At 66.7% G+C, this 217,966-nt stretch carries 235 protein-coding genes and 1 tRNA gene (2 of these 236 cut by a window edge); 147 read left to right on the top strand and 89 right to left on the bottom strand.

The window, feature by feature from the left end; genetic code table 11:
* The 31 genes from tuf to GV161_RS28170 form a co-directional block, all read left to right on the top strand.
* On the top strand, positions 1-397 hold the 3' end of the coding sequence (tuf, locus tag GV161_RS28320) for an elongation factor Tu (RefSeq protein ID WP_100962336.1). It extends 794 nt beyond the left edge of the window; only the last 397 of its 1,191 coding nucleotides appear in the window; the start codon falls outside the window, past its left edge; it ends in the stop codon at positions 395-397.
* Between the two features lie 66 nt (positions 398-463).
* The gene (gene rpsJ, locus GV161_RS28315; protein ID WP_043237115.1) at positions 464-772 is read left to right on the top strand and encodes a 30S ribosomal protein S10; all 309 of its coding nucleotides are present in this window, start codon (positions 464-466) and stop codon (positions 770-772) included.
* A gap of 69 nt (positions 773-841) precedes the next feature.
* A complete protein-coding gene (rplC, locus tag GV161_RS28310) occupies positions 842-1,576 on the top strand; it encodes a 50S ribosomal protein L3 (protein WP_152013679.1) in 735 nt (244 codons plus the stop codon).
* Positions 1,576-2,196: a 50S ribosomal protein L4 gene (rplD, locus tag GV161_RS28305; protein ID WP_091842274.1), complete on the top strand. Its 621-nt coding sequence runs from the start codon at positions 1,576-1,578 to the stop codon at positions 2,194-2,196. Before rplC ends, rplD begins: the two co-directional genes overlap by 1 nt.
* Positions 2,193-2,501 (top strand): 50S ribosomal protein L23, encoded by a 309-nt coding sequence (locus GV161_RS28300; protein WP_091842271.1) that lies wholly within the window; start codon positions 2,193-2,195, stop codon positions 2,499-2,501. Before rplD ends, GV161_RS28300 begins: the two co-directional genes overlap by 4 nt.
* A gap of 16 nt (positions 2,502-2,517) precedes the next feature.
* A complete protein-coding gene (gene rplB, locus GV161_RS28295) occupies positions 2,518-3,360 on the top strand; it encodes a 50S ribosomal protein L2 (RefSeq protein WP_057193278.1) in 843 nt (280 codons plus the stop codon).
* 8 nt (positions 3,361-3,368) lie between these two features.
* The gene (gene rpsS / locus GV161_RS28290; RefSeq protein WP_091842265.1) at positions 3,369-3,647 is read left to right on the top strand and encodes a 30S ribosomal protein S19; all 279 of its coding nucleotides are present in this window, start codon (positions 3,369-3,371) and stop codon (positions 3,645-3,647) included.
* A 3-nt stretch (positions 3,648-3,650) separates the two neighbouring features.
* Entirely contained in the window at positions 3,651-4,034 is a 384-nt protein-coding gene (gene rplV / locus GV161_RS28285; protein ID WP_091842262.1) for a 50S ribosomal protein L22, read from the top strand.
* Between the two features lie 10 nt (positions 4,035-4,044).
* Positions 4,045-4,761 (top strand): 30S ribosomal protein S3, encoded by a 717-nt coding sequence (gene rpsC / locus GV161_RS28280; RefSeq protein ID WP_152013680.1) that lies wholly within the window; start codon positions 4,045-4,047, stop codon positions 4,759-4,761.
* Between the two features lie 18 nt (positions 4,762-4,779).
* Positions 4,780-5,193: a 50S ribosomal protein L16 gene (gene rplP, locus GV161_RS28275; protein ID WP_057193262.1), complete on the top strand. Its 414-nt coding sequence runs from the start codon at positions 4,780-4,782 to the stop codon at positions 5,191-5,193.
* A gap of 10 nt (positions 5,194-5,203) precedes the next feature.
* Complete coding sequence (gene rpmC, locus GV161_RS28270; protein WP_091842257.1) at positions 5,204-5,416, top strand: 50S ribosomal protein L29; 213 nt, start codon at positions 5,204-5,206, stop codon at positions 5,414-5,416.
* 13 nt (positions 5,417-5,429) lie between these two features.
* Positions 5,430-5,672 (top strand): 30S ribosomal protein S17, encoded by a 243-nt coding sequence (rpsQ, locus tag GV161_RS28265; protein ID WP_091842255.1) that lies wholly within the window; start codon positions 5,430-5,432, stop codon positions 5,670-5,672.
* Positions 5,673-5,782: 110 nt separating this feature from the next.
* Positions 5,783-6,151, top strand: coding sequence for a 50S ribosomal protein L14 (gene rplN / locus GV161_RS28260; protein ID WP_091842252.1), 369 nt, complete (start codon positions 5,783-5,785; stop codon positions 6,149-6,151).
* Positions 6,151-6,468, top strand: a complete 318-nt coding sequence (gene rplX, locus GV161_RS28255; protein ID WP_057193254.1) for a 50S ribosomal protein L24 — start codon at positions 6,151-6,153, stop codon at positions 6,466-6,468. Before rplN ends, rplX begins: the two co-directional genes overlap by 1 nt.
* Positions 6,461-7,027, top strand: a complete 567-nt coding sequence (gene rplE, locus GV161_RS28250) for a 50S ribosomal protein L5 (RefSeq protein WP_091842249.1) — start codon at positions 6,461-6,463, stop codon at positions 7,025-7,027. The genes rplX and rplE overlap by 8 nt, the downstream gene beginning before the upstream one ends.
* A gap of 36 nt (positions 7,028-7,063) precedes the next feature.
* Positions 7,064-7,369 (top strand): 30S ribosomal protein S14, encoded by a 306-nt coding sequence (gene rpsN / locus GV161_RS28245; RefSeq protein ID WP_057193250.1) that lies wholly within the window; start codon positions 7,064-7,066, stop codon positions 7,367-7,369.
* A 12-nt stretch (positions 7,370-7,381) separates the two neighbouring features.
* On the top strand, positions 7,382-7,780 hold the full coding sequence (rpsH, locus tag GV161_RS28240) for a 30S ribosomal protein S8 (protein ID WP_057193248.1): 399 nt from the start codon (positions 7,382-7,384) through the stop codon (positions 7,778-7,780).
* A 35-nt stretch (positions 7,781-7,815) separates the two neighbouring features.
* Positions 7,816-8,349, top strand: coding sequence for a 50S ribosomal protein L6 (gene rplF / locus GV161_RS28235; RefSeq protein WP_152013681.1), 534 nt, complete (start codon positions 7,816-7,818; stop codon positions 8,347-8,349).
* A gap of 11 nt (positions 8,350-8,360) precedes the next feature.
* The gene (rplR, locus tag GV161_RS28230) at positions 8,361-8,723 is read left to right on the top strand and encodes a 50S ribosomal protein L18 (protein WP_152013682.1); all 363 of its coding nucleotides are present in this window, start codon (positions 8,361-8,363) and stop codon (positions 8,721-8,723) included.
* Positions 8,724-8,857: 134 nt separating this feature from the next.
* Positions 8,858-9,421: a 30S ribosomal protein S5 gene (gene rpsE, locus GV161_RS28225; RefSeq protein ID WP_091842240.1), complete on the top strand. Its 564-nt coding sequence runs from the start codon at positions 8,858-8,860 to the stop codon at positions 9,419-9,421.
* Between the two features lie 10 nt (positions 9,422-9,431).
* Entirely contained in the window at positions 9,432-9,626 is a 195-nt protein-coding gene (gene rpmD / locus GV161_RS28220) for a 50S ribosomal protein L30 (RefSeq protein WP_152013683.1), read from the top strand.
* A gap of 12 nt (positions 9,627-9,638) precedes the next feature.
* Positions 9,639-10,118: a 50S ribosomal protein L15 gene (gene rplO, locus GV161_RS28215; protein WP_152013684.1), complete on the top strand. Its 480-nt coding sequence runs from the start codon at positions 9,639-9,641 to the stop codon at positions 10,116-10,118.
* A 98-nt stretch (positions 10,119-10,216) separates the two neighbouring features.
* Entirely contained in the window at positions 10,217-11,554 is a 1,338-nt protein-coding gene (secY, locus tag GV161_RS28210) for a preprotein translocase subunit SecY (RefSeq protein WP_152013685.1), read from the top strand.
* Positions 11,554-12,135 carry an adenylate kinase gene (locus tag GV161_RS28205; RefSeq protein WP_152013686.1) on the top strand — a complete coding sequence of 194 codons (582 nt, stop codon included), beginning with the start codon at positions 11,554-11,556 and terminating at the stop codon, positions 12,133-12,135. The genes secY and GV161_RS28205 overlap by 1 nt, the downstream gene beginning before the upstream one ends.
* A 76-nt stretch (positions 12,136-12,211) precedes the next feature.
* Positions 12,212-12,514 (top strand): alkylphosphonate utilization protein, encoded by a 303-nt coding sequence (locus GV161_RS28200; RefSeq protein ID WP_152013687.1) that lies wholly within the window; start codon positions 12,212-12,214, stop codon positions 12,512-12,514.
* 192 nt (positions 12,515-12,706) lie between these two features.
* A complete protein-coding gene (locus GV161_RS28195; protein WP_152013688.1) occupies positions 12,707-13,903 on the top strand; it encodes an ABC transporter substrate-binding protein in 1,197 nt (398 codons plus the stop codon).
* A gap of 227 nt (positions 13,904-14,130) precedes the next feature.
* Positions 14,131-14,499: a 30S ribosomal protein S13 gene (gene rpsM, locus GV161_RS28190; RefSeq protein WP_152013689.1), complete on the top strand. Its 369-nt coding sequence runs from the start codon at positions 14,131-14,133 to the stop codon at positions 14,497-14,499.
* Between the two features lie 122 nt (positions 14,500-14,621).
* Entirely contained in the window at positions 14,622-15,011 is a 390-nt protein-coding gene (gene rpsK, locus GV161_RS28185) for a 30S ribosomal protein S11 (protein ID WP_043237079.1), read from the top strand.
* Positions 15,012-15,102: 91 nt separating this feature from the next.
* Complete coding sequence (locus GV161_RS28180) at positions 15,103-16,119, top strand: DNA-directed RNA polymerase subunit alpha (protein ID WP_152013690.1); 1,017 nt, start codon at positions 15,103-15,105, stop codon at positions 16,117-16,119.
* A gap of 113 nt (positions 16,120-16,232) precedes the next feature.
* A complete protein-coding gene (rplQ, locus tag GV161_RS28175; protein ID WP_100962331.1) occupies positions 16,233-16,652 on the top strand; it encodes a 50S ribosomal protein L17 in 420 nt (139 codons plus the stop codon).
* 214 nt (positions 16,653-16,866) lie between these two features.
* On the top strand, positions 16,867-17,823 hold the full coding sequence (locus tag GV161_RS28170) for a tripartite tricarboxylate transporter substrate-binding protein (protein WP_152013691.1): 957 nt from the start codon (positions 16,867-16,869) through the stop codon (positions 17,821-17,823).
* Positions 17,824-17,892: 69 nt separating this feature from the next.
* Here the strand turns inward: GV161_RS28170 and GV161_RS28165 are convergent, their stop codons facing one another.
* The gene (locus GV161_RS28165; RefSeq protein ID WP_159650491.1) at positions 17,893-18,312 is read right to left on the bottom strand and encodes a BLUF domain-containing protein; all 420 of its coding nucleotides are present in this window, start codon (positions 18,310-18,312) and stop codon (positions 17,893-17,895) included.
* 156 nt (positions 18,313-18,468) lie between these two features.
* On the opposite strand from GV161_RS28165, the gene GV161_RS28160 reads away from it, so the two are divergent.
* Both GV161_RS28160 and GV161_RS28155 read left to right on the top strand, forming a co-directional pair.
* Positions 18,469-19,902 (top strand): DegQ family serine endoprotease, encoded by a 1,434-nt coding sequence (locus tag GV161_RS28160; protein WP_152013693.1) that lies wholly within the window; start codon positions 18,469-18,471, stop codon positions 19,900-19,902.
* 121 nt (positions 19,903-20,023) lie between these two features.
* Complete coding sequence (locus GV161_RS28155) at positions 20,024-21,331, top strand: replication-associated recombination protein A (RefSeq protein WP_152013694.1); 1,308 nt, start codon at positions 20,024-20,026, stop codon at positions 21,329-21,331.
* Positions 21,332-21,477: 146 nt separating this feature from the next.
* On the opposite strand, the gene GV161_RS28150 is transcribed toward GV161_RS28155, so the two are convergent.
* Together GV161_RS28150 and GV161_RS28145 are read right to left on the bottom strand one after the other, a co-directional pair.
* Positions 21,478-22,734, bottom strand: coding sequence for a hypothetical protein (locus GV161_RS28150; RefSeq protein WP_152013695.1), 1,257 nt, complete (start codon positions 22,732-22,734; stop codon positions 21,478-21,480).
* A 204-nt stretch (positions 22,735-22,938) separates the two neighbouring features.
* On the bottom strand, positions 22,939-23,604 hold the full coding sequence (locus GV161_RS28145; protein ID WP_159650489.1) for a DUF998 domain-containing protein: 666 nt from the start codon (positions 23,602-23,604) through the stop codon (positions 22,939-22,941).
* Positions 23,605-23,706: 102 nt separating this feature from the next.
* Between GV161_RS28145 and GV161_RS28140 the strand changes: the two genes are divergently transcribed.
* Genes GV161_RS28140 through GV161_RS28135 form a run of 3 tightly spaced genes read left to right on the top strand, consistent with a single transcriptional unit; the run spans position 23,707 to position 26,104 of the window.
* The gene (locus tag GV161_RS28140) at positions 23,707-24,342 is read left to right on the top strand and encodes a TetR/AcrR family transcriptional regulator (RefSeq protein ID WP_152013697.1); all 636 of its coding nucleotides are present in this window, start codon (positions 23,707-23,709) and stop codon (positions 24,340-24,342) included.
* Between the two features lie 50 nt (positions 24,343-24,392).
* Entirely contained in the window at positions 24,393-24,776 is a 384-nt protein-coding gene (gene crcB, locus GV161_RS31285; RefSeq protein WP_244623991.1) for a fluoride efflux transporter CrcB, read from the top strand.
* On the top strand, positions 24,773-26,104 hold the full coding sequence (locus GV161_RS28135; RefSeq protein WP_244623981.1) for an RluA family pseudouridine synthase: 1,332 nt from the start codon (positions 24,773-24,775) through the stop codon (positions 26,102-26,104). The genes crcB and GV161_RS28135 overlap by 4 nt, the downstream gene beginning before the upstream one ends.
* A gap of 3 nt (positions 26,105-26,107) precedes the next feature.
* On the opposite strand, the gene GV161_RS28130 is transcribed toward GV161_RS28135, so the two are convergent.
* Entirely contained in the window at positions 26,108-26,884 is a 777-nt protein-coding gene (locus GV161_RS28130; protein ID WP_152013699.1) for a hypothetical protein, read from the bottom strand.
* A gap of 167 nt (positions 26,885-27,051) precedes the next feature.
* Between GV161_RS28130 and GV161_RS28125 the strand changes: the two genes are divergently transcribed.
* Together GV161_RS28125 and GV161_RS28120 are read left to right on the top strand one after the other, a co-directional pair.
* Positions 27,052-27,546, top strand: a complete 495-nt coding sequence (locus GV161_RS28125) for a hypothetical protein (protein ID WP_152013700.1) — start codon at positions 27,052-27,054, stop codon at positions 27,544-27,546.
* Positions 27,547-27,618: 72 nt separating this feature from the next.
* Positions 27,619-28,299, top strand: a complete 681-nt coding sequence (locus GV161_RS28120) for an HAD-IA family hydrolase (RefSeq protein WP_152013701.1) — start codon at positions 27,619-27,621, stop codon at positions 28,297-28,299.
* A gap of 23 nt (positions 28,300-28,322) precedes the next feature.
* Here the strand turns inward: GV161_RS28120 and GV161_RS28115 are convergent, their stop codons facing one another.
* Positions 28,323-29,699, bottom strand: coding sequence for a M20/M25/M40 family metallo-hydrolase (locus GV161_RS28115; RefSeq protein WP_152013702.1), 1,377 nt, complete (start codon positions 29,697-29,699; stop codon positions 28,323-28,325).
* A gap of 272 nt (positions 29,700-29,971) precedes the next feature.
* Here GV161_RS28115 and GV161_RS28110 point away from each other — a divergent pair, with 272 nt between their 5' ends.
* From GV161_RS28110 to GV161_RS28090, 5 genes are all read left to right on the top strand, one after another.
* Complete coding sequence (locus GV161_RS28110) at positions 29,972-30,412, top strand: hypothetical protein (RefSeq protein ID WP_159650487.1); 441 nt, start codon at positions 29,972-29,974, stop codon at positions 30,410-30,412.
* A 147-nt stretch (positions 30,413-30,559) separates the two neighbouring features.
* Positions 30,560-32,560: an acetyl/propionyl/methylcrotonyl-CoA carboxylase subunit alpha gene (locus GV161_RS28105; RefSeq protein ID WP_152013703.1), complete on the top strand. Its 2,001-nt coding sequence runs from the start codon at positions 30,560-30,562 to the stop codon at positions 32,558-32,560.
* 217 nt (positions 32,561-32,777) lie between these two features.
* Positions 32,778-33,398: a glutathione S-transferase family protein gene (locus GV161_RS28100; RefSeq protein WP_152013704.1), complete on the top strand. Its 621-nt coding sequence runs from the start codon at positions 32,778-32,780 to the stop codon at positions 33,396-33,398.
* A gap of 51 nt (positions 33,399-33,449) precedes the next feature.
* Positions 33,450-33,965, top strand: coding sequence for a lysozyme inhibitor LprI family protein (locus GV161_RS28095; RefSeq protein ID WP_159650485.1), 516 nt, complete (start codon positions 33,450-33,452; stop codon positions 33,963-33,965).
* Positions 33,966-34,219: 254 nt separating this feature from the next.
* The gene (locus GV161_RS28090; RefSeq protein WP_152013706.1) at positions 34,220-35,029 is read left to right on the top strand and encodes a YdcF family protein; all 810 of its coding nucleotides are present in this window, start codon (positions 34,220-34,222) and stop codon (positions 35,027-35,029) included.
* Positions 35,030-35,077: 48 nt separating this feature from the next.
* Here the strand turns inward: GV161_RS28090 and GV161_RS28085 are convergent, their stop codons facing one another.
* From GV161_RS28085 to GV161_RS28075, 3 genes are all read right to left on the bottom strand, one after another.
* Entirely contained in the window at positions 35,078-36,301 is a 1,224-nt protein-coding gene (locus tag GV161_RS28085) for a glycosyltransferase (RefSeq protein WP_152013707.1), read from the bottom strand.
* Between the two features lie 270 nt (positions 36,302-36,571).
* Positions 36,572-36,856, bottom strand: a complete 285-nt coding sequence (locus GV161_RS28080) for a DUF3253 domain-containing protein (protein ID WP_152013708.1) — start codon at positions 36,854-36,856, stop codon at positions 36,572-36,574.
* Positions 36,857-36,886: 30 nt separating this feature from the next.
* Positions 36,887-37,582, bottom strand: coding sequence for a DUF599 family protein (locus tag GV161_RS28075; protein WP_152013709.1), 696 nt, complete (start codon positions 37,580-37,582; stop codon positions 36,887-36,889).
* A 111-nt stretch (positions 37,583-37,693) separates the two neighbouring features.
* Between GV161_RS28075 and GV161_RS28070 the strand changes: the two genes are divergently transcribed.
* The 4 genes from GV161_RS28070 to GV161_RS28055 all read left to right on the top strand — a co-directional run bounded on the left by GV161_RS28070 (position 37,694) and on the right by GV161_RS28055 (position 41,619).
* Positions 37,694-38,104 (top strand): rhodanese-like domain-containing protein, encoded by a 411-nt coding sequence (locus tag GV161_RS28070; protein WP_152013710.1) that lies wholly within the window; start codon positions 37,694-37,696, stop codon positions 38,102-38,104.
* Between the two features lie 9 nt (positions 38,105-38,113).
* A complete protein-coding gene (locus GV161_RS28065; RefSeq protein ID WP_158673441.1) occupies positions 38,114-38,287 on the top strand; it encodes a hypothetical protein in 174 nt (57 codons plus the stop codon).
* Positions 38,288-38,778: 491 nt separating this feature from the next.
* Positions 38,779-40,575 (top strand): ABC transporter ATP-binding protein, encoded by a 1,797-nt coding sequence (locus GV161_RS28060; protein ID WP_152013711.1) that lies wholly within the window; start codon positions 38,779-38,781, stop codon positions 40,573-40,575.
* 138 nt (positions 40,576-40,713) lie between these two features.
* Positions 40,714-41,619 (top strand): alpha/beta hydrolase, encoded by a 906-nt coding sequence (locus GV161_RS28055; RefSeq protein ID WP_201303059.1) that lies wholly within the window; start codon positions 40,714-40,716, stop codon positions 41,617-41,619.
* 47 nt (positions 41,620-41,666) lie between these two features.
* On the opposite strand, the gene GV161_RS28050 is transcribed toward GV161_RS28055, so the two are convergent.
* The 5 genes from GV161_RS28050 to GV161_RS28030 all read right to left on the bottom strand — a co-directional run bounded on the left by GV161_RS28050 (position 41,667) and on the right by GV161_RS28030 (position 45,767).
* Entirely contained in the window at positions 41,667-42,041 is a 375-nt protein-coding gene (locus GV161_RS28050) for a hypothetical protein (RefSeq protein ID WP_152013712.1), read from the bottom strand.
* Positions 42,042-42,141: 100 nt separating this feature from the next.
* Positions 42,142-42,651 carry a DUF3592 domain-containing protein gene (locus GV161_RS28045; protein WP_152013713.1) on the bottom strand — a complete coding sequence of 170 codons (510 nt, stop codon included), beginning with the start codon at positions 42,649-42,651 and terminating at the stop codon, positions 42,142-42,144.
* A 146-nt stretch (positions 42,652-42,797) separates the two neighbouring features.
* Positions 42,798-43,346, bottom strand: a complete 549-nt coding sequence (locus tag GV161_RS28040) for a gamma-glutamylcyclotransferase family protein (protein WP_152013714.1) — start codon at positions 43,344-43,346, stop codon at positions 42,798-42,800.
* A 137-nt stretch (positions 43,347-43,483) separates the two neighbouring features.
* Positions 43,484-44,656, bottom strand: a complete 1,173-nt coding sequence (locus GV161_RS28035; RefSeq protein ID WP_152013715.1) for an isovaleryl-CoA dehydrogenase — start codon at positions 44,654-44,656, stop codon at positions 43,484-43,486.
* A 145-nt stretch (positions 44,657-44,801) separates the two neighbouring features.
* On the bottom strand, positions 44,802-45,767 hold the full coding sequence (locus tag GV161_RS28030) for a LysR family transcriptional regulator (RefSeq protein ID WP_244623982.1): 966 nt from the start codon (positions 45,765-45,767) through the stop codon (positions 44,802-44,804).
* A gap of 110 nt (positions 45,768-45,877) precedes the next feature.
* On the opposite strand from GV161_RS28030, the gene GV161_RS28025 reads away from it, so the two are divergent.
* The 3 genes from GV161_RS28025 (at position 45,878) to GV161_RS28015 (ending at position 48,585) form a co-directional block, all read left to right on the top strand.
* Positions 45,878-47,086, top strand: a complete 1,209-nt coding sequence (locus GV161_RS28025; RefSeq protein WP_159650482.1) for a cytochrome P450 — start codon at positions 45,878-45,880, stop codon at positions 47,084-47,086.
* A 256-nt stretch (positions 47,087-47,342) separates the two neighbouring features.
* Positions 47,343-47,828 (top strand): ABZJ_00895 family protein, encoded by a 486-nt coding sequence (locus tag GV161_RS28020; RefSeq protein WP_152013717.1) that lies wholly within the window; start codon positions 47,343-47,345, stop codon positions 47,826-47,828.
* A gap of 103 nt (positions 47,829-47,931) precedes the next feature.
* Complete coding sequence (locus tag GV161_RS28015) at positions 47,932-48,585, top strand: alpha/beta fold hydrolase (protein WP_152013718.1); 654 nt, start codon at positions 47,932-47,934, stop codon at positions 48,583-48,585.
* 15 nt (positions 48,586-48,600) lie between these two features.
* Here the strand turns inward: GV161_RS28015 and GV161_RS28010 are convergent, their stop codons facing one another.
* The 4 genes from GV161_RS28010 to GV161_RS27995 all read right to left on the bottom strand — a co-directional run bounded on the left by GV161_RS28010 (position 48,601) and on the right by GV161_RS27995 (position 53,647).
* A complete protein-coding gene (locus GV161_RS28010) occupies positions 48,601-49,614 on the bottom strand; it encodes a CorA family divalent cation transporter (protein WP_152013719.1) in 1,014 nt (337 codons plus the stop codon).
* A 129-nt stretch (positions 49,615-49,743) separates the two neighbouring features.
* Positions 49,744-50,754, bottom strand: a complete 1,011-nt coding sequence (locus GV161_RS28005; RefSeq protein WP_159650472.1) for a CorA family divalent cation transporter — start codon at positions 50,752-50,754, stop codon at positions 49,744-49,746.
* Positions 50,755-50,836: 82 nt separating this feature from the next.
* Positions 50,837-52,357: an inorganic phosphate transporter gene (locus GV161_RS28000; RefSeq protein WP_244623992.1), complete on the bottom strand. Its 1,521-nt coding sequence runs from the start codon at positions 52,355-52,357 to the stop codon at positions 50,837-50,839.
* A gap of 297 nt (positions 52,358-52,654) precedes the next feature.
* Positions 52,655-53,647, bottom strand: coding sequence for a GH25 family lysozyme (locus GV161_RS27995; RefSeq protein ID WP_152013722.1), 993 nt, complete (start codon positions 53,645-53,647; stop codon positions 52,655-52,657).
* Positions 53,648-53,751: 104 nt separating this feature from the next.
* Here GV161_RS27995 and GV161_RS27990 point away from each other — a divergent pair, with 104 nt between their 5' ends.
* Together GV161_RS27990 and GV161_RS27985 are read left to right on the top strand one after the other, a co-directional pair.
* Positions 53,752-54,468 (top strand): CDP-alcohol phosphatidyltransferase family protein, encoded by a 717-nt coding sequence (locus GV161_RS27990; protein ID WP_152013723.1) that lies wholly within the window; start codon positions 53,752-53,754, stop codon positions 54,466-54,468.
* Positions 54,469-54,561: 93 nt separating this feature from the next.
* Positions 54,562-55,377, top strand: coding sequence for a methyltransferase domain-containing protein (locus tag GV161_RS27985; protein WP_152013724.1), 816 nt, complete (start codon positions 54,562-54,564; stop codon positions 55,375-55,377).
* Positions 55,378-55,420: 43 nt separating this feature from the next.
* Here GV161_RS27985 and GV161_RS27980 read toward each other — a convergent pair whose 3' ends face one another.
* The 3 genes from GV161_RS27980 to GV161_RS27970 form a co-directional block, all read right to left on the bottom strand.
* Entirely contained in the window at positions 55,421-56,359 is a 939-nt protein-coding gene (locus GV161_RS27980; RefSeq protein WP_244623983.1) for a glycoside hydrolase family 25 protein, read from the bottom strand.
* Positions 56,360-56,445: 86 nt separating this feature from the next.
* A complete protein-coding gene (gene mgtE, locus GV161_RS27975) occupies positions 56,446-57,852 on the bottom strand; it encodes a magnesium transporter (RefSeq protein ID WP_152013726.1) in 1,407 nt (468 codons plus the stop codon).
* A 181-nt stretch (positions 57,853-58,033) separates the two neighbouring features.
* Positions 58,034-58,118: transfer RNA gene (locus GV161_RS27970), tRNA-Leu, on the bottom strand.
* Between the two features lie 237 nt (positions 58,119-58,355).
* Here GV161_RS27970 and GV161_RS27965 point away from each other — a divergent pair.
* Positions 58,356-59,210 carry a hydratase gene (locus GV161_RS27965; protein ID WP_152013727.1) on the top strand — a complete coding sequence of 285 codons (855 nt, stop codon included), beginning with the start codon at positions 58,356-58,358 and terminating at the stop codon, positions 59,208-59,210.
* Between the two features lie 7 nt (positions 59,211-59,217).
* Here the strand turns inward: GV161_RS27965 and GV161_RS27960 are convergent, their stop codons facing one another.
* Positions 59,218-59,487, bottom strand: a complete 270-nt coding sequence (locus GV161_RS27960) for a FliM/FliN family flagellar motor switch protein (protein ID WP_092159516.1) — start codon at positions 59,485-59,487, stop codon at positions 59,218-59,220.
* Positions 59,488-59,619: 132 nt separating this feature from the next.
* On the opposite strand from GV161_RS27960, the gene lipB reads away from it, so the two are divergent.
* Positions 59,620-60,327 (top strand): lipoyl(octanoyl) transferase LipB, encoded by a 708-nt coding sequence (lipB, locus tag GV161_RS27955; RefSeq protein WP_152013728.1) that lies wholly within the window; start codon positions 59,620-59,622, stop codon positions 60,325-60,327.
* Between the two features lie 61 nt (positions 60,328-60,388).
* Positions 60,389-60,592 carry a hypothetical protein gene (locus tag GV161_RS27950; RefSeq protein ID WP_159740916.1) on the top strand — a complete coding sequence of 68 codons (204 nt, stop codon included), beginning with the start codon at positions 60,389-60,391 and terminating at the stop codon, positions 60,590-60,592.
* 30 nt (positions 60,593-60,622) lie between these two features.
* On the opposite strand, the gene GV161_RS27945 is transcribed toward GV161_RS27950, so the two are convergent.
* Genes GV161_RS27945 through GV161_RS27935 form a run of 3 tightly spaced genes read right to left on the bottom strand, consistent with a single transcriptional unit; the run spans position 60,623 to position 62,164 of the window.
* Positions 60,623-61,231 carry a DNA-3-methyladenine glycosylase I gene (locus tag GV161_RS27945; protein WP_152013730.1) on the bottom strand — a complete coding sequence of 203 codons (609 nt, stop codon included), beginning with the start codon at positions 61,229-61,231 and terminating at the stop codon, positions 60,623-60,625.
* Between the two features lie 18 nt (positions 61,232-61,249).
* Positions 61,250-61,537, bottom strand: a complete 288-nt coding sequence (locus GV161_RS27940) for a YciI family protein (RefSeq protein WP_152013790.1) — start codon at positions 61,535-61,537, stop codon at positions 61,250-61,252.
* A 42-nt stretch (positions 61,538-61,579) separates the two neighbouring features.
* On the bottom strand, positions 61,580-62,164 hold the full coding sequence (locus tag GV161_RS27935) for a TetR/AcrR family transcriptional regulator (protein WP_152013791.1): 585 nt from the start codon (positions 62,162-62,164) through the stop codon (positions 61,580-61,582).
* A gap of 236 nt (positions 62,165-62,400) precedes the next feature.
* Between GV161_RS27935 and GV161_RS27930 the strand changes: the two genes are divergently transcribed.
* Positions 62,401-63,999 (top strand): carboxyl transferase domain-containing protein, encoded by a 1,599-nt coding sequence (locus GV161_RS27930; protein ID WP_244623993.1) that lies wholly within the window; start codon positions 62,401-62,403, stop codon positions 63,997-63,999.
* A 128-nt stretch (positions 64,000-64,127) separates the two neighbouring features.
* Here the strand turns inward: GV161_RS27930 and GV161_RS27925 are convergent, their stop codons facing one another.
* The 3 genes from GV161_RS27925 to GV161_RS27915 form a co-directional block, all read right to left on the bottom strand.
* Positions 64,128-65,261 (bottom strand): iron-containing alcohol dehydrogenase, encoded by a 1,134-nt coding sequence (locus GV161_RS27925; protein WP_152013732.1) that lies wholly within the window; start codon positions 65,259-65,261, stop codon positions 64,128-64,130.
* Between the two features lie 117 nt (positions 65,262-65,378).
* Complete coding sequence (locus tag GV161_RS27920; RefSeq protein ID WP_152013733.1) at positions 65,379-65,930, bottom strand: hypothetical protein; 552 nt, start codon at positions 65,928-65,930, stop codon at positions 65,379-65,381.
* 12 nt (positions 65,931-65,942) lie between these two features.
* On the bottom strand, positions 65,943-66,851 hold the full coding sequence (locus GV161_RS27915) for a DMT family transporter (RefSeq protein WP_244623984.1): 909 nt from the start codon (positions 66,849-66,851) through the stop codon (positions 65,943-65,945).
* Between the two features lie 161 nt (positions 66,852-67,012).
* Between GV161_RS27915 and GV161_RS27910 the strand changes: the two genes are divergently transcribed.
* From GV161_RS27910 to GV161_RS27895, 4 genes are all read left to right on the top strand, one after another.
* Positions 67,013-67,321, top strand: a complete 309-nt coding sequence (locus tag GV161_RS27910) for a metalloregulator ArsR/SmtB family transcription factor (RefSeq protein WP_152013735.1) — start codon at positions 67,013-67,015, stop codon at positions 67,319-67,321.
* An 11-nt stretch (positions 67,322-67,332) separates the two neighbouring features.
* Complete coding sequence (locus tag GV161_RS27905) at positions 67,333-67,875, top strand: SRPBCC family protein (RefSeq protein WP_152013736.1); 543 nt, start codon at positions 67,333-67,335, stop codon at positions 67,873-67,875.
* A gap of 117 nt (positions 67,876-67,992) precedes the next feature.
* On the top strand, positions 67,993-68,949 hold the full coding sequence (gene msrP / locus GV161_RS27900; RefSeq protein WP_152013737.1) for a protein-methionine-sulfoxide reductase catalytic subunit MsrP: 957 nt from the start codon (positions 67,993-67,995) through the stop codon (positions 68,947-68,949).
* 120 nt (positions 68,950-69,069) lie between these two features.
* Positions 69,070-69,633: a methylated-DNA--[protein]-cysteine S-methyltransferase gene (locus GV161_RS27895; RefSeq protein ID WP_152013738.1), complete on the top strand. Its 564-nt coding sequence runs from the start codon at positions 69,070-69,072 to the stop codon at positions 69,631-69,633.
* Between the two features lie 58 nt (positions 69,634-69,691).
* On the opposite strand, the gene GV161_RS27890 is transcribed toward GV161_RS27895, so the two are convergent.
* Positions 69,692-70,657 carry a tripartite tricarboxylate transporter substrate binding protein gene (locus GV161_RS27890; protein WP_152013739.1) on the bottom strand — a complete coding sequence of 322 codons (966 nt, stop codon included), beginning with the start codon at positions 70,655-70,657 and terminating at the stop codon, positions 69,692-69,694.
* Between the two features lie 140 nt (positions 70,658-70,797).
* Complete coding sequence (locus GV161_RS27885) at positions 70,798-71,697, bottom strand: DMT family transporter (RefSeq protein WP_152013740.1); 900 nt, start codon at positions 71,695-71,697, stop codon at positions 70,798-70,800.
* A gap of 224 nt (positions 71,698-71,921) precedes the next feature.
* On the opposite strand from GV161_RS27885, the gene GV161_RS27880 reads away from it, so the two are divergent.
* Positions 71,922-72,332, top strand: a complete 411-nt coding sequence (locus tag GV161_RS27880; protein ID WP_201303058.1) for a GNAT family N-acetyltransferase — start codon at positions 71,922-71,924, stop codon at positions 72,330-72,332.
* 30 nt (positions 72,333-72,362) lie between these two features.
* Here the strand turns inward: GV161_RS27880 and GV161_RS27875 are convergent, their stop codons facing one another.
* Positions 72,363-72,815 (bottom strand): Lrp/AsnC family transcriptional regulator, encoded by a 453-nt coding sequence (locus tag GV161_RS27875; RefSeq protein WP_152013742.1) that lies wholly within the window; start codon positions 72,813-72,815, stop codon positions 72,363-72,365.
* 113 nt (positions 72,816-72,928) lie between these two features.
* On the opposite strand from GV161_RS27875, the gene GV161_RS27870 reads away from it, so the two are divergent.
* Positions 72,929-73,888 carry a nucleoside recognition domain-containing protein gene (locus tag GV161_RS27870; RefSeq protein ID WP_152013743.1) on the top strand — a complete coding sequence of 320 codons (960 nt, stop codon included), beginning with the start codon at positions 72,929-72,931 and terminating at the stop codon, positions 73,886-73,888.
* Here the strand turns inward: GV161_RS27870 and GV161_RS27865 are convergent.
* Positions 73,885-74,772 (bottom strand): LysR family transcriptional regulator, encoded by an 888-nt coding sequence (locus GV161_RS27865; RefSeq protein WP_152013744.1) that lies wholly within the window; start codon positions 74,770-74,772, stop codon positions 73,885-73,887. The genes GV161_RS27870 and GV161_RS27865 overlap by 4 nt on opposite strands.
* A 104-nt stretch (positions 74,773-74,876) precedes the next feature.
* Here GV161_RS27865 and GV161_RS27860 point away from each other — a divergent pair, with 104 nt between their 5' ends.
* Both GV161_RS27860 and GV161_RS27855 read left to right on the top strand, forming a co-directional pair.
* Positions 74,877-75,869, top strand: coding sequence for a zinc-dependent alcohol dehydrogenase family protein (locus tag GV161_RS27860; RefSeq protein WP_152013745.1), 993 nt, complete (start codon positions 74,877-74,879; stop codon positions 75,867-75,869).
* A 170-nt stretch (positions 75,870-76,039) separates the two neighbouring features.
* Positions 76,040-79,558: an autotransporter domain-containing protein gene (locus GV161_RS27855; RefSeq protein WP_152013746.1), complete on the top strand. Its 3,519-nt coding sequence runs from the start codon at positions 76,040-76,042 to the stop codon at positions 79,556-79,558.
* Between the two features lie 31 nt (positions 79,559-79,589).
* Here the strand turns inward: GV161_RS27855 and GV161_RS27850 are convergent, their stop codons facing one another.
* Positions 79,590-80,675 carry a kelch repeat-containing protein gene (locus GV161_RS27850; RefSeq protein ID WP_152013747.1) on the bottom strand — a complete coding sequence of 362 codons (1,086 nt, stop codon included), beginning with the start codon at positions 80,673-80,675 and terminating at the stop codon, positions 79,590-79,592.
* 155 nt (positions 80,676-80,830) lie between these two features.
* Between GV161_RS27850 and GV161_RS27845 the strand changes: the two genes are divergently transcribed.
* Positions 80,831-81,592, top strand: coding sequence for an SDR family oxidoreductase (locus GV161_RS27845; RefSeq protein ID WP_152013748.1), 762 nt, complete (start codon positions 80,831-80,833; stop codon positions 81,590-81,592).
* A gap of 55 nt (positions 81,593-81,647) precedes the next feature.
* On the opposite strand, the gene GV161_RS27840 is transcribed toward GV161_RS27845, so the two are convergent.
* The gene (locus tag GV161_RS27840) at positions 81,648-83,051 is read right to left on the bottom strand and encodes an alanine/glycine:cation symporter family protein (RefSeq protein ID WP_152013749.1); all 1,404 of its coding nucleotides are present in this window, start codon (positions 83,049-83,051) and stop codon (positions 81,648-81,650) included.
* A 208-nt stretch (positions 83,052-83,259) separates the two neighbouring features.
* Here GV161_RS27840 and GV161_RS27835 point away from each other — a divergent pair, with 208 nt between their 5' ends.
* The 4 genes from GV161_RS27835 (at position 83,260) to GV161_RS27820 (ending at position 88,622) form a co-directional block, all read left to right on the top strand.
* The gene (locus GV161_RS27835) at positions 83,260-83,916 is read left to right on the top strand and encodes a cation transporter (protein WP_152013750.1); all 657 of its coding nucleotides are present in this window, start codon (positions 83,260-83,262) and stop codon (positions 83,914-83,916) included.
* Positions 83,917-84,219: 303 nt separating this feature from the next.
* On the top strand, positions 84,220-85,155 hold the full coding sequence (locus tag GV161_RS27830) for a sulfurtransferase (RefSeq protein WP_152013751.1): 936 nt from the start codon (positions 84,220-84,222) through the stop codon (positions 85,153-85,155).
* Between the two features lie 8 nt (positions 85,156-85,163).
* The gene (locus tag GV161_RS27825; protein ID WP_152013752.1) at positions 85,164-86,414 is read left to right on the top strand and encodes a YeeE/YedE family protein; all 1,251 of its coding nucleotides are present in this window, start codon (positions 85,164-85,166) and stop codon (positions 86,412-86,414) included.
* 222 nt (positions 86,415-86,636) lie between these two features.
* Positions 86,637-88,622: a biotin carboxylase N-terminal domain-containing protein gene (locus GV161_RS27820; protein WP_152013753.1), complete on the top strand. Its 1,986-nt coding sequence runs from the start codon at positions 86,637-86,639 to the stop codon at positions 88,620-88,622.
* A gap of 42 nt (positions 88,623-88,664) precedes the next feature.
* Here GV161_RS27820 and GV161_RS27815 read toward each other — a convergent pair whose 3' ends face one another.
* Positions 88,665-89,246, bottom strand: coding sequence for an XRE family transcriptional regulator (locus tag GV161_RS27815; RefSeq protein ID WP_152013754.1), 582 nt, complete (start codon positions 89,244-89,246; stop codon positions 88,665-88,667).
* 94 nt (positions 89,247-89,340) lie between these two features.
* On the opposite strand from GV161_RS27815, the gene GV161_RS27810 reads away from it, so the two are divergent.
* Positions 89,341-90,309 (top strand): pyridoxal-phosphate dependent enzyme, encoded by a 969-nt coding sequence (locus tag GV161_RS27810; RefSeq protein ID WP_152013755.1) that lies wholly within the window; start codon positions 89,341-89,343, stop codon positions 90,307-90,309.
* Here the strand turns inward: GV161_RS27810 and GV161_RS27805 are convergent.
* On the bottom strand, positions 90,306-91,145 hold the full coding sequence (locus GV161_RS27805; RefSeq protein ID WP_152013756.1) for an aminoglycoside phosphotransferase family protein: 840 nt from the start codon (positions 91,143-91,145) through the stop codon (positions 90,306-90,308). The genes GV161_RS27810 and GV161_RS27805 overlap by 4 nt on opposite strands.
* Positions 91,146-91,239: 94 nt before the next feature.
* Positions 91,240-92,019 (bottom strand): SDR family oxidoreductase, encoded by a 780-nt coding sequence (locus tag GV161_RS27800; protein ID WP_152013757.1) that lies wholly within the window; start codon positions 92,017-92,019, stop codon positions 91,240-91,242.
* A 261-nt stretch (positions 92,020-92,280) separates the two neighbouring features.
* Here GV161_RS27800 and GV161_RS27795 point away from each other — a divergent pair, with 261 nt between their 5' ends.
* On the top strand, positions 92,281-92,718 hold the full coding sequence (locus tag GV161_RS27795; protein WP_152013758.1) for a DUF1489 family protein: 438 nt from the start codon (positions 92,281-92,283) through the stop codon (positions 92,716-92,718).
* Positions 92,719-92,810: 92 nt separating this feature from the next.
* Here the strand turns inward: GV161_RS27795 and GV161_RS27790 are convergent, their stop codons facing one another.
* From GV161_RS27790 to panC, 4 genes are all read right to left on the bottom strand, one after another.
* Complete coding sequence (locus GV161_RS27790) at positions 92,811-93,566, bottom strand: SDR family NAD(P)-dependent oxidoreductase (protein ID WP_152013759.1); 756 nt, start codon at positions 93,564-93,566, stop codon at positions 92,811-92,813.
* Between the two features lie 348 nt (positions 93,567-93,914).
* Complete coding sequence (locus GV161_RS27785; RefSeq protein WP_159650468.1) at positions 93,915-94,454, bottom strand: YcxB family protein; 540 nt, start codon at positions 94,452-94,454, stop codon at positions 93,915-93,917.
* Complete coding sequence (locus GV161_RS27780; protein ID WP_159650465.1) at positions 94,451-95,023, bottom strand: hypothetical protein; 573 nt, start codon at positions 95,021-95,023, stop codon at positions 94,451-94,453. The genes GV161_RS27785 and GV161_RS27780 overlap by 4 nt, the downstream gene beginning before the upstream one ends.
* 48 nt (positions 95,024-95,071) lie before the next feature.
* On the bottom strand, positions 95,072-95,920 hold the full coding sequence (panC, locus tag GV161_RS27775; RefSeq protein WP_152013762.1) for a pantoate--beta-alanine ligase: 849 nt from the start codon (positions 95,918-95,920) through the stop codon (positions 95,072-95,074).
* Positions 95,921-96,112: 192 nt separating this feature from the next.
* Between panC and GV161_RS27770 the strand changes: the two genes are divergently transcribed.
* Both GV161_RS27770 and GV161_RS27765 read left to right on the top strand, forming a co-directional pair.
* Positions 96,113-96,862, top strand: coding sequence for a VWA domain-containing protein (locus GV161_RS27770; protein ID WP_244623985.1), 750 nt, complete (start codon positions 96,113-96,115; stop codon positions 96,860-96,862).
* Positions 96,859-97,587 carry a molecular chaperone DnaJ gene (locus tag GV161_RS27765; RefSeq protein WP_348521234.1) on the top strand — a complete coding sequence of 243 codons (729 nt, stop codon included), beginning with the start codon at positions 96,859-96,861 and terminating at the stop codon, positions 97,585-97,587. The genes GV161_RS27770 and GV161_RS27765 overlap by 4 nt, the downstream gene beginning before the upstream one ends.
* 17 nt (positions 97,588-97,604) lie before the next feature.
* On the opposite strand, the gene GV161_RS27760 is transcribed toward GV161_RS27765, so the two are convergent.
* Positions 97,605-99,287 (bottom strand): D-alanyl-D-alanine carboxypeptidase, encoded by a 1,683-nt coding sequence (locus GV161_RS27760; RefSeq protein ID WP_152013763.1) that lies wholly within the window; start codon positions 99,285-99,287, stop codon positions 97,605-97,607.
* A gap of 354 nt (positions 99,288-99,641) precedes the next feature.
* Between GV161_RS27760 and GV161_RS27755 the strand changes: the two genes are divergently transcribed.
* From GV161_RS27755 to GV161_RS27725, 7 genes are all read left to right on the top strand, one after another.
* Complete coding sequence (locus GV161_RS27755) at positions 99,642-99,986, top strand: phasin family protein (RefSeq protein ID WP_152013764.1); 345 nt, start codon at positions 99,642-99,644, stop codon at positions 99,984-99,986.
* A gap of 206 nt (positions 99,987-100,192) precedes the next feature.
* Complete coding sequence (locus GV161_RS27750) at positions 100,193-101,278, top strand: aromatic ring-hydroxylating dioxygenase subunit alpha (RefSeq protein WP_244623986.1); 1,086 nt, start codon at positions 100,193-100,195, stop codon at positions 101,276-101,278.
* A 271-nt stretch (positions 101,279-101,549) separates the two neighbouring features.
* On the top strand, positions 101,550-101,891 hold the full coding sequence (clpS, locus tag GV161_RS27745; protein ID WP_244544047.1) for an ATP-dependent Clp protease adapter ClpS: 342 nt from the start codon (positions 101,550-101,552) through the stop codon (positions 101,889-101,891).
* A gap of 43 nt (positions 101,892-101,934) precedes the next feature.
* Positions 101,935-104,442 carry an ATP-dependent Clp protease ATP-binding subunit ClpA gene (gene clpA / locus GV161_RS27740; protein WP_152013766.1) on the top strand — a complete coding sequence of 836 codons (2,508 nt, stop codon included), beginning with the start codon at positions 101,935-101,937 and terminating at the stop codon, positions 104,440-104,442.
* Positions 104,443-104,472: 30 nt separating this feature from the next.
* Entirely contained in the window at positions 104,473-104,721 is a 249-nt protein-coding gene (locus GV161_RS27735) for a hypothetical protein (protein WP_152013767.1), read from the top strand.
* A gap of 198 nt (positions 104,722-104,919) precedes the next feature.
* Positions 104,920-105,675, top strand: a complete 756-nt coding sequence (locus GV161_RS27730; RefSeq protein WP_152013768.1) for an AzlC family ABC transporter permease — start codon at positions 104,920-104,922, stop codon at positions 105,673-105,675.
* Complete coding sequence (locus GV161_RS27725) at positions 105,672-106,028, top strand: AzlD domain-containing protein (protein WP_152013769.1); 357 nt, start codon at positions 105,672-105,674, stop codon at positions 106,026-106,028. The genes GV161_RS27730 and GV161_RS27725 overlap by 4 nt, the downstream gene beginning before the upstream one ends.
* Positions 106,029-106,121: 93 nt before the next feature.
* On the opposite strand, the gene GV161_RS27720 is transcribed toward GV161_RS27725, so the two are convergent.
* From GV161_RS27720 to GV161_RS27680, 9 genes are all read right to left on the bottom strand, one after another.
* On the bottom strand, positions 106,122-106,964 hold the full coding sequence (locus tag GV161_RS27720) for a M48 family metallopeptidase (protein ID WP_152013770.1): 843 nt from the start codon (positions 106,962-106,964) through the stop codon (positions 106,122-106,124).
* Between the two features lie 138 nt (positions 106,965-107,102).
* A complete protein-coding gene (locus GV161_RS27715; RefSeq protein ID WP_152013771.1) occupies positions 107,103-107,990 on the bottom strand; it encodes a sigma-70 family RNA polymerase sigma factor in 888 nt (295 codons plus the stop codon).
* Positions 107,991-108,000: 10 nt separating this feature from the next.
* Complete coding sequence (locus tag GV161_RS27710; protein ID WP_152013772.1) at positions 108,001-108,474, bottom strand: carboxymuconolactone decarboxylase family protein; 474 nt, start codon at positions 108,472-108,474, stop codon at positions 108,001-108,003.
* A gap of 69 nt (positions 108,475-108,543) precedes the next feature.
* Positions 108,544-109,011: a carboxymuconolactone decarboxylase family protein gene (locus GV161_RS27705; protein WP_152013773.1), complete on the bottom strand. Its 468-nt coding sequence runs from the start codon at positions 109,009-109,011 to the stop codon at positions 108,544-108,546.
* A gap of 64 nt (positions 109,012-109,075) precedes the next feature.
* Complete coding sequence (locus GV161_RS27700) at positions 109,076-109,504, bottom strand: HIT family protein (protein ID WP_152013774.1); 429 nt, start codon at positions 109,502-109,504, stop codon at positions 109,076-109,078.
* Positions 109,505-109,533: 29 nt separating this feature from the next.
* Positions 109,534-110,754, bottom strand: coding sequence for a GNAT family N-acetyltransferase (locus GV161_RS27695; RefSeq protein ID WP_152013795.1), 1,221 nt, complete (start codon positions 110,752-110,754; stop codon positions 109,534-109,536).
* 11 nt (positions 110,755-110,765) lie between these two features.
* Positions 110,766-111,515 (bottom strand): glycerophosphodiester phosphodiesterase family protein, encoded by a 750-nt coding sequence (locus GV161_RS27690; RefSeq protein ID WP_152013775.1) that lies wholly within the window; start codon positions 111,513-111,515, stop codon positions 110,766-110,768.
* Positions 111,515-111,988, bottom strand: a complete 474-nt coding sequence (locus GV161_RS27685; protein WP_152013776.1) for a RidA family protein — start codon at positions 111,986-111,988, stop codon at positions 111,515-111,517. Before GV161_RS27685 ends, GV161_RS27690 begins: the two co-directional genes overlap by 1 nt.
* 105 nt (positions 111,989-112,093) lie before the next feature.
* Positions 112,094-112,906 carry an SDR family oxidoreductase gene (locus GV161_RS27680; protein ID WP_152013777.1) on the bottom strand — a complete coding sequence of 271 codons (813 nt, stop codon included), beginning with the start codon at positions 112,904-112,906 and terminating at the stop codon, positions 112,094-112,096.
* 122 nt (positions 112,907-113,028) lie between these two features.
* Between GV161_RS27680 and GV161_RS27675 the strand changes: the two genes are divergently transcribed.
* Positions 113,029-113,604 carry a TetR/AcrR family transcriptional regulator gene (locus GV161_RS27675; protein ID WP_152013778.1) on the top strand — a complete coding sequence of 192 codons (576 nt, stop codon included), beginning with the start codon at positions 113,029-113,031 and terminating at the stop codon, positions 113,602-113,604.
* A 105-nt stretch (positions 113,605-113,709) separates the two neighbouring features.
* On the top strand, positions 113,710-114,537 hold the full coding sequence (locus GV161_RS27670) for a cell envelope integrity EipB family protein (protein WP_152013779.1): 828 nt from the start codon (positions 113,710-113,712) through the stop codon (positions 114,535-114,537).
* On the opposite strand, the gene GV161_RS27665 is transcribed toward GV161_RS27670, so the two are convergent.
* Both GV161_RS27665 and GV161_RS27660 read right to left on the bottom strand, forming a co-directional pair.
* On the bottom strand, positions 114,494-115,858 hold the full coding sequence (locus GV161_RS27665; protein WP_280179033.1) for a DNA polymerase IV: 1,365 nt from the start codon (positions 115,856-115,858) through the stop codon (positions 114,494-114,496). The two genes, GV161_RS27670 and GV161_RS27665, sit on opposite strands and share 44 nt — an antisense overlap.
* Positions 115,855-116,151, bottom strand: a complete 297-nt coding sequence (locus tag GV161_RS27660; protein ID WP_244623987.1) for a DUF3572 domain-containing protein — start codon at positions 116,149-116,151, stop codon at positions 115,855-115,857. Before GV161_RS27660 ends, GV161_RS27665 begins: the two co-directional genes overlap by 4 nt.
* Before the next feature lie 135 nt (positions 116,152-116,286).
* On the opposite strand from GV161_RS27660, the gene GV161_RS27655 reads away from it, so the two are divergent.
* Positions 116,287-116,658, top strand: a complete 372-nt coding sequence (locus tag GV161_RS27655) for a response regulator (RefSeq protein WP_091842024.1) — start codon at positions 116,287-116,289, stop codon at positions 116,656-116,658.
* Positions 116,659-116,674: 16 nt separating this feature from the next.
* Positions 116,675-118,051: a PleD family two-component system response regulator gene (locus GV161_RS27650; protein WP_152013780.1), complete on the top strand. Its 1,377-nt coding sequence runs from the start codon at positions 116,675-116,677 to the stop codon at positions 118,049-118,051.
* A gap of 268 nt (positions 118,052-118,319) precedes the next feature.
* On the opposite strand, the gene GV161_RS27645 is transcribed toward GV161_RS27650, so the two are convergent.
* Positions 118,320-118,523, bottom strand: coding sequence for a hypothetical protein (locus tag GV161_RS27645; RefSeq protein ID WP_152013781.1), 204 nt, complete (start codon positions 118,521-118,523; stop codon positions 118,320-118,322).
* 320 nt (positions 118,524-118,843) lie between these two features.
* Between GV161_RS27645 and GV161_RS27640 the strand changes: the two genes are divergently transcribed.
* From GV161_RS27640 to GV161_RS27625, 3 genes are all read left to right on the top strand, one after another.
* On the top strand, positions 118,844-119,170 hold the full coding sequence (locus GV161_RS27640; RefSeq protein WP_244623988.1) for a hypothetical protein: 327 nt from the start codon (positions 118,844-118,846) through the stop codon (positions 119,168-119,170).
* A 3,602-nt stretch (positions 119,171-122,772) separates the two neighbouring features.
* Positions 122,773-123,162: autotransporter domain-containing protein (locus tag GV161_RS27630; RefSeq protein WP_210253497.1), on the top strand; the 390-nt coding region annotated here is incomplete at its 5' end.
* A 157-nt stretch (positions 123,163-123,319) separates the two neighbouring features.
* Complete coding sequence (locus tag GV161_RS27625; RefSeq protein WP_152013882.1) at positions 123,320-123,511, top strand: hypothetical protein; 192 nt, start codon at positions 123,320-123,322, stop codon at positions 123,509-123,511.
* 265 nt (positions 123,512-123,776) lie between these two features.
* On the opposite strand, the gene rpmG is transcribed toward GV161_RS27625, so the two are convergent.
* From rpmG to rnr, 4 genes are all read right to left on the bottom strand, one after another.
* A complete protein-coding gene (gene rpmG / locus GV161_RS27620; protein ID WP_110489346.1) occupies positions 123,777-123,944 on the bottom strand; it encodes a 50S ribosomal protein L33 in 168 nt (55 codons plus the stop codon).
* A 156-nt stretch (positions 123,945-124,100) separates the two neighbouring features.
* Positions 124,101-124,835: an NUDIX hydrolase gene (locus tag GV161_RS27615; protein ID WP_152013883.1), complete on the bottom strand. Its 735-nt coding sequence runs from the start codon at positions 124,833-124,835 to the stop codon at positions 124,101-124,103.
* Positions 124,832-125,275 carry a DUF983 domain-containing protein gene (locus GV161_RS27610; RefSeq protein WP_152013884.1) on the bottom strand — a complete coding sequence of 148 codons (444 nt, stop codon included), beginning with the start codon at positions 125,273-125,275 and terminating at the stop codon, positions 124,832-124,834. The genes GV161_RS27615 and GV161_RS27610 overlap by 4 nt, the downstream gene beginning before the upstream one ends.
* A 25-nt stretch (positions 125,276-125,300) precedes the next feature.
* The gene (gene rnr / locus GV161_RS27605) at positions 125,301-127,652 is read right to left on the bottom strand and encodes a ribonuclease R (RefSeq protein ID WP_152013885.1); all 2,352 of its coding nucleotides are present in this window, start codon (positions 127,650-127,652) and stop codon (positions 125,301-125,303) included.
* A 615-nt stretch (positions 127,653-128,267) separates the two neighbouring features.
* Between rnr and urtA the strand changes: the two genes are divergently transcribed.
* The 5 genes from urtA (at position 128,268) to urtE (ending at position 133,909) form a co-directional block, all read left to right on the top strand.
* Positions 128,268-129,527: an urea ABC transporter substrate-binding protein gene (gene urtA, locus GV161_RS27600; protein ID WP_244624013.1), complete on the top strand. Its 1,260-nt coding sequence runs from the start codon at positions 128,268-128,270 to the stop codon at positions 129,525-129,527.
* Positions 129,528-129,645: 118 nt separating this feature from the next.
* On the top strand, positions 129,646-131,247 hold the full coding sequence (gene urtB, locus GV161_RS27595) for an urea ABC transporter permease subunit UrtB (protein WP_244624003.1): 1,602 nt from the start codon (positions 129,646-129,648) through the stop codon (positions 131,245-131,247).
* Positions 131,244-132,383 carry an urea ABC transporter permease subunit UrtC gene (urtC, locus tag GV161_RS27590; RefSeq protein ID WP_152013887.1) on the top strand — a complete coding sequence of 380 codons (1,140 nt, stop codon included), beginning with the start codon at positions 131,244-131,246 and terminating at the stop codon, positions 132,381-132,383. Before urtB ends, urtC begins: the two co-directional genes overlap by 4 nt.
* 5 nt (positions 132,384-132,388) lie before the next feature.
* Positions 132,389-133,153 carry an urea ABC transporter ATP-binding protein UrtD gene (gene urtD, locus GV161_RS27585; RefSeq protein WP_152013888.1) on the top strand — a complete coding sequence of 255 codons (765 nt, stop codon included), beginning with the start codon at positions 132,389-132,391 and terminating at the stop codon, positions 133,151-133,153.
* A gap of 60 nt (positions 133,154-133,213) precedes the next feature.
* Positions 133,214-133,909, top strand: coding sequence for an urea ABC transporter ATP-binding subunit UrtE (urtE, locus tag GV161_RS27580; RefSeq protein ID WP_152013889.1), 696 nt, complete (start codon positions 133,214-133,216; stop codon positions 133,907-133,909).
* Between the two features lie 187 nt (positions 133,910-134,096).
* On the opposite strand, the gene GV161_RS27575 is transcribed toward urtE, so the two are convergent.
* The 3 genes from GV161_RS27575 to GV161_RS27565 form a co-directional block, all read right to left on the bottom strand.
* Entirely contained in the window at positions 134,097-134,501 is a 405-nt protein-coding gene (locus GV161_RS27575; protein WP_152013890.1) for a carboxymuconolactone decarboxylase family protein, read from the bottom strand.
* On the bottom strand, positions 134,437-134,865 hold the full coding sequence (locus GV161_RS27570; protein ID WP_152013891.1) for a MerR family transcriptional regulator: 429 nt from the start codon (positions 134,863-134,865) through the stop codon (positions 134,437-134,439). The genes GV161_RS27575 and GV161_RS27570 overlap by 65 nt, the downstream gene beginning before the upstream one ends.
* A gap of 95 nt (positions 134,866-134,960) precedes the next feature.
* A complete protein-coding gene (locus GV161_RS27565) occupies positions 134,961-135,425 on the bottom strand; it encodes an Lrp/AsnC ligand binding domain-containing protein (RefSeq protein ID WP_092161895.1) in 465 nt (154 codons plus the stop codon).
* Positions 135,426-135,581: 156 nt separating this feature from the next.
* On the opposite strand from GV161_RS27565, the gene GV161_RS27560 reads away from it, so the two are divergent.
* Positions 135,582-136,592 (top strand): 1-aminocyclopropane-1-carboxylate deaminase, encoded by a 1,011-nt coding sequence (locus tag GV161_RS27560; RefSeq protein WP_152013892.1) that lies wholly within the window; start codon positions 135,582-135,584, stop codon positions 136,590-136,592.
* A 5-nt stretch (positions 136,593-136,597) separates the two neighbouring features.
* Positions 136,598-136,888, top strand: a complete 291-nt coding sequence (locus tag GV161_RS27555; RefSeq protein ID WP_152013893.1) for a hypothetical protein — start codon at positions 136,598-136,600, stop codon at positions 136,886-136,888.
* A gap of 19 nt (positions 136,889-136,907) precedes the next feature.
* Here GV161_RS27555 and GV161_RS27550 read toward each other — a convergent pair whose 3' ends face one another.
* Complete coding sequence (locus GV161_RS27550; protein WP_152013894.1) at positions 136,908-138,719, bottom strand: monovalent cation:proton antiporter-2 (CPA2) family protein; 1,812 nt, start codon at positions 138,717-138,719, stop codon at positions 136,908-136,910.
* 212 nt (positions 138,720-138,931) lie between these two features.
* Between GV161_RS27550 and gnd the strand changes: the two genes are divergently transcribed.
* Both gnd and GV161_RS27540 read left to right on the top strand, forming a co-directional pair.
* The gene (gene gnd / locus GV161_RS27545) at positions 138,932-139,918 is read left to right on the top strand and encodes a phosphogluconate dehydrogenase (NAD(+)-dependent, decarboxylating) (protein ID WP_152013895.1); all 987 of its coding nucleotides are present in this window, start codon (positions 138,932-138,934) and stop codon (positions 139,916-139,918) included.
* Positions 139,919-139,924: 6 nt separating this feature from the next.
* Positions 139,925-140,452, top strand: a complete 528-nt coding sequence (locus GV161_RS27540; RefSeq protein ID WP_244624004.1) for a gluconokinase — start codon at positions 139,925-139,927, stop codon at positions 140,450-140,452.
* A gap of 303 nt (positions 140,453-140,755) precedes the next feature.
* On the opposite strand, the gene GV161_RS27535 is transcribed toward GV161_RS27540, so the two are convergent.
* Positions 140,756-141,415, bottom strand: a complete 660-nt coding sequence (locus tag GV161_RS27535; RefSeq protein WP_152013896.1) for a Fe2+-dependent dioxygenase — start codon at positions 141,413-141,415, stop codon at positions 140,756-140,758.
* 213 nt (positions 141,416-141,628) lie between these two features.
* Here GV161_RS27535 and GV161_RS27530 point away from each other — a divergent pair, with 213 nt between their 5' ends.
* From GV161_RS27530 to GV161_RS27520, 3 genes are all read left to right on the top strand, one after another.
* Positions 141,629-142,498: a hypothetical protein gene (locus tag GV161_RS27530; protein WP_152013897.1), complete on the top strand. Its 870-nt coding sequence runs from the start codon at positions 141,629-141,631 to the stop codon at positions 142,496-142,498.
* Between the two features lie 11 nt (positions 142,499-142,509).
* Entirely contained in the window at positions 142,510-143,865 is a 1,356-nt protein-coding gene (locus GV161_RS27525) for a cytochrome c peroxidase (protein ID WP_152013898.1), read from the top strand.
* Positions 143,866-143,986: 121 nt separating this feature from the next.
* Positions 143,987-145,516: an altronate dehydratase family protein gene (locus GV161_RS27520; protein ID WP_152013899.1), complete on the top strand. Its 1,530-nt coding sequence runs from the start codon at positions 143,987-143,989 to the stop codon at positions 145,514-145,516.
* Positions 145,517-145,643: 127 nt separating this feature from the next.
* On the opposite strand, the gene GV161_RS27515 is transcribed toward GV161_RS27520, so the two are convergent.
* Entirely contained in the window at positions 145,644-146,621 is a 978-nt protein-coding gene (locus tag GV161_RS27515; protein ID WP_152013900.1) for a VOC family protein, read from the bottom strand.
* 163 nt (positions 146,622-146,784) lie between these two features.
* Here GV161_RS27515 and GV161_RS27510 point away from each other — a divergent pair, with 163 nt between their 5' ends.
* A complete protein-coding gene (locus tag GV161_RS27510; protein ID WP_152013901.1) occupies positions 146,785-147,177 on the top strand; it encodes a hypothetical protein in 393 nt (130 codons plus the stop codon).
* Between the two features lie 12 nt (positions 147,178-147,189).
* Here GV161_RS27510 and GV161_RS27505 read toward each other — a convergent pair whose 3' ends face one another.
* The gene (locus GV161_RS27505; protein ID WP_244624006.1) at positions 147,190-147,699 is read right to left on the bottom strand and encodes a MarR family transcriptional regulator; all 510 of its coding nucleotides are present in this window, start codon (positions 147,697-147,699) and stop codon (positions 147,190-147,192) included.
* An 87-nt stretch (positions 147,700-147,786) separates the two neighbouring features.
* On the opposite strand from GV161_RS27505, the gene GV161_RS27500 reads away from it, so the two are divergent.
* Together GV161_RS27500 and GV161_RS27495 are read left to right on the top strand one after the other, a co-directional pair.
* Positions 147,787-148,722: an alpha/beta fold hydrolase gene (locus GV161_RS27500; protein WP_152013903.1), complete on the top strand. Its 936-nt coding sequence runs from the start codon at positions 147,787-147,789 to the stop codon at positions 148,720-148,722.
* Positions 148,723-148,769: 47 nt separating this feature from the next.
* On the top strand, positions 148,770-149,972 hold the full coding sequence (locus GV161_RS27495) for an ABC transporter substrate-binding protein (RefSeq protein WP_152013904.1): 1,203 nt from the start codon (positions 148,770-148,772) through the stop codon (positions 149,970-149,972).
* Between the two features lie 163 nt (positions 149,973-150,135).
* Here the strand turns inward: GV161_RS27495 and GV161_RS27490 are convergent, their stop codons facing one another.
* The gene (locus GV161_RS27490; protein ID WP_152013905.1) at positions 150,136-151,320 is read right to left on the bottom strand and encodes an aminotransferase; all 1,185 of its coding nucleotides are present in this window, start codon (positions 151,318-151,320) and stop codon (positions 150,136-150,138) included.
* A gap of 110 nt (positions 151,321-151,430) precedes the next feature.
* On the opposite strand from GV161_RS27490, the gene GV161_RS27485 reads away from it, so the two are divergent.
* A complete protein-coding gene (locus tag GV161_RS27485; protein WP_244624007.1) occupies positions 151,431-152,186 on the top strand; it encodes a Sir2 family NAD-dependent protein deacetylase in 756 nt (251 codons plus the stop codon).
* Positions 152,187-152,319: 133 nt separating this feature from the next.
* On the opposite strand, the gene GV161_RS27480 is transcribed toward GV161_RS27485, so the two are convergent.
* Positions 152,320-152,952, bottom strand: a complete 633-nt coding sequence (locus tag GV161_RS27480) for a LysE family translocator (protein ID WP_152013906.1) — start codon at positions 152,950-152,952, stop codon at positions 152,320-152,322.
* 11 nt (positions 152,953-152,963) lie between these two features.
* The gene (locus GV161_RS27475) at positions 152,964-154,082 is read right to left on the bottom strand and encodes a mandelate racemase/muconate lactonizing enzyme family protein (RefSeq protein WP_152013907.1); all 1,119 of its coding nucleotides are present in this window, start codon (positions 154,080-154,082) and stop codon (positions 152,964-152,966) included.
* Between the two features lie 202 nt (positions 154,083-154,284).
* On the opposite strand from GV161_RS27475, the gene GV161_RS27470 reads away from it, so the two are divergent.
* From GV161_RS27470 to GV161_RS27460, 3 genes are all read left to right on the top strand, one after another.
* Entirely contained in the window at positions 154,285-154,896 is a 612-nt protein-coding gene (locus GV161_RS27470; protein ID WP_091828504.1) for a cold-shock protein, read from the top strand.
* A gap of 216 nt (positions 154,897-155,112) precedes the next feature.
* The gene (locus GV161_RS27465) at positions 155,113-155,790 is read left to right on the top strand and encodes an HPP family protein (RefSeq protein WP_159650461.1); all 678 of its coding nucleotides are present in this window, start codon (positions 155,113-155,115) and stop codon (positions 155,788-155,790) included.
* A gap of 95 nt (positions 155,791-155,885) precedes the next feature.
* The gene (locus tag GV161_RS27460; protein ID WP_152013909.1) at positions 155,886-156,932 is read left to right on the top strand and encodes an HD domain-containing phosphohydrolase; all 1,047 of its coding nucleotides are present in this window, start codon (positions 155,886-155,888) and stop codon (positions 156,930-156,932) included.
* Between the two features lie 3 nt (positions 156,933-156,935).
* Here GV161_RS27460 and GV161_RS27455 read toward each other — a convergent pair whose 3' ends face one another.
* The gene (locus GV161_RS27455) at positions 156,936-157,286 is read right to left on the bottom strand and encodes an iron-sulfur cluster assembly accessory protein (RefSeq protein ID WP_244624008.1); all 351 of its coding nucleotides are present in this window, start codon (positions 157,284-157,286) and stop codon (positions 156,936-156,938) included.
* An 86-nt stretch (positions 157,287-157,372) separates the two neighbouring features.
* On the opposite strand from GV161_RS27455, the gene GV161_RS27450 reads away from it, so the two are divergent.
* The 14 genes from GV161_RS27450 (at position 157,373) to GV161_RS27385 (ending at position 172,519) form a co-directional block, all read left to right on the top strand.
* Positions 157,373-158,614: a deoxyguanosinetriphosphate triphosphohydrolase gene (locus tag GV161_RS27450; RefSeq protein ID WP_152013910.1), complete on the top strand. Its 1,242-nt coding sequence runs from the start codon at positions 157,373-157,375 to the stop codon at positions 158,612-158,614.
* A gap of 33 nt (positions 158,615-158,647) precedes the next feature.
* Positions 158,648-160,414, top strand: a complete 1,767-nt coding sequence (gene argS / locus GV161_RS27445; protein ID WP_152013911.1) for an arginine--tRNA ligase — start codon at positions 158,648-158,650, stop codon at positions 160,412-160,414.
* Positions 160,415-160,601: 187 nt separating this feature from the next.
* Positions 160,602-162,230, top strand: coding sequence for an SPOR domain-containing protein (locus GV161_RS27440; RefSeq protein ID WP_152013912.1), 1,629 nt, complete (start codon positions 160,602-160,604; stop codon positions 162,228-162,230).
* Between the two features lie 137 nt (positions 162,231-162,367).
* The gene (locus GV161_RS27435) at positions 162,368-163,306 is read left to right on the top strand and encodes an arginase family protein (protein ID WP_152013913.1); all 939 of its coding nucleotides are present in this window, start codon (positions 162,368-162,370) and stop codon (positions 163,304-163,306) included.
* A 172-nt stretch (positions 163,307-163,478) separates the two neighbouring features.
* Entirely contained in the window at positions 163,479-164,570 is a 1,092-nt protein-coding gene (gene dctP, locus GV161_RS27430) for a TRAP transporter substrate-binding protein DctP (protein ID WP_152013914.1), read from the top strand.
* Between the two features lie 205 nt (positions 164,571-164,775).
* Complete coding sequence (gene nagZ / locus GV161_RS27425) at positions 164,776-165,789, top strand: beta-N-acetylhexosaminidase (RefSeq protein WP_152013915.1); 1,014 nt, start codon at positions 164,776-164,778, stop codon at positions 165,787-165,789.
* Between the two features lie 67 nt (positions 165,790-165,856).
* Positions 165,857-166,675 carry a ScpA family protein gene (locus GV161_RS27420; RefSeq protein ID WP_152013916.1) on the top strand — a complete coding sequence of 273 codons (819 nt, stop codon included), beginning with the start codon at positions 165,857-165,859 and terminating at the stop codon, positions 166,673-166,675.
* Positions 166,676-166,688: 13 nt separating this feature from the next.
* The gene (gene scpB / locus GV161_RS27415) at positions 166,689-167,369 is read left to right on the top strand and encodes an SMC-Scp complex subunit ScpB (protein ID WP_152013982.1); all 681 of its coding nucleotides are present in this window, start codon (positions 166,689-166,691) and stop codon (positions 167,367-167,369) included.
* 65 nt (positions 167,370-167,434) lie between these two features.
* On the top strand, positions 167,435-168,526 hold the full coding sequence (locus GV161_RS27410; protein ID WP_152013917.1) for an ABC transporter ATP-binding protein: 1,092 nt from the start codon (positions 167,435-167,437) through the stop codon (positions 168,524-168,526).
* Between the two features lie 69 nt (positions 168,527-168,595).
* Positions 168,596-168,835: a twin-arginine translocase TatA/TatE family subunit gene (locus GV161_RS31410; protein WP_152013918.1), complete on the top strand. Its 240-nt coding sequence runs from the start codon at positions 168,596-168,598 to the stop codon at positions 168,833-168,835.
* 99 nt (positions 168,836-168,934) lie between these two features.
* The gene (tatB, locus tag GV161_RS31405; protein WP_152013919.1) at positions 168,935-169,486 is read left to right on the top strand and encodes a Sec-independent protein translocase protein TatB; all 552 of its coding nucleotides are present in this window, start codon (positions 168,935-168,937) and stop codon (positions 169,484-169,486) included.
* A complete protein-coding gene (gene tatC, locus GV161_RS27395; RefSeq protein WP_152013920.1) occupies positions 169,483-170,310 on the top strand; it encodes a twin-arginine translocase subunit TatC in 828 nt (275 codons plus the stop codon). Before tatB ends, tatC begins: the two co-directional genes overlap by 4 nt.
* Before the next feature lie 257 nt (positions 170,311-170,567).
* Entirely contained in the window at positions 170,568-171,752 is a 1,185-nt protein-coding gene (locus tag GV161_RS27390; protein ID WP_159650458.1) for an OpgC domain-containing protein, read from the top strand.
* A complete protein-coding gene (locus tag GV161_RS27385; RefSeq protein ID WP_244665375.1) occupies positions 171,689-172,519 on the top strand; it encodes a GDSL-type esterase/lipase family protein in 831 nt (276 codons plus the stop codon). The genes GV161_RS27390 and GV161_RS27385 overlap by 64 nt, the downstream gene beginning before the upstream one ends.
* A gap of 15 nt (positions 172,520-172,534) precedes the next feature.
* Here GV161_RS27385 and GV161_RS27380 read toward each other — a convergent pair whose 3' ends face one another.
* A complete protein-coding gene (locus GV161_RS27380) occupies positions 172,535-173,470 on the bottom strand; it encodes a hypothetical protein (protein ID WP_244624009.1) in 936 nt (311 codons plus the stop codon).
* 117 nt (positions 173,471-173,587) lie between these two features.
* Between GV161_RS27380 and GV161_RS27375 the strand changes: the two genes are divergently transcribed.
* Genes GV161_RS27375 through GV161_RS27365 form a run of 3 tightly spaced genes read left to right on the top strand, consistent with a single transcriptional unit; the run spans position 173,588 to position 174,959 of the window.
* Positions 173,588-174,157, top strand: coding sequence for a nitroreductase (locus tag GV161_RS27375; protein WP_152013923.1), 570 nt, complete (start codon positions 173,588-173,590; stop codon positions 174,155-174,157).
* A gap of 5 nt (positions 174,158-174,162) precedes the next feature.
* The gene (locus tag GV161_RS27370; protein WP_152013924.1) at positions 174,163-174,768 is read left to right on the top strand and encodes a flavin reductase family protein; all 606 of its coding nucleotides are present in this window, start codon (positions 174,163-174,165) and stop codon (positions 174,766-174,768) included.
* Positions 174,769-174,773: 5 nt separating this feature from the next.
* Positions 174,774-174,959, top strand: a complete 186-nt coding sequence (locus tag GV161_RS27365; RefSeq protein WP_152013925.1) for a hypothetical protein — start codon at positions 174,774-174,776, stop codon at positions 174,957-174,959.
* An 81-nt stretch (positions 174,960-175,040) separates the two neighbouring features.
* On the opposite strand, the gene GV161_RS27360 is transcribed toward GV161_RS27365, so the two are convergent.
* Complete coding sequence (locus GV161_RS27360) at positions 175,041-175,949, bottom strand: LysR family transcriptional regulator (RefSeq protein WP_152013926.1); 909 nt, start codon at positions 175,947-175,949, stop codon at positions 175,041-175,043.
* Between the two features lie 129 nt (positions 175,950-176,078).
* On the opposite strand from GV161_RS27360, the gene GV161_RS27355 reads away from it, so the two are divergent.
* Positions 176,079-177,638: an MFS transporter gene (locus GV161_RS27355; RefSeq protein ID WP_152013927.1), complete on the top strand. Its 1,560-nt coding sequence runs from the start codon at positions 176,079-176,081 to the stop codon at positions 177,636-177,638.
* A 6-nt stretch (positions 177,639-177,644) separates the two neighbouring features.
* Here the strand turns inward: GV161_RS27355 and GV161_RS27350 are convergent, their stop codons facing one another.
* Both GV161_RS27350 and GV161_RS27345 read right to left on the bottom strand, forming a co-directional pair.
* A complete protein-coding gene (locus tag GV161_RS27350) occupies positions 177,645-178,520 on the bottom strand; it encodes a CoA ester lyase (RefSeq protein WP_152013928.1) in 876 nt (291 codons plus the stop codon).
* Positions 178,520-179,011: a MaoC family dehydratase gene (locus GV161_RS27345; protein ID WP_152013929.1), complete on the bottom strand. Its 492-nt coding sequence runs from the start codon at positions 179,009-179,011 to the stop codon at positions 178,520-178,522. Before GV161_RS27345 ends, GV161_RS27350 begins: the two co-directional genes overlap by 1 nt.
* 137 nt (positions 179,012-179,148) lie before the next feature.
* Between GV161_RS27345 and GV161_RS27340 the strand changes: the two genes are divergently transcribed.
* The 3 genes from GV161_RS27340 to GV161_RS27330 all read left to right on the top strand — a co-directional run bounded on the left by GV161_RS27340 (position 179,149) and on the right by GV161_RS27330 (position 183,311).
* Positions 179,149-180,285: a transglycosylase SLT domain-containing protein gene (locus GV161_RS27340; protein ID WP_152013930.1), complete on the top strand. Its 1,137-nt coding sequence runs from the start codon at positions 179,149-179,151 to the stop codon at positions 180,283-180,285.
* Complete coding sequence (locus tag GV161_RS27335; RefSeq protein WP_152013931.1) at positions 180,282-181,493, top strand: DUF2336 domain-containing protein; 1,212 nt, start codon at positions 180,282-180,284, stop codon at positions 181,491-181,493. Before GV161_RS27340 ends, GV161_RS27335 begins: the two co-directional genes overlap by 4 nt.
* Positions 181,494-181,724: 231 nt before the next feature.
* Positions 181,725-183,311, top strand: coding sequence for an ABC transporter substrate-binding protein (locus GV161_RS27330; RefSeq protein ID WP_152013932.1), 1,587 nt, complete (start codon positions 181,725-181,727; stop codon positions 183,309-183,311).
* Here GV161_RS27330 and GV161_RS27325 read toward each other — a convergent pair.
* Positions 183,298-183,561 (bottom strand): hypothetical protein, encoded by a 264-nt coding sequence (locus tag GV161_RS27325; protein WP_152013933.1) that lies wholly within the window; start codon positions 183,559-183,561, stop codon positions 183,298-183,300. The two genes, GV161_RS27330 and GV161_RS27325, sit on opposite strands and share 14 nt — an antisense overlap.
* Positions 183,562-183,743: 182 nt before the next feature.
* On the opposite strand from GV161_RS27325, the gene GV161_RS27320 reads away from it, so the two are divergent.
* The 4 genes from GV161_RS27320 to GV161_RS27305 all read left to right on the top strand — a co-directional run bounded on the left by GV161_RS27320 (position 183,744) and on the right by GV161_RS27305 (position 187,465).
* On the top strand, positions 183,744-184,859 hold the full coding sequence (locus GV161_RS27320) for a M20 family metallopeptidase (protein WP_152013934.1): 1,116 nt from the start codon (positions 183,744-183,746) through the stop codon (positions 184,857-184,859).
* Positions 184,860-185,087: 228 nt separating this feature from the next.
* The gene (locus tag GV161_RS27315; RefSeq protein ID WP_152013935.1) at positions 185,088-186,266 is read left to right on the top strand and encodes a homoserine O-acetyltransferase; all 1,179 of its coding nucleotides are present in this window, start codon (positions 185,088-185,090) and stop codon (positions 186,264-186,266) included.
* A gap of 10 nt (positions 186,267-186,276) precedes the next feature.
* Positions 186,277-186,723 carry a GNAT family N-acetyltransferase gene (locus tag GV161_RS27310; protein WP_152013936.1) on the top strand — a complete coding sequence of 149 codons (447 nt, stop codon included), beginning with the start codon at positions 186,277-186,279 and terminating at the stop codon, positions 186,721-186,723.
* 256 nt (positions 186,724-186,979) lie between these two features.
* Positions 186,980-187,465, top strand: coding sequence for a nucleoside deaminase (locus tag GV161_RS27305; protein WP_152013937.1), 486 nt, complete (start codon positions 186,980-186,982; stop codon positions 187,463-187,465).
* A 34-nt stretch (positions 187,466-187,499) separates the two neighbouring features.
* Here GV161_RS27305 and GV161_RS27300 read toward each other — a convergent pair whose 3' ends face one another.
* Positions 187,500-188,453, bottom strand: coding sequence for a GlxA family transcriptional regulator (locus GV161_RS27300; protein WP_152013984.1), 954 nt, complete (start codon positions 188,451-188,453; stop codon positions 187,500-187,502).
* 83 nt (positions 188,454-188,536) lie between these two features.
* Between GV161_RS27300 and GV161_RS27295 the strand changes: the two genes are divergently transcribed.
* From GV161_RS27295 to GV161_RS27280, 4 genes are all read left to right on the top strand, one after another.
* Positions 188,537-189,202: a DJ-1/PfpI family protein gene (locus tag GV161_RS27295; RefSeq protein ID WP_152013938.1), complete on the top strand. Its 666-nt coding sequence runs from the start codon at positions 188,537-188,539 to the stop codon at positions 189,200-189,202.
* 22 nt (positions 189,203-189,224) lie between these two features.
* The gene (locus GV161_RS27290; RefSeq protein WP_152013939.1) at positions 189,225-189,572 is read left to right on the top strand and encodes a gamma-glutamylcyclotransferase family protein; all 348 of its coding nucleotides are present in this window, start codon (positions 189,225-189,227) and stop codon (positions 189,570-189,572) included.
* A 73-nt stretch (positions 189,573-189,645) separates the two neighbouring features.
* The gene (locus tag GV161_RS27285) at positions 189,646-190,035 is read left to right on the top strand and encodes a hypothetical protein (protein ID WP_152013940.1); all 390 of its coding nucleotides are present in this window, start codon (positions 189,646-189,648) and stop codon (positions 190,033-190,035) included.
* A gap of 103 nt (positions 190,036-190,138) precedes the next feature.
* Positions 190,139-191,524 carry a PepSY-associated TM helix domain-containing protein gene (locus tag GV161_RS27280; RefSeq protein WP_152013941.1) on the top strand — a complete coding sequence of 462 codons (1,386 nt, stop codon included), beginning with the start codon at positions 190,139-190,141 and terminating at the stop codon, positions 191,522-191,524.
* Positions 191,525-191,547: 23 nt separating this feature from the next.
* Here the strand turns inward: GV161_RS27280 and GV161_RS27275 are convergent, their stop codons facing one another.
* Positions 191,548-192,180 carry a MarC family protein gene (locus GV161_RS27275; protein ID WP_152013942.1) on the bottom strand — a complete coding sequence of 211 codons (633 nt, stop codon included), beginning with the start codon at positions 192,178-192,180 and terminating at the stop codon, positions 191,548-191,550.
* Between the two features lie 259 nt (positions 192,181-192,439).
* On the opposite strand from GV161_RS27275, the gene GV161_RS27270 reads away from it, so the two are divergent.
* The 4 genes from GV161_RS27270 to gyrA all read left to right on the top strand — a co-directional run bounded on the left by GV161_RS27270 (position 192,440) and on the right by gyrA (position 197,655).
* Positions 192,440-193,423 carry a tripartite tricarboxylate transporter substrate binding protein gene (locus tag GV161_RS27270; protein ID WP_152013943.1) on the top strand — a complete coding sequence of 328 codons (984 nt, stop codon included), beginning with the start codon at positions 192,440-192,442 and terminating at the stop codon, positions 193,421-193,423.
* 69 nt (positions 193,424-193,492) lie between these two features.
* On the top strand, positions 193,493-194,104 hold the full coding sequence (locus GV161_RS27265; protein ID WP_152013944.1) for a hypothetical protein: 612 nt from the start codon (positions 193,493-193,495) through the stop codon (positions 194,102-194,104).
* Positions 194,105-194,120: 16 nt separating this feature from the next.
* On the top strand, positions 194,121-194,630 hold the full coding sequence (locus tag GV161_RS27260; protein ID WP_152013945.1) for a hypothetical protein: 510 nt from the start codon (positions 194,121-194,123) through the stop codon (positions 194,628-194,630).
* A 223-nt stretch (positions 194,631-194,853) separates the two neighbouring features.
* Positions 194,854-197,655, top strand: coding sequence for a DNA gyrase subunit A (gyrA, locus tag GV161_RS27255; protein ID WP_280179036.1), 2,802 nt, complete (start codon positions 194,854-194,856; stop codon positions 197,653-197,655).
* Positions 197,656-197,933: 278 nt separating this feature from the next.
* Here gyrA and GV161_RS27250 read toward each other — a convergent pair whose 3' ends face one another.
* The 3 genes from GV161_RS27250 to GV161_RS27240 form a co-directional block, all read right to left on the bottom strand.
* Positions 197,934-199,685 carry an AsmA family protein gene (locus GV161_RS27250; RefSeq protein WP_159650454.1) on the bottom strand — a complete coding sequence of 584 codons (1,752 nt, stop codon included), beginning with the start codon at positions 199,683-199,685 and terminating at the stop codon, positions 197,934-197,936.
* A 176-nt stretch (positions 199,686-199,861) separates the two neighbouring features.
* Entirely contained in the window at positions 199,862-201,556 is a 1,695-nt protein-coding gene (locus GV161_RS27245; RefSeq protein ID WP_244624010.1) for an iron ABC transporter permease, read from the bottom strand.
* Positions 201,553-202,566 carry an extracellular solute-binding protein gene (locus GV161_RS27240; protein ID WP_152013947.1) on the bottom strand — a complete coding sequence of 338 codons (1,014 nt, stop codon included), beginning with the start codon at positions 202,564-202,566 and terminating at the stop codon, positions 201,553-201,555. Before GV161_RS27240 ends, GV161_RS27245 begins: the two co-directional genes overlap by 4 nt.
* 657 nt (positions 202,567-203,223) lie before the next feature.
* Here GV161_RS27240 and ilvD point away from each other — a divergent pair.
* The 3 genes from ilvD to GV161_RS27225 all read left to right on the top strand — a co-directional run bounded on the left by ilvD (position 203,224) and on the right by GV161_RS27225 (position 206,321).
* The gene (ilvD, locus tag GV161_RS27235) at positions 203,224-204,954 is read left to right on the top strand and encodes a dihydroxy-acid dehydratase (protein ID WP_152013948.1); all 1,731 of its coding nucleotides are present in this window, start codon (positions 203,224-203,226) and stop codon (positions 204,952-204,954) included.
* A gap of 76 nt (positions 204,955-205,030) precedes the next feature.
* Positions 205,031-205,894, top strand: a complete 864-nt coding sequence (locus GV161_RS27230) for a tetratricopeptide repeat protein (RefSeq protein ID WP_152013949.1) — start codon at positions 205,031-205,033, stop codon at positions 205,892-205,894.
* A 58-nt stretch (positions 205,895-205,952) separates the two neighbouring features.
* Complete coding sequence (locus GV161_RS27225; RefSeq protein ID WP_152013950.1) at positions 205,953-206,321, top strand: hypothetical protein; 369 nt, start codon at positions 205,953-205,955, stop codon at positions 206,319-206,321.
* A gap of 13 nt (positions 206,322-206,334) precedes the next feature.
* Here the strand turns inward: GV161_RS27225 and GV161_RS27220 are convergent, their stop codons facing one another.
* The 4 genes from GV161_RS27220 to GV161_RS27205 form a co-directional block, all read right to left on the bottom strand.
* Positions 206,335-206,625: a putative quinol monooxygenase gene (locus GV161_RS27220; RefSeq protein WP_152013951.1), complete on the bottom strand. Its 291-nt coding sequence runs from the start codon at positions 206,623-206,625 to the stop codon at positions 206,335-206,337.
* Between the two features lie 2 nt (positions 206,626-206,627).
* Positions 206,628-207,407 (bottom strand): exodeoxyribonuclease III, encoded by a 780-nt coding sequence (gene xth / locus GV161_RS27215; protein WP_152013952.1) that lies wholly within the window; start codon positions 207,405-207,407, stop codon positions 206,628-206,630.
* 58 nt (positions 207,408-207,465) lie between these two features.
* Positions 207,466-207,867: a hypothetical protein gene (locus GV161_RS27210; protein ID WP_152013953.1), complete on the bottom strand. Its 402-nt coding sequence runs from the start codon at positions 207,865-207,867 to the stop codon at positions 207,466-207,468.
* 100 nt (positions 207,868-207,967) lie between these two features.
* Positions 207,968-208,408 (bottom strand): BA14K family protein, encoded by a 441-nt coding sequence (locus tag GV161_RS27205; RefSeq protein ID WP_152013954.1) that lies wholly within the window; start codon positions 208,406-208,408, stop codon positions 207,968-207,970.
* 209 nt (positions 208,409-208,617) lie between these two features.
* Here GV161_RS27205 and GV161_RS27200 point away from each other — a divergent pair, with 209 nt between their 5' ends.
* Entirely contained in the window at positions 208,618-209,187 is a 570-nt protein-coding gene (locus GV161_RS27200) for a TIGR00645 family protein (RefSeq protein WP_152013955.1), read from the top strand.
* A gap of 3 nt (positions 209,188-209,190) precedes the next feature.
* Here GV161_RS27200 and GV161_RS27195 read toward each other — a convergent pair whose 3' ends face one another.
* From GV161_RS27195 to GV161_RS27175, 5 genes are all read right to left on the bottom strand, one after another.
* Positions 209,191-209,796 (bottom strand): HAD-IA family hydrolase, encoded by a 606-nt coding sequence (locus GV161_RS27195; RefSeq protein WP_152013987.1) that lies wholly within the window; start codon positions 209,794-209,796, stop codon positions 209,191-209,193.
* A 5-nt stretch (positions 209,797-209,801) separates the two neighbouring features.
* Positions 209,802-211,307, bottom strand: a complete 1,506-nt coding sequence (locus tag GV161_RS27190) for an ATP-binding protein (RefSeq protein WP_152013956.1) — start codon at positions 211,305-211,307, stop codon at positions 209,802-209,804.
* 128 nt (positions 211,308-211,435) lie between these two features.
* Positions 211,436-211,801, bottom strand: coding sequence for an Atu4866 domain-containing protein (locus tag GV161_RS27185; RefSeq protein ID WP_152013957.1), 366 nt, complete (start codon positions 211,799-211,801; stop codon positions 211,436-211,438).
* Positions 211,802-211,812: 11 nt separating this feature from the next.
* The gene (locus GV161_RS27180) at positions 211,813-212,214 is read right to left on the bottom strand and encodes a carboxymuconolactone decarboxylase family protein (RefSeq protein ID WP_244624015.1); all 402 of its coding nucleotides are present in this window, start codon (positions 212,212-212,214) and stop codon (positions 211,813-211,815) included.
* A gap of 70 nt (positions 212,215-212,284) precedes the next feature.
* Entirely contained in the window at positions 212,285-213,010 is a 726-nt protein-coding gene (locus tag GV161_RS27175) for an SDR family oxidoreductase (protein ID WP_152013959.1), read from the bottom strand.
* A gap of 119 nt (positions 213,011-213,129) precedes the next feature.
* Between GV161_RS27175 and GV161_RS27170 the strand changes: the two genes are divergently transcribed.
* Positions 213,130-214,065, top strand: a complete 936-nt coding sequence (locus GV161_RS27170) for a LysR family transcriptional regulator (RefSeq protein WP_152013960.1) — start codon at positions 213,130-213,132, stop codon at positions 214,063-214,065.
* A gap of 139 nt (positions 214,066-214,204) precedes the next feature.
* A complete protein-coding gene (locus tag GV161_RS27165; RefSeq protein ID WP_152013961.1) occupies positions 214,205-214,918 on the top strand; it encodes a DNA helicase in 714 nt (237 codons plus the stop codon).
* A 64-nt stretch (positions 214,919-214,982) separates the two neighbouring features.
* Here GV161_RS27165 and GV161_RS27160 read toward each other — a convergent pair whose 3' ends face one another.
* Positions 214,983-215,264 (bottom strand): YARHG domain-containing protein, encoded by a 282-nt coding sequence (locus GV161_RS27160; RefSeq protein WP_152013962.1) that lies wholly within the window; start codon positions 215,262-215,264, stop codon positions 214,983-214,985.
* 330 nt (positions 215,265-215,594) lie between these two features.
* Here GV161_RS27160 and GV161_RS27155 point away from each other — a divergent pair, with 330 nt between their 5' ends.
* Positions 215,595-216,377, top strand: a complete 783-nt coding sequence (locus tag GV161_RS27155) for a DsbA family protein (protein WP_152013963.1) — start codon at positions 215,595-215,597, stop codon at positions 216,375-216,377.
* Positions 216,378-216,471: 94 nt separating this feature from the next.
* On the opposite strand, the gene GV161_RS27150 is transcribed toward GV161_RS27155, so the two are convergent.
* Positions 216,472-217,446, bottom strand: a complete 975-nt coding sequence (locus GV161_RS27150; RefSeq protein WP_244624011.1) for a helix-turn-helix domain-containing protein — start codon at positions 217,444-217,446, stop codon at positions 216,472-216,474.
* A gap of 117 nt (positions 217,447-217,563) precedes the next feature.
* Between GV161_RS27150 and GV161_RS27145 the strand changes: the two genes are divergently transcribed.
* Positions 217,564-217,966: the 5' portion of an isochorismatase family protein gene (locus tag GV161_RS27145; protein WP_152013964.1), read on the top strand. Its footprint extends 206 nt past the window's final position; the window shows 403 of its 609 coding nt (coding positions 1-403); the start codon lies at positions 217,564-217,566; its stop codon lies beyond the right edge, outside the window.

The raw sequence follows: 217,966 nt of genomic DNA, 5'->3' as shown, positions 1-217,966 counted from the left end.
CAAGCTGCTGGACCAGGGCCAGGCGGGCGACAACATCGGCGCGCTGCTGCGCGGCACCAAGCGCGAGGACGTCGAGCGCGGCCAGATCCTGTGCAAGCCGGGTTCGGTCAAGCCGCACACCAAGTTCAAGGCCGAGGCCTACATCCTGACCAAGGAGGAGGGCGGCCGCCACACCCCGTTCTTCACCAACTACCGCCCGCAGTTCTACTTCCGCACGACGGACGTGACCGGCGTGGTGCACCTGCCCGAGGGCACCGAGATGGTGATGCCTGGTGACAACATCACCATGGAAGTCCACCTGATCGTGCCGATCGCGATGGAAGAGAAGCTGCGCTTCGCCATCCGCGAAGGCGGACGCACCGTCGGCGCCGGCGTCGTCGCTTCGATCATCGCGTAACGGCTGATCTGAGGGCGGAAGCCCTTCGGGGCTTTCGTCTTTTCACGTCACGGAGATAACACGACCATGAACGGTCAGAATATCCGGATCCGCCTCAAGGCGTTCGACCATCGTATCCTCGATGCGTCGACGCGCGAGATCGTCTCGACCGCCAAGCGCACCGGCGCTCAGGTCCGCGGCCCGATTCCGCTGCCGACCCTGATTGAGAAGTTCACCGTCAACCGCTCGCCCCACATCGACAAGAAGTCGCGTGAGCAGTTCGAGATGCGGACCCATAAGCGGGTTCTCGATATCGTCGATCCGACCCCCCAGACGGTCGACGCCCTCATGAAGCTCGATCTCGCCGCCGGCGTCGACGTCGAAATCAAGCTCTGATCCGATTAAACGGGTCCTCTGTTTCCGGTGCCCCCGGATGGACATGACCCCAAAGGAAGGTATGCACCGATGCGTTCCGGTGTGATTGCACAGAAAGTCGGGATGACCCGCATCTTCACCGATGCCGGCGAGCACATCCCGGTCACCGTGCTGAAGCTCGACAACTGTCAGGTTGTCGCGCACCGCACGAAGGACAAGAACGGCTATGTCGCCGTGCAGCTCGGGACGGGCCGTGCCAAGGTCAAGAACGTCTCGAAGGCGCAGCGCGGCCATTTCGCTGTTGCCAAGGTCGAGCCGAAGCAGAAGCTGGTCGAGTTCCGCGTCAGCGACGACGCGTTGATTCCGGTCGGCGCCGAGCTGACCGCCGACCACTTCGTCGTCGGCCAGTTCGTCGACGTGTCGGGCACGACCACCGGTAAGGGCTTCGCCGGCGGCATGAAGCGCTGGAACTTCGGCGGTCTGCGCGCCACGCACGGCGTCTCGGTCTCGCATCGCTCGATCGGTTCGACCGGTGGCCGTCAGGACCCGGGCAAGACCTTCAAGAACAAGAAGATGCCGGGCCATCTCGGTGCCGAGCGCGTTACCACGCAGAACCTGCGCGTCGTCCAGACGGACGCCGAGCGCGGCCTGATCCTGGTCGAGGGCGCCGTCCCCGGCGTTGCCGGCGGCTGGATCCATGTCCGCGACGCGGTCAAGCGCTCGCTGCCGAAGGACGCGCCCCTGCCGGGCAAGTTCAAGGTCTCCGGTGAGGGCAAGGCCGAGATTGTCGAGGCTCCTGCGGCCCAGGCTGAGGAGAACGTGTGATGAAACTCGATATCGTCACTCTTGAAGGTGGCAATGCCGGCTCGCTCGAGCTGTCCGACGCGATCTTCGGCCTCGAGCCGCGCGCCGACCTGCTCGCCCGCATGGTGCGCTACCAGCTCGCCAAGCGCCGCGCCGGCACGCACAAGTCGAAGGGGCGTTCGGAAGTCGATCGCACCCGCAAGAAGATCTACAAGCAGAAGGGCACCGGCGGCGCTCGTCATGGTGCGGCTTCGGCTCCGCAGTTCCGCGGCGGCGGCAAGGCCTTCGGCCCGGTCGTGCGCGACCACGCCCATGACCTGCCCAAGAAGGTCAAGGCGCTCGCTTTGCGCCATGCGCTCTCGGCCAAGGCCAAGGACGCCGGCCTGATCATCATCGACGACGTCAAGCTCGCCGAGCCGAAGACCAAGATCCTGCTTGGCCATTTCGGCAAGCTGGACCTGTCGAGCGCGCTGGTGATCGGCGGCGCCGAGATCGATGTGAACTTCGGCCTGGCGGCGCGTTCGATCCCGAATGTCGACGTCCTGCCGGTTCAGGGCATCAACGTCTATGACATCCTGCGTCGCGACAAGCTCGTGCTGACGCGCTCGGCTGTCGATGCGCTGGAGGCGCGCTTCAAATGAGCCAGTCCAAGAACTTGGATCCGCGCCACTACGACGTCATCCGTGGCCCGGTGATCACCGAAAAGGCGACCATGCTCTCCGAGCATAACAAGGTCGTCTTCAAGGTCGCGAAGACCGCGACCAAGCCGCAGATCAAGGCGGCGATCGAGAAGCTGTTCGATGTCAAGGTGATCAGCGTCAACACGATGGTCACCGAGGGCAAGATGAAGGTCTTCCGGGGCCGTCTCGGTCAGCGCTCGGACGTCAAGAAGGCGGTCGTGACCCTCGAAGAAGGTCACTCCATCGACGTGACCACTGGGCTTTGAGGGAAGGATCGTCATCATGGCTTTGAAGAGTTTCAAGCCGATCACGCCGAGCCTTCGCCAGCTCGTGATCGTCGACCGCAGCGAGCTCTATAAGGGCAAGCCGGTCAAGGCGCTGACCGAGGGCAAGTCGTCCTCGGGTGGCCGCAACAATCTCGGCCGCATCACCGTCCGCTTCCGCGGCGGTGGCCACAAGCGCACGCTGCGCCTGATCGATTTCAAGCGTCGCGGCAAGGCCGGCATCCCGGCTGCCGTGGAGCGGATCGAGTATGATCCGAACCGCTCGGCCTTCATCGCGCTGATCAAGTACCAGGACGGTGAGCTCGCCTACATCCTGGCGCCGCAGCGCCTGGCGGTCGGCGACAGCGTCATCGCCGGCGACAGCGTCGACGTGAAGCCTGGCAACGCGGCCCCGATGGGCTCGCTGCCGATCGGCACGATCGTCCACAATGTCGAGCTCAAGATCGGCAAGGGCGGGGCGCTGGCGCGCTCGGCGGGCAACTACGCCCAGATCGTCGGTCGCGACCAGGGTTACGTCATCGTCCGCCTGAACTCGGGCGAGCAGCGCCTGATCAGCGGCCTGTGCTATGCGACGGTGGGCGCGGTCTCGAACCCCGACCACATGAACCGGAATGACGGCAAGGCCGGGCGCTCGCGCTGGCTGGGTCGTCGTCCGCACAACCGTGGTGTCTCGATGAACCCGGTCGACCATCCGCACGGCGGCGGCGAAGGCCGTACCTCGGGCGGCCGTCATCCGGTCACGCCCTGGGGTCTGCCGACCAAGGGCAAGAAGACCCGCTCGAACAAGCGGACCGATACGTTCATCGTGTCGAGCCGTCACGCCCGCAAGAAGAAGAACTGAGGTCCGTCATGGCGCGTTCGCTTTGGAAAGGTCCGTTTGTCGACGGATACCTCCTGAAGAAGGCCGAGGTCGCCCGTTCGGCGAGCCGGTCGGAAGTCATCAAGATCTGGAGCCGCCGCTCCACGATCCTCCCGCAGTTCGTCGGTCTGACGTTCGGCGTCTACAACGGCCACAAGCATGTGCCGGTGAACGTCTCCGAGGAGATGGTGGGCCACAAGTTCGGCGAGTTCTCGCCGACGCGCACCTTCCCCGGCCACGCTGCCGACAAGAAGGCGAAGAGGAAGTAAGCCATGGGTAAGCCCTCCGCCCCCCGTGCGCTGCCCGAGAACGAGGCCAAGGCGGTGGCGCGCAACCTGCGCGTCTCCCCGCAGAAGCTGAACCTTCTCGCCCAGCTCATCCGCGGCAAGAAGGTCTCGACCGCGCTCGCCGACCTCGAGTTCTCGCGCAAGCGGATCTCGACCGATGTGCGCAAGTGCCTGCAGAGCGCGATCGCCAACGCCGAGAACAACCATGATCTCGACGTCGACGACCTCGTCGTGTCCCAGGCTTTCGTCGGCAAGGCGCTGGTCATGAAGCGCTTCCATGCCCGCGCTCGCGGCCGTGGCGCCCGCATCATGAAGCCCTTCGCCAACATCACGATCGTGGTGCGCGAAGTTCAGGCTGCGAAGGCCTGAGGAGAGAACGATGGGTCAGAAAATCAATCCGATCGGCCTTCGTCTCGGCATCAACCGGACCTGGGATTCGCGCTGGTTCGCCAGCAAGGGCGAGTACGGCAAGCTGCTTCATGAGGACATGGCGATCCGCGCCGCCCTGATGAAGCTGCTGAAGCAGGCCGCCGTCTCGAAGATCATCATCGAGCGTCCGCACAAGAAGTGCCGCGTCACCATCCACTCGGCTCGTCCGGGCGTGGTGATCGGCAAGAAGGGTGCCGACATCGAGAAGCTGCGCAAGACGGTCTCGAAGCTGACGAACGCCGACGTGACGATCAACATCGTCGAGGTGCGCAAGCCCGAGATCGACGCGACCCTGGTCGCCGACTCGATCGCGCAGCAGCTCGAGCGCCGCGTCGCCTTCCGTCGCGCCATGAAGCGCGCCGTGCAGTCGGCGATGCGTCTGGGCGCCGAGGGCATCCGCATCAACTGCTCGGGCCGTCTCGGCGGCGCGGAAATCGCGCGCCTCGAATGGTATCGTGAGGGCCGCGTGCCGCTGCATACGCTGCGCGCCGACGTCGATTACGGCGTCGCCACCGCCTTCACGACCTATGGCACGTGCGGGATCAAGGTCTGGATCTTCAAGGGCGAGATCCTCGAACACGACCCGATGGCCCAGGACAAGCGCCTCTCGGACGAGGGCGGCCGCTCCGGTGGTGAGCGCCGCGAACGTCGCGAGCAGGCTGCGTAAGGCTGATCGAGAAGAGCCATGCTGCAACCAAAGCGCACTAAGTTCCGTAAGCAGTTCAAGGGACGCATTTCCGGCGTCGCCAAGGGCGGTACGGACCTCAACTTCGGCCAGTTCGGCCTGAAGGCCCAGGAGCCGGAGCGCGTCACGGCCCGCCAGATCGAGGCGGCCCGTCGTGCCATCACCCGCGCCATGAAGCGCGCGGGCCGAGTCTGGATCCGGATCTTCCCGGACGTGCCGGTTTCGAAGAAGCCGACCGAAGTCCGCATGGGTAAGGGCAAGGGTTCGCCCGAGTTCTGGGCGGCCAAGGTCAAGCCGGGCCGGATCATGTTCGAGCTCGACGGTGTGCCGGAGGATATCGCCCGCGAGGCGCTCCGTCTCGGCGCCGCCAAGCTGCCGATCAAGACCCGCTTCATCCAGCGCATCGCCGAGTAAGGAGGGCGAGATGAAATCGACTCAACGCCTGTCCGATCTCAAAGTGATGAGCGCGGACCAGCTCCAGGACGAGCTTCTCAAGCTCAAGAAGGAGCAGTTCAACCTGCGTTTCCAGCGCGCCACCGGTCAGCTCGAGAATACCGCTCGGGTCACCCTGGTGCGCAAGGAGATCGCCCGCATCAAGACACTGCAGCGGTCGAAGACCGCGGCAGTGAGCGCCTGAGGAGTAGGGGACCATGCCGAAGCGCGTGCTGCAGGGCGTCGTCGTTAGCGACAAGCAAAACAAAACTGTTGTGGTCAAGGTCGAGCGGCGTTATACGCACCCGCTCCTCAAGAAGACGGTGCGCCGTTCGAAGAACTATCACGCCCATGACGAGGCGGGGTCGTTCAAGGTCGGTGACTCGGTCTGGATCGAGGAGTCGAAGCCCATTTCCAAGCTGAAAAGCTGGGTTGTGCTCGACAACGCTCCCAAGGCGTAAGTCGAATCATTGAGGCCAGGGGGCGATCGACCCCCGTCAGTCGTAGTCCGGGCAGGGCATAACGCCTTTGTCCGGAAACCGCGCTGATATGGAATGGAAGGATCAAGGCCATGATCCAGGTGCAGACGAATCTCGAGGTCGCCGACAATTCTGGCGCCCGCCGCGTGATGTGCATCAAGGTTCTCGGCGGCTCGAAGCGGCGCTATGCCCGCATCGGCGACATCATTGTGGTTTCGATCAAGGAAGCCATCCCGCGCGGCCGCGTGAAGAAGGGCGACGTCATGAAGGCGATCGTCGTGCGCACCGCCAAGGACATCAAGCGCGCCGATGGTTCGGTGATCCGCTTCGACCGCAACGCGGCCGTGCTGATCAACAACCAGAAGGAGCCGGTGGGCACCCGTATCTTCGGACCGGTTCCGCGCGAGCTGCGCGCCAAGAACCACATGAAGATCATTTCGCTCGCTCCCGAGGTGCTGTGATGGCTGCGAAAATCAAGAAGGGCGACAAGGTCGTCGTGCTCGCCGGCCGCGACAAGGGCAAGAACGGCGAAGTGCTCCAGGTCCTGCCGAAGGATGCCCGCGCCGTCGTGCGCGGCGTGAACCTGGTGAAGAAGCACACCAAGGCGACCGCCCAGTCCGAGGGCGGCATCATCAGCAAGGAAGCCACGATCGACCTGTCGAACCTGGCCGTTGCCGATCCGAAGGACGGCAAGCCGACCCGCGTCGGCTTCAAGGTGCTCGATGACGGCCGCAAGGTCCGTTTCGCCAAGCGTTCGGGGGATCTGATCGATGGCTGACAATCAGCAGGCGGCGCTCTCGCCGCGTTTGAAGAAGCATTACGAGGACGTCGTCCGTCCCGCGATGATCGCCGAGTTCGGCTACAAGAACGTCATGGAAGTGCCGACCCTCGAGAAGGTCGTCATCAACATGGGCGTGGGCGAAGCCACGGCCGACCGCAAGAAGGTCGACAACGCCGCCGGCGACCTCGCCATGATCGCCGGCCAGAAGCCGGTCATCACCAAGTCCCGCCTCGCCATCGCCGGCTTCAAGCTGCGCGAGAACATGGCGGTGGGTGCCAAGGTCACGCTGCGCAAGACCAAGATGTTCGAGTTCGTCGACCGGCTCGTTACCATTGCTCTTCCGCGAGTGCGCGACTTCCGTGGTCTCAACCCGAAGTCGTTCGACGGGCGCGGCAATTTCGCGCTCGGGATCAAGGAGCACATCGTGTTCCCCGAGATCAACTACGACAAGGTCGACCAGGTCTGGGGCATGGACGTGATCGTCTGCACGACTGCGAAGTCGGATGACGAGGCACGCGCCCTGCTCAAGCACTTCAACTTCCCGTTCCGGCAGTGAGCCTTCGGGCTCATACGCGGAAACCAGGAGATATCGATGGCTAAGAAAAGCTCCGTCGAGAACAACAACCGCCGCAAGGCGCTCGTGAAGAAATTCGCGGGCCGTCGTGCGCGTCTTCTCGCGATCGCTAATGACGAGAACCAGTCGATGGACGAGCGCTTCCTCGCTCGCCTGAAGCTGGCCGAACTGCCGCGCAATTCCGCCGGCATCCGCGTGCGCAACCGTTGCGAAGTCACCGGCCGCCCGCGCGCTTTCTATCGCAAGTTGAAGATGTCGCGCGTTGCTTTGCGCGAGCTCGGCAACAAGGGGCTGGTTCCCGGCCTCGTCAAGTCGAGCTGGTGAGGAGGTAGCATCATGGCGATCATCGATCCGCTTGGCGATATGCTGACCCGCATCCGCAATGCGCAGATGCGGCGCAAGTCGCGCGTTTCCACTCCGGGCTCGAAGCTGCGTGCCCGCGTTCTGGACGTGCTGCAGTCAGAAGGCTACATCCGCGGCTATTCGACCACCGAGTTCGGCAACGGCCGCACCGAGTTCGACATCGAGCTGAAGTACCACGAGGGACAGCCGGTCATCCGGTCGATCTCGCGCGTGTCGAAGCCCGGCCGTCGCGTCTACTCCTCGGTCGAGACCATGCCTCGCGTGGCCGACGGCCTCGGCGTCACCATCGTCTCCACGCCCCGTGGCGTGATGTCCGATCATCTTGCCCGCGAGCAGAACGTGGGCGGCGAAGTGCTCTGCAAGGTCTTCTGACCTTTCGCGCACAGCTGCTCATCAGGAGAGATCCAATGTCTCGTATCGGTAAGAAGCCCGTCTCGGTCCCCGCTGGCGTCACTGCCAACGTCTCGGGCCAGCTGGTCAAGATCAAGGGCTCGAAGGGCGAGTTGTCCTTCGAGGTTCCCGAGGAGGTCTCGGTTGCACTGGAGAACGGCGCCATCGCCGTCCAGCCGCGCTCGCAGACCAAGCGCGCCCGCGCGCTCTGGGGCACCTCGCGCGCCCGCATCAACAACCTGGTCGTCGGTACGACGGCCGGATTCGAGAAGAAGCTCGAGATCAACGGCGTCGGCTACAAGGCCGCGGTCGCCGGCAAGATCCTGAAGCTCTCGCTCGGCTACAGCCACGACATCGACTATCCGATCCCGGCCGGGGTCGCGATCGTCACGCCGAAGCCGACCGAGATCGTGATCTCCGGCATCGACAAGCAGGTCGTCGGCCAGACCGCCGCCGAGATCCGCGACTATCGCGGTCCCGAGCCCTACAAGGGCAAGGGCGTCAAGTACGCCGGCGAGTTCATCTTCCGCAAGGAAGGCAAGAAGAAGTAAGGACGCGAGCCATGAGCAAGCAGACAGTTGCGACTGCGCGCCGCAAGGCCCGCGTCCGTCGCGCGATCAAGGCGGTGGCCAATGGCCGCGCCCGCCTGTCGGTGCACCGCACCGGCAAGCAGATCTATGCGCAGGTCATCGACGACGCCAAGGGGCTGACGCTCGCTTCGGCCTCGTCGCTGGACAAAGATATCCGCGCCGACATCAAGTCGGGCGCGAATGTCGAGGCCGCGGCGCAGATCGGCAAGATCCTTGCCGAGCGCGCCATCATGGCCGGCGTCAAGGAGGTCGTGTTCGACCGTGGCGCCTATATGTACCATGGCCGCGTCAAGGCGCTGGCCGAAGCTGCTCGCGAAGGCGGGCTGAGCTTCTGATTGGTTGACTATCGCGGGATGCGGGAGGCCTCACGGGCTTCCCGCATATCGCATTTGGAAAGTCGCTCCATTCCGGAGCGCTCGAGCGAGCGGCGGGCCATGATCGGCACCGTCCGCGCAAGTAAGAGGAAGATATGGCGAGAGAACCTCGTGACCGTCAGAACCGCGAAGAGCGTGATTCTGAATTCGTGGACCGCCTGGTCCACATCAACCGCGTCGCCAAGGTGGTGAAGGGCGGCCGTCGCTTCGGCTTCGCTGCCCTCGTCGTCGTCGGCGACCAGAAGGGCCGCGTCGGCTTCGGCCACGGCAAGGCCCGTGAAGTGCCTGAGGCGATCCGCAAGGCGACGGAAGCCGCCAAGCGTGGCCTCGTCCGCGTCCCGCTGCGCGATGGCCGCACGCTGCACCATGACGTCCACGGCCGTCATGGCGCCGGCAAGGTCATCCTGCGCGCTGCCCCGGCCGGTACCGGCATCATCGCCGGCGGCCCGATGCGCGCCGTCTTCGAGGCGGTCGGCATGCAGGACGTGGTCTCGAAGTCGCTCGGCTCTTCGAACCCGTACAACCTCGTGCGCGCCACCTTCGATGCGCTGAAGAACGAGGATTCGCCGCGTAGCGTCGCCGCGCGTCGCTCGCTCAAGGTTTCGGCCCTGCAGACCCGCCGCCGCGATGCCGGCGCGGATGCCGGCGCGGACGCGTGAGGAGGGTTCGATGGCAAAGGCTGACAAGACCTTCACCGTCGAGCAGATCGGTTCGCCGATCCGCCGCGACGCCTCGCAGCGCCAGACCCTGATCGGTCTCGGCCTGAACAAGATCCGCCGCCAATCGACCCTGCAGGACACGCCGGCTGCGCGTGGCATGGTCGAGAAGGTCAAGCACCTCGTCCGCGTCGTCGACGCGAAGTGAGGAGGGCGAACCATGAAACTCACTGATATTCGTGACAACGAAGGCGCGACCAAGTCGCGCATCCGCGTCGGCCGCGGCATCGGCTCCGGCAAGGGCAAGACCGGCGGACGTGGCGTCAAGGGCCAGAAGGCTCGCGCCGGCGTGGCGGTCAAGGGCTTCGAAGGCGGCCAGATGCCGCTTTATCGGCGCCTGCCGAAGCGCGGCTTCCACAACCTGTTCTCCAAGGATCTGAACGAGGTCAACCTCGGTCGCATCCAGCAGGCGGTCGAAGCCGGGAAGCTCGATGCCAAGGGTGCGGTGACGATCGAGGCGCTGGTCGCTGCGGGCGTCATCACCCGGCAGGCCAAGGACGGCGTCAAGATCCTCGGCGTTGGCGAACTCAAGGCGAAGCTCGCCTTCGAGGTGGCCGGTGCGTCGAAGTCGGCCGTCGAGGCGATCGAGAAGGCTGGTGGCACGGTCAAGATCCTGGCGGCTGCCGCTTCACAGGCGTGACTTCCACGCTTACATGACTAACGCGAGCGGCGGCCGGGCCCGAAGCCTTGGCCGCCGTTCGACTGTCTAGACCAGAGAAACACCCAAGGACCGGACGCATGGCATCGGCGGCTGAACAGCTTGCGGCAAACCTGAACTTCGGCGCGCTGGCCAAGGCCGACGAACTGAAGAAGCGGATCTGGTTCACGCTGGGGGCGCTGATCGTCTACCGGCTCGGCACCTATATCCCGCTGCCCGGCATGAATCCGGATGCAGTCGCGGACCTGTTCAAGCAGACCCAGTCGGGTGTGCTCGGCCTGTTCAACATGTTCTCCGGCGGTGCGGTCGGCCGGCTCGCGATCTTCGCGCTGGCGATCATGCCGTACATCTCGGCCTCGATCATCATCCAGCTGCTCTCCAGCGTCGTCCCGACCTTCGAGACGCTGAAGAAGGAAGGCGAGGCGGGCCGCAAGATCCTCAACCAGTACACGCGCTATCTGACGCTGGTGCTGGCGCTGTTCCAGGCCTGGGGCATCGGCGTCGGTCTGCAGGGCTCGGGCAATCTCGTGCTGGAGCCGGGGCCGTTCTTCCTGATCTCGACCACGATCACGCTGGTCGGCGGCACCATGTTCCTGCTCTGGCTCGGCGAGCAGATCACCAGCCGCGGCATCGGCAACGGCACGTCGATGATCATCTTCGCCGGCATCATCGCCGAATTCCCGGCCCAGCTGGCGCAGACGCTCGAGCTCGGCCGCCAGGGCGCGATCTCGACCGGCCTGCTGCTGCTCGTCATGGTGATGGCGGTCTGCGTCATCGCCTTCGTGGTCTTCGTCGAGCGCGCCCAGCGCCGCCTGCTGATCAACTACCCCAAGCGCCAGGTCGGCAACCGCATGTATGAGGGCCAGACCTCGTTCCTGCCGCTGAAGCTCAACACCGCCGGCGTGATCCCGCCGATCTTCGCCTCGTCGCTGCTGCTGCTGCCGACCACGATCGCTAGCTTCTCGCAGGCTTCGGGCGGCACCGGCATCCTGTCGACGATGGCGACCTACCTCGCGCATGGTCGGCCGCTGTTCATGTTCCTCTATGCGGCGCTGATTGTCTTCTTCTGCTTCTTCTACACCGCGATCGTGTTCAATCCGGTCGAGACGGCGGACAATCTCAAGAAGCATGGCGGCTTCATGCCCGGCATCCGCCCGGGCGAGCGCACCGCCGAGCATATCGACCGGGTGCTGACCCGCATCACCGTGCTCGGCGCCGCCTATTTGACTATCGTCTGCTTGATCCCGGAGTTCATGATCACCTATGCCCAGATTCCGATCATCCTGCTCGGCGGCACCTCGCTGCTGATCGTGGTGACGACGACCATGGACACGGTGGCTCAGGTCCATGGTCATCTGCTGGCCCATCAGTATGAGGGGCTGGTCAAAAAGGCGAAGTTGAGGGGGGCAAGGCGCTGATGAGGCTGATTTTCCTGGGGCCGCCGGGGGCGGGCAAAGGCACTCAGGCGACACGGATCGTCGCGAAGCACGGCATTCCGCAGCTCTCGACCGGTGACATGCTGCGTGCGGCAGTCGCCGCCAGCACGCCGGTCGGCCTCAAGGCCAAGGCCGTGATGGACGCCGGCGGGCTGGTCTCGGACGAGATCGTCATCGGCATCGTCGCCGACCGCATCGAAGAAGCCGATGCCAGGAAGGGCTTCATCCTCGACGGCTTCCCGCGCACGTTGGCGCAGGCCGAGGCGCTCGACTCGATGCTGGCCGGCAAGGGGCTGAAGCTCGACAAGGTGCTGGAGCTCCGCGTCGACCAGAGCAAGCTCGTCGACCGGATCGTGCGCCGTGCCGAAGAGGCCAAGGCCGCCGGACAGCCGGTGCGCAAGGACGACGACCCGGAGGTCTTCAAGACCCGGCTCGAAGCCTATAACCGCGACACCGCGATCGTCGCGCCCTATTACGAGAAGCGCGGCCAGCTGACGCCGATCGACGGCATGCAGCCGATCGAGCAAGTGGCGAGCGCGATCGACCAGGCGCTGGCGGGCTGATATCCAGCCTGATCGGTCATTCAGATGCCGCGCGGCTCTCGTCGCGCGGTTTTTTCTTGGCAAAGGAGCCGAGCCCATGGCCGATGGCGATGACGACTATGTCTATGACGAGGCGACCGGCGAGTGGCGCCCGGCTTCGGAACTGGCAGCCGCCGCGGCGCAAAAGCTCGAGGTCCGCGACGCCTCCGGCAACATCCTGGCCGACGGCGACGCGGTGACGCTGATCAAGGACCTCAAGGTCAAGGGCGCCAACCAGACCCTGAAGCAGGGCACGGTGATCCGCTCGATCCGGCTGACGGACAATCCCGAAGAGATCGACTGCCGCCACGAGAGCATCAAGGGCCTGGTGCTGCGCACGGAGTTCGTGCGCAAGCGGTGAGGGGACTCGCCGTGCGCATTTACGCCAGCGCAGGCGCGGTTTCGCGCGCCGCGGTTGCAATTGACACATCTCCTCCCTCCGACTGAACTCCGCCCCAGGCCCATGACGGCCAAGACACGGGACGACGGCAGCCGATGCCGGTGGCACGCGCCATCGCCGGTGGACCGATCGGCCGGCAAACGGGAGGACGACATGAAACGGATTGCTTGCCTTGTGGCGGCTGCGCTGCTGGCGACGGCTTCGACCGTGCGGGCGCAGGACGCGGTCAAGATCGGCGTCCTCAACGACCAGTCGGGCAATTATGCCGAGTTCGGCGGGCTCGGCTCGGTCGAGGCGGCCAAGCTCGCGATCGAGGATTTTGGCGGCTCGGTGCTGGGCAAGCCGATCGAGATCGTCTCGGGCGACCACCAGAACAAGCCGGACGTCGCCGCCGGCCTGGCGCGGCGCTGGTACGATGTCGATGGCGTCACCGCCATCGCCGACCTGACCAATTCGGCCGTGGCGCTCGCCGTAGCCGGCATCGCCAAGGAAAAGCAGAAGGTCGCGCTCTACAACGGCCCGGCGACGACGCGCCTCTTCAACGAGGACTGCATGGCGACCGGCTTCATGTGGACCTTCGATACGGCGACCTCGGCCAAGGGCACGGCGCTGTCGATCCTGCGCGAGGGCGGCGACAGCTGGTACATCATCGCCGCCGACTACGCCTTCGGCCATCAGCTCACCGCCGACATCGAGAGGGTTGTCGCCGCCAATGGCGGCAAGACACTCGGCACCGTGCGGGCGCCGCTCTCGACGCCCGACTTCTCCTCCTTCCTGCTGCAGGCGCAGGCCTCCAAGGCCAAGATCGTCGCCTTCGCCAATGCCGGCAGCGACACGATCAATTCGATCAAGCAGGCCGGTGAGTTCGGCCTCGTCGATGGCGGCCAGAAGCTCGCCGCCATGGTCGTGGTCCTGAGCGACGTGCACGGGCTCGGCCTCGACAAGGCCAAGGGGCTGATCACCACCGCCGCCTACTACCATGACGCCGACAAGCCGAGCCGCGCCTTCGCCGACCGCTATATGGCGCGGACGAAGAAGATGCCGGGTATGATCCAGGCCAGCGTCTACTCCTCGGTGCTGCACTACCTCAAGGCGGTGAAGGCGGCCGGCACGGCCGCGGGCCCTGCTGTCGCGGCCAAGATGAAGGAGCTGCCGGTCGACGACTTCTATGCACCCGGCGCCAAGATCCGCGAAGATGGCCGGCTGCTGAACGACATGCTGCTGGTCGAGGCCAAGGCCCCTTCCGAATCGAAGGCGCCCTGGGACTATTTCAAGGTGGTCCGCAAGATTCCGGCGGCCGAGATCATCGCGCCGCTGTCGGAGAGCAAGTGCCCGCTGGTGAAGAAGTAAAGGCAGCGGGGGCGGGCGCGACTGGGTTGACAGGGCGCGCTTAACCGACTACCAGCGCGCCATCCGGTTTCAGCTGAGCGATGCCGATGCCTTCGCAAGAAGGGTCGACGTCGCTTTCTCGCGTGGACTGGATTCAACGCTCCGCAAGGGCCGGCCTCCACCGGACGCGGAGTTCTTGTCATTGTCATGGCGCCTGGCGTCATGGCCACAATGGAGAGGTGAAGAACATGGCTCGTATCGCGGGCGTCAACATTCCGACCGGCAAGCGCGTCGTCATCGGTCTGCAGTACATTCACGGCATCGGCGCCCACAAGGCCAAGGAGATCTGCGAGAAGGTCGGCATCGCCGCCGAGCGCCGGGTCAACCAGCTGACCGACGCCGAGGTTCTCCAGATCCGCGAGGCGATCGACCGCGACTATCTCGTCGAGGGCGATCTGCGTCGCGAAGTCTCGATGAACATCAAGCGCCTGATGGACCTCGGCTGCTATCGCGGCCTGCGCCATCGCCGCTCGCTGCCGGTGCGCGGCCAGCGCACCCACACCAACGCCCGCACCCGCAAGGGCAAGGCGAAGCCGATCGCCGGCAAGAAGAAGTGAGTGTCGGCGGGCCGGACAACCGGCCCGCTGCATTGTTTTGCGTCGCCTGACCCGCTCGCGGGCAGGCGATATCCCCAGCGCCTGGCATCACGGGCGCGTCTGAAGGATGGAAGAAAGAGACTATGGCCAAGGAAGCCCAACGCGTCCGTCGTCGCGAACGCAAGAACATCGTCTCCGGCGTCGCGCATGTGAACGCCTCGTTCAACAACACCATGATCACCATCACCGACGCGCAGGGCAACACGATCTCGTGGTCGTCCGCCGGCACGATGGGGTTCAAGGGCTCGCGCAAGTCGACCCCCTATGCCGCCCAGGTCGCCGCCGAGGACGCTGCCCGCAAGGCTGCCGAGCACGGCATGCGCACCCTTGAGGTCGAGGTCACCGGTCCGGGTTCGGGCCGCGAGTCGGCGCTGCGCGCGCTGCAGGCCGCCGGCTTCACCGTCACCTCGATCCGCGACGTGACGCCGATCCCGCACAATGGCTGCCGGCCGCGCAAGCGTCGCCGCGTCTGAGCCTTAGCCGGATCGAAGCGGCGTCCGCAGGGGCGGACGCCGGTACGGGGCGGCCCGCCGCCGCCATTATTGAATCACCAGGAGTGCGGTCGTGATCAGCAAGAATTGGCAGGATCTGTCCAAGCCTAACAAGCTCGAAGTCAAGGTCGGCGACGACCCGAAGCGTCAGGCTACCGTGATCGCGCGTCCGCTCGAGCGCGGCTTCGGCATGACGCTCGGCAATGCGCTGCGTCGCGTGCTGCTCTCCTCGCTCCAGGGCGCTGCCGTCACCGCCGTCCAGATCGACGGCGTGCTGCATGAGTTCTCCTCGATCCCGGGCGTGCGCGAGGACGTCACCGACATCGTCCTGAACATCAAGGCGATCGCCATCAAGATGCAGGGCGAGGGTCCCAAGCGCATGACCCTGCGCAAGACCGGCCCGGGCGCCGTGACGGCAGGCGACATCAACACCATCGGCGACGTCTCGATCCTCAACCCCGAGCTCGTGCTCTGCACGCTCGACGACGGGGCCGAGATCCGCATGGAGTTCACGGTCAACACCGGCAAGGGCTATGTCCCCTCCGAGCAGAACCGTCCCGAGGACGCGCCGATTGGCCTGATCCCGGTCGACAGCCTGTACTCGCCGGTCAAGAAGGTCTCCTATCGCGTCGAGAACACCCGCGAGGGCCAGAATCTCGACCGCGACATGCTGACCATGCAGATCGAGACCAACGGCTCGGTTTCGCCTGAGGACGCGCTGGCGCTCGCCGCCCGCATCCTGCAGGACCAGCTCGCCGTCTTCATCACCTTCGAAGAGCCGCGCAAGGAAGAGGCCGTCTCGACCGCGCCGCAGCTGCCGTTCAACCCGGCCCTGCTCAAGAAGGTCGACGAGCTCGAACTGTCGGTCCGCTCGGCGAACTGCCTGAAGAACGACAACATCGTCTATATCGGCGATCTCATCCAGAAGTCGGAGGGCGAGATGCTGCGCACCCCGAACTTCGGCCGCAAGTCGCTGAACGAGATCAAGGAAGTGCTCGCCACCATGGGCCTCCATCTCGGCATGGACGTGCAGGGCTGGCCGCCGGAGAACATCGAAGAGCTGGCGAAGCGCTTCGAAGAGCATTACTGAGACCCCGGCGCGGGACTGCTTCCCGCGCCACTTCCCGCCCGGCGCATGAGCACCGGAGCATAAAGGACGGCCGTTCCGTGGCACGGCGGCCGTAAGCAACGAAGGAGCCAAACATGCGTCACGGTTTCCGCGGTCGTCGTTTCAACCGCACTGCCGAGCATCGCCAGGCGATGTTCGCCAACATGGCCCAGGCCCTGATCAAGCACGAGCAGATCACCACCACGCTGCCGAAGGCGAAAGATCTGCGTCCGGTCGTCGAGAAGCTGGTCACGCTCGGCAAGCGCGGTGACCTGCACGCCCGCCGCCAGGCGATCGCGCAGATCAAGGACGTCGCCCTGGTCGGCAAGCTCTTCGCCGTGCTCGGCCCGCGCTACAAGGAGCGCAATGGCGGCTATCTGCGCATCATGAAGGCGGGCTTCCGCTTCGGCGACAACGCCCCGCTCGCGGTGATCGAGTTCGTCGATCGCGACGTCGACGCCAAGGGCAAGGATTCCGGCCCGGTCTTCACGGCGGATGACGAGCAGGCGGCCTGAGCCGCACCGGCATCAAGCATTTCGAAAAGGGCGGTCTTCGGGCCGCCCTTTTTGTTTGCCTGCGACAGGGGCCGACCGCGATTGCTGCGCGAGATTGTTGCGCTCGCTCGCGCTTTTCGCTGCGTCAGGCCGATGCTAGCGTCAGCTTTGATCGGGCAGGGCGGTTCTGAATGCCGCTTTGGAAAAAGCCCGGCGTCGAGGGAGATGTTTTTTCATGAAGCGCGCTGCTCTGGCCGTTCTCGCCGCGATCGCCGTCCTGCCGGCACAGGCCCAGGACAAGTATCCGTCGAAGCCGATCAACATGCTGGTGCCGTTCGCGGCCGGCGGCTCCTCCGACGTGATCGCGCGCCTGGTCGGCGAGGAAATGGCGCAGGTTCTCGGCCAGCGCATCGTGATGGAGAACATGGGCGGGGCGGGCGGCGCGACCGCCTTGACGCGGGCGGCGAGGGCCGAGCCCGACGGCTACACCATCGTGATCGGCAACAGCGGCACCAATGCCGCCTCCTACACGATCTACAACGACCTCAAATACACGCCCGCCGATTTCGTGCCGATCGGCCTCGTCGCCAAGACCTCGCCGATGATCGCGCTGAAGCTCGACTTCCCGGCCAAGGACCTCAAGGAGTTCCTCGCCTACGCCAAGGCCAATCCCGGCAAGCTCAGCCTCGGCCATGCCGGCGTCGGCTCGTCGAACTATCTGATCTGCCGCAACTTCCTGAAGGCGTCCGGCCTCGACGTGGCGCTGGTGAGCTATCGCGGCGCGGGGCCGGCGCTGAACGACCTGATGGGTGGCCAGATCGACGGTGTCTGCGATGCCGCGACCTCGCTCTCCGGCGCGGTCCAGGGCAACAAGGTCAAGGCGCTGGTGGTGGCGACGCCGCAGCGCCTGCCGAGCCTGCCTGATGTGCCGACCTCGGCCGAGGCCGGGCTGCCGGCGTTCCAGGCGCAGGGCTGGAATGCGATCTTCGCGCCGAAGGGCACGCCGCAGCCGGTGATCGACCGACTGAACCAGGCACTGCGCACCGCGCTTTCCAGCGAGAAGCTGCATGGGCGCTTCAAGGAGCTCTCCTCGGTGCTGCCTTCGAGCGACGAGATGTCGCCGGAGTTCGTCGCCAAGATGGTCCCGGCCGAGATCGAGAAGTACAAGGTGCTGCTCAGCGACGCCAAATAGGCAGTTCCATCCTTTTGTTCCTCCGCAATTCCGGACGCAAAACCGCTACGCACTTTTACTGGAATGGCTCTAGGCCCGGGCGCTGGCGAGTTCGGCGGCGAGATCGAGCAGCACGTCCAGGGGCTGTTCGAAGATTTCGGCATTCGGCGAGATGCCGTAGAGACTGAAGATGAAAGCGGTCGTCTCGTTGCGCTCGGCGAAGGCCATCGCCCAGCCGGCGAACTGCCGGTGAGCAACGGCATCCTGCGCCAGCAGACGCAGATCGCCATGGCGCGGATCGACCATGATCCGGCCATAGGTTTCCGCGATAGAGCCGGCCTCGCCTTCGAGGATCTGGGCGAATCCGCCCGGTGTCGCCATCAGGAAACCTGTGAGATGCCTTTCGGCATTGAGCCGTTGCGCCGTCTCGAGAATGCGCGCGAGCTCGACGCGTCGATCCGCCTCGACGAGTCGGCTGCGGCTGGCATAAACAAGGCGCACGAGGCTCACGTCGACGGTCCTTTCGGGGGCAAGGCGGGGTGTTGCGCGACCCGGAACGGAATCACGCAGCGCGTGTTTCCGAGACTGTCCGGGCTGCTGCCGTGGAAGGATAGTTCGGGAAACGAACGCCCGAGGCAGTTGTTTTGTTTCAAGAAGGAGATCGGCATGCGCCGTTCCATCGTGCCGAATCGTAGTCAGCTTGTCGCCCTGACCCTCGGCCTTGCTCTGTCCGCGGGCGCTTCGACGCTGGCCCTCGCCCAGGCCCGGCAAGTGCCGGAGGCGCGCCAGCAGATCACGCTGTCCTTCGCGCCGGTGGTGCAGAAGACCGCGCCCTCGGTCGTCAACGTCTATGGCGCGCGCGTTGAGCGGCGGCCACAGAACCCGTTCATGGACGATCCGTTCTTCCGCCGCTTCTTCGGTGATGGCGGCTTCGGCCTGCCGCGCGAGCAGGTGCAGCGCTCGCTCGGCTCGGGCGTGATCGTCGATGCCGGCGCGGGGCTCGTCGTCACTAACAACCACGTCATCGAGGGGATGACCGAGGTCAAGGTGGCGCTGGCCGACAAGCGCGAATACGAGGCGACGATCCTGCTGCGCGATCCGCGCACGGATCTCGCCGTGCTCAAGCTCAAGGGCGCCAAGGACCTCGCAGCGATCGAGCTCGGCGATTCCGACGCGCTGCAGATCGGCGATCTCGTGCTGGCGATCGGCAACCCGTTCGGCGTCGGCCAGACGGTGACGCAAGGCATCGTCTCGGCGCTGGCCCGCACTCAAGTGGGCGTCGGCGACGCCCAGTCCTTCATCCAGACCGACGCCGCGATCAACCCCGGCAATTCCGGCGGCGCGCTGGTCGACATGCAGGGCCGGCTCACCGGCATCAACACCGCGATCTTCTCGAAGTCGGGCGGCAGCGTCGGCATCGGCTTCGCCATTCCCTCGGCCATGGTCCGCGTCGTCGTCGACAGCGCCAAGACGGGGGCGACGACGGTCCGCCGGGCCTGGTTCGGGGCGCGGCTGCAGGCGCTGACCCAGGATGTCGCCGACGGGCTCGGGCTCGACCGGCCGGCCGGCTCGGTCGTCGCCAGCGTCGTCGACTCCGGGCCTGCGGCCGAAGGCGGCCTCAAGCGCTCGGACGTGATCCTCGCCATCGATGGTGTCGGCGTCGACGATCCCGAGAGCTTCGGCTATCGCTTCGCCACGCGGCCGATCGGCAGCACCACGCAGCTCACCGTGCTCCGCGGCGGCAAGCGCATCACCGTCCCCGTCAAGCTGATGCCGGCGCCGGAGACGCGCCCGCGCGAGCCGGTCAAGGTCGCCGGCCGCTCGCCCTTCACGGGTCTTACCGTGCTGAACCTGTCGCCTGCGGTGGCCGAGGAGCTCTCGATCGACCTCTCGACCGAGGGCGTCGTCGTCGGCAATATCGAGGAGGGCAGCCCGGCCGCGCGCGTCGGCTTCCAGAAGGGCGATCTCATCCTCGCCATCAATGGCGAGCGCATCAACGCCTCGCGCGAGATCGAGCTCGCGACGCGCGAGCGCAAGCGCTCCTGGGAGGTGACGATCTCGCGGGGCGGCCAGACGGTCACCTCGACATTCGGCGGGTGAGGGTGGTGCTGGACATCCCCCTCATTCTCGGGCGAAGCGAAGCGCAGACCCGGGAATCTCATGACCAGATAGCTGGTTTCCGAGATGCTCGGGCCAAGCCCGAGCATGACGACCCATTGCAATGAGCGACCTCTTCGCCGTATCCGGCCTCGATAAATCCGGTCCGCGCCCCCTCGCTGACCGGGTGCGGCCGACGACGCTCGGCGAGGTCTCCGGCCAGGATCACCTGACCGGCGAGGACGGCGTGCTGACCCGGCTGATCGCCTCGGGCTCGCTCGGCAGCCTGATCTTCTGGGGCCCGCCCGGCACCGGCAAGACCACGGTGGCGCGCCTGCTCGCGGGGCAGACCGATCTCGGTTTCGAGCAGATCAGCGCGATCTTCTCGGGGGTCGCCGACCTGAAGAAGGCCTTCGACGCCGCCCGCGGCCGCCGGCTCGGCGGTCGGGGCACCTTGCTGTTCGTCGACGAGATCCACCGCTTCAACCGGGCCCAGCAGGACGCCTTCCTGCCGGTGATGGAGGACGGCACGATCACGCTGGTCGGCGCCACCACCGAGAACCCGTCCTTCGCGCTCAATGCGGCGCTGCTCTCGCGCGCCCGCGTCCTGACCTTCAAGGCGCTCGACGAAGGCGCGCTGCTCTTCATGCTCGGCCGGGCCGAGGCGCTGGAGAATCGCGAGTTGCCGCTGACGCCGGAGGCGCGGCTCGCTTTGGCACGCTTCGCCGATGGCGACGGGCGGGCGGTGCTGACCCTGGCGGAGGAGACCTGGCGCGCCGCCAAGCCGGGCGAGATCTTCGACGAAGCCGGTCTTTCCGAGGTGATCCAGCGCCGCGCGCCGATCTACGACAAGGCGCAGGACGGCCACTACAACCTGATCTCGGCGCTGCACAAGACGATCCGCGGCTCCGATCCCGACGCGGCGCTCTACTATTTCGCCCGCATGCTCGATGCCGGCGAGGATCCGCGCTTCCTGGCGCGGCGGCTGGTGCGGATGGCGGTCGAGGATATCGGCCTCGCCGACCCGCAGGCGCTGGTGCATGCCCGCGCCGCGGCCGAGACCTATGAGCAGCTCGGCTCGCCCGAGGGCGAGCTCGCCTTGGCCAATACGGTGATTTATCTCGCCACCGCGCCGAAATCGAACGCGGCCTATGTCGCCTACAAGGCGGCGATGCGCACAGCCAAGCAGGCGGGCTCGCTGACGCCGCCCAAGACCATCCTGAACGCGCCGACCAAGCTGATGAAGGAAGAGGGCTACGGCGCTGATTACGCCTATGATCATGACGCGCCCGACGCCTTTTCCGGCCAGAACTACTGGCCCGACGCACTCGGCCGCCAGCGCTTCTACGATCCGCCGGAGCGCGGCTTCGAACGCGAGATCAGAAAGCGGCTGGAATACTGGGAGAAGCTCCGGCAGGAGCGCGGGGAGTAGCGTAGCCCGTCATGCTCGGGCTTGACCCGAGCATGACGGGCCCGTGAGGCTCTGATCAGCGGCTCCTCGTCCTGAGATTCTCGGGTCTGCGCGGAGTTTATCCTTGGGCCGGACCCGAGGGCTTCGCCCGAGAATGACGTTCCTGCCTAAAAACTCCGCTCGATGAACAGCTGCGTCGAGATCTGCCGCCCCGCTAGGCCTGCCGCGATCTCGCGGCCGGTGAGCGCGATCTTCGCCCAGGCGACCGAGCTTTCGATGCCGGCCTTGAAGCCCTCCACCGGGGTCCAGACCAGGTTGGCGGCGACGCGGTCGATCCTGATCTCGCCGCGGATCTGGTTGGCGAGTGGCACTTCGAGCCAATAGCGGCTGAGATAGGTGTTGCTGGCGAGCTCGTCGGTCCATTCGAAGCGGCCCGAGACGACGCCGGAGAAGCCGCGCGTGGCATCGCTTGCCACCAGCACGCGATTGACGGTGCGAGCGTCGAGCACCGAGCCGAGATAGGGCGCCCCATCGATCGCGCCAGCGAGCTGGGCGGTCAGGCTCCAACCATGGCCTAGCGCCTCGCCTTCATAGGTCGCGCCGATGATGCCGGCCCGGCCGAAGCGCGCGGGTGTGCCGGGAATCTCGCGCAGGGCGAGCGCGCCATGCACGGTCCAGCCGCCCTGCTCGTAGACGAGGCGGCCGACTGTGTCCGGTATGCGCCGGCCGGTCTGGACCGGTGCGCTCGAAGCGGTGTTGCCGAGCGACGGGTCCTCGAGGGCGAGCGTTGCCGTCCAGCTCTCGGTCAGCGGCAGTTCCAGCGCGATGATGCCGACGGTGCGCGAGGGCACGCGCGCCGAGAAGATGAACTCGTCGCCGGTCCAGAACGAGAAGCGGGAAGCATCGAGCCCGAAGGTCCAGGGGCCGACCAGGATCGTCGCCTCGTCGATCGATGGTTCGCTGATGCCGTCGACCGGGCTGTAAAGAGTGAAGCCGAAGGCGGTGCCGACGCGCAGGCCTGAGGAGAGCTCGTGCGAGGTCGCGATGCGGAAAGCGGCGCTGACCGGGAAAGAGGTCGCGGGCGAGGGGGCCGGCGGGCCGTTGCGCGAGGCGCGGAAGGAATCGCGCTGCATGCCGGCGCTAACCGTGCCGGAGATGGAAAGGCAGGTGGCCGATCCCGGCAGGACGAGGCCATGCTCCGGCGGGTCCTCGTCGTCGTCATCATCCTCGTCATCGGCGCTGTCGTCGTCCGCTTCGTCCTTGTCGATGGCGGTTGGGGTGCTGGCGAAGAGAGGCCTGATCTCGGGAAGCGCGATCGTGCAGGCGCGAGCGAAGCTTGGAGCCTGCGCCGGACGGGGCGGCAGGCGCAGCGGCGCGGCGAGGGCGGTCTGCGAGAGGAGCGCCAAGCAGAGGCTAGCGGGCAAGGCTGCGCGCCAACAGGCTGCGCCGATATGCTCGCCTTCCGGTCCAGAACCGCATGCCATCGGCGCGACGACCACCCCTTGCGTCTCGACGTTTCTGCCGGCCGGGGAGGCGGCAAGTCAATCGTTCCGACGGAAGGGGCGTGCGGCATCCCTCGATGAATGCGGCCCGCTGGCGATCGCAGGCCACCGGATCGCTGCCGCCGATCAGGCCGCGTCAGGCGCTTGAGGCGGGAGGACCAGAGAGGACGAGGCTTCGCCGCGGACTTCCAGGGCGATGAGCGAGAACCAGCCGAAGAGCACGAGACCGGCGCCGCCGACGATCACACCCGCCCAGCTCGGGCTCGCCATGCCCGCCGCGACGAGCGCCGGAGCCAGCAGCGCCGAGGCGATGCTGTAGAGCGCCCAGCCGCGCTTGCCGACGGCGCTGAAGCGGCGTGCCAGGACGAAGCAGGCCGCGATCAGCGACAGGAACGAGACGAGGAAGGCGACCATGTGGAAGGCGCCGATGACGCTCATCTGCGGTGCCTGGCCGGGAGCGGGGAGGGGATCGGGCCCGAACAGACCGGCGCCGATCATGCCGAGGCCGTAGAGACCGGCGAGAATCGGGCCTGCCGTGCCGCCGCGCTGGCCGTTCAAGGCCCGGCGCAGACCGATCGCGCCGGCGAGCGCCAGGGCGCCGGTCAGCAGGAAATTCGCGACCTGGATCCAGCCGAGCTCACCGAGGGCCAGGAAGCTGATGGGCTGGGTGCGGATGTCATGGCCCGGCCTCAACGCCAGCTGCAGGGCGGCGAGCGCGTAGAACACAGGTGTCGTCGCCACACCGCAGGCGAGGAGGGCGCGATCGAGATGTTGGGGCGAAGCGGTTTGCATCTGGCTCTCCATGGGCGGAAAGGGTAGGATAAAACTGAACGGTTTAGTACAACTAAACTGTGTAGTTTCATTCTTGATGTCAAGCCCCGGAGAAGCAGCGCCATGTCGCAAGCCACTCTCGACCGCTCCGAGCGCAAGCGCGGCACCGTCCTCGATGCGGCGACGACTCTCTTCCTGAGCAAGGGCTATGACGGCACCACCATGGACGAGGTGGCGGCGCTTGCGGCTGTGTCGAAGCCGACGCTCTACCGCTATTTCGCCGACAAGGAGCGGCTCTACGCTGCAATCGTCGCCGCGACCACGGACGATATCGATGGGCTGCTGCGGCTGGTGGCCGAGGAGCTCGCCGCCTCCGATGATCCCAGGGAGGGGCTGGGGCGGCTCGCCGACAAGTTTCTGATCGCGCTGATGCAGCCGGACCTGCTGCGCCTGCGCCGGCTGGTGATCGCCAATGCCGAGCGCTTTCCAGAGGTCGGGCAGGGCTGGTTCTCGCGCGGCTTCGAACGCGTGCTGGAGACGTTCTCCGCCGCCTTCCAGCGCTACGCTGCGACAGGTCGGTTGCGGATCGACGATCCGCTGCTGGCGGCCAATCACTTCGCCGGGCTGCTGCTGTGGATCCCGCTGAACCGCGCCATGTTCAGCGGCAATTGCGACAGCGACCCTGCCGAGCTTGCCCGCTATGCCGACGCTGCCGTCGAGGCGTTCCTGCGGGGCTATGGTACGGAAACGTCGCGCTGAAGCGGCGGATTTCGTTTGTGCGCGGCCGCGGGGCGCTCTATGCCTCGGGGATGCTTTCCACCGCTCTCGTCTTTCTCGGCGCCGGCATCGGCGGCGTGCTCCGGCACGGCGTCAACCTCGTCTCGCTGAAATGGCTCGGCGCCTCGTTCCCCTATGGCACGATGGCGATCAACATCCTCGGTTCCGGGGTGATGGGCCTCGTCGCCGGCTTCCTCGCCTTCAAGGCCGGCGAGGACTGGACGCAGAATGCCCGGCTCTTCCTCGCCACCGGCATTTTGGGCGGCTTCACCACCTTCTCGGCCTTTTCGCTGGACGCCATGCTGCTCTGGGAGCGCGGCGAGATGATGCTGGCCGCGTTCTACGTGCTCGGCTCGGTCGCCCTCTCGCTCGTGGCGCTGGTCGCGGGATTGTCCATCGTGCGGGGGCTGACATGAGAACCGGCGGCAAGGGAACTGGCGGGAAAGGAGCAGGGGCTCCTCCGCGAGGCAACGGCCCCAAGCGCGGCGGCAGGCCGCCTGCCTCAGGCGCGCCGAAGGGCAAGCGCCCGAGCCATGATGCGCGCCGCTCGGCCCGCGCCAGGCCGCGTCCGGCGGAGGACGAGGTCGTGCGCACCGAGCCGACGCGCGACCCGAAACCACATCATCCGACGCCGAGGGCCGCAGGTCCGCGCACGCCTGCACCGCGCAAGCCCGCGACACGCAAGCCACCGATCACGGATGCGCCGATGCGCGCCGAGGTCAAGGCCGTGACCGCCGAAGTGCTCGCGACCGGCGTGCAGCAGCTCGTGGTAACGCCGGACGAGAACGAGATGCGGATCGACCGCTTCCTCGAAGCACGTTTTCCGCAGCTCTCCTTCAGCCATATCCAGCGCATCGTCCGGAAAGGCGAACTGCGCGTCAACGGCAAGCGCGCCGACAGCAAGGACCGGCTCGAGGCCGGCCAGACCGTACGCATCCCGCCGCTCAAGCTGGAGCAGGCGGCAGAGCGGCCGCGCTCGGCCAAGGCCGATGGCGACACGATCGGCTTCCTGCGCTCGATCACGCTCTACGAGGACGACGACGTCATCGTCCTCAACAAGCCGGCGGGGCTGGCTGTGCAAGGCGGCTCCGGCACGACGAGGCATGTCGACGGCATGCTCGATGCCCTCACCGGCAAGGACGGGCAGAAGCCGCGCCTCGTGCACCGGCTTGACAAGGACACGGCCGGCTGCCTCGTCATCGCCAAGTCGCGCTTTGCCGCGGCGACTTTGGCCAAGACCTTCCGCTCACGCTCCGCCCGCAAGGTCTATTGGGCGCTGGTCGCCGGCGTGCCGCGCGTCCGCCAGGGCCGGATCTCGACCTATCTCGCCCGCGAGGAGGCCTATGACGGCGACCAGCGCATGGCCGTCGCTCAGCATGGCGACGATGGCGCCATGCATGCGGTGACCTATTACGCGGTGGTCGAGACCGCGGCGCAGAAGCTCGCCTGGCTCTCGCTCAAGCCGGTGACCGGGCGCACCCACCAATTGCGCGCCCACGCCGCCCATATCGGCCATCCGATCGTCGGTGATCCCAAATACTTCAACATCCAGAACTGGGAGCTGCCCGGCGGCATCCAGAACAAGCTGCACCTCCTGGCGCGGCGGATCGTGCTGCCGCATCCGCGCGGCAAGGGCACGATCGACGTCAGCGCGCCGCTGCCGCCGCATATGCGCCAGAGCTGGAACCTGCTCGGCTTCGAGGATGCGCCCTACGATCCGATCGTCGACGCGCCGGACGAATAGGTCTCAGCCCTCGCAGCCGTCGAAGGCCGCGATGCGGCGCGGGGCGATGAAGGGGGATTTCAGCAGGATCTCCTTTTCCTCGTCGAGGAGCCTCGCGCGCGGATAGCGCATGAAGCCCTGCATCATCAGGGCTTCGGCTCGGCATTGCGGGCTCTGGCAGGCCGGAGAGCGATCCGGGTGCCTCAGGCCGAAGGTGTGCAGCAGCTCATGCACGAGGCCGCCGACCCAGCGGCAGCGGCCCGCGACCTCGGCAGGATTGGCCCGCTCGCAAGCTGGCACGATGGTCTCGCCGACGAGACCGCGCAAATCGTTTGCCGAGACGACCGCCAGCGCTCCTCCGGCCGCCCCGGATTGGCCGCAGACGTGATCGGCATCGACATAGACCACCGTCCGGACCGGGGCATCGCTGGTCCGGGCGATCCCGAGCCGTTTGAGCTCCTCGGCCGTGTTACGATAGAAGGCGCCGAAACCGGCTCCCGGCTCGGCTGACGAGAACCAGCGGGCCGGCTTCTCCGAGCGCACGATCGCGACGGGACCCATGCCGAAATCAAAGGTCGGGCCGTCGAGCGCATGGGCCAGCCAGCGCTGGGCATCCCATGCTGCGAGCGCGATCGCATCGCGATAGGCGCTTTTCACCTGACGATCGCTCGGGACGAGGTAAACGAAGCGGATCGAATAGGGCGCCGTCGCTGCCGATTGGGCGGCGGCGGGCATGGTGAAATTCCAACAGAGCAGCCCAGCGGCGATGGCTCGCAGCAACCCTGTCAGTACGACTCGCATTCAATGGTCTCCTGGTCCCCCGGCGGCCGAGGCCAGTGGCGAAAGGTAGCTGATGATCCTGGGCGCGCAACCGAGCCGTGCATGATCCAACGTAAGAACACTTGCGGAACAAAGCGCGTTATGTTCTAAGTTTGTTCCTGTTCATTCTTCGTCACGGGAGGCTTTCCATGTTGCGCATCGCCTTGCTTGCCGCCGGCCTCGTTTTCGCTTCGCCCGCAGCCTTCGCTCAGGCGCAGCCGGCCCCAGCCGCTCCGAAGCCGGCTGCTGCAGCGGCCGATGAGCCGGTACCGCGTGCCGCCCGCGCCGAGGCGCGGCGCGACTGCTATGCCGAGAACATCGCGCTTTCGGGCGACGACCTGCGCCGCGCGATGCGCGAGTGCATGCAGGAGCGCTTTCCCGGCGTGAAGCTCTATGCCAGCGATGGCTTGACCCGCGACGGCAAGCCGACTGCCGTGACGGTGCGGGCGGTCTGCAAGCAGGAGGCCGATGCGAGCGGGCTCAAGGGGGCCGAACGGACGGCGGCGCTGGTCGCCTGCTTCAACGGCAAGCGGCCGGACCTCGCCCAGCGAGCCGAATGCCGCAAGGAGGCGCGCGGCAAGGGTCTCGATGGCGACGCCCTGAAGGCTGCCATCGCCGAATGCGGCCGCAACCCGCAAGGGTGAGGCCGTGACGGCATGAGGGCCTTGCGCCGGCGGAGATGGCGGGCTGCCGCCAACTCCTGTAGAGCGCGGCGCATGGATCTCATCATCTTCGATCTCGACGGCACGCTGGTCAATTCCGAGGCGATTATCCTCGGCGCGCAATACGAGACCTTCGCGCGCTGTGGCCGACCGCACCCTGGCCGTGAGGCTGGGCTCGGCGTCATCGGATTGACCCTCGACATCGCGCTGATGCGGGTCGCCGGGCTCACCGAGCCGGACGACGCGCTGACGCAGACCTATCGCGAGGTTTTCAACGGCATGCGGCAGCGGGCGGAGACCGACCCGGCTTTGGCCGAGCCGCTCTTCCCCGGTGTGGTGGAGCTGCTGGCGGGGCTGTCGCAGCGGCCTGCCACCGTGCTCGGCATCGCCACCGGCAAGTCGCGCCGCGGCGCCGACTACATCGTCGAGCGTCATGCCTGGAGCGACCTGTTCAAGACGATCCAGACCGCGGATGATGCGATCTCGAAGCCGCACCCGGAAATGATCCTGCGGGCGATGGCCGAAACCGGCGCCAAGCCAGAGCGGACGCTGATGGTCGGCGACAGCACCTTCGACATGGAGATGGCGGTGGCGGCCGGCGTGACCCCGGTCGCGGTCTCCTGGGGCTTCCAGCCAGTCGCTGCGCTGCAGGCGGCCGGCGCGCGGCATGTGATCGAAGCTTGCGCCGAGCTGACCGGGATCGTCGACCGGCTGGCGGTGGCCGAGCCGGTCTGAGGGCGAGCGGCCCTGACAAGCGTTCAGGGCTCTTCCAGCTGGCCAAGCTCGTGCAGCAGCGCCGCACCGGTGCGAAGCCCGCTATAGAAGCAGTCGAGCGTCAGGTTCTCGTTCGGAGCGTGATTCGCCTCGTCCGGATTGGCGTAGGGCGTGACGAAGGCGGGGATGCCGAGGATTTTTGTGAAGACATAGCCGGGCAGGCTGCCGAATCCGGCCGGGATCAGCAGCGGCTCGATGCCCTGCGCCGCGACGAAGGCCCGGCGCAACGGCGCGGTGAAGGACGAGGCGATCGGCGTCTTCGAGGGCTGCATGCCCGCATCGGCGGCGATGAACTCGACCTCCGGTGCATGCTCGGCCACATGCGCCGCGACCTTGCGCAGGATGTCCTGCGGATCCTGTGCCTCGACGAGGCGGATGTCGCATTTCACGAAGGCTTCGTTGGGCAAGACCGTCTTGGAGCCGGGGCCGCCATAGCCGCCATGGAAGCCGTTGATGGTCAGTGTCGGCCGGAAGCAGAGGCGCTCGTAGAAGGCCCGGTCGGCTGGCGCATCGAGCCTGCTTAGGCCGAGGCTGTGTTTGACTGCGTCGACATCGAGCGGCAGGGCCTCGATCGCGGCGAGCTCTTCGTTCGTCGGCGCTTCAATGTCGTCATGCAGGCCGGCAATGGTGATCTCGCCGGCGGCGTTCTTCATGGTGCCGAGCAGATGCACCAGCGTCCAGATCGGGTTCGGCACGACGCCGCCGAAATTGCCGGAATGCACATCGCGGCTGGCATGGCGGCAGCGCAATTCGAAGGAGACCACGCCGCGCGAGCCGAACTTGATCGCGGCCGCGCCGCTGGCATGGCGCGGCCCGTCGGCGGTGACGGCGAGGTCGGCCGCGAGCATCGCCTTGTTGGCCTGGACGAAGCCGGCGATGTTCGGGCTGCCGATCTCCTCTTCGCCCTCCAGCAACAGGATGACGTTGCAGGGCAAGGTGCCGTGCACTGCGAGATGGGATTCGATCGCGAGGATCTGGGCGAAGTGCTGGCCCTTGTTGTCGCCGACGCCGCGCGCATAGATCCGCCCGTCGCGGATCGTCGGCTCGAAGGGCGGAGAGAGCCATTTGTCGAGCGGGTCCGGCGGCTGCACGTCGTAATGGCCGTAGAGCAGCACCGTCGGCTTGCCCGGCGCTTTCTGCCAGCGCGCGACGACCATGGGATGCCCGTCGGTCGGCACCAGGTTGGTCTCAAGCCCGATCGTCGTCAGCATCTCGACCAGCAACGCGCCGACTTCGGCGATGCCGATATTCTCGGCGCTGATGCTGGGATGGCGCAGATAGGCGAGCAGGCGATCGAGGAAGGCGCTGCGGTTCGCTTCGATATGCGCGAAGACCGCGGCCAGTGTGTCGGAAGAAGCCATGGTCGCGCCGCCTGCCCAAGTTCGGATCCTGCGGCACGGTAGAGTGCCATGCTTGGCCGCGTCCAATGCGCCAGACGCAGTCCGGAAAAGCGCTTGCCGGCACGCAGTCCTGGTGGGTCAGTAATATCCTCGCAACCACGCTGACTCAGGACCGTTTAACCTGAACAGGCGTTCAGATTTGCGTGTTAACCACCTGCTGACTGGCTCGGTCGCATCGTCTTCACACGACAGGGACAAACCGACACGAAACAACGTCGGACAGGGGTTGAACGATGATTGGCCACGAACTTCGCGAATTCGTCGATCACGTGATGGACAGGCGCGTGATCGACGATGAAGACGTCCGAATTCTTCAGCGTGAAATCTTGCACGAGGTCGTCCTGACCCGTGACATCATCGATGTGCTGGTGGCGCTCGACCGTGCCGTCGCAGACAAGTCGCCGCTCTTCGCCGATGTATTGCTGGCGTTCTGCGTCGACTTCTCGGTCTGGGAGAGCCGCCCGACCGGCCGGATCGACCGCGACAAGGCGCATTGGCTGGTGACGACGCTCTCGGCTGGCGACGGTCCGACGCCTCTGGCGCAGAAGATCGCCTTCGAGGTCGTCCGCGAAGCTGAATCCTGCGACGAGGCCCTGGTCAGCTTCGCCCTGCGCAAGGCCGATGCCCGGATTTCCATCGCTCCGATCGCCCAGCGCGTGATCCTGGCGAGCTGAGGCCATCCGGAACACGGAGCGCTCACGCCCGGCCGCCGCCGGGCGTTTTCGCACGTTACAAAACTTTCGCATCAGTGGACGGATGCGCTTGCCTCCCGTAAAGCCCGCACTGCACAATGAATGCTCCGGGCCGGGGGGAAACCACGCATGTTCTCGAAGATTCTGATCGCGAACCGTGGCGAGATCGCCTGCCGCGTCATCAAGACGGCAAAGCGGATGGGCATCAAGACGGTGGCGGTCTATTCCGATGCCGATCGTGATGCGCTGCATGTCGAGATGGCGGATGAGGCCGTGCATATCGGCGCCGCCCCAGCCGCCGAGTCCTATCTCCAGATCGACAAGATCATCGCCGCCTGCAAGCAGACGGGCGCGCAGGCCGTTCATCCCGGCTACGGCTTCCTCTCCGAGCGCGAGGCCTTCGCCAAGGCGTTGAAGGACAACGGCATCGTCTTCATCGGCCCCAATCCCGGCGCGATCGCCGCGATGGGCGACAAGATCGAATCGAAGAAGGCGGCGGCCGCCGCCAAGGTCTCGACGGTTCCGGGCCATCTCGGCGTGATCGAGAACCCCGAGCACGCGGTCAAGATCGCCGACGAGATCGGCTATCCCGTGATGATCAAGGCCTCGGCCGGCGGCGGCGGCAAGGGCATGCGCATCGCCCATTCTTCGGCTGAGGTCGCCGAGGGCTTCGCCCGCGCCAAGTCTGAGGCGGCGTCCTCCTTCGGCGACGACCGTGTCTTCGTCGAGAAGTTCATCGTCGACCCCCGCCATATCGAGATCCAGGTGCTGGGCGACAAGCACGGCAACGTCATTTATCTCGGCGAACGCGAATGCTCGATCCAGCGCCGTAACCAGAAGGTGCTGGAGGAGGCGCCGTCGCCGCTGCTCGATGAGGCCACCCGCCGCAAGATGGGCGAGCAGGCGGTCGCGCTGGCCAAGGCCGTGAACTACGACAGCGCCGGCACGGTCGAGTTCGTCGCCGGCCAGGACAAGTCGTTCTACTTCCTCGAGATGAACACCCGCCTGCAGGTCGAGCATCCCGTCACCGAGATGATCACCGGCATCGACCTCGTCGAGCAGATGATCCGCGTCGCCTATGGCGAGAAGCTTGGCATCAGCCAGGCCGATGTGAAGCTCAATGGCTGGGCGGTCGAATCGCGCGTCTATGCCGAGGATCCGACTCGTAATTTCCTGCCCTCAACCGGCCGGCTCGTCACCTATCGCCCGCCGAGCGAGGGACCGGATGGCGATGCCACCGTGCGCAACGACACCGGCGTGTTCGAGGGCGGCGAGATCTCGATCTATTACGACCCGATGATCGCCAAGCTGGTGACGCACGCCCCGACGCGCGAGGCGGCGATCAAGGCGCAGGCGCGGGCGCTCGATGCCTTCGCCATCGACGGCATCCGCCACAACATCCCGTTCGTCGCCGCGGTGATGCAGCATCCGCGCTGGATCTCGGGCAATCTCTCGACCGGCTTCATCGCGGAGGAATTCCCGGAAGGCTTCTCGCTGCCGCAGCCGGAGGGCGAGATCGCGCTGCGCATGGCGGCGATCGCGATCGCCTGCGACCATCGCCTGAACAGCCGCAAGCGCCACGTCTCGGCGCAGATGGAAGGCTGGCGCAAAGTCGAGTTCGAGCGCACCCGCATCGTCTCGCTCGGGGCTGAGCGTTTCGAGGGAGAGGTTTCGGAGCAGGGCGGGGCAGTGACGATTGCTTTCGCCGAGCGTAGCCTTACCGTGGCGAGCGACTGGCGGCCGGGCGAGCCGGTCTGGCGCGGCACGCTCGATGGCATCGCCATCGCGGCGCAGGTCAGGCCGATCCTGAACGGCGTGGCGCTCGGCCATGCCGGCGCCTACGCCAACGCCCATGTCTATACGCCGCGCGAGGCTGAATTGGCGGCGCTGATGCCGGAGAAGGCGGCGGCGGACACCGGCAAGGTGCTGCTCTGCCCGATGCCGGGCCTGGTCAAGGCGCTGCTCGTCAGCGTCGGTCAGGAGGTCAAGGCCGGCGAACCGCTCGCCATGGTCGAGGCGATGAAGATGGAGAACGTGCTGCGCGCCGAGAAAGACGTCACCATCGCCAAGATCCTGGCGAAGGAGGGCGATTCCCTCGCCGTCGACGCGGTCATCATGGAATTCGCCTGAGGCCGCGCGATACTTCTACTGGGGCGGCCGCCTGACGCGGCCGTCTGCGCTTCCGGTGCTCACGTACTGATGTACGCTCCGCTCCGGTTCTCGACAGCCACGCCAATCGACTCTCCCCAGCGAAGTCTCGCGCGACCTCAGCCGCTACCTCTGCATTTGCTTTCTTCCGTGCCGGGCGGGACAATCTGCGCCGGATTCTTCGAGGCGGAGTGAGTAGATGCTGACGATCTGGGGGCGGATCAGCTCCATCAATGTGCAGAAGGCGGTCTGGGCCGCGGGCGAGGTCGGCCAGCCTTTCGAGCGCATCGATGTCGGCGGCCAGTTCGGCGGCAATCGCGAACCGGCCTATCTCGCCAAGAATCCAAACGGACAGATCCCGACGCTCGAGGATGGCGAGATCGTCATCTGGGAATCGAGCAGCATCGTGCGCTACCTAGCGGCCCGCTATGGCGCCGGCTGGATCTGGGAGGAGGACCCGGCCAAGCGCGCTGAGGCCGATCGCTGGATGGACTGGATGCTCTCCGAACTGCAGCCGTCGATGACACCGGCCTTCTGGGGACTGATCCGCAAGACGCCGGGCTATACCGACGAGGCGAGCATCGCGGCCTCGGTCGCCAAGGCCGAAGCCAAGCTCGATATCCTGGAGGCGCATCTGGCGGGGCGGTCCTACGTTGCCAATGAGCGCTTCGGCATGGGCGACATTGCGGTGGCGCTCGGCGCGCATCGCTGGCTCCACATGCCGGTGCCGCAGAAGGACTGGCCCAATATCCGGCGCTGGTATGCGCAGGTTTCGGCGCGGCCGGCGGCGGGCCCCGCCATGCCGTTGCCGATCACGTGAGGACGGCAACCCACGCTTGACCCGCCCGATTTGGCGGTCATGATCGCCGCCATGCGCGGTTTCCTCATAATTCCCGTCCTGATGGCGCAATTTTCCTGCGCGGCAGCGCTTGCGCAGCTACCGACCAATCCGGTGCAATCCGCCGATCGCATGCAGGTGGCGAATTGTGTCAGGCAGGGTCTCGCTGCCAGTCCCGCCTGCATCGGTCTCGTCGCGGTGCCCTGCGTCAGCGCCGCATCGGTCAATGATCGCGCGCAGGCCGAGATTTCCTGCGCAAGGCGTGAGGAGGCGGTCTGGCGCGAGCGCCTGACGCTGGCGGGAACGGCGCTGGAGCGCTCGCTCGATGCCGGGGCGCGCAGCCAGTTCGCGGCGCTGCAGCTCGCCTGGCAGAGTTACGCCGTGCAGAAATGCGCCTTCTATGGCGCCTCGCAGCCGCCGGCGCGCTCGGCCGGGCTGCAAGCTGGCTGCGAATTGCGCGAGGTGGCGGAGCGTGCGCTGGAGGTCGAGCGCCTGGCTGCACGGCAGACCCGCCGCCCGCCAGCGCAGCCGCCGCAGATCATCCGGTAGGGGCAAGGCTCTCATGGTCGGCCTTGAGCCGACCATCACAGCCGGATAGAGCGCTGACCAACATCCTCCCGGCTTGAGATTCTCGGGTCTGCGCTTCGCTTCGGCCGATAATGACGGCTTGGGATAGCGGCGGCCGCGCCGAACGCTCACCACGGTGAACGCAATCCCGTATCGAACTCCCGCCGCTTTCGCCCGTTTCCTAACGGCCTGTCAGCATTCTCAGCGTAAGGGAGGCGGGTCTGTTCAAGAAAGCCATGTTCTTCACGCTCTCAAAGATCCTCTGGTTCCTGGCCTCGCCGGTGAACCTCGCCATTGCCGGGCTGGTGCTGGCGAGCCTGCTCGCTTTCACGCGCTTTTCCGGTCCAGGGCGCTGGCTCGGGCTGATCTGCGTCGTCGTGCTCGGCCTGCTCGCCTTCAGCCCGCTACCGCGCATCGTCGTCAGGCCGCTGGAGGATCGCTTCCCCCAGCAGGCGGTCAACTCCGGCAAGGTCGACGGCATCATCGTGCTCGGCGGGGCGATCGGCGTTGCACGCGAGGACATCGTGCTCAACTATGCCGCGGCGCGGATGACAAAGGCGGTCGAGCTCGCCCGCGCCCATCCCGAGGCGAAGCTGGTCTTCGCCGGAGGGGGCGGCAACCTGCTCTCGCCGATCGTGCGCACCGAAGCCGACGGGGCACGCCTGCTGTTCCTCGGGCTCGGCCTGCCGGAGAGCCGCCTCGTCCTCGAGGACAAGTCGCGCAACACGTTGGAGAATGCGGTGTTCACCCGCCGCCTGGTCGATCCCAAGCCCGGCGAGCGCTGGCTGCTGGTGACCTCGGCCTGGCACATGCCGCGCGCCATCGGCGTATTCCGCAAGGCAGGCTTCCAGGTCGAGGCCTTCCCGGTCGATTTCCTCTCGGCCGGCACGTCGGCCGATTATGTCCGGCCCTATCGCAAGGCGTCGCGCGGGCTCGATATCGCCGACGATGCCTTCAAGGAATGGGTCGGGCTCGCCGCCTACTATCTCGCCGGCTACAGCGATGCGCTGTTCCCCGGGCCAAGACCGGCAGGCGCCGCCCGATAAAGGGCGGAGCCTGCCGACGACGAAGCTCCGGATCGTCCGGCGCGGTGATTACCGACCGATCGCGTCGATCAGCAGCCTCGCGGCAACTTCCGCCCCGTTGGTGCGGACCATACGCGCCACTGCGGCGGCCCGTGCTCCGGTCTCGGGCGCCAGCGCAATGGCCAGCGCTGCGGACAACGACTCGAAGCTCGGCGTCGAACCTTCATGGGCCGCGCCAATGCCCAGTTCCGCCACGCGGGCAGCCCAGCATGGCTGGTCGACGACCTGGGGGACGATGACCTGTGGCGCGCCAGCGCGGGTCGCCGCGATCGTCGTGCCCGCGCCGCCATGGTGCACGACAGCTGCCATGCGAGGAAACAGGGCCTGCTGATTGACGTCGCCGGTAATGAAGCAATCGTTCCGGTCTTCGCCGGGCGCCAGCCCGGCCCAGCCGCTGAGCATCACGACGCGGCGCCCCTGAGCCCGGATCACGTCGATCGCCATGTGGGCAGTATGCCTGACGGACGGTAGCGACATGCTGCCGAAACCCACATAGATCGGTGGTTCGCCCTCGTTCAGGAACGCCATCAACTCCGCGGAAAGCGGACGTTCATCAGGCAGGATCCAGGCGCCGGTCTGAACTGCATCGCAAAGGTCGGTCGGCTGCCATGGCCACAGCACCGGGTCGGAAGCCAGCAGCGGATGCTCGGCAAGAACAAGATCGCGAGTACTATCCACAGGTCGCAAACCCACCGACACGCGATGTGTCGCGAGCGCCTCACCGAACAAGGCATTCACGGTCCTGGCATTGAAGTCCCACAATGCCCGGTTGTCGGTCACGCCCGACGGCAAAGGATGGCCCGGATAGAAGAATGGCCGATGATGATGCGACGGCAAGAAGAACGGGCAGAACGTGACGTGGTGATAGGAAAGCCCTCTCAGCTCGGCGACCGACCGCGCCGCGCCTACGGACGGGAACAACCCGGTCGCGACGAGCGCGTCGCATCCCTCGGCCGCTGCAGAGATGGCGGTGAACTGCGCAGCCATCATGTCGGAGGCGAGCTTGTGGAAGTCGGCTGTCGATGCCGGCTTCGCCCGTTCGCTGACCCATTGGCGGATCGGCATGAAGGCCGGTGTGAGCGGCACGCCAGCGCGGGTCAGCAGGTCGGTGAATTCCTGGTCCGGTGGCGCGGACACGACGGTTTCGACACCGAGAGCCTGTAGTTGAACGGCCAGCGCCGCCAAGGGTTCGACATCGCCGCGCGAGCCGTAAGTCGATAACAAGACACGCATTTTTCTGCTCCCTTTGACCTGGGGTTCAGGTCGAGGGCAGCGTTGCTACGCCATGGAGGGGGGCTTGCCGCAAGCCCCGGGGCGCGTTAGACGATGATAGTGGCAAAGGGCGGAGGCATTCCTCGGCCCTTTTTTGTTGCCGCTGAAGCCGCTCCTTGCGAGCTGGCGGCGCAGCCGCCGACGACCTCAAACAGTACCAGGCAAGCGCGGTTCATCGCTGACCGCAGACCGTTGCCGCGGCACGATTCAAGCTGGTCGCCGTGGAACGCCCTAGTCCTGCTCGGCCCCGTCGTGTTCCGGCAGGCGCAGGCGATAGACGCCGCGAAAATCATCGGGATCGACCGGGCGGCCTTTCCGGGTGATCACCAACCTGCCGTCCTTCATCAACTGCACGGCGACGCGGCGGATCGGCTGCATCAGCGGGCCCCAGCCATCGGGATGGTCGCCGCCGAGGGCGCGGGCGACGTCCATCGGGCCGAGCGAGCGTTCGTCGCCGCGTTCGGCCGCGAGGCGCAGGATGGTCTCGGCGAGTTCATCATCTGTCGGTTTGGTCATGCCGCTTGCTGAGCCGGACGCTGGAATTCGTCAAGCGGCACGGCGTGCAGCACCGACCGCCGCGGCCGAATCCGAGGCGAATTGCCGGCGCCACATCACCGTCAGCACCGCCGCGGTGGCAATCAAGAAGAGCCAGGGCGAGATGAACCAGCCGAGATAGGCCAGCGCAAAGAAGAAGGCGCGCTGGCCGCGGTTGAAGTGCAGCCCGGCAGCGATGTTCATCGCCACCGCCTCGCGCGCTGCCGCGATCGTCTCCGGCTTGTCGGCCTCCGTATGTGGCGGGATCGCGCCGATCAGGATGGCGCAGTAGTTGAACAATCGGTAGGCCCAGCCGAACTTGAAGAAGGCATAGGCGAAGATCACCGCGAGCCCGATGACCTTGATCTCCCAGGCGGCGCGGGTCGTCGTGGTGGCGAAGGGCAGGTCGGCGAAGATCTGGACGACGCGGTCGGCCGATTGCAGCAGCGTCAGCGAGCCGCCGATGGCGATCAGCGAGGTCGAGGCGAAGAAGGCGGTGCCGTTCTGCAGGCCGTTCATCACCTGCGTGTCGATGATCCGGTTCTCGCGCTTGACCGATTCCATGATCCAGCGCTCGCGGCGCTCGTTCATCAGCGCGTTCAGGCTGCGCCGCGAATGCGGGCCGATTTCGACGGCCAGGAGATAGCCGATCCAGGCGGCGGCGAAGAAGGCGATCGCGATCAGGTCGAGCGGTCCGAATCCGGCCATGAGCCCCTCCGGCCGGCAGATTGGCGAGGCCGGCGCGCGCCTGCAAGCCTGTCGATTGACGCCAGCCGTCGCAGCCGCCACTTTGCCGGCCTCTTAAGGGGAGGGCCGGCCATGCCGCAGACGATCACCAAGGGCTACAAGGCGCTGCTGGCGGAGGCGGAAGCTGCGGTGAAGACGCTCTCGGTCGACGAGGCGAAGGCGCTGGTCGGGCGGGGCGATGTCGTTTTCGTCGACCTGCGCGATCCGCGTGAGCTCGAGCGGGAAGGGCGCATGCCCGGTGCCTTCCATTGCCCGCGCGGCATGCTGGAGTTCTGGATCGATCCGGACAGCCCCTATGCCAAGCCGGTGTTCCAGGAGGACAAGCAGTTCGTCTTCTTCTGCGCCGGCGGCTGGCGCTCGGCGCTCGCGGCGAAGACGGCGCAGGAGATGGGCCTAAAGCCTGTCGCGCATGTCGCCGGCGGATTCGGCGCCTGGAAGAAGGCCGGCGCCCCGTTCGACGCGCCCGAGCCCAAGCAAGGCTGAGCCCGGCGCTTGTCCCATTACGTCGTCGTTTTTCTCGTCATCTGCTTCCTTTTCCGCAAGCCGCTTGGGCGCCTGCTGGCGAAGCAGTTCCCTGACCGGGGCAAGCGCCAGCGCGTGCTCGGCACGATCATCGCGGCGTTCCTGCTGGTGATCGGGATGAGGCTGCTAGCGCTGTTCTGGTGAAGTTGGCTTCCTTCTCCCTTCAGGGGAGAAGGTCCCGGCAGGGGGATGAGGGCGGTACGACTGAGTGAGAGACCAGCCGCTCGCACTGCATGGCGGCCCTCATCCGTCAGCGCTTCGCGCTGCCACCTTCTCTCCCGAGGGGAGAAGGAAGACACGCGAATCCAATCCACGCGTGGCCCCACATCGTGACCGCATTGCGAAATCCGATCGGTTTCCATTGCAACCACCCCATGCATTGGACGCGGCTTGCACAATAAGCGGGCATGCGGCATGTTGCCGGCCTTGGCTCCAACTCAGGAAAGGGAGGGCTGAATGAATTTTATCTTCATCACCGCTCCCGCTGTGCGGACTTTCCACCACTAGGTTGGATCCGCACGAGGCCCGCCCGCCAGGCGGCCCGAGCCATCATTTCCAAACGCGTTTTCTGAAGCTGCGGCTCTCGCTGCGCTTCGCCTGAATTTGGAGCCGGTCTCTCGGGACCGGATGCTTTCATGTCCCTTTCTCCCAAGATGGAGCGGCAGGAGCCGTTCCGGGCCGTTCTCGGCTTCACATTTTCACATTGGGGTCGCCAGCGCTGGCGCGTCGCCGGCGTGGTCTTCACCGTGATGGCGGCGACCGCCGCCGACCTGTTCATGCCGCTCTATGCAGGGCGGCTGGTCGATGCGGTCGCCGGCGAGAAGGCGAGCGGGCTCGAGGCCGCGCTCGCGGCGCTCGCCATGATGATCGCGCTCGGCGCGGGCACGGTGTTCTTCCGGCACCTGTCCTTCATCGGCATCACCGCGATGACGCTACGCACGATGAGCGATGTGGCGCGCGAGGCGTTCGCGCGCCTGCAGCGCTTCTCGACCGACTGGCACGCCAACAACTTTGCCGGCTCGACAGTACGCAAGATCACGCGCGGCATGTGGGCGCTCGACCTGCTCACCGACACGATTGTGATCGCGCTGCTGCCGTCATTGATCGTGCTGCTCGGCACGACGGTGCTGCTGGCCTGGCACTGGCCGGCGATGGGCGCGGTCGTCTTTGCCGGCGCAGTGATCTACTGCGCGGTGACGATGGCGCTGTCGCTGCGCTTCGTCGCGCCGGCGGCGACGCTCGCCAATAGCTGGGACACCAGGCTCGGCGGCTCGCTGGCAGACTCGATCTCGTGCAACCCGGTGGTCAAGGCCTTCGGCGCCGAGGCTCGCGAGGATAGCCGCCTGTCGGGTGTGCTGGCGAAATGGGCCGGGCGGACGCGGCGGACCTGGGTACGCGGAACCTGGTCGGGAACCGCGCAGCAGATCGTGCTGCTGGGACTGCGCGCCGCGGTGATCGGGCTGGTGATCTGGCTCTGGGCCAATGGCCAGGCCTCGCCCGGCGACGTCGCCTTCGTGCTGACCAGCTATGCCGTGGTGCATGGCTATCTGCGCGATGTCGGCCAGCATGTGCATAACCTCCAGCGTTCGGTGAACGACATGGAGGAGCTGGTCGCGATGCACTCGCTGCCCTTCGGCGTGCCGGATCGTCAGGGATCGACGGCGATGGACGTGACCGCCGGCGAGATCGCGTTCGAGCGGGTGACCTTCCACTATGGAGGCCACATCGAGCCGCTCTATCGCGATTTCTCGCTGACGATCAAAGCGGGCGAGAAGGTCGGCCTGGTCGGGCGCTCCGGCTCCGGCAAGACCACCTTCGTCAAGCTGGTGCAGCGTCTCTACGACGTCACCGACGGGCGCATCGCCATCGACGGGCGCGACATCGCCTCGGCGACGCAGGCTTCCCTGCGTGCGCAGATCGCGATCGTGCAGCAGGAGCCGGTGCTGTTCCACCGCTCGCTGGCGGAGAACATCGCCTATGGCCGGCCCGGCGCCAGCATGGCCCAGATCGAGCAGGCGGCGATGCTCGCCAATGCGCATGAGTTCATCATGCGCCTGCCCAAGGGCTACGGCACGCTCGTCGGCGAGCGCGGCGTCAAGCTCTCGGGCGGCGAGCGGCAGAGGGTGGCACTGGCACGCGCCTTCCTGGCCGACGCGCCGATCCTGATCCTGGACGAGGCGACCTCGAGCCTCGATTCGGAATCGGAGGCGCTGATCCAGGAGGCGATGGAGCGGCTGATGGAAGGCCGCACCACCATCGTCATCGCCCATCGGCTCTCGACGGTGCGCGCCATGGACCGCATCCTGGTCTTCGACCGCGGCAAGGTCGTGGAAGAGGGCCGGCATGAGACGCTGCTGACCCATGACGGCGGCATCTACCGGGCGCTGTTCGAGAAGCAGGTCAGCGAGCTGGCCAAGGGGCTCGTCGCCTGAACCACCAAAGCCCTGCCGCCCCCAATCGGGGCGGCAGGGCGAGCCTTACCCTTGCTTTTGCTTATGGATTTATTGCGAAACCCGCATTCCACCGTCGGGAGCGAACGCCTAGCATCGTGGCCCACAGGTGGGGGCTTCATGGATCGTCGTCATTTCAGTATCGCGCTTGCTGCCGCGATGGCCGCGCCGCTTACGGCACGGGCACAATCGGCCGTGTTTCTCGATTACACGCAGGATGCGCTCGACAAGGCCTATGATCAGCGCGTCTGGGCGCCGAACGCGCAAGAGGTGATCGCCCGCTACGCCAGCGACAGCGCGGCGGTCCGGCAAAAATATCCGCCGAAGACGGAGCGCTACGGCGAGAGCGAGGCCGAGACGCTCGACATCTTCGCGCCCGCCGGGGCGAAGGACCTGCCGGTGATGGTCTTCATCCATGGCGGCGCCTGGCGGGCGCTGGGGCGGGAGGACGCCTCGGCGCCAGCCACGAGCTTCGTCGAGAACGGCTGCCTCTATGTGGCGCTGAACTTCGCCAATATCCCGGCGGTGCGCCTGCCCGAGATGGCGGCGCAGTGCCGGCGGGCACTCCTTTGGGTTCACAGGAACATTGCGCGCCTTGGCGGCGATCCGCAGCGCATCTTCGTCTCGGGCCACTCCTCCGGCGGGCACCTCTGCGGCGTGATGCTGACGAGCGATTGGTCGGCGCTGGGCGGTCCGAGGGACCTGATCAAGGGCGGCGTCGCGATGAGCGGCATGTACGAGCTCTATCCGGTGATGCTCTCGGCCCGCAGCTCCTATGTCGATATCTCGACGGACGAGCTCGCGGCGCTCAGCGCGATGCGCCATCTCGACCGGATCGCCTGCAATGTCATCGTTGCCTTTGGCGACAAGGAGAGCCCGGAATTCCAGCGGCAATCCAACGAGTTCGCGACGGCGCTTGCCGGTATGGGGCGCCTGACGCGGCGGATCGTTCTGCCCGGGCCAATCACTTCGTGGTGCCTGAGGCGCTCAACGATGCGAAGACCGAACTTTCTCAAGCCGTGCTGACGATGATGAAGGTAACCAGCTGAGGCAGCAGGCAATCGGACCAGGGGTCAGCCGGGCTGGCAGCAACCGGACACCAGGCTGTCCCTGTACCAGAGCGAGATCGTCATCGGCTTGTCCTCGTCGCTGTTGGTCGCCGAGCAAGCCTCATGGCCGATGACGGCGCGGATCTCGGATCTTGATCCGAAGGTCACGCCGGCGATCAGCGTCGTGTTGCGGCTCTGCTGCAGGGTGAAAGGGGAGGTGGAGGCCTCGCCGTTCCCATCCGAGAAGTGGGCCTTGCCGTCGCTCCCGAGCTTCAAGCTCCAGTAGGGCTCGTCGCCGCCGCAGGTCAGTGGTGGCGCCGGGGTTTCCTGCGAGCGGGCGAATGCCATCGTGGGCATGGCAAGGAACAGCAGGATAGCGGCAGCACTGACGAGTTTCACCGATCTCGCTCCCGGAAAGACGCAATCTGGCTGCTACGAAACAGCGCCTTGCGCCACCATCCTCGCAGGATAGCGGCGCAAGAGCAGGTGGACGATCGGCTCAGGCGGTCTGCGGCTCGTCCTCCTGGCGACGGCGGCCGAGCAGGAGGAAGAGCGCCGAGCCGACGATGCCGATCGCGCCGGCTCCGGCGCCGACATAGATCATCTCGCTGTCCTGATCCGCCTGTTTGGCGGCATCGTCGGCGATGATCACTGCGTCCTTGCCCGGCTCGTCCGGCAGGTATTTGATCTTCAACGTGTCGACGGTGAGCTTGTCGTTGCTGATGATGCGATTGGCGAACTGGCTGGAGACCGAGATCTTCTCGGCGGTGCGGTCCTTGCCGGTGGCATCCTTCCAGGCGAGGTCGACGGAATAGCTGGTGCCGCCGCGACGGCGCTTGGTGCGGGTCGCGCCTTCGACCGAGGCCTGTGCTTCGATGCCCTTCGCCGCGATCGTCCTGACGCGCTCGCCATCCTGCCAGCTGAAGAAGGCGAGGACCGGCCCTCCGATCGCTGCGATCAGCAGCAGCCATTTGATCTTGCCGGTGATCCAGCCGACGATTCCGCTCATTGGGGCCTCCATCGAGACAGTTCGGGAAAGGAGCCCGGAGCTTTCGCCCGGACGCCTCCCGCCTGTCCCGGCCAGCGCGATTTTCGCAGGTGGGAAGGCCGCGCGCATGGCTTGCATGCGCCGGCGTCAATCTTTCGAAATTCGATCTATTCGGACGCTTTGCCGGTACGGATCGCCGAGCTTGGTGCGGCGGCGCGCGGTCTGACACCGGCGACCGGACCGGCCGGCAGCGGTTCGTTCAGATCCTGATTCAATGGTTTGCCATCCTGAATCGGCTTGCTCAGAAAACGATTCATGCCGGTGAGGTAAGTCTCTGGCAAAGCCCAGCTTCTGGCGCTGGCGATGACGTTTTCGAGATAGCCGGGACGGGGCTTTCCAATCTGCGCGCTGCGCCCGACATAGATCAGCGCGCGCTTGGCGCCGCCCTCGACCACGACCGGCTGGTTGATCTTGATGTAGAGGCCACTCGCCAGCTCTTCGAACTTGTCGAGCGTGCGGATGTCGCCGAGCGCGCAATCCCAGAGCACGCCGTGGACGCTCTCGCGCGGGTCGCGGAGCACAGAGGCATAGCCGTCGGTGGTGATGATGAAGCGGTGGCGCGGCAGGCGCGCAAGGCCGAGCGGCGTCGAGCGCGGGCAGCGCTCGCGCATCGCGGCGACATCCATGTTGGCGCCATAGGCGAAATAGAGGGGCATGTCGGCACCACGTCATTCTCGGGCGGAGCGTAGCGCAGACCCGAGAATCTCAGGACGGGACAGCGCTTGTTCTCACGCAGGCTTCTCGTCCCGAGATGCTCGGGTCAAGCCCGAGCATGATGCGCTCTGCGAGTGCCTCACTTCGTCTTGTTGAACAATTCCCGGCCGATCAGCATGCGGCGGATCTCGCTAGTGCCGGCGCCGATCTCGTAGAGCTTAGCGTCCCTGAGGAGCCGCCCGGTCGGGTAGTCGTTGATGTAGCCGTTGCCGCCGAGCAGCTGGATCGCGTCGAGGGCGAGCTGTGTCGCCTTCTCGGCCGCGATCAGGATGGCGCCGGCGGCGTCCTCGCGGGTGGTCTCGGCCCGGTCGCAGGCCTTGGCGACGGCGTAGACATAGGCCTTGCACGAGTTCATCGCGACATACATGTCGGCGACCTTGCCCTGGACGAGCTGGAACTCGCCGATCGACTGGCCGAACTGCTTGCGCTCGTGGATATAGGGCAGGACGATGTCCATCGCCGCCTGCATGATGCCGAGCGGGCCGGCCGAGAGCACGACGCGCTCATAGTCGAGCCCGCTCATCAGCACGTTGACGCCGCGCCCGACCGAGCCGAGCACGTTCTCCTCGGGGACCTCGCAATCCTCGAAGACGAGCTCGCAGGTGTCGGAGCCGCGCATGCCGAGCTTGTCGAGCTTCTGATGGGTCGAGAAACCCTTCATGCCCTTCTCGATCAGGAAGGCGGTGATGCCCTTCGGGCCGGCTTCCGGATCGGTCTTGGCGTAGACCACCAGGGTCTCGGCGATCGGGCCGTTGGTGATCCACATCTTGTTGCCGGTCAGGACATAGCGGTCGCCCTTCTTCACCGCCTTGGTCTTCATCGAGACGACGTCGGAGCCCGAGCCCGGCTCGGACATGGCGAGCGCACCGACATGCGCGCCCGAGATCAGCTTGGGCAGGTATTTGCGCTTCTGCGCCTCGTTGCCGTTGCGGGCGATCTGGTTGATGCAGAGATTGGAGTGGGCGCCGTAGCTGAGACCGACCGAGGCCGAGGCGCGGCTGACCTCCTCGATCGCGACGCAATGCTCGAGATAGCCGAGGCCGGCGCCGCCATATTCCTCAGGGACGGTGATGCCGTGCAGGCCGAGCGCGCCCATTTCCGGCCAGAGATCGCGCGGGAACAGGTTCGTCTTATCGATCTCCTCGGCGCGCGGGGCGATCTTCTCCTGCGCGAAGGCATGGACGGTGTCGCGGATCGCGTCGGCGGTCTCGCCGAGGTCGAAATTGAAGGGGCGGGGCGCGTTGGCGAGCATGATGTCCTCCCGGCTCGGATGAGGCCTTTGCCCGGTTATAGCGCGGTTGGTGCCCAAGTCAGCGGGCATGCGCTGACAGATGGCTCTGCGCCGATGCCCAGGCACTACGAAGGACGTGGAGCAGGGCAATGTGAGCCGACTGGCTTCACGTGGGTGGCCGAGCAATCTGCGGTGGTCGATTCGCGTCCCGCACAGTCGAACGGTTGACGAGGCCTGTCTCGGTTCTGAGGAGCGACAGCAGATTGAGAGTAGCGGGACTGAGATAGCCGCCTCGGCGGATGACAGCATAGACGGGATTGGCCACCTTGAGGTCAGCGATCACGATGGTGGCCAGCGAATCGGTGCGCAGCTCCTCCTCGATCGCGCTTTCCGGCAATAGCGCGAGGCCAAGGCCAGCCTCGACCAATCGCTTCATCGCGTTGAGACTGTCCACTGGCGTCCAGCGGATCTCGCCGATCCCGCATGCCTGAAACTGCGCGAATATGTTGTCCGCGAAACTTTCGCGCAGATCGTATGCGTTGCGGAAGGCGAACCAGCGCTCGTCGCGCAAGGCCGACATCGACGCCAGGCCTTTAGCGGCGAAGGGATGTTCGGGGGCACATGCGACGGCCATGGTTTCCGACGCGATGTGCTCGCAGACGAGGTCGGGCGCGACATCGAGAAGATAGCGCAGTCCGATCATGGCTTCGCCACGCCTCACCAGCTCGCTGACCTCGGCGCTCGTGGCGGTGCTGATCGACAGATCGATTCCAGGGTGATCGGCTGTGAAGCGTTTCAGCACGGCGGTGAGGTTCGATCCAGCAAGCGTGCCGACGGTGACGAGCGCGACACGGCCGGCAGCGCCCGTGCGCATCGCCTCGATCGCGCTCTGCGCATCGCGCAGAGCGGCCAGCACGCGTTCGGCATGAGGCAGTAGCATTCCGCCTGCTTCACTGAGCACCGCGCCACCCGCGGCTCGCTCGAATACCGGCACGCCGAGTTCGCCTTCCAGCAGCGCGATGCGCCGGCTGATCGCCGGTTGAGAGCGGCCGAGGATTTCAGCGGCGCGGGAAAACCCGTTGGCATGATGGATGGTGACAAAGGTCTCGAGGGCTTCGCTGTCCATGTTCATGCAAAAAGCTGATCACTATTAGAGATATTATGACTTCGACAGATAACCGCGCAAGCCGCATTGATGGACATGACGAACGCGCCGAGGCGCGAACCGGATGGTGCCCAGAGATGCAGGTGATGATTTCGCCAGACGGTGATCCCGCCCATGTTCGCGCGGCGCCGTCCCATCCGGACCCATACCCTTACTATTCCCGGCTCGCGCGAGAGCGACCGTTCTTCCGAGACGAGATCAATGGCTGGTGGGTGGCTGCGAACGCCGCTTCCGTCGCCGAGGTCCTGGCCAGTGCGGTCTGTCTCACCCGCCCTTTGAACGGGCCGATCCCAGAGGCGCTACGCGGCGGCGCAGCAGCCGACATTTTCGGGCGGCTCGTGCGGCTGCGCGACGATGAGGCACGCGGCAAACTCAAGGGTGCGGTCGCGGGCGCCTTGGCCAGCATCTACCTTCGCCAGGTCGCTGATATTGCGCGGAGGCGCGCGGCTGAGCTCTACAGCGAGCTTGGGCCGGCCCGCGACAAATCCTGGATCGCGCAGTTCATGTTCGCGCTGCCGGTGCAGGTCATCGCTCACCTGCTCGGTATCCCCCAGAGACACTACGGCGACGTGATGGGTTGGCTCGGGGATTATGGCGCCGCCGCAGCGGCGGCCGGAACCGGAATTCCGGCAGCGATACCCGAGATGATCGCGCGCGGGCATCGCGGCGCGAAGGCGCTGCTGGACCTCGTCGGTACGCTAGCGGATGCTCCAGAGCGGCGCGGACCGCTCTTCGATGCGCTGATTCGGGAGGCGACGCGCCTCGGATGCGGCGACAAGGATGTGATCGTCAACGCTGTTGGTTACATGATCCAGGGCTATGCCGGGACCGCGTCGCTGATCGGGTCGACCCTTCTGGCGCTCGCGCGAGATCCGGCGTTGTGTGCAAAGGTCGACGCCGACAGGGCCTTGTTGCGTCCGCTTGTTGGGGAGGTGGCGCGGCACGACACCGTGACCAGCAGCACTTTTCGCTTCATGGCGCGTGATGGCGAGATCGCTGGTCACGAGCTACGCCAGGGGGAAATGATCATCGTCCTGCTGGCGGCGGCCAACCGCGATCCCACGCTCAATCCCGATCCCGATCGGCTCGACATTATGCGGGTGGATCGGAAATCGTTTGAATTCGGCGCCGGCGCTCACGCTTGCCCGGCTGACAAGGCCGCCTCCCTGCTCGTCGAAATCGCAGTCGACCACCTGCTGACTTGGCGCGTGCCTCTCAACGATCTCGAGGCATCGCTGACCTATGCCGTTTCCGGACATGTCCGCACGCCCTTGTTCAAGGGTTGAGGGAGGATCAGGACCGCAACTCGCCCGCATCGCCTTTGGGGGCCGAGCTCTCCGACGGCGTCTCGGCAAAGCGCTGGAACAGCAGATGCAAGCCGTCGCCGCCTCCCATCACGCCGCCTTGGCGCTGGGAGCTTTAGACGCGTTTTGCACGACCCAGCTCGCTTTTCGAGCCGGCCCTGCATGCGGCTGCCGTGCTTTACCGGCGCTTCCGACTACCGTAGCCGGCGGGTCGAAACAAAGACGCCGGAGACTCGCCATGCCTCAACAGCCGACCGCTTCGCCCATTTCTACGGGCGCCCTCGTCCTGCGCTATAGCGGGTTCCTGATCATCGGCGTGGTCCTGCTCAATGTCGTCTTCCTGGCGCTCGAATCCTATTTCAAGTTCAGCCCAGGCAATATGGGCGCGATGGGGATATTCCTGATCTGGGGCGCAGGCACATGGGTCGGCCAGCTCTGGTTCCTCCGCGAGCAGGTGCGCCCAGCCTCCGGCCGGGCCTGGACCGTCGCAGCCTTATGTGCGCTCGTGACCTATGCGGTTCAGGCGGCCTTCGTGCTGCTGGCGGCTGGAGTTGCGCTGAGTGAGTTCGGAACCCTGGGCCTGCGCAGGAGCAGCGACCAGATGGTCATTCTCGGCGTGTTCGTGGGCGTCGCCTTGCTGGAACTGCTCGTCATCCGCCTTGCGATCAGCATGGGAGCGAAAGGGGCGGAGAAGCGGGCGCAGCGTCAGGCCGCCAAGGCCTGAGCCTGAGTTGACGCCATCAACCTGACGCGCTCAACCGGCATCCCGACATCGTGGCCGAAAGGGCGTCGGGGTTTCGCGGGTATCAAAATCAGGAGTGACGGCGATGGCTACTTTCATCCTGATAGCCGGCGGTTGGCAGGGCGGCTGGGTCTACGAGAAGGTGGCCGATCTGCTCGCAGCGCGCGGCCACAAGGCCCTGCCGATCACGCTGTCCGGCCTTGGTGATAGGCCTGCCCCGGCGGCCAATCTCGATACCCACATAAAAGAACTCGTCGATGTGGTGAGGGCGGAGCGCGACGAGGTTGTCCTCGTCGGGCAATCCTATGGCGGCATGGTTGTGAGCGGTGCGGCCGATGCCGCGCCGTCGCGGATCCGGGCGCTGGTCTATGTCGACGCCTATGTGCCCGATGACGGCGACTCGCTCTGGTCCCTGACGACGCCTCGTTTTCGGGATGTCTTCATCGAGGGGGCGAAGGCCGACGGGCTCAGCTGCGCGCCGCCTGCCCATCTCGACGCGCGCTGCCGGCCGCATCCGATAGGCACCTTCCTCCAGGCGATCAAGCTCAGCGGGCGCTGGCGCGAGGTGCCGCGCAAGACCTATATCGGGGCGTTTGGATGGGAAGGGAGCCCGTTCCGCGACCTCCATGAACGCTTGAGCGGCGATCCGGAGTGGTCGACCTTCGTCTTCGATTGCGGGCACAACGTCGCGCGGCTCAATCCGGAGGCCCTGGTCGAGGTGTTGCTGGCGCAGGTTTAACCGCCCGCGACAGCCCTAACGTCCGATCACCCCACGCCGTCGCAGCAGGAACAGGGTCAGCAGCGAAGCACCGAGGCAGGCGAGGGTGACGAAGCCGGCGCCAAGGTCCCATTCCACCCAGGGCAGGCCCTTCACATTGATGCCGAACAGGCCGGTGATGAAGGTCGCCGGCAGGAAGAGCGCCGTCAGGATCGAGAGCGTGTAGAGCTGCCGGTTGGTCTGGTTGGCCGAGCGCACGGCGATCTCGTCCTGGAGCAGGCGGGCGCGGTCCTGCACCGACTGGATGTCCTGGCGCAGCGTGTCGACCCGCAGCAGCAGGCGCAGCGCTGCCGCCCGCACCGTCTCTGGGGCCGAGCGCCCCGACGGTGTCTCGGCGAAGCGCCGGAACAGCAGGTGCAGGCCAGCGAGCTGGCGGTGCAGCTGCACGGCGGTGCGGCGGACGGCGCCAACGCGCTGTGGTCCATCCTCCAGCCGGTCGAGCAGGATCTGGTCCTCGATGCTGTCGGTCTCGTCGGAGAGGCGGACGACCGCATCGGTGACGTCGTCGATCAGGTATTCGATGAGGTGCTCGAACAGCTCGGCCGGAGAGCCGATCTGCTCGCCGGCATTGAGCGCCTCGACCGCCTTGCGGACCGATTGCAGTGCCTCGCGCCGGCCGGTCAGCAGGAAGCGCTCGCCGACGGCCCAGGCGAGCGTGCCGACATTGTCGGTGCGGTCGACGATGTCGCGGGTCAGGTCATGGGCGATGCCCCAGACCAGGCTGGCGGAATGGTCGAGCCGCTGATGCGTCTCACGCGAGAGCAGAAGCTCGCGCGCCGCGGACGGCAATTCCTTGCGCTCGTCGATCCAGGCCTGGGCCCTGGTGTGGACGAGGTCGAGATGCAGCCAGACGAAGCCGTCTTCCGGCGCCAGCGTCGGCACTTCATCGCGCGGTATGAGCGTCGGCGTGCCATCCGCAGTGAAGCGATAGGCCCAGACAATGCCGGTCTGCGAATGGAGGTCAGGCATCCGGGATGTGCGTCCGTCCATGCGCAACCTCGTGCCGGGAACCCTGCCGCCGCTCACCCGGGTGAGGGCACATCGCGGAGCGCGTCTGGCCGATTATCGCCTCGGGCTGCTTTTCGCAACCGCACAAGATCGGGGCTGGGGCAGGGCGGTTCACGCGACGATGCCGCGGCGCTTGAGGAGCAGCAGCGTGAGCAGCGAGCAGACCAGGCATACCAGCAGCACGTAGACGAAGCCGTTCGTGGTGTCGTCCCAGGGCACGCCCTTGGCGTTGACGCCGAACATGCCGGTGATGAAGGTCGCCGGCAGGAACAAGGCGGTCAGGATCGAGAGGAAGTGGAGCTGGCGGCTGGATTCGGTCGCTGTCGCGGCAGCTGCTTCCTCCTGCAGCAGACGGGTGCGCTCGTGCAGGGCCTGGACGTCGTGGCGCAAGGTGTCGATACGCTGCAGCAGCCGCATGGCTGCGCTCTTGACCGTGGCGGGCGCGGTCGGACCGATCTCGGCTTCAGCGAAGCGGCGGAACAGGAGATGCAGCCCGCTGACATGGCGGTGCAGCCGCACGACGGAGCGGCGCATGGCGCCGATACGCTGCGGGCTGTCGCCGGCACGGTTGGCCAGCACCCGATCCTCGAGCGTGTCGATTTCGTCGGTCAGCTGCAGCACGGCGGCGGCGATGTCTTGGATAATGAAGGCGATGATGCGCTCGAACAGGGCGATCGGGCTGTCGATGCGCTCGCCCTTTTGCAGCGCCTCCGCTATCTGGCTGATCGATTGCAAGGGCTCGCGCCGGCCGGTGACAAGAAAGCGCTCGCCGATCACCCAGCGCAGCGGATTGACATGGTGCGAGGCGCCGCTCGCGTTGAGGCCGACATCGTGCGTCACGCCCCAGACGAGATCGGCGGAATGGTCGAGGCATTGATGCTGATCGTGGCTGATCAGGAGATCGCCGGCTTGCGCGGGGATCGCCGGCTCGGCCGCGATCCAGCTGCGAGCCCGCTCGTCGACGAGATCGAGATGCGCCCAGACGAAGCCCGCCTCGCCGGCAAGATCGGGCATCTCGCCGCGGTCGATCAGGATGGCGGAACGGCTGGAGCCGAAACGGAAGGCCCAGAGAATGCCGCGCTGGGACTGGATATCGGTCGGCGAGAGATGCGCGATGTTCATCGAGATTGGCGCCATCCGCGCGAAATCGGGACAGGGTCGTCGGCGGCGCGGCAGGGAGCCGCGCCGCCGGGTTGAGTGGGCTTTAGAAGACCTGGCGCAACAGCACGAACAAGGTGCCGGAGATCAGGATGGCGCAGGGCAGGGTGAGCACCCAAGCCATCAGCATGTTGCGCACCGTCGACATCTGCAGGCCAGATTTGTTGGCCGCCATGGTGCCGGCGACGCCGGAGGAGAGGATGTGCGTGGTCGAGACCGGCAGGCCGTAAATGTCGGCGGCTGCGATCGTGCCGGCGGCGACGAGCTCGGCCGAGGCGCCTTGCGCATAAGTCAGGTGCTGCTTGCCGATCTTTTCACCGACTGTGACGACGATGCGCTTCCAGCCGACCATGGTGCCGAGCCCGAGCGCCAGCGCGACCACGACCTTGACCCAGAACGGGATGAACTTGGTCGCGTCGTCGAGCGAGGTCTTGTAGGCGGTCATCACCTTGAGGTCGTCGGCGGAGAAGATCTTCTCCTCCTTCTTGTCGGCCTTGAAGATGAAGCGCAGCGCCTCGGAGGCGAGATACATGTCGTTGCGGGCGTTGGCGACGGTGGTGGCCGGGAACTTCGAGGGATGGCCGTAGGTCTCGATCGTCTTGACGATCTCCTTGTTCAGGGCCGAGAGCGCCGGGAAGGTCGAGTCGTCGATCTTCCGCTCGGAGACATAGCGGGTCACGTTCTGGCGCGGGTCGCCGATGATGGCGTAGCCCAGCGCCTTCTGGTCGATGACGGCGCTGGCGGCGATCGCGGTCTTGCGGAAATTATCGAGATCGCCGGCCGGAATGGCGCGGTTCAGCGCATAGGCGGTGGGCGCGCAGCCGATCAGGATCAGCATGATCAGGCCCATGCCCTTCTGGCCGTCATTCGAGCCATGGGCGAAGGAGACGCCGGTGCAGGTCGCGATCAGGATGCCGCGGATCCAGAGCGGCGGCGGCTTGTTGCCCTTGGGCTCGGCATAGAGCTCGGGATTGCGCACCATCAGCTTGAGCGTCAGGAAGACCAGCGCGGCGGCAATGAAGCCGAAGAGCGGCGAGATCAGCAGCGACCAGCCGATCTCGGTCGCCTTGGTCCAGTCGACGCCGGAGGTCCCGCTCGCACTGTTGTAGAGCTGGTTGGCGAGGCCGACACCGATGATCGAGCCGATCAGCGTATGCGAGGACGAGGCCGGCAGGCCGAGCGCCCAGGTGCCGAGATTCCAGATGATCGCGGCGATCAGCAGCGCGAAGACCATGGCGAAACCGGCACCGGAGCCGACATTCAGGATGAGTTCGACCGGCAGCAGCGAAATGATGCCGAAGGCGACGGCGCCGGACGCCATCATCACGCCGAGGAAGTTGAAGACGCCCGACCAGACGACTGCGATACTGGCCGGCATCGCGTTGGTGTAGATCACCGTCGCGACCGCGTTGGCGGTGTCATGGAAGCCGTTGACGAACTCGAAGCCGAGCGCGATCAGCATGGCCACGCCGAGCAGGACGAAGGGCAGCCAGGTCGTCGCCGGCATGCCGGTGCCGCTGATGTCCTGGTAGAGAGAATAGCACATATAACCGAGGCCGACCGTCATCACGGCGGCGAAGATCAGGCCGGCGATCGCGCCCTGCGGTGCGTCGAGTTTCGGTTTTTCGGTCCCGGGCTCTGTGCCCTGGCCGTGATCCATCGTGATGCTGCTCATGGCGACGTTCCCGCAACTCCCGTTGAGATGCGCGGAAACTGAGCGGTGTTGCCGACAGTCTGATGACGATCGAGCGTATTGTCGCGATTGCGCAAGGTCACCGCGCAAGCTGCGGAAGCTTAGTATTACGACTTTAGTCTAATAAATGGCGTACTGGAGAGCGTTTCCTTGCGGCTCAGCTCCGTTTCGTCAGTCCTCGTCGCGGTTTGCCAGCGACCCTGTCGTAGCGACGTCGCGGGAGGCGTTGCGCGGAATCTTGCCGGGCGGCAGGAATTTCAGCGGTGTGCCGCCGGCCGCCTTCGGCGTCCTCAGGCCGGCCGGCGTGGCGGGGGGCTTGGGCGTGGTCGCGACCTTGGGCTCGCCACCGCGCCATTTGCGCGCGCCGATGTCGTAGCGCCCGTCGCGCCAGGCAGCGAATTCATGCTCGCTGCCGAAAAAGGCGTTGCGGTCGACGTCGCCGCCGATGCCGGGGACGCGGCCGGTGGTGGTGAACTGCCAGAACTCCCACTGCTTGCGCTCATAGCGATGATGCAGCGGGGCGGCTGTCGAGCGCAGCCAATAGGGATGGTCGTTGAACTCACCTTCCAGCACGTCTTCGTGGAAGGTGATGTCGGTATAGATGATCGGCTTCTTGCCGGTGTGCTCCTGCAGCCCTTTCAGCATCTCGCGGATCTTGGCGAGTGCCTTCTCGCGCGGAATCTTCTTGCCGCATCTGGCGGATTCGCCGTTCCACTCGACGTCGAGGACCGGGGGCAGGGCGTCGGGATCGCGCGGGATGTGGCGCTTGAACCAGCGGATCTGGTCCTTGGCGGGCCGGCACCAATAGACGAAGTGATAGGCGCCACGTGGCACGCCGGCTTTCTTGGCCTCGGCCCAGTTCTTCCTGAACATCGGGTCGAGATGATCGCCGCCCTCGGTCGCCTTGATGAAGGCGAAGCGCGTGCCGGCATCCTTGACCTTCTGCCAGTCGATATCGTCCTGCCAGCGCGAGACGTCGATGCCCTGGATGACGCGGCGTCGCGCATCGCGCACGCCGGCATGGGGGTCGGAATCGCTTTTCTTGGGATAGAGCGCGAGCGCCGGCTCGGCGCCGAACAGGCCGAGCAAGGCGCAGATCGCCAGCTGGCCGGCAGATTTCGCCATGCGCCGCGCTTCTGGTCTGGTCTCAGCGCGGGGCGCCATGCTTGTCTCCTCTTCGCAGAAAAGGATAGGCGAGGGGCGGGTTAAGAGGTGGTTAGCATTCGAGCGACCGGCTTCAGGCTTGGTTAACCGGCGGGAGGCTGGCGATGGACGATTCCGGCGGCGATGATCCCGGCAAGGGCGGTCGGGCCCTGGCCTATGGCGTCCATGTGCTGACGGCGTTCGGCGCTGCGCTCGGCTTCCTGGCACTGCAGGCCGTGTTCACCGGCGACCTGACCCAGGCTTTCATCTGGCTCGGCGTGGCGCTGGTGGTCGATGCGGTTGACGGGCCGCTGGCGCGGCGTTTCTCCGTCAAGAGCCGGGCGAAACGCTATGACGGGGCGCTGCTCGACCTCGTCGTCGATTTCGTCACCTATGTCTTCGTGCCGGCGGCGATGTTGCTGCGGCCGGAGGTGATGGCTGCACCCTATGGGGTGATCGCGGGCCTCGCCGTGACGCTGGCGAGCGCGCTCTATTTCGCCGACACCGGCATGAAGACCGACGACTGGTGGTTCCGCGGCTTCCCGGCGGTGTGGAACATCGTCGTGTTCTACATCGTCGCCTTCGCGCCGCCGGCCTGGCTGGTGCTGGCGGTCATCCTGATCGCCACCGTGCTGATGTTCCTGCCGGTCGTGTTCGTGCACCCGGTGCGCGTGCGGCGCTGGCGCGGGCTGACGCTGACGATGCTGACGGTATGGGGCATCGCCGCTGCGGCGACGCTGTGGCAGGGGATGGCGCCGGATATCTGGAGCAAGGCCGGGCTCGGGCTGGCGGCCTGCTATTTCGTCGGGCTCGGTCTGGCGCGGGCCAGGATGTCGCGCTGAACTGGCGTCCGGCCGAAACCCGATTTGCGTTGGCCTTGAAAGGCCATTCCGTTAGGGTAGCCTTCGTCCCCTCGTCCGGAAGGAGTGAGCCGGATGACGCGCTCTGCCTTCAGCGATTTCGAACACAAGGCTTGGGAAGCGGTGGTCGAGGATTACGACGCCGCCTTCAGCCGCCTGACCCAGCAAGTCATCCCGGCGATGCTCGATGCGCTGGAGCTTGCCCCCGGCCAGCGCCTGCTCGATGTCGCCTGCGGCACCGGCTACCTCGCCGCCGCGGCTGCGGCGCGCGAAGCGATCGCGGAAGGCGTCGACTTCTCGGTTCCGATGGTCATGAGGGCTCGCTCGCTCCATCCCGGCATCGATTTCCAGGAAGGGGACGCGTTGACCCTCGAAGAGTATGCCGATGGCAGCTTCGATGCCGTCGGCATGAATTTCGGCATCCTGCATTTCGACGAACCCGAGCGCGCCTTGCGGGCCATGCACCGGGTGCTGCGCTCCGGCGGCCGGCTGGCCTTCACCGCCTGGGGGCTGCCGGAGATGGTGGCCGGCTTCGCGATCCCGATGGCGGCGATCCAGCGATCTGGCAATCCGAATGTCGGGCTTCCACCCGGGCCGCCCTTCTTCCATTTCAGCGATGCGGCGAATTGCGAGGATGCTCTGAAGCGCTGCGGCTTTCGGGATATGCGATCGGCGATCGTGCCGCAGCACTGGGCTTTCCCGTCTCCCGGCGACTATTTCGAGGCCCTGCTGCATGGGACAGCGCGCACGGGCGGTGCCCTCAAGCGGCAGAGCCCGGCGGAGTTGGCGGCCGTCCGCGCAGATATCGAGAGATCGGTCGCCCCGTTCATGTCGGGGGGCGAGCTTCACCTGCCGATGCCGGCGCATCTGGTCTGTGCGACGAAGGCCTAGGCGGCTCAGAAATTTCAGAAGGGCAGGGACGACCCTGCTCGCCTCATTCGGAATCCGGCGCGGGCTCTTCGCTCTCCACCACCTCGCCGAGCGGCGCCGGCTGGAAGGAGGCGGCTGCGACCGTCCGGCTCGCGCCGGGCATCGCCGCAACGGGCGTATGTTCCGGGCCGGGGCTCGGTTGCGGCGGCACCTTGCGCTCGCGGATCCAGGTGCGGGTGCCGATGTCGAAGCGGCCCTCGCGCCAGCCGGCGAACTCGCCCTCATTGCCGTAGAAGGCGTTGCGGTCGACATCGCCCTTGATGCCGGGGACGCGGCCGGTGGTGGTGAACTGCCAGAAGGCCCAGGGCCGGTTCTCGTAGCGCGCCTCGGGTTTGGCCGCGGTCGAGCGGATCCAGTAGGGATAATCGTTGAACTCGCCTTCCAGAATGTCCTTATGGAAGGTGATGTCGGTGTAGATCACCGGCTTCTTACCGGTGAGCTGCTCGAGTTCGGTCAGCATCAGCCGGATTTTCTCCAGCGCCAACGAGCGCTCGACCTTCTTCGGACAGGTCTTGGAGTGGCCGTTCCATTCGAGGTCGAGCACCGGCGGCAGCGCGTCGGGATCATTCGGGATCTGCTGCTTGAACCAGACCGCCTGCTCATGGGCCGGGCGGCACCAGTAGACGAAGTGATAGGCGCCGCGCGGCACGCCGGCCCGGCGCGCGGCTTCCCAGTTCCGCTGGAAGGCCGGGTCGACATGGTCGCCGCCCTCGGTCGCCTTGATGTAGACGAAGCGGGTGCCGGCCGCCTTGACCGAGGCCCAATCGATCTCGCCCTGCCAGCGCGAAATGTCGATGCCCTGGATCGGATAGCGCCTCGCAGCCTCGACGCCGGGATGCGGGCGCGCATCGCCCTTGGCCGGATAGTTGTCCAAACCGACGCAGCCGCCCAAAGCCGTCAGGGCGGCGAGCAGCGCGAAGGGGGCCAGGGAAAAGGATTTCATGCGGCGGGCGATCATTTCTCGGACAATTGCGGAGAAAACTTGACGCCCGGTTTACGTTACCGGTTTTTTCGAGGCTGTCAGTCCGATCAGGACAGGCGCAGCAGCATCGTCGCGATGCCGAGGAAGGAGAAGAAGCCGACCACGTCGGTGATGGTGGTGACGAAGGTGCCGGACGAGATCGCGGGATCGATGCCGGCCTTGTCGAGGACCAGCGGCACGGCCACACCGGCAAGGGCGGCGATGATCAAGGTCGCGACCATCGCAAGGCCGATGACGACGCCGAGTGTGGGATTGCCGAACCAGAAGCCGGCGACCAGCGCGGTGATCAGCGCGAAGGCGACGCCGTTAAGTACGCCGACGATCATCTCACGCCGGAAGAAGCGGGCCATGTTCCAGCCGCCGAGCTCGCCGGTGCCGAGGGCCCGGACCGCGACCGTCATCGTCTGGGTCGCGGCATTGCCGCCCTGGCTGGCGACGATCGGTGCGAGCACGGCGAGCGCGACGAGCTTGCCGAGCTGCTCCTCGAACAGCGCCATGACGGAGGCGCTGAGAAAGGCTGCGATCAGGCTGATGAAGCGCCAGCGAAAGCGGCCGAGCGCGACCTGGCGCACCGAATCGGAAATCTCTTCTTCCGCGTCGACGCCGGCGAGCTGCTTGACGTCGTCGTCGCCGGCTTCCTCGATCACGTCGACGATGTCGTCGATGGTCATGACGCCAACGAGCCGGCCGGCCGCGTCGATCACGGGGGCCGCGACGAGGTTGTAGCGCTGGAACATCCGCGCCACGTCCTCGACGTCGTCGGTCGCCTGCACGACGCGGCGGTCGTCCTCGATGAGATCGACGACACTGACCGGGCGCTTTGTCCGCAGCAATTGGTCGAGCCTGACCGTGCCGACGAAATGGTGGCTGGGATCGGCGACGAAGATCTCGAAGAAGCGCTCGGGCAGGTCTTCGGTCTCGCGCAGGAAGTCGATGGTGTGGCCGACCGTCCAGAATGGCGGCACCGCGATCACCTCGGGCTGCATGCGCCGGCCGGCCGAGCCTTCGGGGTAATCGAGGCCCTGCTGCAGCACCGTGCGCTCGGCCGGCGTCAGCTTGTCGAGGATCTCGCGCTTGTCGGCCTCGTCGAGGTCTTCGAGAATGTAGACCGCATCGTCGGTGTCGAGATCGCGCACACCCTCGGCGACGGTCTCCGGCGAGAGCTCCTCGAGAATCTCCTCGCGAACGGCGTCGTCGACCTCGGTCAGGGCGGCGAAGTCGAAATCGCCGCCGAGCAGCGAGATCAGCTTGGGCCGCTCCTCCTGGTCGAGCGCCTCGATCAGGTCGCCGAGATCGGCCTCATGGAGTTCCGCGACGAGCCCGCGCAAGGCGGTGACGTCGGAGAGCAGCACGGCCTGCGAGACCTGCTCGACGAAGCCGGCGTCGATTGCGCCATCTTCGTCGCGGACCTTGCGCTCCAGCGTCTCGTCCGGAGCGGGCTCGGCTTCCACCATGGGTCGCTCCGCGATTCGAGGGCTGGAGAATTCGGGGGCAGGGGATTCGCGCCTGAACGCGTCAGCGCCCTTGTGTCAGCGCCTCCGCCTGATGGCAACGCGCCGCAGCGGGATTCGATGCATCCGCAACGAAAAACGGCGACCCTTGCGGATCGCCGTTTCGCGGACCTTCGTCCTAAACTGGTGCGGTCAAGAGGACTCGAACCTCCACGGGTCTCCCCGCTACCACCTCAAGGTAGTGCGTCTACCAATTCCGCCATGACCGCAGCGGCTCCTGGAGGGCGCCGCGCTGTGGCGGTGAACTCCGGAGCGGCGCGGGTCTAGCAAAAGCCGTGAGCCGGGACAAGCCCTGTTCGGACAGTCTTGTTGACGAAGTTCGTCCGGCCGGAGATCGTCAAGGCACAACGCTGCCGCCCGCGCGCTCCATGGCGCAGCCGGCTCAGCGATAATCGCCGCCAGTCTGTGCTCCCGCGCCGGCCATGAGCGGATACGGGAGGACGTCGATGCGCGCATGTTCCATTGCCTTGGCCCTGAACGCCTGCCTCATGGCGAGCGCAGCGCAGGCCGCCTGTCCCGACGCAGCCGCGATCAGCGGCTTTGTCACCGATTGGGAGGCGAAGCGACCGGCCAAGGCCTTGCCCGTGGCGAATCTCGACGATGCGGCCTGCGCGCGCGGCAAGCTCGTCGCCGAGCTTCAGGGCAAGCTCGGCAAGGTCGTCGGCTACAAGGCCGGACTCACCGCCAAGGCGGTGCAGGAGCGCTTCAAGGCCGATGGACCGGTCAGCGGCGTGCTGTTCGACAAGATGATTCTGAACGACGGGGCGAGGTTGCCCGCGGCCTATGGCGCTCGCCCGGTCTGGGAGGCTGACATGTTGCTCGTCGTCAAGGACGAGGGAATCAACACCGCCAAGACGCCTGAGGAAGCGCTGCGTCATATCTCCGGGATGCGCCCCTTCATCGAATTGCCGGACCTGGCGCTGGCGCCGAGCGAGACGCTCGACGGCACGCAGCTGCTGGCGATCAATGTCGCTGCTCGCTTCGGCGTCGCCGGCGCCGAGGTGCCGCTCAAGGCCGATGCCGCGACGGTGGCACTGCTCGCCGAGAACAAGATCGTCGCGACCGATGGCAGCGGGGCGGTGCTGGCCGAGGGGACCGGCGCCGCGACGCTCGGCAACCCGCTGAATTCGGTGGTCTGGCTGGTGCAGGACCTGGCCAAGAGCGGCCGCAAGCTCGCCGCCGGCGACCTGATCAGCGTCGGCTCGTTCTCGCCGCTGACGCCGCCGAAGCCGGGCCAGCAGATCACCGTCCGCTATGAGGGATTCGCGGGGACGCCGAAGGTCAGCGTCCAGTTCGAGTGAGTATCGCTCAGGCCGCGTCGGCGACGGTTTCGAGCGTGTAGACGGTCGGGCGCATCAGCATCTCGGTGATCTCGACAGAGATGCGGGTGCCGGCGACGACGACATGGCCCTTGGCGAAGGGATGGTTGTTGGCGAGAATCTGGACTTCGTCGTTCTCGGTCGCGTTGAGCTCGATGATCGCGCCGCGGCCCATGCGCAGCAGCTTGTAGATTGGCATCTGCGCCGAGCCGAGCACCACCGTGAGCTCTACCGCGACATTGTCGAGATCGGCCTTCAAAACCTGCCTCCGCAGACTTACCTGAAAACAATTCCACGAACTTGCCAGCGACGCGGAAACCGGCGCATGAGCAGCGGTGAAGCGATCGGGCACCGCACCGGTTTCCAAGAGTTGAACAAACTAGGTTAAGCCATAGTGAAGACGCGCGGGGCGCTGTCGGTCTCGTTCCTGCCGGAGGCGGGTTCGGAGCCGGTCGAATGGGTGATCGCCGACGAGCCGGTCGGCTATGAAGCGGCCGTTGCCGAGATGGAGGCCCGCGCCGCCCTGATCGCCGACGGCAAGGCGCGCGAGCGTGTCTGGCTGGTCGAGCACCCCGCGCTCTACACAGCCGGCACCTCGGCCAGGGATCAGGACCTGCTGACGCCAGAGCGTTTTCCCGTGCACCGCACCGGGCGCGGCGGGCAGTTCACCTATCACGGCCCCGGCCAGCGCGTGGCTTACGTGATGCTCGACCTGAAGCGGCGCGAGCCCGATCTGCGCCGCTTCGTCTCGGCGCTGGAAGCCTGGCTGATCGGCACGCTCGCCGCCTTCAACATCCGCGGCGAGCGGCGCGAGGAGCGCGTCGGCGTCTGGGTGCGCCGGCCTGAGAAGGGGGAGGGCGCCGAGGACAAGATCGCTGCGCTCGGCATCCGTGTCCGGCGCTGGGTTTCGTTCCATGGCATCTCGCTCAATGTCGAACCGGAGCTGGCGCATTTCGATGGCATCGTGCCCTGCGGCGTCTCCGACCAGGGCGTGACCTCGCTGGTCGATCTTGGCCTGCCGCTGACGATGCCCGAGGTCGACAGTGCGCTGCGGGCCGAGTTCGAGCGGATTTTCGGGCCTACAGTCGCCGTTCCCTGACGTTTACCTCGCGTTGACCATCCGCCGGGATGCTTGCCCCCGTGACGAAACGACGGGGACGATGACGATGAGGATCATCTTCGCGGGCTGCCTGGCGGCCCTGCTTGCAGCCTGCACCACCACCGAGGAACGCATCGCGGGCGCTGCCGCCGGCGCGGGAACCGGTGCGATCATCGGCGGGCCGATCGGCGCCGTCGCGGGCGGCGCAGTCGGCGCCTTCGCAGCTCCGACCGTGACCGGTTCGGTCAAGCGGATGCGCGAGTAGAGTCGAGGCGGCCGGCGGGTCGGCTGTCGATCACGCCGGCTTTCGAAAGGCCATCCGGGAGCGTTCGATCTCGGCCCGGATGACGCAGCCTTCGATATGGTCGTTGATCAGTCCCATCGCCTGCATGAAGGCATAGACGGTGGTGGGGCCGACGAAGCGCCAGCCGCGCTTTTTCAGTTCCTTCGACAGGGCGATCGAGGCGGCCGAGGTCGAGGCGGTCTGCGGTGCTGCGACCGCGTCGGCGGTCGGTTCATAACGCCAGATGAATGCCGCCAGAGACCCGCACTCGGCGACGATCGCCTGGGCCTGCCGAGCATTGTTGATCACGGCTTCGATTTTGCCGCGATGGCGTACGATCCCTTCATCGGTGAGGAGGCGGGCGACGTCCTGCCCGGTAAAGCCCGCGATGCGGTTGAAATCGAAGCCGGCAAAAGCCCGGCGAAAGTTCTCGCGCTTGGCGAGAATGGTCCGCCAGCTCAGCCCGGACTGAAAGGCTTCCAGCGACAGCTTCTCGAAGAGGCGACGGTCGTCACCGACCGGATGTCCCCATTCCCTGTCGTGATAGGCGAGGAATTCGGGCGCCGCCGCGCACCAGCGGCAACGCGGCCTGCCGTCCGGGCCTGGAATCGTCGTGCTCATCGTTGAACTCCTGCGGGGTCAGCCGAGCAGGAAGGCCAGGCGCTCGTCGGCCTTGCCGGGCGTGATCGAGAAGATTTCGGCCGTAACGACCTGTTCGCTGACGAAAGGGTCGTCATTCACGCGGGCCTGAAGCTCGGACAGCGTCGTGGCATGCGCCATGATCGCGCCGCCGAGCTTCGGCTGCAGGCTGCCGGCCAGCAGGAAGACGCCGTCGGCGAAGCCGCGCTTCAACCAGGCATTGTGGCCGTCCATCAGTTCGGCCGCCCGGCCGACATTCTGCGAAAACCTGAGCAGGACAATGAACATCACGGTCGTCTCTCCTGGAATGGGTGGCGGGGACCGATCGGGTCAGGTCGGCGACGGAGCGAGGCGCTGCGCAGCCAGCCAGGCATGCATCTGCGTGACTTCCCGGCGGATGAAGGCTTCGTCGCGAAAGGCGCTGGCGAGCGTGGCGACGCCTTGGCTGCGGGCCAGCAGTTCCATGGCGAGCGCGTCCGCTGCTTCCGGAGCGTGACCGAGGCGGGTGAATTCACGGCGGAGCCAGTCCCGGAACAGCGTGAAGATGTCGCCGGCCCGGGGCAAGGCGAGATGGTCGAGCTTCGCCAGCTCGTTGCAGAGCGTGCCGACCGGACAGCCATAGGCCATGATCTTCGCCCGGTTGGCGATCAGCATGTCGATGAAGCTGCGGATGCGGGCGGCGGGATCGTCATTGCCTTCTGCCCAGGCGGCGAGCATGGCGGCGGTGTTGGCCAGGCGCAATTCGATGACCGCGTCGAGAATCTCGTCCTTGCTCTTGAAATGATAATAGAAATTGCCGCGCGAAATGCCGACGGGGCCGGCGATGTCGGCGAAGGAAGTGTGGTCGAAGCCGTTCTCGTAGAAGAGCCGGTCAGACGTCTCGACGATGAGGTCACGGGTCGTCTTCTCGGTCAGCACACCTACACCCCTATGCCGGTACGCCGCTCTGGTGAGATTCTAGGGCGATTGTCCTAATCAGGATTAGGACAAGTGTCCGACACGGTCAAGCTCAGTCGCGGCGTGCGGTTCGGCTTTGCGCACGGCGCATCTGCGCGCCGTCGCCTGTTTGCCTTTTGGGCGCGGCGGGCCATAACCGAGCGAGGACGGGAGCCGGAACGGGCTCTATCGCAAGGGAGCGCGCCGTGGCGGTCATCGAGAGCAAGGTCGATCTCAACTCGGCCGAGGCGCGCACCAATGTCGCGGCCTGGAGCACGCTGCGCGATCAGCTGCTGGAACGGCGCGCCACCGCTGCGCTCGGCGGCAATGCCCGCTCGCGCGAACGCCATACCTCGCGCGGAAAATTACTGCCCAGGGAACGCGTGCTGCGCCTGCTCGATCCCGGCTCGGCCTTCCTCGAGATCGGCTCGCTCGCCGCCTATGACATGTACGACAAGGACGTGCATGGCGCCGGCATGATCGCCGGCATCGGCCGGGTCGCCGGGCGCGAGGTGATGGTCGTCTGCAACGACGCCACCATCAAGGGCGGCACCTATTACCCGATGACGGTGAAGAAGCATCTGCGCGCCCAGGAGATCGCGCGCGAGAACAAGCTGCCCTGCATCTATCTGGTCGATTCGGGCGGTGCGAACCTGCCGCACCAGACGGAGGTTTTTCCCGATCGCGAGCATTTCGGCCGGATCTTCTACAATCAGGCGACGCTGTCCGGCCTCGGCATTCCGCAGGTCGCGGTGGTGATGGGCTCCTGCACCGCGGGCGGCGCCTATGTCCCGGCGATGTCGGACGAGACTGTCATCGTCAGGAATCAGGGCACTATTTTTCTGGGCGGCCCGCCGCTGGTGAAGGCTGCGACCGGCGAAGTCGTCTCGGCCGAGGATCTCGGCGGTGCCGACGTGCATGCCCGGCTTTCGGGCGTCGCCGACCATTATGCCGGCGACGACACCCATGCGCTCGCGATCGCGCGTCGCATCGCCAGCAACTTCAACAGCGTCAAGCGGCCCGATATCGATCTCGCCGAGACGGTCGAGCCGCTCTACGGCGCCGACGAGCTCGAGGCCGTCGTGCCGACCGATCTCAAGAAGCAATATGACGCCCGCGAGATCATCGCCCGGCTGGTCGACGGCTCGCAGCTCGACGAGTTCAAGCCGCTCTACGGCTCGACCCTGGTGACGGGCTTCGCCCGCATCCACGGCATCCCGGTCGGCATCATCGCCAACAATGGCATCCTGTTCTCGGAGAGTGCGCTCAAGGGCGCGCATTTCATCGAGCTCTGCTGCCAGCGTCGCATCCCGCTGCTGTTCCTGCAGAACATCACCGGCTTCATGGTCGGGCGCGAGGCCGAGACGCGCGGCATCGCCAAGGACGGCGCCAAGCTGGTGACGGCGGTCGCCTCGGCCCGGGTGCCGAAGATCACCGTGCTGGTCGGCGGTTCGTTCGGCGCCGGCAATTACGGCATGTGTGGGCGCGCCTACTCGCCGCGCTTCCTGTTCGCCTGGCCGAATTCGAAGGTCTCGGTGATGGGCGCCGAGCAGGCGGCGAGCGTGCTTGCGACCGTGCGCGGCGACAATCTCGAAGCTGAGGGCAAGCCGTGGACGGCTGAGGACGCCGAAGCCTTCAAGGCGCCGATCCGCGACAAGATCGAATCCGAAGGCTCGCCCTATTACGCCACCGCCCGGCTCTGGGACGACGGCATCATCCTGCCTTCCGAAACCCGCCGGGTGCTGGCATTGGCCTTCTCCGCCTGTCTCAACGCCGAGGTGCCGGAGACGCGCTTCGGCGTGTTCCGGATGTGATCCCGAGGCGTCATGCTCGGGCTTGACCCGAGCATCTCAGGCCGGACGAGACTCCAATAGCGCCTTCTCGTCCAGAGATTCTCGGGTCTGCGCTTCGCTTCGCCCGAGAATGACGGCAGGAGCGCCGCTTACCCGAACGACGCCTCCAGCATCGCGAGATAATCCGCCGCGGTGGCCTGCTGCGGATTGGTCGCGCTCGAATGGTCCTGCGTCGCAGCCTCGGCGATGGTCGGCAGCACCTCGCGCGGCACGCCCATCTGCGACAGCGAACCCGGCAGGCCGAGGCGCTGCGTCAGCCCGGCGACCCAGGCAGCGAGGTCGGCGTCGGCGGCCAGGCCGAGGACGCGGCGAATCTCCGCATATTTTGCGCCGGAGGCCTGCTCGTTGAAGCGCAGCACGGCCGGCAGCAGCACGGCGTTGAGCGTGCCGTGATGCAGCGAGACCTGCTTCAGGCCGCCGAGCGGGTGCGAGAGGGCATGGACGGCGCCGAGCCCCTTCTGGAAGGTGAGGCCGCCCTGCAGGGCCGCCATCAGCATCTCCTTGCGCGCTTCGCGGTCTGAGCCGTCCTTCGTCGCGCGCTCGATATGGAGGGCGGCGCGCTTCAAGCCGTCGAGGGCGATCGCCTCGGCGGGCGGATTCTCGCGCGGGCTCAAATAGGTCTCGATGCAATGGGTGAGCGCATCCATGCCGGTCGCGGCGGTCAGCATGGCCGGCAGGCCAAGCGTCAGTTCGGGGTCGCAGATGGCGAGCTTCGGAATCAGGTGCGGCGAGATGAAGCCGAGCTTGCGGCCGTCCTTCAGCGTGATCAGCGCGGCGCGGCCGACCTCGCTGCCGGTGCCGGCGGTCGTCGGCACCGCGATCACCGGCGCGACCCTGGCCGTCACCTTCGGGATGCCGCCGAGGATCGCGGCGTAGTTCTCGAGCGGGCCGTCATGGCCGGCGAGCAAGGCGACACCCTTGGCGAGGTCGATCGGCGAGCCGCCGCCCATGGCGACGAGGCCGTCGCAGTCATGCTCGCGATAGAGCGCGAGCGCGGCTTCGACCGCTTCCTCGGTCGGGTTGGTCGGGGTGTCGACGAAGAGCGGGGCATTGCCGAGCAACGGCGAGGCGGCGCGCAGGCGCTGGATCAGGTCGGTCGCCGCCAGGCCGCGATCGGCGACGATCAGCGGGCGCGCGATCTTCAGCTCGGTCAGGCCGGGCGCGATGGCCTTGAGCTCGCCGAAGCCGAACTGGACGGTGGTCAGATAGGTGATCGTCGCCATGAAGTCCTCCCGCCCGCTCAGTTTTCGGGCGGGCCTGCAATTTGTCGCCTGCCCGGCGCCATGGCGCCAGCCCCGGAGCCCCGACGCGGACGCAAGGCACCCCGGCGGCCAGCGGGATCAGGATGAAGCTTCGCCGGCGCCTTGCCGCTCGCGCCACCAGCGCAGGGCCAGCGGCCAGAGATGCCAGGCGACGCTGCCGAGCAGGGCGAAGCCGAACAAGAACGAGCGCCGCGCGCTGCTGGTCAGCGTCTCGGCGGTGTCGTCATAGGCGAGGAAGGTCTTGCCGCGAGACGTCGCCTCGTAGACGAGCTTATAGCCGGGATCGACGAGAAAGCGGACCTGCTGGCCAGGGTCGAGCCGGTCGATGCCGTCGACCCAGAGCCCGCGAGCCGGCCGGTAGAGCTGCTGGTAGTTGATCCGCGGGTCGTCGCTGATCACGACGAGCCATAGATCCTGCGTCCGGTAGGTCGCTGAGCCGCTGCGCCCCGTGCTGACGCGCATCAACGGCGTGCTGTAGCTCATCGGGCCGACATGGTCGGCGACCAGGAGGTCGCCGCGCGCCAGAGGCAGGGTGCGCCAGCCGGCGATGAGCAGCCAGAGGCCCAGAACGAGGGAGATCGCGGCGCCGAGCCAACTCCAGAAATCCGGTGGTTTCGCAGCCTCGGCCATCGCGTCTCCGGATCAGTTCTGCTCGATCGTAACACGCTCCTTGACGGTTTCAGAGGCGGAGCTGCTCGCGCGCCGCTCAAGCACCAGCAGAGCGAGGCCGGCAACGATGATCAAGGCGGAGCCGATCAACATGGCCGAGGTCGGCCAGTCGCCGAAGACGAGCCAGCCGAAGACCAGCGCCCAGACGATCAGCGTGTACTGATAGGGCACGACGACCGAGGCCTCGGCCAGCTTGAGCGAGCGCGTCACGCAGATATGCGCGACCATGGCGACGATGCCGAGCAGGCCGAGCAGGCCGAGATCGGCAAGGCTCGGCGTCACCCAGCCGAAAGGCAGCAGCAGGAGGCCCATCACCAGCGCGCCGAGCGTCTGCCAGAACACCAGGGTGACGTCGGGCGTGCCGCGCAATTGCCGGCCGGTGATCATCATCGCGGCGAAGGAGAAACTGCCAACGAGCGCGATGACGGCCGGCAGGGACAGGCTCTGCGCCGACGGGTTGAGCGTGATCACGACGCCGACGAAGCCAGCGGCGACCGCCAGCCAGCGGCCGCTATCGACGCGCTCGCCGAGTAGCAGCGCCGCCAGCACCACCGCCCAGATCGGCGCGGCCAGCCAGAAGGTCATCGTGTCGGCGAGCGGCAGATAGGAGACCGCCCAGTAGAACAGCGCGACCTCGCAGGAGCCGAGCGTGACGCGTAGCAGCTGCAGACCTGGTCGCTCCGGCCGCAGCGTGCGGCGGAGGCCCTGCTTCAGCACGAAGGGGATGATCGCCACCAGGGCGACGGATGAGCGCAGCAGCAGGACCTGGCCGACCGTATAGGTCGCGACCAGCCATTTCCCCATCACGTCGTTGACCGAGAACAGGAGAATGCCGAGCAGCATCATCAGGATGCCGGCGAGGGTGGCGTTTCGGGTGGGCATGGTCTCGTGGGAGGCGGCGGACGGGGCGCTCTTCATGACCTGTTGGCACAGGGGCGGCAAGCCGGCTCCACGCAATGGGCGGGCGCGGCGCGGGCAGGGCATGTTGCCTGCTCATATTATTTTCGTATTGACTTAATTAAGTGAACAACTAAATGAAGGGCATGGATCGTTTTACCGCCCTTGCCGACCCAACCCGCCGCCGCATCGTCGAGATGCTCGGCCGGCGCGCCATGGCGGCAGGTGAGATCACCGCGCAGTTCGGCATGAGCGCGCCGGCGATCTCGCAGCATCTCAAGGTGCTGAAGGAGGCCGGGCTGGTGAGCGTCGAAGTCAGCGGCCAGCGCCGGATCTACCGGCTCGATCCCGAAGGCCTTGATGCCTTCGAGGCCTGGGTCAAGCAGGTCCGCAGCTTCTGGAATGGCGGGCTCGACCGCCTGGAACGAGAACTCTCAAAACCCGACGACGACTGAGGAGAGATGTGATGAACGAGTATGGAGTTGTACTGGAGAGCGGCGCGGTCCGCTTCGAGCGGCTTCTGCCCGGCCCGCTAGAGCGGGTCTGGTCCTATCTCATCGATTCCGAGAAGCGCAGCGCCTGGCTGGCCGGCGGCGAGATCGAGCCGCGCGTCGGCGGCAAGGCAGACCTCCTGTTCAAGCATTCGCAGATCACCAGCGAGCCGCCGCCGGAGCGCTATCGCGAGATGAACGACAATGGCTGGCCGTCCAAGGGCATCGTGACGCGCTACGAGCCGATGACGGCGCTGGCGATGACCTGGCCGGGTGAGGGCGGCGCCAGCTCGGAGGCGGTCTTCGAGCTCAGCCCCGAGGGCGACAAGGTCAGGCTGGTGCTGACGCATCGCAAGCTCGCGAGCAAGGCCGAGATGATCGACGTCTCCGGCGGCTGGCACGCCCATCTCGGCATCCTGGAGGACAGGCTCGCCGGCAATCTGCCACGCGGCTTCTGGTCGCGGATCGAAGGGCTCGAGGCTGACTACGCCGAGCGCTACGCCGACCAGCCTGGTTGAAAGGGCGCTTTTCAGCCGCGGTTCTAACCGAGGGGGAGAGCTGCTCTCCCCCTCGTGACTTGGTGGGTTGGCGTCGGATCGACTAAACTTGCTCCGTTGCAACGGAGTATGTCCGTCATGTTGATCAAGCGTCGCGCCGGCTGGGAGGTGCCCGAAAGCCAGGCGACCCCGGAAGCCATTTTCCTCGATCGCCGGCAATGGCTCGCCGGCAGCGCCGGCGTGATCGTCGGTGCCGCCTTGCCGCAGATCGCCAACGCCCAGGGGGCCGATCCGACGCTCGACCTCTATCCGGCCAAGCGCAACGCGGCCTATGCGCTCGACCGGCCGGTGACCGATGAGGAATTGGCGGCGAACTACAACAACTTCTACGAGTTCGGGACGTCGAAGGAGGTGGCTGCTGCGTCGAAGCGGCTGGTCACGCGGCCCTGGACGATCACGATCGACGGGCTGGTCGAGAAGCCGTTCGAGATCGGCTTTGACGACCTGATCCGGAAGGTCACCCTGCAGGAGCGGCTTTATCGCTTCCGCTGCGTCGAGGCCTGGTCGATGGCGGTGCCGTGGACGGGCTTCCCGCTGAAAGAGCTCGTCGCGCTGGCCAAGCCGCTGTCGGGCGCGAAATACGTTCAGATGCAGACCTTCATGAACCCGAAGATGGCACCGGGGCAGTCGCAGCGCTGGTACCCCTGGCCCTATACCGAGGGGCTGACCATGGCCGAGGCGACGCACGACATGACGCTGATGGTCACCGGCATCTACGGCAAGCCGATCCCGACCCAGCACGGTGCGCCGCTGCGCCTGATCACGCCGTGGAAATACGGCTTCAAGTCGGTCAAATCGATCAGCAAGATCAGCTTCGTCGCCGAGCGGCCGAAGACCTTCTGGGAGGGCTTGCAGGCCTCCGAATACGGCTTCTGGGCCAATGTGAACCCGGAGGTCTCGCATCCGCGCTGGAGTCAGGCGAGCGAGCAGGTGCTGGGCACGCGCGACCGCAAGCCGACGCTGCTGTTCAACGGCTATGCCGAGCAGGTGGCCGATCTCTACAAGGGCCTGGAAAAGGAGCGGCTTTGGGCCTGAGCTGGGGCTCTTGCTTCCACCAGTGTCGTCTCTGGGGCCATGCACCGTCCGGACGACCGCTGACATCGGGTGGCAGGAATCGGGTGCCCTACGGCGCGCCGCTGCGCTAGCGTGGCAGGCATGACAAGCTTCTGCCTCTTCAACACTGCGATCGGCACCTGCGCCCTGGTCTGGCGGGGCGAGCGCATCCTCGCAGCGCAATTGCCGGAGCGGGACGAGGATGCCGCCCGGCGTCGGCTGGGACGGCGCTTTCCGGACAGCGTCGAGGCCGAGACGCCTGCGTTCGTACGGCAGGCGATCGACGATGTCGTCGCGCTGCTCGCCGGAGAGCAGCGCGACCTCGCGCATCTGCCGATCGATCTCTCGGCCACGCCGGAGTTCAACCGTCGCGTCTATGCAGTGGCGCTTTCGATCCCACCCGGCGAGACCTTGACCTATGGCGAGGTTGCGGCGCGGATCGGCGAGCCCGGCGCGGCGCGAGCCGTCGGCGTCGCGCTCGGCCAGAACCCGATCCCGATCATCGTGCCCTGCCATCGCGTGCTCGCCGCCGGCGGCAAGACCGGCGGCTTCTCGGCCGATGGCGGCGTCGAGACCAAGCTGAAGATCCTGACGATCGAGAAAGCGCGCACCAGCGCCGAGCCGTCTCTGTTCGGCGACCTGCCGCTCCAGGCGAGGCTGCGGTAGGGGACGGAGCCTGTGAAAAGGGGCCCGCTGCCTGGCAGCGGGTCCCATCTGGTAGAACTCAGTTCTTCGCCAGGCCGAGATCCTTGAGCACGCCACTGCCGCGCTCGCTGAAGGTCTTCACATAGTCCTGCAGTTGCGCCGGCGTGTCCCAGACCGGTGTGATGCCGCGATCGGCCATGCCCTTGCGGACATCCTCGCGCTTCATCGTGCGCTCGGCCGCCTCATAGAGGATCTTGCGGCGGTCGGCCGGCACGCCCTTCGGGGCGGCGATGGCGAACCAGTTCTGATAGGTCCAGTCGAGGCCGGCTTCCTTGGCGCTGGGCACGTCGGGGAAGTTCGGATGGCGCTCCTCCGTCATCATCAGGATAGTGCGCACGCGGCCGCCGTCGAGCATCGCCTTGGCTTCGATCGGCGAGCCGGTGAAGGCGGTGATGCCGCCGGCCGCGAGATCCTGCAGGGCCGGTGCGCCGCCATTGCTCGGTACCCAGCGGATCTGGTCGGCCGGCAGGCCGGCCGCCTTCATCAGCCCGCCCGAAGCGACGTGCCAGGAGCCGCCCGTGCCGGTGCCGGAGGAGGTGAAGGTGCCCTTCGGGTTCTCCTTCACCGCCTTGAGGAAGTCGGCGACGGTCTTGTAGGGCGCGTCGGCCTTGACCGTGACGCCGGCGGGAATGAGCGAGACGCGCGAGAACATGTCGACGCTGTCGACCGTCAGATCACCGAGGCCGAGCGTCTTGAAAAAGGAGAGCTCGGGGCTGACGCCGCCGATGGTGTAGCCGTCGGCCGCGCCGGTCGCGATCGCGGTGTGGCCGGTGACGCCGCCGCCGCCGGTGCGGTTGATGACGTTGACCGGCTGCTTCAGCTCGGCCTCCAGCCCGTTGGCGAAGATGCGCATCACGGCATCCATGCCGCCACCGGCCGCCCAGGGCACGATCAATTGCACTGGCCGGTCCGGAAAGGCGAAGGCAGGCGCCGCGCCGATGGCGAGCGCGCCCAGAGCCAAAGCGAGCGTGCGGAAAGCCTTCATTCCATTCCTCCCATGCTTGTCATTGCTTCTTGCATGCAAGGAGTAGAGCGCTCTTGTGTCAGCGACAAGAGTGTATGCGGAATTTTGTATGCAGGATATCGAGTGCGCCATTGCGGGCAGCTGCGGGGCGGCCTCGTTCTTCAAGGCGCGCGGCGCAGGGAAACCAGAAGGCCCGATGTGACCAGCATCACGCCGAGGGCGGCGGATAGGCTTGGCGCCTCATCTAGGAAGACGTAGCCCGCAATCGCGGTCAGGCCTGGGACGGCGGCCGTGAAGAGCGCAACCCTGGCGGCGCCCAGCAGGGAAACAGCCCGCGTGTAGACGAAGATCGAGACTGCACCGATCAGGACACCCTGAAACAGGCCTTGCACCAGGAGATCCTGCAGCGAGGCACGAAACAGCATCTTGCCCGGGAGGGCGGCGTAGACCGGCAGGAAGGCAAGCGCCGACACGACCGCGACGATCGCCGCGGCACGCGTCGCCGGGAGATCGAGTTCCTTTACGTAGAGCCCGTAGCCCGACCAGCACAGCGAGGCCGCCAGCAGGCATGCATCTCCCAGAAGCAGCCGCCAGGACGCATGCCCGAAGCCATCCCAGGCCATCGCGACGATGCCGAGGCCGATGACCACCAGCCCGGTGGTCTGTCGGCCTTGCGGCAGCCTGTTCGTGACGGCCCATAGCAGCATGGCGGTGGTCAGCGACAATGTGCCGTGCAACAGGACGGCACCGTGCGCTGCAGGCGCGAGCGCAAAGCCCGCATAGGCGAACAAGGCGAAGCCGAGCCCGCCCAAGGTCGACAACGCCAGGGCTTGCGCCGGCCGCGAGCCGCTGAACCCGTGCTTCAGCACGATCGGCAGCAATAGCAGCCCGCCGATGCCGAAGCGCAGCGCCGCTATGTCCGGAAGGGTCAGGGCGGTCGAAAGGCCGGCTCTCGACACGAGAACGAAGCCTGAGAACAAGAGCACGACACTGCATGCGTAAGTAATGGCTTGCACGTGGCCGGCTCCTAAGCGGGCTCGGTGCCCGGATCGGGCCAACATGCAGCACTGAAAGCGACGGGGACATTCACTAGCGGGTATACCTGCACTGGCGGCTATCCTTGGCTCTCAGTGGCCTCGGGAGCCGACCATGCGATCCCAGCAGGCTCCGGGCAGAAGGCCTGCGCAATGCCGGCCCCTCGACAGGACACTTGCCTTTCGAGATGCGCGGCGACCTCATCTACCTCGGCTGTGCGATTGCAAGGTGAGCGAAGACGATGGTTTCGGTGAGACGGCTCGTTCCGGCGGAGTGGCGCGAGGCCTTTCCGATCGTCGTGCAATTGCGGACCGCGCTCGACGAGGCGGAATTCCTGCACCGCGTGCGGCGGCAATCCTTCTCCGGCTACGAGCTGGTCGGTGCCTTCCGTGACGGCGCGCTGGTCGGCGTGCTCGGCATGCGCCCGGTCCACACGCTGGCGCGCGGGGCGCATCTGCATGTCGACGATCTCGTGGTGGACGAACGAGTCCGCAGCGGCGGTATCGGCCGGGCGCTGCTCGCCTTCGCCGAAGAGGATGCGCAGGCGCGAGGCCTTACCGCAGTGTTCCTCGACGCCAGGCGCGAGGCGATCCCGTTCTATGAGCGCGAGCGCTACGCCTTCCATCCCGCGCCATCGATGAAGAAACTGCTCGGCGGGTGACGGCCCCATAACCGACCGCTCGGCGTCTTCTCACAGCGGGAGCGCCGTCGTCTCCTTGGCGGTCTTGTTCACGACCATGGTGTAGTAGCGGGTCACATTGCTGCCTTCGCCGAAGAGCAGCTCGCACAGTGCCGTCACTTCGTCCATGCCGGCGACGCGCAGCATCAGGATCACATCGGTCTGGCCGGTGACGCCATAGGCCTGGACGACTGCCGGCTGGCGCGCCGCCAATTCGAGGAAGCGCCGCCGGTTCGGCTCATCATGTCGGGCGAGCTCGATGGCGATGATCACCTTGAGGCCCTTGCCGCTCTTGGCAGGATCGAGGATCGCAACGGTCCGCAGGATCAGGCCGGCGGCTTCGAGCCGCCTGATCCGCCGCAGGCAGCTCGACGGCGCCAACCCGACCTCGTCGGCCAGTTGCGCATTGGTCCGCGAGGCGTCGGCCTGGAGCAGGTTCAGCAGCTTTCTATCGATTCGATCCATCGCGACCTTCCCAGCGCTCACCATGCAATAAAATTGCACGAAGGCGACGATTTTGACCACCGCCGCGCAGCCATTGGCGCTAGCTTCCCGGCGTCAATCGAGGACCGCTACCGATGCCGCTCCAGAGTCAGTTCTACCGCAAGACACGGGAAACGCTGGCCGTTTACCGCGAGCTCGTGGTGATCATGGTGCCGATCGCGGTGGCGACGCAGGCGCTGGCGGAACTCGGCGTCATCAAGGCCGCATCTCCCTGGCTGGCGCCGGCCATGAAGCTATTCGGCCTGCCGCCCGAGCTGGCGCTGGCCTGGCTGACGGGCTTGCTGGTCGGGATGTGGGGCGGCGTCGTCGTGCTGTTCACGCTGATCCCGACGCTGGCGCTCAGCACCGCCGACATGACGGTGTTCTCGAGCCTGCTCCTGATGGCGCATGCCATTCCGGTCGAGCAGCGCATCGTCGCCAAGGCCGGGCCGAATTTCTGGGCGACCTCGATCATCCGCATTGCCGGCGCGATGGCCTTCGCCGCGCTGCTGCACCTGCTCTTTTCCGCAACCGGCTGGCTGTCGCAACCGATCGCGCCGGTCTGGCAGCCTGCGGCGGGCGAGGGCGGCTGGCTCGGCTTCGCCTATGGCACCGCCAAGACGCTGCTGGTGATGCTCGCGGTTCTGCTCGTCCTGTCCTGGGCGATGCAACTGCTCAGGGCCGCGGGCATCCTCGATGTGCTCTACAAGGGGCTGGCCCCGCTCTTCCGCCTGGTCGGCCTGCGCCAGGAGGCGTTGCCCTTCACCACCGTCGGCCTCTTGCTCGGCATCTCCTATGGCAGCGGGCTGATGCTGGCGGAGGTGCGGCGGCAGCCGATCGAACCACGCCAGATTGTCCTCGCCAGTGTCTTCATGGGCTTTGCCCACAGCCTGATCGAGGACACGCTGATCATGGTCGCTCTTGGCGCCGACATAGCCACCATCCTGCTGGGGCGATTGGTCTTCGCGATAGCGGCAACGGCGGCGATCGCCTTCGTCCTCGACAGGTTCTCGGACGCCCCCATCGCGCAGGGCGACTCCGCTAGCCGGCCCTAACCAAACTCGGCGACGATGAAGTCGACGAAGCTGCGCAGCTTCGGGGTCGGGCTGCGATCCGGCATGAAGACGATGTGCATCGGACGTGTCGGCCCCTCATAGCCCGGCAGGATCCGGACCAGGCGACCGTTGGCGATGTCCTCGCGCAGCAAATCCTCGGCCTGCAGGGTAATGCCGAAGCCTGAGAGCGCCGCCTGGCGCAGCGCCTGGCCGTTATTGGTCAGGAACTGGCTGCGCACGGTGACGCGCTCGATGCCGGACGGGCCGATGAACTCCCAGTCGAACAGAGGCGGGGCAGCCCAATAAGCGAAGCCCAGGCATTCGTGATCCGCGAGATCAGCCGGGACCTGCGGCGTGCCGCGTGCGGCGAGATAGGCCGGGGAGGCGCAGGCTATCAGCTGGTAGGGTCTCAGCGCGCGGGCGATCAGGCCGGAATCCTTCAGGGGCGAGATGCGGATCACCGCGTCATAGCCCTCCTCGGCGAGATCGACGACGCGGTCGGTGAGCGAGAGGTCGACGCTGACCTCGGGATAGCGCTGCATGTAGCGGATCAGGGCCGGAGTCAGGCTGTGGGCGCCGAAGCTGAGCGGGGCGTTGATCCGCAGCTTGCCGCGCGGCGTGGCGCGCAGGTTCTGCGCGATCGCGTCGGCGGCGTCCGCCTCGGCGAGAACGAGCTTGCAGCGCTCGTAATAGGCCGAGCCGATCTCTGTCAGGCTCTGGCGACGGGTCGTCCGGTGCAGCAGGCGTGCGCCGGTGCGTTCTTCGAGAAAGCGCAGGTGCTTGCCGACCATTTGCGAGGACAGGCCGAGGCTGATGCCGGCGGCGGTGAGCGTGCCTGCCTCCACCACCTTGACGAAGACCTGCATGCTGGTGAGGCGGTCCATCATTGCACACTTAATGTTTCAAGTATGGCGATGATACGCCGACTTATCGCCAGGATGCGAGCAATCCATATCGCCCTCATCAGTCATCGATGAGGAAAAATCCCATGCCGCGTATCGTTCGTTTTCATGAGAAGGGCGGGCCCGAGGTTCTGCGGATCGAGGAGATCGAGACCGCCCTGCCGGGGCCGGGCGAGTTGCAGATCGCCGTCAGGGCGATCGGCCTCAACCGGGCCGAGTCGATGTTCCGCTCCGGCCCCTATGTCGAGGAGCCGGTATTTCCGGCCCGGCTCGGCTATGAGGCGGCGGGGATCGTCACCGCGCTCGGCGAGGGCGTCGAGGGCTTCGCCGAGGGCGATGCGATCAGCATCGTGCCGCCGCTCTCGATCACGCGCTGGGGCAGCTATGGCGAGGTCGCGACGGTGCCGGCCGCGGTCGCGGTCAAGCATCCGGCCGAGCTCTCCTTCGTCGAGGCCGCGGCGCTGTGGATGGCGCATGTCACCGCCTATGGCGCGCTGGTCGGGCTTGCCGGTTTGAAGGCGGGCGAGCATGTGCTGATCACCGCGGCATCGAGCAGCGTCGGCATCGCATCGATCCAGACGGCGCGAGCGCTCGGCGCGATTCCGATCGCGGCGACGCGGACGCGCGACAAGGCGCACGCGCTGCTGGAGGCCGGCGCCGCGCATGTCGTGGTCACGCAGGAAGAGGATCTTGCCGCTGCTGTGGCCCGACACACGAGCGGGCAGGGCGCCCGCGTCGCCTTCGATCCGGTCGCCGGGCCGGCGCTGGAACAGGTCTTCGGCGCCACGGCCCAGAACGGCATTGTCATCGCCTATGGCGCGCTTTCGCCGGAGCCGACGCCGCTGCCGCTGTTCCCGCTGCTGGCGAAGAACCTGCACCTCGCCGGCTACCAGTACAAGGAGGTGGTCCGCGATCCGCAGGCGCTGGAGCGTGCCAAAGCCTTCATCCTCGACGGCTTACGGCGCGGCGCGCTGAAGCCCGTCATCGACAAGGTCTTCGCCTTCGACGAGATCGTCGCGGCGCATCGCTATCTCGAGGCGAACCAGCAGTTCGGCAAGATCGTCGTCGAGGTGCGGTAGGCGGGCCGGCGCAATCGCGGGGCGTTCAGGGCAGGGGTCGTTCCCGGGCCTGGCGCCTCGCATCGACGCGGCAAATCAGCAACACAACCCCGAATTTACGAATTGTGAACGGCTGTTCATTGCCTCGCGCGCGCAGTCGGGCAACCTCCCCGGTTGGGGTGGGGTTTTGAATGCCGCTGATCGATCCGGAACGCCCGGAGGCCGTCCCGGCCCGCGCGTCGTCGCGTGGCCGCATGTCTGCCGTCGCGGTGTCGTCGGTATCCCTGCTCGCCCTGGCGCTACCGCTTCTTGCCGGCCCGGCAGTGGCCGATGGCGGGCGCGGCGGCAATCCCGAGGGTAACTCCAATACCGGCGGGATTGCCGGGACCGACAGCGCGACCGGCGCGGGCGGGGCAGGTAGCAATGGCTTCCAACAATATGCCGGCGGCGGCGGCGGCGGAGCCGGCGCGACTGCCGGCGGCGCCGGAGGTCTGACCTGGAGTCACGATCCGACGTTTGGTCGTGGCGGCACGGGCGGTATGCACGGCTCGGTCGACGCCGGTCTGCCTACCGGCGACAGCACCGGCAGCAATGGCGGCAACGGCGCTGATGGCAGCACCGCCAGCGGCGGCGGTGGCGGCGGCGGCGGCGGCTGGGGCGCCGTGGTCACGGGGGCCGGAACCACGGGGGTCGTCTCCGGCACGATCACAGGCGGCAATGGCGGTGCCGGCGGCAACACCTACTGGGATTTTGGCGGCAGCGGCGGCTCTGGTGGCACCGGCTTGATCTTCACCAATGGCAGCCAGACGACGACCCTGACGGTCAATGGCACGGTCCAGGGCGGCAATGGCGGCGGGAGGGGCGTCCACAATCCGGCCGCCAGCGGTGGCCCTGGCGCCTATGGCGCGGGCGGCATCGGTATCGTCGGTGCCAATCTCTCGATCACCAACAATGGTACGATCGCGGGCGGGATGTCCGGCGACGGCGTCACGCGCACCTGGGCGGTCCGCTTCACCGGCGGCAACAACACGCTGACCTTCGGCAATGCCACCTCCGGGCTGATCGGCGGCATCCTGATGGACGCGGGCACGCTGACCTTCGCCCAGCCGACCGACGCCACCCTCGACAACGAGATCAACGGCAATGGCAGCGTGATCAAGACGGGGGTGGGCACGCTGACGCTGACCGGGACGAACACCTATACCGGCGGAACGACCATCGTCGAAGGCAAGCTCAGCATCTCCGCGGAGGCCCATCTCGGCAATGTCGCAGGTGTGCTGACGCTCGATGGCGGCGTGTTGCAGGTGACTGGAACGACGCTGACCAGCCTTTCGCGCAACATCGTGCTCGGCAGCAATGGCGGCGGCTTCGAGATCGTCGAGGCCGGCAACAGCTTCACGGTGGCACAGTCCCTGTCCGGTTCCGGCGTATTGTCGAAGAGCGGCGCGGGGACGCTGGTTCTCCTGGGAGCGAACAGCTATAGCGGCGGCACGACGATCTCGGGCGGCAAGCTCTCGGTGTCGTCGGATGCCAATCTCGGCGATGCCTCGGGCGGGCTGACGCTGAACGGCGGCACGCTGCTGGTGACGAACAGCATCACCTCGGCGCGCACAGTGACGTTGTCGGGCAGTGGCGGCGGCATCGAGGTCGATGCCGGACGCGCCGTGCTTTGGACCGGCACCATCACCGGCGCGGGCGGACTGACCAAGAGCGGCGGCGGCACGCTTGCCCTGCAGAACAACAGCAGCTATTCCGGCGCCACGCTGGTCGAGGCAGGGACGCTGGTCGGCAGCTCGTCGACGGCCTTCTCGGCGAACTCGAACTTCACCGTTTCGGCCGGTGCGACGCTCGAAGTCAGCGATGTGCCGGGCCTCGTCGCCACGGTCGGCTCGCTCGCCGGCGCGGGCGCCGTCCAGCTCGGCTCCGGCGTGACGCTGAAGGCGGGCAGCAGCAACGCCTCGACCACCTTCTCCGGCACGATCAGCGGCAATGGCGCGCTCGACAAGACCGGCACCGGCACGCTGACGCTGTCGGGCACGAACACCTATACCGGTGGCACGACGGTCTCGGGCGGCAAGCTCGTCGTCAACGGCTCGATCACCGGCTCGGTGAGCTTGAGTGGCGGCGTGCTCGGCGGCTCGGGCACGGTCGGGACGGTCAGCGTGGCGAGCGGCGCGACGGTCGCGCCGGGCAATTCGATCGGGACGTTGAATGTCTCGGGCAATGTCGCCTTCGCGAGTGGCTCGACCTACCAGGTCGAGGTCAACGCGGCCGGGCAGAGCGACAGGATCGTGGCCTCCGGTTCGGCGACGCTTTCGGGTGGCACGGTGCAGGTGCTGGCCGAGAACGGCAATTACGCGGCCTCGACGAACTATACGATCCTGACCGCGTCCGGCGGGGTCAGCGGCAGCTTCACCAGCGTCACCTCGAACCTCGCCTTCCTGACGCCGTCGCTGAGCTATGGCGGCACGAACGTCACGCTGACGATGACGCGCAACGACACCTCGTTCGGCCCCGATGGCGGCGGAGGCTCCGGCGGTGGCAGCAGCAGCGGCCGCAGCTCCATCGCGCAGACGCGCAACCAGGGCTTCATCGCGATCGCGGCCGAGCGCCTGGGCGTTGGCAACCCGGTCTATGACGCGCTGATCTCGGCCACAGTGGCCGAGGCTCGCGCCGGCTTCGATCTGCTCTCGGGCGAGGCGCACGCGCAGGCGGTCAGCGTCATGATCGACGAGAGCCGGCTGGTGCGCGACACCATTCTGGGCCATCTGCGCGGCCCGCTGCTGACGCAACCCGGCCAGCAGGTTGCAGGCGCCTTCTCTGCCGATCTGCCCGGCCGCAAGGGCGCGGTCGTGATGCCCGCCCCGGTGCCGCAGCCGCGCTACGCGCTCTGGGGTACGGCCTTCGGCAGTACCGGCAACACCGATGGCGACGGCAATGCCGCGAGCCTGAGCCGCCGCAGCGGCGGCGCCCTGCTCGGCGCCGATTTGATGCTCTACGACGCGCCGGGTTCGTCGCTGAAGGTCGGTGTCGCCGGTGGCTACAGCCAGTCGCGCTTCGATCTCGATGCAAGGCTCTCGACCGGCAAGCTGGAGAGTGGCCATGCCGCGCTCTATGCCAGCGCCCGCTTCGGCCAGCTCAGGCTCGATGCCGGCGCGGCCTACACATGGTCCGAGAGCGACATCCGCCGCCAGGTCTCGGTCCGTGGCTTTGGCGACCTGCTGCGGCTGCAGCGTCCCGGTTCGGTGACGCAAGGCTTCGCCGAGCTCGGCTATGCCTTCGCCTTCAGTGGGGTCGCGCTGGAGCCGTTCGCCCAGTTGGCGCTGATCCGAGTCAGCACGGATGCCGGCACCGAGCGCGGCGGCGCGGCGGCACTACGCATCCTCTCCTCCGATCAGACGCTCGGCTTCACCACGCTCGGCCTGCGGGCCGAGGCGCAGCTCGGGGCGATGCCGCTGTTCGCCCGGGCCATGCTCGGCTGGCGCCACGGTTTTGGCGAACTCACCCCGCAGGCCCGCACCGCCTTCGTCGCCGGCACCACCCCGGCCCAGGTCTTCGCCGCCCGGATCGACCGCGACGCCCTCACAGCCGAGGCCGGCCTCGACTGGCGCATTTCGCAGGCCACCGCGCTCGGCCTGACCTACTCCGCCGCAATCGGCGAACGCTCCAGAGACCACGCCCTCAAGGGCAGGGTCGAGATGCGATTCTGAGTAGGGCGCGAGGGCTGGCCTCGCGATCGGCTCACCCCAGACTGAACGCCTCGTGCACGGCGCTCTGGACGCCTCCGCCCATGATCGGGCCGCCGCCGGCGACGTGGATGGCGTCGCCGACGAGGGCGGCGCCGAGGCCGTGGCGCGGCGTCAGCATCGGGGCGTATTGCTCCCAGCCGTCGCTGGCGGGGTCATAGGCCTCCATCTGGCCGAAGACGCGGTTGGTGCCTTCGCCGCCCATGATGAAGACCTTGCCGCGATAGAGCACGGCGCCATGGCCGGAGCGGGCGGTCGGTAGCGGATTGCGCGGCGCCCATTTGTCGGTCGCCGGGTCATAGGCGTGGTGCAGGTTGGAGTTGGTGTGGAACGAGTCGACACGCCCACCGATGACGTGGATCAGCTGTCCGATCGCCAGCGTGCCGGTGTGGTCGCGCGCCGTCTGCAGCGGCGCGCGCTCGCTCCAGGCATCGGCCTTGGGATCGTAGACGCGGTGCCAGTTGACCGAGGTCTTGCTCTCGGTGGTGTCGCCGATCGCGCCGCCGATCGAGTGCAGCACGCCGTTCAGGCCGACGATCGCGGCCGAGCCGATCGGGCGGGGCAAAGGCGCGATCTCTGCCCATTTGTCTGCCTTGGGATCGTAGACGAAGCAGCGTGGATGCGGCTTGCGGTTCTGCTCGAGGAAGCCGCCAATGGCGTAGAGCTTGCCATCGAGAAAGGCGACGCCGACATGGTTGGCGCCCTGCGGCAGCGGCGCGCCGTCAGCCCATTTATCGGCCTTGGGATCGTAGACATGGTGATAGGGCCGGTCGGTGCGCTGCTCGCCATAGCCGCCGACGATGTGCATGCGCTCGTCATGCGCCGCCGCCCAGGCCATTTCCGAGCGCGGCAGCGGCAGCAGCGCCTTCGTGCTCCAGCGGCCGGGATCGGCGGCCTTGGGCGCCGGTGAATCGAAGACGTTCTGCGAGGCGGCGAGCTCGGGCTTGCCGATGCGGCCGGGCTGGTTCAGCCGCTCGTAATGGCCGCCGTGCTGCTCATGGCCGGGCTGCTGGGCGAAAGCGGTTCCGGCGAGGCTCGCCGCTCCGGCGGCGACGAAACTGCGGCGGTTCAGGCTGGTCATGACGCATCCTCCCTCGCTAGAACAGTAGGGCAGACCTTGCGTCAGGCAAGGGACAGGGCGGAGCCGGTCTGCGGGAAAAGCGGTTCCGTATACTGCATACGCTGTTATGGTGCGGCACCTGAAACGGTTGAAAACACGGTAAGGCGAGGAAGCGCATGTCTGGGCATAACAAGGTCGCGATCATCACCGGTGCCGGCTCGGGCGTCGGCCGGTCCGTCGCCATCGCCTTCCTGAAGGACGGCTATCGTACCGTGCTGGCCGGGCGCCGCACCGATGCCCTCGAAGAAACGATCACGCTCTCGGGCGCCCCGGCCGAGCAGGCGCTCGCGGTCTCGACCGACGTGACCGACAAGAAATCGGTCGAAGCCCTGTTCGCCGCGACCAAGGCCAAGTTCGGCCGGGTCGACGTGCTGTTCAACAATGCCGGCGTCAATGCGCCGGGCGGCGTGCTGCTGGAGGACCTTTCGCTGGAGGACTGGCAGAGGGTGGTCGACACCAACCTGACCGGCCCGTTCCTGTGCACGCAGGAGGCCTTCAAGGCGATGAAGTCGCAGGAGCCGCGCGGCGGGCGCATCATCAACAACGGCTCGATCTCGGCGCAGGTGCCGCGGCCGAACTCGGCGGCCTATACCGCGACCAAGCATGCCATCTCCGGCCTGACCAAGACCTCCTCGCTCGACGGGCGCAAATACGACATCGCCGTCGGCCAGGTCGACATCGGCAATGCGCTGACCGAGATGGCCAAGAAGATGACCACCGGCGTGCCGCAGCCGGACGGCTCGATCAAGGTCGAGCCGGTGATGGATGTCGACCACGTCGCCACGACCGTGCTGCACATGGCCGGCCTGCCGCTCGAGGCCAACATCCTGTTCGTCACGGTGATGGCGACCAAGGCCCCGCTCGTCGGCCGCGGCTGAGGAATCGCCCGCCGGCCCCCGGAGCAGGCTGCTCCGGGGGCCGGCGGGTTGTGCCCTATTTCTCGTCCCAGATCTCGCGGTCGATCTTGCCGGCGAGCTCCGGATACTGCGCCGTCTGGAAGCGCGGTATCCCGGTCTTGCGTTGGGCGAGGAAGTCGGCGGTCAGCTTCGCCACCGTGCCCGAGAGCAATACGATCGCGATCAGGTTGATCGACGCCATCAGGCCCATCACCGCATCGGCGGCGTCGAACACGGTCGAGACGCTCTCATAGGCACCCCAGATCACCATCGCGAGCGCAGCGACGCGCAAGATGCCGAGGCCGAGCGTGCCGTTGGCGCCGAGATAGGTCATCGCGTTCTCGGCATAGGCATAGTTGCCGATGATCGAGGTGAAGGCGAAGAAGAAGATCGCCACCGCGATGAAATAGCGCCCAGCCGCGCCGATATGCACCGTCATCGCTTCTTGCGTCAGCGGCGTTCCGGTGATGCCGGAGCCCGGCACGAGCTTGTGCGAGAGCAGGATCATGATCGCCGTCGCCGTGCAGATCAGGATGGTGTCGATGAAGACGCCGAGCGCCTGGACGAAGCCCTGCGAGGAGGGGTGGTGCGGGTTCGGCGTCGCCACCGCGGCGATGTTGGGGGCCGAGCCCATGCCGGCCTCGTTCGAGAACAGGCCGCGCTTGACGCCGTTGAGCATGGCCGCCGCGATGCCGCCGCCGGCCGCTTCCAGCCCGAAGGCGCTCTTGACGATCAGCGCGATCATCGCCGGCACCTCGGCGATATTCACCACCAGCACGTAAATCGCGACCAGGAGATAGGCGATCGCCATGAAGGGCACGACATATTCGGCGACACGGGCGATCGTGCTGATGCCGCCGAAGATCACGACGGCCGAGAGGAGAGCGAGCGCGACGCCGACATAGATCTTGTCGAAGCCGAAGGCGCCCTGCATGGCGTCGGCGATCGAATTGGCCTGCACCGCATTGAAGACCAGGCCGAAGACGAGGATCAGGCAGAGCGAGAACAGCACGGCCGCCCAGGGCGCGTTCAGGCCCTTGGCGATATAGAAGGCCGGGCCGCCGCGATATTGCCCGTTCTCGTCGCGGATTTTGTAGAGCTGGGCGAGCGTGCTTTCCGAATAGGCTGTCGCCATGCCGACGAGCGCGACCATCCACATCCAGAAGATCGCACCGGGGCCGCCGAGATAGAGAGCGACCGCGACGCCGGCGAGATTGCCGGTGCCGACGCGCGAGGCAAGGCTGGTGCACAGCGCCTGGAAAGGGGTGATGCCGCTCTTGTCCTCGACCGGCGCGTTCATCACCGAGCGGAACAGCTCGGGGAAATGCAGGATCTGAACGAATTTCAGCCGCAGGGTGAAATAGATGCCGACCGCCAGCAGGCCGTAGATCAGCACATAGCCCCAGAAGACGGTGTTGAGGAATCCAATGATCGCAGTCATGCCAATCGTCTCCCCGTCAATGAAAGCGTTGAATGTTCGATCTCGTCCTGCGTGCTGCCTGCCTGTCTCTGGTCTCTCAAAGAGGATGTCCGCCCGACTCGCCCCGTGGTTGCGTCTCGCCAGCTAAACATGCGGTTCCGCGAGTGGGAAGACGGCTTGCGGCGCGGCGCGATTGCGCCAGACTGTCCGATCCGATCCGGAGCGGCCTTTGACGAGCCTTGAGAGCCCAGCCTCCACTGAGGACGAGCCCGGCCATGCCGCGCCGGTCGATCCCAGGGTCGCGCGCGCCTATCGGCTGACGATCTGGGGCATCGCGCTCGGCATCCTGATCTTCGCCGGCAATGTCGTGCTCTGGGCGCTGGCGATCAGCAACAATCAATTGTTCAAGGACGGCGTCGACTGGGTCTACGACGTCGCGCTCTACGGCATCGCGGCGCTGGTCTTCGGCCGCGACGAGCGGGCCGAGAAGCTGGCGGCACTCGGCATCGGCGCGGTGATGGCGGTGGCGGGCCTGCACACGCTTTACGATCTCTGGGACAAGATCCTGCGGCCGCGACCCATCGAGCTCTTCACGCTCGGCTTCTCGGCAGCGAGCGCGATCCTGATCGCCTATCTCATCATCGGCGTGCTCTGGCGTTTCCGGGGCGAGTCCAATCCGGTGATCAAGGCGACCTGGCTGTCGAGCCGGAACGATGCGATCTCGACCAGCGGTTTCGCGCTGCTCGGCCTCGCCGCGCGGCTATTGCCAGTGCGCTGGCCGGAATACCTGTTCGACATCTTCGTCGCCTTCCTCTGTTTCCAGGCGACCTGGGCGATCTGGCGCGCGACGAGACAGTCGCAGGATCGGGCGAACGTCTCATCCTAGGCCGACGGTCGTCCCGGGCGACCGAAGGGAGACTCGGAATCCATTCCGGAACCTTATTCGGAAAGGCTCAGGAATGGATCCCGGATCTCCGCTGCGCTCCGTCCGGGATGACCCTCTCAGGGGTGCATGAGAAGAAGTTTCTCCTCCAACCAAGGTTGTACGACCCAGTTCTTCCGCCTTGGCGACAAACAAAAAAATCCTGTCCGGCTTCTCCGGCACGCCACGTGGCGAAATCATGGCAGCCCCTGCAATTCATGCCGAAACGGGCCCGATCCGGCCCGATCGGTGCCAAGGAGCGCCAGAATGTCCGTCCTCTCCCTCATCCGCCGCGGTGCGGCTGTGCTGGCCGCGAGCCTTGCGCTCGGCGGCGCGGCGCTGGCCCAGACCGGCCCGCTGGTCTCGACCGAGTGGCTGGAGAAGAACCTCAGCGATCCCAAGGTCAGGGTCGTCGAGGTCAGCGTCGAGCCCGGCATCTATGAGCGCGGCCATATCCCCGGCGCGCAGAACATCGCCTGGCATACCGACCTGGTCGAGACCATATCGCGCGACATCGCCGGCCCCGAGAAGTTCCAGGCGCTGGCCCGCAAGCTCGGCGTCGACAAGGACGTGACCGTCGTCCTCTACGGCGACAACAACAACTGGTTCGCCGCCTGGGGGGCCTGGGTGTTCGACATCTATGGCCTGCGTGACAACGTGAAACTGCTCGATGGCGGTCGCAAGAAATGGGAGCTGGAGAAGCGCCCGGTCGCGACCAATCCGGTGCCGGTCAAGGCCTCCAGTTTCACTGTCGGCGAGCCCAACAAGGCGCTGCGCGCCCGGCTGACCGACATCGTCGCCACCGTCGAGAAGAAGTCCGAGGCGCGCGTCCTCGACATCCGCTCGCCGGACGAGTTCTCCGGCAAGATCATCGCTCCGGCCGGCTTCCAGGAGCTGGCGCTGCGCGCCGGCCATATCCCCGGCTCGGTCAACGTGCCGTGGGCCCGCGCGGTCAACCAGGCCGACGGCACGCTGAAGTCGCCGGAGGAGCTGAAGAAGCTCTATGCCGAGGTCGGCATAGATGGCAGCAAGCCGGTGATCACCTCCTGCCGCATCGGCGAACGCTCGAGCCACACCTGGTTCATCCTCTCGCGCGTGCTCGGCTATCAGGCCGCCAACTATGACGGCTCCTGGACCGAATACGGCAACGTCGTCGGCCTGCCGATCAGCAATCCGGCCGGCACCGTCTGGGGCGGCAAGTAAGCTCGCCGATGAGCATCTCCGACGATAGCGGCGCGCTGGACTACGAGGTGGCGCGCCGGCAGGCGGGGGCGGAGCCGATCGGGCTGCCGCCCTTGCGCTACATCGCGGCGGCCATCGTTGCCACAGCGATCGCGGTGTCCATCTACCTCGTCGGGCGCCATGGCGATCCGGCGCCGCAGCTGCAGCTCTCGCTGATCCTCGGCGCCGCTTTCGGCGTTGTGCAGCAACGGGCGCGCTTCTGCTTCTTCTGCATCTGGAAGGACTGGCTCGATCGGCGTGATCCGCGTGGGCTGCTCGGCATTCTCACGGCGCTGGCGGTCGGGCTTGCCGGCTACACCCTGATCTATGGCGCCTGGCTGCCCGATCCCACGGGCACGCGCCTGCCGCCGACGGCGCATATCGGCCCGGTCGGCCCGGCACTGCTGCTGGCGGGGCTCGCCTTCGGCGCCGGCATGGCGACCTCCGGCTCCTGCATCAGCGCCCATCTCTACCGGCTGGGCGAGGGCTCGCCGACTTCGCCCTTCGCCCTGATCGGCGCCGGCCTCGGCTTCATCCTCGGCTTCCTGAGCTGGAACGAACTCTATCTCCTGACGATCTCGGAATCGCCCGTGCTGTGGCTGCCGCGGCAGCTCGGCTATGGCGGCGCACTGCTGGCCGGGCTCGCCGTGCTCGGCGCGGCCGCCTGGTGGCTACTGCGGGTTGGCCGGCCGAGCGAGCACGGCACTTCGGACAAGGCGCAGGTCGATCCCATCGCTGCGATCTTCCTGCGGCGCTGGCCAGCCTGGCTTGGTGGCTTCTTCGTCGGGCTGATCGGCGTCGCCGCATATCTTCGCCTGTCGCCGCTCGGCGTTACCGCCGAGCTCGGCTCGCGCTCGCGGCAATTGGCGATGCAGTTCGACTGGCTGCCGGCGCGGCTGGAAGGGCTCGACAGTTTCCGCGGCTGCGCCACCCTGATCCGCGAGACGCTGCTGACGCCGAACGGGCTCTTCGTTGCCGGATTGGTCGCGGCTGCCTTCGCCGCCGCGCTGGCGGCGGGCGAGTTCAAGCCGCGGCGGCCGACCGGCGGGCACGTGCTGCGCGGGTTGGTCGGCGGTACGCTGCTCGGCTGGGGCACGGTGTTCGGCCTCGGCTGCACGGTCGGGACACTGCTCTCGGGCATCTCGGCCGGGGCGGTCTCGGGCTGGGTCTTTGCGCTAGGGTTGATCATCGGCACGACGGTGACGCTGAAGCTTGGGCGGCGGTTGCGACTGCTGGATTGAGGCGGCGAAGGCCAGCCGTCATTCTCGGGCGAAGCGAAGCGCAGACTCGAGAATCCCATGACGAGAAGGCGCTGATCAGAGCCTCTTCCGACCTGAGATGCTCGGGTCAAGCCCGAGCATGACGCGCCTTTTGAGGCGCTGTGCCCATCTGCCACTTGCGCAACAAGGCGCAGACAAGGGCTTCGGCTGAGCTATAACGGGGCATCGGTTCGAGGATGTCCCATGTCGATTGCCGCCAAACTGCCCTCCATCCTGATCGCCAATCGCGGCGAGATCGCCTGCCGGGTGATCCGCACCGCCAAGCGGCTCGGCCTGCGTACCATCGCGGTCTATTCCGATGCCGATGCCGAGGCGCTGTTCGTCGAGATGGCGGACGAGGCCTATCGGATCGGCCCGGCGCCGGCGCGCGAGAGCTATCTCGATGCGCAGAAGATCCTCGCGGTCGCCAAGGAGGCGGGCGCGGCCTGCATCCATCCGGGCTACGGCTTCCTCTCCGAGAATGTCGCATTCGCCGAGGCCTGCGCGGCGGCCGGCATCGTCTTCGTCGGCCCGCCGGCTTCCGCCATCAGCGCCATGGGCCTGAAGGATGCCGCCAAGGCGCTGGTCGAAAAGGCCAATGTCCCGGTCGTGCCGGGCTATCACGGCGCCGAGCAGGGCGTCGATTTCCTCGCCAAGGAGGCCGGGCGCATCGGCTATCCCGTGCTGATCAAGGCGGTCGCCGGCGGCGGCGGCAAGGGCATGAAGAAGGTCGACCGGCCGGAGGATTTCGCCGACGCGCTCGCCAGCGCCCAGCGCGAGGGCAAGAACGCCTTCGGCGATGCGCGCGTGCTGGTCGAGAAATACGTGCTCTCGCCGCGGCATGTCGAGATCCAGGTGTTCGGCGACAGCCATGGCAATGTCGTCCACCTCTACGAGCGCGACTGCTCGCTGCAGCGCCGTCACCAGAAGGTGATCGAGGAGGCGCCGGCACCGGGCATGACGCCGGAGGTGCGCGCCGCCATGGGCAAGGCGGCGACGGAGGCGGCCAGGGCGGTCGGCTATGTCGGCGCCGGCACGGTCGAGTTCATTGCCGACGGGCGCGACGGGCTCAGGGCCGACCGCTTCTATTTCATGGAGATGAACACCCGCCTCCAGGTCGAGCATCCCGTCACCGAGGCGATTACCGGGCTCGATCTGGTCGAGCTCCAGCTCAAGGTCGCGGCCGGCGAGCCGCTCGGCTTCGCGCAGGAGGATGTCCGCGCCGAAGGGCACGCCGTCGAGGCGCGGCTTTATGCCGAGGACCCGGAGAAGGGTTTTTTGCCCTCGACCGGCAAGCTCTGGGCGCTGCAGTTCCCGCAGAGCGAGGACATCCGCATCGATACCGGCGTCGAGGCCGGCGACACGGTGACGCCGTTCTACGATCCGATGATCGCCAAGGTGATTGCGCATGGCCGCACCCGTGATGAAGCGCTCGACCATCTCGCTTTCGCGCTCGGCGAGACCATCGTCGCCGGTCCACGCACCAATCTCGCTTTCCTGAAGAAGCTCGCCGAGGCCGAGGGTTTTCGGAAGGGGCCGTTCGATACCGGTTTCATCGAGCGCAACATCGAAGCGCTTGGGGCCGAGCCGCAGCCGCTGGATGCGGCGGCGGTCGCGGCGGCGGCGCTGCAGTTGGAAGAGGAGCGCCAGGTGGCGGCGCTCGACCTTGCCGTCGAGCGGACCGGCGATGAAGCCAAGTCGCCCTGGCTCGACGCCGACGCCTTCTCGCTGATGCCGCGCCCGGCGCTCGGGCTGCCGCTGCTGGTTGATGGCGAGCGGATCGAAGCCAGGATCGAGTGGAACGGCGAGGACGCCCGCGTCTCGCTGCCGGGCCATCCGCTTGATGAGGGCGAGCATGAGGTGACTTTGGCCCGCGCCGAGGCCGGGACCTATCTCGCGTTGCATCGCGGCCGACAGACCTCCGTCGCGCTGTTCGACCCGTTCAGCGTCGATCTCGATGCGGTCGCTGGCGCTGGCGGCGTGATCAAGGCGCCGATGCACGGCAAGCTGATCGCGCTCTTCGTCACGGCTGGCGAGGCGGTCGTGAAGGGCCAGCGCCTCGCCATCGTCGAAGCGATGAAGATGGAGCATGTGCTGACTGCTCCGCGCGACGGTACCGTCACCGAGCTCGGTGCCGAGCCGGGCGCCCAGGTCGCCGAGGGCGCGAAGGTGGTCGTGCTCGGGGAGTGAACGGGCTGCGCCGCTGGAGGCCTGGCCGCTTCTCTAGAAGGCTCAGGGCTTAGGGCTCGGCGTGAAGCGGTAGTGGATGATGTCCATGACCAGCGCTTCCTCAGCAGTCCGGTTGCGGTAGCCGTGCCGGCGGTCGGCGGGGAAGCGCAGCGACTGGCCCTGCCTGAGTGGATGCCATTCTTCCTCCACCAGCAATTCGATCTCGCCGTGCTGGACGGTGATGTGCTCGACGACGCCGATATCGTGCGGCTCCGAGATGCTTTCGAAGCCGGCCGCGAAGGTGAGCTCGTAGAGCTCGAAGCCGAACCGCGCCTCATACGGAAATACGAGGGCCCGTTGCATGCCTTCCTGCGACGGGCGCACACGTAACTCAGCGGCGTCGCGCAGAAGCAGCACATCGCCGCTCCCGCCATCGGCCTCCAGCAATGCGGTCATGGGAACGCCCAGGCCCGTGGCGATCTTCCAGAGCGTCGCGATCGTCGGTGCGGATTCGCCCCGCTCGATTTGTCCCAGCATCGCCTTGCTGACGCCGGTGCGCGCCGCGGTCTGATCGAGGCTCCAGCCGCGCTCGCTCCGGATCGCCTTGAGCAGCTTCGGTGTCTCGACCGGGCCGACGGGCTTCATGGCAGGTGTCTCCGCCTTGTGCGTTATTGCGTACAAAGATCTTGTGCGTTAAAGCGCACGAGTCTTTCCTATCATCCTGCCGGAAGCTTGTCCCATGCAGCCGAACACCAGGCTCGACCTTGACCGTATCCGGCAGGCGAGGGGCGAAATCGCGCCGCTGTTTCGCGATACGCCGCAGTTTCCATCTCCCACGCTCGGCGAATTGCTCGGCTGCGAGCTCGTCATCAAGCTCGAGACTGCGAACCCGATCGGCTGCTTCAAGGGCCGTGGCATCGAGGTTGCGATGGCGCGTCTCGCCCGGAGTTCCGGTCCCAAGGCGGCGGTCTGTGCCAGCGCCGGCAATCTCGGCCAGGCGCTCGCCTATAGCGGCCGGGCGCGCGGCATCGACGTCAGCGTGATCGCGGGGAAGGGCGCCAATCCCAGCAAGATCGAGCGCATTCGCCGGCTGGGCGGAGTGGTCGAGCTGGTCGAAGGCGATATCGAGACTGCCCGCGAGCGGGTGCGGGAGATCGCGGCTGACGGCAACGCCTTCCTGATCGAGGACAGCGAGAACCTCGACACCTGCGAGGGCGCCGGTACAATCGGGCTCGAACTCGTCGAGGGGGCAGGGCGCATCGATACCGTGCTGCTCGCGCTCGGTGGCGGGGCGCTGGCCACCGGCGTCGGCCATGTCTTCAAGGCACTGTCGCCGGCGACGGAGATCGTCTGCGTCCAGCCGAAAGGCGCGCCGGCCCTGGCGCTGTCGTGGCGTGCCCGATCGGTCGTGACCACTGAGAGCACCGATACCATCGCCGACGGCGTCGCCGGGCGATTTCCGATCCCGGAAGTGCTGAACGATTTGCTCGCCGTCGCGGATCACGTTCCGCTGGTCGAGGAAGCCAGCATCGTCGAAGGCATGCGGCTGCTCTACCGGCACGCAGCCCTCGTCACCGAGCCGTCGGCGGCGCTGGGCCTCGCGGCGATGCTGGAAGACCCCGAGCGCTATCGCGGCAAGCGCGTCGCCACGGTGATCTGCGGGTCGAACGTCCTGCCGGATCGCTTCAGCGCCTGGATGCAGAACTAGCGCGCATCGAGCGCGACGATCGCCCGCTCGGCAACGGCGAGATTGATCTCGGCGAGTGGATCCTCGTCGCCGAGGAACCATGCCGCCGAGAGCCCGCACCAGGCCAGGATCCATGTCAGCAGGCGCTCGCGCTCGAGTCCGGATTTCGCCAGCACGATTTCCAGCCGGCGTTCGAAGCGGCCGGGCAGGATGGCGACCGGCGGCTCGGGATCGGTGAGGTCGGGATCGCAGAAGAGGATGGTGTATTCGAAGGCGCGGTCGCCGATCACCGATTTCGGATCGATGGCGAGCCAGCCCTTGGCCTCGAAATCGAGCACGTTGTCATGGTGCAGGTCGGCATGCAGCGGCACGATCTCGCGCTGCGCCGGCAGAAGCTCGTTCGCCGCGGCGGCTGCGCGGGCGAGGATGCCGCCGCGCTCCTGCGCCATCGGGAAGAGATCCTTGAACCAGGTTTCCAGCGGGATCAGGCCTGATGGCGCCGGGCCGCGCGGCCTCTGCAGGGCGGCGATGGCCTCGCAAAGGATGATGGTCGCCTCATCGTCACCCGTTGCGCCGCTGCGAGCCATGGCGGCGAGCGAACGGGAGCCGGTGGCGCGCTCGATCAGCATCGCCTCGCCATTGTCGCTGCGGGCGAGGAGGCGGGCAGCACCGTCACCGTTCCAGTATTCGAGCGGCAGGTAGCCGCGCCGCTCATCCTCGACCTCGGGCAGCTTCAGCATGGCGGGTTGGCCATCGTGCAGCACAGGCAAGAGCTGACTGGCATGGGTGCGGATCGGCTCGCCGGCAGGCACGAGATTCCAGCGGATCAGCCAGGGCGAAAAGGCGTTGGTCGGCATCGTCATCTCGGTAGGTGGGCGAAGCAGTCCGGAAGGGTTCGCCCTGCCGTCCCGGATGCGTCATCGCTCAAGTGCCGCGCAATTACGTCGCCAGTTAGTCCGCCGCTCGGCCGCGACCAATCAGCGGAAACTGCTCGACCTCATAGATCTGGCCGGAGACGTGGCCGCTCTCCTCCGAGAGCCAGAAGGCGGTGTGGGCGGCAATCTCGGCCGGCTGCATGATCTGGCCGAAGGGGGCGAATTCGAGCGGCACCTCCTTCTCCCAGCCCGGCTTCTTGCCCTCGCGCTGCTGCGTCGCATCCTCGTTGGCGGTGAAGGTCCAGCCGACATTGAGCTGGTTGACCCGGATGTGCTCGCGGCCGAGCGTGTTGGCGAGGTTGCGCGTCATCGTCATCAGCGCTCCCTTCGACATCGAATACACCGTGAGGTTGGAATTGCCGCAAAATGCGTTGATCGAGCCGACGGTGAGGATCGAGCCGCCGGATTTCTGCAGCCGGAAGGCGCGGATCGCCGCCTCGGCGCAAAGCAGCGGCGCGCGGGTGTTGATCGCGATCATATGGTCGAAGAAGGCGGCCGTGGTCTCACCGAGCACGCCGCGCGGATAGATGCCGGCATTGTTCACGAGGCCATCGATGCGGCCAAAGGCCTTGCGCGTCGCGTCGACCAACGCCTGGGCCGTCGCCGGCTCGGCGAGATCGCCGATCGCGCCTGATGTCGCGGGGCCGAGCTTGCGGCAGGCGGTGTCGACCTCGTTCTGCTCGCGGCCATGGATCAACACCTTGGCACCCTCTGCGATCAGGCGTTCGGCCATGGCGTAGCCAATGCCGGTCGACGAGCCGGTGACGAGAATGGCCTTGCCTTGCAGTCCGCGCATGTCGTGTCTCCGTTCGGGTCGGCAGCCTTAGTAGCCTGCGAGCGCGGCGCCGTCATGACCCGCATTCGCGCCGGCCACCCCGGCGTCTCCACCGTCATGCTCGCCCTTGTGGCGAGCATCCACGTCTTGGATACCTCATTGCAGGAAGGAAGACGTGGATGGTCGGGACAAGCCCGACCATGACGGGAAAGGGTGCGCCGGCTTGTGGAGAAAGGCCGCGGGCTCTGGCGAGGCGCGTCGGCGAGGATTAGGTTGCCCGCCATGCCGCTCCATATCCTCAAGCTCTGCGTCGGCGCCGAATCGATCAGCGATCTCGAAGAGTGGATCGCCGAGCGGCAGGCGCAGCGCCGCGCCCGCGGCGAACCGGCAGAGCAGTTGCACACCACCCGCATGGTGCCGAAGCGGGTCGAGGAGATCGTCAACGGCGGATCGCTCTACTGGGTTATCAAGGGCCAGGTCTCGGCCCGCCAGCGCCTGATCGCCATCCGCCCCTTCACTGATGGCGAGGGCATCGGCCGCTGCCATCTGGTGATGGAGCCGGTGGTGGTGCCGGTCGAGCCCCGTCCGTTCCGGCCGTTCCAAGGCTGGCGTTACCTCCAGGACAAGGACGCGCCGCGCGACATCGACGGGCGCAGCGGCGATCTCGGCGTCATGCCCGAGCAGATGCGGCGCGAGCTGGCGGAACTGGGGCTGCTGTAGCCCAAGCGTTACGAGAGCTGTTGGAGTGGCCACCGCAGATCGCCCTGGAGGCGCCTCTACGGTGGCTTCTTCCTGTTAGTAGCCCTGAAAGCTCAGCCTGGGTTCAGGGCTGCGAAGAGTTCCTCGTAGCGGCCATCGCGCTCGGCCCAGCGCCGGGACTGATCGCGTTCGAGCAACAGCTCGCCCCGAGGATGATCGGCCTGTTCGAGCTGTTGCACCACCTCGGTGACATAGGCCGCGAGAGGCATGGCGCGCGGGTCGGAGGCTTGCTGCGCGCCGGTAAGTTCCGTTTGCACATAGGGCGGCGAGAGCTCCAGCACCTCGACAGGGACGTTGCGGAGCTGATGACGCAGCGACTGCAGCCAGGAATGCAGGAAGGCCTTGCTGGCGCAATAGGTCGGGAAGTCGGCGCGCGGGACGAAGGCGAGCGCGGAGCTGGTCGCGAGGATCGTCGCGTTTGGCTGGCCTTTGAGGAGTGGCAGCAGTGCCGCCGTCACCCGCAGCACACCCAGAATATTGGTCGAGACGATAGCCTCCGCATCGGCGATGTCCCAGCTGTCGCCAGCCATGTCCTCGCTGCGCGAGATGCCGGCATTGGCGATCAGGACATTGAGGTCGGGAAAGCGCGCACGAATCTCGTCGCCAAAGCGCGAGATGCTTCCAGGGGCGTCGAGGTCGAGCGGCAGGCCGGCCATGCCGGGTCGGCCAGCCGTAATCTCGTCCAGGAGGGCTTGCCGTCGTCCTGTGACGATGACGCGATTGCCTAGCGCGTGAAAAGCCTCAGCGAGCGCACGGCCAATGCCGCTGGAGCCGCCGGTGACGAGGATGGTGTTGCCAGTCGTCTTCATGATTGCTGCCTTCATCAGGTTCCGGTGAGAGGAAGGCCACGGCGGCCTTGGGAACGCTGACGGCAGGCGACCGGAGGAGACGGTGCCGCGTCGCGGCAGGCGTGAACCTGTCCGGAGTAGCGAGCTGTCTCGAGCGGGCGTGCAGCCGCAAAGCAGGGGACTGGGGCATACCGTGGCGCCTTGTGCGTCGAGATCTCCCTGCTGGGACCTTCTCGACCAAGGACGCGTTGGATGACGGTAACGCCTACGGCAGTACCTTGCGGCAGGCTGCAGGGGCAGAGCTAGCCCGGCAGTCTGCTGAGGTCAACGTATCGTTGGAACTGCGCTCCGCGCAGGTGCAAGGCTCGTTCAGAACGCTGCGAGGATCCGCTGCAGATCCGCGATCTGCTCGGGCGTCAGCGCGCGCTTCGGTAGGATCTGGTAGCTGTAGTCGGAGATGAAGAACAGGAAGAGGTGCCGGTCCTCGCGGATCTTCATGTAGTCGCGCCACGGGATGTGGTTGCGTGCGCCGGGCTGCTCGGCCTCGTAGGCTTCCTCGTCCCAGCCGGCCGAGACGGGCTTGCGGACCAGCTTGTCCTGCCTGAACCGTCGGCGGATGACGAGTGGGCCGAACGCGAGCGGTATGCCGAGGCCGAAGCCGAGAATGGTCGCGATGATGACGAGCGCGAACGGCAGGAGGTTGGCGCGCAACTCCGGCCAGGGCACTCCGGCAGCGGAGAAGAAGCCGACGAAGGCCGCCATCGCGACGAGCCAGAGCACTGACAGACGGATGATGGTCTGCTTCTCACGGATTCCGCTGAAGGCGTGCAGGCGAACCGCGCGACGGAGATCGAGCTCGTCGAGTGTGAAAGTCGTCTTGCGGTTCAGAAGAGGCTCGGCGCTTGTCACCGCCTCATTTCTTTCAGCTTTAGCGAGAACTCTCCAAAGGTCAGCTCTGGCGGTGCAGGCGATTTTGGTGGCGGCGGCTCGATTATCGTGGTTCGCCAGTCGCCCCAATCGGTGCAGTTGTTGCAAGCTGTTAGAAGCCATCCCTGGTCGCGTTGGATTGCGACCAGACCTGTGTTGCCGCCAGTCTTGAAAACCCAGGGCGGTGACGACTCGGTGCCCCAGAAATGATTGAACACGTCATGCATCGAGACGGTGTCGTCAGCCAACATCGTCAGTTCGAGATTGATCGCCTGATCTGTCAGGCGCCCGACGAGTGTCATGCATTGCCGCTCGAAACATCCTGCTTCGACCCGAAGAAGCACGGTGTTGCTCCAGGAGGCGTGCCAGGCGACCTTGCTCCCTGCGACCGCCTGTTCCCAATCGGCTGGGCGAACTCTTTTCAGAAGCTCGGTGACGCGATCTTTCAGGTCGTTTGGCAGAGGCTTGTCGATACGAATCAGCGCTGCCAGTGCGTGGGTGGGGCTCGCTGACCCGAAGCCGAGCACTGCAGCCAGAATCGTGCTCTGCAAGAATCTGAGCAAAGCCGGCGTTGATCGCATCCGAGCCATTTGCGCGGCCTACACCCCGATATTGTCGATCAGCCTGGTCCCGCCGATCCGCGCCGCGATCAGCAGGCGAATCGGGCCATCGGAGCGCGAGGTCACCGGCGCCAGCGTGTCGGCATGGCGGGCTTCGAGATAGTCGAGCTCGAAGCCTGCGGTGATGATCTCGTTCTGCGCGTCGGCGACCGCCTGGAACAGCGGATCGTCATTGCGGATGCGGGCGGCGAGGGCCTGCATCACCTTGTGCAGCGTCGGGGCTAGGGCGCGTTCCTGCGCCGAGAGGTAGCGGTTGCGCGAGGACATTGCGAGCCCGTCTGCCTCGCGGAAGGTCGCCAGCGGCACGATCTCGATGCCGAGATCGAGGTCGCGGGCCATGCGCGTCACCACCTTGAGCTGCTGATAGTCCTTCTCGCCGAAGACGGCGAAATCGGCCTTGCTTTGCGTGAAGAGCTTGCAGCAAACCGTTGCGACGCCTTCGAAATGCGTGGGGCGGAAGCGGTCTTCCAGGCTGACGGCGGCCGGGCCGAGCAGCAGCACGCGGCTGGCGAAGCCCGGCGGATACATCTCCTCGACGGCGGGGAAATAGATCGCGTCGGCGTTGGCCGCCTCGAGCTGGGCGCGGTCGCTGTCGAAGGTACGCGGGTACTTCTTGAAGTCCTCGTGCGGGGCGAACTGCGTCGGGTTGACGAAGATCGAGACGATGACGCGGCGAGCATGCTTCTGCGCCTCGGTGACGAGCGCGATATGGCCCTCGTGCAGCGCACCCATGGTCGGCACGAGCGCGACCTTCTCGCCGGCTGCATGCCAGGCCGCGACGGCCTCGCGCATCGCCTTGACCGTCTCGAAAACCGCGACCTGCGACATGGCGCTTCTCCCCAGGCATGTTCCGCAAAAGTGGTCCCACTTTTGCGGTCAGAACATGCCGTACTATTGAGTTGCGCGAATTCTGATCGTTCGACCGTCGCCGGTCGAACGGAAAGCGCGCGGTTGGGGACGGGTAGCAAATGCCGGCGGCGCGGCCAATATCTCTGACATGAGCGAATCCCGGCGAAGAGCATGACGCGCGACAATGGCAAGGCAGTGGGCAAAGCGGGCGAGACGCGCCCGGCCGAAAGCGCTGCGCGTTCGAAGCCCGGCGAGATCGATCGCTTCGTCGCTGCGGCGAAGCAGCTCGCACCGCTGGCGACCGGGCAGGCCGGGCGGCTGGTCTTCGCGCTCGACGCGACGATGAGCCGGCAGCCGAGCTGGGATCTGGCGTGCTCGCTGCAGGGGCAGATGTTCGAGGTCGCCGCTAAAACCGGTGGGCTTGCGGTTCAGCTTGTCTATTTCCGCGGCTTCGACGAATGCCGCGCTTCGGGCTGGCTCGGCGAGCCGCAGCGCCTGACCGGGCTGATGAACAAGATCGATTGCCGCGGCGGCCAGACGCAGATCGGCCGCGTGCTCAAGCATATCCGCGACGAGGAGCGGCAGGTGCCGATCCGCGCCTTCGTCTATGTCGGCGATGCGATGGAGGAAGATGTCGACCGGCTCTGCGCGCTTGCCGGCGAACTCGGCCTGCGCGGCATCAAGGGCTTCCTGTTTCAGGAAGGGGCCGATCCGGATGCCAGCGCCGCCTTCGCCGAGATCGCACGCTTGACCGGCGGCGCCCATGCCCGCTTCGACGTCAACGCGCCGAATTCCCTGCTCGACCTGCTGCGCGGCGCGGCGGCCTACGCCAGCGGCGGACGCGAGGCGCTGTTGAAGCTCGCGGGGCAGAATGCTGCGGCGCAAAGGCTGCTCACGGCGATGGAGGGCCGCACATCGTGAGTCTGCTCTACGGTATCGCCACGCTGATCCTGATCTGGTGGCTGGCCAAGCTCTTCGCTGGCTCCGATCCGAAGAAGCTGGTCCGGCTCGGCAAGGTCGTCGGCGGCACGCTGTCGCTCGGTGTCGCGGCGCTGCTGATGCTGCGCGGCCGCCCGGACATGGCGATCTTCCTGGGCGGGCTTGGCGCCTGGTTGCTCGGCTGGAGCGCCTATGGCCCGGGTGGGCTCAAGATGCCGGAATGGGCGAAGGACTGGGGCGGGACCGGCTCGGCCGGACGCTCGAAGGTTGCATCGAGCCTGCTGGAGATGGAGCTCGACCATGACAGTGGCGGCATCAGGGGCAAGGTCCTGGCCGGCACTTATGCGGGGCGCGATCTCGACGATCTCAACCCCACCGAACTCAGTACGCTGCTGCGCGAGTGCCTCGCGGGAGACCCCGACGGGGCGCGCCTGCTAGAGGCATATCTCGACCGCCGGGCGCCCGGATGGCGTGAAGACGCTGATCGTCACCGCGACGCGGGGCAGCGCGGCCCGGCGCGCACGGGCGCGATGTCGGACGAGGAGGCCTACGAGATCCTGGGGCTTCAGCCGGGGGCGGGCCCGGAGGCGATCCGCGATGCCCATCGGGGCCTGATGAAGCGGATCCATCCGGATGCCGGCGGCACCAGCGGGCTTGCCGCTCGTGTCAACCAGGCCAAGGATACCTTGCTGAAAAAGCATGACTGATCTCCTTTCCGGATCGGTCAGCCGCGGGTGGCGAAGCAGGAGAAGCCGCCGCGCTTGAGCTGGGCGCAGGCCTTTTCGGCGTCCTTGGACTCCTCGAAGCCGGCGAAGCGGGCGCGGAACAGGGTGGCACCACCCTTCTCGACCTTCTCGGTGAAGGCCGAGGCATCGGCGAGCGAACCGGAGGCCTTGGCGCGGGCGCGGCTGAGGATGTCCTTGGCCTTGGCCTCGTCGTCGGTGGCGCCGAGCTGGATCACCCATTTCGAGGCGATCGCGGTCTTCTCGGGCAGCTTGGCCTCGGCCTTGGCCTCGGGCGCCTTGGCGACGTGCGCCACCTTGGCCTGAGCCGGGGCCGGCTCGGGAAGGCGAGCCTCGACCTTCTTCGGCATGGGCTGGACCTCGTCCCTGGCCGCCGGCTCGGCGAGCTTGGCGATCGAGGAGGTCGTGTCGACATTCGCCGGCGGGCGCAGGACCTTGCCTTCAGCCGGGGCGGCGCCGATCGACCAGCGCATGGCCGACGGCGTCGTGGTCGCGGCGACCGGACGCATGTTGGAGAGGGCGAGCGCCTGGGCGCTGCCGCTGAGGGCGCGCGGCGGCGGCATCTGGGCGGTCGTCGTGGTCGCGGCATAGGCGCGGGCGGCGGCGGGCACGTCCGGCTCGGCGCGCGGACGCGGCACCGGGATCGGCGCAGGGGTGGGCTCGGGCGCCTGGGCGACGAGCGCCGGGCGAGCAGGCGGCTCGGGAACCGGGGCCGGAGCCGGAGCACGATAACGCTCCTGCTGCGGCTCGGTGGCCTCGGCGATCATCGGGGCGCTGCGGCCGCCGGTGCTGGCGCGCGGCAGGCTGGCGAGGACGAGATCGGACATGATCTTGTCGCGCGAGGCGCCGGAGCGACCGCCGAGCACGATCGAGACGATCTGGCGACCTTCCGACTTGGCCGAGGTCATCAGGTTGAAGCCGGACGCGCGGGTGTAGCCGGTCTTGATGCCGTCGACGCCCTCGATCCTGCCGAGCAGGCGGTTATGCCCGCGAATGGTGCGCGAGCCGTATTGGAAGGAGCGCGTCTGGAAGAGCGGGAAATAGCGCGGGAAGCGCTCCTGGATCGCCCGGGCCAGGATGGTCAGGTCGCGCGCCGTGGTGATGTTCGGCGGCGAGTTCGGCAGGCCGTGCGGGTTATAGAAGCGGGTCGAGTCCATGCCGAGCGAGCGCGCCTTGCGCGTCATTTGCTCGGCGAAGGCCTCTTCGGAGCCGGCGATGTTCTCGGCGACCACGACGGAGGAGTCGTTGGCCGAGAGGGTGATCATGCTCTTGATCGCGTCCTCGACCTCGATGGTCGAGCCGGCGCGCAGGCCGAGCTTGGTCGGCGGCTGCGAAGCTGCGTAGGCCGAGACCTTGAGCTCGGAGTTCATGGTGAAGCGGCCGCGCTCCATCTGCTCGAAGAGCATGTAGAGCGTCATCACCTTGGTGAGCGAGGCCGGGATGCGCGGCGCATCCTCGTTGACGGCGTGCAGGGTGCGGCCGCTCTTGGCGTCGACGACCATTGCTGCATAGGGCGGGGCGTAGCCGCCCGAGACATGGCGCCGCTTCTTGCGGGCCGCCTCTGCGGGCGAGACCGTCGCGGTCAGAGCAACGGCAGCAATACTCACCACCCCGATGAACGCGAGCCAGCGCCCGCGTCGGGACCCAACGCAACCAGAAGCCATGCAACTCGCCTCAACTTACCCACCCGTCCGTCGCAGGCTTTGCAGCGTGGCGCGAAGGACACAGCTGCAGAGGTTAGGCGGATGCGGTTACGGAGCGGTTAAGCGCCGGACAGCTTTCACACGGCCGTTTTCACATGGCGGTCACACGGGGCGGTCAGGTTGCAAACCGTTGCCGGTACACGCTGGGTAGCTCTGCGTTTGGTGCATTGCAGCACAAGCTTGACTTTTATGTTGCGCTGCACAATATGCAGAAGCGCCCCGGTGATGGACCTTTTCATCTGACCTTGGGGGCACGGAACCCGGGCCATTCCGGCTCGTCAGCAGAGGCGGCGCGCGAGCGTCGAAAGGGACACCATGATCCAGCAGTTCGAGACCATCCAGAAGGCTTCCAAAGAGAACGTCGATGCCGCTCTGAAGGCGTTCGGCGCCACCTCGAAGGGCGTGCAGGCTCTGGCCGTCGAGGCCACCGACTACGCCAAGAAGTCGTTCGAGGCCGGCACGGCCACGATCGAGAAGCTTGCCGGCGTGAAGACGCTCGACAAGGCCATCGAGATCCAGTCGGACTACGTCAAGACCGCTTTCGAGGGCTATGTCGCCCAGGTCACCAAGATCGGCGAGCTCTATGCCGCGATCGCCAAGGACGCCTACAAGCCGTTCGAGGGCATCGTCGCCAAGGCCGTCCCGACCCCGGCCAAGTGATTGTAGCCGAGTGATTTTGGCGCGGCCGGCTTCGCCCGGCTGCAGCTGATCACGACATGATTTCAAGAAGCCCGGCCTCGGCCGGGCTTCTTTGCGTTTGGGCTCCTTCCGGATGCGCCTTCGCGGCAATGCTCTGGCAACTGGCGGGCGGCTGTCTGCCTGCGTCGTGTTTAGCCTGATGGCAGCGACCTGAGCCAGGAGCCGCAATGAGCCGTTCGACGATTGCCATGGACGCATCGACCGCCACCGAGGCGCCGCCGGCGAACGAGTTCCGTGAGCCGCCCCGGGAGGCCTGGTACTGCGTCAAGAGCTCCGGCAGCCTGGCGACGGGCGCGATGGCGAGCGTGACGGTTCTCGGCGAGCAGGTCGTGATCGGCCGCACGAAGCTCGGCGAGCTCTTCGCCTTGCGCGATCGCTGCCCGCATCGCGGCGCGCCCCTGTCCGAGGGGCGGTTCGACGGCGTCGCGATCACCTGCCCCTTCCATGGCTGGCGCTTCGGAGCCGATGGTCGCTGCCGGGCGATGCCGACGCTGGTCGATGGCGACGTCACCGATCCCGGCCAGGTCAAGGTCGGCGAGTTCCCGATCCGCGAGAGCGACGGCATCATCTGGCTCTATCTCGGTACGCGGCCGGAGCTTGCGCCGCCGGTGCCTGCCTTGGCGCTTGCAGGCAAGACGCGCTGCCGCGTCGCCGTCTCGGTTCTGGTTGAGGCCTCCTATGATCTCAGCGTGCTCAGCCTGATCGACCCCGGACATGTCGGCTACGTCCATAACTCCTGGTGGTGGCGGCCGACCGCGACGGCACAGGAGAAGGTCAAGGACTTCGAGCCGCTGCCCTTCGGCTTCCGGATGAAGGCGCATAAGGCGGCGGCGAACTCGCGCGGCTATCGCCTCCTCGGGCGGCCGCAGACGGAAGTCGACTTCCTGCTGCCCGGCCAGCGGATCGAACGGATCCGTCTCGGCGAGCGCGCGATCGTCAACGCGACCTTCGCGACGCCGATCGATGCGCGCCGGACGCTGCTGACCAATGTGCTGCTGTCGGACCTGCCGCAGCTCATGCCGCTCGCGCCGTTGATCAGATGGGCGGGCCACGCCTTCCTGCGCCAGGACCAGCGGATTCTCGAACTCGCCCAGCAGGGTCTGGAGCGCAAGCCGACCATGCTGCTGCTGGGGCAGGCCGACCGGCTGGCGCAATGGTATTTCCGCCTGAAGCGCGACTATGCCACAGCTCGCCGGGAGGGCATCGTTTTCTCCAATGGGCTTACTCCGGAGCGGCTGCGCTGGCGGACCTGAGAGTTGTCTGCCGCTCCGCAAGGCCCTGAGAAGCCTGGCTATTCCGGCCGTGCTTATGCTTTGTCCGATTCAAAAAGGGCGCTTTGCTGTGGCATGCGCTCGGAACGGGCTGGCGAAGCGGGGGAGACGACTGTAAATTCGTGAGCGAAGCACTATCTTGATGTCAGCCTTCGGGACGGACACCTTGAGCCAAGCAGCCACGACGCCAATCGATCAGGACCTGCCAGCCGGCAACACGCCGCGCGGGAACGCGTCTTTTTTTGCGCCGCGTCTGGCATCGAAGCCGCGGGCGCCATCCGGCCCGACCGACAATGACCGCAGCGGAACCGGCACCGCGGTCCTGACCCGCACCAGGACACGCAAGCCTAATCTCTACCGCGTGCTGATCCTCAACGACGACTACACGCCGATGGAGTTCGTGGTGCATGTGCTGGAGCGGTTCTTCAACAAGGACCGGGCCGAGGCGACGCGCATCATGATGCACGTCCACCAGAATGGCGTCGGCGAATGCGGCGTCTTCACCTACGAGGTTGCCGAGACCAAGGTCACGCTGGTGATGGATCTCGCCCGCAAGCACATGCATCCGCTGCAATGCGTGATGGAGAAGAAGTAGCTTTGAACATCATCCTTTCGACACTGGACTGGGAGCGCTGACCTTGCCGAGCTTCTCGCGCAGCCTCGAACAGGCGCTTCACCGGGCCCTCGCGCTCGCCAATGAGCGCCACCATGAATATGCGACGCTGGAACACCTGCTGTTGGCGCTGGTCGACGACCAGGACGCCGCCGCGGTGATGCGCGCCTGCAGCGTCGATCTCGACACGCTGCGCCGCAACCTCGTCGACTACATCGATGCGGAATTGACCAACCTCGTCACCGACGGGCGCGACGATTCCAAGCCGACCGCCGGCTTCCAGCGCGTGATCCAGCGCGCGGTGATCCATGTCCAGTCGTCCGGCCGCGAGGAGGTGACCGGGGCGAACGTGCTCGTGGCGATGTTCGCCGAGCGCGAGAGCCATGCCGCCTACTTCCTGCAGGAGCAGGACATGACCCGCTACGACGCGGTCAACTATATCAGCCACGGCATCGCCAAGCGTCCTGGCGCCAGCGAGAGCCGGCCCGTGCGCGGCGCCGAAGAGGAGCCGGAGCAGCGCGAGCAGCGCAGCGAGCAGGCCAATGACGGCGACAAGGACAAGAAGAAAAAGGAAAGCGCCCTTGACGCTTACTGCGTCAACCTCAACCGCAAGGCGCGCGACGGGCGCATCGACCCGCTGATCGGCCGTGAGGCCGAGGTGCAGCGCACCATCCAGATCCTCTGCCGCCGGCAGAAGAACAATCCGCTGCTGGTCGGCGATCCCGGCGTCGGCAAGACCGCGATCGCCGAGGGCCTGGCGCTCAAGATCGTGCGCGGCGAGGTGCCGGAGGTGCTGGAGGACGCGACCGTCTTCTCGCTCGACATGGGCACGCTGCTCGCCGGCACGCGCTATCGCGGCGATTTCGAGGAACGCCTCAAGCAGGTGATGAAGGAGATCGAGCAGCACCCGAAGGCGGTCATGTTCATCGACGAGATCCATACGGTGATCGGCGCCGGTGCGACCTCGGGCGGCGCGATGGACGCCTCGAATCTGCTGAAGCCGGCGCTGGCCTCGGGCGGGCTACGCTGCATCGGTTCGACCACCTACAAGGAATACCGCCAGTATTTCGAGAAGGACCGGGCGCTGGTGCGCCGCTTCCAGAAGATCGACGTCAACGAGCCGTCGGTGCCGGACACGATCGAGATCCTGAAGGGGCTGAAGCCCTATTTCGAGGAATTCCACAAGCTGCGCTACACCAACGACGCCATCAAGGCGGCGGTGGAGCTGTCGGCGCGCTACATCCATGACCGCAAGCTGCCGGACAAGGCGATCGACGTGATCGACGAGACCGGCGCCTCGCAGATGCTGGTGACCGAGGCCAAGCGCAAGAAGACGATCGGCGTCAAGGAGATCGAGGCGGCGGTCGCGACCATGGCGCGCATCCCGGCCAAGACCGTCTCCAAGGACGATGCCGAGGTGCTGCGCAACCTTGAGACCACGCTGAAGCGCACCGTCTACGGTCAGGAGAAGGCGATCGAGGCGCTATCCTCGTCGATCAAGCTCGCCCGTGCCGGCCTGCGCGACGGCGAGAAGCCGATCGGCTGCTACCTCTTCGCCGGCCCGACCGGCGTCGGCAAGACCGAGGTCGCGCGCCAGCTCGCCTCCTCGCTCGGCGTCGAGCTCGTGCGATTCGACATGTCGGAATACATGGAGCGCCACACCGTCTCGCGGCTGATCGGCGCGCCTCCGGGTTATGTCGGCTTCGACCAGGGCGGCCTCCTGACCGACCAGATCGACCAGCATCCGCATTGCGTGCTGCTGCTCGACGAGATCGAGAAGGCGCATCCCGACCTGTTCAACATCCTCCTGCAGGTGATGGACCACGGCAAGCTGACCGACAACAACGGCAAACAGGTCGATTTCAGGAACGTCATCCTGATCATGACCACCAATGCCGGCGCCGCAGACATGGCCAGGAACGCCTATGGCTTCACCCGCCAGAAGCGCGAGGGCGACGACACCGAGGCGATCAACAAGCTGTTCGCGCCGGAGTTCCGCAACCGGCTCGACGCGACGATTTCGTTCGGCCATCTGCCGAAGACGGTCGTGGCGCGCGTCGTCGACAAGTTCGTGCTGCAGCTCGAGGCGCAGCTCGCCGACCGCAACGTCACCATCGAGCTCTCGGACGAGGCGCGCGAATGGCTGGTCGACAACGGCTATGACGAGGCGATGGGCGCCCGGCCGATGGCCCGCCTGATCCAGCAGACGATCAAGACGCCGCTCGCCGACGAGGTGCTGTTCGGCCGCTTGAAGAATGGCGGCGCGGTCAAGGTCGTGGTGATCCAGTCCGAGACCGGCATCAAGGTGCTCGGCCTCGAATTCCCCGACGGGCCGGTCAAGCCCAAGCCGGAGAAGGACGTCGCTGCCGCAGCCGAGAAGCGCACGCGCAAGCCGCGGGCGAAAACGCCGGGTAAGGCCAAGGCGGCCGGCTCCGGCGGCGCCAAGCGCGGGCCGAAGCCGGATGCTCCGGTCGAGCCGCCGAAGGCGCGCAGCGTCCGTACCGTCCCGAAGGTTCCGTTGACCAAGGCCTGATCGGTGTTCTTCAAGCGCAAATCGGAAAGTGTGTGGGCTCAAGAGGGCGAGGTCGCCGCGCAGGCGGCCGCTCCTGCGCCCAAGGAAAAGCTCGGCTGGTTCGAGAAGCGGGCCCGCCGGCGCCGGCGTCGGATCATCTTCGAGGAAGTGCTGGGCTGGATCATGGTCCCGGCCTTCCTCTATTTGCTCTATCTCGGCTATCGCGCCGTCGGCGGGATACCGAAGGAAGGCATTGACTTCTTCCAGGAGGTGATCGGGCTCGCGATGAAGAGCTTCTGATCCGACTTGCGCTGGGTGCAAGGCCGGCGCGCGGCGCAATGGCTGTCATGCCACCAGCGTCATGCGCTTTAAGCAAAAGGGCTCGCAGCCGCTGCGGGCCTTTTTCGTATCTTTCGGTCCGATGATCCGATCCTCGAGCTCCTTGCCTTTCGATCGCAGCAGCGCTGTCCCGCCAGGGATCGCGCCGGCGGGCAGCTGATGGCGCAGAGCGATGGCGAGATGACCGAGGCTGCCCCCGACCAATGGCTGAGACCATGGGCGCGCGGCTTCCGCGATGCCGCGATGCTGCCCGCTTGGGTCGTCGGGCTTTCGCTGATGGGCGTCGGCTCATTGGCGCGCGATGTCGGCTATCCCGTCGAGGCGGCCGTGCTCTCGACGATTCTGGTCTGGGCTGGCCCGTCGCAGGTGCTGTTCTTTGCCTCGATCGCCGCAGGCGCCGCCTGGAGCGCCATCGCGCTCGCCATCGGTTTCGCCTCGCTGCGCTTCCTGCCGATGACCGTGGCGCTGCTGCCGCTGTTGCGCCGGCCGGGCCAGAGCGTGGCGCAGCAGATGCTGATCGCGCATTTCGTCGCGGTCACGGCCTGGGTCGAGGCGCTCAGGCGGCTGCCGAACATCCCGCCCGAACAGCGCGTCGGCTATTTCCTCGGCTTCGCCAATGCGCTGATCACCGTCAGCGCGCTCTGCACTTATGCCGGCTTCCATCTCGCGGGCATCGTGCCCGCGCCGGTCGCGGCCGGGTTGCTCTGCCTGACGCCGATCTTCTTCCTGTCCTCGATGGTCGCCGGCATTCGCGGCCATGGCGACATGGTCGCGATCGGGCTCGGCCTCGCGCTTGCGCCGGTGGCTGGTTGGGCGATCGGCGGCGGTTTCGATCTGATCGCCAGCGGCATCGCCGGCGGCAGCATCGCCTTCCTGGTGCAGCGCTGGCGCAAGGCGCGAAAGGCGGGCGCATGACCCAGCCGATCGCCTTCCTCGACGGGCCGTGGTGGCCCTATCTCGCGCTCGTCCTGTTCGCGATGCTGCCGACCGAGATCTGGCGCTGGCTCGCTGTCGCCTTCGCGCGGAAGCTGGACGAGAGCTCGCCCTGGCTCGAATGGGTCAGGCTGGTCGCGACCTCGCTGCTGGCCGGCGTCGTGGCCAAGCTGGTGCTGACGGCGCCGAGTGCGCTCGCCGGCGTGCCGCTCACGGTGAGGCTGGCAGCGCTCGCCGTCGCCGTCACGGTCGTGCTCGCCTTTCGCCGCCGGGTGATGCTGGCAGTGCTTGCCGGCGAGGCGGTGCTGATCGGCGGCGCCGTGTGGCTGAGCTGAAGGCCTAGCCGCGCGCGATTTCTTCCATATGAAAACCGGCGCCCCGGGGAAGGCGCCGGCTCGGTCATGCTCGATGGTTGTTCGCGTCGGCCTTTATGCCGGCCGCGGTGCGAAGCTCGGACGGATCGCCTGGTTTGCCGCCGGCTGCGTCTTGTACCACTGCGTCACCGCCTCGACGCGGCGGGTGTGGCGCGGATAGTGCGAGACGATCTTCAGGAAGAAGCCGGCGATGCCGGGCACTATCTGCTCCTGGTTCTGGAAGGCGTCGGGGTTCATCTGGGCGTTCAGCCTGGCGCTGCCGCAGGCAAGCATCTGCAGGCCGGTGCGGGCAGCCTGGAGATCGCGGGCGACGAAGGCGCCGATGCGGTCGCAGGTCAGCTCGCGGCCGCGGGAATAGGCGGCGCCGAGGAACGGGACGATGTGGCCGGGAAAGCGCAGATAGCTCCAGGGCTCGTCGAGATGGCCGGCGACATGATGGCCGAGTTCATGGCCGATGACGAAGCGGACCTGCTCGTCATTGTCGGCGTCGATCAGGGCAGACGTCAGCCAGATATAGCGCTGGCGGCCGACGAGGCGCAGCGCCATCGCGTTCAGCACGCCGCTCGAGTTGTAGACGAAGGTCTGCGGGATCTCGCGCAGGCCGAGCGCGCGGGCGCCGTCCTCGACCATGCGGTGGATGTGCGGGAATTGATCGGGCCCGACCATGACGAAATGGCCGATCATATAGGCGCGGGTGATCGCGCGCGCCCAATAGGAGACCAGCCAGAAGATGCCGAAATAGAAGAGCAGCACGAGACCGTGCCAGATCGAGCCGCTCAACAGAGCAACGGCAATGGCGCCGAGCACTACCGCCCAGATGGCGATGCCGACGACGAGCATGATGCTGCCGTAGAGCTTTTCCTTGGGATGTTTGACTTGGGAAATATCGAAATTCATAGCGCAAGGCTCCAGCGGGAATGAAATCAGCTAGCCGGAATGCCTTGTCCACATTTGAGCCATAATCGCGTCGGTTCGCGTGTGGTTTGATGTGATTTCGATCTGACGTTGCGTTATCTCCGCGGAAAGCCGTGCGCCTCAATCGACCGCCAGCGTGATGTGCCGGAGCTTGTCGGGATTGCGCACGACATAGATCGCATGGACGCGCCCGTCGCGGATGTCGAGGGCGGTCGCCTGCAGGGTCTCGCCGCGTTCGAGGCTGAGATAGCCGGGCAAGCCATTGATCAGCACAGGCTTGTAGACGGTGGTCGATTGCCCGAGGCTCATCACCTTGCGGGCGATGCCGGCAAAAAAACGCGCGACGCGATCGATGCCGTGGAGCACGTTCATGACCGCCAGCACCTTGCCGCCGCCATCGCTGTGGAAGGCGACATCCTGGGCGAGCAGGGTCTGCAGGTCGCTGGTGTCGGCCTTATGGGCAGCCTTGAAGAAGGCCTCGACGAAGCGCTTCGCCTCGGCCGGGTCGATCTTGTTGCGCGGCGGCATGTCGATGCGGACATGCTCGCGAGCGCGCTTGGCGAGCTGGCGGCAGGCGCTCTCGCTGCGGTCGATGGTGCGGGCGATCTCGGCGAAATCCAACTCGAAGACGTCGTGCAGCAGGAAGGCGGCGCGCTCCAGCGGCGAGAGCCGTTCCAGTGCGAGCATCAGCGCGATCGGGGCGTCGAGCTGGGTGTCGACATTGGATTCAGCGGCGCCGATCTCCTCGACCAAAGGCTCGGGCAACCAGGCGCCGACATAGAATTCGCGCTTGCTGCGGGCCGACTTCATCTGGTCGAGGCAGAGGCGCGTGACGGTGCGGGCGAGATAGGCGCGCGGCGCCTCGACCTCGCCTTGGGCAACGTCACGCCAGCGCAGCCAGGCCTCCTGGACGATGTCCTCGGCATCGCTGACCGAGCCGAGCATGCGATAGGCGAGGCGGGTCAGGAAACGGCGATGCGTCTCGAAGAGATCGTCCGGGGCGGTCATGGGAGGCGTCTCAGGCAGCCGTCGTGGCGGCCTTGGCCGGCCGGTCGTTTGGGTGGCTCGTCCGGAAGCCGATGGCGATCCGGTTCCAGGTGTTGATCGTGCCGATCAGCAGAGTGAGCTTCACGGTTTCCTCCGGGCTGAAATGGCGTAGCACCTCCTCATAGGCCTCGTCCGGCGCATGGGCCTGCGAGATCAGCGTCAGCGCATCGGTCCAGGCGAGGGCGGCGCGCTCGCGCGGGGTATAGAGCGCCGACTCGTGCCAGGCGTCGAGCAGGAAGAGGCGGGCCGGGCTCTCGCCCTCCTTGATCGCATCGGCCGAATGCATGTGCAGGCAATAGGCGCAGCCATTGATCTGCGAGGCCCGCATCTTCACCAGGTGGATCAGGCTATGCTCGAGGCCGCTCTCCTTGATCGAGGCTTCGAGCGCGATCATCGGCTTCATGGTGTCGGGGGCGGTGACGTAGGGGTTGAGGCGCTTGCTCATGATGGGGCTTTCGGACTGAAGCATTTCTGGCCCGGCGACTGCCGGGCCAGCAGGCTGTTTCGTGCAGCGTCAGGCCGCGAGCTTCTCGCGGCGACGATCATTCGGATGCAGGGTGCGGAAGCCGCAATTGATCCGGTTCCAGAGGTTGATCATGCCGATGGCGACCGAGAGGTCGACGCAATCCTTCTCGTCGAAATGCTCGCGCAACTCGGCGAAGGCCTCGTCGCTCGGGCTGCGGTCGACGAGCCGCGTCAGCTCCTCGGTCCAGCGCAGGACGGCGCGCTCGCGTGGGGTGTAGAGCTCGGACTCCTCCCAGGCGCTGAGCAGGGCAATGCGGATCTCGCTCTCGCCGGCCTTGCGCGCATCGGTGATGTGCATGTGCAGGCAGTAGGCGCAGCGGTTGATCTGCGACGCCCGGATCTTCACCAATTCGAGCAGGCTGTGCTCCAGCTTCGACTGGTTGATGTAATCCTGCAGGCCGAGCATGGCCTTGTAGGCGTCGGGGGCGGTCTGGAAGCCGTTGAGGCGCTGGGTCATCGTCGTCTCCATCAGGTGGTGATGAAGACAGGACGAGACGGCAAGCGCCCGCGTGACATGCCGCTCAAATATTTTTGAGCGCAGCCCGAATTTTTTCGGCGGCTGCTACCAGATCCTCAGGCTTGGCCATCTCGCTGGCCGGCGGCTTCATCGCGGTGCCGTCATGACGCGGGATGACGTGGACGTGGAGATGGAAGACCACCTGGCCGCCGGCGCTCTCGTTGAACTGCTGCACGGTGATGCCGTCGGCGCCGAAAGCCTGCATCTGTGCCCGGGCGATGCGCTGGGCGATTCCCGCGACATAAGCGAGATCGCCGGCGTCGATGTCGAGGATGTTGCGGGCCGGATTCTTCGGAATGACCAGTGTGTGGCCAGGTGCGCGCGGCATGATGTCGAGGAAGGCAAGCGCCTGGTCGTCCTCGTAGACGCGATGGGCCGGCAGTTCGCCGCGCAGGATCTTGGCGAAGATGTTGTTGGGATCATAGGCGGTCATCAGCTGATATCCTGATGGTTCGAAGGAGGTCAGAGGTGGTCACCCTTGCGGAAGGGGCTCTCCTCCGCAAGCGCAGCCACTGCAGAGCTGATCTCACGCCGTTCGCCGGGCAGATAGGCGGCAACGGCGCGGGCAAGGCCGGGATCGGCGAGGAGATGAGCCGAGCGGGTGATCACCGGGCGATAGCCGCGGGCGAGCTTGTGCTCGCCCTGGGCGCCGGCCTCGACGCGGGCAAGCCTGTGCCCGATCGCATAATCGATGGCCTGATGATAGCAGAGCTCGAAATGCAGGAAGGGGTGGTCCTCGATGCAGCCCCAGTTGCGGCCATAGAGCGTGTTGCCGCCGCGGAAGTTGATGGCGCCGGCGATGTTGCGGCCGGCGCGGCGTGCGAGAACCAGCACGATCCGCTCGCCCATGCGCTGCCCGATCTCCGAGAAGAAGCGGCGGTTGAGATAGGGCCGGCCCCATTTGCGCGAGCCGGTGTCCTCGTAGAATGAGTGGAAGTCGTCCCAGACGCTTTCGGTGAGATCGGCGCCGGAGAGAACGGCGACCTCGATGCCGGCCGAGAGCGCCTCGCGCCGCTCGCGCTTCAGCGCCTTGCGCTTGCGCGAGGCCAGCGTGGCGAGGAAGTCGTCATAGCTGGCGAAGCCCTGGTTCTGCCAATGGAACTGGATGTCGTGGCGTTCGAGGAAACCGGCGTCCAGCAGCGCCGCCATGTCCGGCTCCTGCGCGAAGGTGACGTGCACGGACGAACCGCGGACCTGCTCGCGCAAGGCCTCCAGCCCGGCGATCAACGCCTCGCGCGCATCGTTGGCGTGCGGCCCGTCGGCGACGAGCAGGCGCGGGCCAGTCGCGGGCGTGAACGGGGTGGCGACCTGGATCTTCGGGTAATAGCGGCCGCCGGCGCGCATATAGGCTTCGGCCCAGCTATGGTCGAAGACGTATTCGCCCTGGCTATGGCCCTTCACGAAGGAGGGCGCGGCGGCGATCAGGCGGTCGTCCGCATCCTCGACCAGGAGATAGGCCGGCGACCAGCCGGTGCGGCCGCCGACACAGCCGCTCTCTTCCAGAGCGCGCAGAAAAGCGTGCGAAACGAAGGGGTTGTCCGGGTCTGCCTGAGAGATTGAATCCGCTTGCTCGCAGGCTGATTCAAGCGGTCGGCCAGCGCCGGGATTGGCGCAGGCGTCCCAGTCCGCGGCCGGGACGCTTTTCAGCGAGGTCGCGACGCGGACTCTGAGGCCCTCGCGCAGACCGGTTTCGCTCAAGGCAGGAAGCCCTCGAAGACCATCTGGTCGGCATGCGCGGCAGCGCGGGCGCGGTCCTCCGGCGTGCGCACCGTCCAGCTCATCAGCGGCAGGCCCAGCGCCTTTCGGCAGAGGAAGGGCGCGGCGCTCGGCAGGTCCGCGACCTTCCAGGAGATGAAGTCGGGTCGGCTCTGCTCGAAATGCAGAAGATTGGCGAGGGCATGCTTCTCACCGGCCGACAGGCGGTCGTAGTCGCCATAGTTGTATTCATTCATGGCGACGATACCGCGGGCGAAGCCGGGCGCGAGCTCGCGCAGGGCAGCCACGATCACCGGATCGAAGGATTTCAGCACGATTGGCTGGCCCTTATGGGCTTCAAGGACCTGCGCGGTACGCTTCGCCAGCCGCAGGTCGCCGTCGAAGCGGCTCTTGATCTCGATCACCAGCGGCGTCCGGCCGCCGATGGCGTCGAGGAAGCCGGTCAATGTCGGGATGCGGTCGCTGGCGCCCTTCAGCCCGATCTGCGCCAGCTCGGCCGCCTTGCGGGCGTCGACGCGGCCGGTTTCAGCTGTGAGGCGATCGAGGACGTAGTCGTGGAAGACGACGGCGTCCTCGTCGGCGCTGAGCTGGACGTCGCATTCGATGGCGAAATTACCGGCGATCGCGCCCGCGGCTGCCGAGAGCGAATTCTCGATGATGCCGCCGGCGGCATCGTGCAGGCCACGATGCGCGATCGGGCGGGCGGTAAGCCAGGCTTCGGCCGCCATCAGGCGATCTCGAACATAGCTTCGACCTCGACGGCGGCATCGGCCGGCAGGTTGGCGACGCCGACAGTCGAGCGGGCATGGCGGCCGGCATCGCCGAGCACTTCGACCATGAAATCGGAGGCACCGTTCATGATCGCCGGCAAAGCGGCGAAATGCGGGGCGGCGTTGATGAAGCCGCCAAGACGGACGCAGCGCTTGATCCGGCCGAGATCGCCGCCGAGCGCCGCCTTGGCCTGGGCGAGCACGTTGATGGCGCAGAGCTTGGCCGCTTCGAGCCCGGCCTCGTTGAAGATCTCGCCGCCGAGCTTGCCCTTGTGCGCATCGGAGAGCTTGCCATCGAGGCCAAAGCAGATCTGGCCGGAGATGATCAAGAGGTTGCCGGTGATGACATAGGGAACGTAGTTCGCGACCGGCGCGGCCGGGGCGGGCAGGGTGATGCCGAGGGCGGCGAGCTTGGTGTCGACGGCGTTCATCGGAGGGCTCCTGACCGGATCTGAACAGGAGCCTTTCATCGCCGATGCCAAGCCGGGTCGCAAGCGCGACGCGGCTTGGCCGATGCGCCTGCCGGGCAGGGCGGATCAGGCGGCGTCGGTGCGCTTCGCCAGATAGCGCTCGGCCGGCCGGTTGCGCGAGAGATTGGGGCCGAGCGCCAGCCGCGCCGCCGTATAACGCTCGAAATCGGCCGCATCCGGCAGCGAGGGAATGGTGATGAGTTCGCCCTGGTCGAAGCCGGCCAGTGCCGCATCGACCATGGCATCGACCTCCATCACCATTTCCGGCGGAAAACCGTCGACATCGACACCGGCGCGCTGCCAGATTTCGGTGCGGGTGGCACCGGGCAGCACTGCCTGGACATGGACGCCGGACGAGGCAAGCTCCTGCTGCAGCGAGATGCTGAGGTTCAGGAGGTAGGCCTTCGTGCCGCTATAGCTGCCATTGTAGATCTCCGGCGCCAGGGCCAGTACCGAGGCGATGTTGACGATCGTGCCCTGCTTGCGTGCGGCGAAATTGCGGGCAGCCGCCGCGGCGAGGCGGGTCGGGGCGACGACATTGAGTTCGATCATGCTCTGGAAGTGGTCGATCTCGCCATCGAGCAGCGAGCCGGCGACCGACATACCGGCATTGTTGACCAGCAGGGTCAGGCCCTGGTCGTTGCGCAGGCGCTGCTCGATCGCGGCGAGGTCGGCCTTCGCCGTCAGATCGGCCTTGAGCCATTCGACCTTGCGGCCGGTCTCGCTACGAAGACGTTCGGCCAGTGCGGCGAGACGCGCCTCGTCACGAGCGACGAGGACGAGATCATAGCCACGACGGGCCAGTCTGTCGGCGTAGACGGCGCCGATTCCGGTCGAGGCGCCGGTGATGAGGGCGGTGCCGAGCTGCTGCGTTGCCATGTCGAATTCCTGTTCGATTTCAGTGTCGATTTTTCATGATGATCATCATGATTGAATTTAGATGATCAGCGTCATATAAAGAGTCAAGAGGCTGGAGTGCCGATTGTCGAAGGAGCGGATCGATGCGGGTGAGCCGCGAGCAGATGGCGGAGAACCGCGAGCGCATTCTCGATACGGCGGCGACGCTGTTTCGCGAGCGCGGCTTCGACGGGGTCGGCGTCGCTGATGTGATGAAGGCGGTCGGCCTGACCCATGGCGGCTTCTACGGGCACTTTTCGTCGAAGGATGATCTTGCCGCCCAGGCGCTCGGGCGCGCCTTCGTCCACTCCGGTCGATGGGCCGCCGAGGCAAGAGCGTCTGAGCCGCAAGCGCCGCTGCAGGCGATCGTCGATCGCTATCTGTCATCGTCGCATCGTGATGATCCCGGCCATGGCTGTCCGGTCGCAGCGCTTGGCAGCGATACTGCGCGCCAGGGCGAGGCGTCGCGCCTTGCCGCGACGGAGGGTGTGCGGGCGGCGATCGAGGGCCTCTCCGCCATCGCGCCGGGTGCAACCGCGGACGAGCGCAGAGCCAGCGCCATTGCGAGCTACGCCACATTGGTCGGCGCGCTCGTGCTCGCCCGAATGGTCGACGATGCGGCGCTGTCGGACGAGATCCTGGCGACGGCCAAGGCGGAGCTTTCCTCTGCCGAGGCGTGAGGGGCGCAACCTGCGTTGCCCGCCTTGTTTGCGCCATTGCCGCAATGCACCTAGATTTGAAGGGCTGCAGTTCGCCCCGGCTAAGAGCGCGAATCGAGGATCGGCATGAAGACGTATCGCGGCGGGATCGCAGGCTTGGCGGTGATGGCGGCGACGGGAGTCTGGGCGCAAGCTCCAGCTTCGGCCGAGCGCGTCGTGCTGGTGCCGCACCGGGCGGTCTATGATCTCGTGCTCGACGACGGCAAGCCTTCGCGCGACATCACCACGGCGCGCGGCCGCATCGCCTTCGACTTCTCCGGCGATGCCTGCGACGGCTATGCGCTCTCCTTCCGGCAGGTCACCGAGCTGACCAGCGAAGGCGGCCCGCGCGTGATCGATGCGCGCACGACGAGCTTCGAAGAGGGCGACGCCAAGAGCTATCGCTTCAAGACCGAAAGCTCGGCCGCAGGCGCGCCGGCCGACATCGTCGACGGCACGGCCAAGAAAGGCGAGGCCGGCTACGAGGTGCAACTGCGTGCCCCCAAGGCCGAGACGCATCGCGAGCCGAGCGCAGCGATGTTCCCGAACGAGCAGATGAAGGCCGTGATCCAGGCGGCGCGCGAGGGCAAGAACACCCTCAATGTCCGCCTCTATGACGGCGCCAATTCCGGCAAGGACGTCTACGACACGCTCTCGGTGATCGGCCGCAAGATCACGACGCCGGCCGCCGAGACGCCGCTGCGCAAGCCGGAATTCGAGAAGCTCGCGCGCTGGCCGGTGACGGTTTCCTATTTCAAGGTCGGTTCCGGCGAGAGCACACCGGCTTACACCGTGTCCTTCGAGCTCTATGAGAACGGCGTCACAGGCGCGATCAGGCTCGATTACGGCTCGTTTGCGCTGCGTGGCACGCTCACGCGTCTGGATCTGCTTCCGGCGAGCGAGTGCTCGAAGTAGTCGTGCTCGAAGTCGTCCTGCGGCGCGTATCGCGCAGCGATAGGCCCTTCTCGATCGCGGCGTCGCCGAATTTGGCGCGGACCTTGTCGAGGGCGCTTTCCATCGCCTTCAGCTTCGGCGTCTGCAGATCGGCGAGATCGCCACGGTCTGCCTCGGCCGGATCGGAGAAATCGCTCATGCCGATGCCGATCAGCCGGTAGCGCGGCCCGGTGCATTCGCGCCTGAGCAGGTCGCGTCCGGCGGAAAAGAGGCGCGCCGCGAGCTGGCTCGGCTCGGGCAGACGGGCGGCGCGGGTGATGATGTGGAAGTCGTGGGTCTTGAGCTTGAGGGTGACGGTGCGCCCGGCAAGCTCCTGCGCTTTCAATCGCTGCGAGGTCCTTTCGCAGAGCCGCCAGAGGATCGGCTCCAGCTCCTCGAAGCTGGCGAGGTCGACATCGAGCGTCGTCTCGGATGAAACCGTCTTGGCCTCATGCTCGACCGTGACCTTGCGCGGGTCGATGCCGAGGGCGAGGTTCCGCAGGCGCGGCCCATCCTTGCCGACCAGGCGGTAGAGCGTCGCGATCTCGGCCTTGGCGAGGTCGCCGATGACGCGGAAGCCCGATTGCGCCAGCTTCGCCACGCCGGCCTTGCCGATGCCGGGGATCATCCCGACGGGCTTGTTGGCCAGAAAGGCGACGGCTTCCGCCTGGCCGATGATCGAGAAGCCGCGCGGCTTGTCGAGGTCGGAGGCGACCTTGGCGAGGAACTTGGCGTAGGAGAGCCCGACCGAGATGGTGATGCCGATCTCGTCCTCGATCCGGCGCTGGAAGCGGGCGAGGGTTAGCGCCGGGCTGGCATGGTGGAGCCGCTCGGTGCCACCGAGATCGAGGAAAGCCTCGTCGATCGAGAGCGGCTCGACCAACGGCGTCAGCTCCTGCATCAATTTGCGGACCTGGCGGCCGACAGCGACGTATTTCGCCATGTCCGGCTTGATCACAGTGGCCTCGGGGCAGGCCTTCAGCGCCTGGAACATAGGCATGGCCGAGCGCACGCCGGACATGCGGGCGATGTAGCAGCAAGTCGAGACCACGCCGCGCTTGCCGCCGCCGATGATCACCGGCTTGTCGAGCAGGCTGGGATCGTCGCGCTTCTCGATCGCGGCGTAAAAGGCGTCGCAATCGATATGGGCGAGATGCAGGCTGTCGCGTTCGGCATGGCGCAGCAGGCGCGGCGAGCCGCAGGATGGGCAGCGGCGCACCGGCGCACGCGCCTCGTCATGGTCGTGCATGCAGTCGCGGCAGAGCGCCCGGGCGCAGACGGCGATGCCGACGCCGTCGCTCACGGCTCGTAGGCTTCGGGCGGGCCGGCGAGGATTTCTCGTGCCTGCGCCACCATTTCGGGCTTCAGGTGCAGATTTCCGGCAAACTCGAGCAGCAGCGAATCGCTGGCGCAGAGATGGTCGAGCACGCCGAGGAGGAAGCCTGGTTCCTGCGCGGCGCTGCGCAGGGTTGCAGGGCCGAGGCCGGTGGTGGCCAGGAACGGTTCCAGGCGCTCCGGCTCGGAGGCCAGGAAAGCGAGGGCCTTGAGCGCCAGGGTCTGCGCTTCCTCGCTGGTGATCGGGTGCGGCATGGCCATCTATCTATGATCGACGAGTCGGGTTTCGGGTTTGCGTTTCGTCAACTGCTCGCATGTTAAACCTAACACTGAACGCGGCCGACAGCCTGGAGAATCCGACATCGGATGACCAGGACTGTGCGGACTGGGGGACAGATGAAGAAGACGGTTCTGATCGTCGAGGACAACGAGCTCAACATGAAGCTCTTCAACGACCTGTTGGAGGCCCATGGCTATGCGACGCTCAAGACGGCGGATGGCATCGAGGCGATCGAGCTGGCGCGCACGCATCATCCCGATCTGATCCTGATGGACATCCAGCTGCCGGAGGTCTCCGGGCTGGAGGTGACGAAATGGATCAAGGAGGACGACGCGCTGAAGTCGATCCCCGTGATCGCGGTCACCGCCTTCGCGATGAAGGGTGACGAGGAACGTATCCGGGAGGGTGGCTGCGAGGCCTATATCTCGAAGCCGATCTCGGTAGGCAAGTTCCTCGAGACGGTGCGCGCCTATGTCGGCACGGCCTGAAGGGAAACGCTGAGCCATGTCAGCCCGGGTCCTGGTCGTCGACGACATTCCCGCGAATGTGAAGCTGCTCGAAGCCAAGCTGGGCGCCGAGTATTTTGACGTCATCACTGCGACGAACGGCATCGATGCGCTGGCGATCTGCGAGCGCGGCGAGGCGGACATCGTCCTGCTCGATGTGATGATGCCCGGCATGAACGGCTTCGAGGTCTGCCGCCGGCTGAAGAACAGCGCGACCACCGCCCATATCCCGGTGGTGATCGTGACGGCGCTCGACCAGCCGAGCGATCGGCTGAAGGGGCTCGATGCCGGAGCCGACGATTTCCTGACCAAGCCGATCGACGACATCGCGCTGTTTGCGCGGGTGCGCAGCCTGGTCCGGCTGAAATCGGTCACCGACGAGTTGCGCCAGCGCGCGCTCGCCTCGCGCCAGCTCGGCATCGCCGATCCGTTGGCCGCGGCGGCGGCAGAGACCGGGCTCAACGGCCGCGTCCTCCTGATCGAGGACCGGCCGCTGATCGCCGAGCGCCTGACACAGGCGCTCTCGGCCTTCCACTCGATCGAGACGGAAACCGATGCGCAGGCCGCGCTCGCGCGCGCCGCCGAAGGTGATTTCGAGATCGTCCTGGTGAGCCTGGATCTGCAGAACTATGACGGCCTGAGGCTGTGCAGCCAGCTGCGCTCGCTGGAGCGCACGCGCAACCTCTCCGTGCTGCTGCTCGGCGAGGCCGAAGACAAGTCCCGCGTGCTTCGCGGCCTGGAGATCGGCGCGCACGACTTCCTGGTCCGGCCGATCGACCGCAACGAATTGCTGGCGCGTGCCCGGACGCTGGTCCGCCGCAAGCGCTTCGCCGAGCGGCTGCGCGACAGCGTGCAGTCCTCGATGGAGATGGCGGTGATGGACCAGCTCACGGGCCTCCATAACCGCCGCTATCTCGACAGCCGGCTTGCGACCCTGTTCGACGAGTCGGCGCTCAGGGCGCGGGCGCTGTCGCTGCTGGTGCTCGACGTCGATCGCTTCAAGGTCGTCAACGACAGCTGGGGTCACGATGCCGGGGACGAGGTCCTGCGCGAATTCGCCGACCGGATCCGGGCCTGCACGCGCGGCATCGATCTGGTGGCGCGCATGGGCGGCGAGGAGATCGTCGTCGTGCTGCCCGACACCGCGATCGAGGCGGCGCGGGCCGTTGCCGAACGCATCCGGGAACGGGTCGAGGGCGAGGCTTTTCAGATCCAGCGCGGGCAGCGCGCGATCACGGTGACGGTGTCGATCGGCGTCGCCAGCCGGCGAGCGGGCGATGCCGGGCCGGTCGAGATGATGAAGCGTGCCGACGAGGCGGTCTACCGAGCCAAGGCTGCCGGCCGCAACCGCGTCATCGTCGCCAGCGCCGCCTGACCCGCCATAGCGGGCGAGGTAAGGTTTCCAAGTAGGGTTAAGTTTCGATGAATAATGGTGAATCAATCGTCTCCGATTGATTCGGGAGGGCTTCCGCGTAGGGTGATTTCCAAGAGAACGGCTGCCGTGCAGCCGTCCGGAACGCCCTTCGGAAGCCCAGGTTCCGCCGCATCTCCTGGGTCACCGCTGGGCTCGGCCGGTCGATGACGGGATCCTGGCCTCCTCAGCCCCGTCGTCGGCCGGCCACCTCGTTTTCGGGGTCGTCGCTTCAGCGCAGATGGCGCTCGACGATCTCCGGTATCCAGTAACCGAGCACACCGAAGCCGACGAGCAGCAGCAGCAGGAGCAGGGCCGCCCGCAGGCGGTGCGTCCAGCGGCGCGACTCGTCGACCTCGACGATCAGGCGCAGGAAGCCGCGTACCAACCCGCCCGGGCGCGGCGGCGGTTCGGCTGAATCGGGGCCATTGCTCAAAGAGCGCTCCTGCGGATGGGCGGGCCGAGCTGTGCGGGCAGGGTAGAAGATCGATGCCCCCTGCGCCAGCAGCCCGCGAGGAACTGGCGCGACTGCTCGCGTCGAGGGCGCCTGGCGCATGCATCGGCGAATACTGGCCAAGAACTAGGCGCCGAGAGGGATGCAAGACTGCATTAACCATCGTCGTCTCATGCTAATCTGATGGCGATTCGCATGCCCTGCTATTCGGCTGCGAAGCTGCTGGCCTGACATCTTTGCAAAAGCCGACGCCGATCCGGCCGGCATGGCCTCATCGGCAAGCGGACTCCAAGGAGCGACCCATGCGTCTCACCGCATCGGCGCTCTGCCTCGCATTGCTGCCGTGGGGCGGAGGGCCTGTTCACGCGCATAGCTGGTACCCTTACGATTGCTGCAGCGACCGCGATTGCTGGCCGATGGGGCTGGATGCCGATGCGCGCGAGCCCGAGCCGCGCATCGTTCCGGGGGGGTACCTCACCCATGACGGGCATTTCGTCGCCGAGCAGAGCACGCGCGTCTCGAAGGACGGGCGCTTCCACATCTGCCGCAGCGGCGGGATGCTGACCGGCTCGGTGATCGCACCCTCGCAGCGGCCGATCTGTCTGTTCGTGCCGAAACCGGCCTTCTGACGGGAAGCGGCCGGCGGACCATTCGGGCCATATGGGCTCTTCCCGGTGCCGATGGCCGCGTCGGCATGGGACATCGCTGGATATCGGCAAGACCTTGCACATCAACACGCATTGGTGCGGCGCGTGGCAGAGCTGCCGCTGTACCATCCGTGTCACACCGGGCCGATTTGGCGGGATGTGAACGGCTGTTCATTGCCTTGCGCGTGCACCCACGCAATCTCGCCCGCCGGGGTGGGATTCCGAATGCTGCCGATCGATTCAAACTGTCCGAAGACCGTGCGAGCCCGCGGCCTGTCGCGGGGCCGCCTGCCGGGATTGGCCAGGTCGACATCCTTGCTCGTGCTGGCTTTGCTGCTGGCCGGTCCTCCGGCGTTGGCCGATGGCGGGCGCGGTGGAAACCCTGCCGGCAATGCCAATAACGGCGGCACCACCGGGATCGACAACCCGACCGGCGTCGGTGGCTCCGGCGGCGTTGGCACAGTGCCCAATGCAGGTGGCGGCGGTGGCGGCGCAGGCGCTGTCACCGGTGGCGCTGGCGGCATCAGCGGCAGCGGCCCCTCCGTCGGCCGTGGCGGAGCTGGCGGTGTTCACGGCTCTGTCGACGCCGCGCTGCCGCCGACGTCCAGCACCGGCTCCGACGGCGGAGCCGGCGGCCACGGTGGTGCTGCCACCGGCGGCGGCGGCGGCGGCGCCGGCGGTTATGGCGCGGTGGTCACCGGGACGGGCGTGAACGGCGTCGTCTCCGGCGCCATCACGGGCGGGAAGGGCGGGAAGGGCGGCGACTCCGCCGCCGACTATGGCGGTTCCGGCGGCTCGGGCGGAACCGGCCTGCTGTTCACCGACGGCAGCGCCACGACCAACTTGATGGTCAATGGCTCTGTTCAGGGCGGCAATGGCGGCGCGCGAGGCCTCGGGGCTGGCATAAACGCCTGGAACGGCGCCTATGGCGCCGGTGGCGCGGGCATCGTCGGCTCGAACCTGTCGATCACCAACAACGGCACGATCGCAGGCGGGCTGTCCGGCGATGGCGTGACCCGTGCCGCGGCGATCCGCTTCACTGGCGGCAGCAACAGCCTGACCTTCGGCAACGCCACCTCTGGCCTGACCGGCGGCATCGTGATCGAAGCCGGTACGCTGAGCTTCGCCCAGCCGACCGATGTCACCGTCGACAGCGTCGTCAGCGGCGCCGGCGCTGTGATCAAGACCGGTGCGGGCACGCTGACGCTGACCGGCGCCAACAGCTATGCCGGCGGCACGACGATCGCGGGGGGCAAGGTCTCCGTCTCCTCCGACGGCAATCTCGGCGACACCGCAGGCGGCATCACGCTGAACGGTGGCGCGCTGCAGGCGACGGCGAGTTTTTCCACGGCGCGGACGGTCGATCTCATCAGCGCCGGCACGGTCGAGGTCGATGCCGGCCAGAGCCTGACCATGAGCGGCGTGGTCTCCGGAGCGGGCGGACTCACCAAATCCGGCGGCGGCACGCTCGTGCTCTCCGGCGCCAATACCTACGGCGGCGGCACGACGATCGCGTCGGGCACGCTCTCGGTCTCGTCCGATGGCAATCTCGGCGACGTGTCGGGCAGCCTGACCTTCGGCGGCGGCACGCTGCTCGTCACCGGCAGCTTCGTCTCGGCCCGGACGATGACATTGAATGTCGGCGGCACGATCGAGGTCGCTGCCGGACAGGCCTTCACGCAGAGCGGCGTGATCTCCGGTTCCGGCGGCCTGACCAAGAGCGGCGCCGGCGAGCTCGCGCTCTCTGGAACCAACACCTACATGGGTGGCACCACCATCGCGGGCGGCAGGCTCTCGGTCTCGACCGACGCCAATCTCGGCGCTGCTTCGGGCGGGCTGACGCTGGATGGCGGCACGCTGGTCGCCAGCGGCTTCGGTACGGCGCGCGCGGTGACCCTGGGCAGCTCCGGCGGCACGATCGAGGTGGCGAGCGGCCAGAACCTCTCCCATAGCGGCACGATCTCGGGCACTGGCGACTTGATCAAGAGCGGCGATGGCTGGCTCATCCTCTCGGGCAGCAGCACCTATTCCGGCGCGACCACGGTGTCGGCCGGCACGCTCTACATCAACGGCGCCGGCGCCCTGTCAGCGGCGTCCGACTATACGATCGCCGCCGGTGCGCTGCTCGACATCAATGACGGCGTCGGCACGGTCACGGCTGGCTCGATCGCAGGTGCTGGCTCGATCCGGATCGAGCAGGACTCGACGCTGGAGGCCGGCGCGACCAACGCTTCGACCATCTTCAGCGGGGTGATCTCCGACAGGGGCAGCTTGCGGAAGGTCGGCTCGGGCACGCTGACCTTGACCGGGAACAACAGCTATGCCGGCGGCACGACGATCACAGGCGGCAAGCTCGCAGTCGGGGCGGACGTCAATCTCGGCGCGGCCTCGGGCGGCCTGACGCTGGACGGCGGCACGCTGCTGGTGACGAGCAGCTTCTCCTCCGCGCGCACGGTGACGCTAGGCAGCGCCGGCGGCGGGATCGAGGTCGACAGCGGGGTGAGCTTCGCCCATAGCGGCACGATCTCGGGCACGGGCGGGCTGACCAAGAGCGGCACTGGCCAGCTCAGTCTGTCGGGCAGCAGCACCTATTCGGGCGCGACCACAGTGTCGGCCGGGACGCTCTATATCGATCGCTCGCAGGCCATGTCGGCGGCATCCGACTACACCGTCGCGGCAGGCGCGCTGCTCAACGTCAACGACACGCTCGGCACGGTCACCGCCGGCTCGATCGCCGGGGCCGGCCAGCTGCGGATCGAGAACGGCTCGACGCTGGAGACCGGCGCGACCAATGCCTCGACCACCTTCACCGGCATGATCTACGACGCCGGCAGCATCAGGAAGGTCGGCACGGGGACGCTGACGCTGACGCAGGAGAACACCTATTCGGGCGGGACGACGATCGCGGGCGGCGCGATCAGCATCTCCAAGGACAGCAATCTCGGCAGCACCTCGGGCGCGCTGACGCTGGATGGCGGCGTGCTGCAGGTGACGGGCACGACGCTGAACGGGCTCGCCCGCAACATCATCCTGGGCAGCAATGGCGGCGGCTTCGACATCGTCGAGGCCGGCAACAGCTTCATCGTGAACCAGTCCCTCTCGGGGACGGGCTCGCTCTCGAAGACCGGTGCCGGCACATTGGTGCTCAAGGGCGCCAGCAGCTATTCCGGCACGACGACGGTTTCGGGCGGCACCTTGCGGGCTGGCGTCGCCGGCGCGTTCTCGTCGAACTCGGCCTTCACGGTGGCATCAGGCGCGACGCTCGATCTCGCCGGCTTCAGCCAGACGATCGGCTCGCTCGCCGGCACCGGCACGGTCACGCTGGGGAGCGGGACGCTGACGGCGGGCGCGAACAATTCATCGACCACCTTCTCCGGCACGATCACCGGCACGGGCGGGGTCACCAAGCGCGGCACGGGCACGCTGACGCTGACCGGCACGAACACTTATACCGGGTCGACCAAGGTCTCGTCCGGCAAGCTGGTGGTGAATGGCTCGCTGGCGAGCACTGTCACGCTGGATGGCGGCACGCTCGGCGGCTCGGGCACGATCGCCGGCGTGAGCGTCGGCAGCGGCGCGACGGNGCGCTGATCCGCGTCAGCACGGACGCCGGCACCGAGCGTGGCGGAGCTACGGCCTTGCGCGTGCTCTCTTCCGACCAGACGCTCGGCTTCACCACGCTGGGCTTAAGGGCCGAGGCGCAGCTTGGGGCGATGCCGCTGTTCGCCCGGGCCATGCTCGGCTGGCGCCACGGTTTTGGCGAGCTGACGCCGCAGGCGCGCACCGCCTTCGTCGCCGGCACCACGCCGGCCACGGTCTTCGCCGCACGGATCGACCGCGACGCCCTCACCGCCGAGGCCGGCCTCGACTGGCGCATCTCCTCGGCCACCGCACTCGGCCTGACCTACTCCGCCGCAATCGGCGAGCGCTCCCGAGACCACGCCCTCAAGGGACGCGTCGAGATGCGCTTCTGAAGAGGGAGCCGCCGGCGCGAATGCGCCGATTGAATTTGCATCGCCATGGAGCAAATCTGTGAGCTGCCGGGTTATCGCATGGCAGCCACGATTCCGCTTTGCGGTCATCGCGCTGGTCACTCGCGGCTCGGCATCGAGAGGGATGGAGACAGCAGCCATGGCGGAAAACGGCAATCACGAAGCGCTGGACGATCTGATCGCGCTGCTGCGTCGACAAATTTCCGACCTGACGGAACAGGCTACCGCCGTGTCCGGCTCCGGGAGCGAGGAGAGATTGACGGACCTGCTCAACGAGAAGCAGGACCGCCTCAACGAGCTGCTGAAAGAGCGCTCGGCCGGGGAAGGATGACGTCGCAAGCGACGGGCTGGGGCGCCCCTGGCTTATTCTGAATGGCCTCGCGGCATTGCCGGCGCGGATCGTCGGCCCAGCGTTCGCCGCCAGCACGCCGCTGGTCAGCGGCGCGCTGTTCTGCCGAGGCTCTCCACTGGATAGCCGAAGGCATCTCCGGCCAGGACCGCAAGCGGGCCGGCGCCACGCAATCGCCCAGAACGAAAAAAAACCGCCCTGAGAGGGCGGTTCTTCTAAACCAAATCAAGCAATTAGGCGGATCGCCTCACTTGATCTTGGTTTCCTTGAACTCGACGTGCTTGCGCGCGACCGGGTCGTACTTCTTCTTCGACATCTTCTCGGTCATGGTACGCGAGTTCTTCTTGGTCACGTAGAAGAACCCGGTGTCCGCGGTCGAGATGAGCTTGATTTTGATGGTCACGGCCTTGGCCATGGCGGAGCCCTCGAATAGATGGGGCCGCCGTCGGCCCGCGCAGAAAACAAAATGGCCGGGCGAGCCCGGCAATCCGATGGGCGGGGAATGCCGTATCGGCGTCGGCAAGTCAAGGAATATCGGGTGGGCATACGGATTTTCCGCCGCCCGACGGCGTCAGAGCAACTCGCGCACGAAGCTGCCGCGCTTCTCCCAGTAGAACGGAACCGGCAGATACTGGGCGAATCCGGCCTTCAGGCGCTCCTCGACCTCGGCGATGATCACCTTGGTGATGGTCGGCAGGTCGAGCTCGCGCGCTTCGTCGAAGGTGACGGAGACGAGGTCGACGAGCTCCGAATCGGGGCCGATCACGCCCTCGACCTTGCCGGCGACGGCACGGGCATCGACGGCGAAGAAGCGGGTGTCGAAGCGCTTGGGCCGGCGCGGCGGCGTGATGGCGCGGGCGACGAAGGTGATGGCGCCGAGGTCGGGGAAGACGCCCTTGGCCGCGAACTCGGCCCAGACGCCTTGGGGCGGGCTCTCAGGGGCGCCATACTCGGCGCTGCCGAAGATCAGGCCGGTCTCCTCGAAGGTCTCACGGATCGCCGCCAGCGCCAGTGCCCGGCCGCGCTGCAGGCTCGGGCGCACGCAGCGGGCGAGCAGGCGCTGCTCGCAGGGGCCGGCGAGAGCGCCGGTCGCGGCCATGCGGCGGTCACCGGCTTCGATGCGTCCGCCCGGGAAGACGTATTTGCCCGGCATGAACTTGTGGCCGGCATGGCGCTTGCCCATCAGTACCCTGGGCTTCTTCCCGGAATGATCGAGGATCAGCATGGTCGCCGCGTCACGCGGGCGCAGGTTGACGTTGGTGCGTGCCCGCTCGGCCTGGGTCAGGGTGATGGTGTGGTCACTCATCGGCCGCCGATTGCCTTCATGGCGGGCTGGCGCTCGGGCTTGGGCATGGCGCCGCCGAAGCCGTGCATGCGCAGCGCCCATTGCAGGCCGATGACCGCGCCCTTGGCCGGCTGCATCAGTGCCAGGCTGAGGAAGACGGTCAGCGGCAGCCAGACCCAGAGGTGCAGCGCGATCGACCAGTCGCTGTATTTCTCAGCCAGCAGGATGCCGCCGACGATGACATGGCCGACGATGGTGATGACGATATAGGGCGGCAGATCGTCGGCACGCTGATGGTGCAGGGTCTCGCCGCAGGCCTCGCAGGAATCGACCGGCTTCAGGAAGGCGCGAAACAGCCTGCCTTCGCCGCAATGCGGGCAGCGACCGAAGAGGCCGCGACGCATAGCCTGACGCCAGTCGCGAGCCTGGACCGGCTTGGGTTGGTGACAATGTATGGACATGGGATGTCTTCGTTAATGCGGGGCGTCAGCGCTTGCGGCCCGATCGTTTGGGCGGGGGGCGGCCCTGCTTTCGCCCCATAGGTAAAGCAGGCCGTGACCTTTTGCCAGAGCGGTCGGATGTCGCGGGCCTGCCCTCTGTGAGCAACTCGAAGCGAAGTGCTCCTGCGACCGGCGCCGCTTCGACCAGTTTGACATGGACACGGTCGCCCAGGCGCCAGCTTTCGCCGGTGCGATCGCCGACCAGTGCGTGGGCGCGCTCGTCATGGCGATAATAGTCGGCGCCCAGTGTCGAGGCCGGGATGAAGCCATCGGCGCCGGTGCCGTCGAGCTTGACGAAGAGGCCGGCGCGGTTGAGGCCGGCAATGCGCCCGTCGAAGCTCGAACCGATCTGGTCGGCGAGGAAATGCGCGATCAGCCGGTCGGTGGTCTCGCGCTCGGCCGCCATGGCGCGCCGCTCCGCCGCCGAGATCCGGGTCGCGACCTCGCGCAATTCGGCGAGCGAGGTCGATTTCGGCAGGCCGTCATCGCCGAGCTTCAGCGCCGTGACTAGAGCACGGTGCACGATCAGGTCGGCATAGCGGCGGATCGGCGAGGTGAAATGGGCGTAGCGGCGCAGGTTCAGGCCGAAATGCCCGTAATTCTCGGCGACATATTCGGCCTGCGCCTGGGTGCGCAGCACGACCTCGTTCATCAGGAGCTCGTTCTCCGAGCCCCTGATCATGGCGAGGATGCGGTTGAACAGCACCGGCCGCAGCGCCGCGTCCTTGGGAAGTTTGATGCCGATCGAGGCCAGGACCTCGCCGAGCGCCCGCATCTTCTCGAGCGAGGGCTCGTCATGGCAGCGGTAGATGAGCGGGCTCTTCGCCTTCTCCAGCGTCTCGGCGGCGGCGACGTTGGCGAGGATCATGAACTCCTCGATCAGCCGGTGCGCGGCGAGCCGCTCGGGCACGATCACGCGGGTGACCTTGCCATTGGCATCGAGGACGAGCTTGCGCTCGGGCAGATCGAGATCGAGCGGCTGGCGGGCGTCGCGGGCGCGGGCGGCCGAGCCATAGGCCGCCCAGAGCGGCATCAGGATGCTGTCGCGGATCGGGGCGGCGACGTCGTCCGGCTTGCCGTCGATCGCGGCCTGGGCCTGCTGGTAGGAGAGCTTCGCCGCCGAGCGCATCATGATGCGGTGGAAGCTGTGGCTCTTCTTGGAACCGTCGGCCTTGAGGATCAGGCGAACGGCAAGGGCAGGGCGGTCCTCGCCACCGCGCAGCGAGCAGAGATCGTTCGAGATGCGCTCCGGCAGCATCGGCACGACGCGGTCGGGGAAATAGACCGAGTTGCCGCGCTCCAGCGCCTCGCGATCGAGCGCCGAGCCGGGGCGTACATAGGAGGCGACGTCGGCGATTGCGACGGTGACGATGTGGCCGCCGGGGTTGTCCGGATCATCGTCCGGCGCGGCATGGACCGCGTCGTCATGATCCTTGGCGTCGGCCGGATCGATGGTGATCAGCGGTAAAGCGCGCCAATCCTCGCGGCCGGCGAGCGTGGCGGGTTTTGCCGCTTCCGATTCCGCGATCGTCGCCGGCTGGAATTCGTTCGGGATGCCATGGGCGTGGATCGCGATCAGCGAGACCGCGCGCTCCGATTTCAGTGAGCCGAGGCGCTCGCGCACCCTGGCCTGCGGCGGGCCGAACCGGCTTTCGCGGGCAAGAGAGACCGAGACGAGGTCGCCATCCTCCGCGTTGCCGGTCTGCCCCTTCGGAATCAGCGCCTCGCGCCCCTGCGCCTTCTTGTCGACGGGCACGAGCCGGCCGGAGCCGTCGGGGAGGGCGCGGAAGATGCCGAGCACCTGCGCCTTGGCCTTGCCCATCACCTTGAGGGTGCGGCCGGACCATTGATAGCCCTCGACGCCGCGCAGCTTCGTCAGCTTGAGCAGGACATGGTCGCCGACGCCGGGGGCGGCCGCAGCCGGGGTCTTCGGCTGGCGGCGGAATTCGCGCTGGCGTTCGAGCAGGATCTTCGGCGCCTCGCCCTGGTCGGCCTCGTTCCATTCGAGCGGGGCGGCGATCAGGTCGCCCTCGCGGTCGCGCGTCTTGATCTCGCAAAGCAGGACGGCGGGCAGGGCGGCATGCGGCTTGACCGGGCCGGAGCCGCCATTCTCCTCCAGCTCGAGCTCGCGCAGCAGGCGCTTCAGCCAGATCTTGCCGCCGCCATCGAGCTGGAAGGCCTTGGCGATGTCGCGCCGGCCGGGCTCGCGGCCGGCGGCGCGCTCTTCCTCGATGAAGGCGAGGACAGCGTCGCGGGAGAGGTCGGCGTCGGGACGGGACAAAGGCTCGGGCCTCGTCAACGGCTGCTGGGCGCAAAAGACATGAAGGGTTTCTGCCATGCCGTGGCCAAGGGCGCCAGAACGGCCTGTGCAGAACTGCCATCCGAAACGGAGAAGGGCTGCCCTTGCGGGCAGCCCTTCCATTGCCGAACCGCAGCCCCGGTAACAGGGCTAAGCGTCACGGAAACTCACGCGCAACCGAACCCCTCATGGGACGAGTCCAGGCCATGCGCCCCCCGCGACAGCGGTTGATGACAATGAGACACTGGATCACCTCCTTTCAGTTGTTACCGACAAGAGGAGGCTAGGGTGATTCCGTCGCCGGCGTAAATGGCAAAGATTCGGCGGATCACAGGTCACATAACTGCAGTGAAAACAGGCATTGGACGAGAGTGTGGCAATGTTGCCTATTTTCTGAGCGACCAACTTGCCCGCTGAATAGTCATCTGCCGCCGCCGCACATGATGTTTGCGTGGAGGGGCGTCTCGCTGGCAGGAAATCGCTCCAAAAGCTGCCGTGAACACGCCTTGTTGCGGTGTCGATATGCCCTTGAACCGGGTTGGCATGCCGCTTGCGAACTTCCCTGCCAGCCGGAACGGCAGCTGGCGCCCGGCAAGGGCGTGGTCAACAGGGACCTCAGGGGACATCGCAGTGAAACTCACTCGTCGCACGGTCATCGGCGCCGCCTTCGCAGGCGCCACGGTTCTCTCCTCGCTGCTGCCGGCGGCGGCGCAAGAGACCATCAAGGTCGGCATCCTGCACTCGCTCTCCGGCACGATGGCGATCTCGGAGACGACGCTGAAGGACGTCATGCTCATGCTCATCGAGGAGCAGAACAAGAAGGGCGGCGTGCTCGGCAAGAAGCTCGAGGCGGTGGTGGTCGACCCGGCCTCGAACTGGCCGCTCTTCGCCGAGAAGGCGCGCGAGCTGATCGTCAAGGACAAGGTCGCGGCCGTGTTCGGCTGCTGGACCTCGGTCTCGCGTAAGTCGGTGCTCCCGGTGTTCAAGGAGCTGAACTCGATCCTGTTCTACCCCGTCCAGTACGAGGGCGAGGAAAGCGAGCGCAACGTCTTCTATACCGGCGCAGCGCCGAACCAGCAGGCGATTCCGGCCGTCGATTATCTCGCCAAGGAGGAGAAGGTCGAGCGCTGGGTTCTGGCCGGCACCGACTACGTCTATCCGCGCACCACCAACAAGATCCTGGAGGCCTATCTTCTCGCCAAGGGCGTGAAGAAGGAGGACATCCTGATCAACTACACGCCGTTCGGCCATTCCGATTGGCAGACCATCGTCTCCGACATCAAGAAGTTCGGCACGGCCGGCAAGAAGACCGCCGTGGTCTCGACCATCAACGGCGACGCCAACGTTCCCTTCTACAAGGAGCTCGGCAACCAGGGCATCAAGGCGACCGACATTCCGGTCGTGGCCTTCTCGGTCGGTGAAGAAGAGCTCGCCGGCATCGACACCAAGCCGCTGCTCGGCCACCTCGCCGCCTGGAACTACTTCCAGTCGGTCAAGACGCCGGAGAACGAAGCCTTCATCAAGCAGTGGAAGGCCTACAAGAAGAACGACAAGGCCGTCACCAACGATCCGATGGAAGCCCATGTCATCGGCTTCGCCATGTGGGTGAAGGCTGTCGAGAAGGCCAAGAGCTTCGATCCCGACAAGGTCATCGACGCGCTGCCCGGCGTCGAGGCGCCGAACCTGACCGGCGGTGTCTCGAAGATGCTGCCGAACCACCACATCACCAAGCCGGTGCTGATCGGCGAGATCAAGGCCGACGGCCAGTTCGACGTCGTGTCGAAGACCGGTCTCGTCGCCGGCGATGCCTGGTCGAAGGAGCTCGATGGCTCCAAGGACCTGGTCGGCGACTGGGTCGAGAAGAAGTGCGGCAACTTCAACGTCAAGACCGGCAAATGCGGCGGCGGCGCCTGAGTTAAGAGGGGGAAGGGCGGCACGGTCGGAAAGCCCGGCCGCCCTTCGAAATCGCCTGAGCATGCCGCCGGATCGGCCGGCGGCATGCGTACAGCCGACCAGCCAATCGAAGCGAGACATGCGGATCCTTCCCAGCCTCCTGCGCATGCTTGCGCTCGCGATGACGCTTGCCTTTGCGCCGGCCATCGCGCTCGCACAGAGCGGCGACGATGCCTTCACCCGCCTCAACGCCGACAGCTTCTCGGACACGGCGCGCGCCATCGACATCCTCGTCCAGAGCGCGCATCCGAACGCGGCCGTGATCATCGAGGCGCTGGCCGATGGCCGGCTTCTGGCCGGCGGCGGCGCGGTGGCGGTGAAGACGAAGGAGGGCGGCTTCCTTGACGCGAAGACGGGACAGGCGCTCGCTGCCGAGCCGGCCGGTGTCAAGGCGGTCAGGCTCAACAACAATGTGCGGCGGGTGATCCAGGGCGCGCTCGGCGGGCTCGGGCTGATCAATCCCGATCCGGCCAGGCGCGTCGCTGCGGCCGAGGCGGTGTTCCGGGCCCGCGACGTATCGGTGCTCCCCGCCCTCGAAGCCGCCATCGCCAAGGAAAGCAATGACCGGGCGCGCCGGGCGCTGCGCGAGGCGCAGGCTGCGATCCTGATCGTGAAGACCGATGCTCCGCCCTTCGACCGCATCGCCGCCGTCGATGTGCTGCGCGAGCGCGGTGACCAGGATGCGCTGGCGACCCTGCGGGCCCTGCCGGGCGACGCCACGCCCGGCCTCAAGGACGCGCAGGCGCGCGCCATCTCCGACATCGAGGGCAAGCTCGCCCTGTGGCGGGCCGGGCAGAACCTCTGGTACGGGCTCTCGCTCGGCTCGGTGCTGCTGCTCGCCGCCATCGGCCTTGCCATCACCTTCGGCGTGATGGGCGTAATCAACATGGCCCATGGCGAAATGGTCATGCTCGGCGCCTACACCACCTTCATCGTGCAGGAGGTGATCCGGTCGCGCTTTCCGGGGCTGTTCGACTGGTCGCTGGCGATCGCGATCCCGGCCGCCTTCATCGTCGCCGGCGCGGTCGGCATCGCGATCGAGCGCGGCGTCATCCGCTTCCTCTATGGCCGGCCGCTGGAGACGCTGCTGGCGACCTGGGGCATCAGCCTGATCCTGCAGCAGGCGGTGCGCACCGCCTTCGGCCCGACCAATCGCGAGGTCGGCGCGCCAGCCTTCATGTCCGGCGCCTTCGAGCTCGGTGGTCTCGCTATCACCTGGAACCGGCTCTGGATCATCGTCTTCGCCGCTCTCGTCTTTGCGGCACTGTTGGCGATCCTGAAGCTGACGCCGATGGGCCTGCAGATGCGGGCTGTCACCCAGAACCGGCGCATGGCTTCGGCGATGGGCATCCGCACCGGCCGGATCGATGCGCTGACCTTCGGCCTCGGCTCAGGCGTCGCGGGCCTTGCAGGCGTCGCGCTCTCGCAGATCGACAATGTCAGCCCCAATCTCGGCCAGAGCTATATCATCGACAGCTTCATGGTCGTGGTCTTCGGCGGCGTCGGCAATCTCTGGGGCACGCTGATCAGCGCGATGAGCCTCGGCGTCGCCAACAAGCTACTCGAACCCTATGCGGGCGCCGTGCTCGGCAAGATCGCGCTGCTCGTTTTCATCATCCTGTTCATCCAGAAACGCCCGCGCGGCCTGTTCGCGCTGAAGGGCAGGGCGGTGGAAGCATGATCACCCGCTTCCTCCTCTCGAACATGGACAGGCGCGGCCTCGTCTTCCTCGCCCTCATCGCCGCGATCGGCTTGCTGGTGCCGCTGGCGAACCTGCTGATGCCGGCCGGCTCGCCCTTCCATGTCTCGACCGCGACCATGTCGCTCTGGGGCAAATATCTCTGCTACGCGCTGCTGGCGATCTCGCTCGACCTGGTCTGGGGCTATTGCGGCATCCTCTCGCTCGGCCACGGCGCCTTCTTCGCGCTCGGCGGCTATGCGATGGGTATGTACTTGATGCGCCAGATCGGTTCGCGCGGCGTCTACGGCAATCCGGTCCTGCCCGATTTCATGGTCTTCCTGAACTGGGGGGAATTGCCCTGGTACTGGTACGGCTTCTCCTCCTTCCCCTTCGCGATGCTGATGGTGCTGCTGGTCCCCGGCCTGCTTGCCTTCGTCTTCGGCTGGTTCGCCTTCCGCAGCCGCGTCACCGGCGTCTATCTCTCGATCATCACGCAGGCGCTGACCTATGCGCTGCTGCTCGCCTTCTTCCGCAATGACATGGGTTTCGGCGGCAATAACGGCCTGACCGATTTCAAGGACATTCTCGGCTTCAACGTGCAGGCGCAAGGGACGCGCGCGGCGCTGTTCGCCATGACCTGCACGATGCTGGCCGCCGGCTTCCTGATCGCGCGGGGCATCGTCACCTCCAAGCTCGGCAAGGTGGTGATCGCGATCCGCGATGCGGAATCGCGCACGCGCTTCCTTGGCTACCGGGTCGACCGCTTCAAGCTCTTCGTCTTCACGGTTTCGGCCTGCATGGCCGGTATCGCCGGCGCGCTCTACGTGCCGCAGGTCGGTATCATCAATCCCAGCGAATTCGCCCCGGCCAATTCGATCGAGACCGTGATCTGGGTCGCGGTCGGCGGGCGCGGCTCGCTGGTCGGCGCGGCGCTCGGGGCCGTCGTCGTCAACTGGGCCAAGACGATGTTCACCTCCGGCTTCATGGCGCCGTACTGGCTGTTCGCGCTGGGCGCGCTCTTCGTCTTCGTCACGCTGTTCATGCCGAAGGGCATTCTCGGCACCGCGCAGGGCTGGTGGGAGAGCCGCAAACGGCGCGAGCCCGTGCCAGCAGCCGAACCGGCGCCGGCGGAGTAACTGATATGAACGCTCCCGCACCCGGCGCGCTGACCTCTTCCTTGCTTTATCTCGACGGCGTCAGCGTCTCCTTTGACGGCTTCAAGGCGATCCGTGGTCTGTCGCTCACGATCGAGCCTGGTGAGATGCGCGCCATCATCGGCCCGAACGGCGCCGGCAAGACGACGATGATGGACATCATCACCGGCAAGACCCGGCCGGACGAGGGCACCGTGATGTTCGGCGGCTCGGTCGATCTGACCCGGCTCGACGAGGCCGCGATCGCCAATCTCGGCATCGGCCGCAAGTTCCAGAAGCCGACGGTGTTCGACTTCCACACGATCGAGGACAACATCCTGCTGGCGCTGAAATCGAAGCGCACAGTGCTGAAGACGCTGTTCTGGCAGACGGAAGAGCCCCAGCAGAAGCGGATCGACGACATCCTCGGCATCATCAAGCTCGCCGACAAGCGCGAGCGGCTCGCCGGCTCGCTCTCGCACGGGCAGAAGCAGTGGCTCGAGATCGGCATGCTGCTGGCGCAGGATCCCAAGCTCCTCCTTGTCGACGAGCCGGCGGCCGGCATGACCGATGGCGAGACGGCGCAGACGGCAGTGCTGCTCAAGGAAATCGCCCGGGATCACTCTGTGATCGTTGTCGAGCACGACATGGGCTTCATCCGCGAGCTCGGCGTGAAGGTGACGGTACTCCACGAGGGCTCGGTGCTGGCTGAGGGCCCCCTCGATCAGGTTAGTGCCAATGAGCGCGTGGTCGAAGTCTATCTGGGGCGCTAGCATGATCTGGACACGTGAAAACCGGTTCTCCGATCAGATCATGCGGCGGGACAACTGCTCATGCTGAACGTCGAAGCCATCGACCTCCATTACGGTGCCGCCCAGGCCTTGCGACGCGTCTCGGTAACCGCCGAGATCGGCAAGGTCACCTGCGTCATGGGCCGCAACGGCGTCGGCAAGACCTCGCTGATGCGCGCCATCGTCGGCCAGCAGCCGATCAGCGGCGGCAGGATCAGTTTCGGCGGTGAGGACATCTCTACCTTGCGCACCGAGGACCGGGCACGCGCCGGCATCGGCTTCGTGCCGCAGGGCCGCGAGGTCTTCCCGCTGCTCAGCGTCAAGGAGAACCTGGAGACCGGCTTCGCGCCCTTGCCGCGCAAGGAGCGCTACATCCAGGACGAGCTCTTCAACCTATTCCCTGTGCTGAAGTCCATGCTGGGCCGGCGCGGTGGAGACCTCTCGGGCGGTCAGCAACAGCAACTCGCCATCGCGCGAGCGCTGGTCACCCGACCCAAATTGCTGGTTCTCGACGAGCCGACCGAGGGCATCCAGCCCTCGATCATCAAGGATATCGGCCGCGCCATCGACTATCTGCGCCAGCGCGGCGACATGGCGATCGTGCTGGTCGAACAGTATTTCGACTTCGCCCGCGACCTCGCCGACACGATGTTCGTGATGGACCGCGGCGAGGTGGTGCTGGCCGGGCCGATGGCGGAGCTCGATGGGGCGCAGGTTCAGAGATTGATTCAGGTCTAGCGGCCAAGGCGCTGGAGCGGAATCGCCTTCCGTCATGGTCAGGCTTGTCCCGACCATCCATGTCTTTCTTCGCGCAGCGCTGTGTTCAAGACGTGGATGCTCGCCACAAGGGCGAGCATGACAAGGGCGAGCATGACGGAGGTCTGACCCGCTGACTCGGAGTCAGCGGGTCCGATGCAGCCTCGGCTCAAGCAGCGAGGTCACGCGCCGCGAAGACCTCCTTCGCCGCGAACAGCCCGTTCAGCGCTGCCGGGAAGCCGGCATAGACCGCCATCTGGATCATGACCTCGGTGATCTCCTGGCGCGACAAGCCGACGTTCAGCCCGGCCTCGATATGCACCTTGAGCTGCGGCTGGGCGTTGCCCATCGCGGTCAGCGCCGCGATCGTCGCGATCTCGCGGGAGCGCAGGTCGAGCCCCGGCCGCGAATAGATGTCTCCGAACGAGAACTCGAATACGTAGTTTGCGAAATCGGGGGCGATGTCGGCGAGCGCCGCGATCACCCTGTGGCCGGCTTCGCCGTCGATCTCAGCGAGAGCCCGCCGGCCGCGCTCCAGCCGGCTGGTGTCGGCGTGTGCGTTGATGTGCGTCATGGTCTTCGATCCTCTTCTCGATGTCGGCATAGCCGGCGATCTTGGTGTCGAGGACGAGAAGGCAGGCTTCGAGTTCGGCGACGCGAACGCGAACCTGCTCGCGGTGCCGTTCCAGCAAACTACGACGATCGGCTTCCGTACCGGCCCCCGTTTCGCGCAACGCCGCATAACGCAGCATCTCGCGGATCGGCATGCCGGTGGTCTTGAGCCGGCCGAGGAAGTCGATCCAGGTCAGGATCGAGGCGTCGTAGTCGCGCTGGCGTGACCGGTCCCTGTCGGCATAGGGCAGCAGCCCGATCCGCTCGTAATAGCGGATCGTATGGGCCGATAGTCCCGATCGCCGGGCGAGTTCACCGATCTTCATGGCCGCCTTCTCATCACGACGCCCGGGAAGCTACGAGTTCGAGTGCACTCTAAGTCAATGCGGTCGGCGAAACTTTTTTTTGAGGGTGCGCCGTCTCAAAACTCCAGCGGCGCGTTGTCGATGACCTCCTTCATCACGAAGAAGGTGCGGGTCTGGCGCACGCCGGGCAGCGCCAGCAGCGTCTTGGCGTGGAGCTTGTTGAAGTCGGCGAGATCGCGCACGCGGATCTTGAGGAAATAGTCGAAATCGCCGGCGACGATGTGGCAGTCGAGTACGACGGGGAGCTGCTTCACCGCCTCTTCGAACAGGCCGAAGCTTTCCGGCGTCGAGCGGTCGAGCACCACGCCGACGATGGCGAGCGTGCCCTTCTCGACCTTGTGCGGATCGATTTGCGCCCGCACGCCGGTGACGTAGCCTTCCGCGAACAGGCGCTGGATGCGGCGATGGCAGGTGGCGGCGCTGGTGTTCACCCGTTTGGCGATCTCGGCATTGCCCATGCGCCCATCGGCCTGCAGCAAACGCAGGATTCTGAGGTCGGTCCGGTCGAGTTCTGCCTCCATGAATGATTCTTCCGTTTTATCTACCAATGATGTCGTTAGAAGCTAGCAGATTGTAGTTTTGGCGAAAGCAGAGAGAAAATCTGAAGCCAAGTTCGGGAGCACCTTTCAGGGGCGTTTTGCTAGCGTTTGCGGGCCATTTCAGAAGGGAAACCCGCCATGCTCGCCAAGTTCGAACGCTACCCGCTGACCTTCGGGCCGTCGCCGATCGAGAAGCTCTCGCGCTTGTCCGCCCATCTCGGCGGTGGCGTCGCGCTCTATGCCAAGCGCGAGGACTGCAACTCCGGCCTCGCCTTCGGCGGCAACAAGCTGCGCAAGCTCGAATACATCATCCCGGATGCGATCGCGTCCGGCGCCGACACACTGGTCTCGATCGGCGGAGTCCAGTCGAACCACACCCGCATGGTCGCGGCGACCGCCGCCAAGATCGGCATGAAGTGCCGCCTCGTGCAGGAGAGCTGGGTGCCGCATGAGGACGCCGTCTATGACCGCGTCGGCAACATCCTGCTGTCACGGGTGATGGGCGCCCATGTCGAGCTGGTCGACGAGGGCTTCGACATCGGCATCCGCGCGAGCTGGGAAAAGGCTCTGGCGGATGTGAAGGCCAAGGGCGGCAAGCCCTATGCGATCCCGGCCGGCGCCTCCGTGCACAAGTTCGGCGGGCTCGGCTATGTCGGTTTCGCCGAGGAGGTGAGGGCGCAGGAGGAAGAGCTCGGCTTCAAGTTCGATTACATCGTCGTCTGCACCGTCACCGGCTCGACCCATGCCGGCATGGTCGTCGGCTTCGCCAAGGACGGCCGCCAGCGCAAGGTCATCGGCATCGACGCCTCGTTCACGCCGGCGCAGACCAGGGCGCAGGTGCTCGACATTGCCCAGAAGACCTCCGAGCTGGTCGGCGGCAAACAGATCACTGCGGACGATATCGTCCTCAACGAAGACTACGCCTATCCGGTCTATGGCGTGCCCTCGAAGGAGACGATCGAGGCGATCCGCCTGTCGGCCCGGCTCGAAGGGATGATGACCGACCCCGTCTATGAGGGGAAATCGATGCAGGGCATGATCGACCTGGTGAAGAAGGGCTTCTTCCCGGCCGGCTCGAAGGTGCTCTATGCCCATCTCGGCGGCGTGCCCGCGATCAACGGCTATAGCTACACCTTCCGCAATGGTTGAGCGCCATGGAGGCGCTCGTCCTCTGTGAGATCGCGGCGGGGCGCGAGGATCTGCGCGAGGCCCTGCTCGCGCGGGTCGGCCGGCTCGGGCTGAACGGGCGGGCGAAGCTGAGCTTCGTCGCCCGCGACCGGGTGGAGCCGGGCAATGTCGTCATCGCGGTCGGCTTTCCAGATCCGGCCAGCGCCGAGCGCTTCGCTGCCGAGGCCGTTGGCGATGGGCTTGCTTCGGCCGATGTCAGGCTGCTCGCGGTTGAGCCCACCTGGCAGGCCGAGCCGCTGCCGCTGATGTTTCCCTGACAGAGGTCGGCGCCGGGCCTTACGGTCTGGCGCCGGCTGCGTCTGGCAGGTCGCCCATGACTGTACCTGTGGCCTTCGGCTTGGTCAGCGGGGCCGGGGTCGGCTGGTTGCCATGGACCAGGTCCTGGCCGGCATGGATGTCGCTCGCGACTTGGAGATCGAGGCGCTCGGCATCGCGACGGCGGACATCCTCGACGATCTCGGCAGCTTCCTCCTCCGGCACGCCAAGTGCGCGCAAGACCTCGCCGCCGAAGACCATGGCGGATTCGAAGGTCTCACGGATCTGGTAGTCGACGCCGGCGCGGATCAGGTCCATCGAATGGCCGCGGTCGAAGGCGCGCACGAACAATTTGGCATGCGGGAATTCGGCCTGCGCGACGCGCACGATCGCATTGGCCGTCTCGCGCTTCTCGACGCAGACCAGGATCGCCTCGGCCTGATGGGCGCCCGAGGCGTGCAGGATGTCGGCCCGGGTGCCGTCGCCGTAATAGACCTTGAAGCCGAAGGTGGCGGCGGCCTGGATCATCTCCACATCGGTCTCGATCAGCGAGATGCTGCAGCCACGGGCGAGCAAAGCCTGGCTCGCGACCTGGCCGAAGCGGCCGAAGCCGACGACGAGGATGCGGCCCTTCAGGCCCTCGGCATGTTCGACGCCGTCCAGCGATTCCTGCTCAGGCGGCATGAAGCGGTCGATGGCGAGCACGACCAGTGGCGTCAGCGCCATCGACAGGATCACGATCGCGCTGGCGATGGCATTGATGCGCGCGTCGAAAATGCCGGCGGCCGCGGCGGCGCTGTAGAGCACGAAGGCGAACTCGCCGCCCTGCGAGAACAGCGCGACGCGGGTGATCGCATTGCGCGTGCGGGTGCGAAACAGCTTGGCGACGATGAAGATGCCGGCCGCCTTGACCAGCATGAAGGCGGCGACGCCGAGCGCGACTGCCCGCCATTCCTGGCCGATCAGCTTGAGGTCGAGCGACATGCCGACGGCGAGGAAGAACATGCCGAGGAGAAGGCCGCGGAAGGGCTCGATATCGGCTTCGAGCTGATGGCGGAAGGTCGATTCCGACAAGAGCACGCCGGCGAGGAAGGCCCCCATCGCCATCGACAGGCCACCGAGCTGCATCGCCAGCGCCGAACCGAGCACGACCAGCAGCGCCGCGCCGGTCATCACCTCGCGGGCCTGCGCGTTGGCAAGCAACCGGAACATCGGGTTGAGCAGCCATTTACCGGCGACGACGAGGCCGACGAGCGAGCCCGCGCCGATCAGCAGCGGCATGATCCCGCCGCTGTCCGCCGCCTTGGACGGGGCCAGAACGGCGACGACGGCGAGCAAGGGGACGATGGCGAGATCCTCGAGCAAGAGGATCGAGACCGCCTGCTGGCCCTGCGGCGTCGAGGCTTCGCCGCGTTCGTTCAGCATCTGCATCACGACCGCGGTGGAGGACAAAACGAAGCCCATGCCGGCGATGAAGGCGGCTGCGGGCGGAAGGCCGGCGAGAACGCCGACCCCGGTCAGCAGCGCGCCGCAGAGCCCGACCTGGGCGACGCCGAGGCCGAAGATCTCGCCGCGCAGGTTCCAGAGTCGCGAGGGCTGCATCTCCAGCCCGATGATGAACAGGAACATGACGACCCCGAACTCGGCGACGTGGAGCACGCTTTCGGGATTGGAGAACAGGCCGATGCCGGAGGGGCCGATGACGAGGCCACCGGCGAAATAGCCGAGCACAGAGCCGAGCTTGAGCTTCCGGAAGATCGGCACCGCGATGACGCCGGCGCCCAGAAGCCCGACGGCCTGAACCAGATCCTGAGAGAAACCCTCCGCCGCCATAACGCTCCCTTTGCCTGCCTTCGCTGTGGATATCCGTGCCTTCAAAACAGAAGGCGTCGGGGCGGTTTAGGCAAGCTTTCGCTCGACCGCCAGAGCGCCCGGACAACACGATGCAGCTAGCGTGCCGGTCGGCCAACGCTTGCCGGCCGGCTGCCATCGGGGCATTTAGCATCGCTAAAGCCGGCTCTCTGCCGGCAGCAGGAGCGTTCGCTATGCAGCTTGGAGTGGTCGGCCTCGGCCGCATGGGAGCCAATATCGTCCGGCGGCTGCACCGCGCAGGGCACCAATGCGTGGTCTATGACCGCGATCCGAAGCCGGGCGAGGCGCTGGCGAAGGACGGCGCCGTCAATGTCGGCGATCTCAAGGAGATGGTGGCGAAGCTTCAGGCGCCGCGCGCGATCTGGATCATGCTGCCGGCCGGCGAGATCACCGAGACGACGCTCGCTGACCTCGCGGCGATGATGAGCCCCGGCGACACGCTGATCGATGGCGGCAACGCCTTCTGGAAGGACGATGTCCGGCGCGGGCGCGAGCTCGAAGCCAAGGGCCTGCACTATCTCGACATCGGCACGTCCGGCGGCGTGCACGGGCTCGATCGCGGCTATTGCCTGATGATCGGCGGCGACAAGGCGACCTTCGACCGGCTGGAGCCGATCTTCCAGGCGCTCGCGCCGGGCAAGGGCGGGATCGAGCCGACCAGGCATCGCGAGGGGCGCAATCCGACGGCCGAGCAGGGCTATCTGCATTGCGGCCCGGCGGGTGCCGGCCATTTCGTCAAGATGATCCATAACGGCATCGAGTACGGGATGATGCAGGCCTTCGCCGAGGGCTTCGACCTCCTGCGCAACGCCTCGGCCAAGGACGGCTTGCCGGAAGAATACGGCTTCGACTTCGACGTCGCGGAGATCGCCGAGGTCTGGCGGCGCGGCTCGGTCGTGACCTCCTGGCTGCTCGACCTGACCGCCGAGGCACTCGCGGCCGACGAGGAACTCGGCGCCTATTCCGGCCATGTCTCGGATTCGGGCGAGGGGCGCTGGACGGTGCAGGCGGCGATCGAGACCGCGACGCCGGCCGAAGTGCTGACCTCCTCGCTCTACACCCGCTTCCGCTCGCGCAAGGACCATACCTTCGCCGAGAAGATCCTCTCCGCCATGCGTGCCGGCTTCGGCGGCCATGTCGAGCCGAAGAAGCAGGGCTGAGCGAGCATGACCTCTGCCAATGGCGCCGGGAAATCGGCGGTGATCGTCGTGATGGGTGTGGCGAGCTCGGGCAAGACCTCGCTCGGCGAGCGGCTGGCCGAGCGGCTCGGCTGGCCGTTCCGCGATGCCGACTCATTCCATCCGCCGGAGAATGTCGCGAAGATGTCGGCCAGCATTCCGCTGACCGACGAGGACCGCAAGCCTTGGCTGGCAGCGATCGCGGCCTGGATCGACGATCTGCGCACCAGCGGCGGCAACGGCATCGTCACCTGCTCGGCGCTGAAGAAGGCCTATCGCGATGTGATCGTGGGACATCGGCCGGACGTGACGCTGGTCTATCTCAAGGGCTCGCGCGAACTGATCGGCCAGCGCATGGCCGCCCGCCAGCACCATTTCATGCCGCCGGCCCTGCTCGACAGCCAGTTCGCGACTCTGGAGGAGCCGGGCGCCGACGAGAAGCCGCTCGTCGTCCAGGTCGAGGCGAGCAGGGAGGCGATCGTCGAGCAGGTGGTGCGGGAGCTGCGGCTGGGCTAGCCGCCCGGCGGCGCGCTGTCCCGCGAGGTCAGCGCCGCGATGTCCCGGGCGCGGTGGCGCGGCCTGAGCGAGGCCATGAGGAGCCCCATCCTGTGCCGAAGATATGCCAGGACCAGCGGCATCAGTGGCGCCTGCGAGCGATCGGCGGTGTGCACGGATGTCTCTCCGCTCACATGAGACGGGCATATCCCGTCCGATCGGCAGCCTGCGCCCGTCGAGCACTCGCTGCAAGCGCGCATTGCGTGCAGTTCGTTCTATGGCGTTCGAACGAACGCGGGAGGAGGTGACCTGGGCGCTGATGCCTCAGTCTTCCGCCCACATCCGGATCAGGTTGGCGAGCGATTTTGACAAGAGGTCGAACTCGGCGGTCTTGCCTTCGCGCGTGAACAGGGCCCGCCGGGTGCGGTCGAGGTCGAACAGAATCTCGCGCTGGCCGCCATCGCGGATGAAGCTGCGAGCCCAGCCGACTGCGGCGAGGCGCTCGCCCGCCGTCACCGGCGCGACATGGTGGAGGCTCGTCGAGGGGTAGGCGATCAGCGAGCCGGCCGGCAGCTTGATCCGCTCGTCGCCGGAGGTTCCTTCGATCACCAGTTCGCCGCCCTCATAGCTCTCGGGCGCGGCGAGGAAGAGGGTGAAGGAGATATCGGTGCGTAGGCCGCCCATCAGCGCATCGTCGACATGGCTGCCATAGGCGTGGCCGGGCTCGTAGCGGCTGAACAGCAAAGGCGTCAGCGCCTTCGGCCGCACGGCGGCGGCGAAGACCTCATTGGCGAGGATGCGCTCGGCGAGCTTCTGCCTGAGCGCCTCGCTGCGTGCGCCCAGCACCGCCTGGCGGTTGTTCTTGACCAGCTTCGCGTTCCAGCCGGCGGTGCCGCTTCCATCCTCGAAGCGGATCGCGGCGAGCTCGGCGCGGGCCTCGTCGACTTCGGCAGGGGTGAGGACATTGCCGATCGGCAGGATCATGACGGGACCTTCACAAGAGCTCGCTCATCATGCGGTGGCGGTACAGGCGCTGTCCATCGCGAGCACCTTCAGAGTTCGGCTTAAGTCTCTTTAGAACAACTATAATCAAGCTTTCGATCTGACCTCTTTCCTTGACTGCCCGGGAATTCGGGCTCATGCCGCTGCGACGATTTTGCGGGCCAAGTTGTGCCGGCCCGATGACAGGAGGCCGCGATGAAGACCACCAGCAAACTCTGGCTCGGCCTCGGCACCGTGATCGCCGCTGGCACAGGCCTGGCGGGCGCCGATCTGGGCCAGGTCGCGGCGGCTCCCGGCTTGCGTCAAGGCGACGGTATCCAGCTGGCGCAGCATGCGGCCGGCAGCCATGGCGCGCCGGCGACGCCTGCCAAGGGGCAGGGTGGCGAAGGCGGAGAGGGTGGTGAAGGTGGCAAGGCCGATGCGCTCGCCCCGAACCTGAAATTCGCACGCTCCATTGCCCTGATCCGCGGCCATCTGCTGGTCGGCGACGAGTTGGTGCGCCAGGGCCGATTCGGCGAGGCGCTGCCGCATTTCCTGCATCCTGCCGAAGAGATTTATGGCGGCATCAAGGGCGATCTTGCCACCTACAAGGTTCGTTCCTTCGAGGCGGCGCTGAAGGCGCTGGCGCAGACGGTCAAGGCCAAGAAGAAGGAGGCCTATGACGGCGCGCTCAAGCAGGTGCAGGAGCGGCTCGCCGAGGCCGATGTCGGCCTGCGGGCAGCGGAGCAGAACTGGGCGCGCTTCTCGGTCGAGACCGCGCTGGAGACGCTGAAGGTCGCGGCCGACGAATATGGCAATGCGATCGAGAAGGGCCGTATCGCCAAGGCGGTGGAGTACCAGGACTCGCGCGGCTTCGTCTGGCAGGCCGAGGCGATGGTCGAGGCGGTCGCAGGTGATCTCCAGGCCAAGGATGCCGAGGCGCTCAAGGAAATCCGCGGCGCGCTCGCGAATCTCAAGAAGGCCTGGCCGGCTGCCGTGGCGCCGAAGAAGCCGGTCAAGGACGCCAGTGACGTTCTCTCCGACATTGCCCGCGTCGAGCTGCAGGCCGGGAACTTCCTGCGCTGAGGCGAAAAGCCTTGGCCATCGTCACCCCGATCGATACGAAGCGGTCGCCGTCGCTGCCCAAGGCGTTCCTCGCCGGCATGCTGGCGGCGGCGCTCGCGCTGACCGGTGGCTCGCAGGCGCAGGAACAGGCGCCGGGGGCAGGCGAGGCGGCCCTAGCAGCCTTGAAGGCGCTCTATCGTCGCCCGGATGGCGTGCCGTTTCCCGAGGCCAATCCGCCGACGCCGGCCAAGCTCGCGCTCGGCAAACGGCTTTTCGCCGATCCCGCCCTGTCGGTGAATGGCACGGTCGCCTGCACGAGCTGCCATGATCCGGCCCTTGGTTTCACGGATGGCGTGCAGATCGGCCGCGGCGTCGCGAAGAAGCCGCTCGTCCGGCACACGCCGCATCTGTGGAACCTCGCCTGGGGTGCCGCCTTTTTCTGGGATGGACGGGCGCGCACGCTCGAAGAGCAGGTGCGCGGGCCGATCGAAGACCCGCTCGAAATGGGCGAGAGCCTGCCCCGCCTCGCCGGCAAGCTCGGGCGTGACCGCTCCTATCGCAAGGCCTTCGCCGAGGCGTTTCCCGAGCATCCACAGGTCGGCCCGGACCAGATTGCCGCCGCGCTCGCGACCCATGTCCGCAGCCTGGTCTCGCCGAAGACGCGCTTCGATGCCTGGGCGGAGGGCAATGAGGCGGCGCTGACTGCCGAGGAGAAGGCCGGTTTCGCGCTCTTCAACGGCAAGGCCGGCTGCAGCAACTGCCATTCCGGCTGGGCCTTCACCGACCGGGCCTTCCACGATATCGGCCTCCCCGGCAATGACCTGGGCCGCGGCAAGCTCATCGGCCTTCCGGCGGCTGACCATGCCTTCCAGACACCGTCGCTACGGGAGCTCGCCTGGACCGCGCCCTATATGCATGACGGCTCGCTGGCGACGCTAGACGCGGTGCTCGACCACTACGACCATGGCGTCATCCAGCGCCCGAGCCTGTCGCCCGACCTCAAGCGGGTGACACTGACGGAGCCGGAGCGGACAGCGCTGCTCGCCTTTCTCGCGACCTTATCGAGCGAGAACCCGCCGGTGCCGGCGCCCTTGGTCGCGGCGGGACCTGCCGCTCCGCCGGCCGCGCGCGAAGGCACGGTGATCTCGCAGAAGGACAAGCTGTTCCAGCCCTCGGCCGTTCGCGTGCATGCCGGGCAGAGCCTGACGATCGTCAACGACGATGTCCGCACCCATAATGTCCGCCTCGACACCGGGCCGCAGAAATTCAATTCCGGCGCGCAGGAGCCGGGCCAGTCTGTGACGCTGCCCTTCGCGCGGCCGGGGCGCTACGAGCTCTATTGCGGCATCCATCCGGCGATGCGGCTGGACGTTTCGGTCGAGCGCTAGCGGCACTTGCCTGCCCGGCGCGGGCCGCAACTCAGCTCCTAGTTTCAACCGATTGAAAAAAGGCCGCAATCAGAGCATTGCTTAGGGGAGGCGGGGGAGCCGCCGATCCCAAGGTATCATCATGCTCGACAAAGCCGTTCCGCCGCGCACGCTGAAGCTCAATGCCGCCGACAACGTCGCGGTCGCCGTCGATCCGATCGATATCGGTGTCAGCGCAGCCGGGGTCACCGCGCTGAAGCGTATCCCGCGCGGCCACAAGATCGCGCTGACCCGGATCGCCAAGGACGAGCCGATCCGCAAGTTCGGGCAGATCATCGGCTTCGCCACGCTCGACATCCCGCCCGGCGAATGGGTGCATGAGCACAATACCGGCTTCCACGCCTTCGAGCGCGACTATGCCTATGCCGCCGAGGCGAAGACGGAGTTTGTGCTGCCGGTCGAGCAGCGGGCGACCTTCGAGGGCTTTCGCCGCAAGGCCGGCAATGCCGGCACGCGCAACTATGTCGGCATCCTGACCTCGGTGAACTGCTCGGCCTCGGCCGCGCGCTTCATGGCCGAGGAGGTCAAGCGCTCGGGCATCCTCGCCGATTATCCCAATGTCGACGGCGTCATCGCGCTGACGCACGGTACCGGCTGCGGCATCGACTACAATGGCGAGAGCTTCGAGGTGCTGAAGCGCACCACCTGGGGCTATGCCTGCAACCCGAACATGGCGGCGGTGCTGGTCGTCGGCCTCGGCTGCGAGGGCTTCCAGATCAAGCGGATGAAGGAAGCCTATGGCGTCGAGGAGAGCGACGTCTTCCGGACGCTGACCATCCAGGAAACCGGCGGGACCCGGAAGGCCGTCGCGGCCGGGATCGAGGCGCTGAAGGTGATGCTGCCGATCGCCAACCAGGCCAAGCGCGAGACCGTGCCGGCGTCCGAACTGATGCTCGCTTTGCAGTGCGGCGGCTCGGACGGCTATTCCGGCATCACCGCCAATCCGGCGCTCGGCAAGGCGGTCGACCTCCTGGTCGAGCATGGCGGTACCGCGATTCTCTCCGAGACGCCGGAAATCTACGGTGCCGAGCACCTGCTCACCCGCCGCGCCGCCACCCGCGAGGTCGGCGAGAAGCTCGTCGGCATCATCAAGTGGTGGGAGGACTACACCGAGCGCGCCCGGATGAGCATGAACAACAACCCCTCGCCGGGCAACAAGGCGGGTGGTTTGACCACTATCCTGGAAAAGTCGCTCGGCGCCGCCGCCAAGGGCGGCACCAAGACGCTGGCCGCGGTCTACCACTATGCCGAGCCGGTGCGGAGCAAGGGCTTCGTCTACATGGACACGCCCGGCTACGATCCTGTTTCGGCGACGGGGCAGGTCGCCGGCGGCGCCAACATCCTCGCCTTCACCACCGGCCGCGGCTCGGCCTATGGCTGCAAGCCGACGCCCTCGGTCAAGCTCGCAACCAACACGCCGATGTATCTGAAGCAGACCGACGACATGGACCTCAATTGCGGCGATGTCCTCGACGGCGTGACGCTGGAGGAGAAGGGCAAGGAGATCTTCGATTACCTGCTGAAGATCGCCTCGGGCGAGAAGTCGAAGTCCGAAGAGATGGGCTATGGCGATGCCGAGTTCGTGCCCTGGCAGATCGGCGCGACGATGTGAGAAGCGCCTTCGGGCGCAACGGATACCTTCTTCGTCATGGTCGGGCTGGTCCCGACCATCCACGTCTTCGCTAGTCGAGTGTGGTGTTCAAGACGTGGATGCTCGCCACAAGGGCGAGCAAGACGGTTCAGGCTACGCCCACCAGCCTGAGCCGCGTCCCCCACGGGTCGGTGCTCTCGAAACCGCGTGCCACAGTCGTCGGCGCGTAACCCGCCTTGGCCATCCGCTCGCGCTGCGTCGCCAGCAGAGCGGGATCGGCGACTTCCAGCGAGAACCAGTCGAGGCCGGTCTGGGCCCGGTCGCGCGACCCGGCGCCGGCGCTGTTCCAGGTGTTGAGCGCGACATGGTGGTGATAGCGCCCGGATGAGAGGAAGCTCGCCGTGTCGCGGCGCGAGGTCGAATCGAGGCCGATCGCGTCGCGATAAAAGGCCTCCGACTGAGCGATGTCGCCGACACGCAGATGCATGTGGCCGATGCGCAGCCCGGCGGGGGCGTCGCGGTAGTCGCTGCGGCTGGTGTCGGTGAGACCAAGGATTCCGTCGACGTCGAGCCGGTGCGTGCCCATCACGACGCGCTCGCCCTCCCAGCGCCAGAGGTGCGGGTCGCGGTCGGCGTAGACCTCGATGCCGTTGCCTTCGGGATCGTCGAGATAGACCGCTTCGCTGACGCTGTGGTCGGCGAAGCCGGTGAGCGGCGTCTGGTTGTGCGCGACATGGACGAGCCAGCGGGCGAGATCATGCCGGGACGGCATCAGGAAAGCGGTGTGGAACAGGCCGGCGGCATGGCGCGGCTCGTACTGCGCCTGCGGTCGCGGCTCCATCCAGACCAGCGGCACGTTGCCGGTGCCGAGCACGACGCCATCGGCACTGGCCGAGATCACGCCGAGGCCGAGCACGGACTGGTAGTAGCGGCTCATCCGGTCGAGATCGCGGACGCGCAGGCCGATCGCGCCGCAGCGGATCGGTGCGCTGCCGGCAAGGCCCGTTGCCGAGCCTGCCCCGGCTGGCGCCGGCCCCTCCGCCTGCGCAGCCGCGGCGGCGGCCATGGCGAGCGAGGTGGCGCCGGCGAGCTGAAGCAGGGTCCGCCTCGTCAATGCGATCGTCATCGTCACCAGTTCCGGTCGCGGCGCATTGCCGCTGCGGCCGTGCAGAGCATTCTTCGCGGCGGCATGCATGTCACAAGCGCGCGAGGGGCAAAACCCGCTCAGGCGGTCGCAATGCAGCCGCGCCGGCTTTCGTCCGGTGCTTCCACCGATAAGAAAACGGATTATGCGCAACTTTCTGATGGTCACCTTGCCCCGTGTCGCCCTCGGCCTGCTCTTCCTCGTCAGCGCGGTCGACGGCTTCTGGTGGCTCGCCACCGGCACTCACCTGATCCACCCGCCGACTTCCGAACGCGGACTCGTCTTCGAGGCTGCACTGCAGAACTCCGGCTTCTTCTGGCCCTTCCTCAAGGCGGTGAACCTCGCCGGGGGCCTGAGCCTGCTGCTCAACGTCGTGCCGGCGCTCGGGCTCGCCTTGATCGCGCCGGTGATGGCGGTGATCGTGCTGTTCCACTTCGCCATCAACCCGGCCGGCATTCCGGTCGCGATCATCCTGATCGTGACGGGCGGGCTCCTGGTCTATGCCTATCGCGAGCGTTACGCGGCGTTGCTGCGCTGAGGCATCCGGGCCTCAGAGATCCGAGGCGAAGCCCCATTGCGGGACATGGGCGGCGAGCTTGTCGAGCAGCCGCCCGAGCTGGGTCCGCTCGTCGCCCGACAGGCAATCGAGCATCGCCTGCTCCCTGGCCTTGAGGGTCGGGATGTAACGCTTGTAGAGGGCGCGGCCTTCCGGCGTCAGGAAGAGGAGCTGGCGGCGGCTGTCGGCCTTGTCGGGCTCGCGGCGGATCAGCGCCTTCTTCTCGAGCAGGATCACGGCGCGGCTGACGCTTGCCTTGAGATGGCCGGAAAACTCGCAGAACTCGCTGGCGCTGGCGCCGTCGCGCACGGTCAGGAAGATCAGGATGACGATCTCCGGCCGGGTCAGCCCGAACTCCATCTCGATCGCCCGGAAGGAGGGCTCGCGATAGAAGTTCAGGATGTAGCCGATCTTGTAGGCGGTCGGGATCGCGGTGCCGTCGAGGATGGCGCGCCGCTGCCCGGCGTCGAGCTCGCCAGCATCGTCCTGTGGGATTAGTCTCACATTAGACTTTTTTGTTGCGCGCGCCATGAGCCGGTCCTAGCATCCTCGCTAAGGAATGGCACGGTTTTGCCGTGCCGGGAGGAGGCGATGGACCAGGCTGGTGCCACAAGGCGGCAGGCGCTTCCGAGCGCGCCGCAGCGGCAATGCTTCTATTCGGGCACGGATGCCCATCCGATCTATGTCGACCGACTTGGGGCGCCTCAGCCCGGGCGGTTGCCGATCGTCCTCGTCCATGGCGGCGGCCATACCGGCGCCTGCTATCTGGCGACTCCCGATGGCCGGCCCGGCTGGGCGCCTGTCTTCGCCGCTGGCCGCGAGGTCTTCGTGCCGGACTGGCCGGGCCATGGCCGCTCGCCGATGCGGCCGGACTTTGCCACTCTGTCGAGCGTCGAGATCGCGACCAGCCTGCAGCGCCTGCTGGAGGAGATCGGCCCGGCAGTGCTGCTGGTACATTCAGCGAGCGGACCGATGGCCTGGTGGATCGCCGAGCAGAGCCCGAAGGCGGTCGCGGCGATCGTCGGCGTCGCACCCGGCGGGCCGGCCAATCTCCTGCCGGTGCTGCCCGACGACGCCGAAGCGGTGGCCAAGCTCAAGGAAGATGAGAGCCTGGGCTGCCCCGTCCGGGTCGAGGAAGACAAGCCGCTCTTCATCCCGCCCGAGTTCATGCGGGCCTATTGGGCCAATTCCGAGCGCTTTCCGCAGCAGGCCTTCGAGGCCTATCGGCGCTCGATCGTGCCCGAGAGCGCCCGCCTGATGAACGAACGCTTCAACATCGGCGGCAAGGGTCTGCGCATCGCCGACCCGGCCAATCTGGCCAAATTGCCGATCCTGATCGTCACCGGCGACAGCGATCCGCGTCATCTGCGCGCGGTCGACGAGGCGACGGCGCAATACCTCGGTGCCGAGTTCGCCTGGCTGCCGGAACGCGGCATCGCCGGCAACGGCCATATGCCGATGTGCGAGGACAACAGCGACGAGATCGCGGCCCTGATCGTCGCCTGGCTGGAGGCAAAGGGTCTTTGAAGCTCGAACCGGCGGTACTGCCGGACGATAGCTCGGGAGGAATGTTCATGCGGTCGCTTCTCGCAGGCGGCGCCCTGATGGCGCTCGCCGCTCTGCCGGCGCTGGCCCAGGTCAGCGACGACGTCGTCAAGATCGGCGTGCTCACCGATATGGCCGGCGTCACCGCCGATATCGGCGGCAAGGGCTCGGTTATCGCGGCCGAACTGGCGGTGAAGGAGTTCGGTGCGAGCGTGCTCGGCAAGCCGATCCAGATCGTCGCCGCCGACCATCAGCACAAGGCCGATCTCGGCACTTCGATCGCCCGGCAATGGTTCGACATCGACAAGGTCGACGCCGTCGTCGACGTGCCCAATTCCGCCGTGGCGCTGGCACTGCAGTCGCTCGCCCGCGAGAAGAAGCGCATCGTGATGTATTCCGGCGCCGGCACCACGGCGCTGACCAATGAACAGTGCTCGCCCTACGGCTTCCACTGGACCTACGACACCTATGGCGTCGCCCGTGGCACCGCTTCGGCCGTGGTCAAGGCCGGTGGCACCTCCTGGTTCATGCTGGCCTCCGACTACGCCTTCGGCCACCAGCTGCAGAAGGACGCGACCGATGTGGTCGAGGCCAATGGCGGCAAGGTCGTCGGCGCGGTGCGCCACCCCCTGAACAATGCCGATTTCTCCTCCTTCCTGCTGCGGGCGCAATCCTCCGGCGCCAAGGTGATCGGCATCGCCAATGCCGGCAACGACACGGTCAATGCGATCAAGCAAGCCGGCGAGTTCGGGCTGGCCGAGCAGGGGCAGAACTTGGCGGCGCTGATCTTCTTCCTGCAGGACGTGCACAGCCTCGGCCTCAAGGCGACGCAGGGCACCTACCTCACCACCGCCTCCTATTGGGACCTCGACGAGCCCTCGCGCGCCTGGTCGAAGCAATTTCTGGAAAGGGCCGGGATGATGCCATCCATGCTGCATGCCGGCGTCTATGGCTCGGTGCTGCACTATCTCAAGGCGATCAAGCAGGCCGGCACCGACGATCCCGACAAGGTCGCCGCCGCGATGAGCGCCATGCCGATCAACGACGCGTTCACAAAGGACGCCAAGATCCGCGCCGATGGCCGGGTGCTGCGCGAGATGTATCTCGCCCGGGTCAAGAAGCCCGCGGATTCGAAGGGGCCGTGGGACTATTTCGAGATCGTGCGCAAGATCGCGCCCGAGGAGACGGTCTGGCCGCTGAGTGAGAGCAAATGTCCGGCGGCGAAGGGGTGAGTTTCCCTTGATACAATACGCGCGGGTCGTCCCGGGCGACCGGAGGGAGACCCGGGACCCATGCCGGAGCCTTGATCGGTGAGGCTCAGGAATGGATCCCGGATCTCCGCTTCGCTGCGTCCGGGATGACAGCGTGGTGTATGTCGAGGCTTAGCTTCCGTGCTTAGAGCGCAAAACCCTTCAGCCGCTCGCCGAGCGCGGCGATGCGCTCGGCTGCGACATTGGCGATCGCGATGCGCAAGTGCTGCTCCTGGCCGGGGCCGAAATAGGGGCCTGGGAGGGCCAGCACGCCGCGCTCCTGCACCAGCCGGCGGGCGACCTCTGCCGCCGGCACGCCCTCGAACGGATGGGCGACATAGGCGAAATAGGCGCCCGCCGCGAGGACGTTCCAGCCGTTCAGCGGCGCGATCGCCTGGTGGAAGAGCGCGGCGCGGGAGTTCATCTCGGCGCGGTTGGCCTGCCGCCAGGACCTGATGCCGTCGATGCCCCAGGCGACGGCGCTCTGGCCGGCACGGACCGGGCTGATCTGGACGCAGTCGAGCACCTTGCCGATCTGGGCGAGCGCCGCTTCGCCGGCGGTGATCGCGCCCAGCCGCCAGCCCGGCACGGCATAAGCCTTGGAGAAGCTGTAGAGGCCGATCAGCGAATCCTGCCAGCCGCTTGCGGCGAAGAGCTCATGCGGGCCGTCGGCGCCCTCGGGCAGGAAGTCGCGATAGGTCTCGTCGAGGACCAGCCAGATCTTTCGCTTGCGGCAGAGCGCGGCGAAGGCGGCGATGGTCGCGGGCGGGTAGACGGCGCCGGTCGGGTTGTTCGGCGTCACCAGCACGATGGCGCGGGTGCGCTCGTCGATCAGAGCCTCCGCCACCTCGGCATCCGGCACGAAGCCGCGCTGCGGATCGCAGGGCAGCGGGCGCGGCTCGACGCCGAGCATGTTCAGCGTCATCTCGTGGTTGAAATACCACGGCGTCGGCAGCAGCACATTGTCGCCGGCGCGGGCGAGCGCCATCATCACGGTGACATAGGCCTGATTGCAGCCGGCAGTGATCGCGATCTCCTGCGGCCGGATCGCTCCGCCATAGAAGGCGCTGCTCTCGGCCGCATAGGTCTCGCGCAGGATCTCGTCACCGGCGATCGGCCCATAGCGCGTGCTTTCGGGCGTGGCTGCCGCCTCGGCGAGGCGTTCGAGCAGGGCGGCGGGCGGTGGCGAGCCCGGCACGGCCTGCGACAGGTCGATCAGTGGGCCATTGCCGCCGGCATAGCCGCGAGCCCAGGCCTTCGCCTCGGGGATCGGCGGGGTCGCGGTATCGATGAGGTCGGGATTGAGCGGGGCGGGAGAGGACGCGGACATAGCTGAGCTTTGCGGCGCGTTTCTTTCGGCGTCAACGGCTTCGCCGACGGGGCTGGAGCGCGGCACGCCCAAGCCCCATATTCGAACTGCAACAGGACGAGGCTGGCGGCATGGACGACGAGACTCAGGACGCGATCGAGGAACTGCACGCCATGCTCGACCGCGCCCGAGTGATCGTGCCGTTCACCGGGGCGGGGATCTCGACCGAATCGGGCGTGCCGGATTTCCGTTCGCCGGGCTCGCCCTGGATGCGCAACAAGCCGATCCCGTTCGAGGCTTTCCTCGCCAGCCGCGAGGCGCGGATCGAGGCCTGGCGGCGCAAATTCGCGATGGACGACCATTATCGCGATGCGAGGCCCAATCGCGGCCACCGGGCGCTGGCGACTCTGGTGGCGGAAGGGCGCTCCCCCGGCGTGATCACCCAGAACATCGACGGGCTGCACCAGGCCTCGGGCATCGCCGAGGATGGCGTGATCGAGCTGCACGGCAACGGCACCTACGCCACCTGCCTGACCTGCGGCTGGCGCCACGAGCTCGCTACGATCCGGGCTGCGTTCGAGGCGAGCGGCGAGCCGGCCGCCTGCATGATGTGTGCAGGCATCGTAAAGACGGCGACGATCTCCTTCGGCCAGCAGATGCCGCAGCAGCCGATGCTGCGGGCGCATGAGCTGACGATGTCTGCCGACCTCTATCTCGTCGCCGGCTCCTCGCTCGTCGTCTTCCCGGCCGCGACCTTCCCGGTGATCGCCAAGCGTAATGGCGCCAAGCTCGTCATCCTCAACCGGGAACCGACCGATCTCGACCCGATCGCCGATCTCGTCGTGCGCAGCGAGATCGGCCCAGTGCTGGCGCGACTGGCGAACTGAGGACGGGCATTGAGGCTTCCCGTCATTGCGAGGAGCGTTAGCGACGAAGCAATCCAGGGGCGGAAGTGCTCTACGTCCCCCTGGATTGCTTCGCTGCGCTCGCAATGACGACTTGCTGTCGTGCGCCTGCTGTTCAGTCACGCGAGGCGAAGGCGAGTCGCACAGCCAGCCCGCCGAAGACCACGCCGAGGATGCGCTGCGGCCACAGCGCCAGATGGGGACGGCTGGCGATGGCGCGGCCGAGCCGGCTCGCCGTCAGGATGACGATCCCGTTCGCGATCAATCCCATGACGTTGAGGATCGTCGCCAGCACCACGACCTGGAGCAGGAGCGAGCCGGCCTCCGGCTTCAGGAACTGCGGGAGCAGCGCCAGCATGAACAGGGCCATCTTCGGATTGAGCAGATTGGTCAGCAGCCCTTGCAGGAAGATCTGGCGCAGCGGGAAGCGCGCGGCATCCGCCGTCGGCGCGAACAATGTCGCGGGCGAGCGGAGGGTCTTCCAGGCGAGATAAGCCAGATAGGCGGCACCGGCCCAGCGCAGCGCGTCATAGGCGGCCGGCACGAGCAGGAAGAGCTGCGACAGGCCGTAGGCGGCGGCGAGCGCCTGGAGATAGCTGCCGGTGGCGATGCCGGCATAGGTCATGAAGCCGGCGGCGCGGCCCTGGCTCATGCTGCGCGAGGCGATCAGCAGCATGTCGGGGCCTGGCGTCGCCGTCAGCACGGCGCAGGCGGCGGTGAACAGAGCGAGCGTGGTGAGATCAAGCATGGCGGTGCCCTTCAGGCCAGAGGCTTGGAAAAGCGGGCGAAGGCGTCCTTCGTCGGCGTGGTGCCGGCCCCGGGCTGCTGCGGGCGCAGGAAGCAGCCGTCGGCGACATTGGCGGGCTCGACGAAGGCGTCCTTGATCCAGGGGATGTATTCGAGCACCGGCGTCGCCGGATGCCAGTAGGCGAGATGGACATGAACCTGACTCATCTCGCCGGCATGAGGCGCGACCGGCAGGCGATGGGCCAGGGCCAGCTCGGCAACCTGGATGTATTCGGTGATGCCGCCGAGGCGGGTGACGTCGGGCTGGACATAGTGGATCGCGCCGGCCTGCACGAAGGCGCGGAAGGCGTCGAGCGTATAGAGCTGCTCGCCGAGCGCGACGGGAATGGAGGTCGAGCGGGCGAGCTCGGCATGCGAACCGATATCGTCGTACCAGAGCGGCTCCTCGAACCAGAACAGGTCGAGTGCCTCGGCGCGGGCGCAGAAGCGCTTGCAGGTCGGCAGGTCCCATTTGCCGTTGCCGTCGACCGCGATGGTGACATGGTCGCCGACAGCGCGGCGGACCGCTTCGAGCCGGCCGATATCGGTCATCGGATCGGCATGGCCGACCTTGATCTTGATGCGGTGGAAGCCGTCGCGCTCGACTGCCATGCGTGCGCCCTCGACCAGCTCGTCCTTGGGGATCGAGAGCCAGCCGATGTCGGTATTGTAGGCTTCGAGCTTGGTCTTGCTGGCGCCGCCGAGCAGATGCCAGAGCGGCAGGCCCGCCTTTTTCGCCTTGAGATCCCAGAGCGCGACATCGACGGCGGCCAGAGCGAGCTGGGTGATGCCGGCGCGGCCGACCCATTGCAGCGCCGGGTGGCGGGCGAGCTTCAGCCAGAGCCGCGAATGCTCCGATGCATCCTCGCCCATAAGCAGCGGCGCGTAGCAATCGCGGATGCACGATGTGATCAGCCGGTCGGAGGCGAGATCGGCATGGGTGCCGGTGAAGCCGTAGCCGGTGAGCCCGTCCTCGCTGACGATCTTCGTGCCGACCACGCCCCAATGGCTGATCCGATGGGTCGAGTCGGCGATCGAGCCGCCGGTGACCGGGATATGGAGGATGAAGGGCTCGATACGGGCGATGCGCATGACGGTGCTCCGGCTCTTGCCTGCGACTCTTGGACCGATCATCGACCTGATGCACGGAAGCGACAAGGCGCAGCTTTCGGCGGCCTTACACGCGCTTTGCGCATGCTGATGATGTGGATGAGCGGGAAGCGGCTGTTTCCCGGCTTCGTCGGGGTGCTATCGTCACGTCACGAATCACGTTCGCGGCGGAGATGAGCGGAACATGTCCGACGAATACGGCGACGGAGGCAGGCCACCGGTCGGCCCGCTGCAATCGCTCAACCGGATCGTGCGACTGGACGGGCCTGAGACGATTGCCGAGCAGGTGGTCGAGATCATCGGCCACGTCAAATGGTTCGATGTGAGCAAAGGCTACGGCTTCGTGGTGCCACAGGATGGCGGCAGCGATGTCCTGGTCCATGTCACCACCCTGAAACGCGACGGCTTCCATGCCATCGCCGAGGGCGCGCGCATCGTGCTCGAGGCGGTTGCCAAGGCGCGTGGTCGCCAGGCCACGCGGGTGCTTTCGATCGACACCTCCGCGGCGCGCCATCCGGCCGAGATGCCGATGCCGCGCACCAATGCGACGGTGACGCCGACGAGCGGGCTGGAGCGCATGGTGGTGAAGTGGTTCAACCGCCTGCGCGGCTTCGGTTTCGTCTCGGCCGGCGAGGGCGCGCCCGACATCTTCGTCCATATGGAGACGCTGCGCCGCTACGGCATCGTCGAGCTGATTCCGGGGCAGACCGTGCTGGTGCGCTATGGGCCTGGACCGAAGGGGCTGATGGCGGCAGAGATCCGGTTCGAGCAGGGCGGGCCGCCCAGTTCGCACTGAGAAAAACTCTCTCCGAAAGGGCGCCTTCGGGCGCCTTTTTTGTTGTGTTGCAGGTGGCTGCGGAGACTGACTTAGGTAATTCACGTCATCTGTTGTGAATATGGTATTTTGCCGTTGAATTGTGCGTAATGCGCATGATAGAGGCAGCTCGTGATTGATTTTGGAGCACGCTCCGCTTGGCTGATGGCGGGCGGGACGAGCTCCGGAGAGCCTGCCGTGAAGCTGTTCCATCCGATCCTCGCGGGCGCGACGCTGGCCGAGCGCGCCGTCGCCTGTGCCGGCGTCTTCGCCGCGATCGCGCTCACGGCGGCGGCTGGATATGTCTTCCCGACCAACTCGCCGCTGGTGGTGGCGCCGATCGGCGCGTCGGCCGTGCTGGTCTTCGTCGTGCCGGCGAGCCCGCTGGCGCAGCCCTGGCCGGTGGTCGGCGGCAATGTGATCTCGGCGCTGGTCGGGCTCGCGGTCGGCTGGGCCGTGCCGGACCTGACCATTGCGGCGGCGCTTGCCGTGGCCCTCGCCATCGCGACCATGTCGCTGACGCGCTCTCTGCACCCGCCGGGCGGGGCGGTCGCGCTGACGGCCGTGCTTGGCGGTCCCGCCGTGATGAAATGGGGGCTGTTGTTTCCCTTCGTGCCGATCGGGCTGTGCTCGCTGTCCCTGGTCGCACTCGGCGTCGCCTTCCATAGCCTGACCTGGCGCAGCTACCCGCATCGGTCGCAGGCAGCCGGGACTGTCGTCTCGCAGGCCGCGGCACCGGCGATGTTCAGCGCGCCAGATATCGACGAGGCGCTGGTGCAGATGGGCGAATCCTTCGACATCGCGCGCGAGGATCTCGACCGATTGCTGCAGTATGCCGAGGCGAGCGCGATGCGGCGGCAGGCTCGGAGTTCGTGATCTCAGCCGTTTCTGAACGGAAACGGCGAATTTGAGCGAATCGATTTCACCCGACCTGAAGGGACCCGCGGCTAGGGTGACCTCGTTATGAGGACATGCCGATTGCCGTGCTGCTGATCACCGACCGTCCGGAAGAGAGCCAGAAGCTCGAGCGACTGCTGTCGCTTTGGGGGCCTTGCGGTGTCGTCGACCTGCATCGTCCGGCGAAAGGCGGGCCGATGCCGGCGCGACTGCTCGTCAGCGATGTCGATCTGTCGAACCGCGTCGCGGTCGAGGCCGTCCGTGATCGGGTCGCGGCACACCGGCGCAAGGGAATGCCCTTTCTCTGCCTGCTGCGGGACCAATCTCCGCGCCTGACGATCCAGGCCAATGCGATCGGCGCGAGCGCCATCCTGCCGGCAGGCCTTCCGGCAAAGACTCTGCTCGACGAGATCGGCCGCATTCTCAATCCTGGAGGATACGGCGCGATCCAGCAGAACTTCATTGCGGCATCCGCCGGCATGGCCGACATGCTTTCGGCTGCCGCCGAAGGTCGGGCCTTGCCGGTGGCAGCCATCGAGGGCAGCGTCGAGGCGATCAACCGCGCTGCCGACGATCGCGATCTCGGCGCCTGGCTCGAGATGGTCTGGAACCATGACGATGCAACCTATCAGCACTGTCTGCTGGTGGCAGGTCTTGTCGCGGCTTTCGCGCGGGAACTCGGTTTTCCCGAAGAGGCGCGCAAGCAGGTCACCAGCGCCGCCGTCTTGCACGACATCGGCAAGGCACGCGTTCCGCTCGCGATCCTGCACAAGGCCGGCAAGCTGACGACGGAGGAGCTCGCGATCATGCGTGAGCACCCGCAGATCGGCTATGAGATGCTGTTGCGGCAGGGAGCCTTCGCCCGCGAGGTCGTCGAGGCCGCGCGCAGCCATCATGAATATCTCGACGGCACCGGCTATCCGCAGGGGCTGAAGGCGCACGAGATCTCGGACGTCGTCCGGATGGTCACGATCTGCGACATCTATGCCGCGCTGATCGAACGACGCCCCTACAAGGCGCCGATGGCGCCGCAGGAAGCCTATGCCATGCTGGCCGGGATGGGCGCCAAGCTCGATGGCGACCTGCTGCGGGCATTCCGGGCCATGGTGCTGCCGGGCTGAGATTCAGAGCGCGAAGGACGTGCCGCAGCCGCAGGAGCTGGTCGCGTTCGGGTTGATGATCCTGAAGGATTGACCGACGAGATCGTCGACGAAATCGATGGTCGAGCCGTCGAGCAGCTCAAGCGAGGTTTCGTCGATCAGCACGGTAGCGCCGTCGCGCTCCAGCACGAGATCTCCGTCGGCCTTCTCACGGTCGATATCGAAGACATACTGGAATCCCGAGCAGCCGCCGCCGGCGACGCTGACGCGCAGCATCGAGCCCGGTGCCTCGCTCGCCATCACCGCGAGGATACGGCTCGCAGCCTTGTCGGTCAGCGAGATCGCGTGCGGCTTGGCTTCGATCGCCATGGTCATGCGCAGAACATCCTTGCTCCTGCCTCGATTGCAAAGGTAATGGCGCAGGCGCATCGCTTCAAGCCGCGCCTGCCCCAGGGGCTGCTATGCCGCAAGCACACGAGAACACCATAGCCCAGACGCGCGAGCCCGGCGATCGCTGGCGCGCGGTCTACGCCTGCCGGACCGCGACGAGTCGCGGCCGGCTGGTCGAGGAACCCGGCTCGGCGACGCGCAATCCGTTCCAGCGCGACCGCGACCGGATCATCCACTCGACCGCCTTCCGCCGGCTGAAGCACAAGACCCAGGTCTTCGTCTCGCATGAGGGCGACCATTTCCGCACGCGCCTGACCCACACGATCGAGGTGGCGCAGATCGCCCGCGCTCTGGCCCGCGCGCTCGGGCTCGACGAGGACTTGGCCGAGGCGCTGGCGCTGGCCCACGATCTCGGTCACACGCCCTTCGGCCATACCGGCGAGGACGCGCTCGACGAATGCATGGCCGGTTTCGGCGGCTTCGACCACAACGCCCAGACACTGCGGATCGTCACCCGGCTGGAGCGGCGCTATGCCGGCTTCGACGGGCTCAACCTGACGTGGGAGACGCTGGAGGGGCTGGTCAAGCACAACGGCCCGCTGCTCGATCCCGACGGCAAGCCGACCGAGCGCTATGCCAAGACCGGCATTCCGGTCGCGATTCTCGAATACCAGGAGAAGCAGGATCTCTGGCTGGGTAGTCATGCCTCGGCCGAGGCGCAGGTCGCGGCGCTCGCCGACGACATCGCCTATAACGCGCACGACATCGATGACGGCCTGCGGGCCGGGCTGTTCGATCTCTCCGAATTGCGCGCGGTGCCGTTCCTCGCCGGACTTCTCGACGAGATCGACGCCTTGCATCCCGGGCTGGAGCGCCCGCGCGCGATCAACGAAATGGTGCGCCGGGTGATCACGCGCTTCGTCGAGGATGTGATCCGCGAATCCGAGGCGCGCATCGCGGCGCTGGCGCCGGTGGATGCCGACGCGATCAGGCGGGCCGGCGCGCAGGTCGTGGCCTTCTCGTCGGCGATGGTTGCGGCCGACAAGGCGATCAAGGGCTTCCTCTATCCCAACATGTATCGCCATCCGCGCATCGGTGTGATCCGCACGGAGGCGGCCGACATCGTCCGCGACCTGTTTGTGCGCTTCCAGGCGCAGCCGCAGGCCATGCCGGCCGAATGGGCGGCCGGATGTGACGAGCTCGACGAGGCGCGGCTGGCACGCCGGGTTTCCGACTACATCGCCGGCATGACCGATTCCTACGCGCTCGACGAGCACCGGCGCCTGTTTGACGCCACCCCGTCGCTGCGATAGGGCCGGGCGCTTCCTTACGCATTCTTGGTCGCCATGAACATTTTCGAGACTTTCTCCGCACGCCTCGCCACCGTCCTTGCCGGACTGGCTGAAACCGGCCGCCTCCCGGCCGGGCTGTCGCTGGCGCGCGTCGTGGTCGAGCCGACCAAGGATCCGGCTCATGGCGATCTCGCGATCAACGCCGCCATGGTGCTGGCCAAGGAGGCCGGCATGGCGCCGCGCGCTCTGGCCGAGCTGATCGTCGCCGAGCTCGCCAAGGATGGCGACGTACTCAAGGCCGAGATCGCCGGACCTGGATTCATCAACCTGACGCTGCAACCTGCTGTTTTCACAAAGGTTCTCAAGGCTGCTGTGTTGGCCGGCACCGAGCATGGCCGTGGTGCCGCCAAGGGCGAGCCCAGGATCAATGTCGAGTACGTCTCGGCCAATCCGACCGGGCCGATGCATGTCGGCCATGGCCGCGGCGCGGTGTTCGGTGATGCGCTGGCGAGCCTGCTCGCCTTCGCCGGGCACGACGTCACCCGCGAATACTACATCAACGATGCCGGTGCGCAGGTCGATGTGCTCGCCCGCTCCGCCTTCCTGCGCTACCGCGAGGCGCTGGGCGAGGATATCGGCGCGATCCCGGAAGGGCTCTATCCCGGCGACTATCTGGTCTCCGTCGGACAAGCGCTCGCCGAGCAACATGGCCCGTCGCTGCGCGACAAGCCCGAATGGGACTGGCTGCCGCTGGTGCGCCAGGCGGCGATCGATGGGATGATGGCGATGATCCGCGACGATCTCGCCGCGCTCGGTGTCGTCCATAGCCTCTTTTTCTCGGAGCGCTCGCTGCAGGGCCGCGACGGCAATTCCAACGCCGTGCACCAGACGATCGAGGATCTGCGCTCCCGTGACCTGGTCTATGAGGGCCGGCTGCCGCCGCCCAAGGGCCAGAAGGATGAGGACTGGGAGGATCGCGAGCAGACCCTGTTCCGTGCCACCAAGTTCGGCGACGACGTCGACCGGCCGCTGCTGAAATCGGATGGCAGCTACACCTATTTCGCCAACGACATCGCCTATCACCGCTCCAAGTTCACCCGCGGCTTCGCCGAGATGATCGACGTCTGGGGCGCCGATCATGGCGGCTACGTCAAGCGCATGCAGGCGGCGGTGAAGGCGGTGACGAACGGGGAGGGCGCGCTCGACGTCAAGCTCTGCCAACTGGTCCGCCTGCTGCGCAATGGCGAGCAGGTCCGGATGTCGAAGCGCTCCGGCGACTTCGTCACGCTGCGCGAGGTCATCGACGAGGTCGGCCGCGACGCGGTGCGCTTCATGATGATCTTCCGCAAGAACGATGCGACGCTCGACTTCGACCTCGCCAAGGTGGTCGAGCAGTCGAAGGACAATCCGGTCTTCTACGTCCAGTACGCGCATGCGCGCTGCGCCTCGATCTTCCGCCAGGCGGCCGAGGCTTTCCCGGACCTCGACCTTACGCCGCAGGCGCTGGCGCAGTCGGATCTCGGTTTGCTGACCGACGAGTCGGAGATCGGTATCGTCAAGATGATCGCGGCGTATCCGAGGATGATCGAAGCCGCGGCTTCGTCACACGAGCCCCATCGTGTCGCCTTTTTCGTGCACGACCTGGCCAGCGCCTTCCACTCGCTGTGGAACAAGGGCAAAGACTCGCCGCAATTACGGTTCGTTAATCAAACTGATCGAAAGTCGACATCGGCAAGATTGGCGTTCGTGCATGCGGTACGCAGCGTCCTTGCTTCCGGTCTGGCGGTCGTTGGGGTGACGGCGCCGGAGGAGATGCGCTGACGGGGTCCATCCCGGCGCATCGGGTGCTTTGCGGATCAGGATGATCCGGCCAGCGCCCGCCGGGTCCGATACGAAGGCGGTGTTGGCCGATATGCCGAAAGGCGGGTCGGCTGGGCTTTCGTCAGATTGACCGCGCTGTGGCGGCATCCTTTGATGGATGGCGGCATGCGCTGGAATGGATCATGTCATGAGCGAGCCAGCTAGAAACCGTTTCGCCCTCGATCTCGACGACCTCGAGCGCCAGCTGCGTGGAGCGGCCCAGCCGCAGAAGGCGGGCGCTGCCTCCGATCCGCTGATGGAGCTGACCCGTCTCGTCGGCCAGGACGATCCGTTGAAGGAGCTCTTCGCCGGCCGCCCCGCCGAGCAGGCGCGTCCCGCGGCCCCGGCTGCGCCGCAGCCCGCCTCCTGGTCCGGCAATCGGACCGAGCCCAGTTTCCAGCCGACGCTGGTCGCGACGCCGCCGGTGCAGCCGATCTCGCCGCCGGCCGATGTGCGCGGTGCGCTCGACGAGTTCGAAGCGCTGCTGCGCCGGACCGAGCCGGTGCGGACCACGCCGCAGCCTGTTGCGCAGGCACCCGCCGCGCCGGCGCATGATTATGACGAGCCGGAGCCGCTCCCGGTGCGCGCGCAACCCTATGCGATGCAGGACGGGCCACACGCCTATGTTCCCGAGCAGCCGCGCGATCTCGACGAGGCTGCCGGGCACAGCCATGTGCAGGCGCAGGCCTATGCTCCCCAGCCTGCACCCGACTATCATCAGGCTGCGCCGGACTATGACGCGCAGCATCAGGATGCCGAGGACGAGCATCGCGACTTCCGGCGCTCGCGGTCGCGCAAGGGCATGCTGACGGCGGCGGCGCTGGTCATCGTCGCGGTTGGCGGCGTCGGTGCCGCCATGGTCTTCCGCAATGGCAAGCCGGCTGGCGTCAACGGCCAGCCGCCGGTGATCGCGGCCGATACCGGCCCGTCCAAGGTCGCCCCCGTCAATCCGGGCGGCGCCGAGATCCCGAACCAGAACAAGCAGATCTATGAGCGCAGCGGCGACGCCAGCGCCGACAAGACCAAGGTGGTCAGCCGCGAGGAACAGCCCGTCGACGTGCAGCAGGCGGCGCGCTCCATGGCGCCGCGCCCGACGCAGGCCTCGAACGGCGCGATCACGCCGACCGACACCGCCGGCGCTGGCCTTGCTTCCGCCGAGCCCGGCCTGGTGCCGATCCCGGCCGTGCCGGGGCTTGGCGAGCCGCGCAAGGTCCGCACCGTCGCGATCCGCCCCGACGGCACGCCGGCGCCGGCCAATGCCACTGCGTCGAGCGCCCCGGGACAGGGCATCGTGACCGGCTCGGCTCCGTCGAATCGTCCGGCCTCGGCGACCCCGGCCCAGACCGCCCAGGCCGCCCCGCGTCCGCAGCAGCCGAGCGCGACGCCGGCCACGGCGCCGAAGACGCAGGAGCGCGCCGCCGCTCCGGCGGCTCCGCCGGCTGCCCAGACGCCCCTGGCCAACACCCGCACCGCCGCACTCGCACCGCAGCAGGCCGAGCCAGCTGCTACCGCGCCGCGGGCCGACCCGAATGGCGGCTTCGCCGTGCAGCTCGGCGCGCCGGGCAGCGAGGCCGAGGCGCGCGCCACCTTCGCGGCGCTACAGCGCAAATATCCCGGCCAGCTCAACGGCCAGAGCCCGATCGTGCGCAAGACCGAGCTCGCCGGTGGCAAGACGGTCTACCGCTTGCGCGTCGGCCCGTACTCCCGCGAGGATGCGAGCTCGATGTGCTCGGCGTTGCAGGCTGCCGGCGGGCAGTGCTTCATCGCCAAGAACTGAGCAGGCGCGGGCGGAGCCGAGGGTTCCGCCGCCGATAGAACCAAAGCCGGCCGCTATCGTCGCGGCCGGCTTTTGCTTGCGTGGGGCTTCGACGGCGGGGCAGGCTGGTCGGGATCTCCAGCGATGCAGGCTTCCAGATGTCCCCCCATCCAATTCCCGGCCGCGCCGCCGACCCACGCTTCCTCGATTGCGAGAGTTCGGTGCCTGAAGCCGTGCCGCATGGCGCCGTCGCGGTCATCGGCATTCCGGCCGCGACGCCCTATCGCTCCGGCCGTGCCCATAGCGAATCGGCGCCGGCCGCCATCCGCCGCGCCAGTGCGGCCCAGGTCGCCAAGCTCACGCATTACGATTTCGATCTTGGCGGGGCACTGCTGCCGGCGGGAGGGCGGCTGGCCGATTGCGGCGATCTCGGCTTCGATCCGGCCGACCTGCCCGGGAACCGTGCGCGAATCGCGGAGACCTATGCGACGCTGCTGGCGCGCGGTGCGGCGCCGCTCCTGCTCGGCGGCGACGACAGTGTCCAGATCCCGGCGCTCGGCGCCTTCGCGGCACGCGGCGAGATCACGATCCTGCAGGTCGATGCCCATATCGACTGGCGCGAGGAGGTCGAGGGCGAGCGCTTCGGCCTGTCGAGCACGATGCGGCGCGCCTCGGAGTTCGACGGCGTCAAGACGATCGTGCAGGTCGGCGCCCGCGGCACCGGCAGCGCCCGGCCCTCGGATGTGGCGGAGGCAAGGGCGGCCGGAGCGCAATTGATCGATATGAGCATCCTGCGGGCGAAGGGGATGGCACCGGCGATCGAGGCCGTTCCGCCGGGACGGCCGGTGGTGGTCTGCTTCGACGTCGACGGCTTCGACCCCGCCGTCGTGCCGGGCGTTCTCGGCCGCACGCCCGGCGGGCTTGCCTTCGGCGATGTCGTCACGCTGCTGAACGGCGTGGCAGAGCGGGCGCCGATCATCGGCTTCAACATCGTCGAATTCGTGCCGGAAGCCGATATCGACGGCCTCGGCACGCGCACGGTCTGCCGGCTGGCCATGCTCGGGGCCGGGCTGCTGGCCCGCAGCGCCGCGCGCTGAACCACATCCCCATGCCGCTGTGCAGGAATCCCGGATTGCTCCCGCGATCCGGACATGCGCGCGTTGCGGCGCCGTGGCTGGAGCACGGTCAGCGCGTGCTCTAGCTTCGCCCCGAATCCGCGGCCTAATCCGGTCTGAAAATGCGGAAGGCCTGCAAGTGAGAGGAACCACCATGGACCGCCGCAAGCTCCTCAAGACGACCGCCGCCGGGGCCGCCGCCGCGACGATCGCCGCACCGGCGATCGCGCAGACCAATCCGAAGATCAATTGGCGCCTGACCTCGAGCTATCCCAAGAGCCTCGACACGCTGTTCGGCATCTCGACCCAGGTCGCCAAGCGCGTCGCCGAGGCGACCGACGGCAATTTCCAGATCCAGACCTTCGCCGCCGGCGAGATCGTGCCAGCGCTGCAGGCGCTCGATGCCGTCCAGAACGGCACTGTCGAGTGCAGCCACACGCTGGCGAGCTTCTATATCGGCAAGGACACCGCCTTCGCCTTCGAGACCTCGCTGCCCTTCGGCCTCAATATGCGCCAGCAGAACGCCTGGCTCTATGCCGGCGGCGGGATCGAGCTCTGCCGCGAGCTGATGAAGAAGTTCGGCGTGCACACCATCCCCTCGGGCAACACCGGCGCCCAGATGGGCGGCTGGTTCCGCAAGGAGATCAAGAGCGTCGCCGATCTCCAGGGCCTCAAGTTCCGCATCGCCGGTCTCGGCGGCCAGATCATGGCCAAGCTCGGCGTTGTCCCGCAGACGCTCGGCGGCGGCGACATCTATCCGGCGCTGGAGCGCGGCACGATCGACGCGGCCGAGTTCTCCGGCCCCTATGACGACGAGAAGCTCGGCTTCGTGAAGGTGGCGAAGTACTATTACTACCCAGGGTTCTGGGAAGGCTGCGCCAATGTCAGCTTCATCGCCAACAGTGAGAAGTGGGCCGGGTTGCCGGCGCATTATCGCGCCATCGTCGAGGCGGCCTGCGCCGAAGCGAACGCGCTCTGCATGGCCAAATACGACCACGGCAATCCGGACGCGCTGCTGCGCCTGATCGCCGCCGGCGCCGAACTGCGCCCCTTCCCGCAGGACGTGATGCAGGCTGCCTTCAAGGAAGCCTTCGCGCTCTATGCGGACCAGGCGGCGAAGAACCCGAACTTCAAGACGATGTGGGATTCCTTCCTGCCGTACTGGAAGAAGGAGCAGCTCTGGTTCCGCGTCGCCGAACTGCCGTTCGACGCGTTCAACGCGCAGGCGTCGCAGTCGCTGCGGTGATTGCAGCGTAGCCCGGTGTTCGCTGCCGGGCGCTAATCCAGTTCGTCATGCTCGCCCTTGTGGCGAGCATCCACGTCTTGAACACCGCATTTCAGGAGCGAAAAGACGTGGATGGTCGGGACAAGCCCGACCATGACGGGGAGAGCGCCGCCCGCAATGACGGGTAAGCAATGCCCATCGCCAGCGAATCGGCGATAACGGCGCCATGACCTCGCGCGCCTTCATCGCCGGCTGCCTCGGCACGAGCCTCACCCCCGACGAGCGGGCATTCTTCCGCGACGCCCGGCCCTGGGGCTTCATCCTGTTCAAGCGCAATACGCAGGATCCGGCGCAAGTGGCTGCGTTGACGGCTGAGATGCGCGATTGCGTCGGCTGGCAGGCGCCGATCCTGATCGACCAGGAGGGCGGGCGAGTGCAGCGCATGGGGCCGCCGCACTGGCCGCCCTATCCGCCGGCGCTGGCCTTCCTCGCCATCAACGATCCCGTGCAGCAGCGCGAAATCGTCCGACTTTCGGCGCGGCTGATGGCGCATGACCTCAAAAGCGCCGGCATCGATGTCGACTGCCTGCCGGTGCTCGACGTTCCCGTCGCCGGCAGCCATGACGTGATCGGCAACCGCGCCTATGCCCGCGATCCCGCCATGGTGGCGACGCTCGGTCGCGCGGCCGCCGAGGGGCTCATGGCCGGCGGCGTGCTGCCGGTGATCAAGCACATGCCCGGCCATGGCCGGGCCAAGGCCGACAGCCATCACGATCTGCCGGTGGTCGAGGCCAGCCTCGACGAATTGCGCGCCCATGATTTCCGGCCGTTCCGGCATCTCGCCGACATGCCGCTGGCGATGACGGCGCATGTCGTCTTCACCGCGCTCGACAAGCGCCGGCCGGCGACGATCTCGCGCAAGATCGTCCAAGAGATCATGCGCGGTGAACTCGGCTATGACGGTTTGATCATGACCGACGACATCTCGATGAAGGCGCTGTCGGGCTCGTTCGAGGACAAGGCGAAGGCGGCGATCCGGGCCGGGGTCGACGTGGTGCTGCACTGCCATGGCATCATGGATGAGATGGTCGCGGTCGTCGGCGCCGTTCCGGAGATGAGCGGCCAGCGCGGCCGGCGCGCCGCGATGGCGCTGGCGCGCATTCGGCACGAGCCCGAGCCGCTCGATGTGGACAGCACCCGCGCCCAGCTTGCCAGCGCCCTTGCTTTGAGCGGCGGTTAGGCCGATTCTCTCCCCGGGCTGAGGCCGCGCCCGACGAGCGTGGCAGGACATGGGGAATTGGCCATCGATGGCCGCTGAGCTGCCATTCCAGGAGGACGGCACGCCGGAACGCGCGTCCGGCGAACCCTCGTTCGTGATCGACGTCAACGGCTATGAAGGGCCGCTCGACCTGCTGCTCGATCTCGCCCGCCGCCAGAAGGTCGATCTCGCCCGCATCTCGATCTTGGCGCTGGCCGAGCAGTACCTCTCCTTCATCGAGTCGGCGCGGGCGCTGCGGCTCGAGCTCGCCGCCGACTATCTCGTGATGGCGGCGTGGCTCGCCTATCTGAAATCCCGCATGCTGCTGCCGGAGCCGCCCAAAGGCGAGGAGCCGAGTGCGGCCGATCTTGCGACCGCGCTGGCGCTGCGCCTGAAGCGGCTGGAGACGATCCGCGCGGCGGCGCAGCGGCTCGCCACCCGCGAACGGCTCGGCCGCGACGTCTTCGCCCGCGGTGCGCCGGAGGTAATCGCTGCCGAGGGGCGGCCCATTTGGGAGGCGGAACTTTACGACCTGCTCGCAGCCTATGCGCAGCAGCGCCAGAAGCGCATCCGCCAGCCGATGAGCGTCGGCCATCGCCAGGTGCTGTCGCTGGTCGAGGCGCGCGAGGCGCTGGCGCGGCTGGTCGGCGAGGCCGGCGAGTGGACCGCGATCGACGGCTATCTCACCCGCTACATGAGCAGCCATGGCTTGCCTGTCGAAACGATGACCGCGACGGTCCGGGCCTCCTCGCTCTCGGCCATGCTGGAGATGGTGCGCGAGGGCCTGCTCGACCTGCGCCAGGACGGCGCCTTCTCGCCGCTCTATGTCCGCCGCCGCTCGGCGCGGCCGCCGACGCTCGGCCTGTGAGGCGCTGATGGCCGTGGCTGAAGCCGAACGCGAGGACGAGGAGGACTGGGATGCCGACGAGGCGCTGGCGCGCGCCTGCCGCATCGTCGAGGCCTTGCTGTTCGCCTCGGTGCAGCCGCTCTCGGCGCAGGATCTCGCGAAATCGGTGCCGGCCAATGTGCCGATCGAGCGGGTGATCGCCGAGCTGCAGCAGACCTATGCGCTGCGCGGGGTGACGCTGCATCGCATTGCCGGCGGCTATGCCTTCCGTACCGCGCCCGATCTCGCCTATCTGCTGGCGCCCGAGGCCGAGGCGCCGCGCAAGCTCTCGCGCGCCGCGCTGGAGACGCTCGCCATCATCGCCTACCATCAGCCGGTGACGCGGGCCGAGATCGAGGAGATCCGCGGCGTCGCCACCGCCAAGGGCACGCTCGATATCCTGCTCGAAGCGGGCTGGGTGCGCCTGCGCGGCCGGCGGCGCTCGCCCGGGCGGCCGGTGACCTTCGGCACGACGCCCGCCTTCCTTGACCATTTCGGGCTCGACCGGATCGACGACCTGCCGGGGCTGGAGGAATTGAAGGGCGCCGGCTTCATCGAGGGGCGCCTCGCCAAGGATCTCACCGTGCCGGTTCCCGACGACGATCCGGGCCTTCACGATGACGAGGATCCGCTCGGCGACCTGTTCACACCGCTTGACGACGGCGACGCCAGCTAGCACAGCGCAGGCGATCGAGCCCGGCGGGCTGGCAGGAGAACGATTTGGCTCGAACCGAAAGCAGGATGCGCTGGCTGGGGTGGGGACGGCGCGGCACCGCCGGCGCCGCCATCCCGATGGCGCTCGGCTTCGATGGCGTCACCCAGCGATTCGGCGCGGTGACCGCGCTCGACCAGGTCTCGCTGAGCGTCGCGCCCGGCGAGATCGTCGCGCTGCTCGGCCATTCCGGCTGCGGCAAGACGACGCTGCTGCGCCTTGCCGCCGGAGTCGAGCGGCCCAGTTCGGGGCGGGTCCTGCTCGAGGGCCGTGATGTTTCTTCGCCTGGCAATTTCGTCGAGCCGGAGGCGAGGGGGGTCGGCCTGGTCTTCCAGGATTACGCGCTCTTTCCGCATCTTTCGGTGCGCGAGAACGTCCGCTTCGGCCTGCGCGGCTATGGCAATGCCGAAGCCGATGCGACGGCGCTGCGCGCTATCGCCCGCGTCGGCCTCGCCGATCTCGCCGAGGCCTATCCACACATGCTTTCGGGCGGCGAGCAGCAGCGCGTGGCGCTGGCGCGGGCTGTGGCCCCGCGCCCCGGCGTGCTGCTGATGGACGAGCCCTTCTCCAATCTCGACCGGCGCCTGCGCGATGTGGTGCGCGACGAGACGATGGCGCTGCTGCAGGAGATCGGCGCGACCTCGATCATCGTCACCCATGATCCCGAGGATGCGATGCGCGTCGCCGACCGGATCGTGCTGATGCAGCAGGGGCGGGTCGTCCAGAGCGGCACCGCCGAAGAACTCTATCGCCGGCCGGCAAGCCTCTTTGCCGCCCGATTTTTCTGCGATCTTACCGAAATCGAGGCCGCTGCGCGGGACGGCGCAGTGGATACCCCGCTCGGACGGTTCCCGGCGCCCGGTCTGGCAGATGGAACGCAGGCCATCGTCGGCGTTCGTCCGCAAGCGATCCGGCTGGTGCCGAAGGGCTTCTGCCTGCAGGGGCGGGTGATGACGCGGCGCTTCCTCGGCGAGGTCGACCATGTCGAGCTTGCGGTCGATGGCCTCGACAAGCCTCTGGTGGCGCGGCTGCCGCTGCGCGGTTCGGTCGCCGAGGGCGAGGATGTCGGCATCGACATTGCGATGGACGAAGTCCTTGTGTTCCCTGTAGGGGACACCTAGTTTCCGGCACAAGCATCTGGCCCCTCGGCACAACTGGGGCCGCGCGTTCAAATTCGGAGGAGTACCGCCATGGGTGGCGTCAGCATCTGGCACTGGATCGTCGTCGGCGTCATCGTCATGCTGCTGTTCGGCCGCGGCAAGGTGTCCGAACTGATGGGCGATGTCGCCAAGGGCATCAAGTCGTTCAAGAAGGGCATGGCCGAGGACGAGACTCCGCCGGCGGCGCAGCAGCCGGCCGATCCCAAGGTGATCGACCAGACGGCCCAGACCGCAAGCCCGCAGCCGGCCAAGGCCGAGACCAAGGCCTGATCTCGTAGGAGCGGACTTGCCGATCGGGGAAACCCTGATCGGCTCCGATTCCGGCGCCTCCTGAGGCGCCCTACAGGATTTCCAGAGGATCGGCCGTCGATGTTCGACATCGCCTGGAGCGAAATGCTGCTGATCGGGGGCGTCGCGCTCGTCGTGATCGGCCCCAAGGAACTGCCCGGCGCGTTGCGCACGGCCGGGCAGGCGATCGGCAAGATTCGGCGGATGGCGGCCGAATTCCAGGGCCAGTTCAACGACGCCATGCGCGAGGCCGAGCTGACCGACCTGAAGAAGCAGGTCGACGACATCGGCAATTCGATTCAGGCCTCGACCAATTTCGATCCGATCGACCCGATGAAGGATTTCGGCGCCACCGACGCCTCGAAGCCGGCTGCTGCCGACGACAAGGCGATGCAGGAGGCCGAGGCGACGCTCGCCGCGTTGCCGGCTCCCGAGTTGCCGGCGCCTGTCAGCATCGAGCCCGCAACCGTCGCCGAGCCCGCGCCGGAAGAAAAGCCCAAGCGCCGCCGCAAGACCGTCGCGACCGAAGAGCCGGCCGTGCCGGCCGAGATCGCGGCTGAAGAGCTGCCTGCCAAACCCGCCCGCAAGCGCAAAGCCAAGGCTGCCGAGGCCGAGGGCGGAGAGACGGCATGAGCGTCGTCGAGACCAATACCGAGACGAAGCGCGCGGGCGAGGACGAGATCGAAGCGTCGCGCGCCCCGCTGATCGACCACCTGATCGAATTGCGCTCGCGGCTGATCAAGTCGCTGGTCGCCTTCCTGATCATGTTCTTCATCTGCTTCGCCTTCTCGACGCAGATCTACAACACCCTCGTGCTGCCCTATGTCTGGGCGGCGGGGTCGAGCGCCAATGCGCAGCTGATCTATACCGGCCCGCTCGAGCTGCTCTTCACCCATATCAAGGTCGCGGCGTTCGGCGCCGGCTTCTTCGCCTTCCCGGTGATCGCGACGCAGATCTACAAGTTCGTCGCGCCCGGTCTCTACAAGAACGAGCGGCAGGCCTTCGCGCCCTATCTGGCGGCGACACCCATCTTCTTCCTGCTCGGCGCGGCGCTGGTGTTCTTCTTCGCCATGCCGGTGCTGATGAAGTTCTCGATCGGCATGCAGCAGGCGGCGAGCGAAGGACAGGCCGGCATCGCGCTGCTGCCCAAGGTCAGCGAATATCTCTCGCTGATCATGACGCTGATCTTCGCCTTCGGCATTTCCTTCCAGCTGCCGGTGATCCTGACCCTGCTCGGCCAGGCGGGAATCATCGATGCGCAGTTCCTGAAGGACAAGCGCCGCTACGCCATCGTCTTCGTCTTCGTGATCGCGGCGGTTCTGACCCCGCCCGACGTGATCTCGCAGCTGATGCTCGCGATCCCGATGCTGCTGCTCTACGAGCTTTCGGTGTTCTCGGTGCGCCGGGTCGAGAAGAAGCGCGATGCGGCGAAGGCGGCCGAGGACGCAGACGCCTGACGCAGCTCGGCTACCCACTGAGCTCATGTGATCACTCGTTCAATAGTGATGCGATCCGTCACAGGCCGTTGAGGCCGCTGGCGGATTGCTTTGCTGCATGCGCAGCCACCGCCGAACCAAAGCTTTCTCGTCACGTTGATGCACAGGGTTGTGAACCCTGGCCGCGGAGCCATGCTCGCAACACAATGTTAAGATGAACAGCAGATGAACGAATGTGCGGCCGCCTCACAGGCCGTGCTGGTGGATGCGGTGGTGACGTGAGCGGATTCTGGCGCCTGATGCTGTTCGGAAAAGGGCCCCGCGATGCGGCCTCGCCCGGCCGCGACCTGCGCATCGACGTGATCCGCGGCCTGATCCTGCTGGTGATCTTCGTCAATCACATGCCGGGCAACATCGTCTCGGCCGGGATGCCGCATAATTACGGCTTCTCGGATGCGGCCGACATCTTCGTGCTGCTGGCCGGCGTTTCAGCCACCTTCGCCTATGGCCGCCTGATCGACCAGCGCGGGCTCCTCGTCGGCTCGCTCAAGGTCGGCGCGCGGATCTGGACGCTCTACATCGCCCATCTGGCGCTGTTCGTGCTGGTCTGCGGCATCGTCGCGACGGCGGTGGTGCGCACCCAGAACGCGCTCTACGTCGAGGCGATCAACATCCAGCCCTTCTTCAGCGACACGCCGGCGGCGATCGTCAATGCGCTCGGGCTGGTCTACCAGCCCTATTATCTCGATATCCTGCCGCTCTACATCGTGCTGCTGGCGGCCTTCCCGCTGATCTACGTCACCGCCCGAACCAGCCCGCTGGCGGCGGTCGCTGTCTCCGTCGCGATCTGGCAGGGCGCCACCCATGCCGGATTCAATTTGCCGAACCATCCGGGCGAAGGCGGCTGGTTCTTCAATCCCTTCGCCTGGCAGATGCTGTTCACGCTCGGCGTCGTCATCGGTCGCTTCGGACTCGTCGGCGCCGGCGTGCCGAAGCTGCGCCTCGTCGACGCTGCGGCCATCGTCGTCGTCCTGTTCGCTGCGATGGTGAAGCTCTCCTCGGGCAATCCGTTCGGCATCGCGCTCATGAACGACTGGATCGACAGCCTGCAGATCGGCACCGACAAGACCAACCTCGCCTGGCCGCGCGTCGCGCATCTGGCGGCGCTGGCCTGGCTGGTGCTGCGCTTCCTGCGGCCCGATGCGCGCATTCTGACTGGACTGGCCGGCCGGCGGCTGGCTGCGCTCGGGCGGCATTCGCTCGAAGTGTTCTGCGCCGGCATAGTCCTGGCGATCGCCGGGCAGATCATCCTTGCGGAGACCTCCTTCACCCTTTGGGTCCAGTTGCTCGTGACGCTGGGCGGGATTACCATCCTGCTCGGGCTAGGAACGTTTCTGTCGTGGTACAAGACGCTTACGGCACGCGCCGCCAGCGCCCCGCGCGAGCAGGCCGCTACGGCCTGAGCGCTGTCCTTCTGCTCCTGGCGTCGGCTTTGCCGGCCACTGCCGGGCCCAAGCCGCTCGCTCAGATGGTGGATGGGCGCTGCCGGGCCGGGGCGGCCCAGCACCCGTTCAAGCCGACATTGGTAGCCTCCAAGCGTAGTCTGGCCGAGACCAACCGGCTCACCGTCGTCGCTCTGGGCTCGTCGACGACGGCGGGCACGGGGGCGAGCGACGCCGATCGCAGCTATCCTGCGGTGCTCGAAGCCGAGTTGCGCCGGCGCCTGCCCGGGCGCGAGGTCAAGGTGCTCAATCTCGGCGTCGGCGGCCAGTCGGCTTATGAGATGTATCTGCGGCTTGAGGCTGAGGTCATCCCGGAGAAGCCGGCGCTGGTGATCTGGCAGACGGCGGTGAACGATGCCATCCGCGATATCGGCGAGGAGAAGCTCGCCAAGATCCTGCGCAAGGGCACTCACAAGCTGCAGGAGGCCGGGATCGACCTCGTGCTGATGGACATGCCGTGGCTGCCGCGCGAGGGCCGCTATCCCAAGTACGACGATTACCGCGCCGTTCTGGCCAAGACGGCGAGCGAGAGCGGCGTGCCGCTCTTCCCGCGCTACGCGATGATGAAGAACTGGTCGGGCTCGAAGCAGTTCAGCGAGGAGGAGATCGTCGGCATGGACGGGCTGCAGGTGGTCGAGGCCGGCTATCGCTGCCTCGCCATCCGCCTCGCCGACGGGATCGTCGCCGAGCTTGGCGAGGGCGGTGGGCCGGGCAAGCCCACCAATTGAGCTCCTGAGCGCGCCTCAGCGCGCGATCACCTCGATGTCGCGGTCGCGTCCGGCCTCGACCTTGAAATCGCGCGAGAAAACCTGGCCCTCCTGCCGGGCGATCAGCACATAGTCGCCCTCGGACAGGATCACCTGCGGGAAGGCGCCGATCGCCTCGCGGATCACGTCGCCGCCCGGGGTGAGCACGCTGAAGGCGGTGCCGGCGAAGGCCTCGCCGCCGGGACCGGCGACCAGCTTCAAGGTCACCTGCGCAGCGCGGTGATGCAGGGTCGCCTGGGTAACCTGGCCGGATTCGACCCTGACGTCGGAGCGCTGGATCGCGTTCGAATCGCCATAGGTCGAGACGATGTGATAGGTGCCCTCGGGCAGGCGGATCAGCTCGCCGGACTTGACGTTCGACGCCACCAGCCGGCCTTCCGAATTGCCCTGCAGCGGCACGAACACCGAGAAGTTCAGCAGGTTGGGCGCGATCGGCGTCTCGCCGATCGAGCCGGCAAGCGAGAGCCCGCCCGCGCTGATGCTGAGCCGATCGGTCAGTCCCTGCGAGCCGAGCGTGACGCGCTTGGTCGCGCTGGCGAAGCCATAGGCGGCGTGAAGCAGATAGATGCCCGGATCGAGCGGGAAGCTGGGCTCGGCCGCGCTGGAGCGGGCGATGATCTTGGGCGGCGAGCCGTCGGCGGATTCGCTCAACACGCGCCAGACCAGTCCGGAGCGGACCGGCTTGCGGTTACCGGAGAACTGGGCGCTGAGGCTGAGCATCGCCTGGCCGGGGCGGATGGCGGGGACGATATCCGGCGGAGGCGAGCCGGGCGTCGTGGCCGAGGGCGTCGCACCTGGCGTCTGGGCGAGGGTGGGGAGAGCGGCGATCACCGACACCATCAGCACAGCGATGGCCGTACGCGCCGCCTTCATGGGAACCGCCACCGTCTGGAACTCGTCGCGTTGAAACATGCGCTGCGCCGTCATCATCCTTGCACCGGGGAAGGAGCAGGTTCGCTTGTCCTCATCATGGCGAAACCTTAACTGGGAACCATCATCCCCGTCGCTGCGCCATCTTCCGGATCGTTCATGACCGACACGCTCTCCCTGCTCAAGCTCCGTCGCTCGGTGCCACCGCAATTTCTCACCGCTCCGGGGCCGGACGATGCGCAGCTCCGTGAGATCCTGACCGTCGCGGCGCGCGTGCCGGACCATGGCAAGCTCGCACCCTGGCGCTTCATCGTCTTCTCCGGGCCCGCCAAGGACAAGGCAGCCGAGATCGTCGCGGATGTCTTCAGGGAGCGCAATCCGCAAGCGGACGATGACAAGGTCGCCTTCGAGCGCAAGCGCCTGCTCCACGCTCCAGTGGTGATCGCCGTGGTCTCGCGGGCCCGCAAGCACGAGAAGATCCCGGAATGGGAGCAGGAGCTCTCGGCTGGCGCCGTCTGCATGAACATGCTGATCGCTGCCGAGGCACTCGGCTTCAACGGCTCCTGGCTGACCAACTGGTTCGCCTTCGATCGCAAGGTGCTCGATGCCTTCGGGCTCGAGCCGGACGAGCGCATTGCCGGCTTTGTCCATCTCGGCAAGGCGGATGGCCGCCCGGCCGACCGCGAGCGGCCGGATCTTGCCGCCATCGTCAGCCGGTTCGAGGCGTGAGCGCGATGTACTACACCGATGAGGGGCGCGATCTCGACTTCAGGCACGATCCGTTCAAGGCGATCGTGACGCCACGGCCGATCGGCTGGATCAGCGCGGTGAACGCCAAGGGCGAGGTCAATCTCTCGCCCTACAGCTTCTTCAATGCGATCTCGTCGCGGCCGAACATCGTGATGTTCTCCTCGGAGAACAAGAAGGATGCAGTCGCCTTCATCGAGGAGACCGGCGAGTTCACCTGCAGCCTGGTAAGCAAGGCGCTCGACCAGCAGATGAACCTGACCTCAGCGCCGCTGCCACGCGGGACAAGCGAATACGCCCATGCCGGGCTGGAGATGGCGCCCTCGCGCATCGTCAAGCCACCGCGGGTCGCTGCCAGCCCCGCGGCGCTCGAATGCAAGCTGCTCTCGATCCAGCAGCTCAAGGATATCGACGGCAACGACGTGCCGCGCTGGATGGTGCTCGGCCAGGTCGTCGCAGCCTATGTCGGCGAGGCCTTCGTCCATGACGGCCGCTTCGACACGGCCAAGGCCAATCCGATCGCGCGCTGCGGCTACAACGACTATGCCGAGGTCAGCGAGTTGTTCTCGATCGTCCGGCCGGCCGGGGGCTGAGCGCCATGGTCCGGCGCCAGGACGAGGAGCCGGACGAGCAATGGCGCATGACCGTGAACCTGCTTGCGATCATCGCCGTGCTGGTGATGGTCGGGGCGGGGTTCTGGCTGCTGCGCGAGCTCGACGCCGCCAAGAAGGCGCAGGAGTGCCTGGCGAGCGCGGCGCGGCATCAATGCCGGCAGATCAGGTGAGCGCGTGCCAGTCCGAATAGCCGCGTCGCTCTTCTGGGAAGCCGGAAAACCCGAATCAGTCGAATCGGTTGGTGCCTTCGGCTAAGCCTGCGTCTCAGCGAGTGTCCTGCGCTGCGCTGGTCGATTCAGCACGGGGCCACCGAGACGTCTTGCGGCGTCGGCGATCAGCCGGCCGAGTTCGCGGGAGCAAGGCATCTTGCCGTTGGCGGACCAGATCAGCGCGAATTCCAGATCGGGGAGCGGCGGCAGGCCGTAGCTCGGCGCGAGAACTTTCATGCCCGGCTCGAGCTCGTCATGAGCGATGATCGAAGCGCCGAGTCCAGCCAGCATCGCCGCCCGCAGCCCGTGCAGATTGGCCGATGTGAAGCCGATATGCCATTCGACACCGGAGTCGGCCAGGGCCTCGATGGCGACGGTTCGGCACAGACAGGGCGGATTCGACAGCGCCAGCGGCAGCGACGAGCCGGGCGGAACCGTGAAATCCTCGGCCGCGGCCCAGACATAGCGCGACCGTCGCAGCACGGTCCCGCCAGTTTCGCCGGCTCGGCGCATCGCCACCGCGAGGTCGAGCTCGCCGCTCTCGATCCTGGCGCTGAAGTCTTGGCAGAGGCTGACCGAGGCTTCCAGGCGCACGGCCGGGAAGGCGCGGGCGAAGCGGCTCAGCAAGTGCGGCAGCTCATCGCCCAGGAAGTTCTCCGGCACGCCGAACCGGATCGCGCCGGCGAGGGTGGATGCCTGGAAGCGCTGGCTCAAGGCGGCGTGCGCCTGCAAAATCTGCCTGGCATGGCGCAGGAACTCTTCGCCATCCTCGGTCAGCGCCAGCTTGCGGGTGGTCCGAATGAAGAGCGGCGCGCCGATCTGCTCCTCCAGCCTGCGGATCTGGTGGCTGACAGCCGATTGCGTCAGGTGCAGGCGTTCTGCCGCGCGGGTGAACCCGCCGGCTTCGGCGACGGCGACGAGCGCGCGCAACAGTTCGGGAGCAAAATCCATGACCGGGATTTATTATCACAGATACTGAAACCTGAGAAATTAAATCATTTCTATCATGCCAAAGCTGCCCCTAGACGAGGGGCCTTCCTCGGTCCCGAGCGATGTGGATCGAACCCGAAAGGTCTCGTCATGGCGATATCTCCATCCTCACGAAATGCCTTGGCCCTGGCCGGCGCCTGCCTCGCGACGCTGATGTTCGGCCTCGAGATCTCCAGCGTGCCGGTCATCCTGCCGACGCTGGAAGCGGTCCTGTCGGCCGATTTCAAGGCGCTGCAATGGATCATGAACGCTTACACGATCGCTTGCACGGCGGTGCTGATGGCGACGGGCACGCTCGCCGACCGCTATGGCCGCAAGCGCGTCTTCATCGCGACGACCGCGGCCTTCGGCGTGACGTCGCTGATCTGCGGGCTGGCGCAGAGCGCCGCGATCCTGATCGCCGGCCGGTTCCTGCAAGGCATGGCGGGCGGCGCCATGCTCACCTGCGCCGTCGCCATCATCTCGCACCAGTTTCCGGACGGGCGCGAGCGGGGCAGGGCCTTCACCATCTGGGGCGTCGTCACCGGCGTCGGGCTCGGCTTCGGCCCGGTGATCGGCGGCGTGATCGCGAGCCTGGCCGGCTGGCAGTGGGTCTTCCTGATCCATGTCCCGCTGACCGTCCTGGCACTGGTGCCCGCTGCGATCGGTATCCGCGAATCGCGTGATCCGCAGGCGAAGACGCTCGACGTCGCCGGCATCGTCACGCTGACCCTGGCGGTCTTCGGCTTCTCCTATGTCATCACGCAGGGCGCCGAACTGGGGACAGCTACGGCGCTCGGCCTCGCCGGCCTGGCTCTTGCCAGCTTCCTCGCCTTCCTGGTGGTGGAGCGGCGTGCCGCGCAGCCGATGTTCGACTTCTCCGTATTCCGGATCCGCCGCTTCAGCGGCGCGATCATCGGCTGCATCGGCATGAATTTCAGCTACTGGCCGTTCATCATCTATCTGCCGATCTACTTCCAGAGCGGGCTCGGCCTCGGGAGCGAGGCCGCCGGGCTCCTGCTGCTGGCCTACACCGTGCCGTTCATGCTGATGCCGCCCGTGTCCGACCATTTGTTGCGGCGTCATGGCCCGCAGGTCGTCATTCCCCTGGGGATGCTCACGATCGGCGCCGGTTTCATCGCGATGTGGTTCGGCAGGGGCCTTGCCCAGGCGAGCTGGATGGCCCTGCTGCCTGGCGCCCTGCTGGCCGGAATCGGTCTCGGCCTGACCAATCCGGCCGTGACCAATACGACCACGGGCTCGGTTCCGAGCGACCGCGCGGGCATGGCGTCAGGCATCGACATCAGCGCGCGGCTGATCGCGCTCGCGATCAACATCGCGGTGATGGGGCTGATCCTGGTCGAAGGCATCAGGCGGTCTTTGCCGGATGCCGTTGCGACCGCCTTCGATCGCTCGCAATTGCAGGCGCTGGCTTCGTCGATCGCCGCCGGCAATCTCGGCTCGCTGCACGAGGTCTATCCGGTGCTGGCGCTGCACGACCCGTCCGGTGCCGGAGCGCATGCGGCGTTGGTGCAGGGCTTTGGCTGGGTGATGCTCTATGGCGGCATCGGCGCTGGTGTCCTGGCTGCGATCAGCGTCCTGATCTTCGGTGGTGCCAAGCGCCCGGCGCAGGCCGGCGCAGCGGTCGCCTGCGCCGAGTCCGATGCCTGATGCTGTTCAGCCCAACTTCTGCGCGCGCGCCTTCAAGCGGCGGGCGCGCAGCAGGTGCGGCCGGTCGAGCATCTCGCCGTCGAGCCCGACCACACCGAGGCCGGGGTTCTCGTCGAAGAGCTTGATGATCGCCTCTGCCCGGGCGACCGCTTCGGGCGAGGGCGAGAAGACCTCGTTGATGACAGGCACCTGTGCCGGATGGATCGCCATCTTGCCGGTGAAGCCGTCGCGGCGTGCGGCAATGCATTCGGCGCGCAAGGCCGCCTCGTCGCGGAAGGCGGTGAAGACGGTGTCGATCGCGTCGACCTGCGCCGCAGAAGCCGCAAAGAGCAGGAGCGAGCGTGCGATCCGGTACGGGTCGGCATAGCTGCCGTCCTCGAGCCGATTGGTCTCGGCGCCGAGATCGGCCGAAAGATCCTCGGCCCCCCAGGTCAGGCCGGAGAGCCGGTGGCTGGCGCCGGCATAGCTGCCGAGGCCGAAGATGCCCTTGCCGGTCTCGGTGGCGATCGCGATGATCTTGGTCCCGCCGTCGGGCAGATCATATTCGGCCTCGCGGACCGCGATATGGGCGGCGAGATGGCTGAGGTCGGGGCCGCCTTCGGATTTTGGCAGCATGATCGCGTCCGGACTGCCCTGCATGACGACATCGAGATCGGCCTCGGTCATGCCTGTCGTCAGTGCGTTGACGCGCACGATCAGGCGCGGGCGCTTGGCGCGGGTATTCACCTCCTTGAGGAAGTCGCGGGCGAGGTCGCGCGCCGCCGGCTTGGCGTCGAGCGCGACCGAATCCTCGAGGTCGAGGATCAGCGCGTCGGCGCCGCTCTCCAGGCCCTTCTGCAGTTTCTTCTGATTGTCGGCGGGAACGAAAAGCAGCGAGCGCATCAGGCCTGCCCTCCGACCGGGCGCTTCTTCATGAAGGCCTGGCGGCGGCACTGCGCCACCAAGGTGCCGTCCTGCTTGTAGGCGCGGTGATGGAAGTCGACGATGCCGGCGTCCGGCCGCGACTTCGATTCGCGCTTGGCGACGATCTCGGTGACGCAGTTCACCGTGTCGCCCTCGAAAAGCGGGGCCGGGAAGGTGACGTCGGTCATGCCGAGATTGCCGATCGTCGTGCCGACTGTGGTGTCGTTGACGGAGATGCCGATCATCAGCCCGAGCGTGAACAGCGAGTTCATCAGCGGCTTGCCCCATTCGGTCTCGGTCGCGCAGAAATGCGCGTCGATGTGCAGGGGCTGCGGATTCAGCGTCATGTTGGAGAACAGCATGTTGTCCATCTGCGTGACCGTGCGGGTCAGCCGATGCTCGATCGAGACGCCGATCTCGAAATCCTCGAAGTAGAGCCCACCCCGCTTATGCCGCGCCGCTTCCGCCATCGTCTTGCTCCTGTGGCTCTTTTTCGGTTTCGGGCCGGGGTCGGCAAACGGCCGTTTTAACGGTTCGCTTACCATAATCGGTCCAGTCTCTGCGGGTGCTCCGGTCCGCCTGGAACGGCAGCGGCCCGAGTGACCCAATGTTCCTTTTCAGCACGCCGAGCACCCGTGAGACAACGTCCGCCAATCCTGTCGTCAGCGCGATCAAGCAGGGCGCGGACAAGACCGGTGTCGGCTTCGACTATCTCCTGAAGACCGCGCAACGCGAATCCTCGCTGGAGCCGGATGCGAAAGCGCGCACCTCGAGCGCGACCGGCCTGTTCCAGTTCATCGAGCAGACCTGGCTGTCGATCATGCGCCAGGAAGGGCCGAAGCAGGGCATGGCCAACTATGCCGGCGCGATCAGCGAGGACGGCAGCGGCCGCCTGACCGTGTCGGACCCGGCGCTGCGCGAGAAAATCCTGCAGTTGCGGACCGATCCGCAGGTCGCAACCGTGATGGCGGGCGCGCTGACGCAGAAGAATGCCGAGCAGCTCGGTCAGGCGCTCGGGCGCCAGCCGCAGGCCGGCGAACTCTATATGGCGCATGTGCTGGGTGCGCGTGGCGCGACCGACCTGATCCGCACGGCCGGGAATGACCCGACGCGTGCCGCCGCCCGCGATTTTCCGGAGGCGGCCGCGGCGAATCGCTCGATCTTCTACGACAAGGCCGGTCGGGCTCGCAGCGCCCAGGAGGTCTACGGATTGCTCGCCGCCAGCCATGCCAACACCCAGGTCGCAGCGACGACCGGCGCCATGCTGGCGCAGGCCAAGCCGACTGGAGCGGCCACGACTGCCGCGGCCTATGCCGCCGAGCCGCCGGTCGCGCCGATCGCCGCGGCGCTGGCGCCGGATCGGGCGAGGGGGCTGATCGGCCTGTTCTCGACCGAGGGATCGCGTGCGCCGGTCTCGAAGGCCGTCGCCAATCTCTGGACCACGCCGCGTAGCAACGGCACGTCCCGTACGACCGACGACGATCCGGCGACCCGCTATTTCCCGCGTGTGAATGCCACGGCGAGCGAAGGCGAAGCCTCATCCGCCGGTAAGGCCGCCAAGACAGACAGCGCGAGCGGCACGACCGCTTCGACCAGCATCAGCGCGCCGCTGCCGCCGTCGCGGCCGCGTGATCTCGCCGTGGCGGATACGCAGACCGCCTCCAGCGAAGTTGCCACGCCCCGCAAGCCGCGGCGCGGGCCGCTCGATCTCAGCCAGTTCATGCTCCATGGGAGGCGCGGATGATCGTCCGTCGCTTCCTGCTCTGGGCCCGCACCGCCCCCGCCGAGGCGCGGGCGAAGGGCGCTGCCGCGCTGGCGGGCGCCTATCTGCGCTCGGCGATGTCGCCCGAGGACAGACGCGAGGCCGAGACGGCGCTGATCGCGCTGATCGACGACCCCTCGCCATTGGTCCGCCGTGCGTTGGCCGAGGAACTCGCTGCCGCACCGCAGGCCCCGCGCAATCTGGTGCTGGGGCTGATTGCCGAGCAGAGCGACATCGCCGCCCTCCTGCTGGCGCAGTCGCCGGTGCTGACCGAGGCCGACCTCGTCGATGCCGCCGCGATCGGCGACGACCTCGCACAGCGCGCGATTGCGCAGCGGTCCTGGCTGTCGCCCGGCATCTGCGCTGCCTTGGCCGAGGTCGGCTGCGAGGAGGCGCTGGTTGCGCTGCTCGCCAACCCGACCGCCGAGATTCCCGATTTCTCGCTGGAGCGCATCTTCGAGCGCGAGGGCGAGGCAGGGGCGGTGCGCGAGGCGATGCTGGCGCGTGGCGATCTGCCGCCGGGCTTGCGCCAGGCGATCGCCGCCAAGGTTTCCGATGCGCTCGCCGCCTTCGTCTCAGGGTGCGGTTGGCTGACCGAGGAGCGTAGTGCCCGGCTCGCCCGCGAATCGACCGAGCGGGTCGCGGTCGCGCTCGCGGCCGGCGGTGAGGCGAGCGATGCCCCGGCGATCGTCGACTGCCTGCGTGAAAATGGCCGCCTGACGCCGGGCGTGATCCTGCGTTCGCTGCTGAGCGGCGAGCCGGCTCTGGCCGAATCCGCTTTTGCGGCGCTGTCCGACTTGCCGCTGAAGCGGGTGCGGGCGCTGCTCTGGGATCGGCGCGGGGCCGGCCTCAAGGCGCTCTATCGCAAGGCAGCGATGCCGGAGGCGCTGTTGCCGGCCTTCGCCGCCGCCGTGGAAGCGTTGAAGCAAGCGGGGCCCGGTTTGCACGGCAGGGGCGGTATTGACCGTGACCTGCTGGCGGAGGTGCTGATCGCCTGTGAGGGCCTGGAAGGGCCCGGGGCCAATGCGCTGATGGCCCTCCTGCGCCGACTCGATGCTGAGGCGGCCCGCGACGAAGCACGGGCGCTGGCGGATTCGCTCGCCGACGATGCGGCCCTGGCATTGCTGGTCGAAGCCGATCCGAATTTCCTGATCGAGCTCGATCTCGGCGACCTGCGCGACGCGGCCTGAACGATCCGGGTGAGCAGGCACCGGCTTGACCGGCCGCTGGCATGCTGGTTGCCTGCAGCCCGCCGTATCGCCAGGGCTTCACCATCCCGGATCGACGCCCTGTTGCAGAGCCGGATCCGATCAGGTTGTTCCAACCTGATCGGTGAATCCGTCTCTTCCTTTTAGTTTGGAGACCGTTTGCCGATCGGCTCGCGGTGCAAGCTGATCGGAACGGGCTCCAGGGAGCTTGAAATGCCGACACGTCGCGCATTCATCGCAGGCACGGCTGCCGCAATCGCGGTCAGCAAACCCAATATCGGCCGTGGGGCCGACAAGAACGTCATCAAGTTCGTGCCGCAGGGCGATCTTGCCGTCGTCGATCCGATCTGGACCACGGCCACCGTCACCCGCAACCACGCCTTCCTCGCCTATGACACGCTGTTCGGGCAGGACGAGAGCTACAAGGCGCAGCCGCAAATGGCCGAAGGCGCGCTCGCCGAGACTGACGGCAAGAGCTGGACGATCAAGCTGCGCGACGGCCTGACATTCCATGACGGCACGCCGGTGCTGGCCAGGGATTGCGTCGCCAGCCTGAACCGCTGGGGCAAGCGTGACTCCTTCGGCCAGACGCTGATGGCGCAGACCGATGAACTCGCCGCGGTCGACGACAGGACTTTGCGCTTCCGGCTGAAGAAGCCGTTCCCGCTGCTACCCGACGCGCTCGCCAAGATGACGGCCTCGGTGCCGGTGATCATGCCGGAGCGGCTGGCCCTGACCGATGCGGCGACCCAGGTCACCGAAGTCATCGGCAGCGGCCCGTTCCGCTTCATCGCCAGCGAACGCCAGTCCGGGAGCCGGGCGGTCTACGAGAAGTTCGCGGGTTACGTGCCACGCAGCGACGGCATCCCCGGGCGCACGGCAGGGCCGAAGATCGCCCATGTCGAGCGGGTCGAATGGCATACCTTGCCGGACCCCGCGACGGCGGCGGCTGCCTTGCAGAGCGGCGAGATCGACTGGGTCGAACAGCCGCTGCCGGACATCCTGCCGCTGCTGGCGAAGGATCCGAAGCTCGAGGTCGTGGTCAAGGAGACGACCGGCGCCATCGCGATCATGCGGATGAACCACCTGCATCCGCCTTTCGACAATCCGGCGATCCGCCGCGCAATGCTGCTGGCGATCGACCAGGCTGAGTTCATGGAGGCGGTCGGCGGACCGGACAAGGCGCTGTGGCGCACTGGTGTTGGCGTCTTTCCGCCCGGCACGCCGATGGCCAACGATGCCGGTATGGAGGTGCTGAATGGCCCGCGCGACATCGCCAAGGTCAAGCAGGCACTGGCTGCTGCCGGCTACAACGGCGAGAAGGTCGTGCTGCTCGGCGTCACCGATCTCGCCAACCTCAAGGCCGAGTGCGAGGTCGCGGGCGAGATGCTGAAACGCATCGGCATGAACGTCGACTATCAGGTGATGGACTGGGGGACGGTAGTGACGCGCCGTGCCAAGAAGGACCCCCCGGCACAAGGCGGCTGGAACTGCTTCTTCACCGGCTGGAACGGCATCGACATCCTCGATCCGGTCGGCCACATCTCGCTGCGCGGAAATGGCGCGGCGGCCTGGCCGGGCTGGCCGATCGCGCCGAAGATCGAGGCGTTGCGCGAGGCCTGGATGGATGCCTCCGACCTGGCGACCAAGCAGAAGCTTGCCGCTGAACTGCAGAAGCAGGCCTTCGAGGACGTGCCCTATGCGCCGCTCGGCCAGTATTTTCAGCCGACGGCCTTCAATCGCAAGCTTACAGGCGTGCTGCCGAGCTTCCCGACCTTCTGGAACGTCAAGCGCGTCTAGCGAACGCGGCTCGCGCGAGGAGGCCGCTAATCAGAAGGCAGCCTGCTCGGAGCCAGGTGACGAGCGCCTGGCGGCCGAGCTCCGGCATCAGCTGGGCTGCCGGCGGCGGCAGGCCGATCGCGCGCAGGGCCTGGTCGGCAAGGAGCGCGAGCATGAGGACCGCGGCGAAGCCGGCGAGCGCCGCCACGAGGCCGCGCAACCGGGGCAGGGCCGGCAGTATGGCTGTGGCAGGGGCGGCAGGCAGGCGCATCGTCTGATCCTCGGCGGGTCTGCGTCGAGGACGGACGAGGATCGGCGCTGCCGACACCGCGTCGAAAAAATTCTGAAACGCCGCCCCCGCAGGGCTGCTAGGCGCGTTTCACCATGGACAAAGACTCCAAATCGGCCAATGTCCCGTTATCGCCACGCTTTCCTGCGAAAACCCTCCCCATCATGACCATTCACGATCCCGCCGTCCCCGCGCTTACCGTCTGGGTAGCGCTGGAGAGCCCCACCCATCACGTGCCCGGCGTCAACGGCATGATGGACCTTGTCGCAAGGGAGGTCGAAGGCCTGCCGATCGCCGTCGAGCGCGTTCCCGGCCGCGACGGGCTCGGCGACAACCTGATCCTGCGTGCCGGTGTCCGGAACGGCGAGAAGGCGATCGCCTTGATGTCGCATCTCGACACCGTCCATCCGGTCGGGACCAGCGCCAAGGACTTGGCCGTCCGCGTCGAGGGCGACCGGCTCTACGGCCCTGGCGTCTACGACATGAAGGGCGGTGCCTGGCTCGCCCTGCAGGCCTTCAAGGATGCGGCCAGGTCCGGCGCGGTGCAGCGGCCGCTGGTTTTCCTGTTCACGCCCGACGAGGAGATCGGCTCGCCGACCTCGCGCACCCTGATCGAGGATATCGGCCGCGAGGCGATGGCGGTGCTGGTGACCGAGCCGGCGCGCGAGGGCGGCAAGATCGTCACGGCGCGCAAGGGCGTCGGCCGTTTCGAGGTCAAGCTGGAAGGGCGACCGGCGCATTCCGGCTCGCGCCATGCCGATGGCCGCAACGCCATCCGCGAGGCGGCGCACCAGATCCTCGCGATCGAGGGCATGACCGATTATTCGCGCGGCATCACCACGACGGTGGCGCTGGTCGGCGGCGGCACCGCGGCAAACGTCATTCCCCAGCATGCATGGTTCAGCGTCGATTGCCGCGTCACCACGGTGGCCGACGGCGTCGCCATGGAAGAACGCATCCTCGGGCTGAAAACCCATGATCCGGATGTGAAGCTGACGATCACCGGCGGCATGAACCGGCCTCCTTACGAGAAGTCGGCAGAGGTCGCGGCGCTCTACGAGCAGGCGCGGGCGGTGGCGGCCAAGATCGGCTTCGAGCTGCAGGACTGCCCGATGACCGGCGGCGGCTCGGACGGCAACTTCACCGCGGCGCTCGGCATCCCGACGCTGGACGGCCTCGGCATCGACGGCGACGGCGCCCACACCTTGCAGGAATACGCGCTGATCTCCTCGATCGCGCCGCGCCGGGCCCTGATCAAGGGCCTGCTGGAGACGCTGTGAGTGCGCCTCCTTCTCCCCTCGGGGGAGAAGGTCCCGGCAGGGGGATGAGGGCGGTGCGACTGGGTGGGAGGGAGATAGGCTGAGGCCATCCTTCCCTCATCCGTTAGCGCTGCGCGCTGCCACCTTCTCCCCCGAAGGGGAGAAGGAAGAAGCCCTCTTCCGTTAGCCGGACAAATCCGCTCTGATCCGTCTCAAGGCCGTGCGACGGCCGGAGCGGAGGAGTGCGGCATGAAGGCTTGGATCGCAGGAGTGCTTGGTGTCGTTGGCGTGATGGTGACGGGAATGGCTGAGGCGCAGGATCTGATCGTCGAGAAGAAGGTCTTCGAGCTGCCGAGCTACACCACGCAAGGCGGGCGTACACTGAAGAACGTCAAGGTCGGCTGGGAGAGCTACGGCACGCTCAACGCCGACAAATCCAATGCGATCCTGATCTGCCATTTCTTCTCGGCCAATTCGCACGCCGCCGGCAAATATGCTGCCGCCGACGCGGCGCCCGGCTACTGGGACGCGATCATCGGTCCGGGCAAGGCGATCGACACCAGCAAGTATTTCGTCCTGTCCTCCGACACGCTGGTGAACCTCAACACCGGCGACCCGAAGGTTACGACCACCGGCCCGGCCTCGATCGATCCGGATACCAGCAAGCCCTACGCGCTCGATTTCCCGGTCGTGACCATCGGCGATTTCGTCAACGTCCAGAAAGCCTTGGTCGAGAGTCTTGGAATCAAGAAGCTCGTCATGGTCGCCGGCCCCTCGATGGGCGCGCTGCAGACCTATGAATGGGCAGCGAGCTATCCCGACCTGGTCGGCAAGGCGATGGCGGTGATCGGCGCGGCCGAGGCTGACGCCCAGCTCATTGCCTGGCTCGACGTCTGGGCGGCGCCGATCCTGGTCGATCCGAACTGGAACAAGGGCGATTACTACGGCAAGACGCCGCCCAATGCCGGTCTCGCCAAGGCGCTGACCGTGGTGACGCTGCAGGCAAATCATGGCGACTGGACCAACGGCACCTTCGGCCGTCGTCCGGCCAAGGAGGGCGAGGATCCGGCCAAGGCGCTCGGCAACAAGTTCCAGGTCCAGAGCATTTTGGACAATGCCGGCGAGGCGCGTGCCAAGGTCTCGGACGCCAACCATTTCCTCTATCTGGTCAAGGCCAACCAGCTCTATGCCGCCGGCGGCAAGTCGCTCGCGGATGCAATGAGCCGGATCAAGGCGCCGCTCCTGATCGTCAACCAGCCCAAGGACCTGGTCTTCCCCGACGAGATGATCCAGCGCACCGTCGCCGAGGCGAAGAAGGCCGGGCGTGACGTGACCCATGTGACCATCCAGGGCACGCGTGGCCATCTCGACGGCGTGATCTCGATGAAGCAGGCGGAAGCGACAGTGAAGGCGTTCCTGGAGAAGTGAGGCTGACCGCTTGACTACGCCTGTCGTCACATTACGGGAGATCACGGCCGAAACCGTGCGAACCATCTGCGATCTCGGGCTGCATGCGGCGCAAAGCGGTTTCGTCGCGCCCAATGCGGTCTCGATCGCGCAGGCCCATTTCAATCCGGACGCGGTATTCCGGGCGATCTATGCCAGTGAGGAGCCGGTCGGCTTCATCATGTGGCGGCCGGAGGACGATGGCGCGAGCAGCTTTCTCTGGCGCTTCATGATCGACGGGCGTCACCAGGGCAAAGGCTATGGGCACGAAGCGATCGCGCTCTGGCTGGAGGGCCTTCCGGCGCAGGGATACAAGCTCGCCCGGCTGAGCTATGTGCCCGGCGATGGCGGGCCGCACGGCTTCTATCTGGCGCGGGGGTTTCAGGATACGGGTGAGACCCGTGCCAATGGCGAGCGGTTGATGGAATTGGCGCTGTAAAGACGTTCAGCTCGAGGGCGGCTGATCCGGCGCGTCCGCGATCGTCTCGACGAGACGCGGCGCCCAGCATGTTGGTGTCCGCTTCACGGCTGCGGCCGTGGATCATAGCCCGGGTCCGGAGCTGGGCGCTGAAGCCGTCACGATAGGTACAAGGAGTTTTTCTTTCGCTCACGTTGACCGCAAGCCTGTTCGTTCCCTAGAGAAAATCTGTGATTTATTCAATTAAATCAATGCTATGAGATGTACGGGAACGAAAATGTCAAGCGCTGAAATCGAAATGCACCTTGTCGATTCCATCAGGCTCGGGATGGAGAATGTCCGGGAGCGCCGGACCTGGCCGTTCGGCGCGGTCCTGGTCAAGGACGGCAAGGTCGTCGCGCGCGCCGCCAACCAGGTCGAGAGCCTGTGCGACCCCAGCGCCCATGCCGAGATGCAGGCCGTGCGGGCCGCCGCCAAGGCGCTCGGGACGACGGATCTGAGCGGCGCCGTGGTCTATGCCAGCGGCTCTCCCTGCTCGATGTGCTGCTCGGCCATGTATCTGTCCGGCGTTTCCCGCGTCTACTACGCCTATTCCAACGAGGACGGGGCTCCTTACGATCTCTCTGCCGAGCGCGGCTATGTCGAATTGAGCCGGCCGGCCGAGCAGCGCGCGATGCAACTGACCCATGTCCGCGTCCGCGACGAGGGCGAAGACCTCTACGAGGCCTGGCAGCATCTGTTCGACGCCGGCAAGGCCTCATAGGCCAAGGCCACGGGGGCGGGCTGATGTCGCTGGCCTACCCCGCGAACCTGTCGCGATAGGCCTGAGGACCGGCTCCGAGCCGGCGCAGAAAGGCGCGGCGCAGCGTCTCCTCGGAACCGAAGCCGCAGCGGCGGCCGGCCTGGGCGACGGAGAGCCCTTGTTCGAGCAGGCGGCGCGCCGTCTCGATCCTGATCTCCTCGACGGCGCGGGCCGGGGTGCGGCCGGTCGCCTGGCGGTAATGCCGGGCGAAGCTGCGCAGGCTCATATTCGCCTCTCCCGCCAGCCGCTCCAGCGAGAGGTCGCCGCGCAGGTTCTCGACGATCCAGCCATGCAGGCGGTCGAAGCGCTCGTCCTTCTCCTGCAAGGTCAGCGCCGCACTGAACTGCGCCTGACCGCCGGGGCGCTTGAGGAAGACGACGAGCTGGCGGGCGATGGCAAGCGCCGGCTCGCGGCCGAGATCGGCTTCGACCAGAGCGAGCGCGAGGTCGATCCCGGCGGTGACGCCGGCCGAGGTCCAGACGTCGCCGTCGCGGACATAGATCGGGTCGGGTTCCAGTTTCACGGCTGGGAACATCGCCCGGAATTCGGCGCAGCGGCCCCAATGCGTCACCGCGCGCTTGCCGTCGAGCAGCCCCGCCGACGCCAGCAGGAAAGCGCCGCTGCAAACCGAGGCGACACGCTGCGCTGCCTCGGCGCGCTGCCGGACCCAATCGACCAGCGCTTCATCGCGGCAGGCGGCGTTGACACCATAGCCGCCGGCGATGACCAGCGTATGCAGTGGCGTATCCGGCTCGGGAAGCGGGGCCGCGCCGAGTTCGAGTCTTGCGCTGGTGACGACGCGGCCCTCGGCAGCGACGACCGCGGTCTCGTAGGGAAGGGGCCGGCCGGCGAGGTGGGCGAGGTCGTTGGCGGTGGCGAAGACCTGCAAGGGACCGGCGACGTCGAGCAATTGCCCGCCGGGAAAGGTGAGGATCTCGATACGGCGCATGTTTGGCATGAAGCGAGGGATGCTTGGCAGTTCGGCCAGAGCTTGGCGCGCTAGGCTGCGTCAGTCAATCAGGAGTTCCGCCCATGTCCCTCAGCTTCGGCATTCTCGTCTTTCCGCAGGTCCAGCAGCTCGATCTGACCGGCCCCTATGAGGTCTTCGCCTCGGCCAAGGGTGCGCAGATCCATCTGATCTGGAAGGATACTGCGCCGCTCAAGGCCGCGACCGGGCTGACGCTGACGCCGACCACGACCTTTGCCGAGTGCCCGCCGCTCGACGTGCTCTGCGTGCCGGGCGGCAGCGGGGTCAATCCGCTGCTGAATGACGAGACTGTCCTCGCCTTCCTGCGCGAGCGGGCCGGGCAGGTGCGCTATCTCACCTCGGTCTGCACGGGATCGCTGGTGCTCGGGATGGCGGGCCTTCTGAAGGGCAAGCGCGCGACCAGCCACTGGAACGCGCATGACCTGTTGGCGCGGTTCGGCGCGATCCCGACGGAGGGGCGAGTCGTGCGCGACGGCAATCTGATCACGGCGGGCGGCGTCACCTCCGGCATCGATTTCGGGCTCTCCGTGATCGCCGAGCTGCTCGGCGAGGAGGAGGCACAACTGATCCAGCTTTCACTGGAATATGCGCCGCAGCCGCCCTTTAAGGCCGGCACGCCGCAGGAAGCGCCGGAGGCGATCCTGGCTGCGGCAAGGCAGCGCCTTGCCGGCTCGCGCGCGGCGCGCGAAAAGCTGCTGGCGGCACTCTAGCCGCCGTCGAAGCGGAGCGAGCATGTCCAGCGAGCGCAGCATCCTTCTGTTCTCCTACGGCACGCTGCAGCAGGAGAACGTGCAGCTATCCTCGTTCGGGCGGCTGCTCGACGGCCATGACGACGCCATGCCGGGCTTTGCCCAGACCATGCTGGAGATCACTGATCCCGAGGTGATCCGCACCAGCGGCAAGCGCTTCCATCCGGTGGTGACGCCGAGCGACGATCCGGCCGACAGCGTGCCCGGCAAGGTCTTCGCCATCTCCGCCGAGGAACTTGCGGCCGCCGACCGCTACGAGGTCGCCGACTACAAGCGGATCAGCGTCCGGCTGGCCTCCGGCAAGGAGGCGTTCGTCTACGTCAAGGCGTAGCTGCTGCTGCGGCGGTTCGGCTGATGGACAGCTTGCCGGCACGTCGCTATCGACGGTGCCGGGGAGCCTGTCCTTGAGCGCAGCCAAGTCCATCAGAGCGAGATCCTGGGTCGCGATCATCGCGGCCTATGCGCTCGTGCTGCAGGGGTTGTTCGGCGCGGCCCTCTCGGGGCAGAGCCTCGCCCCGGCGCTGCTCGACCGCGCCGCACATCTGACGCTGTGCGCGCCGGGTGGCGAGGGCGTGCCGCTGCCGGGCGAGGAGCCCGCGCCGCATCTGCCGGCCTGCTGCCTGCTCGGCTGTGCCTGGATAGGTGCAGCTTATGCGCCGCCTGACCGGCCCGCGCTCCTCGGGGAGGTCGAGGCCGGCGTCACGATCGTCGGTTTCGATGATCTGACCGGGCGGCCGCTGCCGGGACAGGAGCGCCTCGCTGCCCGTCCAAGAGGACCGCCCGTCCGGGCCTGACGCCGCAGCGGCCTTCGGGCCGCTTTCCGTCGCAATGACCGAATGCTCCGCCAGGCCAGCGCGCCGGCGGCATTTCGGCAAGTCCATCTCGGGAAATCCAGCCATGACCGCTCACGCGGATGTCCGCACGCGCGCCGATGCCGGCCGCGCCCTTGCCCTGTCGTCCGAATTCAAGGCCTTCATCGCGAGGCTACACTTCTATGCCGGGCTGTTCGTCGGCCCGTTTATCCTGGTCGCGGCGCTGACCGGCACGCTCTATGTGCTGACGCCGCAGATCGAGAGTATCATCTATCGCGAGCAACTGACCGCGGCGACGACGGGCGAGCCGGCTACGCTCGCCGCACAGACCGAGGCCGCGCGCAAGCATATCGGCGAGGGGCCCCGCTTCTTCGCCATCCGCCCCGCGCCAACCGCTGGCCAGACCACGCGCGTGATGTTCGCGCAGCCCGGCCTCGGCGACTCCGAAAGCCGGGCGATCTTCGTCGACCCGGTCTCGCTGGCGATCAAGGGCGGCCTCATCGTCTACGGCACGAGCGGCATCCTGCCGTTCCGGACGCAGCTCGACTATCTCCACCGCAACCTGCTGCTCGGCGAGTTCGGCCGCAATTACAGCGAGCTGGCTGCGTCCTGGCTCTGGGCGGTGGTTCTGGGCGGCGTCCTGATGTGGTTCTGGCGTCGCAATTCCAGGGCGGCCGAGCGGGCGCGCGCCAATCCGGCACTGCGCGACCGGCGCTGGCACGGGCTGATCGGGCTGACGCTTTCGCTCGGCCTCGTCTTCCTGTCGATCACAGGCCTGACCTGGTCGAACTATGCCGGCGACCGGATCGATGCGCTGCGGGCCAATCTCGGCTGGGTGACGCCGTCGGTGTCGCTGAAGCTCGGCGCGGCGCCCGCTGCCGACGCGCATGCCCATCACAGCGATCATGGTCCGGCCGTAGGGACGGTTGCTCCCGGTAGCGTCCAGCAGCTGGATGCGGTCCTTTCCGCCGCCAAGGCGGCCGGAATTGATTCCCCGCATGTCGAGATGCGGCCGCCTCGGGCTGAGGGGCAGGCCTGGTTGGTTAGGGAATACGACCGGAGCTGGCCGACGCAGGTCGACACGGTTGCGCTCGACCCACGCGATCTCTCGGTCGTCAGCCGGGCCGATTTCGAGACCTTCCCGCTGATCGCCAAGCTGATCCGCTGGGGTATCGACGCCCATATGGGCATCCTGTTCGGCTGGCCGAACCAGCTCTTGATGGCCGGGCTCGGCATCGCGCTGATCGTGACGACGCTGCTCGGTTACCGGATCTGGTGGCGGCAGCGGCCTGCGCCGGGCTCGCTGCCGCGCACGGTTGTCCAGGCCTGGCTGCGGCTCGGCTGGCCGGGCAGGGTGGTGGCAGTCGCCGTCGCTGTGGGATTGGGCTTGGCGCTGCCGCTGGTCGGCGCCAGCCTCGCGGCCTTCCTGCTCGTCGACCTCGTTCGCTGGCGGCTGGCGCGATCTGCCTGAAGCGAAGCTCGATCCGGGGCGGCTCAGCCGCTCCGGATCACGGCGCGTATGCCGTCGATGACGAACTGCACTGCCAGTGCGGCCAGGATGACGCCGAGCAGGCGGGTTAGCACGACATTGCCGGTGACGCCGAGCAGGCGCGCGATCGGCACCGCCATCAGGAAGACGACGAGGCAGGACAAGACGACCAACCCGCAGATCACCGCGAGCGAGGCCAGCATCGCGACGTCGCCATTGGCGCGGCCGGCGAGCAGCATCATCGCGGTCAGCGCGCCGGGGCCGGCCATCAGCGGGATCGCCAGCGGGAAGGCGGCGACGTTGCGGATATGGTCCTGGGTGATGGCGGTGTCGGCCGTCTGCTGCTTGCGCTCGTTGCGCCGCTCGAACACCATCTCGAACGAGATCCAGAACAGCAGCAGGCCGCCGGCGATGCGGAAGGCCGGCAGCGAGACGCCGAGCGCCTTCAGCACGACATCGCCGGCCAGGCCGAAGAAGGCCATGATGCAGAAGGCGATGATGCAGGCGCGGACCGCGACCTGCCGTCGTTCGCTCGCCGACATGCCGCGCGTCAGCGACAGGAAGATCGGCGCCAGCCCCGGCGGATCGAGCGTGACGAGCATGGTGACGAGGGCGGAGGAGAGATATTCGGCGAACATGTCTTCTCCCGAGCTTATTGCGCTGCTCTTGCCGCGCCCTCGCGGTTTTGGCTGTCGCCGAACTCCATCGTAGTGCCCAACGCATAGCGATGGAAACCCGGGTTTGCGTCACTGACGCCGCCTGTCCAGTCCGATCGCGTGGATGGTCGCGATCAGGCAGCCCGGGCCAGGTCCAGCCCCTACCGTCAGTTGCACTGTGAGCCGGGATTCGCCAGCATCCAGCCTGCGCGGCCACGGGCCGCCGAGCCGGAGCATCGAGATGGACCATGCCTTGTCCCGCCGCCAGCTGGCCGCCGCCCTTGCGACGGTCCCGCTGATCGCCATCGCCGGCCGGGCGCAGGCGCAGGCCTATCCCACCAAGCCAATTCGCTTCATCGTGCCCTATGTCGCCGGCGGCACCACAGATCTCGTCGCCCGCCTCGTCGGCGAGAAGGTCGGCGCGCGCCTCGGCCAGCCGGTCGTGATCGAGAGCCGGCCGGGTGCCGGCGGCAATATCGGCATGGATGCGGTCGCGAAGGCGGCACCGGACGGCTACACCATCGGTTTCGGCGCGATCTCGACCAATGCGCTCAACCCGCACATCTACAAGAGCGTCCCGTTCGATCCGCGCAAGGATTTCACCGCGATCAGCCTGCTCGGGACCTCGACGATCGTGCTCGAGGTCGGGCCGAAGCTGCCGGTGAAGACCGTCGCCGAATTCATCGCCCGGGCGAAGGCCGAGCCGGGGCTGCAATACGGCACTGCCGGCAACGGCACCTCGATGCATCTCGCCGCGGTGCTGTTCGGGCAGATGACCGGCACGCAATTGACCCATGTCGCCTATCGCGGCAGCGCGCCCGGCATCAACGATCTCCTTGGCGGCCATCTCGGCGCGATGTTCGACAACCTTCCTGCCTCGCTGCCGCATATCCAGGGAGGCAAGCTCACCGCCTTGGCGGTGGCGAGCGCAGCGCGCTCGCCGGCCTTGCCGGAGGTACCAACGATCGCGGAAGCGGGCTTGCCGGGCTATGCGGTCGAGCCCTGGTTCGGCGTCTACGGACCGAGCGGCTTGCCGCCAGCGATCGCCGAGGCTCTCAACACAGCCTTCGTCGAGGCGCTCGGCGCGCCGGAGGTCAAGGACAAGCTGCTGCAGGCCGGTTTCAACCCGAAGGCGTCGAGCTCCGCCGAGCTCGCGGCGCTGACGGCGTCCGAGTACGAGAAATTCGGAAAGATTGCGCGCGAGGCCAAGATCACCATCGAGTAACCCGGCGCTACCGTGCTCTGCCAAGCATGGCGGGGCTGCAGATGGGGGCTTGAAAGCGAGGCAGGCAACATGAGCGTCGATGACGTGCAGGCCGAAACCAATGCGCCGGACCGCATCGAATTTCGCGGCAATGAGCGCCGCTGGGAAATGGGTTTCTATCTTTGTGCTGCCGGGACCATCGTCACCACCTTCATAAATTTTATACGCACAGGCGGATCGGCACCGATCGTTGGGGGATTGCTCATCGCTCCGCTCGTGCTTTTCGCCCTTGGAAGAGCCTCCCGCGATCTTGATCGCTCAGTGCATTTGGCGTTCGATGAGGAGGGGCTGACGGTTCCCGACATCCTTACACGCAAGGTGCCTTGGACCGCTGTGCAGAGTTACTCGTTCGACCCTGGCAGAAACAAGGAATTGGTTCTCAGCGTCGGCCTGATCGAGCCCAAATTATATCGGCCGCATATACTGGATTTCACCCGGTTCCGGAGGCCTTGGCCGTTCCCGAGGTCCGGGGTTCGCCTTTCCCTGGCTGGGGTTGCAGGCGGAGAAAAGGAGATCGACGCCGCCTTTCGGCATTTCGCTCCGCAGGTTCGGAGGTCTAGCGCGCAGGCCTCGGACAACGGTTTCGTCAATTTCAGCATGCGACCGCCAGCGAAACATGGCGAGAACGCGGATGGGGCTTGAAAGCGAGGCAGACGAGATGAGCGCCGTCGATGTGCAGGCCGGGAGTGAGGCGCCGAACCGCATCGAGTTTCGCGGCAATGAGAGCCGCTGGGAGGCGCTTTTCCATCTTGGCGTGGGTGGGTGGGCACTTGCCTACTCCATACCCATGGGCGGATTGGAAGCGATCGTTGGAGCATTTTTCGGCGCTCTGTTCCTGCTTTTCGCTTTTGGAAAAGCCTTCGGCGATCTCGATCGCTCGATCCACCTAGTATTCGATGCGGAAGGGATCACGGCGCCCCATGTATTTGTACGAAAGGTGCCATGGGACGCGGTGCAGAGTTATTCTTTCGATCCCAATTGCGATGTCAAGGCGGTCCTGGTTCATCTGCCGGAGCCTTCGCGCTTTGAGCCCAAAGTCACCGATCCCTTAGCGGGATGGCCAGTCACTTGGTATGGCTTTCGCCTCTCGCTCGACGAGGTGGCTTGCAGCTACGAAGAGATTGAAGAAGCCTTTCGGCGGTTCGCCCCGCAGGTTCGGAAGGTCTAGCCCGCAGGCTTCGGACGACGGTTTTGCTAATTTCCGCACGCAACCTCGCGCCAAACATGGCGAGAATGCGGATAGGGCGCGAAAGAGAATCAAAAACGCTCCGTAACCTGCTGCAATGAAACGGTTTTATTTTCTCTGAATAGATTCGCGTTTCGCTGGCTTCGCCCGCCGGAATCGGGTAGCCAGAGCGTTGAAAAACCAGCGGTAAACGGGACTTTTTCCCTTGAGCGAAGACAACGACGACAAGCGCGACGACGGCCCGCAGTTCGGCGGCGACATCAAGCCGATCGCGATCACCGACGAGATGAAGAAGAGCTATCTCGACTACGCCATGAGCGTGATCGTGAGCCGCGCTCTCCCGGACGTCCGCGATGGCCTCAAGCCCGTGCACCGGCGCATCTTGTTCTCGATGCACGAGAACAAGAACCTGCCCGACCGGCCCTATACCAAGTGCGCCCGCATCGTCGGCGATACGATGGGTAAGTACCATCCGCACGGCAATCTCGCGGTCTATGACGCGCTGGTGCGCATGGCGCAGGACTTCTCGCTGCGCCTGCCGCTGATCGACGGCCAGGGCAATTTCGGCTCGATGGACGGCGACAGCCCGGCGGCCGATCGCTACACCGAGGCGCGTCTCGACAAGGCGGCGATGCCGCTGCTCGAGGATCTCGACCTCGACACGGTCAACTTCCAGCCGAACTATGACGGTAAGGAACACGAGCCGACCGTCCTGCCGGCGCGCTATCCGAACCTTCTGGTCAACGGCGCCGGCGGCATCGCCGTCGGCATGGCGACCAATATCCCGCCGCATAATCTCGGCGAGGTCATCGATGCCTGCATCGCGTTGATCGACGATCCCGAGCTCTCGATCGACGACCTGATCGCGATCGTGCCCGGCCCGGACTTCCCGACCGGCGCCCAGATCATGGGCCGCAGCGGCATCCATTCGGCCTATCACACCGGGCGCGGCTCGATCGTGATGCGCTCGAAGACCCATATCGAGGAGCTGCGCAAGGAGCGCGAGGCGATCATCGTCACCGAGGTTCCCTATCAGGTGAACAAGGCGACGATGGTCGAGAAGATCGCCGATCTCGTGCGCGAGAAGCGGATCGAGGGCATCTCCGACCTGCGCGACGAATCCAACCGCGAGGGCGTGCGTGTCGTCATCGAGATCAAGCGCGACGCCGTCGCCGATGTGGTGCTGAACCAGCTCTATCGCTTCACGCCGCTGCAGACCTCCTTCGGCGCCAACATGGTGGCGCTGACCGGTGGGCGGCCGGAGGTCCTGAACCTCAAGGACTTCATCTCCGCCTTCGTCGAGTTCCGCGAAGAAGTCGTTTCGCGGCGCACGCGCTATCTGCTCAACAAGGCGCGCGAGCGCGCCCATGTCCTCTGCGGTCTTGCCACCGCCGTCGCCAATATCGACGAGGTCATCCGGCTGATCCGTACCGCGCCGACGCCGTCTGCCGCGCATGAGGCCTTGATGGCGCGCGACTGGCCGGCCGACGACATCGCGCCGCTGATCGCTCTGGTCGACGATCCGCGTCATCCGATGAATGCGGATGGCACCTACCGCCTCTCGGACGCGCAGGCCAAGGCGATCCTCGAGCTGCGCCTTGCCCGCCTGACGGCCCTCGGTCGCGACGAAATCGGCGACGAGCTGGAGAAGCTCGCCAAGGAGATCGCCAACTATCTCGACATCCTGCGCTCGCGCGCCCGCATCCAGGACATCATCAAGGCCGAGCTCGCCGAGGTGAAGGCGGCCTTCGCGACGCCGCGCCGCACCGAGATCCACGATTGGGGCTCGGATCTCGACGACGAGGACCTGATCGCCCGCGAGGACATGGTCGTCACCGTCTCGCATGCCGGCTACATCAAGCGCGTGCCGCTCTCGACGTATCGGTCGCAGAAGCGCGGCGGCAAGGGCCGCTCCGGCATGTCGACTCGCGAGGAGGATTTCGTCACCCGCCTCTTCGTCGCCGACACGCATACGCCGATCATCTTCTTCTCCTCGCTGGGCCAGGCCTACAAGGAGAAGGTCTGGCGGCTGCCGCTCTCGGCGCCCAATGCGCGCGGCAAGTTCCTCAACAACATGCTGCCGCTGGACAAGGACGAGCGCATCACCACCGTCATGCCGCTGCCGGAGGACGAGGAGAGCTGGGGCCGGCTCGACGTGATGTTCGCCACCAAGAGCGGCAATGTCCGGCGCAACAAGCTCTCCGACTTCGTCCAGGTCAATCGCAACGGCAAGATCGCGATGAAGCTCGACGAGGGCGATTCCATCGTCGACGTGCAGATCTGCTCCGAGCATGACGACGTGCTGCTGACCACCGCCGGTGGCCAGTGCATCCGCTTCGCCGTGCCCGAGGTGCGCGTCTTCAAGGGCCGCGACTCGACCGGTGTCCGCGGCATCAACCTCGCCGATGGCGACGAGGTGATCTCGCTCGCGATCCTGCACCATCTCGACGCGACGCCGGACGAACGCGCCGCCTATCTCAAGCGCGCCGCCGCCGCCCGCAGGGCGCTGACCGGCGAGGGCGAGGAGACGGCCGAGCCGGTGGCGAGCGGCGATGCCGAAGACGCCGGTAGCGACATCGAGCTCGGCCAGGAGAAATACGCCGAGATGGGCGCTGCCGAGCAGTTCATCCTGACCGTGTCCGAGAACGGTTACGGCAAGCGCTCGTCCTCCTTCGAGTACCGGGTGACCGGGCGCGGCGGCAAGGGCATCGTCGCCATGGTCGTCAACGACCGCAACGGCAAGCTTGTCGCCTCGTTCCCGGCCGAGGAGAAGGAGCAGATCATACTCGTCACCGATGGCGGGCAGGTGATCCGCGTGCCGGTCGATGCCGGCCCGAACAACCGCATCCGCATCGCCGGGCGCTCGACGCAGGGCGTCACCGTGTTCAACACCGGCGACGGCGAGAAGGTCGTCTCGGTCGAGCGCATCGGCGAGGAGAGCGAGGAAGAGGGCGAGAGCGCCGAGACCGAGAATGGCGCGGGTGAGGAACCGGCCGGGGAGGCGTGAGCCTTTCTGCCCCTCCGTTGCTCACCTAAACAACAAGTCGTCCCGGGCGAGCGCAGCTCGACCCGGGACCCATGCCTGAACCTCAATCGGAAAGGCTCAGGCATGGATCCCGGATCGGCGCCGCTGCCGCGGCTTGTCCGGGACGACTTTGTCAGGGTGAACTGATGAATCTGCCAGCGAACTTCTGAAACTTGCCCGAGCGAGAGGCTGAGCTCGCCTGCCGTCCTGAGGTTCTCGAGTCTGCGCTTCGCTTTTCCCGCGAATGACGCGGAGGCGCGTCAGCGCAGCAGCGGGATCGCCGGGCCGATCGGCCGCAAGGCCGCATCGATCTCGGGCGTGAAGGCGGCGCCGAAGAACGGGCCGCGCAACTCGAACGGCACGCGCGTCGAGGTCGTCGTCGAATTCAGCGCGCCGTTGAGGTCGAGCCAGCGCCGGGTGAGATCGGCCGTGCCGTTGAGGACGACATTGTAGCCGGAGCCGGCAATCTGCGTGTCGGTGACGTAGAGAACGCCGAGATTGGCGAGCGCGGAGAGCTGCAGGGTCTCGAAGGCGCTCTTGCCCTGGCGCCAGTCGCGCGCGGAGGTCGGCGGCTTCTCCGCCTTGCGCAGCAGATCGGGGAAGGCGATGCCGCGGAACTCGCCTTGCCGGATCGTCAGGCCGGCGCGGCCGGTGAGGGAGCTCACCACCTGTTCCAGGCTGCTTCCGATGCCATCGAAGGCGAGCTGCCCGGTCGCGGTGCCGCTGAGGCGGGCGAGTTCCGGCAGGTCGTCTGCCGCCAACGCGAGATTCACCTTTTCGAGGCCGAGCTGCAGCTTGACGTCCGCCCCCGCGGCGACCGGCGTAGCGAGAATGCGGGCACGGGCCGAGCCGCCATAGGCCGAGGCGCGCAGCAGCGACGCCTCGAAGCGGCCCTTGCGGATCAGGAGCTGGGCTGCGAGATCGCCGAACCGAGCCGTTCCGATCCGGGCGGAGTCGAGGGACAGGCGCAGGTCGACATCATTGGCAGTCCAGCCGTCGAACTCGAGCGGCGTGCCGGCATTGTCGCCGTTGGCGGTCGATGCCTGCGGTTCGGCCTGGCGCAGCAGGCGCCCGAGATCGAACTCGGCGCCGGCGAGCGTGCCGGAGAGCGCCCAGTTCGGCATGGCGCCGTCGAGCTTGAGGGCCCCCTCGAGCTGGCTGCCGTCGACCATGGCGACGACCGAATCGAGCGCGACGCTTCTCTGGTTGATCTGGGCCTGCGCGGTCAGCTCGACCTGCCGGGCGAGCGACGCGATACGCGGGCGCGGGCCGATCCAGGCCAAGGCATCGGACAGCGATTTCGTGCTGAACTCGATCTGGCCGCTGGTCATGTTCTGGGCGACCGAGCGCGTGCCGTTGAGACGCAGATTCAGCAGGCGCGAGCCGAGCGAAAAGGCGGTGCGGGCCCGCTCGCCGGCTACCGGCCAGAGGATGTCGACCTTGGTGGCCTCGCCGCGCCAGGTGAAGGAGCCGGCGAGCGCGACCGGCGCCTGCGCCGTCCGTTCCTCGATCACCAGGTTGACGTCGCGCAGCGTCGTCAGGACCGTGCGGTCGGCGCGCATCATCACGCTGCCGGAGGTCACGATGAGCCTGGTCTGGCCATCGAGCCGCGCGAGATAGCCGAGGACGCGATCGAGCCAGCCGGCATACCCGCTGCCGGATTCGTCGGATGTGATGTCGATTTCGGGGGCGACCAGGTCGATGCGGTCGAAGTCGAGCTGGCCTGTGAGCAAAGGGAGCAGGCGGGCGCGGGCGCGCAGGCGCGCCGCCTTGCCGGCGAGCACGCCCTGCGGATCGGCAAAGGTCACATCGGAAAGGCTGATCCGGGGCAGGGGCAGGATCGCGATCTCGGCCCGGCGCAGCCCCGTCACCTTGAGGCCGGTGCGGGTCTCGATGCCGGCGACGACGGAGCGTTCGACCTGCGACAAGGCAAGGTTCCACGACCGCAGCCCGAGCGTGAGCAGCAGCGCAGCGGCCGCGGCGAGGCCGATCAGGAGTGCGCGTCGTGACATGGCCTGGTGTATGGCCTTCATCTGCGTGACGGCGGGGCCCCGTCGTCAGGCAATCCGATAACGCGAGCGATTCGACCGGGCGGCCGGCATATCGTCGCGCGGCAAGGGTTTAGTCCCCCGGCCCGGGAATGTCGAGTTCGCCACCCCTCCGGACGTCGAAAAGCCGGGGAAACATCTCAATTTTCGCGCGAAACCGACGGTTGTTCGCCGGCGCGGGCGAGTCTCAGCGCCGGATAGATGCCGATCGCCACGATCAGCAATGCCGCCAGCGCGCCGTCCTCGAAGACGCCGCGGGCGGCGTGGCCGTAGACCACCGTGGCGAGTGTGTCGAAGTTGAGCGGGCGCAGCAGCAGCGTCGCCGGTAGTTCCTTCATGCAGTCGACGAAGACGAGCAGGGCGGCGGCGGCGATGGCCGGGCGCATCAGCGGCCAATGCAGCCGATGCAGGAGCTCGTGCCTGTCGGCGCCGAGCGAGCGTGCGGCATCGTCGATGCGCGGCGAGATGCGGGCATAGCCGCTCTCGACCCCGTTCACGGCGATGGTCAGGAAGCGCACGAGATAGGCAATGACCAACGCAGCGCCCGATCCGAGCAGAAGCAGGCCCGGGCTCGCGCCGAAGAGCACACGGCTGGCATCGGCGACGAGGTTGTCGAAGGCAGCGAGCGGCACCAACAGCCCGAGCGCCAGAACCGTGCCGGGCAGCGCATAGCCGAGCGAGGCGATACGGGCGAGCAGCGGCAAGGCACGCTCACGCCCGAGCCGCAGCGCTGCGGCGATGCCGATGCCGATCGCGACGATCAGCGCCGCGGCGAGCGCCGAGATCGCGACGGTGTTGACAAGCGCTCGCCAGAGCGTCGGATCAGCCTGCGCGACGAGGTCGCGGCGCCACAACTCGCCGAGCAGGTAATAGAGTGGCAGCACCGCCCCGAACAGCGCCGGCAGGAAGCAGGCGAGCGACGCCATCCAGCCGCGAGCGCCAGAGAGCCGGATGCGGCCGACCGGCCGCGGTCGCTTCACTGGCAGTGCGAAGCGTCGTGCTCCGCGCGTGCGCGCCTCGACGGCCATCAGACCGACCACGACGAGCAGCATGACGCAGGCGATCTGGGTGGCGCCGGCCAGCGAGCCGCGATTGATCCAGGTGGTGTAGACCGAGATCGTCAGCGAGCGGACGCCAAGGTATTCGCTGGCGCCGATGTCGTTCAGCGTCTCGAGCAGAGCGAGCGTCAGGCCGGCGGCGAGGGCTGGACGAGCCATCGGCAGGCCGATGCGCCAGAACAGCGGCCAGCGCCTTGTTCCGAGGGTGCGGGCGGATTCGATCAGCGCAGCGCTCTGCATCGAGAACAGCGCGCGCACGCTGAGATAGACATAAGGGTAGAGCACGATCCCGAGAATGAAGACCGCGCCCGGCAGGTTGCGCGGGTCGGGGAACCAGTAGTCGCGCAGCGAACGCCAGCCGGTCAGCGCCCGGAGCGCGCTCTGGAACGGCCCCTGGAAGCCAAGGATTTCGACGTAGACGTAAGCCGTGATGTAGGTCGGCAGCGCCAGCGGCACGACCAGCAGCCATTCCAGGCTGCGGCGGCCGGGGAAGTCGTATTGCGTCACCAGCCAGGCGGCGCCGGTTCCGACCGCCCCGCAGAACAGGGCGACGCCGGCGAGGAGCAGCGCAGTGTTCCAGAGCGCAACCGGCAAGACGTTGGCAGTCAGGTGCGGCCAGACCGTCAGCGCCTCGCGCGACAATGCGGTGAAGGCGAGCGCCAGCACGGGCAGCGCGACCAGGCAGGCGGCCGCCGCCGTCAGATAGACCAGACGCGTCGACGGCCGCCAGCGAGCTGGCGGCCGTTCTGCATGTGTTGCGGATGCGCTCAGGCTCAATTGTCGAAGCCGGCCTTGTCGACCAGTTCGGAGGCGGCCTTGCGGTTCTTGGCGATGTCGGCGAGCGGCAGCTTGTCCGGAGTGACGGCGCCGAGCAGCTTCACGGCCTCGGCTTCCTTGACGTCGGCATTGACCGGGAACTCGAAATTGCCGTCGGCATAGATGTGCTGCGCCTTCTCGCCGAGCATGTATTCGATCAGCTTGACGGCGTTCTCCTTGTTCGGGGCGTGCTTGGCGATCGCCGCGGCCGAGACGTTCACATGGGTGCCGCCATTGGCGAAGGTGGTCTTGAGCGGCTTGATCGCCTCGTACCAGCCCTTCTGCTCGTTCGTCGCCTTGCTCATCAGCCCGATATAGTAGGTGTTGATGATGGCGATGTCGCACTGGCCCGAGAGGATGTCACGGGCGACGTCGCGGTCGCCGCCGCCAGGCTTGCGGGCGGTGTTGGCCTTGAGCGCCTTGAGATAGGCTTCCGTCTTATCCGCGCCGTGATGGCTGAGATAAGCCGAGAACAGCGCCGTGTTGTAGGGGTGCTGGCCCGAGCGGATGCAGAACTTGCCCTTCCACTTGGGATCGGCGAGGTCCTCATAGGTGATCGCGTCCTGCTTGACCCGATCCTTGGAGACGATGACGATGCGGGCGCGCTTGGTCAGCGTGATCCAGTTGTCGCCGGCGCCGCGCATCTGGGCCGGCACGATCTTGTCGACCAGCGCCGACTTGACCGGCTGGGTGACGCCGGCGTCGGCCGCCGCCTGGATCTCGCCGACATCGACGACGAGCATCACGTCGGCCGGGCTGTTGGCGCCCTCGGCCTGGATGCGCTGCTGCAGGCCGTCCTTGAGGAAGACCGCGTTGACCTTGATGCCGGTGTCCTTGGTGAAGGCCTCGATCACCGGGTTGAGCAGAGCCGGCTCGCGCGTCGTGTAGAGGTTGACGCTCTGCGCAAGGGCAGGGACGGCCAGCAGGCAGGACGCCAAGGCTGTCGCGGCGAGCGCGGTGCGGATGGTCATGTTTCGCTCCTTCGGGCGGGGCTATCAAAATCGGCCATTCGGGAGGGAGCGGTAGTCCGGCAAGTCGAGGCGGTCAAGGGAATATCCCTTTTATTTCAAGGTGTTATATCTGTTCTAAACTGGATTCTCATTAGATAAATTCTAATCTGAAGAGCCTGAAGGCTCGGCAGAGGCGCGGTCGGTGTCGGCCGGCTGGTTTAAAAGTCGCAAGACTTCAATGATTTGGTCGAGGGGGCGTTGCTCCCGAAACCGGTTCGGGTTGGCAGTCTGCCCGGCTGGCATTGTTCGCTTCGTCCTCGCGGCATCTGGCGCGATGCCGGGATCGTGAGCCGCTGGCGATGTCCAGCTGCACGCTGGGATTGTGGGCAGAGCCGCAGCTGATGCTGCCGCGAGCTGTGATGCCGTGACTTTTCTACAACATCGGCAGCTATTGCAGCGTTGCGGCGGTGGGCTGCCACGATTGCCGTGAAGCCGCCACAAAGCGGCCTCAGCTCCAAACTTCAGTAACTATCTGAGATACGGAAGAATTAAGCCCCTTCAAGCAGGATGTGGAGCAGAAAAATGCTTCGCGGCCGGCTCGGGGCGGATGATTGCACCAGCGGGCGGCGGCGTGGCACATCTGGCGCCCGCCAGGTGGGGTGGCGGGACAGAGTTTGAATGGACGCGCGCGTATTCGATAAGTCGAAGCTGCCCAGCCGGCACGTCAGTGTCGGGCCGGCCCGTGCTCCGCATCGCTCCTATTATTACGCGATGGGGATGACCGCGAAGCAGATCGCGCAGCCCTTCGTCGGCGTCGCCTCCTGCTGGAACGAGGCTGCTCCCTGCAATATCGCCCTGATGCGCCAGGCCCAGGCCGTGAAGAAGGGCGTCGCCTCGGCCCAGGGCACGCCGCGCGAGTTCTGCACGATCACCGTGACCGACGGCATTGCCATGGGCCACCAGGGCATGAAGTCGTCGCTGGCCTCGCGCGAGGTCATCGCCGACTCGGTCGAGCTCACCATGCGCGGCCATTGCTATGACGCGCTGGTCGGCCTCGCCGGCTGCGACAAGTCGCTGCCCGGCATGATGATGGCGATGGTGCGCCTCAACGTGCCCTCGATCTTCATCTATGGCGGCTCGATCCTGCCCGGCAATTTCAAGGGCCAGCCGGTCACCATCCAGGACGTGTTCGAGGCGGTCGGCAAGCACTCGGTCGGCGCGATGTCGGACGAGGATTTGAAGGAGCTCGAGGAGGTCGCCTGTCCGTCCTCCGGTTCCTGCGGCGCCCAGTTCACCGCCAACACCATGGCGACCGTCGCCGAGGCGATCGGCCTGGCGCTGCCCTATAGCTGCGGCGCGCCTGCTCCCTACGACGTGCGCGACACCTTCTGCTACACCGCCGGCGAGATGGTGATGGACCTGATCGCCCGGAACATCCGCCCGCGCGACATCGTCACCCGCAAGGCGCTGGAGAACGCGGCGATGGTCGTTGCGGCCTCGGGCGGCTCGACCAATGCGGCGCTGCACCTGCCGGCGATCGCGCATGAATGCGGCATCGACTTCGACCTGTTCGCCGTCGCCGAGATCTTCAAGAAGACGCCCTATGTCGCCGATCTGAAGCCGGGCGGCAAATACGTCGCCAAGGACATGTTCGAAGTCGGCGGCATCCCGCTGCTGATGAAGACGCTGCTCGACAACGGCTATCTGCACGGCGATTGCATGACCGTGACCGGCCGCACCATCGCCGAGAACCTCGCTTCGGTGAAGTGGAACGACAAGCAGGACGTCGTCCACCCAGCCAATAAGCCGATCACGCAGACCGGCGGTGTCGTTGGCCTCAAGGGCAATCTCGCGCCCGAGGGCGCTATCGTGAAGATCGCCGGCATGCCGACCGAGAGCCTCGTCTTCGCCGGCCCGGCGCGCTGCTTCGACTGCGAGGAGGACGCCTTCAAGGCCGTCACCAACCGCGACTACAAGGTCGGCGACGTGCTGGTGATCCGCTATGAGGGGCCCAAGGGCGGCCCGGGCATGCGCGAGATGCTGTCGACCACCGCAGCGCTCTACGGCCAGGGCATGGGCGACAAGGTCGCGCTGATCACAGACGGGCGGTTCTCGGGTGCGACCCGCGGTTTCTGCGTCGGCCATGTCGGCCCAGAGGCCGCTGTCGGCGGGCCGATCGGCCTGATCCGCGACGGCGATATCATCGAGCTCGACGCCATCACAGGAAAGCTCGCAGTCCGCCTTTCTGATGCCGAACTTGAAGCGCGTCGTAAGGACTGGACGCCGCGCCAGACGGATTATCGGTCGGGTGCGCTTTGGAAATACGCGCAGACGGTCGGATCCGCCAAGGGCGGCGCCGTCACCCATCCGGGAGGCGCAGCCGAGATACAGTGCTATGCGGATATCTGAGGCCATCATTGCAGGAGCATTGCTTGCTCTGGGCTGCCAGTCGGCAGCCTGGGCGCAAAATGCGTCCGTGGAGCGCATGCCGCTGCCACCGCTCCCGATTCCAGGCGCCGCCCTGCCGGAGCCGGAGCTTGATAACCGCGTTGCGCCCGTGCCGCTCGCTCCCGGCCGCGGTGCGATCGCACCGGCGCCGAGCGGGCCTGCCGCCCACACCGCCCTGCCGATCGCTCCGTTCAGCAGCGCCCGCGACGCGCTGAAGGCCTGGATGCGCGATTCCACAGCCGGCGATCAGGCTGGCGCGGTCAAGGCGCTCGAATACGCCGCGGCCCAGGGCCATCTCGCCGCGCAGTTCAAGCTCGGCCGGGTCTACGCCAGCGGCGATGGCGTTCCGACCAATGATCTCAAGGCGTTCGAGTATTTCTCGAAGATCGCGGACGAGAACGCCGACGAGATTCCCGGCACCTCGGATGGGCGCATCGTCGCGGCCGCCTTCGTCGCGCTTGGCGGCTATTTCCTCGACGGGGTCAAGGGCACCTATGTGAAGCCCAATCCCGATCGCGCCTTCGACATGTTCCACTACGCCGCCTCCTATTTCGGCGACCCGGACGGCCAGTACAATCTTGCCCGGCTCTATCTCAACGGCACCGGCGTGGCGCGCGATCCGCGCCAGGCGGCGCGCTGGATGAAGCTCGCGGCCGAGAAGGGCCATGCCCCGGCGCGCGCCGTTTTCGGCGACATGCTGCTGCGTGGCGGTGACGGCGTGCCACGCCACCCGATCATGGGCCTGATGTGGCTGGCGCTGGCCCGCGAGGGCGCCGACATCGCCCGCGAAGGCTGGATCGTCGAGCGCTACGATGCCGCCTTCGCCAATGCGAGCGCGGGCGACCGGACGGCTGCGCTCGCCTTGGTCGAACGCCAGCACATCCGCGCCGAGCGGCGCTGACTGCATCCAAGGCCTGCAGGCCAAAGTAGCCGAGGTATCTAACTTCGGAGCTTCTGCCATGCGCGACGCTGTACGCCTCAGCTTCATCGCCGCCTTCGCGGCGCTTGTCATTCATGGCGCGGGGGCGCAGGAGCGCTTCGAAGACTGGCCCGTGTTGACGAATCCGTTCCCGAGCACGGGTGGCGGCGGCATCATGATCCACGACTACGATCCGGTCGTCGCCGGCGGCAAATGCACGACGAAGTTCCGCGCCGTCGAGCCGAACGGGACAACCTATCACAACCTGATCGAGTTCGAGGCGACTGAGACGCAGGGTGGTGTGCTCTGCAGCAACGGCCAATGGCGCTCGGCCGATGGCAGTGCCAGCGGCACGACGCCATTTCGGGTGTTCGTCAAGGACGGTGTCAGGCGCGGCTCGCCGCAATAGCGGGAGAGGACGGTTATCCCTTGAACGCATCCATCAGCGTGACGATGCAGTCCTGCCTCTGATGCTGGTTGATCAGCGGCACCAGCCGAGTGAAATGCTCGCTCCGGCAATGCGCGTCGAGCGCCGCCTGGTCCGGCCACTGCTCGACGAAGACGAAATGGCCGGGGTCATTCTGGTCGATGAAGAGATCGTAGGCGAGGCAGAGCGGCTCGGCCTGCGTTTTCTCGACGAGCTCCCGGTAGAGCGGCTTCACCAGCTCGACGCTTTCGAGCCTGATGAAGTCCTGGGCGATGACCTTTAGCACGCTCAGCTCAGCTCGATCAGCACCGGGACATGGTCCGAGGCCTTGTCCCAGCCGCGCACATGCTTGGCGATCGAGACGGCGCCGAGCTTGTCGGCCGCCTGCGGCGAGAGCAGGAGGTGGTCGATGCGGATGCCGTTGTTCCGCTGCCAGGCGCCGGCCTGATAGTCCCAGAAGGTGTAGAGGCCGGCCGCGTCGGTGGTGGCGCGTAGCGCCTCGGTGAAGCCGAGACTCTGCAGCTTGCGGAAGGCGGTGCGGGTCGGCGGCAGGAAGAGTGCGTCACCGGTCCAGGCGGCGGGGTCGCGGGCGTCGCGCGGCTCGGGGATGACGTTGTAGTCGCCGGCCAGCACCAGCGGCTCCTCATGCGCCAGCAGGCCCTTGGCATGGACCGCCAGCCGCTCCATCCAGGCGAGCTTGTAGGGGTATTTCTCGGTGTTCGGCGGGTTGCCGTTCGGCAGGTAGATCGAAGCGATGCGCACCACGCCGTCGCCCAGCGGCAGCACGCCTTCGAGATAGCGCGCCTGCTCATCGCTTTCGTCGCCCGGCAGGCCGCGGCGGACATCCTCGAGCTTGCTGCGCGAGATGATGGCGACGCCGTTGAAGCCCTTCTGGCCGTGGGTCGTGACCTGCCAGCCGGCCTCTTCGATCTCGGCGCGCGGGAAATCGGGATCGACGCATTTCAGCTCCTGCAGGCAGAGCGCGTCGGGCTCGGCTTCCTTCAGGAAGGCGAGGACATGGGTCAGCCGCTGGCGGATCGAATTGACGTTCCAGGTGGCAATGCGCACGGGCCGGCTCCGATTCAGACGAGCGCAGACTAAGAGCCGCCCGGGCCGTCAATGCAAGTCAGCAGCCGCGGCGAAACGGCCTTACCAAGCTTTCCGGGTCCATGCAGGCGACGAGATAGAAAACAGCGCCACCGAGAAGCCCGAGAAGGAAGGCTGGTAGCACCGCCAAGACGAGATACCCGCCGAGATCAGCGTTTGGGGTCGCGCCGAAAGGAAGCAGTAGCAGCCACGGAACGCTGGCGATGATGCCGCCGATCATCATGATCCGACGCAGCGTCGGCGTGACTTCACCGCGGAGCAAGAGCAGCGTCGGCAAGCCCAGTAGCAATGCGGCAGGATAGGCTCCAAAGCTCGCGATCAACTGGAAGTGCGAGAGATAACTCGCTTGCGACGGTGAACCGGACCAGACCCATCCCGCATAAAGCGCAGCCGGAACTGCCGGCGCGACGATCAGGGCCAAGATTGAGCGCCACAAGGGCGGGGGCGCATTCACAGCGCGGGCTCCGTCGGGATGGCAAGCCGCGCGCCCGGTGGCGCGCGGCTTGCCTCACGATAAGGGCTTACGGGCAGGCGCGAACCACGCCGCCGCTACCGATATAGGTGCCGGTCTCGGGGTCGTAGGTGCGGAAGCGGCGCGAGCAATAGGCGATCGCGTCGCCATCCGGCGCGGCGTAGACCGGGCCACGATAGACCGGGACAGGCTCGGCATAGACCGGGCCGGGCGCGAGCAGGGCGCCTGCCGCTAGCGCGCCGAGCGCGCCTGCCGCAATACCGGCGCCGACGGCTGCGCCGCGATTATAACGATAGCCCCGCCCATAATAGCCGCCGCGATAGCCGTAGCGCGGGCCGTAATAGCGACGGTACTGCACCTGCTCGACGAGATTGGTCGAGCCGGCGGTGGCAACGCTGGCCTGGGCCGGCGCGAGCGGGGCGGCGGCTGCCGGCGTTGCCAGGGCAAAACCGCCGGCGAGAGCGGCGGCGATCATCGTCGTCCTGATCATCTCGAACTCCTTGTCCCTCCCCGGATGGGAGGATTTCCGCGCGAACCTACCGGCATCGCCCGGACACTGTCACCTCAGCGTTAGGACTAGACGCAAAACGCGGCCAAATTTCAACGACTTCCGGCAGCTTTTGGCGTTTTTCGGCTTGCGCGTCGCCGCGTCAGGCCCCATTTCGCGTTTCCGCTTTGCACAATTGATCCGGGAGACCCATGTCGCACTCCGCCGAACCCGCCGACCTTCCCGCCAATGGGCCGCTGAAGCCATTGCCGATGGTGATCTTCGCCTCGCGCTGGCTGCAGGTGCCGCTTTATCTCGGGTTGATCGTGGCGCAGTGCGTCTACGTCTTCCTGTTCCTCAAGGAGCTCTGGCATCTGGTCAACCACGCCTTCGATTTCAGCGAGCAGCAGATCATGCTGGTCGTGCTGGGGCTGATCGACGTGGTGATGATCTCCAACCTGCTGATCATGGTGATCGTCGGCGGTTACGAGACCTTCGTTTCGCGCCTTCGGCTGCACAACCACCCCGACCAGCCGGAATGGCTGAGCCATGTCAACGCCTCGATCCTCAAGATCAAGCTCGCCATGGCGATCATCGGCATCTCCTCAATCCACCTGCTGCGGACCTTCATCGAGGCCGGCAATATCGGCGGCCCGACGGCGACGAACTACACGACCACGGGCGTGCTGCTGCAGACGCTGATCCACACCATTTTCATCTTCTCGGCGCTGGGCATCGCTTGGGTCGACCGGATGACGCTGGCGCCCGGCAAGGGCCATTGAGGATCATTCGCCAGCCTCGGCAACAATGTCGCCGAGGCGCCGAGGGGCCGTCCAATGGACGGCCCGCCAGCCGGCTTGCCGGGCAGCACTGATATTCTCGACGGTATCGTCGATCAGCAGCAGCGCTTCGGGCGGCTCGCCCAGTGCTTGCTCGATGTGGCGATAGAAGGCGGAATCCGGCTTTCGGGCGCCGATCGCTGCCGAATAGTAGAAGTGGTCGACATGGCCTGCGAGGCCCAGTTGCTCCGAAAGATAGTGTGCGCGCAGATGCTCCTGATTGCTCGCCAAGGCGACGGTCAGGCCGTCGCGGCGCAGCGACGCGATATCCTGCAGCAGGGCCTCTTCCAGGCGTGCGTCGTGCGCGAACCAGTACTCCAGCAGAGCCTCGCTGCTTACTGAAGGAGCGATCTCGGCCAGGACCGGCGCAAGCGTTTCGCGCAGTCCCACGCGGCCCGTGACGACGTCGGTCCAGTGGTGGGCGAAGAATCGCCGCTGAAGCAGATCTGATGCAATGCCGAGATCGCGCTCGAGATCATGGCTCCAGTGCAGCCCATCCGCCGGCCGACCGGTGACCAGCACGCCGTCGACATCGAGGAGGACGGCGCGGATCACATCTAGCCTCGTGCCCGCCTCGGCGGCAGGCCCTTGACCAACGGCGAGGCGAGGCCCGGCGCGGTCTCGACGCCGAGCGCCGGCAAAGCCAGCGTGCGCTGGCCACGGAAATCGACATGGCAGACAAGGAGGCCGCGCTCCTCGATATAGCCGATCAGGCGGCGCGCCCGACTCGGCGAGTGGCTGCCATAAGCTTCTGCCAGTTCGGCATCGGAGGGGCAGGGCGCCCCTTCGATCGCGCTGCGCGCGATGAACAGGAAGAGCCCGTGCAGGTCCTCGGGCAGGGTCTCTGCCGCGGTCAGCGCCTTCTCCCAGGCATCGGAGGACAGGACCTCCTCGCTCGCTCCGGCGCGGGCGACCGCAAGCCGCTTGCGGAAGGCATCCAGACTGGTCTCCGGCCCGCTGACGCGGCGCATCCGGCAGCGCACGGTGAAGTCCTGGTAGAGCACCGCGACCGGCCGGTCGCGCGCCTCGGGATCGTCGAGCAGTTCGTTGAGGATCTCGACCAGCGCCGCGGCGCGCTCGGCCGGATCCATCTCGATCTCGGGCTCGGGCGGCGGCACCGGCTGGTGCGTCTCGATGCGGCGGATGATCTCGGGCGCCACTGCCGGTCGTGGGCGCGGCTGCTTCGGCCAGGGCGCCGGCGCGACCTCGTCCTCCCCGGCGGTGAAGATCAGCTTGCTGGCGTCCTCCGGCGCCTGATCGGGCAAAGGCAGCAGGCCGGGCGCGCCACCGCGATCGACCGAGGCGACCGGGCCGATCCGGACCGGCAGCGGCTTCTTCGACAGGGCGGGACCGAGCGCGACGAACTGGCCGCGTTCGAGATCACGGAACATCTCGGCCTGGCGCCGGTCCATGCCGAGCAGGTCGGCGGCGCGCTGCATGTCGATGTCGAGGAAGGTGCGGCCCATCAGGAAGTTGGAGGCCTCGGCCGCGACGTTCTTGGCGAGCTTGGCGAGGCGCTGCGTCGCGATCACGCCGGCAAGGCCGCGCTTGCGGCCACGGCACATCAGGTTGGTCATCGCGCCGAGCGAGAGGCGCCGCGCCTCGTCCGAGGCCTCGCCCGCCATCACCGGCGCGAAGAGCTGGGCTTCGTCGACCACGACCAGCATCGGGTACCAATGAGCGCGGTCGATATCGAAGAGCCCGCCGAGGAAGGCGGCGGTGGCGCGCAATTGCTCGTCGGCGTCGAGCTCCTCGAGGTTGAGAACCACCGAGACGCGATGCTGGCGCACGCGCAGCGCGATCTTCTGCAATTCGACCGGGCTCGCGGTGCCGTCGACCACGACATGGCCGAACTGGTCGGCCAGCGAGACGAAGTCGCCTTCGGGATCGACGATGGCCTGCTGCACCAGTGGTGCGCTCTGCTCGAGCAGGCGGCGCAGCAGATGCGACTTTCCCGAGCCGGAATTGCCCTGGACCAGCAGGCGCGTCGCCAGCAATTCGGCGAGGTTAAGCTCAGCGGGCTCGCCGCCGCGCGTCGACCCCATGTCGATGCCAGTCTTCATGCCGGGAATCCAGGCCGCTCCTTGCCGTGGCGGAAAACGTAAGGCGGCGCTTCTAGCACGCTCGCCGGCAAGTAAGGCAAGGCCCGGCCTGCATTCCACAGCTTTGCGCGGCGCAGGGCGGGCTCCGGTCAGCGCCGCCGCAGGACCATGCCGCCATGGTGCAGTGTGTCCACGTCGACGAAGGTGCCGTCGGCGGTGAAGCCGGTGTCGTCCCAGTACTCGATATAGCTGCCGGTGACCTTGTAACGGCCGCGATAGGCGCTCTCGCGATTGCCGCGCGCCTCGTCATAGCGGCCATTCGGCAGCAATTCGTGGCGGACATGATTGTCGGCGGTGACCCACATGCCGACATAAGGGTGGTTTTGCGGGTTATCGGTGGCGGCTGCCTGAGCGGTCTGCATGCGTGGGGATCCTTCCGGTCCGTTCTGGATGGTCGTGGCGAGGCCGATGCCGGCGGCCAGCAGCAGCGACGCGTTCGCGAGCAGGGTGTTCATGGTCGTTCCCCTCACTGCCTGCGGCGTTCGGCGAAGAGCTCCGACAGAGCCTGCGATGCCGCGATCGCGCGTGAGATCCCGGCCGGCACGGTGATCAGGTAGACGATCTCCTTCAGCTCTCCCTCGGACACGCCGATGTTGAGCGCGTAGCCGGCATGGACTTTCATGAAGGCGGTCTGGCCGGTCGCGGCGAAGGCTGCGACCGCTGCGAGCTGGCGTGTGCGGCTGTCGAGGCCGGTTCGCGACCAGACATCGCCGAGCGCATAGGCCTCGGTCGCCTCGGCCAGGAAAGGAAACTCCTGCCGCATGCGTTCCAGCGCCTGCTGCGGCTCGCCCTTGTTCAGGCTGCGGATGACGGCCTCACCGCGCTTGCGCCGCTCCTCACTCGATTCGGCGATGGCGGGGGCGGGCATCGCCGCGATGGCGAAGGCGGCTGCGGCGGCGCGCAGCGGGGATGGCATGGTCAGGGTCATGGCTTCCTCCTCAGTGGGTGGCGGTGGGGCGGACGACGATCTCGTTGACGTCGACATCATCAGGCTGCTCGACGGCGAAGCGCACGGCACGGCCGATCGCATCGGGCTGGAGCGCGATGGCGCGGTACGTCCTCATCAGCTCGGCCGCGGCCGGATCGGTGATGGTGCTCGCAAGTTCGCTCTCGACCACGCCGGGATGGATGCAGGTGACGCGCAGGTCGGAGTGCTCCTGGCGCAAGCCGTCGGAGATGGCGCGCACCGCGTATTTCGTCGCGCAGTAGACGGCAGCCGTCGGTGACACCGCGAGAGCGCCGATCGAGGCGATATTGATGATCTGGCCCGAGCCGCGCGCCAGCATCTGCGGCAACACCGCGGCGATGCCGTAGAGCACGCCCTTGATGTTGACGTCGATCATTCGATCCCACTCGTCGACCTTGAGCGAGGCCATCAGCGAAAGCGGCATCACGCCGGCATTGTTGACGATGACGTCGACACGGCCGAAGGCCTCGCGTGCCGCATCGGCGAAGGCCGCGACATCGGCGCGATCGGTGACGTCGAGCCGGCTTGTGCGGACGTCGCCGCCCTTTGCTGTCAGTTCGTCGGCGAGTGCGTCGAGGCGTTCCGTGCGACGCGCGCCGAGCATCAGCTTCGCCCCGGATGCCGCGAGCTCGCGAGCGATGCCGACGCCGATACCGCTGGAAGCGCCGGTGATGAGGACGACCTTGTCGATGGCCATGTCTGCTCCGTCTGGTTGTTCCGTGGAACCGCGCTGTTGCGGTTGCCTGAAAGCTAGGAGCAAGTCATTGTCGCGATAAGCCGCTCATTTATTTCCATACTGGAGAGTTTTTCTAACCAATGGAGATGGATCTCAACGCACTCGCTGTGTTCGTTCTCGTCGCCGAGGAGAGGAGCTTTCGTGGCGCGGCGGACCGTGTCGGCGTGACGCGATCGGCGGTCAGCCAGACGATCAGGAAGCTCGAGGAGCGGCTGGGCATCGCCCTGGTGCAGCGTACGACACGCAGCGTCAGTCTGACCGAGGCGGGCGAGCGTCTCCTCGCCGATCTCGATCCCGCCCTGTCGGATCTGCGCGCTGCCGTCGAGGCGACACGGGATTTGCGGGCTGGGCCGCGCGGACGCCTGCGCCTGGCGGTCTCGTCGATCGCCGAGCGCTTTCTGTCGGGGCCGTTCCTGGCGAGCTTCGTCGCGGGCCATCCCGAGGTCGAGCTCGACATCACCGTGACCGACGAGGAGTTCGATATCGTCGCCGCGGGCTACGATGCCGGTGTCAGGCTCGGCGAGGTCATCGAGCAGGATATGATCGCCATTTCGATCGGCGGCGAGGAGCGCCAGCTCGCCGTCTGCGCGCCGGCCTATCGCGAGCGCTTCGGCGTGCCGGCCCATCCGCGCCAACTGGCGGCGCATCGCTGCATCGGCTGGCGACCGGGCCCAAAGCTGCCGCCCTATCGCTGGGAGTTCGCCGAGGATGACAGGGAGTTCAGCGTCGCCGTCGCGCCGGAGATCACGGCGAGCGACATGGCGCTGATGATCAAGCTCGCGGTGGCGGGAGCCGGCATCACCTTCGGCATGGAAGAGAGCTTCCGGCCGGCGATGGCGCGTGGCGAGCTGGTGCCGCTGCTGGAGGAGTTCTGCCCCTATTTCGCGGGCTTTTATCTTTACTACCCCAGCCGCCGCGCCATGGCACCGAAGCTGCGCGCCCTGGTCGACCATCTGCGCGGCTTCGATTGGGACAGGCGCAAGGCGACGACCAGAACGGGATCGGCTATGATCTGATTCTAGGCGCTGCCCGCGCCTCCACCCTCCATCAGGGAAGCACGCTGCCGTGCAGGGCCTATCCAATCGTCGAACCGACTGTTCGAGCGCTGCGCATAAGGAGGGGTTGCGGACTTCGCTCGCATCAGGAGGTCCATCGATGAAGCTTTCCGCACCCGTCTATCGTCTGAAGCGCAAGGCCAAGGAATTGGCGCGCAAGGATGACATCCCGCTCCATCTGGCGCTCGACCGCGTCGCCGTCGGCGAAGGTTTCGGCGCCTGGAGCCTGCTTGCGTCCAAATCCGCCGAGAGCCTGTCCGCCGAGGGGCTGCTGGTCCGCCTGATGCCGGGAGACCTGTTGCTGATCGGCGCGCGGCCCGGGCACGGCAAGACGCTGCTCAGCCTCCAGCTCGCGGTCGAGGCGATGAAGGCAGGCCGCCGCGCGCTCTTCTTCACGCTGGAATATACGGCCAGGGATGTGCTTGGCCGCTTTCGGGCGCTTGGTGTCGATCCCGCCCAATTCGAGGCGCTGTTCTCCTTCGACGATTCGGAGGCGATCAGCGCCGACCACATCATGCGGGCTCTCGCAGAGGCGCCGCGCGGCACGCTGGCGATCGTCGACTATCTGCAACTGCTCGACCAGAAGCGCGGCAATCCCGAGTTGGGCGTCCAGATCAGCGCGCTCAAGGCCTTTGCGGAGGCGAGGGGCGTGATCCTGGCCTTCATCTCGCAGATCGATCGTTCCTACGATCCCGCGCTGAAACCCTGCCCGGACCTGAGCGATATCCGCCTGCCGAACCCGCTCGACCTGTCGCTGTTCAGCAAGAGCTGCTTCCTGAACGAGGGCGAGGTGCGTTTCCAGGCCGCGAGCTAGCGGCCTTGAAATAGTCCGTCATTCCGGCGCTGCGGCCGGAATGACGGTGAATGACAATCGTCGTTCAGCGCGGGCAGCGGCTCGTGCGCTCGGCACGCTGGATATCGGCGACGACGCGGCGCTGTGTCGCCGAGAGCGGCACGTCCTCGACATTGTCGTACTGGCAGCCGGCATTGCCGAAGGCGCTGATGCCGCGCTGGGTGCGGAAGCAATAGCCCTGCGCCTTGTAGATCTCGTTGCGCTGGTACCAGAGGTCCTCGCAGCTCTGGGCGGCCGCGGGAGTCGCAGTCGCGAAGAACGGCAGGGCGATGCCGAGAGCGAGGACGGGGATGGGCAGCTTCGACATGACGACCTCTTGCGGTGCGAACGTTATGTTGTCGCCCTTTGCGGACGCGACAAGTCTTTTCGCTCGCTGCCATGGCAGGATCACGATCTTGTTGCAGGAGGGCGTGATCGCCCCGCTGGCAAAGCTGTGAATTGACGCAGCCTCGCCTGCGGAGGACAAGAATTGAGGGATTTTTCAGCCTTTCGTCTCCCACATGGAGGCGAGCCGGGCGCCGGCCAAATTGCCGCAGGGATCGCCTGCGGCACTGCGCGCAGGCGCCGTCATCGGGTATGTTCCTCCCGACAAACAATGATAGTGCGCGCGAATCGCGCCCTGGAAAGGACCGCCGTCATGATCTTCTCTTCGCTGCGCCGTCTGGCGCTCGCCGGCATCGCCGCCTGTGCGCTTGGCGTTGCCGTCGCGCCGGCCCAGGCCCAGTCGCTCTCGGCCGAGCAACGCAGCGCCGTGGTCGAGCTGATCAAGGAGACCCTGCTGAAGAATCCGGAGCTGATCCAGGAGGCGCTGGTCGAGCTCGAGAAGCGCAACCAGGTCGCGCAGGTCGAGGCGCAGCGCAATGCGCTCTCGGCCGAGAAGGCGAGCCTGACCGACCCCGCGACCTCGGTGATCGCCGGCAACCCGCAGGGTGACGTCACTCTCGTCGAGTTCATGGATTACAATTGCGGCTTCTGCAAAAGGGCGATGGAAGACGTCCGCGTCCTCGCCAAGGACGATCCCAAGCTCAAGGTCGTGATCAAGGACTTCCCGATCCTCGGCCCTGACTCGGTCGAGGCCAGCCGCGTCGCCATCGCCGTGAAGAACCAGCTCCAGGGCCAGAAGTACTGGGACTTCCATCTCAAGCTGATGGCGACCAAGGGCCGGATCAACGGCGCCAAGGCGCTGGAGATCGCCAAGGAAGCCGGCGCCGACATCGAGCGCGTCAAGAAGGAGATCGATGCTCCGGCGACGCGCGCCGTGATCGAGCAGACGGTCGCGCTCGGCGATCGGCTCGGCCTCACCGGCACGCCGGCCTTCATCATCGGCGACGAGGTGGTGTTCGGCGCGGTCGGCCAGGCGGCGCTGAAGCAGAAGATCGAAGCCGTCCGCAAATGCGGCAAAGCGACCTGCAGCGGCTGAGGCCGCGAACAGCGATCGCCGGACATAACGAGGGCAACCCGGTGATCACGCTGGGTTGCCCTTTTTGTTTGGCGAGATCGGAGGCGTTGCGGACCTAGGCCGCGTTCTTCCTGAATTGCCGGCGATAGCTGGCCGGCGAGATCGAAAAAGCCCGGGTGAAATGCTGCCGAAGCGAGACGGCCGAGCCGAAGCCGGCCATCTCGGCGATCTGCTCGATCGAGCAATCGCCGGTTTCGAGCCGCCGCTGTGCCTCGGCGAGGCGGTGGTTCAGCAGCCATTGCACGACGGTCACGCCCGTCTTCTGCTTGAAGCGGCGCGTGAAGCTGCGCAGGCTCATCCCGGCGCGCGCCGCCAGCTGCTCCAGGCCGAGCGGCTGGTTGAGATGCGCGAGCGCCCATTCCAGCGTCGACGAGAGCTGATCGCGATTGCCGAAGGCGGGCAGGGGGCTCTCGATATACTGCGCCTGTCCACCATGGCGATGTGGCGCGACCACCAGCCGCCGGGCGATGCGATTGGCGATCTCGGCGCCGTGGTCGCGACGGATCAGGTGCAGGCAGCAATCGATCGCCGCCGCCGTTCCCGCCGAGGTCAGGATATCGCCATCGTCGACATAGAGCGCGTTCCGATCCAGCGCGACGTCCGGATAGGCCCGCTCGAATTCGTCGGCCCAGGCCCAGTGCGTCGACGCGGTGCGGCCCTCCAGCAATCCCGCGCGCGCCAGGACGAAGGTTCCCAGGCATAGTCCGACGATCCGGGCGCCGCGCGCATGGGCGGTTCGCAGGGCATCCAGCAGAGCGTCGGAAGGTGGGTCGATCGGATCGCGCCAGGCCGGGACGATCACGGTGTCGGCCTCGGAAAGGGCTTCGAGCCCGTGCTGCACGCCGATCTGGAAGCCGGAGATCGTCGGGATCAGCCCGGTGTTCTCGCCGCAGATCAGCAGGCGGTAGCGCGGCGCTCCCAGCTTCAGCAGATCGTCGCCGAAGACGATGCAGGGAATCGAGAGATGGAAGGGGATGACCCCCTCATAGGCGAGGACGGCGACGGTGTGCATGGCAAGGCCGATGGTCAAAGTGTTTGGCCGGATCCTATCACATATTGTCTTTCGGGCCACTTTCGCGCAGCCGGCAATCGGTCAGTCTTGGGCAGCAACAGACACGGCCCAAGAGACATGACGAAGGAGCCAGCCATGACCCAGACCATTCGACAGATGATCGGCGCGAGCGCCCCCGATTCCCTCGACCCGGCAACGAGCGCCTTGCTGGTGATCGATTTCCAGAAGGAGTATTTCGACGGTGCCATGCCGATCCCGGACGGGGCCAAGGCCCTGGCCAATGCCAGGCGGCTGATCGACAAGGCCGACGGCTCCGGCATCCCAGTCTACCACATCCAGCATGTGACTCCGGCCGGTGCGCCGATCTTCGCCGAGGATGGCGAGACGGTCGCCTTTCATCCGCTGGTCACGCCGGCACCGCACCATGAGACGGTGCGGAAGAGCTCGGTCAGCGTCTTTCTGACCACCGATATCGACGCCCGGCTCAAGGCCCGCGGCGTGAAGACCCTGATCGTCAGCGGCTTGATGACCCATGCCT

Origin of the sequence: Bosea sp. 29B (assembly GCF_902506165.1) — a bacterium.
Taxonomy (GTDB): Bacteria; Pseudomonadota; Alphaproteobacteria; order Rhizobiales; family Beijerinckiaceae; genus Allobosea.
The sequence above is the reverse complement of the archived record's forward strand: the minus strand, read 5'-3'. Positions and strand labels throughout refer to the sequence as shown.

What these genes read in the sequence shown, in the direction of transcription:
- rpsJ (WP_043237115.1), top strand. Translation starts at nt 464, where the DNA reads ATGAACGGTCAGAATATCCGGATCCGCCTCAAGGCGTTCGACCATCGT.
- rplC (WP_152013679.1), top strand. Translation starts at nt 842, where the DNA reads ATGCGTTCCGGTGTGATTGCACAGAAAGTCGGGATGACCCGCATCTTC.
- rplD (WP_091842274.1), top strand. Translation starts at nt 1,576, where the DNA reads ATGAAACTCGATATCGTCACTCTTGAAGGTGGCAATGCCGGCTCGCTC.
- GV161_RS28300 (WP_091842271.1), top strand. Translation starts at nt 2,193, where the DNA reads ATGAGCCAGTCCAAGAACTTGGATCCGCGCCACTACGACGTCATCCGT.
- rplB (WP_057193278.1), top strand. Translation starts at nt 2,518, where the DNA reads ATGGCTTTGAAGAGTTTCAAGCCGATCACGCCGAGCCTTCGCCAGCTC.
- rpsS (WP_091842265.1), top strand. Translation starts at nt 3,369, where the DNA reads ATGGCGCGTTCGCTTTGGAAAGGTCCGTTTGTCGACGGATACCTCCTG.
- rplV (WP_091842262.1), top strand. Translation starts at nt 3,651, where the DNA reads ATGGGTAAGCCCTCCGCCCCCCGTGCGCTGCCCGAGAACGAGGCCAAG.
- rpsC (WP_152013680.1), top strand. Translation starts at nt 4,045, where the DNA reads ATGGGTCAGAAAATCAATCCGATCGGCCTTCGTCTCGGCATCAACCGG.
- rplP (WP_057193262.1), top strand. Translation starts at nt 4,780, where the DNA reads ATGCTGCAACCAAAGCGCACTAAGTTCCGTAAGCAGTTCAAGGGACGC.
- rpmC (WP_091842257.1), top strand. Translation starts at nt 5,204, where the DNA reads ATGAAATCGACTCAACGCCTGTCCGATCTCAAAGTGATGAGCGCGGAC.
- rpsQ (WP_091842255.1), top strand. Translation starts at nt 5,430, where the DNA reads ATGCCGAAGCGCGTGCTGCAGGGCGTCGTCGTTAGCGACAAGCAAAAC.
- rplN (WP_091842252.1), top strand. Translation starts at nt 5,783, where the DNA reads ATGATCCAGGTGCAGACGAATCTCGAGGTCGCCGACAATTCTGGCGCC.
- rplX (WP_057193254.1), top strand. Translation starts at nt 6,151, where the DNA reads ATGGCTGCGAAAATCAAGAAGGGCGACAAGGTCGTCGTGCTCGCCGGC.
- rplE (WP_091842249.1), top strand. Translation starts at nt 6,461, where the DNA reads ATGGCTGACAATCAGCAGGCGGCGCTCTCGCCGCGTTTGAAGAAGCAT.
- rpsN (WP_057193250.1), top strand. Translation starts at nt 7,064, where the DNA reads ATGGCTAAGAAAAGCTCCGTCGAGAACAACAACCGCCGCAAGGCGCTC.
- rpsH (WP_057193248.1), top strand. Translation starts at nt 7,382, where the DNA reads ATGGCGATCATCGATCCGCTTGGCGATATGCTGACCCGCATCCGCAAT.
- rplF (WP_152013681.1), top strand. Translation starts at nt 7,816, where the DNA reads ATGTCTCGTATCGGTAAGAAGCCCGTCTCGGTCCCCGCTGGCGTCACT.
- rplR (WP_152013682.1), top strand. Translation starts at nt 8,361, where the DNA reads ATGAGCAAGCAGACAGTTGCGACTGCGCGCCGCAAGGCCCGCGTCCGT.
- rpsE (WP_091842240.1), top strand. Translation starts at nt 8,858, where the DNA reads ATGGCGAGAGAACCTCGTGACCGTCAGAACCGCGAAGAGCGTGATTCT.
- rpmD (WP_152013683.1), top strand. Translation starts at nt 9,432, where the DNA reads ATGGCAAAGGCTGACAAGACCTTCACCGTCGAGCAGATCGGTTCGCCG.
- rplO (WP_152013684.1), top strand. Translation starts at nt 9,639, where the DNA reads ATGAAACTCACTGATATTCGTGACAACGAAGGCGCGACCAAGTCGCGC.
- secY (WP_152013685.1), top strand. Translation starts at nt 10,217, where the DNA reads ATGGCATCGGCGGCTGAACAGCTTGCGGCAAACCTGAACTTCGGCGCG.
- GV161_RS28205 (WP_152013686.1), top strand. Translation starts at nt 11,554, where the DNA reads ATGAGGCTGATTTTCCTGGGGCCGCCGGGGGCGGGCAAAGGCACTCAG.
- GV161_RS28200 (WP_152013687.1), top strand. Translation starts at nt 12,212, where the DNA reads ATGGCCGATGGCGATGACGACTATGTCTATGACGAGGCGACCGGCGAG.
- GV161_RS28195 (WP_152013688.1), top strand. Translation starts at nt 12,707, where the DNA reads ATGAAACGGATTGCTTGCCTTGTGGCGGCTGCGCTGCTGGCGACGGCT.
- rpsM (WP_152013689.1), top strand. Translation starts at nt 14,131, where the DNA reads ATGGCTCGTATCGCGGGCGTCAACATTCCGACCGGCAAGCGCGTCGTC.
- rpsK (WP_043237079.1), top strand. Translation starts at nt 14,622, where the DNA reads ATGGCCAAGGAAGCCCAACGCGTCCGTCGTCGCGAACGCAAGAACATC.
- rplQ (WP_100962331.1), top strand. Translation starts at nt 16,233, where the DNA reads ATGCGTCACGGTTTCCGCGGTCGTCGTTTCAACCGCACTGCCGAGCAT.
- GV161_RS28170 (WP_152013691.1), top strand. Translation starts at nt 16,867, where the DNA reads ATGAAGCGCGCTGCTCTGGCCGTTCTCGCCGCGATCGCCGTCCTGCCG.
- GV161_RS28160 (WP_152013693.1), top strand. Translation starts at nt 18,469, where the DNA reads ATGCGCCGTTCCATCGTGCCGAATCGTAGTCAGCTTGTCGCCCTGACC.
- GV161_RS28155 (WP_152013694.1), top strand. Translation starts at nt 20,024, where the DNA reads ATGAGCGACCTCTTCGCCGTATCCGGCCTCGATAAATCCGGTCCGCGC.
- GV161_RS28145 (WP_159650489.1), bottom strand. Translation starts at nt 23,604, where the DNA reads ATGCAAACCGCTTCGCCCCAACATCTCGATCGCGCCCTCCTCGCCTGC.
- GV161_RS28140 (WP_152013697.1), top strand. Translation starts at nt 23,707, where the DNA reads ATGTCGCAAGCCACTCTCGACCGCTCCGAGCGCAAGCGCGGCACCGTC.
- crcB (WP_244623991.1), top strand. Translation starts at nt 24,393, where the DNA reads ATGCTTTCCACCGCTCTCGTCTTTCTCGGCGCCGGCATCGGCGGCGTG.
- GV161_RS28135 (WP_244623981.1), top strand. Translation starts at nt 24,773, where the DNA reads ATGAGAACCGGCGGCAAGGGAACTGGCGGGAAAGGAGCAGGGGCTCCT.
- GV161_RS28130 (WP_152013699.1), bottom strand. Translation starts at nt 26,884, where the DNA reads ATGCGAGTCGTACTGACAGGGTTGCTGCGAGCCATCGCCGCTGGGCTG.
- GV161_RS28125 (WP_152013700.1), top strand. Translation starts at nt 27,052, where the DNA reads ATGTTGCGCATCGCCTTGCTTGCCGCCGGCCTCGTTTTCGCTTCGCCC.
- GV161_RS28120 (WP_152013701.1), top strand. Translation starts at nt 27,619, where the DNA reads ATGGATCTCATCATCTTCGATCTCGACGGCACGCTGGTCAATTCCGAG.
- GV161_RS28115 (WP_152013702.1), bottom strand. Translation starts at nt 29,699, where the DNA reads ATGGCTTCTTCCGACACACTGGCCGCGGTCTTCGCGCATATCGAAGCG.
- GV161_RS28110 (WP_159650487.1), top strand. Translation starts at nt 29,972, where the DNA reads ATGATTGGCCACGAACTTCGCGAATTCGTCGATCACGTGATGGACAGG.
- GV161_RS28105 (WP_152013703.1), top strand. Translation starts at nt 30,560, where the DNA reads ATGTTCTCGAAGATTCTGATCGCGAACCGTGGCGAGATCGCCTGCCGC.
- GV161_RS28100 (WP_152013704.1), top strand. Translation starts at nt 32,778, where the DNA reads ATGCTGACGATCTGGGGGCGGATCAGCTCCATCAATGTGCAGAAGGCG.
- GV161_RS28095 (WP_159650485.1), top strand. Translation starts at nt 33,450, where the DNA reads ATGCGCGGTTTCCTCATAATTCCCGTCCTGATGGCGCAATTTTCCTGC.
- GV161_RS28090 (WP_152013706.1), top strand. Translation starts at nt 34,220, where the DNA reads ATGTTCTTCACGCTCTCAAAGATCCTCTGGTTCCTGGCCTCGCCGGTG.
- GV161_RS28085 (WP_152013707.1), bottom strand. Translation starts at nt 36,301, where the DNA reads ATGCGTGTCTTGTTATCGACTTACGGCTCGCGCGGCGATGTCGAACCC.
- GV161_RS28080 (WP_152013708.1), bottom strand. Translation starts at nt 36,856, where the DNA reads ATGACCAAACCGACAGATGATGAACTCGCCGAGACCATCCTGCGCCTC.
- GV161_RS28075 (WP_152013709.1), bottom strand. Translation starts at nt 37,582, where the DNA reads ATGGCCGGATTCGGACCGCTCGACCTGATCGCGATCGCCTTCTTCGCC.
- GV161_RS28070 (WP_152013710.1), top strand. Translation starts at nt 37,694, where the DNA reads ATGCCGCAGACGATCACCAAGGGCTACAAGGCGCTGCTGGCGGAGGCG.
- GV161_RS28060 (WP_152013711.1), top strand. Translation starts at nt 38,779, where the DNA reads ATGTCCCTTTCTCCCAAGATGGAGCGGCAGGAGCCGTTCCGGGCCGTT.
- GV161_RS28055 (WP_201303059.1), top strand. Translation starts at nt 40,714, where the DNA reads ATGGATCGTCGTCATTTCAGTATCGCGCTTGCTGCCGCGATGGCCGCG.
- GV161_RS28045 (WP_152013713.1), bottom strand. Translation starts at nt 42,651, where the DNA reads ATGAGCGGAATCGTCGGCTGGATCACCGGCAAGATCAAATGGCTGCTG.
- GV161_RS28040 (WP_152013714.1), bottom strand. Translation starts at nt 43,346, where the DNA reads ATGCCCCTCTATTTCGCCTATGGCGCCAACATGGATGTCGCCGCGATG.
- GV161_RS28035 (WP_152013715.1), bottom strand. Translation starts at nt 44,656, where the DNA reads ATGCTCGCCAACGCGCCCCGCCCCTTCAATTTCGACCTCGGCGAGACC.
- GV161_RS28030 (WP_244623982.1), bottom strand. Translation starts at nt 45,767, where the DNA reads ATGAACATGGACAGCGAAGCCCTCGAGACCTTTGTCACCATCCATCAT.
- GV161_RS28025 (WP_159650482.1), top strand. Translation starts at nt 45,878, where the DNA reads ATGCAGGTGATGATTTCGCCAGACGGTGATCCCGCCCATGTTCGCGCG.
- GV161_RS28020 (WP_152013717.1), top strand. Translation starts at nt 47,343, where the DNA reads ATGCCTCAACAGCCGACCGCTTCGCCCATTTCTACGGGCGCCCTCGTC.
- GV161_RS28015 (WP_152013718.1), top strand. Translation starts at nt 47,932, where the DNA reads ATGGCTACTTTCATCCTGATAGCCGGCGGTTGGCAGGGCGGCTGGGTC.
- GV161_RS28010 (WP_152013719.1), bottom strand. Translation starts at nt 49,614, where the DNA reads ATGGACGGACGCACATCCCGGATGCCTGACCTCCATTCGCAGACCGGC.
- GV161_RS28005 (WP_159650472.1), bottom strand. Translation starts at nt 50,754, where the DNA reads ATGAACATCGCGCATCTCTCGCCGACCGATATCCAGTCCCAGCGCGGC.
- GV161_RS28000 (WP_244623992.1), bottom strand. Translation starts at nt 52,357, where the DNA reads ATGACGGTCGGCCTCGGTTATATGTGCTATTCTCTCTACCAGGACATC.
- GV161_RS27995 (WP_152013722.1), bottom strand. Translation starts at nt 53,647, where the DNA reads ATGGCGCCCCGCGCTGAGACCAGACCAGAAGCGCGGCGCATGGCGAAA.
- GV161_RS27990 (WP_152013723.1), top strand. Translation starts at nt 53,752, where the DNA reads ATGGACGATTCCGGCGGCGATGATCCCGGCAAGGGCGGTCGGGCCCTG.
- GV161_RS27985 (WP_152013724.1), top strand. Translation starts at nt 54,562, where the DNA reads ATGACGCGCTCTGCCTTCAGCGATTTCGAACACAAGGCTTGGGAAGCG.
- GV161_RS27980 (WP_244623983.1), bottom strand. Translation starts at nt 56,359, where the DNA reads ATGAAATCCTTTTCCCTGGCCCCCTTCGCGCTGCTCGCCGCCCTGACG.
- mgtE (WP_152013726.1), bottom strand. Translation starts at nt 57,852, where the DNA reads ATGGTGGAAGCCGAGCCCGCTCCGGACGAGACGCTGGAGCGCAAGGTC.
- GV161_RS27965 (WP_152013727.1), top strand. Translation starts at nt 58,356, where the DNA reads ATGCGCGCATGTTCCATTGCCTTGGCCCTGAACGCCTGCCTCATGGCG.
- GV161_RS27950 (WP_159740916.1), top strand. Translation starts at nt 60,389, where the DNA reads ATGACGATGAGGATCATCTTCGCGGGCTGCCTGGCGGCCCTGCTTGCA.
- GV161_RS27945 (WP_152013730.1), bottom strand. Translation starts at nt 61,231, where the DNA reads ATGAGCACGACGATTCCAGGCCCGGACGGCAGGCCGCGTTGCCGCTGG.
- GV161_RS27940 (WP_152013790.1), bottom strand. Translation starts at nt 61,537, where the DNA reads ATGTTCATTGTCCTGCTCAGGTTTTCGCAGAATGTCGGCCGGGCGGCC.
- GV161_RS27925 (WP_152013732.1), bottom strand. Translation starts at nt 65,261, where the DNA reads ATGGCGACGATCACCTATCTGACCACCGTCCAGTTCGGCTTCGGCGAG.
- GV161_RS27920 (WP_152013733.1), bottom strand. Translation starts at nt 65,930, where the DNA reads ATGGCCGAGGCTGCGAAACCACCGGATTTCTGGAGTTGGCTCGGCGCC.
- GV161_RS27915 (WP_244623984.1), bottom strand. Translation starts at nt 66,851, where the DNA reads ATGCCCACCCGAAACGCCACCCTCGCCGGCATCCTGATGATGCTGCTC.
- GV161_RS27910 (WP_152013735.1), top strand. Translation starts at nt 67,013, where the DNA reads ATGGATCGTTTTACCGCCCTTGCCGACCCAACCCGCCGCCGCATCGTC.
- GV161_RS27905 (WP_152013736.1), top strand. Translation starts at nt 67,333, where the DNA reads ATGAACGAGTATGGAGTTGTACTGGAGAGCGGCGCGGTCCGCTTCGAG.
- msrP (WP_152013737.1), top strand. Translation starts at nt 67,993, where the DNA reads ATGTTGATCAAGCGTCGCGCCGGCTGGGAGGTGCCCGAAAGCCAGGCG.
- GV161_RS27895 (WP_152013738.1), top strand. Translation starts at nt 69,070, where the DNA reads ATGACAAGCTTCTGCCTCTTCAACACTGCGATCGGCACCTGCGCCCTG.
- GV161_RS27890 (WP_152013739.1), bottom strand. Translation starts at nt 70,657, where the DNA reads ATGAAGGCTTTCCGCACGCTCGCTTTGGCTCTGGGCGCGCTCGCCATC.
- GV161_RS27885 (WP_152013740.1), bottom strand. Translation starts at nt 71,697, where the DNA reads ATGTTGGCCCGATCCGGGCACCGAGCCCGCTTAGGAGCCGGCCACGTG.
- GV161_RS27875 (WP_152013742.1), bottom strand. Translation starts at nt 72,815, where the DNA reads ATGGATCGAATCGATAGAAAGCTGCTGAACCTGCTCCAGGCCGACGCC.
- GV161_RS27870 (WP_152013743.1), top strand. Translation starts at nt 72,929, where the DNA reads ATGCCGCTCCAGAGTCAGTTCTACCGCAAGACACGGGAAACGCTGGCC.
- GV161_RS27865 (WP_152013744.1), bottom strand. Translation starts at nt 74,772, where the DNA reads ATGGACCGCCTCACCAGCATGCAGGTCTTCGTCAAGGTGGTGGAGGCA.
- GV161_RS27860 (WP_152013745.1), top strand. Translation starts at nt 74,877, where the DNA reads ATGCCGCGTATCGTTCGTTTTCATGAGAAGGGCGGGCCCGAGGTTCTG.
- GV161_RS27855 (WP_152013746.1), top strand. Translation starts at nt 76,040, where the DNA reads ATGCCGCTGATCGATCCGGAACGCCCGGAGGCCGTCCCGGCCCGCGCG.
- GV161_RS27850 (WP_152013747.1), bottom strand. Translation starts at nt 80,675, where the DNA reads ATGACCAGCCTGAACCGCCGCAGTTTCGTCGCCGCCGGAGCGGCGAGC.
- GV161_RS27845 (WP_152013748.1), top strand. Translation starts at nt 80,831, where the DNA reads ATGTCTGGGCATAACAAGGTCGCGATCATCACCGGTGCCGGCTCGGGC.
- GV161_RS27840 (WP_152013749.1), bottom strand. Translation starts at nt 83,051, where the DNA reads ATGACTGCGATCATTGGATTCCTCAACACCGTCTTCTGGGGCTATGTG.
- GV161_RS27830 (WP_152013751.1), top strand. Translation starts at nt 84,220, where the DNA reads ATGTCCGTCCTCTCCCTCATCCGCCGCGGTGCGGCTGTGCTGGCCGCG.
- GV161_RS27825 (WP_152013752.1), top strand. Translation starts at nt 85,164, where the DNA reads ATGAGCATCTCCGACGATAGCGGCGCGCTGGACTACGAGGTGGCGCGC.
- GV161_RS27820 (WP_152013753.1), top strand. Translation starts at nt 86,637, where the DNA reads ATGTCGATTGCCGCCAAACTGCCCTCCATCCTGATCGCCAATCGCGGC.
- GV161_RS27815 (WP_152013754.1), bottom strand. Translation starts at nt 89,246, where the DNA reads ATGAAGCCCGTCGGCCCGGTCGAGACACCGAAGCTGCTCAAGGCGATC.
- GV161_RS27810 (WP_152013755.1), top strand. Translation starts at nt 89,341, where the DNA reads ATGCAGCCGAACACCAGGCTCGACCTTGACCGTATCCGGCAGGCGAGG.
- GV161_RS27805 (WP_152013756.1), bottom strand. Translation starts at nt 91,145, where the DNA reads ATGCCGACCAACGCCTTTTCGCCCTGGCTGATCCGCTGGAATCTCGTG.
- GV161_RS27800 (WP_152013757.1), bottom strand. Translation starts at nt 92,019, where the DNA reads ATGCGCGGACTGCAAGGCAAGGCCATTCTCGTCACCGGCTCGTCGACC.
- GV161_RS27795 (WP_152013758.1), top strand. Translation starts at nt 92,281, where the DNA reads ATGCCGCTCCATATCCTCAAGCTCTGCGTCGGCGCCGAATCGATCAGC.
- GV161_RS27790 (WP_152013759.1), bottom strand. Translation starts at nt 93,566, where the DNA reads ATGAAGACGACTGGCAACACCATCCTCGTCACCGGCGGCTCCAGCGGC.
- panC (WP_152013762.1), bottom strand. Translation starts at nt 95,920, where the DNA reads ATGTCGCAGGTCGCGGTTTTCGAGACGGTCAAGGCGATGCGCGAGGCC.
- GV161_RS27770 (WP_244623985.1), top strand. Translation starts at nt 96,113, where the DNA reads ATGACGCGCGACAATGGCAAGGCAGTGGGCAAAGCGGGCGAGACGCGC.
- GV161_RS27760 (WP_152013763.1), bottom strand. Translation starts at nt 99,287, where the DNA reads ATGGCTTCTGGTTGCGTTGGGTCCCGACGCGGGCGCTGGCTCGCGTTC.
- GV161_RS27755 (WP_152013764.1), top strand. Translation starts at nt 99,642, where the DNA reads ATGATCCAGCAGTTCGAGACCATCCAGAAGGCTTCCAAAGAGAACGTC.
- GV161_RS27750 (WP_244623986.1), top strand. Translation starts at nt 100,193, where the DNA reads ATGAGCCGTTCGACGATTGCCATGGACGCATCGACCGCCACCGAGGCG.
- GV161_RS27730 (WP_152013768.1), top strand. Translation starts at nt 104,920, where the DNA reads ATGGCGCAGAGCGATGGCGAGATGACCGAGGCTGCCCCCGACCAATGG.
- GV161_RS27725 (WP_152013769.1), top strand. Translation starts at nt 105,672, where the DNA reads ATGACCCAGCCGATCGCCTTCCTCGACGGGCCGTGGTGGCCCTATCTC.
- GV161_RS27720 (WP_152013770.1), bottom strand. Translation starts at nt 106,964, where the DNA reads ATGAATTTCGATATTTCCCAAGTCAAACATCCCAAGGAAAAGCTCTAC.
- GV161_RS27715 (WP_152013771.1), bottom strand. Translation starts at nt 107,990, where the DNA reads ATGACCGCCCCGGACGATCTCTTCGAGACGCATCGCCGTTTCCTGACC.
- GV161_RS27710 (WP_152013772.1), bottom strand. Translation starts at nt 108,474, where the DNA reads ATGAGCAAGCGCCTCAACCCCTACGTCACCGCCCCCGACACCATGAAG.
- GV161_RS27705 (WP_152013773.1), bottom strand. Translation starts at nt 109,011, where the DNA reads ATGACCCAGCGCCTCAACGGCTTCCAGACCGCCCCCGACGCCTACAAG.
- GV161_RS27700 (WP_152013774.1), bottom strand. Translation starts at nt 109,504, where the DNA reads ATGACCGCCTATGATCCCAACAACATCTTCGCCAAGATCCTGCGCGGC.
- GV161_RS27690 (WP_152013775.1), bottom strand. Translation starts at nt 111,515, where the DNA reads ATGGCGGCCGAAGCCTGGCTTACCGCCCGCCCGATCGCGCATCGTGGC.
- GV161_RS27685 (WP_152013776.1), bottom strand. Translation starts at nt 111,988, where the DNA reads ATGAACGCCGTCGACACCAAGCTCGCCGCCCTCGGCATCACCCTGCCC.
- GV161_RS27680 (WP_152013777.1), bottom strand. Translation starts at nt 112,906, where the DNA reads ATGGCAACGCAGCAGCTCGGCACCGCCCTCATCACCGGCGCCTCGACC.
- GV161_RS27675 (WP_152013778.1), top strand. Translation starts at nt 113,029, where the DNA reads ATGCGGGTGAGCCGCGAGCAGATGGCGGAGAACCGCGAGCGCATTCTC.
- GV161_RS27670 (WP_152013779.1), top strand. Translation starts at nt 113,710, where the DNA reads ATGAAGACGTATCGCGGCGGGATCGCAGGCTTGGCGGTGATGGCGGCG.
- GV161_RS27660 (WP_244623987.1), bottom strand. Translation starts at nt 116,151, where the DNA reads ATGGCCATGCCGCACCCGATCACCAGCGAGGAAGCGCAGACCCTGGCG.
- GV161_RS27655 (WP_091842024.1), top strand. Translation starts at nt 116,287, where the DNA reads ATGAAGAAGACGGTTCTGATCGTCGAGGACAACGAGCTCAACATGAAG.
- GV161_RS27650 (WP_152013780.1), top strand. Translation starts at nt 116,675, where the DNA reads ATGTCAGCCCGGGTCCTGGTCGTCGACGACATTCCCGCGAATGTGAAG.
- GV161_RS27640 (WP_244623988.1), top strand. Translation starts at nt 118,844, where the DNA reads ATGCGTCTCACCGCATCGGCGCTCTGCCTCGCATTGCTGCCGTGGGGC.
- GV161_RS27625 (WP_152013882.1), top strand. Translation starts at nt 123,320, where the DNA reads ATGGCGGAAAACGGCAATCACGAAGCGCTGGACGATCTGATCGCGCTG.
- rpmG (WP_110489346.1), bottom strand. Translation starts at nt 123,944, where the DNA reads ATGGCCAAGGCCGTGACCATCAAAATCAAGCTCATCTCGACCGCGGAC.
- GV161_RS27615 (WP_152013883.1), bottom strand. Translation starts at nt 124,835, where the DNA reads ATGAGTGACCACACCATCACCCTGACCCAGGCCGAGCGGGCACGCACC.
- GV161_RS27610 (WP_152013884.1), bottom strand. Translation starts at nt 125,275, where the DNA reads ATGTCCATACATTGTCACCAACCCAAGCCGGTCCAGGCTCGCGACTGG.
- rnr (WP_152013885.1), bottom strand. Translation starts at nt 127,652, where the DNA reads ATGGCAGAAACCCTTCATGTCTTTTGCGCCCAGCAGCCGTTGACGAGG.
- urtB (WP_244624003.1), top strand. Translation starts at nt 129,646, where the DNA reads ATGCGGATCCTTCCCAGCCTCCTGCGCATGCTTGCGCTCGCGATGACG.
- urtC (WP_152013887.1), top strand. Translation starts at nt 131,244, where the DNA reads ATGATCACCCGCTTCCTCCTCTCGAACATGGACAGGCGCGGCCTCGTC.
- urtD (WP_152013888.1), top strand. Translation starts at nt 132,389, where the DNA reads ATGAACGCTCCCGCACCCGGCGCGCTGACCTCTTCCTTGCTTTATCTC.
- urtE (WP_152013889.1), top strand. Translation starts at nt 133,214, where the DNA reads ATGCTGAACGTCGAAGCCATCGACCTCCATTACGGTGCCGCCCAGGCC.
- GV161_RS27575 (WP_152013890.1), bottom strand. Translation starts at nt 134,501, where the DNA reads ATGACGCACATCAACGCACACGCCGACACCAGCCGGCTGGAGCGCGGC.
- GV161_RS27570 (WP_152013891.1), bottom strand. Translation starts at nt 134,865, where the DNA reads ATGAAGATCGGTGAACTCGCCCGGCGATCGGGACTATCGGCCCATACG.
- GV161_RS27565 (WP_092161895.1), bottom strand. Translation starts at nt 135,425, where the DNA reads ATGGAGGCAGAACTCGACCGGACCGACCTCAGAATCCTGCGTTTGCTG.
- GV161_RS27560 (WP_152013892.1), top strand. Translation starts at nt 135,582, where the DNA reads ATGCTCGCCAAGTTCGAACGCTACCCGCTGACCTTCGGGCCGTCGCCG.
- GV161_RS27555 (WP_152013893.1), top strand. Translation starts at nt 136,598, where the DNA reads ATGGAGGCGCTCGTCCTCTGTGAGATCGCGGCGGGGCGCGAGGATCTG.
- GV161_RS27550 (WP_152013894.1), bottom strand. Translation starts at nt 138,719, where the DNA reads ATGGCGGCGGAGGGTTTCTCTCAGGATCTGGTTCAGGCCGTCGGGCTT.
- gnd (WP_152013895.1), top strand. Translation starts at nt 138,932, where the DNA reads ATGCAGCTTGGAGTGGTCGGCCTCGGCCGCATGGGAGCCAATATCGTC.
- GV161_RS27540 (WP_244624004.1), top strand. Translation starts at nt 139,925, where the DNA reads ATGACCTCTGCCAATGGCGCCGGGAAATCGGCGGTGATCGTCGTGATG.
- GV161_RS27535 (WP_152013896.1), bottom strand. Translation starts at nt 141,415, where the DNA reads ATGATCCTGCCGATCGGCAATGTCCTCACCCCTGCCGAAGTCGACGAG.
- GV161_RS27530 (WP_152013897.1), top strand. Translation starts at nt 141,629, where the DNA reads ATGAAGACCACCAGCAAACTCTGGCTCGGCCTCGGCACCGTGATCGCC.
- GV161_RS27520 (WP_152013899.1), top strand. Translation starts at nt 143,987, where the DNA reads ATGCTCGACAAAGCCGTTCCGCCGCGCACGCTGAAGCTCAATGCCGCC.
- GV161_RS27515 (WP_152013900.1), bottom strand. Translation starts at nt 146,621, where the DNA reads ATGACGATCGCATTGACGAGGCGGACCCTGCTTCAGCTCGCCGGCGCC.
- GV161_RS27510 (WP_152013901.1), top strand. Translation starts at nt 146,785, where the DNA reads ATGCGCAACTTTCTGATGGTCACCTTGCCCCGTGTCGCCCTCGGCCTG.
- GV161_RS27500 (WP_152013903.1), top strand. Translation starts at nt 147,787, where the DNA reads ATGGACCAGGCTGGTGCCACAAGGCGGCAGGCGCTTCCGAGCGCGCCG.
- GV161_RS27495 (WP_152013904.1), top strand. Translation starts at nt 148,770, where the DNA reads ATGCGGTCGCTTCTCGCAGGCGGCGCCCTGATGGCGCTCGCCGCTCTG.
- GV161_RS27490 (WP_152013905.1), bottom strand. Translation starts at nt 151,320, where the DNA reads ATGTCCGCGTCCTCTCCCGCCCCGCTCAATCCCGACCTCATCGATACC.
- GV161_RS27485 (WP_244624007.1), top strand. Translation starts at nt 151,431, where the DNA reads ATGGACGACGAGACTCAGGACGCGATCGAGGAACTGCACGCCATGCTC.
- GV161_RS27480 (WP_152013906.1), bottom strand. Translation starts at nt 152,952, where the DNA reads ATGCTTGATCTCACCACGCTCGCTCTGTTCACCGCCGCCTGCGCCGTG.
- GV161_RS27475 (WP_152013907.1), bottom strand. Translation starts at nt 154,082, where the DNA reads ATGCGCATCGCCCGTATCGAGCCCTTCATCCTCCATATCCCGGTCACC.
- GV161_RS27470 (WP_091828504.1), top strand. Translation starts at nt 154,285, where the DNA reads ATGTCCGACGAATACGGCGACGGAGGCAGGCCACCGGTCGGCCCGCTG.
- GV161_RS27460 (WP_152013909.1), top strand. Translation starts at nt 155,886, where the DNA reads ATGCCGATTGCCGTGCTGCTGATCACCGACCGTCCGGAAGAGAGCCAG.
- GV161_RS27455 (WP_244624008.1), bottom strand. Translation starts at nt 157,286, where the DNA reads ATGACCATGGCGATCGAAGCCAAGCCGCACGCGATCTCGCTGACCGAC.
- GV161_RS27450 (WP_152013910.1), top strand. Translation starts at nt 157,373, where the DNA reads ATGCCGCAAGCACACGAGAACACCATAGCCCAGACGCGCGAGCCCGGC.
- argS (WP_152013911.1), top strand. Translation starts at nt 158,648, where the DNA reads ATGAACATTTTCGAGACTTTCTCCGCACGCCTCGCCACCGTCCTTGCC.
- GV161_RS27440 (WP_152013912.1), top strand. Translation starts at nt 160,602, where the DNA reads ATGAGCGAGCCAGCTAGAAACCGTTTCGCCCTCGATCTCGACGACCTC.
- GV161_RS27435 (WP_152013913.1), top strand. Translation starts at nt 162,368, where the DNA reads ATGTCCCCCCATCCAATTCCCGGCCGCGCCGCCGACCCACGCTTCCTC.
- dctP (WP_152013914.1), top strand. Translation starts at nt 163,479, where the DNA reads ATGGACCGCCGCAAGCTCCTCAAGACGACCGCCGCCGGGGCCGCCGCC.
- nagZ (WP_152013915.1), top strand. Translation starts at nt 164,776, where the DNA reads ATGACCTCGCGCGCCTTCATCGCCGGCTGCCTCGGCACGAGCCTCACC.
- GV161_RS27420 (WP_152013916.1), top strand. Translation starts at nt 165,857, where the DNA reads ATGGCCGCTGAGCTGCCATTCCAGGAGGACGGCACGCCGGAACGCGCG.
- GV161_RS27410 (WP_152013917.1), top strand. Translation starts at nt 167,435, where the DNA reads ATGCGCTGGCTGGGGTGGGGACGGCGCGGCACCGCCGGCGCCGCCATC.
- GV161_RS31410 (WP_152013918.1), top strand. Translation starts at nt 168,596, where the DNA reads ATGGGTGGCGTCAGCATCTGGCACTGGATCGTCGTCGGCGTCATCGTC.
- tatB (WP_152013919.1), top strand. Translation starts at nt 168,935, where the DNA reads ATGTTCGACATCGCCTGGAGCGAAATGCTGCTGATCGGGGGCGTCGCG.
- tatC (WP_152013920.1), top strand. Translation starts at nt 169,483, where the DNA reads ATGAGCGTCGTCGAGACCAATACCGAGACGAAGCGCGCGGGCGAGGAC.
- GV161_RS27380 (WP_244624009.1), bottom strand. Translation starts at nt 173,470, where the DNA reads ATGTTTCAACGCGACGAGTTCCAGACGGTGGCGGTTCCCATGAAGGCG.
- GV161_RS27375 (WP_152013923.1), top strand. Translation starts at nt 173,588, where the DNA reads ATGACCGACACGCTCTCCCTGCTCAAGCTCCGTCGCTCGGTGCCACCG.
- GV161_RS27370 (WP_152013924.1), top strand. Translation starts at nt 174,163, where the DNA reads ATGTACTACACCGATGAGGGGCGCGATCTCGACTTCAGGCACGATCCG.
- GV161_RS27365 (WP_152013925.1), top strand. Translation starts at nt 174,774, where the DNA reads ATGGTCCGGCGCCAGGACGAGGAGCCGGACGAGCAATGGCGCATGACC.
- GV161_RS27360 (WP_152013926.1), bottom strand. Translation starts at nt 175,949, where the DNA reads ATGGATTTTGCTCCCGAACTGTTGCGCGCGCTCGTCGCCGTCGCCGAA.
- GV161_RS27355 (WP_152013927.1), top strand. Translation starts at nt 176,079, where the DNA reads ATGGCGATATCTCCATCCTCACGAAATGCCTTGGCCCTGGCCGGCGCC.
- GV161_RS27350 (WP_152013928.1), bottom strand. Translation starts at nt 178,520, where the DNA reads ATGCGCTCGCTGCTTTTCGTTCCCGCCGACAATCAGAAGAAACTGCAG.
- GV161_RS27345 (WP_152013929.1), bottom strand. Translation starts at nt 179,011, where the DNA reads ATGGCGGAAGCGGCGCGGCATAAGCGGGGTGGGCTCTACTTCGAGGAT.
- GV161_RS27340 (WP_152013930.1), top strand. Translation starts at nt 179,149, where the DNA reads ATGTTCCTTTTCAGCACGCCGAGCACCCGTGAGACAACGTCCGCCAAT.
- GV161_RS27335 (WP_152013931.1), top strand. Translation starts at nt 180,282, where the DNA reads ATGATCGTCCGTCGCTTCCTGCTCTGGGCCCGCACCGCCCCCGCCGAG.
- GV161_RS27330 (WP_152013932.1), top strand. Translation starts at nt 181,725, where the DNA reads ATGCCGACACGTCGCGCATTCATCGCAGGCACGGCTGCCGCAATCGCG.
- GV161_RS27325 (WP_152013933.1), bottom strand. Translation starts at nt 183,561, where the DNA reads ATGCGCCTGCCTGCCGCCCCTGCCACAGCCATACTGCCGGCCCTGCCC.
- GV161_RS27320 (WP_152013934.1), top strand. Translation starts at nt 183,744, where the DNA reads ATGACCATTCACGATCCCGCCGTCCCCGCGCTTACCGTCTGGGTAGCG.
- GV161_RS27315 (WP_152013935.1), top strand. Translation starts at nt 185,088, where the DNA reads ATGAAGGCTTGGATCGCAGGAGTGCTTGGTGTCGTTGGCGTGATGGTG.
- GV161_RS27305 (WP_152013937.1), top strand. Translation starts at nt 186,980, where the DNA reads ATGTCAAGCGCTGAAATCGAAATGCACCTTGTCGATTCCATCAGGCTC.
- GV161_RS27300 (WP_152013984.1), bottom strand. Translation starts at nt 188,453, where the DNA reads ATGCGCCGTATCGAGATCCTCACCTTTCCCGGCGGGCAATTGCTCGAC.
- GV161_RS27295 (WP_152013938.1), top strand. Translation starts at nt 188,537, where the DNA reads ATGTCCCTCAGCTTCGGCATTCTCGTCTTTCCGCAGGTCCAGCAGCTC.
- GV161_RS27290 (WP_152013939.1), top strand. Translation starts at nt 189,225, where the DNA reads ATGTCCAGCGAGCGCAGCATCCTTCTGTTCTCCTACGGCACGCTGCAG.
- GV161_RS27280 (WP_152013941.1), top strand. Translation starts at nt 190,139, where the DNA reads ATGACCGCTCACGCGGATGTCCGCACGCGCGCCGATGCCGGCCGCGCC.
- GV161_RS27275 (WP_152013942.1), bottom strand. Translation starts at nt 192,180, where the DNA reads ATGTTCGCCGAATATCTCTCCTCCGCCCTCGTCACCATGCTCGTCACG.
- GV161_RS27270 (WP_152013943.1), top strand. Translation starts at nt 192,440, where the DNA reads ATGGACCATGCCTTGTCCCGCCGCCAGCTGGCCGCCGCCCTTGCGACG.
- GV161_RS27265 (WP_152013944.1), top strand. Translation starts at nt 193,493, where the DNA reads ATGAGCGTCGATGACGTGCAGGCCGAAACCAATGCGCCGGACCGCATC.
- GV161_RS27260 (WP_152013945.1), top strand. Translation starts at nt 194,121, where the DNA reads ATGAGCGCCGTCGATGTGCAGGCCGGGAGTGAGGCGCCGAACCGCATC.
- GV161_RS27250 (WP_159650454.1), bottom strand. Translation starts at nt 199,685, where the DNA reads ATGTCACGACGCGCACTCCTGATCGGCCTCGCCGCGGCCGCTGCGCTG.
- GV161_RS27240 (WP_152013947.1), bottom strand. Translation starts at nt 202,566, where the DNA reads ATGACCATCCGCACCGCGCTCGCCGCGACAGCCTTGGCGTCCTGCCTG.
- ilvD (WP_152013948.1), top strand. Translation starts at nt 203,224, where the DNA reads ATGGACGCGCGCGTATTCGATAAGTCGAAGCTGCCCAGCCGGCACGTC.
- GV161_RS27230 (WP_152013949.1), top strand. Translation starts at nt 205,031, where the DNA reads ATGCCGCTGCCACCGCTCCCGATTCCAGGCGCCGCCCTGCCGGAGCCG.
- GV161_RS27225 (WP_152013950.1), top strand. Translation starts at nt 205,953, where the DNA reads ATGCGCGACGCTGTACGCCTCAGCTTCATCGCCGCCTTCGCGGCGCTT.
- GV161_RS27205 (WP_152013954.1), bottom strand. Translation starts at nt 208,408, where the DNA reads ATGATCAGGACGACGATGATCGCCGCCGCTCTCGCCGGCGGTTTTGCC.
- GV161_RS27200 (WP_152013955.1), top strand. Translation starts at nt 208,618, where the DNA reads ATGTCGCACTCCGCCGAACCCGCCGACCTTCCCGCCAATGGGCCGCTG.
- GV161_RS27190 (WP_152013956.1), bottom strand. Translation starts at nt 211,307, where the DNA reads ATGAAGACTGGCATCGACATGGGGTCGACGCGCGGCGGCGAGCCCGCT.
- GV161_RS27185 (WP_152013957.1), bottom strand. Translation starts at nt 211,801, where the DNA reads ATGAACACCCTGCTCGCGAACGCGTCGCTGCTGCTGGCCGCCGGCATC.
- GV161_RS27180 (WP_244624015.1), bottom strand. Translation starts at nt 212,214, where the DNA reads ATGCCCGCCCCCGCCATCGCCGAATCGAGTGAGGAGCGGCGCAAGCGC.
- GV161_RS27175 (WP_152013959.1), bottom strand. Translation starts at nt 213,010, where the DNA reads ATGGCCATCGACAAGGTCGTCCTCATCACCGGCGCTTCCAGCGGTATC.
- GV161_RS27170 (WP_152013960.1), top strand. Translation starts at nt 213,130, where the DNA reads ATGGAGATGGATCTCAACGCACTCGCTGTGTTCGTTCTCGTCGCCGAG.
- GV161_RS27165 (WP_152013961.1), top strand. Translation starts at nt 214,205, where the DNA reads ATGAAGCTTTCCGCACCCGTCTATCGTCTGAAGCGCAAGGCCAAGGAA.
- GV161_RS27160 (WP_152013962.1), bottom strand. Translation starts at nt 215,264, where the DNA reads ATGTCGAAGCTGCCCATCCCCGTCCTCGCTCTCGGCATCGCCCTGCCG.
- GV161_RS27155 (WP_152013963.1), top strand. Translation starts at nt 215,595, where the DNA reads ATGATCTTCTCTTCGCTGCGCCGTCTGGCGCTCGCCGGCATCGCCGCC.